The sequence below is a fragment of the Serratia sp. TSO36 genome (assembly GCF_057808395.1).
The window spans coordinates 1-187,539 of sequence record NZ_JBJZOU010000016.1 but is presented as its reverse complement, the minus strand read 5'-3'; the positions used below and the strand labels follow the sequence as shown (position 1 = coordinate 187,539).

Genomic DNA, 187,539 nt, shown 5'->3' with positions numbered 1-187,539 from the left:
TCCTGCGGGCGGAAGGATTTGGCGCGAAAATGGGGTGGGATTCTCCGGTCAAAGAGGTGGTCAACCCCGCCTTTATCAACCTGGAAAGCCGCAATGGGCTCGGCTGGCTGGAAGGTTTCAATGAGATGATGGTGCGCTGCGGCTATGAGTGGACCGGTCATCCGGTGACCGAAGAAGGGCAAATTTACACCTTGCACGGCAAAGCGGGCAATACGCCGGCCTCACTGGTTGAGGTTGAGGTAGCGGATACGGCGCCGTATGAAATTCGTATTCGCGGCCTGATCAAAGAGAGCACATTCAAAAAAGCCGATCTGCAAACCCTGACCGAACTGCGCTACGTACCCGGCAGCAACAGTTTCAGCCTGCATGATGTGTTAACCAACCGGGCGGATTATCCCCACGACTACCAGATTATCTACCACAGCAATTTCGGCGCGCCGATTCTGGAAAATGGCGCCCGCTTCCTGGCGCCGATGGCCAGCATCAGCCCGTTTAACGACTATGCCAAAGCCGGGTTGAAGACCTGGGGAACCTATGCCGGCCCCACCAAAGGGTTCGATGAAATGGTCTTTAACATTAAGCCATTATCGGATCCGAATCATCAGACACTGGCGGCGCTGGTCAATCACGCGGGCGACAAAGGGGTGGCGATTCAGTTCGATACCCGCCAATTGCCCGTCCTGACGCTGTGGAAGAATACCGATACGTTAAAACAGGGATATGTCACGGGGATTGAGCCGGGCACCAGCTATGCCTACCCGGTCACCATCGAGCGCGAACAAAAACGCGTTAAGCAATTGCAGCCTGGCGCCAGTGCGCAGTTTGATCTGACCTATACCTTGCTGCACAGCAAAGCGCAGGTGGCGGATCTGGAGAGGAAGATTGCTGATATTCAGGGTAAGGTAAAAATTGATGAAAATGCTGCGCCGATAGCCAAAGAGTAACGTTGCCTGTCGATGCATTTAGCGTGAAAGCAAAAAGCCCGCTCGGGTTTCCCTGAGCGGGCTTTTCTAAATATGGCTCCTCTGACTGGACTCGAACCAGTGACATACGGATTAACAGTCCGCCGTTCTACCGACTGAACTACAGAGGAATCGTGTGAACGGGGCGAATAATAGCGGGGCGCCTGGGGTTTGTCAAAGCGCTAAACTGCAAAAAAAGCGCGTTTGCTGAGGGAATGAGCACCTTGCGCTGTTTTTCGGCATTTTTCATCGCTATGCGCTGATTTTTGCATCCCAAATCGTTTTGACGTCGTTTGCACAAGCCGTTGCACGGCGATGGTGCAGGGTCACTCTCGCTATCCCGCACCTTCCCTCTTAGCCGTACGGCTTATCCCCGTTAACCCCGTCAAACGCCGCGCCGCAACTGATATGTAGGATGAATAAGCAAATAATATGTATTCGTCGTCACAATGGCTGGATTTTTGCTTACCCATTTTTGGGGAATGCGACTGCGCTCTCAAGAAAATTATTTTCCCCGTCTACACATAAAGTGAAAGTTCCGCGCCCCAGGGCGTTCCGCTACACCAGTGCTGAGGAAGATAACAATGTCATCGAAATTGATAAAAAGTCCGCTCGCTGCTTTGCTCATCGGTTGTTTAGGTACGGCGTTTTCCGCGCAGGCCGATATCGTCATCGGCGTCGCCGGGCCGTTCTCCGGGCCGAACGCCACCTATGGCGATCAGTATTGGCGCGGGGCTTCGCAGGCGGCGGCGGACATCAACGCCGCCGGCGGCATCAAAGGGGAAAAAATCAAGCTGGTGCAGGGGGATGACGCCTGCGAACCGAAACAGGCGGTCGCGGTCGCCAACCGGCTGGTGGATCAGGAAAAGGTCTCGGCGGTGGTCGGCCACTTCTGCTCTTCTTCTACCATGCCCGCCTCCGAGGTGTATGACGAGGCCGGCATCATCGCCATCACCCCCGGCTCTACCAACCCGCAGATCACCGAGCGCGGCATGAAGACCATGTTCCGCATGTGCGGGCGCGACGATCAGCAGGGCGTGATCGCCACCAACTACATGCTGGACACCCTGAAGGCCAAGCGCATCGCGGTGATCCACGATAAAGACACCTATGGCCAGGGGCTGGCGGACGCGGCGAAGGCGGCGATGAACAAGCGCGGGGTCAAGGAAGTGCTGTATGAGGGGCTGTCGCGCGGCGAGAAAGACTTCAACGCGCTGGTGACCAAGATCGCCTCGGTCAAGCCGGACGTGGTCTACTTCGGCGGTTGCCATCCGGAAGCCGGGCCGCTGGTGCGCCAGATGCGCGAGCAGGGCGTGACCGCCAAGTTCTTCTCCGGCGACTGCGTGGTGACCGAAGAACTGGTGACCGCCGCCGGCGGGCCGCAGTACACCAACGGCGTGCTGATGACCTTCGGCAACGATCCGCGTCAGATCCCGGAAGGCAAGGCGGTGATCGCCAAGTTCCGCGCCAGCGGCTTTGAGCCGGAAGGGTACACCCTCTACTCCTACGCCTCGATCCAGGCGATCGCCGCCGCCTTCAACGCCACCGGCGGCAAAGACAGCGCCAAGGCCGCCGAATGGCTGAAGTCGCACGATGTGGACACCGTGATGGGCAAGAAGGCCTGGGACCAGAAGGGCGACCTGAAGGTTTCGGACTACGTGGTCTACCAATGGGATGACAAGGGCAAATATCACCAGCTGTAAACGGCCGAACCTTGAAGTTGTAACCCTATGACCGACGGGCTCGCCGCTCTGGCGAGCCCGTTCCGCGATGACCTTTGGGCCGCGTCGGACTGCGTTGGCGGCCTTACCAGGCGAGACTGCTCATTATGGATGTATTCTTTCTGCAACAGCTGATCAATGGCCTGACCCTCGGTGCGGTGTATGGCCTGATCGCCATCGGCTACACCATGGTTTACGGCATCATCGGCATGATCAACTTCGCCCACGGCGAGGTGTACATGATCTCCGCCTACCTGTGCGCCATCGGTTTGGCGCTGCTGTCGTTCTTCGGGCTGCACTCGTTCCCGCTGCTGATCCTCGGCACGCTGGTGTTCACCATCGTCATCACCGGGGTGTACGGCTGGGTGATCGAGCGCATCGCCTACAAGCCGCTGCGCAACTCCACCCGCCTGGCGCCGCTGATCTCCGCCATCGGCATGTCGTTAATCCTGCAAAACTACGCGCAGATAAGCCAAGGGCCGCGCCAGCAGGGCATCCCGACGCTGCTGAGCGGCGTGTTCCGCCTGGAGTTCGACGGCGGCGTGGTGCAAATCACCTACACCAAAGTGTTTATTCTGGTGGCGTCGCTGCTCGGCATGGCGATCCTCACCTACATCATTCAGCGCACCCGGCTGGGGCGCATCTGCCGCGCCACCCAGCAGGATCGCAAAATGGCTTCGATTCTCGGCATCAATACCGATCGGGTGATCTCGCTGGTGTTTGTGATCGGCGCCGCCATGGCCGGGCTGGCCGGGGTGCTGATCACCATGAACTACGGCACCTTCGATTTTTACGTCGGCTTTATCATCGGCATCAAGGCCTTCACCGCCGCGGTGCTGGGCGGCATCGGCTCGCTGCCGGGCGCCATGCTGGGCGGGCTGCTGCTCGGGGTGGCGGAGGCGCAGTTCGCTGGCATGGTGAACTCGGATTACAAGGACGTGTTCTCCTTCGGGTTGCTGGTGGCGATCCTGATCTTCCGTCCGCAGGGCCTGCTTGGCCGGCCGCTGATCGCCAAGGTTTAAGGAGAACGCCATGTCGCAATCCGTGATCCACGGCGGGCTGGACGCTAAACGCAGCCTGCTGGACGCCGTCTTGGCCGGGCTGATCGCCCTGATCGTGTTCGGGCCGATCGTCGGCATCGTGCTGAACGGCTACAGCTTTAACTTCGAACCGCACCGGCTGGTGTGGATTATCGTCGCGGTGATGGCCGGGCGGCTGCTGCTGAGCCTGTTCCTGCAAACCGCGCCGGGGCGCAGGGTGCTGGCGCGTTTCGACGGCGGCAACGACGGCGTCTACGTACGGCCGCTGGGCTATAAATCCAACCTGCGCTGGCTCCTGCCGCTGATGGCGGCGATCGCGCTGCTGTTCCCGTTCGTCGCCACCAAATACCTGCTGACGGTGGCGATCCTCGGCCTGATCTACGTGCTGCTCGGCCTGGGGCTGAATATCGTGGTCGGGTTGGCGGGGCTGCTCGATCTGGGGTACGTGGCGTTTTACGCCATCGGCGCCTACGGGCTGGCGCTGGGCTATCAGTACCTCGGGCTGGGCTTCTGGGCGATGCTGCCGCTGGGGGCGCTGATGGCGGCGCTGGCCGGCGCGCTGCTGGGTTTCCCGGTGTTGCGCATGCACGGCGACTACCTGGCGATCGTCACGCTGGGGTTTGGGGAGATCATCCGGCTGGTGCTGAACAACTGGATGTCGCTCACCGGCGGGCCGAACGGCGTCTCGGTGCCGGCGCCGACGGTGTTCGGCCTGGAGTTCGGCCGGCGCGCCAAAGACGGCGGGGTGCCGATCCACGAGTTTCTCGGCATTGATTACAACCCCAACCTCAAGTTCATCTTCATCTACGCGGTGCTGTTTTTGGTGGTGCTGCTGGTGCTGTACATCAAGCACCGGCTGACGCGCATGCCGATCGGCCGCGCCTGGGAGGCGCTGCGCGAGGATGAGATCGCCTGCCGCTCTCTCGGGCTCAATCACGTGCTGGTGAAGCTGTCGGCCTTTATGCTGGGCGCCTCCACCGCCGGGCTGGCGGGGGTGTTTTTTGCCACCTATCAGGGCTTCGTCAACCCGACCTCGTTCACCTTCTTCGAGTCGGCGCTGATCCTGGCGATCGTGGTGCTGGGCGGCATGGGCTCCACCCTCGGCGTGGTGCTGGCGGCCTTCGTGCTGACGGTGGCGCCGGAGCTGCTGCGCAGCTTCGCCGAATACCGGGTGCTGCTGTTCGGCGTGCTGATGGTGGCGATGATGATCTGGCGGCCGCGCGGGCTGGTGCGCATCAGCCGCGCCAGCTTCGCCGAACGCAAGGGGGTGGCGCCATGAGCGACGCCATTTTGCGGGTGGAGCACCTGATGATGCGCTTTGGCGGCATCAAGGCGCTGAACGACGTCAATCTGGAGGTGGAGCGCGGCTCCATCACCGCCCTGATTGGCCCCAACGGCGCCGGCAAGACCACGGTATTCAACTGCCTGACCGGCTTTTACCGCGCCAGCGGCGGCGCGATCCAGCTCAATACCCACAAGCGGCCGACCGACGTGATCCAGGTGCTGGGGCAGAAGTTTCGCGCCGGCGACTGGATACGCCCGAAGCGGCTCGGCTCGCGCCTCTATTACAAGATGTTCGGTGGCACTCATTTGGTCAATCGCGCCGGGCTGGCGCGCACCTTCCAGAATATCCGCCTGTTCCGCGAAATGTCGGTGGTGGAGAACCTGCTGGTGGCGCAGCACATGCAGAGCAACCGCAACCTGATCGCCGGGGTGCTGAATACGCCGGGCTACCGCCGGGCGGAAAGCGCCGCGCTGGATCACGCCTTCTACTGGCTGGAGGTGGTGGATCTGGTGGACTGCGCCAACCGGCTGGCGGGGGAGATGTCCTATGGCCAGCAGCGGCGGCTGGAGATCGCGCGCGCCATGTGCACCGCGCCGGAGATGATCTGTCTCGACGAACCGGCCGCCGGGCTGAACCCGGTGGAAACGGCCACGCTGAGCCGCATCATCCGTTTCCTGCGCCAGCATCACGGCATCACGGTGCTGCTGATCGAGCATGACATGGGCATGGTGATGGAGATCTCCGATCGGGTGATCGTGCTCGATCACGGCGACGTGATCGCCCGCGGCACGCCGCAGGAGATCCAGCACAACGAGGCGGTGATCGCCGCCTACCTGGGCGCGGACGAAGAGGAGCTGGCGGGATGAGCGAAACGATGCTGGAATTTCGCGAAGTGGACGTGTTTTACGGGCCGATCCAGGCGCTGCGCAAGGTGTCGCTGCAGGTCAACGCCGGGGAGACGGTGGCGCTGATCGGCGCCAACGGCGCGGGAAAATCCACGCTGTTGATGTCGATCTTCGGCCAGCCGCGCATCGCCGGCGGGCAAATCCTGTTTGGCGGCGAGGACATCAGCCGCCGCTCCACGCACTACGTGGCGGCCGGCGGCATCGCGCAAGCGCCGGAAGGGCGGCGCATCTTTCCGGACATGAGCGTGGAGGAGAACCTGCTGATGGGCACCATCACCGTCGGCAACCGCTATCTGGCGGAGGATCTGCAGCGCATGTTCGAGCTGTTTCCGCGCCTCAAGGAGCGGCGCAACCAGCGGGCGATGACCCTGTCCGGCGGCGAGCAGCAGATGCTGGCGATCGCCCGTGCGCTGATGAGCCGGCCGAAGCTGCTGCTGTTGGACGAGCCGAGCCTGGGGCTGGCGCCGATCGTGGTGCGGCAGATCTTCGGCGTGCTGCGCGAGTTGACCCGCAGCGGCATGACGCTGTTTCTGGTGGAGCAGAACGCCAACCACGCGCTGAAGCTGTCCGATCGCGGCTATGTGATGGTCAACGGCCAGATCCGCCTCACCGGCAGCGGCCAGGAGCTGTTGAACGATCCGGAGGTGAGAAAGGCCTATCTGGGCGGCGGCTGAACGCCGCCCTTTGGGCAGGGAGGCCTGCGTTCATCCCTCGGCGGCGCTTCGTTCTTGATCATCGTAGCGTGAGCGGGCTGCCCTGAAGGCGTCGGCGGAGGCGATAATCCACGACCAGAGCGGCAGCATGTTGAGCAGCATCTCTTTCCCCGCGTCGGTGATGGTGTAAACCACGCGGGGCAGCTTTTCCTGATAATCGCAGCGCGATATCAACCCGTCCCGCTCGAGATGGCGCAGCGTCCGCGTCAGCATTCTCTGCGTCACGCCCGCTAATTGGCGGCCTATCTCGCCGTGGCGCAGCGGCCCGTGGGTGCCCAGGATATGCAATACCCCCAGCGACCAACGGTTGCCCGCATGTGCGAGGACCTCACGCTTCAACCCTTCATCGTCGTTGCTCAATTCTTCACAGAACGCCTGCGAAAATTGCAGCAGCGCTTCCCGATCGTTCGTCATATTCCTCTCCGGTATCACGCGTGTACCTAATTGAACCCGTTTTTGTCAGCTGTCAGGATGGCGTAGTGTCAAGACAGGAGGCAAGAATGAAATCCACAAATCCATCCATCAATACCGTGCTCATACTCGGCGCCGGTGAACTGGGGCTGCCGGTATTGCGCGCGATGAGCCGGCAGGCCCGGTTACACCACGCTTTAAACATCAGCGTACTGCTCCGGCCTGAGGCCGCCCGCGCCGTCACCGGCCCGCATCGCGCGCGGCGGGATGCGCTGGCGCGGCTCGGTATCGCCGCAGTGGAAGGCGACCTGCAGCAAAACAGCGTGGATGAGCTGAGCGCGTTGCTGCGCGGCTTTGACGCGGTGATCAACTGCAGCGGCTTTGTCGGCGGGGCGGGCACGCAGATAAAGATCACCCAGGCCGTTTTGCAGGCGGGCGTGGCGCGTTATTTCCCGTGGCAGTTCGGCGTGGACTACGATGTTGTCGGCACAGGCAGCGGGCAACAGGTGTGGGATGAACAGCTCGAAGTGCGCCACCTGCTGCGTGCGCAGAAGGCGACGGAGTGGGTGATTGTTTCCACGGGCATTTTCACCAGCTACCTGTTTGACCCGGGTTTTGGCGTGGTGGACGCGGCCACCAAAACGGTGCGCGCGTTGGGCGACTGGCGTTACGCGGTGACGCTGACCACCCCCGAGGACATTGGCCGGCTGACGGCCGCGATTTTTTTCCATCGGCCCGCGTTTCGCAACCAGGTGGTCTATATCGCCGGGGACACGCTGACCTACCGCGAGCTTGCCGATGTCATGCAGGCGCACTGGGGCGTTGAGGTCAACAGAGTCCTGTTGGACAAAGAGCGGCTGCAGGAGGCGGTGCTGAACCATCCGCGCGACGTCGGCGCCAAATACCGGCTGGCTTTCGCCCGGCCCGACGGCGTGGCCTGGGATAAGGCGAAAACCTTCAATGCGCGCCAGGGTATAGCCACCACTACCGCCGAGCAGTGGCTGGCGCAGCAATGCCCGACCTCTCAGGACGGTTAGTCGCCCGAGCGCCGGACTCAGAACTGGCGCTGCATCCAGCGCACGTTCAGCCGCACCAGGGCGATGATGGCGCTGGAGAGCAGCCGCAGCCCGCCGGGCATGTCGCGGCGGCGGATGTCCAGCAGCAGCACGGTGCGCACCTGCGGGCTGTCGTTCCACACTTCGTGTTCGAAGGTGTCGTCCCACAGCATGAACTCCCCCTCGTGCAGCCGGTATTCGCGGCCGTCCACTTTCAGCACCGCCGCCGGCACCCCGTCGGCGCGTTTGGGCATGTCCAGCACCAGATAGCCGCGCAGAATGCCGCGAAACGGCCCGCGGTGGGGCGGCACCTGCTTGCCGGGCGCCAGGAAGGAGAGCGAGGCGGACAGCACGTCCGGGGACGAAGCGATCAACGCCGCCAGCGTCGGGCAGCGCGCCAGGTTGCGGGCGATCGGTTGGCCGTAGGCCTTCATGATGAACATGCGCCAGTCGCGCGCGTCGTTGGCGGAAATCGACGCCTGCTGGATCATGATCTCGTGAAAGCGGGGAATATTGTGCAGATCGTGGGCGACGGTCAGCGCCTCTTCACGGATCTGCCGCCACTGGGCGGTGAAACGTTCGGCGTCGGGGAACAGCGCGGCGCTGTCGAGCACCGGCTTGCCCTGAATGCGGCGATCGTAAACATTGCGCAATGCGAGCACGGACCAATCATAAATCGCGGACATAATGACCTCGCCTCAGAAAACGCCAAATGGACACTGCGCGCGGTTCTTCGGCGCGGCGCGTCGTCTGCGGCGGCCGGAGGGGAAGAGCGGCAGGAAAAATTGGTACGCTTCAATAGATTAGCACAGCATTTGTGCAACCGTGTGTCTGCGAATGTGTCGAAATGCGGCGAAAAAAACCACACAATTAAAGTGTGACGCGTATCGCATTTAGCGGGCCGGTTGGTTAAAATATCGCGACTTGCACGCACCTGTCCGGATTTTGTTTACCATGGAACACGCTGCCGTTTCGCGCTCAACCGCCTGGTTGCGCGTGGTTATCCTCGCCGTCTCGGCCTTTATCTTCAACACCACCGAATTTATTCCGGTCGGTCTGCTGAGCGACATCGCCGCCAGCTTCTCGATGCAAACCGAACAGGTCGGCCTGATCATCACCATCTACGCCTGGATCGTCGCCGCCGCCTCATTGGCGTGCATGCTGCTGACCAGCAAAATTGAGCGCCGCAAGCTGCTGATCGGCGTGTTCATGCTGTTTATCGCCAGCCACGTGCTGACCGCCGTGGCCTGGAACTTCACCACGCTGGTCATCTCGCGCGCCGGCGTGGCGCTGGCGCACTCGGTGTTCTGGTCGATCACCGCTTCGCTGGCGATCCGCGTGGCGCCGCCGGGCAAGAAAGCCCAGGCGCTGAGCCTGCTGGCGGGCGGCACCGCGCTGGCGATGGTGCTCGGGCTGCCGCTCGGGCGGGTGGTGGGGCAGTTGCTCGGCTGGCGCATGACCTTTATCGGCATCGCGGTGTGCGCCACCCTGGCGCTGGTGCTGCTGTGGCGCCTGCTGCCGGTGCTGAAAAGCGAGCACTCCGGTTCGCTGGCCAGCGTGCCGCTGCTGTTCAAACGCCCGGCGCTGCTGGCACTGTACATGCTGACCGTCATCGTGGTGACGGCGCACTTCACCGCCTACAGCTACATCGAGCCGTTTATCCAGACCGTGGCCGGGCTGTCGGAGAACTTCACCACGCTGATGCTGCTGCTGTTCGGCGCCGCCGGCATCGTCGGCAGCCTGCTGTTCAGCCGCTACAGCGAGCGTTTTCCTTCCGGCTTCTTTATCGGCGCCATCGCGCTGCTGGCCTTGAGCCTGCTGCTGTTGTTGCCGGCCGCCGGCAGCGAAAGCCACCTGACGGTGCTGTGCATCTTCTGGGGCATGGCGATCATGGCCATCGGCCTGTCGATGCAGGCCAAAGTGCTGAGCCTGGCGCCGGACGCCACCGACGTGGCGATGGCGATCTTCTCCGGCCTGTACAACTTCGGCATCGGCAGCGGCGCGCTGCTGGGCAACCAGGTAAGCCTGCATTTGGGCATGGGCAACATCGGCTTCGTCGCCGCGCCGTTGGCGCTGATCGCCCTAGGCTGGTGCCTGCTGAGCTTCTACCGCAGCGAACGGCTGCAGCAGCACCCCAGCCGTTAAGCCACCGATTCGGGATGCCGCTGCGGCATCCCACGTTGCATTTTCCTGCTATAAAACAGGCTGCTGCAGCGTTTTATGCTTAACTTTTTTTCATAGTCTGCTAATTAAAAATTTAACTCCGACGCCGCTTCGCTAGCATAGAAAGTCATCAAAAATGTTAATGCGAGGTTAACGGTGAGTGACTCTGTAGCGGCGTCGCCGATCCATGCGCGGGATCTGGCGGCCAGAATCGACGCCTTGCCCGCGTCGGCCGGCCTGTGGCGCTTTATCATTCTGCTGTCGCTGGGCGGCTTTTTCGAACTCTACGATCTGTTCCAGACCGGCTATATCAGCACCGGCCTTATCGCCGACGGCATTTTCCACACCGGCGCGCAGGGCGTCTTCGGCGTGTCGGACCAGGCGGCCTTCGCCTCCGCCACCTTTCTTGGCCTGTTCGTCGGCGCCAGCCTGCTGAGCCCGTACGCCGATCGCTTCGGCCGCCGCGCCACCTTTATGTTCGCCCTTATCTGGTATGGCGCCTTCTCGCTGCTGCTGGCGTTTCAACAGCAGGCGGAGTGGGTGATCTTTCTGCGCTTTCTGGTGGGCGTCGGGCTCGGCATTGAGCTGGTGACCATCGACACTTATCTGACGGAGTGGGTGCCCGCGCATCTGCGCACCCGGGCTTTTGCCTTCGCGTTCTTCGTGCAGTTCCTGTCGGTGCCGGCGGTGGCGCTGATGTCCTGGTGGCTGGTGCCGCAGACGATTTGGGGCCTGAGCGGCTGGCGCTACGTGGTGATCGCCGGCGCGCTGGCTTCGCTGGTGATCTGGCTGGTGCGCAAGGGGCTGCCGGAGTCGCCGCGCTGGCTGGTGCAGCAGCGGCGCTATGCGCAGGCCCGGCAGGTGATGCGGGATATGGAACGGCGCTGCGGCGTGGCGGCCGCGGACTTCCCGTCGCGCCCGGTTGACAATGCCGAGGGGGCGCCGGCGCCGCTGCGCGGCCGCTTTCGCGACATTTGGGCGCCGCAGTATCGCGATCGCACGCTGATGCTGGTGGTGATGAACTTCTTTCAGGCCATCGGCTTCTTCGGCTTCGGCAACTGGCTGCCGGCGCTGCTGTCGGGCAAGGGCGCATCGGTCACCCACAGCCTGCTGTACGCTTTCTTCATCACGCTGGCCTACCCGCTGGGCTCGCTGCTGTGCAGCTTCTACGCCGACAAGATGGAGAATAAGTGGCAGATCGTGTTGTCTTGCCTGGTGACGGTAGTCTTCGGCTCGCTGTTCGCGCTGCAGAACAACCCGCTGTGGCTGATCCTGTGCGGCTTCTTCATCACCTGGTCCAACGCCTGGCTGACCTACAGCTACCACTCGTATCAATCCGAGATCTTCCCGACCCATATTCGCGCCCGCGCCGTCGGTTTTTGCTACTCCTTCAGCCGCCTGTCGACGGTGTTCAGCAGCATTATCATCGGCATTATCCTGCAGTACGGCGGCTCGCTGGGGGTGATCGCGTTTATCGTCGCCAGCATGCTGATCGTGATGCTGGTGATCGGGCTGTTCGGCCCGAAAACGCGCGGTATCGATCTGGAAAACATCTGACGTTTTGCGCCGGCGGTGACGCCGGCCTCTTCAGCAAAAAAACTCGCGATCATGCGAAAATTATTCCGTTATCACTGCCTTTGCGCCTGCCGTACTGTTACCCGGTACAAAATCCAATTCAATACCGAGCGGGGAACACGTCATGAGCATCCTCACCGCGCCCGATGGCGCGCGCATTTTCTATAAGGATTGGGGCCGCGGCCAGCCGATCCTGTTCTCCCACGGTTGGCCGCTGTCCGCCGATGCCTGGGATAACCAGCTGCTGTTTTTTGGCCAGAGCGGATTCCGCGTGATCGCCCACGATCGCCGCGGCCACGGCCGTTCGGATCAGACCTGGCACGGCAACGACATCAACCAATACGCCGACGATCTGGCCCTGCTGATCGAAACGCTGGATCTGCGCGATCTGATCCTGGTCGGCCACGCCATCGGCGGCGGCGAAGTGGCGCGCTACATCGGCCGCCACGGCAGCGATCGGGTGGCGAAGGTGGTGCTGGTGGGCGCCGTGCCGCCGCTGATGCTGCAAACGCCGGTCAACCCGGAAGGCGCACCGATGGCGGCCTTCGACGGCATTCGCAGCGGCGTGGCGGGCAACCGCTCGCAGTTCTTCAAAGATCTGGCGGTGCCGTTCTACGGTCTCCACTGCGACGAGGTGGAGAGCAATGCGGGGCTGATCGACCACTTCTGGCTGATGGCCATGCAGGGCGGCATGAAAGGGCAGTACGACGGCGTGAGCGCGTTCTCCGAAGTGGACTTCACCGCCGATCTGCTGGCGATCGACAGGCCGACGCTGCTGGTGCATGGCGACGCCGATCGGATCGTGCCGATCGGCGCCTCGGCGCTGAAAGCCGCTAAGCTTATGCAACAGGCGGAGCTGAACATTTACGCCGGCGGCGCTCACGGCTTGGCGCAGGTCGATCCCGATCGCTTCAACGCCGATCTGCTGGCCTTTATCCAGAATTCGCCGTTCTAAGGGGGCGCGATGAACCTGACTGCTATCGCCGCGCGCTGCGCGCAGCGGCTGCATGCGCCCGCGGTGCGCTGGCTGCTGCTGCTCGCCATTTGCGCCGCCTACATCCAGGGCGGGTTGGTTAAGGCGCTGAACGTCGAAGGCGCGGTTGCCGAGATGACCCACTTCGGCCTGCAGCCGGCGGCGCTGTTCGCCGTGCTGGTGACGCTGCTGGAACTGGCGGCATCGGCGCTGATCCTGAGCGGCTTTTACCGCTGGCTCGGCGCGTTGGCGCTGGCCGGTTTTACCCTGATGGCGACGCTGATGGCCAATCCGTTCTGGCAGTTCGACGGGGCGGAGCGCGGCCAGATGATGAACGGATTTTTTGAACACCTCGGGCTGGCCGGCGCGCTGTTGCTGGTGGCATTTAACGATTTGAAGGAGCGAACGGATGGCTGAACAGACGGACAACAAGGCGGCGGCGGGCGGCTTCGCGCCGCTGAAAATCCCCTTATTTGCGGTGCTGTGGGGCGCCACGGTGCTCGGCAACGTCGGCAGCTTTATGCGCGACGTCGCCAGCTCGTGGCTGATCACCGATCTGTCGAGCAACCCCTCGGCGGTGGCGCTGATGCAGACCGCCGCCACGCTGCCGGTGTTCCTGCTGGCGATCCCGGCCGGGGTACTGTCGGACATCCTCGATCGACGGCGCTTTCTGATCTTCGTGCAAATTCTGCTGGCCTGCGTCAGCGGCAGCCTGTTGCTGCTGTCGCAGACCGGTGCGCTGACGGTGGAATACCTGCTGGCGCTGACCTTCGTCGGCGGTATCGGCGCGGCGCTGATGGGGCCGACCTGGCAGGCGATCGTGCCGGAGCTGGTGCCGCGCGCCGAGCTGAAAAACGCCGTGGCGCTGAACTCGCTGGGCATCAACATCGCCCGCTCCATCGGCCCGGCGGCCGGCGGCCTGCTGCTGGCCAGCTTCGGCGCCGGCGCGGCCTATGGTGCGGACGTGATGAGCTATGTGCTGGTGATCGCGGCGCTGCTGTGGTGGAAGCGGCCGAAGGCCGAGGACAGCGGCCTGTCGGAACACTTCTTCGGCGCCTTCCGCGCCGGCCTGCGCTATGCCCGTTCCAGCCGCGAGCTGCACGTGGTGCTGCTGCGGGCGGCGGTGTTCTTCGCCTTCTCCAGCTCGGTCTGGGCGCTGCTGCCGCTGGTGGCGCGCCGCATGCTGGGCGGCAGCGCCGGTTTTTACGGCGTTCTGCTGGGGGCGGTAGGCGCCGGGGCGATCCTCGGGGCGATCGCGCTGCCGCGCCTGCGCCAGCGGCTGAATGCCGACGGGCTGGTGTTGCTGGCGGCGGTGCTGACCGCCGTGGTGATGGCGGCCCTGTCGCTGGCGCCGCCGCAGTGGCTGGCGGTGGTGCTGCTGTTGGTGCTGGGCGCCGGCTGGATTATTGCGCTGACCACGCTCAACGGCGCGGCGCAGGGCGTTCTGCCCAACTGGGTGCGCGGCCGCGGCCTGGCCATCTACCTGATGGTGTTCAACGGCGCGATGGCGGCAGGCAGCCTGCTGTGGGGGCTGGTGGCGCAGGAGCTGGGCGTGGCCGCCACGCTGCTGGTCGGCGGCGTCGGCCTGTTGGCGGCGGGGCTGCTGTTCCACCGCCTGCGTCTGCCGACCGGCGAAGCCGATCTGCAGCCGTCGAACCATTGGCCGGAGCCGTTGGTCAACACGCCGGTTGAGAACGATCGTGGCCCGGTGATGATTCAGGTGGAGTACCGCATCCGCGAACAGGATCGGCCGCAGTTCTTGCGCACGCTGCTGATGCTGGAGCGGGCGCGTCGCCGCGACGGCGCTTACGCCTGGGGCATTACCGAGCACACCGGCGATCCGGAATGCATCATGGAGTGGTTCCTGGTGGAGTCCTGGGCGGAGCACCTGCGGCAGCACCAGCGGGTGTCGCACGCCGACGCCGATCTGCAGCAGGAGGCGCTGCGCTTCCACATCGGGCCGGAGAAACCGGTGGTGCATCACTTCCTGTCGCTCGACCGGCATCAGGTGAAGCATTAACTGCACGGCCAGGCGGTGAGAAGGTGCTATGCTTTTGGTCGGTTCGGCGGCGCGGCCGCCGTAAGACGAATGTAGTCAGCACAGGGAGACACATTGATGACGGCACCTTCTGCTTTTGCCCGCGAGCTTGGGCTGCGCTATCCGATCGTTCAGGGGCCGATGAACGGCGCGTCGCCGCCGGCGTTGGCGGTGGCGGTGAGCAACGCCGGTGCGCTGGGCTCGTGCGCGGCGGCGCTGTTTTCCCCGGCGGTGATCCTCGAACGGGTGCAGCAGATCCGCGCGCAGACCGCCGCGCCGTTCAACATCAATCTGTTTCTGCTCGATGAGCAGCACCCGGATCTCGCCGAGCTCAAGCGTGCCCAGCACCTGCTGCGGCCGTTCCGCGAAGCGCTGGGGCTGAGCGAGCCGCCGATCCCCACCCAATTCGCCGAAAACAACCGTGACCAGATCTCGGCCTTGCTGGAGGCGGCGCCGCCGGTGGCCAGCTTCACCTTCGGCGTGCTGCCGCGCGCCACGGTCACGCAGTTCAAGAAGGCCGGCTCGCGGGTGATCGGCACCGCCACCACGGTGGCGGAAGCCCGCGCCTGGGAAGAGGCGGGCGCCGACTTCGTTTGCGTCTCGGGCTCGGAGGCGGGCGGGCACCGCCCGACCTTCCTCGGCGATATCGAACAGTCCTGCGTTGGCCTGATGGCCCTGCTGCCGCAGGTGGTGGCGGCGGTGAAGATCCCGGTGATCGCCGCGGGCGGCATCATGAACGGGCGCGGCATCGCGGCTGCGCGCTTGCTGGGCGCGCAGGCGGCGCAGCTGGGCACCGCGTTCCTGTGCAGCCCGGAGTCGGGCATCGCCGAAGCCTGGCGGGCGGCGCTGCGCAACGCCGGCGATGACAGCACGCGCCTGACGCGCGCCTTCAGCGGCCGCCCGGCGCGCGGCATCGTCAATGATTTCATGCGGCAGATGCGCGCGGAAGAGGCGCAGATCCTGCCTTATCCGGTGCAGAACGCGCTCACCGGCGATATCCGCCAGGCGGCGGCCAAGGCCGGTCGTGGAGAGTTTATGTCGCTGTGGGCTGGGCAGGGCGTGGGCCTGGCGCGGCCGATGCCGGCGGCGGAGCTGGTCGCCACCCTGGCGGCGGAACTGGAGGCGGTGTGACATCGTCTGCGCGATTTATTGCTCTGACAGTGTGGAAATCGCGCAAAAAATCGCCAGGGTAATGCCTGAAAAGAGATAAACAGTCCGGCGTTCGCGCCGGACTGCGGGTTTCTTGGCTAGACGAGAATATCGGCGGAAGCGTCGACCTGCCCAACGATTTTAACCAAGAAATCAGGCTGGTTATGACCGGAGAGATTGATCGCCAGATCGGTGACATTCTGCTGCGAGTCATAATTCAGCGCCGCTTCATACAGCGAGCCGCTTAAATTATCGACGAAGTGCAACTCGCCCCCCTCGGCCTTAACCGTCTGGTTGAGCCACGACAGATCGATTTTATCCACCGCCGTTTGGAAATCACGGATCCAGTCCGGCGCGGCGGCCTGGCTGTCGTCGGCTGCGCTGAAGACGAAGGTGTCGGCGCCTGCATTGCCCCAGAGCTGATCGGCGCCGTCGGCACCGTAAATGATGTCGTTGCCTGCACCGCCTTTTAACGTATTGTTCAGTGCGTTGCCCACTAAGATATCGGCGCCGCTGCCGCCGATGATATTTTCAATCTGCGCGCCATAGGCGATGGCGATATTCGCCTTCAATCCGCCCACATCTGAGAATGCGCCTTCGTTAATGTTGATGCGCTGATCCTGGCTGTAGCCTGAAAAATCCAGCGTGTCGTTGCCGCCGGCATCCCAGATAGCCGCCACGATTTTGTTCGTGGACGCCTTAACGCTCAAAAAGTCTCGATCCGTATTCGAGTTGAAACCATAAGTGGTATCACCGGTGCGCGTGGTGGTGTTCGCGCCGTACAGCTTCTGAATGGCGGTAATATCATCCAGCTGCGGCCCCGAGGGCCATACGCCTTTATAGTCGGCGCCGGTGTTTTGTTCACTAAAATAGCTCATCAAAGAATATTGATGGTCGTCCTCATAATATTTCGCCGAGTTGGTGTAGGTGGGGTAGGTCGCGTTGGAGGCATCATAGTTTCCGGGATGGGAGAGCCCGAGCGCGTGCCCTATTTCATGGGTCAGCGTATCCCTGGCATAGTTATTGGTCTGCGGATTCGAAGCGTCGTAGCCTTTGTTGCCGCTGATCCAGATGGTGCTTTTCAGGTCGTTTTGCGTACTTTCATAGGAGGTGTAATTGCCTCCGCTGGCCGCCTTATAAAAACCAAACTTTATATCAGCACTTTTGGCATCGGTGCCTTTGACCTCGGTGAAGGTGATATTGGCCACGTCTGACCAGGACTGCAATGAAAGCTTGGTTTGGGCCTGTTGGGCGGCGGTAAGCTGTGCGGATCCTGGCTTATCGCTGTCGGTATACACGGGGAAAGAGTAGGTTATTGTTGCCGCATGGTCAGTCACGCCTTTGCCATTGGCGGAATAATGGCTCCTCAGCAACAGATCTGAAACCTCTTCCGTGGCGTATGAAGGCTTGCTGCTTCCCTCGCGATCGCCTCTTTCATAATCGGTTAAATAATCTGAGATTTTATCGGTAGCTAATGACATATCAAACTCCTTTGGACGTTGACAATATTGCACCTAACGCTCTATATGCTCGTACACAGGTTTGAAAATAGGGTGGGGTTATTGGGTTATCATTGGCTTGCCTCCTTGGTCTGGCTTGAATATCGCACTCAAGCGGGATATGTCCTTATCATTAATCACGGTGAGGAATTAATGGCGCGCAATGGTTGGCTGAAAGCAGTATAGGCATAATTATTTTATTAATGAGTTATTCTTATATGAATCTTTTACATAAGATATGTGTAAAAGGCGTACTTAAATAACCAGGTGGAATTAAATCTTTATTTAATATTACTCTGTAATAGGCTCGTGGAGTTTACGTAACTGATTTATCTTTTTGCTTTTCATTAATTTTCATCTGTAAATGGCGGCGAGTAGCCACCATTGCCGCAATGCATATAGGCGGCTACACGCCGGCGAACGTCATTAATTGAGTAAGGGATTATTAAGGGCGTTCGCGTACACCGATTAACGTGCCTGATAATTAAAAGCTGTAGGTGCCCTGCGCCAGGATGAAGTTCATGTTTTTCAGCCCGGCATGCTGCTGCAGGCTGTGGCCGACGTCGAAGTAGACATAGGCCACCTTGAACTGAAGATCGCTGCGTGGCGTCCAGATGGTTTCGACCTGATACTGATTGCCGATAAAGCGCGAGCCTTGCGCGCTGCCCTTCACCGGGCGCATCGGCCCGAGGTAGAAGGCATCCTCGCGGCGTTGCCGCCACAACGCGTCCCAGCTGAAATCGATGGACAGGGTTTGCCACGGCGTAATCGTGACCGAAGGATGAATGGCGATCAGGTTAGCCGGCGCCACCAGCCCGTTTTCGGTCAGGTAGGGCAGCTTGGGGTACATGGCGTTAAAGGTATTGAGCTGCCCATCGTGACCGTTTTTATCGCCGCTGGCGATGCCAATCTTGCCGCCAAAGCGCGGCTGCCAGCGCCAGTCGCTCATCCTATACCCGGCGTGCGCCGACGCCGACCAGGCGCGGATGTTGCGCTGTTCTGCGCTGCCGAACTGCCAGGCGGCTTCATTATCCCAGTCGAACCCCTGCGCTGCGCCGAAAATGCGCGCGCCGACGGTATAGCGCCGCTCTTGCCCGCTGAGCTGCGCGTAGTGGGCGTCGTTATCCTCAAAGCCAAAGGTGTAGAGATCGAGCGAGGACGCCAGCGCTGCCAGCGGCGTGGTGCCGTACAGCCCCCACACCTTTTGGCTGTTGTCGGTATCGTCGTCGAAACTGCCGGTTTTGAGGGTGACGGGGTGGCCGATAAAGGCGTCGAGGCGGTTCTTATCCTTGGCCCAGCTGGCGCGGATGGCGTCGAAAGAACGACGCACGTTGGGGCCGTCGCGGGTGCCCATCAGGTGCAGCGAACCCAGCGCAATCTCCTGGCGGCCGGCCCGCAGGGTGCCGAGGCCGTAGGCGGTGGGCAGTTTTAAGTCCACATAGCCCTGGCCGAGATAGGCATGATCCTCGTCGGTCGGCTTGCGCCCGCGATCGCGCGGCGTGGCCAGCGACGATCCCACCTGCACATAGGCGCCGACATAGTCGCCGTAGTCGAGGCGCGCGCCAACCAGCAAGCGCTGCATGAAGGTGTCGTCGCGTCCGCCGTTCAGATCGCGTTGATCCGTCCATTCATAGCGCTCGCGCAGCGAACCGTCGAAAGACAACGTGGCCGCATCGCCCAACGGGATGTTTTTCCAGGGGGAAGCGGCGGGCTCCGCCGCCAGCGCGGGGAGCGTGGAAAACAACAACAGTGCGGGTAGCGTGCGTTTCATCATGGATATCCGAAGAAAAAAGCGCGCCACAGCGCGCCTTGGGTTTATTTAGCCGTCTGGTGAATTTCGGCGATATAGCCGCCGGGGAAGCTCACCAGCGCCGAGGTGCGGCGCTCCGCAGCCGTCGAGCGCCACAGCACCTGCGCGCCGCTGGCCGTCGCTTTGGCCAGCGTGGCCGGCAGATCGTCGACGCCATAGCCGGTGCGCTCATGGCCGAACGGATAAGGCAGATGCCCGTCGGTGACGAAAATGCGCGTTTTGCCGAAGCGCGAGTCCAGTTCGATCTGGCGGATCTTGCCGTTGCCGTTACGGCCGATCGCCGCATCGCTGACCTGTTCGTCGCTCACCACCATGGCGTGCGAGAACGCCTGGTAGCTTTTCATGAAATCGTCGACGCGGTAGGCGGAGAGATACAGGCGGTTTTCCGGCACGCTCAGCAGCGGCTTGTAGTTGGGCGCCTTGGTGTGCCAATAGAGCTGCATGTTGACGCCGCCGGGCCACTGGATCACCGCGTCGCGGCCAATCGGATCGTCGAAAGGCGCAACCTGCACATCGGCACCGGCGGCCCTGGCCTGGCGGATGGCGGCGTCCATATCCCTGACCAGAAAACCGTTGCGCTCGGCGCCGAACGGGTGCGGGATCGGCGTTTTGAAATCGAACACCGAGAAGCTGCCGGCCGGCGTCAGTATCAGCTGGGAGTAGGTTTCGCTGGGCGTGGGCGTGACGTTGACCAGCACGCGTTCGGTGCGGGTGCCGCCGAAGGTTTTCAGGATGCTGTCGACAAAGGCATCCATTTTGCCGCGTTCGACGTAGACATGGGTGGTGTCATATTGCGGCCCCACGGCAAGAGACGCCGTATCGGCCGCCCATGATACGGCAGGGAGCAGCAGCGCAAGGGCTGATATCCTCAGCCGACGAGAAGAAATACCGATAATATGTTGCATGATGACCTCCAGGTAGCGGTTATTTTCCTGAGTGAAGCGTGATTTCCTATGAGCTTTCCCGTCGGCTGAAAAATAAAAACTAAAAACGCAATGCGCGTCGTGAAACATTAAATAAGGGCGACGTTCTAGCGCCTAAGCGAATATCACGCAGGTGCAGAACCTCTCTTTTTATTAGCATAAAAACGGTGGGGTGCCTTTGCCGGCTAAGCCCGCTGTCGCTAAGGAACGGCGAGGGTCATAAGGCCCGCCTCGCCGCGCGCTGAGGCGAATCGAGGATAATCCATAACGGTGTTCTCCTGGATGGGATATATCGCATTAGCCAGCTGAGTTTACGGTCTTCATTGCCGTCTAAATATAAATACAGCATTAAAATAATTGCCGCCCATCAAATTTTTATATGACTTGTTGAGTAAATACGAATAAGCGGGTAAAGAGAATATCGCGGCGCCAGCCATGGCTCGCCGAAGCAGGCCGTTGAGGGGGCTTACGCCAGGTTTGGGCGATCCTCGTAAGGGTTATTGATGTTCTTAGCGGGAAGGAACAGCGCGAAGAACAGCATTACATAGGGTGTGAAGCAGAACCATGTCAGGCACCAACCACCGGAGTAACCCGCATCATGCAAACGGCGCACATTGGCTGCTAGCATGGGGAGTAAAAACGCCGCAAGCGCGAAAATGGAAATTTCATTCACCTTGCTGGCGATAACGGCGAGATAAAACAGAAACCAAACGTGCTGGCACAAAAGCAGCATTGAGTAAGGCCCACGGCTTTCGCGGCCTGAGTAGGTGAAGGTCTTTTTGTAACTGCTGAAGAGCGGGTGAGCGTTGTCCGATGTCTGTATCATGCCATCTCCTTGGCTGCGGTTAGCCAACGTTAGCACGAGATTGCGATAAAGATATGCATCAATGATTAAAAAGCCCGCCGACATACCGTGGCGGGCTTTGTGCTGTCGCTTAGTTACGCCAAATCGAAACGATCGAGGTTCATCACTTTGTTCCAGGCGGCGACGAAGTCGTGGGCGAACTTCTCCTGCGCGTCGGCGCTGCCGTAGACTTCGGCCAGCGCGCGCAGCTGCGCGTGTGAACCGAACACCAGATCGACGCGGGTGCCGGTCCATTTGACCGCGCCGCTGCGGCGATCGCGCCCTTCGAACAGGCCGTCCTCACCCACCGGGTGCCAGGTGGTGCCCATGTCGAGCAGGTTGACGAAAAAGTCGTTGGTCAGCGCCTGCGGCCGCTGGGTGAATACGCCGTGCGGCGTGCCGCCGACGTTGGCACCGAGCACCCGCAGCCCGCCGACCAGCACCGTCATTTCCGGTGCGGTCAGGGTCAGCAGCTGCGCCTTGTCGACCAGCAGCGTTTCGGCCGGCACGCGGTATTTGCCCTTCAGGAAGTTGCGGAATCCGTCGGCGAGCGGCTCCATCGCTTCGAAAGAGTCCACGTCGGTCTGCTCCTGCGAAGCGTCCATGCGGCCCGGCGCGAACGGCACCGTCAGGGTGAAACCGGCGTTCTTCGCCGCCTGTTCCACGCCTGCGGCGCCGGCCAGTACGATCAGATCCGCCAGCGAGACGCGCTTGCCGCCGGCCTGCGCATCATTGAAGGCGCGTTGGATGCTCTCCAGCTTGGCCAGCGTTGCGGCGAGCTGCGCAGGTTGGTTGACCGCCCAGTCTTTTTGCGGTGCCAGGCGAATGCGCGCACCGTTGGCGCCGCCGCGTTTGTCGGAACCGCGGAAGCTCGAAGCGGAAGCCCAGGCGGTGGAGACCAGTGCCGATACCGGCAGGCCGGAAGCCAGCACGGCGTTTTTCAGCGCGGCGATGTCCTGCTCGTCGATCAGCGGATGATCGACCGCCGGGATCGGATCCTGCCAAATCAGCTCTTCCTGCGGCACTTCCGGGCCGAGGTAGCGAGGGCGCGGCCCCATATCGCGGTGGGTCAGCTTGAACCAGGCGCGGGCGAAGGCGTCGGCCAACTCTTCCGGATGCTCATAGAAGCGGCGCGAAATCTTCTCGTAGGCCGGATCGAAGCGCAGCGACAGGTCGGTGGTCAGCATGGTCGGGCGGCGTTTCTTGTTCGGATCGAAGGCGTCGGGAATGGTTTCACCGATGTCTTTCGCCACCCACTGGTGCGCGCCGGCCGGGCTTTGGCTCAGTTCCCATTCGTATTCGAACAGGTGGCGGAAGAAATCGTGGTTCCACTGGGTTGGGGTGGTGGTCCAGGTGACTTCCAGGCCGCTGGTGATGGCGTCTTTGCCGACGCCGGTACCGAAGGTGCTGTGCCAGCCGAGGCCCTGCGACTCCAGCCCGGCCGCTTCCGGATCGGCGCCGACGTTAGACGCCGGACCGGCGCCGTGGGTCTTGCCGAAGGTGTGGCCGCCGGCGATCAGCGCCACGGTTTCTTCGTCGTTCATCGCCATGCGGGCGAAGGTTTCACGGATGTCGCGCGCGGCGGCCACCGGATCGGGGTTGCCGTCCGGGCCTTCCGGGTTGACGTAGATCAGGCCCATCTGCACCGCCGCCAGCGGGTTCTCCAGGTCGCGGTCGCCCGAGTAGCGGCTGTTTGGCCCGCCGCTCAGCTCCAGCCAGATCTTCTCCGAGCCCCAGTAGACGTCGTCCGGCTCCCAGGTGTCGGCGCGGCCGCCGGCATAGCCGAAGGTTTTGAAGCCCATCGATTCCAGCGCCACGTTGCCGGTCAGGATAATCAGGTCGGCCCAGGAGATGTTGCGGCCGTATTTCTGTTTGATCGGCCACAGCAGGCGGCGCGCCTTGTCGAGGCTGACGTTGTCCGGCCAGCTGTTGAGCGGGGCGAAGCGCTGCTGGCCTTCGCCCGCGCCGCCGCGGCCGTCGCCGATGCGGTAGGTGCCGGCGCTGTGCCAGGCCATGCGGATGAACAGGCCGCCGTAGTGGCCGAAGTCCGCCGGCCACCATTCCTGCGAGTCGGTCATCAGGGCGTGCAGATCCTGTTTGACCGCCGCCAGATCGAGACTGTTGAAGGCATCGGCGTAGTTGAAGTCTTTATCCATCGGATCGGACAGGGGGGAGTGCTGATGCAGCGGTTTCAGGCTGAGCTGATTAGGCCACCAATCCTGATTGGTGGGGCCGTTCTGCGGTGCGGGCTGCTTGCCGCCCGAAAACGGGCATTTGCTTTCAGTTGTCATAATGCGCTCTCTGCTTCCGTAAGGGTGCTCCAGCCGCCGGGCGTGGAGCGGTTAACAAGGCATGCGGGTAAGGCTTGCGTCGGGTGTTGCGCTAAATAACTGAACTCAATGGAATCACATCGCCCCGGCCGCTAACGGGCAAAGGGCGACTCATGGCTAAGCTTAGTCAGCGGCGGCGGAGAGATAAAATAGGAATGATTGAATACTGTGATAGCTTGCGGCGATTCATGGCTGTGTTATTGATAGCCAGCGCGGCGCTCTATCGGCGCCGCAGCATCACCTTGAGTACCGCGTCCGCCAGCCTGCCGAACGGCGCGCGCAGCAGATCGGTGAAGCGCCAGCGGCTTTGGATGAAGACGCCCTTGGCATGGCTCAGCGCCCGGAATCCTTCGATGCCGTGACAGGCCCCCATGCCGCTGGGGCCGATGCCACCGAACGGCAGATCGTCCTGGGCAAAGTGCAGCAGGGTGGCGTTGACGCTAACGTTGCCGGAGGTGGTGCGCGCCAGCAGCCTGTCCTGCAGCATGCCGCCTGGGCCAAAGTAGTACAGCGCCAGCGGGCGCGGCCCGGCGTTGATAACGTCGATCGCTTCATCAAAGTCGGCGTAGGTGCGCACCGGCAGCAGCGGCCCGAAGATCTCCTCTTGCATGATCCGGCTGTCGTCGGGGGCGCCGACGATCAGCGTGGGGGCGAGGGTTTTCGGCCGTTCCACCGCCGAGTCCGGGCGGTGGCCCACCGGAACGATCCGCGCGCCCCGCGCCTGGGCGTCGGTGAGCAGATCCTGCAAACGGTGGTAGTGCCTGTCGTTGATGATGGCGCCGTAGTCATGGCTCGTCGGCCCGTCGGGGTAAAACGCTTTGACCGCCGCGTCGTAGAGCGCGATGAAGTTTTCCACATCGTCCTGATGGATCAACAGGTAATCGGGTGCGATGCAGGTTTGGCCCGCGTTCGACAGCTTGCCGAACGCCACGCTCTTGACGGTTCTGGCGTTAACCGCGCCGGGCGCCACCACGGCGGGGCTTTTGCCGCCCAGCTCGAGCGTCAAGGGCACCAGATTTTTACCGGCCGCCTGCATGACCTGACGGCCGATCGCCGTGCTGCCGGTGAACACCAGGTGATCGAATGCCAGCTCGCTGAACCCGGCCCCGACGTCCGGCCCGCCGGTCACCACGGCGACCTCATCGGCGGGAAACAGCGCCGCCAGCATCGTTTCGATAAGCTGGCTGGTGTGCGGCGTGAGCTCCGAAGGTTTCAGCATCACGCGGTTGCCGGCGGCCAGGGCGGTGGCCAGCGGGATGAAGGTCAACGAAAACGGGTAGTTCCACGGCGCCATGACGCCAATCACGCCCTTGGGTTGATACTGCACGTAGGCGCGCCCGGGCTGATACGGCAGGGCGACGTGGCGGCGTTCCGGCTGCATGAAGCGCTTCAGATTGCGCAGCAGGTAATCGATCGCCTGCACGGTGACCAGGATCTCCAGGATGTCGGTTTCGTAAGGCGAGCGGTGGCCGAAGTCTGCGCTGACGGCCGCCGTCAGCGCGTCGCGCTGGGCCAAAATGGCGCTCCGCAGGCGGCGCAGGGCGGCCTTGCGCTGAGCGATCGTCGGTGCGCCGTCGCGCAGGAAGGCATGACGTTGGGCGGCAAGCCGTTGCTCCATCGTCATGAGGATGTCATCTCCCTGCACTTGAATTCTCCTGATGCCGAGTGAAAGCGGGAATGCGGTTTGCCGAATCGTGTTTGACCTTAAAGTGAACGTTAAACCTATACTCGTTAAACGATCAACGCAAGATCGTCGGCCAACCGGGATGAGGGAGCCAGAGATCCCGGCGCCGCGCGCAGTATAAACCTTCTTTTTTAACCAAAGTGTAAATGGGAGAAACGACATGGGTTACGTAACGACCAGCGATGGCGTCGAGATTTTCTACAAGGATTGGGGCCCCAAAAACGGCAAGGTTATCTATTTTCACCACGGCTGGCCGCTGTCCAGCGATGACTGGGATGCCCAGATGCTGTTCTTCGTGAACAAAGGGTTCCGAGTGGTTGCGCACGATCGCCGCGGCCACGGCCGCTCCAGCCAGGTGTGGGAAGGGCACGACATGGACCACTACGCCGATGACGTCGCCGCGGTGGTAAAACACCTGGGCGTGCAGGGCGCGATGCACGTGGGCCACTCGACGGGCGGCGGCGAGGTGGTGCGCTATATCGTGCGCCACGGCGAGGACAAGGTATCCAAAGCGGTGCTGATCAGCGCGGTGCCGCCGCTGATGGTGAAAACCGACGCCAATCCGCAGGGCACCCCCAAAGCGGTGTTCGATGATTTCCAGGCGCAGCTGGCCGCCAACCGGGCGCAGTTCTATTACGACGTGCCCGCCGGTCCGTTCTACGGCTATAACCGCCCGGGCGCCAAACCGTCTGAGGCGATTATCTGGAACTGGTGGCGCCAGGGCATGATGGGTGGCGCCAAGGCGCACTACGACGGCATCGTCGCCTTCTCGCAGACCGATTTCACCGAAGATCTCAAGAAGATTGCCATTCCGGTGCTGGTGATCCACGGCGACGACGATCAGGTGGTGCCTTATCAGGATTCCGGCGTGCTGTCGGCCAAGCTGGTGCAGAACGGCACGCTCAATACCTATAAGGGCGCGCCGCACGGCATCCCGACCACCCATGCCGATCAGGTCAACGCCGATCTGCTGGCGTTCGTGAACAGCTAAAGACTCAACGCGTCGCGAGCCTCGCCCTTCACCGGGCGGGGCTTTTTATTGGCTGCGGGAGAGCGGATCACCAATGATAGCTGATGCCCATATCGAGCTTGTCCGAGGCATCGACGCCGGGCGTGTGCTGCGAAAGGTTATTGAATTCATAGTTAATAAACACCTGCATATTGCTGTTGAGTAACCAGGTGACCCCCAGCTCCTCATAGTTCAATAAGTCCATGTTCCGGCCTGCCCGGGTCTGTATCAAACGGGTATAGCCGATGTTGGGTTGGATGTGGTCCGTCAGCCGATATTTGGCGAGCGCTTCATAACTTGACGCCGAACCGCGGTTAGCGGTTTGTTGCGGGCTGATGGCGTTGTCGCTTTGGGTGAACACGGCCGCAAGATAGATTTTTTTCGACGCATAGAGAACCCCTTCGGCCAGCGTATCGATGCGCCGGCGATAGCCGGCGGCGCGTTGTTGCCGCTGCGTGGTTTGAGACGCCGAGGCGGCGGCGATGAGGCTGAGCGTCGGCGTCAGCGCATAACGGAAGGAGAGGCCGAATCCGTTGCCGTTTTGTTTGCCCGGCGTTTGCCGGTCGTCGCCGTCTTTGAACTGATATTGCAACGCGAGTGCGGCGCGCCGCTGAAACAGGCTGAAGGGGCGGCGGTAAGTGAGCAGGTTACGCGCCCGGCCGCGCATAAAATTGTCGATGTAGTTGTAGGCCATCTCTCTAAACAGCGGAGAGCGATCGGTCAGGGCGGTCACATCATAGAGCACGCCCCAATTGCGGCCGATATCGAGGCTGCCGAAGGTTGCGTTTTGCACCCCAATATAGGCGAGTCGGGTGCTGTTGCGAGTCGCGTCGGCGAAGCTGACGGTATATTCCCAGTGGGCGTAGGCCCGCCAGCGCGGCGCGATCTTTTTTTTGCCTATCAGGCCGAAATAGAGGTAGCTGCGGTCGCCGTCGTCGCGCGCGTTTTGGCCGCTGTAGCGTCTGGCGATAATCGTGCCGTAGAAATTCAGGCTGTTTTGCTGCGACCCCGTCAACGACACGGCGAAGGCGCCGCGTGGTAATAGGGCCAGCAGGGGGAAAAGCATGCTCGCCGAAAAATAACGCGGATTGCATTTTATCATGATGACACCGTCCCTGTGCGCGGCAAGCCCGTGAGCTTGCCGCCTCGGCGAAGCTTAAGCGTGCGTTTCGCGTTTAAAGTAGCTGACGATCCCCTGAGCGATCGCCGTGGCAATTTTATTTCGGAATGCGGGGGTGCCGAGCAGCCTTTCTTCCTCAGGGTTGGTGATGAAAGAGGTTTCCACCAACACGGAAGGAATATACGGGGATTTTAAGACCACGAAGGCCGCCTGTTCGGTATTTTTGGCATGCAGATGATGAATGGGCGCAATATGTTGAATCAGGTGCGAGCCCAGCGTCAGGCTTTCTTTGATCGTTTCCGTCTGCTCCAAATCAAACAGTATCTTCTGCAAATAGCGGTCTTTCTTGATGACGTTAGGGCCGGCGAGATCGTCCGCCGCGTTTTCACTGTTCGATAAGTATTTCGCCATCGCGCTGCTGGCGCCTTTATTGGAAAGCGCAAAGACCGAAGCGCCGCAGGCGCTGGGGCAGGTAAAACCGTCGGCGTGGATGGACATGAAAAGATCCGCACCGTGCCGGTGCGCGATCTCCACCCGATCGTAAAGCGGAATAAAAACGTCGCTGTCGCGCGTCAGGCGGGCATCGATGCCGTGTCGATCGAGCTGTGCACGCACATTTTTGGCGATCGCCAGAACGACATGTTTTTCCAGCGAACCGGTGTGGCCAATGGCACCGGAGTCGATGCCGCCATGACCGGGATCCAACATGACCAGGAATCTTTTTCGCGCCCCCTGAGGTTTGGGGCGCGGCAGGCCGTGGGCGTGAGCCCGCGGGGAAGCGGCGCCGTTCAGCGCCAGGGCTGCCAGCCCTGCCAACATCATTCTGCGGCGAGATAACCGGGTGTTCAAAAGGTCCGTCTTAGCCATAAGGTTAACCAGCATAAAAGGAAAAGGTGTTTTTGTTATAACATAACAATTTCACGCGCCAGCGGGGTTGTCTGTTAGCGGCTGTTACTTTTAATGTCATTCCTTAAATTCACTGGTTTTTATACTGCATTTATTTTGTTTATTGAATATTCGTATTGCTATTAATTTGTTTTGTATTTGTTAATTCTTATTTTGACACACTATTTAATCTAATATTTCAAATGAGATTTATTCTCCTCTTTAATTGATATGTTATAACGTAATTACTAAAACGGATAAAAAACGGGGTCTTTGCCGCCGGCATGAAGTCACTCACGTTTTTGGAGCGTTAACATGACTTTTAAACACCAGGAAAAAGAGACATTAAATATATTCGCCGTTCTCGCCGTCTCGTTAAGCACGGTTATCGCCATGCTCGACAGTACCATCGCCAACGTGGCGCTGCCGGTGATCGCCAAAGATTTCGGCGTTTCCGAATCGGCCTCCATCATGATTATTAATGCCTACCAGTTTGCCGTCGTGGCCTCTTTGATGCCCTTCGCGGCGCTGGGGCGCGCGGTGGGCAATAAAAAAATCTTTATGGCCGGGGTGGTGCTGTTCGCTTTTTCATCCCTGGGCTGCGCGCTGTCCACGACGCTGGAGATGCTGACGGCATTCAGGGTGATACAGGGCTTCGGCGCGGCGGCGGTGCTCAGCGTCAATGCGGCGCTGATCAAGGAGATATACCCGGAAAGGCTGCTTGGGCGCGGCCTGGGCATAAACGTGATGGTGGTGTCGGTTTCCGCCGCCGCCGGGCCATCCATCGCCTCGGCGATACTTTCTCAAACGAGCTGGAACTGGCTGTTTACCATTAATGTTCCCATCGCCTGCCTGTCGCTGCTGCTGAGCGTGATATTCCTGGGTTCCCGCGAGCGGCGCAGCGTTGGGTTCGACAGCGGGGGCGCCCTGTTGGTGTTTGTGCTGTTTATCGCTTTCTCGCTCAGCACCATGAGCATGACCACTCACCATCTGCCGGCGGCGGCGCTGAGCTTTGCGGTATTCGCCGGGCTGGCCGGGTTGCTGTATATCAATCAAAAAAGAAAGGCTGACGCCGCGCTGATCCCGATCGCGATGCTGCATAACCCGACGCTGTCATTGTCTTTGCTGATGTCGATGCTGTCCTACAGCACCCAGCTTTTGGCCTATGTTTCGCTGCCTTTTTATTTTCACAACGTTCTGCAAAGAAACGTGGTGGAAATCGGTCTGTTGCTGACCGCCTGGCCGCTGGCCACCATGGCGTCTTCGCTAATTTCCGGCGATTTGGCCAAGAAGTACGATCCCAATCTTGTTGCCCTCTCGGGCCTTGCCTGTCTGCTGGCAGGCATGCTGCTGATGGCCAATCTGCCGAGCGATCCGTCGAATGGGGCGATCGTATGGCGCGTGGCGCTGTGCGGCATCGGTTTCGGCCTGTTTCAATCACCGAACAACCTGTTGATCATGACGTCGGTCTCCCATGAAAACAGCAGCATCGCCAGCGGCCTGTTGGGCAGTTCCCGGCTGATTGGGCAAATCGTCGGTTCGGCGTTGGTGGCGATTTTCTTCAACATGCGGGGTGCGCAAGCGACGAACATCAGTTTAATGGCGGGGGCGGCATTCTCGTTCCTTTCTCTGGTCGTGAGCTATATGCGCTTCAAGTCCGCCGTTACGTTAAAAACCAGTAAATAGAAGCACGAGGTTTCCCATGCGATTTATCCCATTAGTGCCGTTGGTTATCGGCATGGCGGCGTTTTCCCTTGCCGGCTGCACGACCTACCACGACGTGGCGTTGCAACAAAAAGAGACGGGGCTCAATAGCCAATATTACCTGCTGCAGCCGCCGGTCTATGTCGGCGACCGGTTGAAATATGGTCTGAAGGACGGCAGCGGCGGCGAGTTGACGGTGGCTAAGATTGAACCAAAAGACCTGGTCGCCGACAGCGGAAAAATCATTCCCCTGTCGCAGCTCTCTTTCCTGCAACGAAAAGACCTTTCCACAGGAAAAACCGCCGCGTTGGTCGGCGGCGGCGCGGTCGCCACCACGGCAATCGTCTTTGTGGCCGGGATAACCATCATGGCCGCCGGCATCGCCGCGTCGGCCTAATGCAGCCCATCGCCGCACGCCACCGAGCGTGCGCACAGGAGGCATCATGTGCGTCACAGTGAAATTTATCGCCACCGCGCTGCTGGCAATATTCGCCTTGCCGACGGCGCCTTGCGCCAGCGGCAGTCAGCCGGCGGCGGCCGAACGGCCGCAGAGCGCAGCGGTGCAAAAGTTGCCTGGCCACTATCAGCGGATCGTCATCACCGGCAACTGCCCCTTCGGCGTGATCCTGGCGAACGAGGCGGCCTACCGGCACGTCGTCGGTGTGGGGCCCTGGGCGTTCATGCATGCCGATATGCATGTGTTGAAGGACATGAAGCCTGACATCGGCAGGATCACCTCCGCCTTCATCAATAAGGACTACCGGGTCAACATGGAGTCGTTAATGAATCTACGGCCCGACATTATTTATTACTACGGCAAAAGCCAGGACGATCGGCTGGAAAGGGCGGGCGTGATGACCGTCGATCTGGATGCCGGCGGGAAGACAAAGTACCAACCGATGGTCACCCAGATGTATTGGGAAAATACCTTCGCCGACACGCTCGGCCTGCCGCGCACGCACAAATTCAAAGACGCCTGGGAAAAGACCCTGAAGCAGATCCGCCCCTATGCCGCAGCCATCCGCGCGCAGCACGTCAGGGCGTTGTATCTCGAAGAAAGCGACGGCAGGCAGCTGAAGGTGAGCGGCCCGCATACCTACGGCGACACCTACCTGAAAATGGCCGGCATGGACAACGTCGCCGGGGATTTACCGGTGAAAGGGGATGCCGGCAGGTACATCAACGTTTCGATGGAGCAGATCATGGCCTGGGACCCGGATGTGATTTTCGTGGTTTTCGGCAGCGCCAAAGCGCTGCTGCACGGGGGGATCCCCGGCCAGGCCTGGGAGACGCTCAGGGCGGTAAAAAACGGCAAGGTTTTCTCGACGCCGGTGGGCATTCATAACTGGGGGGGCCTGTCGGCGGAAACGTCACTGCTGCCGCTGTTTATGATCAACCGCTATGCCCCTGAAGACATTAGCGACAAGACGCTGCGGGAGGAGACGCGCCGCTATTATCAGACGATGTTCTCCTATGCGATCCCGGACCGTTTGTTGGATGAGGTGCTGGCACAGCGCTAGCACCACGGTTGAATTGCGTTAGTGGGTTGGAGGAGCTTGGGGATGCCGGGCAGAGGAAAATATATGGCGATCATGGTAGGGCTGTTTTTAGCCTTGTGTGTGGTTGCCGTCGCATCACTGTTTGCCGGCCGTTACGCCTTGTCGGCCCATGATGTGCTGCAGATTTTATGGCAGGGGAACATGCCGGGGGAAAACCAGGCCCACTATTCGGTGATTTTTAACCTGCGTGCGCCGCGGGTGGTGGCGGTGATGCTGGTGGGCGGCGGGTTGGCGGTCGCCGGCGCGACCTTTCAGGCGGTGCTGAAAAACGCGTTAGCCAGCCCGGACGTGCTGGGCACGTCTTCCGCCTCCGCCTTTGGCGCTGCGCTGGGCATTTTATTGAGTTTGCCTTTTGCCCTGAGTTCCCTGCTGTCGTTTCTTTTCGGCGTGGTGAGTTTGTTGCTGGTGCTTGGCATTTGCCGCCTGAAACGCCGGCAGGATGCGCTGACGACGATCCTGTCCGGCATGATTACTGCGTCGGTGTTTATCGCGTTTGTCTCGGCCATCAAATATGTCGCCGATCCGCAGGATACCTTGCCTGCCATCGTCTTCTGGCTGATGGGCAGCTTCGCTTCGGTGGCGAAAGCGCAGGTCTATTGGCTGATCCCGCTGTTTGCGGCGTGTTACCTGACTATCTACCGACTCAGGTGGAACATGAACATTCTCTCGCTGGGGGACGACGAGGCGCGCATTGCCGGCCTGAATCCGCCCCGGCTGAAGATCCTGTTGCTGATCGCCGCCTCTCTGCTGGTTTCCGCCTCGGTGAGTTTGGCCGGCGTGGTGGGGTGGGTTGGCTTGGTGATCCCCCATTTAGTGCGAAGCGTGCTGGGATATAACCACGGCCGTCTGATCCCAGCATCGGCGCTCGGCGGCGCGTTGTTTTTGCTGGTTATCGACAATATTGCCAGAGGCGCCACCTATACGGAAATTCCAATCGGCATCCTGACCGCGCTGATCGGCGCGCCGCTTTTCGCGGTGCTTTTTATTCTGGGGAATCGATATGATCACCGCTAGCCGGCTAGCCTTTGGTTTCAAGGGGCGGGAGCCCATTTTCGACAACGTCAGCTTCGAGCTTAAGCGCGGCGAGATCCTCAGCGTGCTGGGCCCGAACGGCGCCGGCAAAACGACGCTGCTGAGAAATATTGCGGGCCTGTGTCGACCCAGCGCCGGCAGGTGCGAGATCGGCCGCGTCGATAATCGAGAGGCGCGCCTGGCCTACGTGCCGCAGGCGAAGGCGCCACATTTTTCCTATGGCGTACTCGATTTTGTCACTTTCGGCTGCGCCCGCCAGGCGGGATGGTTCGCTGGGCCGCGGCGGCAAGATTTCACCAGGGCGCAGGCGGTGTTGCACGCGTTGGAGATCGCGCCGCTGGCGCAGAAAAATATCAACCAGATCAGCGGCGGTGAACTGCAGATGTGTTATTTCGCCAAGGCGCTGGTGGCAGATCCCGACGTCATGATCCTCGACGAACCGGAATCGAATCTGGATTTTTACAATCAGGCCAAAATGATCGAGATGCTGTGGCGCCTCGCCAAAGAGCGGCAGATGACGATCGTGCTGAATACGCATTTCCTCAATTACGCCGAACGCATCTCCGACAAGTGTTTACTGATGGCAAAACGGCAGTCGCTGTTTGGCGTTAAAAGCGCAGTGCTGCAGGAAGATATCCTGGAGCGCTATTTCCGGGTGCCGGTCAGAAAATGCCGCTATGAACACCAGGGCGCCAGCGAAGAAACCTTTATTATCGCTCTACGCAATCTCGCCTGAGTTTCGGCTGCAAGGATTGCTTGAGGGATATCCCTCATTGCGGCCCCGCCGGCGGTTATTTAAGCTGAAAGGGCAACGTAACGGTGAATATGGAGATAATCATGACTGATTCAGTGTCCAACGATCGTAATCCCACCCCGGATGTGGCGGAAGACAACGCGTTCTTCCCATCACCTTACTCCCTCAGCCAGTACATCTCGTCCAAAACCGACTTCGCGGGCGCCAGCTACCCGAACGCCTATCGCGGCGGCAAGTGGAAGGTGCTGATGATCGCCTCGCAGGAGCGCTACCTGCTGATGCAAAACGGCAAGTTCTTCTCCACCGGCAATCACCCGGTCGAGATGCTGTTGCCGATGCATCACCTGGATCTGGCCGGTTTCGAGATCGACATCGCCACGCCGTCCGGCGATCCGGTGAAGCTGGAGATGTGGGCGTTCCCGCAGGAAGACGACGCGGTCAAGGCCACCTACGAGAAGTACCGCAGCCAGCTCAAGCAGCCGAAAAAGCTGACGGAGGTGGTGAAGGATCTGGATGGCGGCAACTACCTCGGCGTTTTCATCCCCGGCGGCCACGGCGTGCTGAATGATATCCCGTTCAGCGAAGAGGTGAAAAAGACCCTGCACTGGGCGCACGACAACGATCGCTACGTGATTTCGCTGTGCCACGGGCCGGCCGGTTTGCTGGCGGCGGGCATCGGCGAGCGCAAAGAGGATTTCCTCTATCGTGGCTATGAAATGTGCGTGTTCCCGGACTCGCTCGATACCGGCGCCAACATCGACATCGGCTACATCCCCGGCCCGATGCCCTGGCTGGTGGGCGAACGCCTGCGCGAGCGGGGCGTTAAGATCGTTAACGCCGACATTACCGGCAAGGTGCATAAAGATCGGCGCCTGCTGACCGGCGACAGCCCGCTGGCTTCCAACAACCTCGGCAAGCTGGCGGCGGAGACGCTGCTGGCCGACGTCGCCGTGCGATGAGCGACGAGATCGCGCAGCGCGCTTTCCAGACGGCGCTGGCGATGGACCACGAGCGAACCCTGTCCGCCATTCAGGGGCGGGTTCGCGCCTTCGCCGCGCCGTTCGGCTTCGATCGCTTTGTGCTGTTTTCCGCTTCCGCTGCGGCGGAGGCGGGGATCGAGCATATCTATTGGGTCGAAGGCGACTGGTTCGGTGAGGGGGAGGCGGTCGATGCGCTGACCTACGTGCGGCACTGCCCGGTGACCCGCCACATGCTGCGGGCTACCGAGCCGTTTTTCTGGACCAAGACTCGGGCGCAGCAGGGCGAGCGCTACAGGATTGTGCCCGTGCCGCGCGGCGCGGGCCTGCACGGCGTGCAGATCCCGGTGTTCGGCCCGGCCGGTTTGGAGGGCGCCGTCAGCCTGGGAGGCGAGCGCATCGACGCTTCACCGCCGGTGCGGCTGGCGCTGTCGCTGGTGGGCTCGGCGGCCTTTCTGGCGGCGCGGCGGCTGTTCGCACCGGCGGCCGGCGAGGGAGAGGGCCGGCTGTCGGCGCGCGAGCGCGAGGTGCTGAGCTGGACCGCCATCGGCCGGCGGCAGGCGGATATCGCTGCGATGCTCGGCCTGTCTGAACGTACGGTGGAAAACCACCTGCGGCGCATTCGCCAGCGCCTTGGCGCCGCCACCACCGCGCAGGCGATCGGCGTGGCGATCCGCCTGGGGGAGATCGCCCCCGAGCGCCGTTAGCCCACCGCCATTTGCCGCAGCAGCCATTCGCGCAGCGCAATGATATCGGGGCGCTGCGCGGTTTCTTCGGTGGTCACCAGGTAATAGTTGGCGCCGGGTAACGACATCTCGAACGGCGCGGCCAGCACGCCGCGCTGCAACAAATCGCGCGCCAGCAGCCGGCTGGCGATCACCACCCCTTGGCCCGCCACCGCCGCCTGCAGCGCATGCGTCTCGTCGCTGAAGGTCAGCCCGGCTTCCACGTTCAACCCTTCCGGCCCGTAGCGCCGCCGCCAGTTTTCCCAGGTCGGCGAGTCGGCAGGCACCTGCCGATGTTCCACGTGAAACAGCGTTACCCGCTGCAAATCCTCGCTGCGCTTCAGCGCCAGCGCCGGGCTGGCCACCACGATAAAGCGATCCTCATGCAGCAGGGTGCAGTGCAGATCGGTTTCCGGCGTTTCACGGTAGCGGATGGCGACGTCCACGGTGCGCTGGTTGAGATCGACGCGCTCGACGCTGGTGTGCAGGCGCAGATCGATGGCGGGAAACTCCGCCTTGAAATCCGCCAGGCGCGGCACCAGCCAGTGGGTGAGAAAATTGGAGGTGGTGGTGACGGTCAGCGCCGGCGGCTGTTGGGCGCGGGTGATTTGGGCGACGGACTGCTCCAGCGCGGCAAAGGCGCGCTGGGTGCCGGCATACAGGATCTCGCCGGTCTCGGTCAGGCTGACGCCCTGCGCGCTGCGCTCGCACACCCGGCATGCCAGCACCGACTCCAGCAGCTTGATCTGATGGCTGACCGCCGTCGCGCTGACGCCCAGCGCCTCGGCGGCCAGTTTGAAGCTGCGGCAGCCGGCCACGGCGTGGAAGGCGCGCAGCGCGCCCAGCGGCGGCAAACGGGGTATTCTCATGGCTGAGTTATTCTCATCTAAGGCTGAAAACTATGAGTTTGTCTGACCGATTATACAAGAGATAGGCTACCGACCTGTGAACAGGGAAATGAATTTATTTCATCATTTCCACCATGTCGGGAGCTAACGATGAGCCTCTATATCAACAACGGCGCCCTGGGCGCCATGGAACACACGGGAACGGCGGCGAGCGCTCTGGCGCTCAGCGTGCCGGTCGCGGCGGGCGCCTTGCTGCTGAAGACCGAAAGCCTGCTGGGCATCGGCGCAGCGCTGATGCTGCTAACGGCATTGGCGCTGGCGTTTCTCGGCGGCGCCGCACTGGCCGGCTGGCGGCCGCTGCGGAAGCGGCCTGCGCTGGCTATGCTCCGCTACGGTTTTTTGCTGGCGGCGGCGGGGTGGCTATTGACGCTGCTGATGCTGTTCGGCGGCCATGATTGGCCGGCCCTGCTGGCGGGCATCGCCCTCGGCGGCCTGGGGCAGGGCGTGGCCTACCGCACGGCGGTGGGGGAAAAAAGAGCGCTCACCGTGGCGCACCGTTTGACGACGGTGGTGAGCATCGTGGCCGTGGTGGTTGCCGCGTTGCTGATTCAAACCTACGCCGCGCCGGGCGTGAGAGGAAGCTGTTTCGCGCTGGCGCTGCTGGTCGATCTGGCGCTGCTGGGGGCGTTGATGGCGCGGGTTGCGGAGCGGGATGGGGGCTGAGACATTGCGGAGGGACAAGGGCCTGCCTGGGGGACGGGCGGGCCTTTTGGTGTTTGCGGAGATTGTTGAGTAGGTGATCCGCCGGGGCAGTTTTGTGCCAGTAGCGGAAGTTTCTAAAATGGTCTGTACTAACCAAAGGGAAGTATGTCAGCTGTAATTTGCCATGAAAGCAGGATTACTCATAAAAAATGATGTCATCCCTATTTCAGTTGTCTCAGAAAGATGCGATAACAGGTTATAAATTAAACAGAGAAGCATGAGCATTGAGACAAGTGTCACGGATCAAAAATTTTCAATACTCTTATTGGGGCTAAGTATGAGCAGAGAAAAGGCTTTCGAAAAATTCAAGGAAGTTCAGGAACGGTATATTGCTCGAAAAGATACTCTTTTTGAAGCAAATGAAGCTGAAAGCCGCTTACTGGTGATAGATGAGATCCTAAATATACTGGGTTGGAATAAAGAAGAATTTACGCCGGAAGCGTATTGCAGAACAGCGGGGTATGCCGATTATATACTGAGTACGGATAGAACGCCTCGCCTTGTGGTTGAAGCAAAAAAAATCGGCGTGACCTTCGGACTCCCCAAAAACACCCTAACCTTAAACGAATACTCTGTCGCCTATCTTAAAAAAGCATTCAATAAAAAAATCTCTGAGGTGATCGATCAGGCACAAAGATACTGTGTCGAAAAAGCGGTTCAATATGCATTGATCACAAATGGTGCAGAGTGGTTTGTTTGCCCAATGCTGCCAAAAGCAGGTAAAACAACTGACTCAATGAAAGGCGTTTATTTTGGGAATATCTTTGGAGATGAGTTTTCATTTGATCTCATGTATAACCTCATCTCTAGGGATAGCACAGAAAAGAATAATCTGGACAGCTATCTCTCAGAACTGAACCATGTACCGTCAGAAGTGTGTTACATGCTAAAAGATCATGTCCATGATTTCATTTGGGATAGCAACAAAGACAATCAATGGATTGATGATTTTTATGAAAACTTTTTTTCCCAGATAACAGAAAACAATCAGCGAAAAATGCTAGAGCACTGCTTTGTCAGTGACTCTAAGTTGGATCAGTTTAAAGGGGAAATAAAAAGAGCGTTAAAAGATTCAAAACCCAGTTTTCTTCCTAATGATGCGTTAGACCTCTCACCTTCTGAAGGTAAAGAATTCATCCTGGAGCATCATACTGGTAAAGTTATCATCATTACTGGTGCCGTTGGATGTGGAAAGACCACTCTGGTAACTAAATGTTTAGTAGAAGCAAGACAGCAAAAGAACATATATGCAACCCCGATCATCATAGATTTGATAAATGACGTATCAAAACATAGCATTGATGTGAAAAATATCGTATTCAATTATCTACATGACAAGATAAAAAACGAGTATGAAAGCGAGTTTACATTAGATGAACTACGCATCACGTTTGCTCATGAAATTAAAGTGTTAAAAAACGGCCCCTACAAAGATATATTTGCCAAAAACTCAGAAATGCTTATGGTCAAAGAAGCTGAACTACTGGAGAGGGAAAGCGCCAACCGGCAGAATCTAGTATTAAAAATATTCCAAAAGCGTGTCAAGGAAAATAAATCCGTTATTATTGTGATTGATAATGTCGACCGGGCTTCTGAGTCTTTTCAAGAGGAAATTTATGCTTTATCTCATTTAATAACCCAAGCATCGGGTGCAACAGTCATCATCACACTCAGGGAATTCACCTTCTTTAAGAATAAAGATAAAGGCTTTCTGGACGTTAGGCCAGAAGACAAGATCATTCATCTCAAATCACCGGACTTTAACAAACTAATTTCGACTAGGATAAAGTATATTAAAGAGTGTCTGAACGAAGACTTTAGGATTAGAGACTGGAGAAAAAAATATCAGCTTCAAGATTTCTTAGATAAAATGAATTTCTACGCTGATGTGCTGAGGAAAAATCTTCAATTGTCAAATGAGAGCATGCCAATTCTAGAAATATTATCTTCCGTGTCTTGGCATAATATCAGAAACTTTTATCAATTGATTAAACACGTACACTACCAATTGGGAAACGAGTCAGCATGGCGTAAAAGGGATGTTATCTCCACACTCACCTACCATCCCGATCACACGGAAAAAGCATATATACCGAATGTTTACCTGCCCTATCAAAACGTAAACCAGTGTTATTTCCTGAAGTTAAGAATACTCTATTTTCTGAATGATGCTGTTTCCCCCGGCGAAATTGCAAAAGGAATTAGCCTTGAAAGGATAATCCGATTTGCATCACTTTACGGGTATAAAAAAGACTGGATTAGCAAAGCAATTGAGAGTTCGGTTAAAGAAAGGATTATTGAATGTATTGAACTACCCTCTGACAGTGACTTCAACATAGAGTACACTGTTAGCTCAGTCCATACATTTCGTATATCGCCTTTAGGCACTTGTTTGATACTCGACATCTGTCATACATCAATTTACCTGTCGTTAACATCTCTTTATTTGCCTTTCCATGAAAAAAAGCCCTATAACGAAGCAAAACAAGAACTCACCAGACTGATTAATGCGATTTATAATGATAAGAGTATCAACACCAATCATGAAATCATTGATCTAGTCGAAGAAAGTCAGATACCAGTTATAATATCAAAATATTTGTCATCAGAGTATTTAAGAGAAAAACTGACTTTATCATTATTGAGAACTCAAACAGACGTACTCTTAACCGAAAAAAGCATAAACCGACTGGTGGCATCGTTCAGTCGTAACATAGGTAACAACGACGAGTTTACCGCTAACCGTGAGAAAAGTGATCACGGTAATTTATCCTTCGATTTCGGTGATGGAATTGAAAAAAACAGTATATCCGGTGAAGAGATAGACATCCCACCTTCATTCAAGCCATTATCTCTTGAAAATGTCATGTCCTGCGGAAGTGAGTATATCCCTCTCATCTTTGTCGCCCTAGTGATACGTTCCTATCTTGGTTTTGAGACCAGCATTGGTACAGAGATTACAGAAACAATTAACGATTACATAGTAAATGATGACAATAAAAAGTATACAAATAATGTTTCACGCGCGCTGCGTTCTAACTCTCTAATCAAACAGAAATGGTTATTGATTAGGACGGATTTGCATCCTAAGTTCAGGAAGTTTTCACTGAGCAGTACTTGGCAGTCAGAATGGATTGAAATATTCGGTGAAGAACCACCAGAAATCGAAATTTGACGCGGGGTCTAAGGAGCAAATTGTGCAATTAAACTGTAAAAGTGAAATTTAGGATAAGTCGATAGTAGACCAATTGACCCACTTCCCGTGGATCCCAACGTGACAACGTTAGTATTACAACCATGTGCGAACTTCCACTCCTCGCTCAAAGCTGCCAGTCAGATATTTTACATTCTTCGCAAGAGAGGATTGACATTCAGAAATGCGCAGATCCCGCCGAGGTCCGGGGTGGTAGGGGACACGTAGTGAAGCCTTCCACCTGTAAGGCGCAATTGGCTTTGACCTTTGGATGTTTTGTTTTCCGAACGATTTTGCTTTAACAAAGTCTAGTAAGTTACACTTGTCTTTAAAAGTGGCCCGCCGGGGGTATTGCGAAATGCCCCGCCTAGCTAAGGGAATGAGGGTGGTGTTTGGCGAACTACGCTGCAAAAAACTGGTGGAAATGGGAAGCGTTGCCAGTGCGTTGCAACGCTGTTACAGAGAGCAGGAGATGCCTAACGCTGCTGCTGAACGTACACCAAAAAATGAATACGATGTGTGTCGAATCGACAGATCAGGCAATGGACAGATTACGGGATTTACTATCCTGCGTTACGGAGCCGTTTAAGGGATTGCATCAAGACCAGATGCAGGAGATTTTTCGTATGTCTACGATTTTCCAGCAAGAGAATCGAGGGCGCGAGCTAGAAAAACGAATTAAAAGTGAAATTCATAAAAAATCTCGTAGTTATAGTGACTTTGAACGCTAGTTATTTATATATACAGCACTTAATAGTCTGGGTAGATCACAAGTTATAAAATCGGGAATAATAAAAAACAGGATGGAGCATTGACATGAGCATTATCTCAGAAAAAATAGCATCTAGAATAAAAACATTAAAGCAAGAGTTTGCTGTAAATAAAAACGTAGAACACCAGGGGGTTAAGGGTGGTTTGAATGAAGTAGAGTTGATAAAAATAATAAAAGACGTCATTCCAAGAAAGTATGAGATTTCAAGAGGTATAATTGAGAACTCGCATGGTGAGCAATCAAATGAAAGTGATATTATTATTTATGATAATGAAATCTTACCACCATATATAAATAACGACCTTGCCTTCGTTCCTATGGAAGCAGTTAGATATAACATTGAGGTTAAATCAACTTTAACAGCGAAAGAGCTAGAGACAACAATTGAAAAATTTAGAAAATTTCGGTCAATTGGTGGGAAGTCTCCTACCGTTCTATTTGCATTTTCAAGTAATGCCAAGAAAAGCGAACTGAGCAGATATTATGATAACGATACTAATTTCTTGGCAAATCCAGCCATTAGCGTACTCTGCATTTCTGATAAGTGTTACTACTACAAACATACAGAGATTAAATATTTAAAAGACCACCTTAGCAATTCTGATATTCTTAAAAGTTTCATGGGCGATGATAATATAAAAATGTCAAACTTCCCAGATATTATTCAAGACACTTTAAAAAATAATGATTTTCTGTCTGGTTTAACGATATCTCAATTTGCTTTATTATTGCAATCTTCTATTCAAGCCAATAAAATAGTTTCCGATTTTGATACGGGGAAAATTACAATAAACGGCATTAATTTTAATGAAATAACTTTTAAAATACACCAATGGATTGGAGTTGAGTGCAACGATAATGATGTTGAGTTATCACTTTTTTCTGGAGTATCAAATACATTATCTAAAGAATCATTTGGTAATTACTTACTTAACGAAAGGAAAGCTGATCCCAAGGTTTTTTCGATATGCTGTGAGGATATGTGGGGTAATTTAAGTTGTCAAAAATTTGATAAAAACGGTCTAGGTGACGACTTTAAAAATTTCAGTTTCAGTTTTGAAAGCTCAGCTGAAGAAAGTAAAATAACATTTTACTTTAAACAAAACTCACCACAGGAAGAATAAAACCCGCACAAGACGGGTACTGTCGGCCACCAGATGGATTATACCATTTAGCCCTGTATGACGCTGGGGCCGCTTTTCAATGCTCTTTTGTTATTACTAGCAGTACCCTTCCTGATAAACTGGGGGGGCAGGCGATAAGTTTTGCTCCGCCCAATCCTCGATCCTTATGTGAGCATCCCGGTAGCAGTACCATTCACTTTTGAGAGTATATAGTAAACAAGGTCCACTCCTCGCTCATAGCGGACTTTCTCCCCAAGTGCTGGTCCGCCTGGTGCCAGAAGCGAACTATAGTTTCGCCATACCGAACAAGCCTCAGTGCGACGAAACAAATACCGAGGCAGGCTGCGCGGGCGGAATGGCGAAGTTACGCTGCATGCGTTTTATCTCCTCTGCCGGTGGCAGGCCAAACAGACGTTTGAATTCGCGATTAAATTGCGATGGGCTTTCATAGCCAACGGCGTAACTCGCGGCGGCGGCGGTGATTTGTTGGCGCACCATCAGCATCCGTGCCTGGTGCAGGCGTACCGATTTCACATACTGCATCGGCGGCATCTTCGTTATCGCTTTGAAATGGCTATGAAAGGTCGGCACGCTCATGCCGGCCTTCATCGCCAGCTGCGTCAGCGTTAGCGGCTCCGCGTAAGCGGCATGGATGTGCTGCAGCGCTTTACCGATTTTGCCAAACTGGCCCTGCAAGGCCAGCGCGGCACGCATGGCGTTGCCCTGTGCGCCTGTCAGCACGCGAAAATAAAGCTCACGCAGCCGCGTCGGGCCGAGGATCGCCGCCTCAAGCGGGTCAGCCAGGACTTCAAGTAAGCGAAGAACGGCCATTTTTACCGCGCCGTCCATGGGGCTCGACATCATGCTTTGCGGCGCGACGGGAGGATGCGGGGCGCCATGCTGTTCAATTTGCAACATCAGTTCAGCGGCAAGCTGAAAATCCAGATGCATATAAATCGCCAGCAGCGGATGTGCTGCCGACGCATCGGTTTCCATCACAAACGGCACCGGCACCGAAACCGCCAGGTAGTGCTGCTCATCATATAAATAGGTCTGCTGGCCGAAATAGCCGCGTTTGCTGCCCTGACAGACAATCACGATCCCCGGATCGTAAAGCACCGGCGTTCTGGCAAGCGGGCGATCGGATCGCAAAATTCGCACATCAGGTAGGGCAGTGAGGTTGTATCCCTCTTGCACCGCAAGTCTATTCATCAGGGCAATCATGTCGTACATCCCACCACCTCATAAAATCAGGCAAGAAAAAGAGAAGATACGGCCTAAAAATGCGGCAGTACAGAGAATACCATGCAACCTTCATGGTTCATGGGAGTTCTTTGTATGGCATCTGCAAAAACGATTTTAATCACCGGCGTCAGCAGTGGCTTTGGCCAGGCGCTGGCGCGGGAAGCCCTCGCCGTAGGGCATCGGGTTGTAGGGACGGTGCGCAACAGCGAAGCACTGCAGGCATTCGGCGCGCTCGATACGCAGCGGGCTTTTGGCTATCTGCTTGATGTCACGGACGTTGAACGTATTGATGAGGTGGTTGGAGAGATAGAGTCCGCCGTCGGCCCGATAGATGTGCTGGTGAACAATGCCGGTTACGGCCATGAAGGCATACTGGAAGAATCCCCGCTTGCAGAGCTGCGCCGCCAGTTTGACGTCAATGTGTTTGGCGCGGTGGCGATGATCAAAGCCGTGCTGCCGGGCATGCGCCAGCGCCGTCGCGGCCACATTATTAATATCACCTCAATGGGCAGCTTCATTACCTTACCTGGTATCAGCTATTACTGCGGCAGCAAATTTGCACTGGAAGGGATATCAGAAACGTTAAGCAAAGAGCTTGTCCCGTTCAACATACACGTGACCGCAGTAGCGCCCGGCTCGTTTCGGACGGACTGGGCCGGGCGCTCAATGGTACGTAGCCCTCGCCGTCTCCCGGACTATGAGGCGTTATTTGAACCTGTTCGTCAGGCGCGTCAGGAAAAAAGCGGCAAGCAACTCGGCGATCCCGTGAAGGCGGCTCACGCCATGCTGGCATTGATCGAGAGCCAGACCCCACCCACGCATCTGTTGTTAGGCAGTGACGCATTAAGTTTGGTGCGGCAAAAGCTCGAGGCGTTAGGTAAGGAAATTGAACAATGGGAGCAACTTACCCGTTCAACGGATGGCTGACCGGTTTCGGATAGAGAGTGTGTAGGGGATCATCGATTATGATCCGCCCAACAGCAAAAAGCCCGCTCAGGTTTCCCTGAGCGGGCTTCTCTAAATATGGCTCCTCTGACTGGACTCGAACCAGTGACATACGGATTAACAGTCCGCCGTTCTACCGACTGAACTACAGAGGAATCGTTGGAACGGGGCGAATAATAGCGAGGCGCCGTCGGCATGTCAAAGGCGGATTACACATTCTGTGACTGTTTGCTTACAGAATGCGCAACCCGTTGAGTTTTTTGGCAGATTTAGCTCTCGGGCGCCCGCTGCAGGCGCAGCTGATAGCGGTAAACGCCGGCGGTGAGCAGGTAATCCCGGTGTACGCTCGGGCTCCAGGAATCGTCGCCGCCCACCCCCATATGGAAGCCGTCCAGATGCAGCCAAGTGCCGGCTTCCGGCTGCAGCAGATGCTGGTGGCTACAGGCCATCAGCTGTTGCAGTCCGTAGCGGCTGAGCGAGAAATGGAAGCGGCCGTCGATGCGCCAGCCGCCGTAGCGCAGGCTGCGGGTGCCGCAGCGCAGGCCGTTCTCGCCGGGGAAAATATACGGCGTGTGCAAATCTGCCAGCGGCAGGCGCCAGCGCCCGTACTGCGCGGCCAGGCGGCGATCCGGGTAATTCTCGTGCGGGCCCAGGCCCAGCCATTCCGCGTGCGGCTGCACCGTCGCCAGTTGGCAGTGCAGGCCGATGCGCGCCGGCGGCGGCAGGGCGTCGGCTACCTCGACCTCCACGCTCACGTTCACTGCGCCCAGCGCATCGAACAGCCACTGTTTGCGGCTGAGCAGTAAAATCTGCCCGTCCACGCCGAACTGGTGTTCGCTCACCACCTGCACGCCGTTTTGCAGCGCATCGGCCTGCAGCCGCGTGCAGCGTTCCTCCAGCCGGTACAGGCCCGCCAGCTTCCAGCGTTCGACCCAGGCGTTGGGATCGATACGGTCCGCCTCGCTGACGCCGATGTCGTTATCGATCGGCGCGCGCGCAAAGCCGTCGCGCAGGGGCGTCAGCAGCTGCGGCTGCTCATTCTGCCACCACTGCGTCAGGTGGCCGCTGCTGCGCTCGAAGCGCCAGCGCTGGTCGCCGTGGGTGAGGGTCAGCCCCTGATCGTCTTCAATCAGCGTTGGCGGCACGCCCTGCGCCGGCGGCGGCGGGGCGGGATGCAGCGCGCGCGGCACCCGCCACTGATCCCAGGCGCAGCGGTGGTGCGCTTCGGACCAGTCGGTGGCCTGCGGCTGCACCACCTCCACGTTCAGCCACAGCTCGCCGGGCTGATGCAGCATCGGCAGGCGATCGAGCAGGGTGAAGCGAGCGCTGCCCTGCGGCGGCAGCGCCAGATCGAAGCTGCCGCTGGCGCGCTCCACGCCGTCCAGCTCCAGCCGCCAGTTGAGCTGCTCGTTGTCGGTGTGACGGAACAGGTAATCGCTGGTGACGGTCAGCGCCAGCGCGGCGGCGTCGAAGGCGAAGCGGAACAGCTGCTGCGCCCGCTGCGCTTCGAACAGCGCCGGGTGCGGGGTGCGATCCGCGAACACCAGCCCGTTCAGGCAGAACTGGCGATCGTTGGGGGTATCGCCGAAGTCGCCGCCGTAGGCCCAGAACTCTTCGCCCTGGGCGTCGCGCTTGATCAGCGCCTGATCGACCCAGTCCCAGACAAAGCCGCCCTGCAGGCGCGGATGTTCGTGGAACGCGCGCCAGTAGCGTTCAAAGCCGCCGAAGCTGTTGCCCATCGCATGGGCGTATTCGCACAGGATCAGCGGCCGCTGTTCCTCCGGCAGGCCGATCCACTTACCGATCGCCCATTTGGGCACCGCCGGGAACGGCTGATCCTGATCCACCCGCGCATACATCGGGCAGATGATGTCGGTGGCGGCGGTGTCGGCGCCGCCGCCTTCATATTGCACCGGGCGGGTCGGATCCTGGCTTTTCACCCAGCGGTACAGCGCATCGTGGTTCACGCCGTGGCCGGACTCGTTGCCCAGCGACCAGATAATGATGCAGGGGTGGTTGCGATCGCGCTGCACCATGCGGGTAACGCGCTCGCTCATCGCCGGCAGCCACAGCGGATCGTCAGCCAGGCGGTTCATCGGCTGCATGCCGTGGGTCTCGATATTGGCTTCGTCCACCACGTACAGCCCGTAGCGATCGCACAGCCGATACCACAGCGGGTGGTTGGGGTAATGCGAGCAACGCACCGCGTTGAAGTTGTGCTGTTTCATCAGCAGGATGTCGTGGCGCATCGTCGCCTCGTCCATCACCTGGCCGTGGCGCGGATGATGCTCGTGGCGGTTAACGCCGCGGATCAGCAGCGGTTGCCCGTTGAGCTTCAGCAACCCGCCGCTGATGTCCACCTGGCGGAAGCCGACGTCATAGGCCTCCACCTCGATAATCTCCCCCTCGGGCGAGAGCAGGGCGACGGTGGCGCGATACAGCGCGGGCGTTTCGGCGCTCCACAGCGCCGGGCGTTCTACCGGCAGCCGCAGCGTGACGCGATCGTCATAGGCGCCGCGCTCGTCCACGATCTCGCTGCCGAGCGGCTGGGTGCGTTCGGCCACCCGCGCTGTATCGCGCCACAGCTGAACCTGCACCTGCAGCGTGCCGGGCCGGCTGGCGCGCGCCGTCACCACCAGTTCGCCGCGGGTAAAGCTGTCATGCAGCGGCGTGGTGATGCGCACATCGCTCAGGTGCGTGGCGGGTTTGTGCAGCAGGCTGACGTCACGGAAGATGCCGCTCATGCGCCACATGTCCTGATCTTCCAGATAGCTGCCGTCGCACCAGCGCAGCACCATCACCGCCAGCCGGTTTTCACCCGGCTGCAACCACGGGCTGAGATCGAACTCCGCCGGCAGGCGGCTGTCCTGCGAATAGCCGACCCAGTGGCCGTTGCACCACAAATAGAACGCCGAGTTGACGCCGTCGAAGATGATGCGCGTCTGGCCGGTGGCCAGCCAGGCCGGATCGACGCTGAAGGTGCGCGAGTAGCAGCCGGTCGGGTTGTCTTCCGGCACGCGCGGCGGATCGACCGGGAACGGGTAGCGCACGTTGGTATAAATCGGCGCGTCGTAGCCGGCGAGCTGCCAGTTGCCCGGCACCGCCAGCGGGGCGGCGTCCGGCAGATCCTGCTGCAGCCAACTGTCCGGCGCCGCCTCTGGGCGCGGGAAATAGCTGAAGCGCCACTCGCCGTTCAGCGACCTGCGGCTGGCGCTGGGGGCATCGTCGCGCGCGTCTTCCACCGTGCGCCAGCTGGCGAACGGCGGGTGGGCGTCCAGCCGGCGGTAGTGGGTGCAGGCCGGGTTTTGCCAGTCACGGCGGGCAAGGATCTCGGTCAGGGAAGCAAGGGGCGCAGCGGGCATCGGCGATCGTCCAGTCGGCTAGGTGATGCTCACCAAGATGCTGACCGGCGCATAAAAAGTAAAGCGGTTACACGCAACCTTGCAAGGGCGATCAAATAACCGCTAATGCGGTTCGCCGGCGCGGTAGATCCGCTGCGGGCGGCCGACCTTGCCGTAAATGATCTCGGCGCGCAGCTGCTGCGCGGCGGTGCAAAACTCCAGATAACGGCGCGCGGTGGTGCGGCTGAGCCCCAGTTTTTGCGCAACGCTTTCAGCGGTGTGGCGCGCGGCGGGTTCGGCGAACAGCGCGCGAACCTTGCCCAGCGTCAGCTCGTCGATGCCGGCGGGCAGCGCCGCCTGCTGTTCGCCGCGGGCGTAGGTGTTGAACATCTCGTCGATACGGCGCTGGTTGAGGCGCGCTTTGTCCTTCAGCGCTTCGCGGCGCTGGCTGAAGCGCTGCAGCGTCTGGCTCAGCCGGTCATAGGCCAGCGGTTTGATCAGGTAGTCGAATACGCCGTAACGCAACGCCTCGGCCACGGTGGCCATGTCGCTGGCGGCGGTGATGAACACGATGCCGCCGCGATACCCGCTCAGCGTCAGTTCGCGCAGCAGGGTGATGCCCTGGCCGTCGGGCAGAAAGTTGTCCAGCAGGATCAGGTCCGGCTTGAAGCGCTCGGTCATGGCGCGCGCCTGCGCCAGGGTGCCGGCCAGCCAAATCTGGCGGCAGCCGCCGTTCTGGCGGATAAACTCCGCGTGCATTTCCGCCAGCGGCGTTTCGTCTTCAACGATCAGGATGTTCAGCCATTCCATAATGAAACCTACTATTGCAATCAAGATGCTAAATAAATGTAAGTAAATTGCGGCGCCAAATAAAGATTATCTCAATAATAAACACCATAAGATTAATTAAGCAAATAAAGAACATTAAATAACTTATTAACCGGAATCGGTTTGTGAAATAGGTCAATAATCGGCGTTTTTTTTCTGTTTACCATTAATTTATCGAACGCGCAGTCGCGTTTATCTGCATGGTTTTTAAGGTTTTAATTACCCTTGTCGATGTTAATTAAAATGCCTTTTTGTATTTAATTTGTTGTTTGCCAGTTAACCCAGAGAGCGTGTTATGTTAGGCGATGCCGTATTTAATCGGGTAAAGCGATCGGATCATAAAGCGATTTCGGAAATAAGCGCCTTCTTGCGCAGTAACGATCTGAATATCGACACCACGGTTGAAATATTTATTACCGTTACCCAGCACGACAAATTGGTCGCCTGCGGCGGCATCGCCGACAATATTATCAAATGCGTCGCCATCAGCCCGCTGATGCGCGGCGAAGGGTTGGCGCTGGCGCTGGCGACCGAGCTGGTGAACCTGGCCTACGAGCGCCACCACACCCAGCTGTTTATCTACACCAAGGTGCAGAACGAGCCGCTGTTCCGCCAGTGCGGTTTCTACCCGATCGCCACCGTGCCGGGCATCGTGGTGCTGATGGAAAACAGCCCGTGCCGCCTGAAGCGCTACGCCGCCCAGCTGGCGAGCCAGCGCCGGCCGGGCAACACCGTCGGCAGCATTGTGATGAACGCCAACCCCTTCACCCGTGGGCATCAGTATCTGGTGCGTCAGGCGGCCAAACGCTGCGACTGGCTGCACCTATTTTTAGTGAAGGAAAACACCTCGCGCTTCAGCTATGAAGACCGCCGCCGGCTGGTGCTGGCCGGCACCGCCGATATCTCCAACCTCACGGTACACGAAGGCTCGCAGTACGTGATCTCGCGCGCCACCTTCCCCTGTTACTTCATCAAGGATCAGGGCGTGGCCGACGACTGTTACACCGAAATCGATCTGAAGATCTTCCGCCAGTATCTGGCGCCTGCGCTGGGCATTACGCACCGCTTCGTCGGCAACGAGCCGTTCTGCGCGGTGACCGCGAAATACAACCGCGACATGCGTTACTGGCTGGAAACGCCGGCGCTGCCCAGCCCGCCGATCGCGCTGGTGGAAATCGAGCGTTTGCAATATCAGGGCACGGCGATCTCCGCCTCCTGGGTGCGCAAGCTGCTGGCGGCGGGGGACTTCCACGCCGCCGCGCCGCTGGTGCCGCCGGACACCCTGTACTACCTGCAGGATCTGCAAACGCAGCGCCGGGCCAAGGCGGCCCCGCATCCTTTTGAGTCCGCACAATCAGGTGAATGATGAAAATTATCCGAGAAGCAATGGCCGGCACGCTGGAATCCAGCGATGTCATGGTGCGCATCGCGCCCGCCGAGGGGCCGCAGCACGATCTGTTGATCGCCAGCAGCGTGGAAAAACAGTTCGGCGCGGCGATCCGCCACACCCTGCTGGAGGTGCTGCAGCGCTATGAGGTGGAGCCGGTGCAGGTGATCGTCGACGACAAGGGCGCGCTGGACTGCGTGCTGCGCGCCCGGCTGGAAACGGCGCTGATGCGCGCCTGCGAGGGCGGCCAACTGCCGTGGGAGGCGAAAGATGAAAACGCTGAATAAAACCCGGCTGCGCCGCAGCATGTTGTTCGTCCCCGGCGCCAACGCGGCGATGGTCAGCAACGCCTTTATCTACCAGGCCGATGCGCTGATGTTCGATCTGGAAGACTCGGTGATTCTGCGTGAAAAAGACGCGGCGCGCCGGCTGGTGTACCACGCGCTGCAGCACCCGCTGTACCAGGAGGTGGAAACCATCGTGCGCGTCAATGCGCTCGACTCCGCCTACGGCCTGGCGGACCTGCAGGCGGTGGTGCGCGGCGGCGCGGACATTGTGCGCCTGCCGAAGACCGACAGCGCGCAGGACGTTGTCGACATGGAGCGCGAGATTGCCGCCATCGAAGCGGCCTGCGGGCGGCCGGTCGGCAGCACCGGGCTGCTGGCGGCGATCGAATCGGCGCAGGGCATCACCAACGCGGTGGCGATCGCGCACGCTTCACCGCGTCTTATCGGCATCGCGCTGGGGGCGGAAGACTATGTGCGCAACCTGCGCACCGAGCGCTCGCCGGAGGGCATTGAGCTGCTGTTCGCCCGCTGCTCGCTGCTGCAGGCGGCGCGCGCCGCCGGCATTCAGGCGTTTGACACCGTCTATTCCGACGCCAACAACGAAGCCGGCTTCCTGCAGGAAGCGGCGCTGATCAAACAGCTCGGCTTCGACGGCAAATCGCTGATCAACCCGCGCCAGATTGAGCTGCTGCACAACCTGTACGCGCCGACCGCCAAAGAGGTGGCGCACGCGCAGCGGGTGGTGGACGCCGCCGAAGCGGCGGAGCGGGAAGGGCGCGGCGTGGTGTCGCTCAACGGAAAAATGGTCGACAGCCCGGTGATTGAGCGCGCCCGGCTGGTGCTGGAGCGCGCCGCGCTGTCCGGCTTACGGGAAGAACCGGCGCAGCACGGGGAGGAAGCATGATGAACCGCCAACAACGATTGATGACCTTCGCCAACCCGGCGGATCTGCCGGGCTATCAGGACGTCTCCAAAGCCAATCTGCAGGCGCGCAAACCGCGCGATCTCAAGCTGTGCGACTCCTTGCAGGAAGCGGTGCGCCGCAGCGGACTGCAGGACGGCATGACCATTTCCTTCCACCATGCGTTTCGCGGCGGTGATTTGACGCTCAATCAGGTGATGGAGACGCTGGCGGCGATGGGGTTCCGCAACCTGACGCTGGCGTCCAGCTCGCTGACCGACTGCCATGCGCCGCTGGTTGAGCATATCCGCCACGGTGTGGTGAGCCGCATTTACACCTCCGGGCTGCGCGGCCCGCTGGCGGACGCGGTTTCGCGCGGCCTGCTGGCGGAGCCGGTGCAAATTCACTCGCACGGCGGCCGGGTCAACCTGATCGAATCCGGCGAGCTGAGGATAGACGTGGCCTTCCTCGGCGTGCCGGCCTGCGATGAGTTTGGCAATGCCAACGGTTACAGCGGTGAAGCCTGCTGCGGCTCGCTCGGCTATGCGCGGGTGGACGCCGAGGCGGCGGGCACCGTGGTGCTGTTGACCGAGCAACTGGTGCCGTATCCGCATCATCCCGCCAGCCTGGCGCAGGATCGGGTGGATCTGATCGTGCAGCTGGAGCGGGTGGGCGACGCCGACAAGATCGGCGCCGACGCTACGCGCATGACCTCGAACCCGCGCGAGCTGCTGATCGCCCGCCGCGCCGCCGAGGTGATCGCCGGTTCCGGCTACTTCACCGAAGGCTTCTCGCTGCAAACCGGCACCGGCGGCGCCTCGCTGGCGGTGACCCGGTTCCTGGAGGACAAGATGCGCGCCCGCGGCATTCGTGCCGCGTTCGCCCTCGGCGGCATCACCTCGACCATGGTGGATCTGCACGAGAAAGGGCTGATCGGCAAACTGCTGGACGTGCAGAGTTTCGATCGGGCGGCGGCGACCTCGCTGGCGCGCAACCCGCGCCATATCGAAATCAGCGCCAACCAGTACGCCAACTTCAGCTCCAAGGGCGCCTCTGTTGATCGGCTCGACGTGGTAGTGCTGAGCGCGCTGGAAATCGATACCGGCTTCAACGTTAACGTGCTGACCGGCTCCGACGGTGTGCTGCGCGGCGCGTCCGGTGGCCACTGCGACACCGCCGCTGCCGCGCGGCTGGCGATCATCGTTGCGCCGTTGGTGCGCGGGCGCATCCCGACGCTGGTGGAGCAGGTGACTACCTGCGTCACGCCGGGCTCCAGCATCGACATTCTGGTGACCGACCACGGCATCGCCGTCAACCCGGCGCGGCCGGAGCTGGCGCAGCGCCTGCGGGAGGCCGGCCTCGAGGTGGTGAGCATCGACTGGCTGCGCGCCCGCGCGCTGCAGCTGACCGGCGAACCGCAGCCGATCGCCTTTACCGACAAGGTGGTGGCGGTGGTGCGCTACCGCGACGGCTCGGTGATCGACGTGGTGCATCAGGTGGCGGAGTAGCCGATGGCCGCCGTCGATCCCCAACTGGCCGCCGAACGCGCGGTCAGCCTGCCGGAGTTGCTCACCAGCCGCGAATGCCGCCAGGCGCACCAGCAGGCGTGGCTGGCGCAGCACCAGTGCACGCTGCTGGTGCTGACGCTGGTGGTGCCCGGCCCGGTGAAGGACAGCGCGCTGACGCGCGGCATCTTCAATCTGGGGTGGGCGGCGCTGCTGCGGCTGTGCGCCGAACAGGGTTGGCCCAGCCCGCAGGCCGAGGCGCTGGCGCTCGCCACCGGCTGCGAAGGGTTTGTCGCGCTGCGCGCCGATGCCCAGCGGGTGAAGGACTGCGCCATGCAGCTGGAGGTGAGCCGCCCGATCGGCCGGCTGTGGGATATCGACGTGCTGGATACGCAGGGGCGCATTTTGTCGCGCCGCGACATCGGCCTGCCGGAACGGCGCTGCCTGCTGTGCGGCCAACCGGCCAAGATCTGCGCCCGCCAGCGGCGGCATAGCAGCGAGCAGCTGCTGCATGAAATGGAAAGGATGTTCAACGATGCGATCTCTGCCGATTAACCTGCCCGCCCACCGTGCCGAACCGGCCTGCGACTTCGCCCGCGCCGCTTTCCGCGCGCTGCTGGTGGAGGTCAACCTTACGCCCAAACCGGGGCTGGTGGATCGCCATAACACCGGCGCCCACCGCGATATGGATCTCGGGCATTTCTACCGCAGCGCCCGCGCCATCGGCGTGTGGCTGCCGCGCTTTATCCAACGCGGGCGCGAAGACGCCGCTTTGCCGGCAGAGCAGCAGCTGGCGCGGCTGCGGCCGCTCGGCCTGGCCTGCGAAAACCAGATGTTTCGCGCCACCGGCGGCATTAACACCCATAAGGGCAGCGTGTTCTCGCTCGGGTTGCTGTGCACCGCCTTCGGCCGCCTGCAGCAGCAGGGGCGCGCCATCGGCGCAGAGGCGCTGTGCGCCGAGGTGGCGGCGATGTGCCGGGGGCTGGTGGATCGCGAGCTGCGGCGCAACAACGCCGGGCAGACCGCCGGCCAGCGGCTGTTCGCCGCGCACGGGCTGAGCGGCGCGCGCGGCGAGGCGGAGGCCGGTTTCCAGCTGGTGCTTGACGGCGCGCTGCCGCTGTATCGGCAACGGCTGGCCGCCGGCGGCGACGAACAGCGGGCGCTGCTGGACAGCCTGCTGTGGCTGATGGCTCACAACGACGACACCAACGTCGCCTCGCGCGGCGGCCTGCAAGGGCTGCGCTGGCTGCGGCGCCGGGCGGCATTGCTGCTGGCGCAGGGCGGCTCGGCGGGGGAAGCGGGCCTGGCGCGCCTGCGGCGCTTCGATGCCGACTGTATCGCCCGCAACCTCAGCCCCGGCGGCAGCGCCGACCTGTTGATAGTGACCTGGCTGCTGGCGCAGCTGGGTGCCCAAGAATAATAACCAAGCCTTCAGGAGAGTCCCTATGTCCCAAACCCAGGAAAAGATCTGGAAAGCGATAGCGCCGCTGGCGGTGCTCGCGATCCTGTTATTGATACCGGTGCCCGACGGCATGCCGCCGCAGGCGTGGCACTACTTCGCCATCTTCGTGGCGATGATCGTCGGCATGATTCTGGAGCCGATCCCGGCCACCGCCATCAGCTTTATCGCGGTGACCGTCAGCGTGCTCAGCGCCAACTGGGTGCTGTTCGGCGCGCAGGAACTGGCGGAGCCGGGCTTCAAGGCCGGTAAAGAGGCGCTAAAATGGGGGCTGGCGGGCTTCTCCAGCACCACCGTCTGGCTGGTGTTCGGCGCCTTTATCTTCGCGCTGGGTTACGAGGCCACCGGTCTGGGGCGGCGCATCGCGCTGTTCCTGGTGAAGTTCATGGGCAAGCGCACGCTGACGCTGGGCTATGCGGTGGTGATCATCGATATCCTGCTGGCGCCGTTCACGCCGTCCAACACCGCGCGCACCGGCGGCACGGTATTCCCGGTGGTGAAAAACCTGCCGCCGCTGTTCGATTCTTTCCCCAACGATCCCTCTTCACGCCGCATCGGCGGTTACCTGATGTGGATGATGGTAGTCGGCACCAGCATCAGCTCCTCGATGTTCGTCACCGGCGCCGCGCCGAACGTGCTGGGCATCGAGTTCGTCGGCAAGATCGCCGGGGTGCACATCAGCTGGATGCAGTGGTTCCTGGCGTTCCTGCCGGTCGGCCTGCTGCTGCTGATCGTTGCGCCGCTGATCTCCTACTACCTGTACAAACCGGGCGTGACCCACAGCAGCGAAGTGGCCGCCTGGGCGGATACCGCGCTGGGGGAAATGGGCAAGCTGACGCGCAAGGAATACACCCTGATCGGCCTGGTGCTGCTCAGCCTGTGCCTGTGGGTGTTCGGCGGCAAAGTGCTGGACGCCACCGCGGTGTGTCTGTTGGCGGTGTCGCTGATGCTGGCGCTGCACGTGGTGTCGTGGAAAGAGATCACCAAATACTCCAGCGCCTGGAACACGCTGGTTAACCTGGCGACGCTGGTGGTGATGGCCAACGGCCTGACGCGTTCCGGCTTTATCGACTGGTTCGCCCAGACCATGAGCACCCACCTGGACGGCTTCTCGCCGAACATGACGGTGGTGGCGCTGGTGCTGGTGTTCTACTTCGCCCACTACTTGTTCGCCAGCCTGTCGGCGCACACCGCCACCATGCTGCCGGTGATCCTGGCGGTCGGCAAAGGGCTGCCGGGCGTGCCGATGGAGCAGCTGTCGATGCTGCTGGTGCTATCGATCGGTATCATGGGCGTGCTGACGCCGTACGCCACCGGGCCGGGGGTGATCATCTACGGCTGCGGTTACGTGAAGTCGAAAGACTACTGGCGCCTGGGCGGCATTCTCGGCGTAGTGTACATTGCTGCGCTGCTGCTGATCGGCTGGCCAATCATGAGCCTGTGGTACTGAGTTGAAGCCACGCGGCCACCGCCCGGTGGCCGCGGTTACGATCCTTTCCCGTGAACCCTGTCACACACTTGTCACACTAACCCCGCCATCATACTCGGGCAAACGCTAACACCTTAAAAATAATCATTTTCCGGGAGCCTCTGCGGATGAGAAAAAAAACGTTATTGCTGTGCCTGCCTTTGTTATTCACCGGGAACGCGCTGGCGGAAGCCGGCGGTTATCAGCTGGAACAGGTGCTGGTGATGAGCCGCCATAACCTGCGCGCGCCGCTGGCCAACAACGGCAGCGTGCTGGCGCAGTCCACGCCGAAGGCCTGGCCGGCCTGGGAAACGCCGGGCGGCCAGCTGACCACCAAGGGCGGGGTGCTGGAAGTGTATATGGGGCACTATTTCAACGCCTGGCTGAAGCAGACCGGCCTGTTGCCGCAAGAGGGCTGCCCGACCGCCGGCAGCGTGTACGTCTACGCGAACAGTCTGCAGCGCACGGTGGCCACCGCGCAGTTCTTCAGCAACGGCGCGTTCCCCGGCTGCGACGTCGGCGTGCATCATCAGGACAAAATGGGCGAGATGGATCCGACCTTCAACCCGATCATCACCGACACCAGCGAAGCCTTCAACCAGCAGGCGCTGGCGGCGATGAACGCCGCGCTGGGATCGCTGAAGCTGGACGCCTCTTACCAACAGCTGGCGAAGATCATCGACTACCAGGATTCCGCCGCCTGCAAGACCGACAAACACTGCGACCTGAGCAAAGAAGCCAGCGTGATGAGCGCGGTGCCGGGCAAAGAGCCGGGCGTCTCCGGCCCGCTGCGGGTGGGCAACTCGCTGGTGGACGCCTTTATGCTGCAGTACTACGAAGGTTTCCCGATGAAAGAGGTGGCCTGGGGCAAAATCGCCACCCCGCACCAGTGGCAGCAGTTGGCGCAGCTGAAAGACGGCTATCAGGACTCGCTGTTCACCTCGCCGGTGGTGGCGCAGAACGTCGCCAAGCCGCTGCTGACCTACATCAACAACGCGCTGCTCGGCGAGCGCAAACCGGACGCGCCGAAGCTGACGGTGCTGGTTGGCCACGATTCCAATATTGCCTCGCTGCTGTCGGCCATGCAGTTCCAGCCGTATCAGCTGCCGCAGCAATACGAGAAAACGCCGATCGGCGGCAAACTGGTGTTCCAGCGCTGGCGCGACGCGCAGAACGACCGTGAATTGTTGAAGATCGAGTACGTCTATCAGTCCACCGAACAGCTGCGCAAGGCGACGCCGCTGACGCTGCAAACCCCGCCGCAGCGAGTAACGCTGGCGCTGAAAGGCTGCCCGGTCGACAAAGACGGTTTCTGCGCCTGGAGCGATTTCGAGAAGACCATGAAAGGCATCTTGTAATGCCCAGCCTCTCTCCCGAGCGCGGGGGAGAGGCCTCTCCCCATCCCGGCTAACGCGCCGCCACGCAGGCCTTAACGCCATTTATTTTGCCCAGGGTCATTGTTGCAGGCCGTTTCGGGGGCTAACATCATCAGCCTGCCTGTTTATCATGGATACCGCCGTTGCCCACTTTTATCCGCAATATCGAATTTTTCACGCCGGACGGCTATCCGGGCCAGGTGGCGCGCTGCCATTTTGCGCTGGCGGAGTATCGCGACGACAGTTTTCCCGAGGCGGGTTTTGCGCTGCCGGATCATCTGGCGCGCGCGGTGCCGAAGCGCCGCGCGGAGTATCTGGCCGGGCGTGTTCTGGCGCGGCAACTGTTGGCGCCGCTCGGTTTTGCCGACTTCACCCTGGCGCGCGGCGAAGATCGCGCGCCGCAGTGGCCGCCGGGCATCGCCGGGGCGCTGAGCCATAATTCGGATACCGCGCTGTGCGCCGTGCACCGCGAGAGCGGGCTGGGCGGCGTGGGGCTGGATGTGGAGACGCTGCTCTCCGACGTGCGGGCGGAGGAGTTGTGGAGCGCGATCGTTTCCCCGGCGGAGCGCGAGGCGTTGCTGCGCGAGACGCTGCCGTTCAACGAACTGCTGACGCTGACGTTTTCCGCCAAAGAGAGCCTGTTCAAGGCGCTTTATCCGCAGGTGCGCTGTTACTTCGATTTTCTCGATGCGCGCATGATCGCCGTGGATATACAGCGGCAGACGTTTGTATTAGCGCTGCTTAAGACGTTGACGCCAAATTGCCCCGCCGGCCGCCGGTTTAGCGGACGTTTTTGGCGTGAAGGTGACGATGTCACGACTTTTATCTTTTCTAAAACCCAATAATAACAGTGTGTTATTTCTTACTTTGCCGTAACGCAGGTTTGCCGCGGCGGGCGGAAAGATTCATTCATCGGAGATTGACCCACGCTGGGGATCCGGTGTAATTTATCCTCCTTTTACAGCTAATGATAATTATTCGCATAAACATTATCATTGGTAAGGCGCAACAAAGGAGTGGTCTAGTGGCGACACTGACGACAGAAAACCAAACCTTCCCCGGGTTTGTGTACGCCGAACAATCGACCTTTTTGTACCGGTCCGAATTCCGTTCCCTCTCCGCCGATGGCGTGTTCGAGCGTATCGAGACGCCGGCGTTCGGCGGCGAGCAGGAAGGCAGCGCGCTGGCGCAGCATATCCGCCAGGCGCTGGCGCGCGCCAAAGCTGCCGGCCAGGAGACGCCGGTGGTGGTGGGCGCCATTCCGTTCGATACGCGCCGGCCTTCCAGCCTGTACGTGCCTGAAAACTGCCAGTTTGTCGCCAACGACAGCTTTACCCGCGCCGCGCGCCCGATGCTGCAACAGCCGCATCGCCTGGCCGCCTGCACCAGCATTCCGGACGAGCCGCGCTTCAAGCACGCGGTGGCGGAAGCGGTCAGCCGCTTTAAACAAGGCAAGCTGGACAAGGCGGTGCTGTCGCGCATCCTCGACATCGAGCTGGAGCAGCCGGTGGCGGGCCACCAGATCCTCAATAACCTGATGGTGCAGAACCCGACCGGTTACCACTTTTCCCTGCCGCTGGCCGATGGCGGCGTGCTGATCGGCGCCAGCCCGGAGCTGCTGATCCGCAAGCAGGGCGGCGAGATCCACACCAATCCGCTGGCGGGCTCGGCGCGCCGTCAGGACGATCCGCAGCAGGATCGCCTCGGCAGCGAGCGCCTGATGCGCTCGACCAAAGACAAATATGAACACAAGCTGGTGATCGACGACATTCGCCGGCACCTGGCGCCGCTGTGCGCCAGCCTGAGCGTACCCAGCGGCCCGTCGCTGCTCAGCACCGGCACCATGTGGCACCTGTCCACCCGCATTCGCGGCGAGTTGCTGAACCCGAATCTCAACGTGATGCAACTGGCCTGCCTGCTGCATCCGACGCCGGCGCTGTGCGGCTTCCCGACCGAGAGCGCCCGCCAACTGATCGCCGATCTGGAACCGCACGATCGCGGCCTGTTCAGCGGCATTGTCGGCTGGTGCGACGCCAACGGCGACGGCGAGTGGGCGATCGTCATCCGCAGCGGCCTGCTGCGCGGCAACCGGGTGCGGCTGTTCGCCGGCGCGGGCATCGTCGCCGCCTCGACGCCGCAGGCCGAGTGGATGGAAACCGCCGCCAAACTGGGCACCATGCTCAACGCTTTCGGCCTGAACAGCGGCGCGCTGTAGGCCTCTTTGCGGCGCAGTGCGCGCCGCGTCATACGCTTTCGCAGGAGACAACGATGAACAACAACATGACCCGGCTGTGCGCCCGGATGGCGGTGCGCGCATGAGCATTCAGATGGATTTCACCGGCAAACGCGTGTGGGTGACCGGCGCGGCGCGCGGCATCGGCGAGCAGATTGCCCGGCATTTTTTGACGCAGGGCGCCGAGGTGGTGGGATTTGACCGCGAGTTCGCCAATTCGGATCTGCCTTACCCCTGCGTGACGCTGGACATCAGCCGGCCGGAGCAGGTGGAGGCGGTGTGCCGCCAACAGCTGGCGGAGAACCCAAAACTGGACGTGTTGGTCAACGCCGCCGGCATTCTGCGCATGGGCAATACCGAAGATTTGAGCGTGGATGACTGGCATCAGTGCATCAACGTCAACGCCTCGGGGGCGTTTTACCTGTTCCGCGCCGTGCTGCCGCACTTCAAGGCGCAGCGCAGCGGGGCGATCGTCAGCATCGGCTCCAACGCTGCGCACGTACCGCGCACGCAGATGGCGGCCTACTGCGCCTCCAAGGCGGCGCTGACCAGCCTGAACCACTGCGTGGGGCTGGAGATGGCGCCGTTCGGCGTGCGCTGCAATCTGGTGTCGCCGGGCTCGACCGACACGCCGATGCAGCGCGGCATGTGGCAGACCGATGATGCGCAGCAACGTACCATCGCCGGCTTCCCCGAGATGTTCAAGCTGGGGATCCCGCTGGGCAAAATCGCCCGCCCGGATGAGATCGCCAACGCGGTGTTGTTCCTGGCCTCCGATTTGGCCAGCCACATCACCATGCAGGACATCGTGATCGACGGCGGCGCCACGCTGGCCGCCTGAGTCAGACCCGCTGGCGGCGCAGCAGGTGCTGCGCGCCTTCCGCCGCCAGCAGCAGCACCGCCAGCCAGATCGCCAGATAGGTTGGCCATTCGCTTTGGCCGATGCTCTCGCCGAGCAGCAGCGCGACGATCACCAGCAGCACCGGTTCCACATAGCTCAGCAGGCCGAACAGGCTGAACGGCAGCAGGCGGCTGGCGAGGATATAACACACCAGCGCCACGGCGCTGATGACGCCGAGCAGCGGAATGCGCCAATACAGCTCGGCATTGATCTGCAGCGCCGCTGAGCCGCCGTCGCCGAAGGCGAACCAGGCCGCCGCCGGCAGCATCAGCGCCAGCTCGCACCACAGTCCGCCGAGATTGTCGGTGCCGAAACGCCGCCGCAAAATAAAGTAGAGCGGATAGCCCAGCGCCACCACCAGCGTCGGCCACGAGACGCCGCCCGCCTGATACAGCTCATTGCCCACCCCCACCATGGCGCACGCCACCGCCAGTTTTTGCAGCAGTGACAGCCGATCGCGGTAGATCAAACGGCCCGCCAGCACCATGGTCAGCGGCAGCAGAAAATAGCCGAGCGACACGTCGAGCGCCTTGCCGTGCAGCGGCGCCCACAGGAACAACCACAGCTGCACTCCCAGCAGCGCCGAGGTGAGCAGCAGGCCCAGCAGACGCTGCGGCCGTTGGCCGATCCAGGCCAGCGTGTCGCCCACCTTGCGCCAATCGCCGGACAGCGCCATAAACAGCGTCAGGAACGGCAGCGTCAGCAGCGTGCGCCAGCCGTAGACCTGCTCGCCGTTCAGCGGGGTGAGGGTAGAGGTGAAGTAATACATCGCGCCGAACAAGATGGAGGCGACGACCGAAAGAGTGATGCCCTTAATCACACGCATTCCTGGTGAGTGATTGATTTTATGGCGGCTACTGTAGAGAAATTTGCCGCCAACGACAATGGCGTTGCCGGGCGCTGGACAATCGGCGGCTGCGGGTTACAATGATTACTGTGTATTCATACAGGCTTTGGCGATGACAATCGATCTTTTTGAAGACGCGCTGCCGCCGCCGTGGCGCGAAGAAATCGCCCCCGGCGCGGTGGTGATGCACGGCTTTGTGCGCGATCACGGGCCGGAACTGCTGGCGGCGGTGCAGGGCGTCGTCGCCCAGGTGCCGTGGCGGCATTTGACCACGCCCGGCGGGCACGTGATGTCGGTGGCGATGAGCTGGTGCGGCAACGGCTGGACCAGCGACAGCCGCGGTTACCGCTATTCGGAACGCGACGCGCGCAGCGGCAAACGCTGGCCGGCCATTCCCCCCATCCTGATGGCGCTGGCGGACGAAGCCGCGCAGCAGGCGGGCTTCGGCCCCTTCGTGCCGGATTCCTGTCTGATGAACCGCTACGATCCGGGCAGCAAGCTGTCGCTGCATCAGGATAAAGACGAGCACGACTTCGGCGCACCCATCGTTTCGGTGTCGCTCGGGCTGCCGGCGGTATTTCAATTCGGCGGCCTGCAACGCAGCGACCGGGCGCGGCGCATCCCGCTGGCGCACGGCGACGTGGTGGTGTGGGGCGGCCCATCGCGGCTCTGTTTTCACGGCATCCTGCCGGTCAAGGAAGGCTACCACTCGCTGGTGGGGCCGCACCGCATCAACATCACGCTACGCAAGGCGCTTTAGCTGCGGCTCCTGCGCCAGGCAGGCGACGAGATAGTCGATAAACACCCGCAGTTTGGGCGGCAGATACTGGTTAGGCGCGTAAAGCAACCACAGGCCGCCGTGATAGCTGCTGAGGAAATCCCATTCCGGCAACACCTGCACGATCTCGCCGTCGTCGAGCGCCTGGCGGGCGGTAAAATACGGCAGGCTGCCGATGCCGATATGCCGTTTCACCGCGTCCAGCCGCACGCCGGTGTGGTTGGCGGCATAGCGGCCGCGCACGTTGACCGTCACCGTTTTGCCGCTGCGGCGGAACTTCCATTGCGCGTCGCTCGGCGTTTCGCCCAGATAGATGCAGCTGTGCGCCGCCAGATCGTGCGGGTGCTGCGGCGTGCCGTGCTGCGCCAGGTAGTGCGGCGTGGCGCACAGCAGATGGTCTATTCTCATCAACTGGCGGCCGATCAACCCGGGCGATGGGCGATCGGTAATGCGCAGCGCCAGATCGACCCGATCGTCGATCAGATCCATGTAGCGATCTTCCAGCCGCAGCCGCACGTCTACCTTCGGGTAACGCCGCAGGAACGCCGGCATGTGCGGATGCAGCACGAAGCGGCCTACCGCCTTGGGCACGCTGACGCTGACCAATCCTTCGGGCTCCGCGGCGCCGCGCCCGCCGATCGCCATAACCGCATCGGCGGCCGCCAACAGGGTGCGGCAGTGCGCATACGCCTCTTCGCCGCTTTCGCTCAGCCGCAGTTTGCGGGTGGTGCGGTGCAACAGCTGCAGCGCCAGCGCCTGTTCGAGCCTTGCCACGCTGCGGCTGACGGCGGAAGGCGAAGTATCCAGCTTGCGGGCGGCGGCGGAAAAGCTGCCGCTCTCTACCACCTGAACGAAAACGGCCATTTCGGGCAACAGGGCGTAAGAAAGATTTGTGCTCATGGTGCAAAGGTCCATTGTGATAGCGGCGGATTATCCCTCGATTATGACATGAATATAATGGCTCTTCGAACCGAGGAGAAAAATGATGATCGAACGACGTTATTACTACAGCGACGATGTACAGGGCCAGGCGCAGGTGTTGAGCTGTACGCCGGCCGAGGCGGGCGCCTACGCCGTAGAGCTGGACGCCACGCTGTTCCACCCGCAGGGCGGTGGCCAGCCGTCCGACGTGGGGACGTTAGGCGGCGTCGCCGTGCTGCGGGTGCAGCAGCAAGGGGATAGCGTGGTGCACTTTACCGCCGCGCCGCTGCCGCTCGGGCCGGTCACGCTGCAAATCGATGAAGCGCAGCGCCGCCTGCACGCCCGCTGGCACTCCGGCGGGCATCTGATCGGCTGGCTGGGAGAAAGCCGGGGGTGGCGGCCGGTCAAGGCGCATCATTGGCCGGGGGAAGGGCGCATCACGTTTACGCCAGGGCCGGATGCGCAGACGGTAGAAGCGGACTTTTTGCAGGCGGAGCTGGCGCGCTTGATCGCTGCCGATCTGCCACGCCGCCAACAGGCGGTGGATGGGATGCGCCAGGTCGGTTTCGGCGAACTGCCCGCCTACGGCTGCGGCGGCACCCATGTCGCCACGCTGGGCGAGGTGGGCGCGATCGCTATCACCGGCGTAAAGATGAAGAAGGGGCAGTTGATCGTGCAGTATGCGCTGAGTTGAATTGAATAAGGGGGGCGGCTCAGCGCCCGGCCTGCCGCAGCTGGGTGCAGAACGCGCATTGGCATCCCGCCACCGGCACCGCCGCGCAGCTGCCGATGTTCACCGGCTGGGCGTCCATGGCGTGAAAGCCGTAAAACAGATTTTCGATGTTTTGTTCCGCCGCGCGCGCCTGTTCCGGGCGCGGTTCGGGCACTTTCGACTGAAACGCCGCGGCCTTGCCGGCCAGCAGGCAGAGAAACAGCAGCGACAGCTGGATTTTCATCGTCGTCTTCCTTTGGCTAAAGTTATGATACGTTATAACAAAACCCCATCAATGCCAAGCGGCGGCGCTGCCGCCATTCACGGTATTTTTACGCACGGCAACAGTTCCTCATTCAAATAACACTTCGACACATTTCTTGCCGATACGCTGACTAATAATTCAAATTACAAAAATTGCCTCACTAAACGAATATTTAGATACTCGCTGTGCGGCCTGGCCAGTGCTGACACGTTTTTAAATTCTGAGCATACAGAAAGATGCCTCTGTAGGTATCGTCACGCACTCTGGACAGGACATCGCCACCATGGGCTCTTTTTTTAAGCAGATCTACCGCTATTCCCACGCGCGCCCTTATCGGCATAACGAAAACCTCTGGCCCTACGTGAAGATTGCGCGCGGCGAGGGCGGTGAAATCGCCGCCTTATGGTACAAGCACCGGCCGGTGCCGATCGTCCCGCTGAGCGAACTGCGCAACAGTTGCCGGGGGCCGGCGTTGTTGACGGCTACCGGCCCGTCGGTGAAGGCGCTGCGCTTCGAAAATATTCCCGCCATGCCCGCGATCGGGGTCAACGGCGCCTATTGCCTGCATCGGCAGGTGGATTTTCACTTCTACGTCATCGTGGACATGGGGTTTATCGATAACCGCCCGGAGATCGTGCGCGATGTCATTCAACGGCCGGCGCTGACGCTGTTCACCACCGTGCACGGCGTGGCGCGCATTCTCGATCGTTTTGGACAGGCGGCGATCGGCTGCCGATTGGCGATTGTCGAAGACGCGGCCTGCAAGATTTATCGCCCCCGGATCGACAGCGGCGCGCTGTGGGATCACTACTGCCGGGAAAACGGCGTGGAGTTTTACATCGCGAACCGCACGCTCGGCTTTAGCCAGGATATCCGCTGCGGCATTTTCGATGCCGGCACCGTGGCCTATTGGGCGTTGCAAATCATCGCCTATCTCGGCTTCAGGCAGCTGTTTATCGCCGGGCTGGACATGAACAACTTCCACCAGCCGCGCTTTTACGAAACGGAGCAGGATCGGTTACCGACGTTCCTGGCGGACAAAGTGGAGTCGCTGGTGATCCCCGCTTTTCGGCACGCCGGCGCGGTCATGCAAAAACAGCAGATCGCGATAAAAAACCTTTCCCCGCACAGCGCTATCGGCAGCGATATCTTCGAGAAGGTGGACGGCAATGTTTACTTTCAGCAAGCCTGAGCGGTGTTATCGCCTCGGCAGCGCGCTGTTTTTAGCCTTCGCATTTTTAAGCGCGATCTTTTGCGGGCAGACCCGCGTCAACAACCTGTTTCATCTTGCGGCGCTGCTGTGGCTGGTCGCCGTGTTCACCTGGCCGCCGCTGCGGCGGCAGCTGTGGGCCAATCATCAGGCGCGTTGGGGCGGCGGGCTGGCGCTGATGTTTTTGCTTTATTATTCCCTCAGCGCGCTGTGGGGCGAGACGCCGGGTGACATGCAGTCGGCCCTGACCCACAGCGCCTATATCCTGCTCTATCTCGCCTGGCTGGTGACGCTGCTAGACGGTGAGCGGCGTCATCAACTGCAGTGGGCGATGCTGGCCGGCATAACGGCGCTGTGCCTGTATCTGACGCTGGTCGACGCCCCGTCGATTTATCATCTGCGGGAAACCACCGCCCGCAATCCAGGGCCGAGCAACGTGATCGATCTGGCCGGTTACGCCGCCATCGCCATTTTGCTGAGCCTGATGATTTTCCGCGATACCGGGCAAAAAGCGGCGCTGTGCTTTATCCCGCCGCTGCTGGCGTTCATGGTGCTGACGCAAAGCCGTGGCCCGCTGATCGCGCTGGCGTTCGCGGTGGTGGTGGCGATGCCTTATCGACACCGGCCGGGACGATGGCTGTGGTTTCTGTTGCCCGGCGCGCTGGCTGTGGTTCTCGCCGTCGTTTACAGCGCGATCGGCGAAATGTTGCTTACGCGTTTTGGCGAGCTGTATCAACAGAGCTTTGTTCGCATCAGCATCTGGCGCCACAGCCTGGCGCTGCTCGAACAGGCTCCGTTCTTCGGCTACGGCTTTGATAAGCAGCTTAACTTTCTCAATTACACCGGCGAGCTGAACCACACCACGCACAGCCTGTACCTTGGCGCGTTGCTGAAGGGCGGCTGCGTGGGTTTCCTGCTTTTGCTGGCGCTGTTGGGATACGGCGCGCGGCTCGCCATCGCGCACTGGCGCGCAGGGCGGCGTTGGGAGGCGGGCCTGTTTCTGTTTATGCTGGTATTTTACAGTTCGCAGGGCATGTTTGTGATCGCCAATCCGGCGGAGTTTTGGTACCTGTTTTGGCTGCCGCTGGCGTTGTTGCTGTCGCAGCCTAAACGGATCGGGACTGTGCGGACGGCAGCGCCGCCAGCGTCTTCTCCCACACCTGTTCCGCCGCGATAATACTAAGCGGCTGGCGGCGCTCAGCGGCACTCAGCGCGGCGCTGTCAACCGGCACGTGCATCACCTGATGCCGTTCGCTGTCCTGATAGGGGCCGGTATGCCGCGGGTTAGCGGTGACGAACAGGCTGACGGTGGCGGTTTTCAACGCCACGGCGAGGTGAAGCGGCCCGGTATCGCCGGTTACCAGCACCTGCAGATTGGCGATCGTCGCCAGCAGTTGCGGCAACGTGGTCGCGCCGATATGGCTTACCACCCGCTGTTGCTGTTCTTCGCTCAAACCCGCCATAAATTCCCGCTCGAGGCTGCGCTCCGCCTTGCTGCCAATCAACGCGATCTGACAGTCGGGGGAGTGCGCCAGCAGCCGTTGCGCCAGCTCAACAAAGCGATCGACCGGCCAGCGGCGCAGCGTTTCGGAGGCGCCCATCTGAAAGCCGATCAGGATCTTGCCCGCCGGTTTCGCCAGCGCGGGAAAAGCGACCGGGATGAACATGTCAGGATTGTCGGTACGGCACCCCAATTGCCCCACCATATCCAGCTTGCGCTGAATCAAATGGCCGTCGCTGCTGTGGCTGACGCCGGTCAGCCAGCGCTCCATGCCGCTCGGTTTGTTGCCGTAAACGTCTTTGAACAGGTATTGGCAACCGGCGGCGATGGCGACCAGCACGTCGTAAGGCGCCTTCGAGTGCAGGATGACCGCCAGCTGTGGCCGGTTTTTTCGCAGGCGCCGGATAACGGCCAACATGTCTTTGGCCTTGTGGTCCCAGTAAATCACGTCATGAAAGCAGGGGCTGCCTTCGACCAGCTGCCGGTTTTTATGGCTGGAGACCAGCGTGATTTGCGCGTCGGGATAGCGTTCGCATAATGCGCGAATGGCGGGCGTGTTGAACATCAGATCGCCGAGGGCGCTGGTGGAGAAAATCACGATGCGCTCAAAGGATTGCTGCGGATCGAAGCTTGCTACGGGCCGGAAATTGCCCGCGATGCGGGTATAGAGACGCAGCCCGGCGTTGGCCGCCGCTATTTTCCACTGTTTAGACATTGCAGTTCGCTTCCGCTTGAGATTGGCGGCCACCGTCTGGCGCCGCGTCGTATCATACAAGTGCGGCAACGGCGGGCCAATGGCCCGCAACAGATTGCGACAGATGCTAACGTTATGCTTGCAATTGCCTCCGGGCGCCGCGCTTACTCCTCCCACACCTGCGTGCTGCGCGGGCTGTCCATCTGATAATCCGAATAGGGGCGAGTGAAAAACTCGCGCCCCAGTTCGCGGGCGGCCTGCAGCGGATTACGCGGATCGCGGGCGATCTCGCCGCGCTGATTGCCGGCGCCGTGCACCAGCCCAACGAAGGCGGAATGGGTGTAGCGGCTGAATTCCTGGAGTTGATGCACGATGCCCAGCGCCGCACCGGGGTAGGTCTCTTCCGACGCCACCGCCAGCCCGATGCGTTTGCCGCTCATGCGCTGGTGCACCTGTTTCGCCTGAGGGTAGGCATTGGAATAGAAGCTGAACGAGCGATCGAAAAAGGCCTTGGTTTGCGCCGACATGCCGTACCAGTAAATCGGCGTGCAGAATACCGCGCCGTCGGCCGGCAGGAAGTGCTCCAGAAACAGCTCGGCGTAGCGATCGGCCGGTGGCGGCGTGTGGCGTTCATCGCTCAGAAAACCGCTCAGGTAATCATCGAGAAAATGCAGGCTGGCGGACGTGCCGGCTTCGGCGGCGCCCGCCAGGATCGCCTGCGCCAACGTGGCGCTGTTGCCGTCGCGGCGCGGGCTGCCGACCAACACCACCAGACGTTTAGATTGATGAGTTGTATTCATGTCATGTTCCTCGGTATGAAGTGGATTCAGCCCTACTCTAGAAACAAGTGCCGGCGGGCGACAAATGACCGCTTTTCTGCCAGGATGATTTCAACTCATCTCAAGAGGCTTCGCCATGTTTGCCACGCTGCCCGTCAACGCATTACGCACCTTTGAATCCGCCGCTCGCCTGCGCAGCTTCAAGCTGGCGGCGGCCGAGCTGGCGGTGACGCCGACGGCGATTTCGCACCAGATCAAAGCGCTGGAACAGCAGTTGGGGTTTGCGCTGTTCGAGCGGGTGCCGCGCGGCGTGCGGCTGACGCCGAAAGGCGAAACGCTGTTTGCCGGGGCGCACGGCGCGCTGCTGGACATCGCCGCCACGCTCGAAGGCCTGCGGCCGCAGCCCAGCACCGGATCGCTGTGCGTCTCGGTCACGCACTCTTTCGCGGCGCTGTGGCTGGTGCCGCGCCTGGGGCGTTTCTACCAGGCCTACCCGCACTATCTGGTGCGCCTGGAGGCCTGCGCCGAGGTGATCGATCTGCAGCAGGACGCCAGCGTGGACGTGGCGGTGCGCTACAGCCGCGCGCACTATCCCGCGCTGCATCAGACGGCGCGGCTGGAGGAAAGCTTTGGCGTTTATGCCGCGCCGGGGCTGGCCGCCGCCGAACCGGAAAACCCGGTGCTGATCACCGTCAAATGGGGGGATTCGGCGCTGTACGACAGCGGCTGGCGCGACTGGTGCCGGGCCGCCGGCGTGGACTGGTGGCAGCGCCATGCGGCGATGCGCAGCTATCACGAGGAGCATTACGCCCTGCAGGCGGCGGTGGCCGGGCAGGGGATGGTGCTCGCCAGCTCGGTGATGGTGTCCGAAATGGTGGACAACGGTCTGCTGGTGGCGTACCGGCCGGAGGTGCGCGTACCGGGCGCCGCGTACAGCGTGCTGTGCGCACCGGGGCGCGAGCGGCATCCGCCGGTCAGGGCGTTTCTCGCCTGGCTGCAGCAGGAGCTGCCGCAGGGCAATGGCACGAAATAAAAGTTTTATCGCCCTAAGCTGTGGGAATATCAGCGAACTTTTGTTTTTACTTCACTGCGAGAACCTATCATGAGCCAGCCAAGAACCTCCGATTACCCGATTGATGCGCAATTTATCGAACGCTGGTCGCCGCGCGCGATGGCCAACGACGCCATCGACGATCAAACGCTGCTGAGCTTTTTTGAAGCGGCGCGCTGGTCGCCATCGGCCTACAACATTCAGCCGTGGCGCTTTGCCTACAGCAAGCACGGTTCCGACAGCTGGGAGAACTACCTGGAATTCCTGATCGACTTCAACCGCGGCTGGGCGCAGCACGCCTCGGCGCTGGTGGTGATCGTCTCCAAAACCACCAGCCTGAACGGCGAACGGCTGGTGGACAACCCGACCCACGCGTTCGATACCGGCGCCGCCTGGGCCAGCCTGGCGCATCAGGCGCACCTGAAAGGCTGGCTGACCCACTGCATGAGCGGAATTCACCACGACAAGATTAAGGCGGCGCTGCAGCTGCCGGACGACTATGCGGTGCACGCCATGGTGGCGATCGGCAAACCGGGCGACAAAGCCCGCCTGCCAGATTTCCTGCAGGAAAAAGAGGCGCCGTCGGGCCGCCTGCCGCTGGGCAAGACCGTCAGCGAAGGGCTGAATTTCACGCTGTGATTGCCCGCTTACCCTCAGGCCCGCTTGGCGGGCCTTTTTTATGCGGCGAGTAAAACTTAGGGAGTATGTTCTCGTTCGCTCACTCGCTGTATATTTTGTTATATAGCGATGGCGTAATGAGGAGGAAACCGTGGGTGACCATTTTGGCAAAGGGCTGTTGGCGGGGTTAAAGGCGGAGAGTCTGAAGCCGGAGACGGAGCTGTCGCGCTTTTGCTCCGACTACAAGCGCGGCTTTGTGCTCGGCTATGCGCACCATTTGGCGCTGCGCTGCGGCGACGAGAATCGGGCGGCGTTCGAAGCCGGGCAGCTGAGCCGCGCTTATGGCCTCGGCAGCGAGCCGATGAGCGAGTTTTTTTCCGGCGGCGACAGCCGGCTGGCGGAGAAGTTTTTCCGCGCCGGCTATAACCGGCCGACGCAGGGTTAGCGAGGGCGGGACATCAGGCGGCGCTCAGCACCGCCACCATATACACGCACGGTTGATCGCTCTGGTTTTCAAAGCGGCAGTCCGCCGGTGGGCCGAGCTCCAGGCAGTCTCCCTCGGCCATGTCATGGCGCGCGTCACCTTCCACAAAGACCAACTCGCCGGATAAGACCCAGATCAGCTGGCGCTTAAAGGCATACACCGAAGCCGGCATCGGGATCGTCGCGCCGGCCGGCAGTTCGATACGCACCAGATCGAGCGGCAGATCGGTGCGCGGCGACACGTGGCGCCGCACGTAGCCGCTCTCCGGATCGACCCAGACCGGCTGATCTTCCCGGCGCAGCAGCCGGCCTTCCTGCGTTTCCGCCCGGGCGATCATCTTGGACATGCTGAGGCCGAACGCCCCCGCCAGCCTGGCCAGCAGCATCGCCGTCGGGCTGCTCTCGCCGCGCTCGATCTTATGAACCATCGCCCGTGAGACGCCTGCCTGCTCGGCCAGATCGGACAGCGACCAGTGGCGCGCCTCGCGCTCAAGGCGAATGCGTGCGCCGATCAGCTGATTTAGATTGTCTAATTTAATATTCATATCGTAGTATTATAGTGGACAATTGGCCGGGGTAAACCATGATTATACGAAATGCGACGCTCAACGATAGCGCGGCGATTGCCGCCATCTATAACGACGCGGTGTTGAACAGCACCGCCATCTGGAATGAACAAACCGTGGATGCGGCCAACCGCGCGGCGTGGATCGGCGAACGGCAGGCGGCGGGCTACCCGGTGCTGGTGGCGGTGAACGGCGCGGACGAGGCGATCGGCTACGCGTCGTTCGGCGACTGGCGCGCCTGGGACGGCTATCGCCATACCGTAGAACACTCGGTGTATGTCCATCAGGCGCATCGCGGTGAAGGGATTGGCAAAGCGCTGTTGATCGCCCTGATCGCACGGGCGCGTGAGATCGGCAAGCACGTGATGGTGGCCGGTATCGAATCCGGCAATCAGGCCTCCATTCAACTGCATCTGGCGCTGGGGTTCCGCGAGGTGGGGCGCATGGAACAGGTGGGCGCCAAATTTGGTCAATGGCTGGATCTGACTTTCCTGCAGCTGACGCTCGACGAGCGAACGGCGCCGCCGGCGCGCTGATCCGGGGAGACAGGGCGATGAATATGCTGTTGCTGCTGATCGCGGCGGGAATGGGGCTGGTGGTGCAGAATCTGCTGATGGTGCGCATTACCGAAAGCGTCTCGACCATCCTTATCACGCTGGTGATCAACTCCAGCGTCGGTTTGCTGCTGCTGGTGGGGTTGTTGCTGGCCAAAAACGGCCTCGGCGCGGTGGCGGAAGTGACCGGCGCCGCCAGGTGGTGGATGCTGCTGCCGGGGCTGTTGGGATCGCTGTTCGTGTTCGCCGGCATCCTGGGCTACCAAAAACTGGGCGCGGCGGCCACCATCTCGATCCTGGTCGCCAGCCAGCTGTGCATGGGGCTGCTGGTGGACGTCTACCGCACCGGCCCGGCGGCGCTGCGCGACAATCTGCCGGCGCTGTTCGGCGCCCTGCTGCTGGTGGCGGGCGCCTATCTGGTGGCGAAACGCAGCTTTTGACGGCGGCAGAAAGCAAAAAGCCCGCTCGGGTTTCCCTGAGCGGGCTTCTCTAAATATGGCTCCTCTGACTGGACTCGAACCAGTGACATACGGATTAACAGTCCGCCGTTCTACCGACTGAACTACAGAGGAATCGTGTGAACGGGGCGAATAATAGCGGGGCGGTTGCGGCTTGTAAAGCGTGAAAGCGCCCGACGCGTTCGTTTGCTGCAAGATTGCCCAACCTGCTGCTTTTTCTCGCTTTTGTCGTTTATCCCGCGCGCAGCGCCGCCGGGTTGCCCGTTGTTTGACGCATTTGCCTGCCGATGGTGCAACGGCTGCCCTGCGCGGTGGCGCGCGCCGCCCGGCGAACGGCCGTTGACCGCCGTATATCCCGCTTCCGTGGCCGTTTACCGACTCTGGCCTGGATCTTGCTGTGGTTGCCTGACCGGATTTCGGCATTCTCAATTTAGCGGCTCGCTGGAGGCACTATGAATTTCAGACGTCTGAAGTACTTCGTGAAAATCGTCGATATCGGCAGCCTGACCCAGGCGGCGGAGGTGTTGCACATCGCCCAGCCGGCGCTCAGCCAGCAGTTGGCGACGCTGGAGGGGGAGCTGAAGCAACAGCTGCTGATCCGCACCAAGCGCGGGGTGCAGCCGACCGAGGCCGGCAACATTCTGTATGCCCACGCGCAAACCATTCTGCGCCAGTGCGAGCAGGCGCAGAGCGCGGTCAACAGCGCCGGGCAGGCGATGAGCGGCCAGGTGTCTCTCGGGCTGGCGTCGGGCAGCACCGCGGCGCAGTTGGCGTTGCCGCTGCTGCAGAGCCTGCGCGATCAGCAGCCGGGTATCCTGCTCAGCCTGCATGAAAACGGCGGCGCGGCGCTGGCCGGGCAGGTGGCTAACCAGACGCTGGACATGGCGATGGTCTACGGCGCCAAAATGCCCGCCGGGCTGCACGCCATCGCACTGATGCGAGAAGATCTTTATCTGGTGGCGACGCGCGCGGTGCCGCATCCCGGCAACAGCGTCGAGCTGCTGGACGTGGCGCGGCTAAACCTGTTCCTGCCGCGCGAGGGCGATGCGGTGCGCAATCAGCTGGAAGAGGCGATGGCACTGCGCAAGCTGGCTGTCAACGTGGTGGGGGAGATCGAATCCTCGGGCGCGCTGAGCGCCGCGATCGCCAGCGGGCTGGGGGCGACCGTGCTGCCGGAATCGGTGGCGCGCGCGATGATCGGCCCGGCCAAGGCCTGGATGGCGCGCATCAATGCGCCGACGATGTCGGTGCCGCTGTCGCTGTGCATGTCGGGTCAACAGGCGCTGTCCGCCCCGGCGCTGCTGGTCAAAGACCTGCTGCTGTCGATCGCCGGCGGCCGCAGCCAGGAGAAGCGCGCGCTGGCGTTGGTGCGTTAAGGAAAAAATGGCCCGCCGCAGCGGGCCTGAGAACCGTTACCGGAACGGCGGCTCGTTGAAGGTGCGCAGCTTGCGCGAGTGCAGGCGATCGCCCTCGGCGCGCAACAGATCGATAGCCCAGATGCCGATCTGCAGGTGCTCGGAGATCGCCCCCTCGTAGAAGCGGTTGGCCTGGCCCGGCAGTTTTATTTCGCCGTGCAGCGGTTTGTCGGAGACGCACAGCAGCGTGCCGTACGGCACCCGGAAGCGGTAACCCTGGGCGGCGATGGTGGCGCTCTCCATGTCGACCGCCACCGCGCGGCTGAGGTTGAAGCGCCGCGCCGAAGCGGAATAGCGCAGCTCCCAGTTGCGATCGTCGGTGGTGACCACGGTGCCGGTGCGCAAACGCTGTTTGACCTCTTCGCCGGGCATGCCGCTGACCATCTTGGTGGCGTCGTACAGGGCGCGCTGCACCTCGGCGATGCTCGGGATCGGAATATCCGGCGGCAGCACCGCATCCAGCACGTGATCGTCGCGCAGATAGGCGTGGGCCAGCACGTAATCGCCGATCTTCTGGCTTTCGCGCAGGCCGCCGCAGTGGCCGATCATCAGCCAGGCGCTCGGGCGCAGCACCGCCAGGTGATCGCAGATGGTTTTGGCGTTGGACGGACCGACGCCGATGTTGATCAGCGTAATGCCCTGGCCGGTGCGCGAGATCAGGTGATAGGCCGGCATCTGGTGGTTTTTCCACGCCAGATCGGACACTGTCTGCTCTGGGGCGCGGGTTTCCGGCGTGATGTAGGTGCCGCCGGCGCTGGAGAGGGCGATGTAGGGGTTGGCCGGATCGGCGATCTGGGCGCAGGCCCAGCGCACGAACTCATCTACATAGCGGGTGTAGTTGGTGAACAGCACGAACGGCTGGAAGTGTTCCACCGGCGTGCCGGTGTAGTGCCGCAGCCGCGCCAGCGAGAAATCCGCGCGCAGCGCATCGAAATGCGACAGCGGGAAATGGTTGTCGGTGGTGTGGTACAGGCCGTCGGCGGTTTCGTCACCGATCTGCGCCAGCTCGGTGGTGGGGAAATGCTGCGCGATACCGGCGCTCATTGAGCGATCGAGCGCCAGGCTGGAGCCGTCGATCACGTAAGGGAACGGGATCTCCTGCTGCGACGGCGCCACTTCGATATGGGCGGCATAATCGTGCTCCAGCATCGCCAGCTGTTCGGCCAGATAGTGGCGGAACAGCTGCGGCCGGGTCACGGTGGTGCTGTAGCTGCCGGGATGGGTAAAGCGGCCGAAGGCGCGGGTTTTGTTCGGGCCGGACTGCTGCCCGTCCCAGCTGACGCGCAGCTCGGGATACACGAACAGCCCGGCGGCGCGCGCCTGCGCATCCGGCAGCGTGCCGTGGCTGATAAAGTCGCTGACCGCCTGACGCAGCGCGTCTACCGCGGCGTCATACAGGGCTTCCAGTTGATCGAGTGCCTGATCGGCGCTGAGGCCGCTGCGAGGTGGGGCATAGCTCATACTTTCTCCTTGGATGTCCCGGCTCTGTAGCGGGGTTGCGGCGTTTTACCGTCACAGGTTAGCCGAAGAAAGGCGTAAAAGCTTGGTCGAAATGACGGGCGCGGCAAAGAAAATACCGCGCCCGTGAAGGCATGGGGATCAGGAGGCGGGGGCGGCCGCCTCGACCTTCAGCGACACCAGGCCGATGCCCAGCTTTTTCGGCGTGAAGCCGCCGCTGGCGCTCTCTTTCGGCTCGGTCGGCGCCGGCGGGGTAATGCTGATCTTCTGCGCGCCGCGCGGGTTGTCGAAGCGCAGGGTGACGGTGCTGTCCTGTTCGCCGAGCGACACGAAGCGCTCTTCGTCGCCGACGCGCACCGAAATCGGTTCGCCGACGTTATTGCCATAGGCGCGGGCGCGCAGCACCAGATCGAAGCTCTGCGGCAGCGGATCGACGTAATCGATGTCGACCGCCGGCGCCAGGTTGGCGTCGGACCAGCGGCCCCACTCCTCGACGGCGGAAACGCCGGTGATGGCCTTCACCTGCTCCGGCAGGCCGGGCAGCATGAACTCGATGCTGTCCGCCCGGTACTTCATCGCGGCGTCGTCCACCTGCAGGCGAGCGACGGCGTTTTGGTAATCGGCGACGCTGTCCGCGGCCGGGCCAGTAAAGCTCACCTTACCGCGGAAGCGTTCGCCGCTGGCCTGCACGATCTGCGGCGGCGAGGCCAGGGTGCCGGAGGCCACGCAGATGTCGGTGCTCAGCGCCAGCTGCGGCGCCCAGACCCGGCCGATCTCGTAGCATTTATCGGCCCAGACGAATTTCTCCCCCGCGCCCAGCCCGGCCAGCTGCTTGCGCAGCGGGGTGGAGAGGTAGACGTTGAACATCGGTTCGATGCGGTTGTCGCCCACCCGCAGGATGAACGGCACCTTGTAGGTGACGCCGGAGAAGCTGAGGCTGCGCTGGCGCGTGTCCACGCTGTAGTCGCTGATGCGGTTCGGCAGGCCCCACTGGTTGATCACCGCCGGTTTCCAGCCGTTGATTTTCTCTTCGATGTTCAGGAACACCGTAGACAGCGACGGCGCCGACAGGCTGCTGCGGCCGAGGCCGATGTAGTTGTCGCCGCCCATCACGTCCAGCACCGTGGCGCCGTTGTCCAGCGTGCTGCGCTTCTCGTTGCGCTGTTCCGCCAGCGGCCGGGTGCCGTCGATGATGAAGAACAGGTTGCGGCGCTTCTGTTTGGTCAGGATGTCGTAGGCGGTGTTGTTCATCGCCAGATGATCGGAGGACACCACGATCACGGTGTTGCTGAAATAGGGCGAGCGTTTGATCTTGTCGATCAGCGCGGCGATGTGTTGCTGGCTGCAGGCCACTGCGCTCAGCGAGCGGTTTTCCTTGTTCTGCCAGGCGTAACTTTTCTTGCTGCAGCCGGCGGAGATAAAGCCGTCCGGGTGATGGGTATCGACGGTCAGGGTAAACAGCGAGAAGGGTTGGCGCTGTTTGGACAGCTCGACGAACTTGCCGTACACCACGTCCAGCACGCTGTCGTCGTACCAGCCCCAGTCGTTTTTGTAGCTCGGATCGGCGACCTGTTCGCGCAGCTCTTTGAAGCCGTAAACGTGGTCGAAGCCGTGGGATTTCAGGAAGGTGTCTTTACCGGCAAACGCCAGCTCGGCGCCCTGATAGAAATAGTTGCTGTAGCCGGCAGCCTTCAGCACGTCGCCCAGGCAGACGTTCTCCGGGTAGAAGGTGGAGACCGCGCTGGAGGCGTTGCCGTCGAAGGGCGCGAACAGCGGAATGCCGCACTGCGAGGCGACCATGCCGGCGATGGTGTAGCCGGTGCCCGGCAGCTGCTGGGTGTTGCTGAAATCGATGCTGTCCGTGCGCAGGGCGTTCAGCTCGTCGGCCAGGCCGGGAAACAGCTCGCTATCGAAGTAGGTGCGCTCCAGGCTCTCGGCATAGATGTACACCAGGTTCGGCCGCTTGCCCTGCACGGTCTTTTTCGGCGCCTTGTAGTAGGTGCTGAAATCGGCGGTATCGCCGACGATCTGGCTCTTGACCAGCAGCGAGATGTCCTGAAACGCCGGGGTGGTGCCGACCGAAAACAGCGCCAGCAACACGGCGACGATGCTGTAGGCCACGCTGCTGCCTTTGGCCTTGCGGCGCAGCAGGCTGCGAGCCAGCACCGCGAAGATAAGCCCCAACGCCGCCAGCAGGCCGATGAACGGCAGCACGTATTTGCTGATGCCCGCGCCTTTGAGGCTGCTGGTGACGGTGTAAATCACCGCGTCGGTGATGCCGTCGCCGGTGAAGTAGTTGCTGGCGATCAGGATGACGTTCAGCACCAGATAGCTGCCGAGCAGCGTCAGCAGAATGGCGAACCACCAGCGGTTGGCGGCGGCCCGGGTGCGATAAATCAAAATCGACGCCAAAAAGAGAACAAACGAAACGACTGCTAAAACCATCCGCCAAACCCTGTCTGATTGAAATAAAACCGTTGCTGCCCTGGTCTGCGCCGCCGAGCGTGCCGCAGCGCGAAAAGTGAAGGGTATAGCCTATTGCCGGCGGCGGAACAACGCGCGATCTCCCGCTACGGCGACGAACGGCGGCTATTGTACATTTTTATGACAATAGTGTGACGTTAATCACGCCGGCGGCGGCTTCGGCGGCGAAAGCTTGCTGGTCCGAGGTTTCGCTCTACGCTTAATGAGCGCCACGACGGCGCGCCCATCAGCCATTCAGGAGGAAGTATGCAGACGATTCCCGCCGCGGTACTCGACGATCTGGCCCCGCAAGGCGTGTTGCGCGCGGCGATCAACTACGGCAATCCGGTGCTGGCGCAGGCCGGAGCCGGCGGCAAACCGCAAGGCGCTTCGGTGGAGCTGGCCGCCGCGCTGGCCCAGGAGCTGGGCGTGGCGCTCGAACTGGTGACCTATGACGCGGCGGGCAAGGTGTTCGCCGACCTGGACAGCGGCGCCTGGAACCTGGCGTTTATGGCCATCGAGCCGGTGCGCGCGGCGCAGATTGCCTTCAGCGAGCCGTACGTGATCATCGAGGGGACTTACCTGGTGGCGAACGACGCGCCTTACTTTGAGGTGGCGCAGCTCGACAGGCCGGAGGTGCGCATCGCGGTCGGCCAGGGGGCGGCGTACGATCTGTTTTTATCGCGCACGCTGCAGCAGGCGCAACTGGTGCGGGCGGCAACCTCTGCCGAGGCGATCGCGCTGTTTTTCGACCGGGGACTGGAGGCGGCGGCCGGCGTGCGCCAGCCGCTGCTGGCCGCTGCGGCCGCCCATCCCGGCTACCGGGTGCTGGAGGGGCATTTCACCGCTATCCGCCAGGCGCTGGCGGTGCCGCGGCAAAAAACGCAGGGCGCCGCCTACGTGAACGATTTTATCGAGCGCTGCAAGGCCAACGGGCTGGTGAAGGCGGCCTTGCAGCGCAGCGGCCAGGGTGAGGTGACGGTGGCGCCGCCGGCCGCCTCGGCGTGATCAGTTCAACTCCACCGCGTACTGTTCCACCGGAGTGATTTTCTTGATCAGCTTGTTGTCGAACAGGAACTGTTCGTAAGCCTGGTAGCGGGCCCGATCCAGCTTGGCCGGATCGCGCGCGAACAGCGGCAGGCTGGCTTGCCACGCCTGTTTGTTCAGCTCGGTATTCAGCTCCGGGTGCGCCTTGGCGAACGCCAGCCAGGTGTCCTGCGGGTGCGCGTGCAGGTAGTCGCTGCCTTGCTTCAGCGCGGCGAGGAACTTGCGGATTTTCGGCTCGTTCACCGCATCGCGGTGGGCGACGATGATCAGCTCGTCGTAGGCCGGCACGCCGTAATCTTCGACGTTGAACACCACCGGCGTCTTGCCCTGCAGCTTCAGCTCCAGCGCTTCGATGTTGCGGTAGCCGCCGATCACCGCATCGACCTGGCCCGCCAGCAGGGCGCTGGTCAGCTGGAAGTTGACGTTGATGAGCTTGATGTCCTGCGGCTTGAGGTGTTCGTGTTCGACCATGGTGGCCAGCGTCGCCTGTTCGATGCCGCTAACCGAGTAACCCACCGTCTTGCCCTTGAGATCCGCCGGCGACGTGATGTTTTTATCCAGCGCGATCACCGTATTCAGCGGCGTGTTGATCAGCGTGCCGACGCGCATCAGCGGCAGGCCCTGATCGGCGAAGAAATGCAGCTGAGGTTGGTAGGTGATGGCGAGGTCGGCCTGTTTGGCGGCCACCAGCCGCGGCGGCAGCGCCGGATCGGACGGCGGCACGATCTTGACGTCCAGCCCTGCGGCCTTGAAGGCGCCGATCTGCTCGGCCACCATAATCGGCGCGTGATCGGGGTTGATGTACCAGTCGAGCACCAGCGTCAGCTTTTCGGCCGCGCCGGCCTGGCCGGTGATGGCGGCGCCGAGCAGCAGCCCGCAAACGGTTTGTTTGATCATGGTCGTTCCTTTATCCCTGGTTATGGTTGCAATCATCAGTCGTTTTCCGGCGCCCAGGCGATCAGGCGCCGCAGCAGCGCATCCACCGCGGCCCACAGCAGCACGGTCATCAGCACCAAAATAAACAGCGCGGCGAAGCAGACGTCGGTCTGCATGCGCGCGTTGGCGTTCAGCATCACGTAGCCCAGCCCTTCGGCCGAGCCGACCCATTCGCCGATGATGGCGCCGATCGGCGCGACGGCGGCGGCCATGCGCAGGCCGGAGCCGAAGGCCGGCAGCGCCGCCATCAGCCGCACGTGCCGCAGCTGCGCCCAGCGCGAAGCGCGCATCGTGCGCGCCAGATCGAGATAGTCGTTGTTGACCCGGCGCAGCCCGTCGAAAAAGGCCGACACCACCGGGAAGAAGATCACCAGCACCGCCATCGCCACCTTGGCGCTCATGCCGAAGCCGAACCACAGCACCAGCAGTGGCGCCAGGGCGAACACCGGTATCGCCTGGCTGGTGAGCACCAGCGGCATCAGCCAGCGCTGCAGGCGCGGCGAGAAGATCATGCACAGCGCCAGCGCCGCGCCGAGCAGCACGCCCAGCGCCAGCCCGCTGACGATCTCCGAAGCGGTGATCAGCGTGTGCCAGGCGAGATAGCCGCGCCCGTCCCACAGCGCCTGCGCCACCGCGCCCGGCGTGGGCAGCAGGAAGGCCGGAATGCCGCTTTGCGCCGCCAGCCACCACAGCAGCAGCAGGCCGACGAACACCGTCAGCCCGCGCCGCAGGCGGGTGAGGCCGCGTTCTTTGGCGATATTCATTGCGCGGCCCTCACCAGCTGTTGCAGCAGCTCGGCCTGGCTTTTCAGCAGGCCGGCGTCATCCGGCGCACGCGGCGGTTGCCCGCTGATGCGGTGGCTATCATCGAGGCCCAGCGGCCAGGGCGACAGCACCAGCAGCCGGTGGCTCAGGCGGCAGGCTTCCATCGGGTCGTGGGTGATCAGCAGCACGGTGTTTTGCGCCAGCAGCTCGGCGGCCAGGCTCTGGATCTCGGCGCGGGTGATGGCGTCCAGCGCCGAAAAGGGTTCATCCATCAGCACGATCGGCTGGCGTTCGTAGAGCGTGCGGGCGATGGCGGCGCGCTGGCGCATGCCGCCGGACAGCGCGGCGGGCAGGCTGCGGCCGTGAGCGGCCAGGCCCACGCGCTCCAGCAGGTGCGCCGCCCACGCCCGATCCGGCGTTTCGCCGCGCAGCCGCGCGCCGAGGGCGACGTTTTCTTCGACGTTCAGCCACGGGTAGAGCAGGTCTTTTTGCCCCATGTAGGCGATGCGCCCGGCGATCGGCAGGCCGTCGCTGCCGGTCACCGTGCCTGAGGTGGCCTGCGCCAGGCCGGCGATGATCTTCAGCAGGCTGGTTTTGCCGGCGCCGCTGGCGCCGAGCAGGGCGACGAAGCTGCCGCCGGCGATGTCGAAGCTCAGCCGGTCGAAGACGATTTGCTGACCGAAACGCAGGCTGAGATCCCGCACCTGGATGCCGGGCGGGAGACGCGGGGTGGTCATGAGGCGTTCAGCCCCATTTGCCAAAATGCCGATTCCAGCTGGGTGGCGGTGGTGAAAATCTGCGCCAGCTCGGTGAAGCGGCCTGGTGCGCCGCGCTGGTGGCCGACGGTTTCCAGCAGCTCGATGGCGGCGCGCACGCCGGCCAGATAGCCCTCGTCGCCGTAGTTGCGGATCCAGGAGGCGTAAGGATTGCCCTCTATTTGGGTGGCGGGATCGTGCAGCAGCCGCAGGCCGATTTCAGCATAGCCGGCCACGCAGGGCAGCAGGCCGGCCAGCAGATCGAGGGCGTCGCCGGCATGGCCGATATCCAGCACGTAGCGGGTATAGTTCATGGTTTCCGCCGCTTCCGGCTGGGAGGCGATCTGCGCTTCGCTTAGCCCCCATTCGGCGCAGTAGGCCACGTGCAGCGGCAGTTCGGCGACGATACCGTTGAGCGAGGCGGTGGCGGCGCGCATCTCCGGCAGGGTGCGCAGCTTGCTGACCAGCAGCGCGTAGGCGCGGGCGAAGTGCAGCAGGAACAGATAGTCCTGGGTCAGGTAGCGGCGAAACGCGCGTTCGGGCAAGGTGCCGGCGGCCAGCTGCTGCAGAAACGGGTGATCGACGTAGTCCTGCCAGTGGCTGCCGGCTTGTTGGCGCAGCCGGCCGTAAAGACCGCTTTCGAACAGGGTGGTGATGGACATGGGACCTCCTTGAGTCAGTGGAGATCCGGGCACGCTGGGGTATGAACAGGCAACGGGTGAGAGCGTTGTTGCCTAACCGTCCCTTCGCTGGCATGACCCAGATCAGGTTCAAAGGGTTCGGCTTGCGCCATCTCAGCCCGTAACAGGACACCCCTCGGAGCTGCTTGTTATACGACATTTGTTTTTTGATTACAATCGCCGGGCGGCGCGGCGGCAATCGGTTCGTTTAGTGCGATCGGGGGCGATTTTGCTGGCGCAGGGCGCGCGGTTTTTGTCACTGTAGGCCGATGATTTTGCCTCTGAGGATGATGCCCGATGAAAAAGATTGGTTTTCTCTCGTTTGGCCACTGGTCGCCTTCCGCCCAGTCCGGCACCCGTTCCGCGGCGGATGCGCTGCTGCAGTCCATCGATCTGGCGGTCGCCGCCGAAGATCTGGGGGCGGACGGCGCCTATTTTCGCGTACACCACTTCGCACGCCAGCTGGGGTCGCCGTTCCCGCTGCTGGCCGCCATCGGCGCCAAAACCCAACGCATCGAGATCGGCACCGGCGTGATCGACATGCGTTATGAAAATCCGCTGTACATGGTGGAAGACGCCGGCGCGGCGGATCTGATCGCCGGCGGGCGGCTGCAGCTTGGCATCAGCCGCGGCTCGCCGGAGCAGGTGATCGACGGCTGGCGCTATTTCGGCTATGCCCCGGCCGACGGCGAGAGCGACGCGGACATGGCTCGCCGCCACACCGAAGTGTTCCTGGAAGCGCTGCGCGGTGAAGGGTTCGCCGAGCCCAATCCTCAGCCGATGTTCCCGAATCCGCCCGGGCTGCTGCGGCCGGAGCCGTTTTCCGCCGGGCTGCGCGACCGCATCTGGTGGGGCGCCGGTTCGAACGCCACCGCCGTCTGGGCGGCGAAGCTGGGCATGAACCTGCAAAGCTCGACGCTCAAGAACGACGAAACCGGTGAACCCTTCCATATCCAGCAGGCCAAGCAGATCCGCGCCTACCGCGCCGCCTGGCAAGAGGCGGGCCATGCGCGCGAGCCGCGGGTTTCCGTCAGCCGCAGCATCTTCGCGCTGGTGGATCAGCGGGATCGCAACTACTTCGGCGGCGGCGGCAAGGAGGGCGATCAACTGGGGTATATCGACGCGCAGACCCGGGCGATCTTCGGCCGCAGCTATGCCGCCGAGCCGGACGAGCTGATCAAGCAGCTGGCGCAGGACGAGGCCATCGCCGAAGCGGATACGCTGCTGCTGACCGTGCCTAACCAGCTGGGCGTGGATTACAACGCCCACGTCATCGAATCGATTTTAACCTATGTCGCGCCGGCGCTCGGCTGGCGCTAAACGGAGGAGTGGCATGTCACGCATTTTCATTACCGGTTCGGTAGACGGGCTGGGCCGCGCCGCCGCGCAAACGCTGTTGGACGAAGGGCATCAGGTGATTTTGCATGCGCGTGAACCCGGCCGTCTGGATGCGGTGCGCGATCTGCTGGATCGCGGTGCGCAGGCGGCGATTGGCGATCTGTCCGATGTGCAGCAGATCCGGCAGCTTGCCGAGCAGGTCAACCGCCTCGGCCGCCCGGACGCGGTGATCCACAACGCCGGTATGTTTACCGGGCCGCAGGTGATGCCGGTGAACGTCGTTGCGCCCTACCTGCTGACGGCCCTGATCGAACGCCCCAAGCGTATCGTCTATCTGAGCAGCAGCATGCACTTTGACGGCGTGGCGGAACTGAGCGGCGTGGACTGGCTCGGCGGCGCAGCCGGCTCCTATTCGGACAGCAAACTGTTCGTCACCGCGCTGGCCGCCGCCGTGGCGCGCCTGTGGCCTGACGTGATCAGCAGCGCGGTCGATCCCGGCTGGGTGCCGACCAAAATGGGCGGCGCGGATGCGCCAGACGATCTGGCGCTGGGGCATGTGACGCAGGCGTGGCTGGTGAGCAGCGATGAGCCGCAGGCTCTGGCGTCCGGCGGCTATTGGCACCATCAACAGCGCTTCGAACCTCACGCGGCGGTATACGACGAGGCGTTTCAAACGGCGCTGCTGGCGCAATTGGCGCGCGCCGGCGGGGTGAGCCTGCCGCAGGCTTGAGGACAGTGCTTTGTTGGCCCGTCGGCGCTTGCCGGCGGGCTTTTTTATGCCCGCAGGGTGAACCGGCGAGGCTTTTCTTATACAGTGGCTGTCTGACCTTTTTTGCTCGTTCTTCTTATTATCGCCATGCATACATTCCTGATTATCGTCCCTGAAGGGGGCATGCTGTTCGAAGCGGCGGGCATCGCCGATATCCTGATGCAGGCTAACCGCCTGAGCCCTGCCGAAGCGCCGCTGTATCAGATCGCTGTCGCCACCACGCAATTCCATCGGGTGGTACACGGCCTGTCCGGGCTGAGCCTGTTGGCCGACCATCGCTTGGCGGATCTCGATCCGGCCCTGCCGCGCGATACCGTCATTGTTGCCGGCAAGGGGGCGACGGAAGAAGAGGGGGCCCTGGTGGCGGATTGGCTGCGCCGCGCGGCCCCGCAGGCGCGCCGTATCGCTTCCGTTTGCGGCGGGGCTCTGCTGCTGGCCGAGGCCGGGTTGCTGGACGGGCGGCGGGCGACTACCCACTGGCGGCTGGCGGAAACGCTGCAGGCGCGCTTTCCGCGGGTGCAGGTCGAAAACGGCCCGATCTACGTGCCGGACGGGCCGATCTGGACCTCCGGCGGCGTCAGTTCCGGCTTCGATCTGACGCTGGCGCTGGTGGAGGACGATTACGGCTTCGTGCAGGCGCGCGAAGTGGCGCAGGATCTGGTGATGTTTCTGCGTCGCCCCGGCGGGCAGGCGCAGTTCAGCCGCTACCCGCTCAACCAGGCCAAATCGCCTGGCCCGATCCGCGACCTGCAGTCCTGGATCCTGGAAAACCTCGCCGACGATCTCAGCGTCGATCGGTTGGCCGAACGCGTGGCGATGAGCCCGCGCAACTTTACCCGCGTGTTCACCCGCGAGACGGGCATTTCTCCCGCCAAATTCGTCGAAGAGGGGCGGTTGCATACCGCCAGACAGCGCCTCGAGCAGAGTGCGGAGGGCATCGAACAGATCGCGCTGGCCACCGGCTTCGGCAACGGCCTTAACCTGCGGCGGGTGTTTGAGCGCAAACTGCAGCTGACCCCGAGCGAATACCGCGAACGCTTCCACGCGCGCAATTTGGCGTAAATTGATCGTTAAACGTCATTTACGCCGTCTCGGGGCAGGGCTAGATTTGAGGCAAAGCCCAAACGAGGAGAGCATCATGGTGAAAGTAGGCATTAACGGCTTCGGCAGGATCGGGCGCAACGTGCTGCGCGCGGCGCTGGGGCGCAGCGATTTTGAAGTGGTGGCGATCAACGATCTGACGGACAGCAAAACGCTGGCGCACCTGCTGAAATACGACACGCTTTCCGGCACGCTGGCGGCCAAAGTGGAAGCCGGCGATAATCGGCTGCTGCTGGACGGCCGGCCAATTCAGGTGTTTTCCCAGCGCGATCCCGCCGAGATCCCCTGGCGCAGCGTGGGCGTGGACGTGGTGATCGAAGCGACGGGCTTCTTTACCGATAAAGCCAAGGCGGAAGTGCACATCACGCACGGCGGCGCTAAGCGGGTGATTATCTCAGCGCCGGCCAAGAACGACGACATCACCATCGTCATGGGGGTTAACGACCAGCTCTACGATCCGGCGCTGCATAAAGTGGTCAGCAACGGCAGCTGCACCACCAACGGGCTGGCGCCCGCCGCGCAGGTGCTGCATCAGGCGTTCGGCATCGAATACGGGCTGATGAACACCACTCACGCCTATACCAACAGCCAGGCGCTGCACGATCAGCCGGAAAAAGATCTGCGCGGCGCGCGGGCGGCGGCGGAGTCGATCGTGCCTTACTCCAGCGGCGCGGCCAAGGCGCTCGGCAAGGTGATCCCGGATCTCGACGGCAGGTTGACCGGTTATTCGCTGCGGGTGCCGGTGCCGGTCGTCTCGATCGTCGATCTGACGGTGACGCTGAAACGCCCGGCGACGGTGGAGGAGATCAACGCCGCTTTCCGCGCGGCGGCGGCGTCCGGCCCGCTGAAAGGGATCCTGGGGTACAGCGATGAACCGCTGGTGTCGAGCGACTATCGGGGCGATGCGCGCTCGTCGATTATCGACGGCCTGTCCACGCTGGTGATCGGCGGCAATCTGGTGAAGGTGCTCGCCTGGTATGACAACGAGTGGGGCTTCTCCAACCGCTTGGTCGATCTGGCGCTGCTGATGGAAAAACGCGGGCTGTAAACGCCCAACAGCAAAAAGCCCGCTTAAGTTTCCTTAAGCGGGCTTCTCTAAATATGGCTCCTCTGACTGGACTCGAACCAGTGACATACGGATTAACAGTCCGCCGTTCTACCGACTGAACTACAGAGGAATCGTGTGAACGGGGCGCATCATATCCAGCGGCCCCGGGTGTGTCAACGCTAAATTGCCTTGAGTGGTGCGACTGCTCGGTATCTGAGCAATGTGCCCGTCAGTCAGCCCATTGCGCGTCGTTTTCCGCTTGGCCGCGCAGCAGGCGCGCCAGCGGATCCTGGCGGTAGAAGCGGCAAAAGTGCTGATACAGCGCCGGGAAGCGCTCTGCCAGCAGCTCGGGGGCGCTGAAAAAATACTCCGACAGCACGGCGAAGCACTCGGCCGCATCGGTGGCGGCGTAGGCGTCCATGCTGGCGGCCTCTTCGCCGACCATGTCGATCTCGTCCTGCAGACTTTCCATCGCGGCGTGCAGATCGTGCTCCCAGGCGGCCACTTCGCGCAGCGGGATCGGCGGCACGCCGGTGGCGACGCCGCCGTTGCGCATATCCAGCTTGTGCACCGCTTCGTGGATCACCAGATTGAAACCGGAAAGATCGAAAGAGTCCTGCACGTCTTGCCAGTTGAGCACGATCGGCCCTTGTTCCCAGCTCTGGCCGGACTGCACCACCGGCCCCGAGTGCACCAGGCCAATTTCGTCCTGCCATTCGTCTTCCACCACGAACGGGGTGGGGTAGAGCAGGATTTCGTTGAAGCCGTCGAGGCACTCCGCGCCGAGCTCCAGCACCGGCAGGGCGAACAGCAGGGCGATGCGCGCCTGCATTTGTGAGGTGAGCTGCAGCCCCTGCAGCGGCACGATGCGCTTTTGCTGCAAGATTTGCCCGGCGACGGCCACCAGCCGCTGCCGCTCCTGCTCATTCAGCGGCGACAGCAGCGGGATCGCCAGCGCGTCCTGCCACTGGGCCTCGATGTCTGCCTGGGATTGAGAGGGTTGAGTCGCTTTCCACGGCCATTTAATCATCAGGTTGCTCGTAAACTCATCACTTGAACGTTCAGCGGTATGCTAATGCTGTAAAAATGCCGCAAAAGCGGGCATGATAGCAAGCGTTGTCAGGAGAGATGCCGGAGCGGCTGAACGGACCAGTCTCGAAAACTGGAGTAGGGGCAACTCTACCGGGGGTTCAAATCCCCCTCTCTCCGCCACTATTCAATCACTTACGAATAAATCTTTCAACGATCCCCATCACAGTAAAACCACCGTTCTTATCGGCTGTCGTTCTTATTTCCCTGTGCCGACCCTTTGCCGGCGTTATCAAACCGTCTTTTCGTCTTACCGTTTGTCATGTTGTGAACGATAGGGCGGGTTTGACGCCGCCCGTTGCCGCTGGGATTGACTCACTCTGTAAACCCGATGCGCCTTGATATTTCTCGTGCGGGATTACTTGTCCGGCAGCGCATAGGCGATAATGTAGTCGCCGCGCATCGGTGATTGGCGTGCGCCTCCCGCATTGATGACAATGTACTGTTTGCCGGTTTTCGGCGAAAGGTAAGTCATCGGGCCGGATTGGCTCCCGACCGGCAAGCGCGATTTCCATATCTCTTTACCGTTGGCGGTGTCAAAGGCGCGTAAATAGAAGTCCTGCGTGCCGGCGAAAAACAGAAGACCCGACTGCGTCGACAGCGGCGCGCCCAGCGTTGGCATGCCGATAGGGATCGGCATATGCATGCTGATGCCGAGCGGCCCGGTATCCTCGACTGTCCCGACAGGGACCTGCCACACCAATTTGCCGGTAGTCAGGTCCACGGCGGACATCGTGCCGAACGGCGGTTTCTGGCAGGGGATCCCCAGCGGGGAGAGGAACCGTTCTCGCAGGGCCCCGAACGGGGTGCCCTCCATCGGGACTATCCCCATTTCAATACCGCTGGCGTTGGTCGGCACCTTATCCCGCGGCACCAAATAATGCGCCAATCCCAGACGCATGTCGTTAACGAACATCAGGTTATTGTGGGGATCCACGGCGACGCTGCCCCAGTTCATTCCTCCCAGGGAGCCTGGGTATTGCAGGGCGCGGTCTTCACCCGGCGGGGTGAAAATGCCTTGATAGCGCATTTCTTTAAACTGAATGCGGCATAACAGCAGGTCAATCGGCGTTGCGCCCCACATATCCGACTCTTTCAGTTGTTCATTGCCAATCATCGGCATCCCCACTGAGTACGGCTGGGTGGGGGAATAGCGTTCACCCTTGATAGCTCCCGTTGGCACCGGGCGTTCTTCAACTTGCGCGACGGGCTCGCCGGTCACGCGGTTGAGCATGAAAATCATGCCTTGCTTGCTGGTTTGCACCAGAACCGGCGTAATGCCGCCTTTGCCGTCGGGCAAATCGAACAACAGCGGCTGTGAGGGCAGATCGAAGTCCCACAAATCGTGGTGGGTCGTCTGATAGTGCCAGCGAACTTTGCCGGTAGCGGCGTCTATGGCGACGACGGCGGAGCTGTATTTGTCGTCCAGCGCGCTGCGAGTGCCGCCGAAAAAGTCTGGCGTCGCGTTGCCTGTGGGTAAATAGATGAGGTTCAACCGCTTGTCATAGGACATGGCTGACCAGACATTCGGCGTGCCGCGAGTATAGGTTTGCCCCTCCGGCGGCAGGCCGCTCAGTTCAGGGTTGCCCGGATCCCAGGCCCACACGAGGTTGCCGGAGTGAACATCATAAGCTCGAACAACGCCGGGAGGCTCATCGGTGGAAAAGTTGTCCGCTACGCGTCCCCCCACGACGACGATTTCTCCGGCCACCAGCGGCGTGGAGGTTTGTTGATAATAGCCCGGTTTGATTTCGCCCATGCCGCTGCCGAGATCGACGGTACCGCGATCGCCAAAGGCGTCGCACAATTTCCCCGTGTCGGCATCAAGGGCGATGAGTCTGGCGTCAATCGTGGGCAGGAACAAACGACGCGAACAGATCGCGGGTGGGCGACTCGAGCCTGTTGCTGCAGGAGCGGCGTGATCCTCGTAGTAACCCAGGCCCCGGCAGCGCTGCCAGTTCGGCGAGGCGGCCTGCGGATCGAAACGCCATTTTTCTTTCCCGCTATCCACATCTAAAGCCAGCACTTTACTGTACGGGGTGCAGACATAAAGCGTGTCGCCGACCTGCAACGGCGTATTCTGATCTTCCGCACCCGAACCTTTGCTCACGGGAAGATCGCCGGTATGGGCAGTCCAGGCCACCTGCAAGCGGGAAACGTTCTGCTTGTTTATTTGATCAAGTGCGGCGAAGCGATCGCCGTGCGGGGTATTTCCCCAGTGCTCCCAATTCTTTTGTTGCTCGCCGGCGGCTACTGGAAATACGGGGATGGTTTTCGTCGCGCTGACCAGCGGTTGGGATCTGAACATCCACCCGAAGCTGACCCCCAGCCCGATGGCCAGGATCGCCGCTAAGCCGAAAGCCGGGCCTTTTTTGGCCGAATGACCGGGCATCAATGGCCAGGCGATAGCGCAAAGAAACGCTAAAACGCCGAGGGTGAAAAGGCGCGAGAACAGCGGCCAGTAATGCCAGCCGGCATCGGCGACGGCCCAAAACAGGGAGGCGACGAAGGCGATCGCGTACAGGATAATGCCGCTGCGACGGCGCCGGGCAATCAGTACGGCGGCGATAATCATCGCCAGACCCATCGCCACGAAATAAAACGTTCCGCCGACGAAGGCCAATCTGGCGCCGAGAAGGCAGATTGCCAGGCCGATAATGAACATCAATCCGGCAAGAAACCACAGGAGGTACTTTTTCCCGTCCCGCGTCCTGTGTGCTTTTTGCATATGAGCTCCTTAGTGATTTTTCTCTGAGGCGGTTAAAAAGGGGAATGAGGTGGCGTTGCGCCTTCCGGCTGGGGCGCCGCGTGTTTGCAGCCGGAAGGCGTCTGTACCGAAGAAAGGAAGGGAGGGAATGTCATTCCCGCTATCCTGTCGTCGCTGTTCAAACGGGGGCTACTCCGCGCGTTCAGCGCATGTCATTTGAACGTGCGTCAAGGTAAGCCGTATACCCATGCCCTGCCGCTTGGCGAACTTGATGGCGCCCTTTGGCGACGATCATCGCCACCGTCAATAGCGCCGGCAGCGCCAGCACGGTGAAAATGGTGCTTAAGCTCCAACCGAGCGCCAGCATTTCAGCGCCGGCCAGCGCGCTCAATATGGCGCCCAAACGACCGATGCCGTGCATCCAGCTGGAGCCGGTAGCCCGGGCTTCGGTGGGATAAAAACTGGCCGACAGGGCGTTCATGCCGGTGTTGGCTCCTCCGATGCAGAATCCGATCGCCATCGCGCAGCCTCCCATCAGGACGGGGTAGCCCATCGCCGGCCCCATAAGCAGGGTGAACAGCGCCCCCATCCCATAAATGGACGCCAAAGCGCGATGCGGTTCGGACCTGTCCATCAGCCAGCCGGAAAACAGTGAGCCCAGCGTGCCGCCCGCCTGAAACAGGGCGGTGATGATCGCCGCTTGCGTGACGTTGAAGCCGCCGTCTTTAATCAGCAACGGCAGCCAGCTGCCCAACGTATAGAACAGAAACAGCGCGGAAAAATACGATCCCCACAGCATTAAACTGCCGAAGCGATACTGCGAGCTCACCACTAATTTGATGGGGTGCGCGCAGGCCTGGTTTGGCGGGGGCAATATGATGGTGCTGTGCCGAAGATCGAGGTCGGGCGCCAGTTTCGCCAAAATCCGCTGAATTCCGTCGTTCTTCGCCCGTTTCTCCACCAGGAAACACACCGATTCGGGTAACGCCGCCATCAGCACGGGCGCGAACAGCAGGGGCAAGATCCCGCCGAGCAGCAGCACGGAATGCCAGCCGAAGCGTGGCATTAGCCAAGAGGCGGCGAATCCGCCCAAGGCGGCGCCAAAGGTGAAGCCGCAGAAGACCACGGTAATCAAGAAAGCGCGGCGCCGGGCAGGCGCGAATTCCGCCACCAGGGTGCCGACATTCGGCATGGCGGCGCCCAGCCCCAAGCCGGTGAGCAGGCGAAATAACATCATCTGCTCCATATTTTGAGAAAACGCCGTCACCAGCGTCCAAACGCCAAAAAAGAATACGCTGTTGATGATGACCACTTTGCGGCCGAACCTGTCTGACAATGGCCCGGAAAGCATCGCGCCCAGCGACAGGCCAATCAGCGCCGCGCTGATCACCAGCCCCAGCTCGCGATTAGTGATTTGCCAATCGGCCTTAAGCTCTGGCGCAATAAATCCCATGATAACGATATCGAATCCATCCAGAGCAATGATGCAAAAGCCGAGCAGCACGACCATCTTTTGCCATTTCCCTAAGGGGCGGCTGTCGATCAGCGCCCGAACATTGATTGCGTTGTTTCCCGACATGGGGGGCTCCCGGTGCAGTAGTTGAGTGTCATCACTATAAGCAGCCGTTGGCGGGGCAATAAATGTCGATTATCGAAATAATGTGCGTTTATCGGACGATGAGGTGAGAGGGAAGTGAGGGTGGAATGTTAACCTTATGTTATGAAAAGGGATTGCCGTGGGAATGTCTGAGCCGGAAGCGGTTGAGAGTGTGAGCGTGATCATTAATCTTTTCAGTAAGATGAAAGAATGAGCGGGCCTTGATGGCCCGCACGGTTAACGCATGGCGGTGAGCCGAACCGGGGCGTTGACGGCCCCGAAGCCGCGGTAGCCGCCCCGACGTTCCAGTAACTCGAAGAAGAAGCGCCCTTTCTCGTAGGCGACGGTATAGACGTGCAGTAATTCTCCACCTTGCTCGTCTCGATCGTAGAGCACATTGAACGCTTGCAGCTGCGAAAGGAAAACGGGATCAAGATCGAAACGCGCTCTGAGGTCTTGATAGTAGTTATCGGGGATGCTCAGCGTTTTTAATCCACGCTGCTGAGCCGCTTTCACTACGCTGAACAAATCATTACAGCCAAAGGCGACATGCTGTAATCCCGCGCCCTGATAGGTGGTTAATGCCTGGGCGATTTGGGTTTCCCGGCTCACCGACATATTCAGCGGCAGCCGGATGGCGTCGTTGGGGCTGCGCAACACGCGGCTGCGCACCAAACCCAACGGATCGGGCAGTTCCCACTCGTTGTCCTGCACAAAACCCGGCACGCTGCGCAGGAACATGATCCAGTTGCCGCAAGATTCGTCCGTCAGCGCTATCGCGAGGTGATCGATGCTCTGCAGTGCAGGCGGCGGCGCGCTGCGATGCGTCAGATGAAAATCGGTGTGATAAATATCGTTCTTGGGATCTTCGTCCGCCTCGACCAGATAAATCAGGCTGCCGTCCGGTGCGCACAGGGCGGGAATTTGCCGCTCGTTGGGGCCGGTTTCTCCTTGCCAGAGGGCGTAACCGTAGTCTTGCGCCCGTTGCAGTAAACGCGCTACGCCGCGAACCCGCCACGCCACGGCGCAAAGAGAAATGCCGTGCAAGTGATAATAGCCGCAGGCCTGACTTTCCGGTTGGGCATTCAGAATGACATTCACTTTGCCGTTGCGATAGAGGGCGACGCTTTTGGAGCGGTGTTCGCCGGCGTGAACCAATCCCAACTGCGTCAGCCATTGGCCCATCGCCAGCCCATCGCTGTGCGAGACGGCAAATTCGATAAACTCCAGCGCCAGCAAGGGGGGATGCGCTTCTGAATGAAATAATGAATGTTCTATGAGCGAGGCCATGGCGTTGGGCAGCAGAGGCTGTTTGGCCAGCCAGTCATAGGTTTGTTCCTCCAGCCACAACAACGATCGGAAACCGTCCTGAGCCGTGGGAAGCACCGGCGAGGCGCGGAAACCATCGTTAAATATCTCCAGCGACCAGGCGCCGCGATAGCCATGCGCGGAAAGTTGAGTCATGAACTGAGCCAGGTTCAGCTCCCCTTGGCCGGGGAAACAGCGGAAATGGCGGCTCCAGGCGAGCACGTCCATCTTCAGTAGCGGGGCGTCCGCCAGTTGTACAAACACAATTTTTTCGGGGGGGACTTCATCAAGGCCGTCAAGATTATCGCCGCGCGACAGGATATGAAAACTATCGAGAATGATCCCCAGCGCCGGATGGTCTACGGCCTTAACCCGCGCCCAGGCGTCGCGCCACAGGTTCACGTGACGTCCCCATGCCAGCGCTTCATAACCGACAGTAATATCATACTCGGCGGCCAACTCCGCCAACGCGCGCAAATCGATCACTTGCGTGGCCAGGTCTTCGCTGCTGTCGGGCGAGACATTACTGCAGAGCAGCATGCGCGAGCAGCCCAATTGCTGCATGACGTCGAACTTGCGCGCTGCGCGTGAAAGGTTCTGCGCCAGGCTTTCGCGCGGGCCGCCTTCGAAGTCTCGAAACGGCTGGAACAGCAAAATTTCCAGGCCCAGTTCGGCGCACAGCTCACGGATTTGCGCCGGTGAACCGGGGTAATAGACCAGATCGTTATCGAAAATTTCGACGCCATCAAAGCCTGCGGCGGCGATAGCCCGCAGTTTTTCCGGCAGCGAGCCCGATACCGAGACCGTCGCGATAGAACGTTTCATCATTGCCTCCAGTTAAGCGGTCATGGATGACCTGAAAGCGACCATTCAGTAGCGAGGCGGACCACCGACGGGAATTGAAACCTGTTATGGACCAAATGAAATGTTTCGTCAATTCAGAACATTCCATGACTTTTGGTTATATAAAGCGATCGGTTTTCTCACTTTACTTTTACATATTGCGCTTCCTACACTCTGTCGACATGTACCCTCAAATAATAAGGATACCGGGATGAAAAGTGATTGGATGGCGCGAGAACTGGTGCATCGCGATTACAGCCATCACCCGCCTGCGCTGGCGCCGCTGTATAAAACCAGCGTGCTGCGATCGCCGCGCAATGCATTAATTTCATTGCAAAACTCGCTGTCTGAACTGACCGCACCCGTGTTCACGCCAACGGATATCGGCCCGATTGATCACGATCTGATTCTGAACTACGCCAAAGACGGCTTACCGATCGGCGAGCGGATCATCGTGCATGGATATGTGCGCGATGCCTTCGGGGCGCCGGTGCGCAACGCCCTGGTCGAGGTATGGCAGGCCAATGCGGGAGGGCGCTATCGTCACAAGAAGGATCAGTATCTGGCGCCTATCGATCCCAATTTTGGCGGCTGCGGCAGGATGCTGACCGACGACAACGGGTATTACTGTTTTCGCACCATCAAGCCGGGCCCGTACCCCTGGCGCAATCAGGTCAGCGACTGGCGTCCGGCGCATATTCACTTCTCGCTCTTCGGCGAGGCGTTCGCGCAGCGGTTGATCACGCAGATGTATTTCGAAGGCGATCCGTTGCTCGTTCGTTGCCCTATCTTGCAGTCGGTAGGCAGCGACGATGCGATGCGCACGCTGATTGCCGAGCTGGATATGCACGCCGCCGTGCCGCTGGACAGCCTGGCCTACCGTTTCGATCTGGTGCTGCGCGGCCATCGGGCCACGTGGTTTGAGAACCGTACACAGGGAGCCGCGTGATGAAAAAGTATTTGTCTGAAACGGCCTCGCAAACCGCCGGCCCTTATGTGCACATCGGTTTGGCGCCGCATGCCGCCGGTTTTGACATTTTTGAGCGTAATTTCACCCATGTGTTGACGCAACCGGAAACGCGCGGGGAACGCATCGTGGTGGAAGGGCATGTTTATGACGGTACCGGCACGCCGGTGCGAGACGCGCTGGTTGAAGTCTGGCAGGCCAACGCCGCCGGGCGATATCAGCATCCCGCCGACGGCCAACGAGATAAACCCGACGACCCCGCTTTTCGCGGCTGGGGGCGAACCTGTTCGGATTTCACCAGCGGCCTGTGGCAATTTGAGACGATCAAACCGGGCAGAGTGATGGGGCGCGACGGCCGGCTGATGGCGCCTCATCTCAATTTATGGATCGTGGCCCGCGGCATCAACATCGGGTTGAACACGCGTCTTTACTTCGCCGACGAGCAGGCGGCGAACGCTGAAGATCCGGTGTTGAACCTCATTGAATGGGAGAAACGGCGCGGCACGTTATTGGCGCAAAGGCGGCAGCGCGGTGATCAGACGGTATACCATTTCGATATCTGGCTACAGGGCGAGAACGAGACCGTTTTTTTTGATATTTGACCTCCGTTTGCCCTGTGAATGAGCTTGCCGCGTCGGCGGCAAGTTAATACTATAAATCATGAACATGACTTCTCGCTTTAGCCAACGCATCCGCCTGCGTCATCTGCACGCCTTTGTCGCTACCGCGCAGCAGGGGACGCTGGTGCGCGCCGCACAGCAATTGGGCATCACGCAGCCCGCCCTCTCCAAAACGCTCAATGAACTGGAAAGCCTGGCCGGCGAGCGCCTGTTTTCGCGCAGCCGGCAGGGGGCAGAGCTGACCGCCGCCGGGGCGCGTTTCCTGCAGGATGCGGGGCGCGTTTTGGATGCGCTGAATGTGTTGGGGCGTACGGTCGCATCGGACAGCGAGGCGCTGCCGGCGCCGCTGCATATCGGGGCGCTGCCCACCACGCTGGTGAGTTTGGTCGCGCCGGTCTTGGTGGGGTTGCAGCAGCAATCGCCAGGTTGGCGCATGCAGGTTTCGACGCTGGCCAACGATGCGCTGATGATGGCGGTGAGATCCGGGCAATTAACCTTAGGGATAGGGCGTATGTCAGACCCCTCTCGCATGGAGGGGCTCAATTTCGAGCTGCTGTATCATGAAACGCTGCGGCTGGTGGTTTCCCCCCATCATCCGCTGCTGCATGCGGATGTCACGCTGGCGGAGGCCCTGAGTTGGCCATTGGTGCTCTCACCGCGTGGGACCGTACCGCGCCAGAATGCGGAGGCGCTCATTGTCAGCCACGGGCTGGCCGTGCCGGAAGGCTGCGTCGAGACCTTGTCGGTCACGCTGGCGCGCTGCCTGACGTTGCAGTATGGCTATGTTTGGCTGGTGCCTTACGGCGCGGTGCGCGACGATCTGTTCGGCAATCACCTGCGTGCGCTGCCGTTGCCTACTCAGGGAATGGCAGAACCGTTGGGCATCATTACCCGGCAAGAGGCGTTCACGCCCCCTGAGCAGCAGCGCCTGGTCGCAGCGCTGCGTCAGAGAGTACTGGATGTGCCGGTATAAACGGCTGTTCTATTCGACCGGCGGCTGCCCGGCATCGTGTTCGGCAAAGACGGATTGCGCCAAATGAAAGGCGGCGTTCGAGGCGGGCAGGCCGCAGTAAAGCGCCGCATGCATCAGGACTTCTTTGAGCTCTTCGCGCGTGACGCCGTTGTTGAAGGCGGCTCGTATATGCATTTTCAGTTCAGCTTCGCGATTCAAGGCGATCAACATCGCGATGGTGATCAGGCTGCGGGTATGGCGCGACAGACCCGGACGCGTCCACATTTCCCCCCAGGCGTAGCGAGTGATGAAATGTTGAAATTCCTCGTTGAACGGCGACAGCGCCGCGAGGGTATTATCGACATGTTCATCGCCCAATACGGCTCTGCGCACCGTCATGCCTTGCTGATAGCGTTGCCGCTGCGTGAGCTGTTCATCCAAAAAGGTCCGGAAAGTGCGATTGAATGCCCGCCAGGCCTCGACGCTGGAAAGGTGAGAGGCGGGCAAGATGACGCATTGAGCGCCGGGAATGCCCGCCACTAACGCTTTGGCATCATCGACGGTGGTTACCGCGTCGTCATGTCCGGCGATAATCAGCGTCGGCACGAGGATCCCTTCCAGCTCGGCGCGTAAATCGGCGTTTGCCAATGCTTCGCAGCAAGCGGCATAGCTGTTGGGATCGCAGGCCGTCAGCTGATTCAATAATGCTTGCACCCTGGCGGGGGCGGATTGGCAAAATGCCGGCGTGAACCAGCGTGATGCTGCGCCATCGCTGACGGCGGACATCCCCGACTGACGCACTTGCGCGGCGCGTTGTCGCCAATTCGCCGCCGTTCCAATTTTTGCTGCGCTATTGGCGATGGTCAACGTCAGCAAGCGCTCGGGATGAAAACGCGCCAGCCATAATCCCGTTAACCCCCCCATGGAGATACCGCAAAAATGGACGCGCTCAATCGCCAGAGCGTCCAGCAATGACAGCACCTGTCTGCCCAGCAGCGCCAGCGATCCGGGTTGTTCACCGGGCGGCGATGTGCCGTGGCCGGCAACGTCGTAGCGCAGAATGCGATAGTGGGAGATGAGCGCGTCGCGCTGCGGTTGCCACATTGCCAATGACGTCCCCAGCGAGTTGCTGAACAGAATGACCGGGGCGTTTTCGGGCCCTTCCAGGACATAATTCAACATCATTGCTCCTTTTCGGCCGATGCCAGAACTTGTTGAATGAAACGCTGTGCGCTGCCTGTGGCATTGGCCGGATCGAGCAACGTCTCCAGAGCTTCCCGGCTGAGTCGGGAAGAGACTTCCGCATCGGCGCACAGCAGGGTTAACAGGGATTGCTGCGTTGCCTGAGCCTGGCGGCAACATTGCGCGATATGCTGGTGCGCCTGCTGGCGGCCGAGAAGAGGGGCTAAGGCCAGGGAAACCGATTCAGCCATGATCTGCCCCTGCGTCAGCGCCAGATTGCGCCGCATCGCCGCTTCATGCACCTTCAGGCCGTTAACGAGGTCAAGGCTTTGCGCCATTGCCGCTCCGCTCAGCACCAGGAGCTGCGGCAGGCTTTGCCACTCGGCCTGCCAGCCTCCCAGCGCGCGTTCGTGCTCCTGCACCTGGCCGGCATACAATCCCGCCATCAGCGCAGGCAAGCGGTTAGCCGCGCTGAGGATGGCGGCGCAGAGTACCGGATTACGCTTATGCGGCATGGTGGAGGAGGAGCCGCGACCCGGAGCCGAAGGTTCGCTGATTTCAGCGACCTCGGTTTGCATCAACAGCGACATGTCACGCGCCAGCTTGCCGAGCGTGCCCGTGAGTCCGGCATACCAGCCGGCCAGTTCCAGCAACCGGTCGCGTTGGGTATGCCACGGCGTGGCGCTGCGCGGCAGCGCCAGCGCTTCCGCCAGCGCCTGCTCGACGCGTTCTCCCTGCTCGCCGAATGAGGCGAGCGTGCCGGCGGCACCGCCGAATTGCAGCGCCAGCACGCGTGGCCGCATCTCAGCCAGACGAACCCGAAAGCGCAGCAAGGCGTCCAGCGTGCCGGCCAGCTTCAGCCCCAGCGTCGTGGGTAACGCGTGTTGCAGCCAGGTGCGGCCGACCATTAACGTTGCGCTATGGCGCCGACATTGCGCCGTCAGCGCCGCAATCAGATGATTGAGCAGCGTGTCGGTTTGGTTGAGCGCGCTGCGCAGTTGCAGCACCAGCCCGCTGTCAATCGCATCCTGACTGGTTGCCCCCCAGTGAACGAAGCGCGCCGCGTCCGGCGAGCGTTGAGCCACCAGCGCCGTCAACTGTTTGACGAGCGGAATCGCTAAGTTGCCCGCCAATCCGGCGGACTGCGCCAGCGCGGCGGCGTCGAGTTTTTCCGCCCGGCAGTGGCTGCGTATGATTCGAGCCGACTCGTCATCGATAATCCCTGCAGATGCCAGGGCTTGCGCCAGGCCGGCTTCGAAATCGAGCATGCCCTGTAGCAGGGCCGTATCGCTGAAGCAGGGCGTTAATGGCGACGTCATAAACATTGCGCTATAGAGTGACATTGGTTATATCCGTTCCAGAATCAAGGCGACGCCCTGCCCAACACCTACGCACATGGTGCACAGGGCAAAGCGCCCGCCGGTGCGACGCAGCTGATAAGCGGCGGTCATAGCCAGCCTGCCGCCGGATGCGCCCAGAGGATGGCCCAGCGCGATGGCGCCGCCATTAGGGTTGACCTGTGCCGCATCATCCGGTAACCCCAGGGCGCGCATCACGGCCAGCGCCTGGGCGGCAAAGGCCTCATTCAACTCGATGACGTCCATTTGCGCCAGGCTCAAACCGGTTTGCGCCAGTACCTTGCGGACCGCGGGAACCGGCCCGTAACCCATGATGCGCGGCTCTACGCCGCAGGCGGACATGGCGACCACCCGCGCCAGCGGGGCGAGTCCATACTGCACCGCCGCGCGTTCGCTGGCAATGAGCAGGGCGCTGGCCCCGTCGTTGATGCCCGAGGCGTTGCCGGCGGTGACGCTCCCCTCGGCGTGTACGACGCCCTTCAGTGCGGACAGCGCGGCCAAAGAGGTGCTGCGGGGATGTTCGTCGCGAACCAAGTTGAGCGGTTCGCCTTTGCGTTGCGGAATGTTGACGGCGATCAGTTCCTCATCAAACAGGCCCAGCTCCTGAGCGCGGGCGGTGCGTTGTTGGCTGCGCAATGCAAAGGCGTCTTGATCGGCGCGGCTGACGGCGAATTCGCGAGCCACATTTTCGGCGGTTTCAGGCATGGTTTCGACACCGAACTGAGCGCGCATTTGCGGGTTGATAAAGCGCCATCCCATCGTCGTATCTTCCATTTTCAGCGATCGGCTGAAGGCGCTGTCCGCTTTGCCGGTGACAAAGGGTGCGCGCGACATGCTTTCCACGCCGCCCGCGATGATGACCTCCGCTTCGCCGCATTTAATGGCGCGCGCCGCCATACCTACCGCGTCCAATCCCGAACCGCACAGGCGATTGAGGGTGGTGCCCGGCACGGAGTGCGGCAATCCGGCCAGCAGCAGCGCCATTCGCGCCACGTTGCGGTTGTCTTCACCGGCCTGGTTGGCGCACCCCAGAATAACGTCATCAATGGCCTGGGGATCCAGCTGCGGCAGTCTGGCAAGCAGCGCCTTCAGGGGCAGAGCGGCCAAATCGTCGGCGCGCAGCGCGGATAATGCGCCGCCGTAACGGCCAAAGGGCGTACGAACGGCATCGCAGATTAAAGCCTGTTGCATGGCGATTTCCTCAAGCGGGGATCAGGTCAGATTGCAGTAAACGTATCGGGGTTAACGCTTGCAGCGCGTCAAAGGTGAGCCCCGGACACAGCTCCAGCACCTGCGGGCCGTCCGGGGTGATATCAAGGATTGCCATATCCGAATAGATGCGGCTAACGCAGGCCAACCCGGTCAACGGGTAGCTGCACTGTTCCACCAGCTTGCATTCGCCGGTCTTGGTCAGGTAGTCCATCATCACATAGACTTTGCGCGCGCCGATGGCCAGATCCATGGCGCCGCCCACTGCCGGGATCGCGTCTTCGGCGCCGGTGCTCCAGTTGGCCAGATCGCCGGCAGCCGAGACCTGATACGCCCCCATCACGCAGATATCGAGATGGCCGCCGCGCATCATGGTAAAAGAGTCGGCGTGATGGAAATAACTGCCGCCGGGCAGCAAGGTCACCAGCTCTTTGCCGGCGTTGATGAGTTCCGGATCTTCTTCGCCCGGCGCGGGTGACGGCCCCATGCCGAGCAGGCCGTTTTCGCTGTGCAGAATCACTTCTTTGTCGGCGGGCAGGTAGTTAGCGATGCGGGTCGGCAGCCCGATTCCGAGGTTGACGTAGGCGCCTTCCGGAATATCGCGCGCCACCCGTTGGGCTAATTGGTCGCGGGTTAATTTTTGCATGTTCTACTCCTCAGGCAGAGAGGGAAAAGGTCGCGGGGCGCGCCACCGCCACCAGGCGCTGGACGAAGATGCCCGGCGTTATCACGTTTTCCGGATCCAGTGCGCCCAACGGCACCAATTCAGCCACCTGCGCTATCGTCGTGGCGGCGGCCATCGCCATCACCGGGCCAAAATTACGCGCCGCTTTGCGGTAAACCAGATTGCCCCAGCGGTCACCCCGATGGGCCTTTATCAAGGCGAAATCCGCCTTCAAGGGTGTTTCAAACACGTAATGACGCCCGTCGATTTCACGCGTTTCTTTGCCTTGCGCCAGCGGCGTGCCAAAGGCGGTTGGGGTGAAAATGCCGCCCAACCCGCTGCCGGCGGCCTGCATGCGGGCCGCCAGGTTGCCCTGCGGCACCAGTTCCAGTTCGATCGCGCCGCGGCGATAAAGATCGTCGAAGACCCACGAATCGGCCTGGCGCGGGAAGGAGCAAATCATCTTTCGCACACAGCCGGTCTTGAGCAGCGCCGCGAGGCCGCTGTCGCCGTTGCCGGCGTTATTGCTGATTACCGTCAGCTCGCGGGCACCGCGTTCAATCAGCGCATCGATCAGTTCCAGCGGCTGTCCCGCGGGGCCAAAGCCGCCAATCATGATGCTCGCGCCGTCCGGAATGATGGACACGGCATCTTCCAGGGTGGCCACACTTTTATCGATCATCTGTTGTTCCTTTTGTTCGATGCCCGCCGGGGGGAGTGTCTATCGTCAATGGGAAAAGTAGATCGTCCCTTTCAGGCAAACAATACCGATTATCGAAAAAGTGTGCGATTATCGGCTATTGTTTAACAAAGGTTCGCAGGCTGTGATCGTCGGCACACCGAAATTTCAGGCAGACAGCGGGGTAACGAGAATGGAAAAAGGACAGGAAATTACGCGCAGCAGCACCGATCCCTGGAAGGGGGATCCCGACTTTATGGCCTCTTTGGCGCGAGGATTGGAAGTTCTGCAGGCTTTTACGCCGCAGCGGCGGCTGATGTCGGTATCGCAGATTAGCCAGCGTACCGGCATTCCGCGCGCGGCGGTGCGCCGCTGCCTTTACACCCTGAGTAAACTGGGCTTTGTGTACGCGGAAGACGGCAAGAATTATGAGCTGCGTCCGCGCGTCTTGTCGCTGGGCCATAACTGGCTGGCGGCTTCGCCGTTGGCCAACGCCGCGCAGCCGGTGTTGAGGCAACTCAGCCAGACGCTCAATGAGTCCTGTTCCATGGCCATATTGGACGGTGATGACATTCTTTATATCGCCCGCGCATCGACTTCGCGGATCATGACCATCGATTTGCACGTCGGCAGTCGCTTACCTGCCAGCACGACGTCGATGGGGCGGGTTCTGCTGAGCGGGCTCGCCAATGAGCCGTTGAATGACTATTTGGCGCGGCTGACGCAACTGCGTTACACCAGCCATATCCTGGTGAGCGTTAGCGCATTGCGGGAAGAGCTGGCGCGCGTGCGTCAGCAGGGATATGCCATCAACGATCAGGAACTGGAGATTGGCCTGCGTTCACTGGCGGTGCCGCTCACCACGCCGGATGGCCGTATCGCCGCGGCGTTGAACGTCGGTGTGCATGCCAGCCAGGTTTCCGCAGAGCGTTTGTATCAGCACCACTTGCCTTTATTGCGCTCGGCCGCCGAAGAGATATCGCTGCTGTTGCACGACTAATCTTGAACTTTGGGCCCCTGCCGGAGTTAACGCCGGTTTTTTACCGCGCCAGGTGAGTCATGCGGTGTTGTACTGTTGCCTGCGGGTAAGGTAATTTGCTGTTGGCAAAGATGACTGACGCGGGGGCCAACGGACATGAACGAGAAAATCGACTATCACATCGAGAAATACCATTTCGCGCCGCTGGATGAGGCCCCGCGGCTTGCGCACCAGTGGCGTGAGGTGCTGAACGAGTGCCGCGAGACGCAGGCCGGGGCGGAAGAGCGTCTGCGCATTGCGCTGCTCAACGTGGACTATGTGACCAGTTTCGAATTGCCGTTTCGCTTATTGCTGGTGCGGGCGCCGCAGCTGATCGCCGGCCTGCGCGATGAGCTGTCGATAAGTCAAAAAAATGTGGTGTTCAACGGCAAGCGTTTCGGCTGTGTCTACAGCCTGAAAAGCGATTTGAGCGGCGTGCCGGAGGCCTTTCAGTACGGCCTGTCGACCCGTATTCATCGAACCTCGGCGTCGGGCGTGGACGCGCTGCCTTACCGGGAAATCGCCAAGGCGCTCAAAGCGCCGCGTGAGCGGCTCAAGCTGGCGCTGGAGCAGGGGCTGCCGGTAACGGCGCTGGATGGATTGTTCTGGTTCGGCATTCAGCGCATTGCCGCCGAGGTGCGCAGGCTAAGAAAAACCGGCATGGCGATCGTGACGGCGGAAACCGAGATCTTCGACACCCTGACCGGCACGACGCGCAAGGTCCCGGTGTACCGCCTGGCCGAGAGTTAATTGTCGTTTCAGCAAAAAGGAGGTTCGAATCAGGAACCTCCTTTACAGTGCCGCTTACCGATAGGCTTCATTGCGCGCGATCGCGTATTTCCCGCTGCCCAGCAGCAGGATGACGACCCCACCCATAAAGAACACCAGTTCGTTTTCAATGCCCCAGGCGCCGACGTCGGTGACGGTAAACACCTTGCCGGTGCCCACCATCAGAAACGCCACCACCAGCGTGAGGGCGTAAACCAGCGCGGCGGGGCGGGTGAACAGCCCCAAAACGATCAGTATCGGCGCCAGGATCTCCCCTACATACACGCCATAGGCGATGAAGGCGGGCAGCCCCTGTTGTTGTAACGCATCGGCGATCCAGCCGACGCCATGCTGAATTTTCGCCACGCCGTGAAACAGCATCAGCCCGCCGAAGGTCAGTCTGAGCGCCAACTTGCCGGCGTCCGGGCGATCAAAAAGGCGCGTGAATGCCGCATTCAGTGACTTAACCATGACCCTTCCTCCTGAATAGGAATGATTTTCAATCAATATATCAGCAAGGTGAATGCGAAAGATGTTCTGGATCAGTAAAACGGCGGGCTTTACGCCGAATCAGCGGGCGAGGTTCGGCGGGCATTGCGCACGGCAACGCAGGCTGTCCCCGCGACCCAAATCGCGGTAAAATGCAGCAGTTCACCCTATCGCATTCCATCAGGCCGTCGAACCCGCTATGAAAACGCGCAAACCGCGCCGTCCGCCCGGGCGGTGGATCTATTACATCCTGCATGAAGACATGCTGTGGCCCTGCCCGGTCAAATGGGAGTGGGAGAGCGGCTATAACGCCTGGCTGCCGTTTTACTATTCCCCCACGCTGGAGTTCGTCGCCGGCAACCCCGCCCGCGCCACCAAGGTCAGCAGTGGCCGGCGCTAAGCGTGCAGCCCGCCTTGCCGCCCGGCATCCGTTCACCTAAGATCATTGCATCACCCACAGGTTTCCGGGAGCGCCCATGTCTACTCTGTTTCGCACTTCTCTTTGCGGCGCGGTGGCGTTGCTGCTGCTTGCGGGTTGTCAGCAGACGGCGCATAAACCGGCGCCGCCGCTGCAGGCGCAGTTGGATCACATCGCTCTGATGCTGGCCGGCGGGCATTTCCTGCGCGTGGCGTGCGGGCGCAGCGAAGTGCCGGACGATGTGAAATTGCAGCGCACCGCGATGCGTACGGCGCAGCACCGCGGCTGGGACACGCATGCGGCAGGGTATCGGCAGCTGCCGGCGCTCACCCAGGCGCGCTATTTGGCTCTGCAACAGGATAATCAGCTGCTGACGGATAAATGTGCCACGCTCAGCCGCAGCACCGCGCGCTTTATCGCGGCGGCGCAGGCCGATCAGGAAGACTACATGGAGTAGCGTTGCGGCAAGCCTGTCGGGTGCTCGTCACGGGCGCCCAAAAATTCTTTGCAGGATAACGATTTATCGATCATCATTTGAAATGATGTTTCACTTTTATCCACCGAGCCCACCTTGAACCTGTATGCCGCCCTGCGTCAGCGCGTGGAAAATACGCCCTGGTACGCCAAACGGAAAAGCTACCGCGTGCTGTTCTGGCGCGAGATCACGCCGCTGGCGGTGCCGATCTTCCTGGAGAACGCCTGCGTGCTGCTGATGGGGGTGCTGAGCACCTTTCTGGTGAGCTGGCTCGGCAAAGAGGCGATGGCCGGGGTGGGGCTGGCGGACAGCTTCAACATGGTGATCATCGCCTTTTTTGCCGCGGTGGATCTCGGCACCACCGTGGTGGTGGCCTTCAGCCTCGGCAAGCGGGATCGCAGGCGCGCGCGGGCGGCGGCGCGTCAGTCGCTGGTCTTGATGACCGGCGTGGCGCTGCTGTTGGCGGCGGGCATTCATCTGGCGGGCGAACCGATCATCGATGTGATCGCCGGCGCGGCCTCGCCGGAAGTGAAAGCGCTGGGGCTCTCTTACCTGCAGACCACGGTGTGGAGCTACCCGGCGGCGGCGATTGCGCTGATCGGCAGCGGCGCCCTGCGCGGCGCGGGCAACACCAAGATCCCGCTGCTGATCAATGGCGGCATGAATATCCTCAATATCATCATCAGCAGCATCCTGATTTACGGCATGCTGGGTTGGCACGGGCTGGGCTTCGTCGGCGCCGGGCTGGGGCTGACGATTTCCCGCTATATCGGCGCCATCGCCATTCTCTATGTGCTGGCGATCGGTTTTAACCCGGCGCTGCACATCACGCTGAAAAGCTATTTCACGCCGCTGAAGATGAGCATCCTGTGGGAAGTGCTGGGGATCGGCATTCCCGCCAGCGTTGAATCGGTGTTGTTCAACGGCGGCAAGCTGTTGACGCAGATGTTCGTCGCCGGCATGGGCACCAACGTGATCGCCGGTAACTTCATCGCCTTCTCCATCGCTTCGTTGATCAACTTGCCGGGCAACGCGTTGGGATCGGCCTCGACCATCATCGTCGGCCGGCGGCTCGGCAAAGGCGAGATCGGCCAGGCGGAGCGGCAGCTGCGTCATATTTTCTGGCTGTCTACCCTTGGGCTAACCGCCATCGCCTGGGGCACGGCGCCGCTGGCCGGGGTATTCGCCGCGTTTTATACCTCGCAGGATGACGTGAAATCGGTGGTGAAAACCCTGATTTGGCTCAACGCCGCCTTTATGCCGATCTGGGCCGCTTCCTGGGTGTTGCCTGCAGGGCTGAAAGGCGCGCGCGATGCCCGCTTTGCCATGTGGGTGACGATGCTGGGCATGTGGGGCTGCCGCGTGGTGGCGGGCTACGCGCTGGGCATTGAACTGGGCATGGGCGTGGTGGGCGTCTGGTTGGGGATGTTCCTCGATTGGGCAGTGCGCGGCGCCTTGTTCTATTGGCGCATGGTCAGCGGGCGCTGGCTGTGGAAATATCCGCGGATGAGGCAAGAGAGGAAAGGTTGACCGTGTATTATCGGGGAACTGCCGGCGCCGATTGAACGGCCGCCGGCAAGAAAATGGCGTCGTCAGGAGTGGTGAGTCGAAGGATACCAGCGCAGTGAGTTATTGACAGGGCCTTGGGTGACCAGCACTTTTCCCTTGCCCGCCAGGCTCAGCAGCAAATTGCGCGCCTGATAAATCGTCAAGTCGTTGGACTCGGCCAATTGGCGCGTGGTGGGCCATTCGCCGGGGGGCGGCGGCGGCGTTTCCCTGGCTGAAGGGCATAGGTTGTGTAGCGTCGTGAGTAAATGTTGCTGCAGGTTCTGCAATTCTTGTTGTTTTGAGATGCGTTTTGCCATGTAAGCCTCCCTTAAACTTCAGGTGAGTTTTGATATAGCGGTAAAAGATGGGTCAGAGAATAGTGCCGGTTGCCGACAAGACGCTCCTGAGCTATTCCCGGACGGCCGTCTGAACCTGATATTTTCGCCGCTATAACCCGGCGGCGTGCAAGGGGCAGGATGGAGAATGCCGTTGCCGGGGGCCCGGCCGGCTGTGTGTATTGGTTGTATTTCATTGTTTTGCTCCATGGTGTACTTCCGAGCCTGGTTTTCACCTGTTCGGATCGTTAAGTATTCCTTCTCTTTGTCGGCGCATTATAACGCAAATAGCAAAATGGCGATCGTTAATGTCGTGGAAAATATGTTTTTCGATACAATTGACTGGTGTTATTGCTTTTACGATCTGTTGTCTCGCAAAAATATATTCGTCTCGTGGTTTTTGGGCTTATATTTTGTATTTATTGGTTTTGATTAAAATGGCTTTCCAAGGTGTGAGTGTTTTTGTAAGAATAACCAGGCCAAAATGAGCGGGTAAGACGGAACTTATTTTAAATATCTCTGAAGGGTAAGTCTTTAGACGATCTTTATTTAAGCGTGTTTTTCTTTTTGCCTGTTTAGCTATTCGTTTATAACCCTAATTGGGTGGTAATGAATTGACAGTCGCGATTTCACAATTGCGACGTCTTTCTTTTTGGCGAAGAGTAATACCGTTATTCATTCTGGAATGTATAAATGGCTGTTAAAGGAGCGGGAGCAATCCTGCGCTTTTTACACAATATTAAAGGAATAAGTGAATTATGAAACTGAACAAAATCATGCTGGCAACTGTTCTGGCGTTTGGCGTGTCTTCTCTGGCGAATGCCGCCGATCAGGGTCATGGCAAAGTGACTTTTACCGGTTCCATTATTGATGCTCCTTGCTCCATTGCGCCTGAATCGGCCGATCAAACTGTGGAAATGGGGCAGATTTCCAATGTCGCGCTGAAAAATGGCGGCAAATCAGCGCCGCGTCAGTTCGATATTAAACTGGAACAGTGCGACACCTCCACCCTGAAAACCGTCACCACCACTTTTGACGGCAAGGCTTCCGCCGCGAACCCTGATCTGCTGGGCATCATCGGTACCGCCAGCGGCGCCAGCATCGCCATTACCGACATGGCGAGCAATCCGATCAAACTGGGCACCGCAACGGCTCCTCAGACGTTGAACGACGGCAACAACACGCTGCGCTTCGCGGCTTACCTGCAGGGTGACGGCGCTTCCGCCACCGTGGTTCCAGGTGATTTCACCGCCGTAGCCGATTTCAAACTGGCTTACCAATAAGTCTCATCGCCATTGGCGTGACGTCTTTTATGCATGCGGGATATCCCGCATGCATTTTCCCAGGATGAAGGGTATTTGTCAGGGGTATTCAATGAACCGGTTTATTTACCATTTAGTGTCTCCTTGCATATTGATGACCATGCTAGTTATTCCGGCCACTCAGGCTGCTCCCAAGGTTCAGGGATGGGGGCGAGTGAATATGCAAGGAGCCATTATCGATACCGCTTGCGCCATTGCCGCCGGCAGTCGCGATCAGACTATCGATATGGATGTGTTGCCGCTGGGAAATATTGCGCGCGATGGACAGGGCAATACGCGCCCATTCACCATCGAATTAATCAACTGCACGTTTGAACGGCCAAAGCCCAATTTGCCGAACTGGAAGCAATTCCAGGTTGTTTTTGACGGCGATGCCGATGGCGAGTTATTCGGCGTGCGCGGAGACGCGAAGGGTGTGGCGCTGCAAATATCCGATGGCCAAGGGAATATCGCGGCACCCGGCGTGCCTTTGCCGCGTGGCGATATTTCACCAGGAAGCATGTCGCTCAACTATTCCATCAAGCTGGTTGCCAATAAGCAACCGCTGCATGCCGGAAGCTATTTTTCTGCGGTGCGCTTCAAGCTGGATTATTACTGAAGTTTTTATTACGGCTTACGGTGGGCCGCAACGACGGAAATATACGATAAAGGTTAGGGATATGATGTTATCACCTGCTGGGAAGCTATTTCGATTTCAGGTTTTGGGGTTATGTATCACGCTGGCACTGGGAAGTTCATCAACGCGTGTTTACGCTGAAGACGGTATTCAATTTAATACCGATATTCTGGATGTTAACGATCGGAAAAATATCGACCTAAGCCAATTTTCCCGCAGCGGCTACATTATGCCGGGGAGTTACAGCATGGTGGTTCATATCAATAAAAACGAACTGCCGGAGCAAAAAATATCGTTTTATCCGCCGGACAGCGATCCGGACGGCAGCCGGGCCTGCATCACCAAAGCGTTGGTCGAACAATTGGGGCTGAAGCAAGAGATGATGCGATCGCTCAGCTGGTGGCATCAGGGTGAGTGTCTGGACGAATCCAGCCTGAAAGGCATGGCGTCGCGCGGCGATCTTGCGACGGCTGCGCTCTATCTGAGCGTGCCGCAGGCTTATATGGAGTACAGCTCGGAAGACTGGGATCCGCCGTCGCGCTGGGATGAGGGCATTCCGGGGTTGTTGTTCGACTATAACCTCAATGCTCAAAGCCGGCATCAGCAAAAGGAGGGCACTCGCGAGTATAGCGTCAGCGGCAACGGTACCGCCGGCGCCAATCTCGGCGCCTGGCGTCTTCGCGCCGACTGGCAGGGGCAGCTTAACCATCAAACCGGTGTCGGGCAGCCTACCGATAAGAAGTTGGAGTGGAGCCGCTATTACGCCTACCGCGCCATCCCCGCGCTGCGTTCGCGCCTGACGCTGGGTGAAGACTATTTGGATTCGGGCATTTTCGAGAGCTTCCGTTTTTCAGGCGCGAGTCTGGTCTCCGACGACAATATGCTGCCGCCCAACCTGCGCGGCTATGCGCCAGAGGTGGTCGGCGTGGCCAAAACCAACGCCAAGGTGACCATCAGTCAGCAGGGGCGGGTCATTTATGAAACCCAGGTGGCGGCGGGGCCGTTCCGTATTCAGGACATCAATGACGCCATCTCCGGCGAGTTGGATGTGCGGGTGGAAGAACAGGACGGCAGCGTACAGGCGTTCAAGATGAACACCGCCAGCATTCCGTATCTGACCCGCCCGGGCTCGTGGCGTTTCAAACTGGCGGCGGGCAAGCCGTCCGACTGGCAACACCACGCTCGCGGGCCGCTGTTTGGCACCGGCGAATTCTCATGGGGCATCAGCAACGGCTGGTCGTTGTATGGCGGCGCGTTGGCGGGCGGCGATTATAACGCCCTTTCGCTGGGCGTGGGGCGCGATCTGATGATGTTCGGCGCGCTGTCGTTCGACGCCACCCAATCGCGGGCGCGCCTGCCGCAGCAGGAAAAAACGCTGAGCGGCGGTTCTTACCGGGTGAGCTATTCGAAAACCTTCGATGAGTTGGACAGCCAGGTCACCTTCGCCGGCTACCGTTTCTCGGAAGAAGACTACATGAGCATGAGCGAATACCTCGACGCGCGTTATTACGGTAATCGGGTCGGCAACAACAAGGAGATGTACACCATCACCTTTAACAAGCAGTTCCGCGACTGGGGGTTGAGCACCTACCTCAACTACAACCATCAGACTTATTGGGATCGTCCGGCCAATGACCGTTACAGCCTGACGGCGTCGCGCTATTTCGACATCGGCGACTTCAAAAACCTGAGCCTGTCGTTGTCGGCTTATCGCAACCGTTACAACGAGACCAACGACGACGGCATGTATCTGTCGCTGTCAATGCCGTGGGGCAATGGTGCCACTCTCAGCTACAACACCACGGTGAATCGCAACGACAACACTCATCGCGTGGGGTACTACAACCGCGTCGACGAACACAACAACTATCAGGTGAGCGCCGGCAGCGCGCGTAGCGGCGCCAATTTGAACGGCTACTACAACCACGAGGGCGACGTGGCGCGTCTGAGCGCCAACGCCAGCTATCAGGCCGGGCGCTACAGCGCCGTTGGCCTGTCCGCGCAGGGAGGGATGACCGTCACGCAGGAAGGCGGCGCGCTGCATCGCTCTACCGTTATGGGCGGTACGCGCCTGTTGCTGGACACCAACGGCGTAGCCGGGGTACCGGTGCGCGGCTACGGCAGCACCGTGAGTACCAACCGCTTCGGCAAGGCTGTGGTGGCGGACGTCAACAGCTATTACCGCAACAAGGCCAGCATCGATCTGAACAAGCTGGGAGACAACGCCGAGGCCACCCGATCGGTGGTGCAGGCCACCCTGACGGAAGGGGCGATTGGCTACCGCAAGTTCGATGTGATCGCCGGTGAGAAGGCAATGGCGATCGTCAAACTGGCGGACGGCAGTACGCCGCCGTTCGGCGCTACGGTGTTGAACGCCCGCAAACAGGAAACCGGCATCGTCAACGACGGCGGCAGCGTCTACCTGAGCGGCATCAACGCCGGTGAAACCATGACGGTCCACTGGAATGGCGCCGCACAGTGCCAAATACAGCTGCCGTCTTCGCTGCCGGCCGACATGCTGATGCGCACATTGTTGCTGCCTTGCCGGCCGCTCGCCCCGGCTGAATAAATTCATCATTCTGAATCTGGAGTAATCGACAACATGCAGAACATTTCCCTGAAGACCGCGGCGGCGATCGCCCTGTTGAGCACAGCGATGTCGCAGCAGGCATCGGCGGCGATCGCGCTCGATCGTACCCGGGTGATCTTTGACGGCGGCCAGAGCTCTGTCAGCCTGAACCTCAGCAACCAGAACAAACAGCTGCCGTATCTGGCGCAGGGTTGGCTGGAGGACGAGCAGGGCAACAAGATTCAGAGCCCGCTGGTGGTGCTGCCGCCGGTGCAGCGCATCGAGCCGGGCAAACCGAGCCAGATAAAGATTCAGGCGCTGCCGGCGGCCAAACAGCTGCCGCAGGATCGCGAGAGCCTGTACTACTTCAATTTGCGCGAGATCCCGCCGAAGAGCGACAAACCGAACACGCTGCAGATCGCGCTGCAAACGCGCATCAAGCTGTTTTACCGGCCGACGGCGATCGTGCCGAGCCGCGCCGACATGGCGACGCCGTGGCAAGAGCAACTGACACTGACGCGGCAGGGAGACGGCTATCAGGTCAATAACCCGACCCCTTATTACATCACCATTGTCGATGCCGGGAGTAAAAAGCACGGCGAAGGCGCGCAGGGTTTCGAGCCCTTCATGATCGCGCCCAAGAGCAATGCGCGGCTGACCGTGAGCGCGGCGGCCCTGGGCGGCAGCCCGGTGCTGACCTATATCAACGACTACGGCGGCCGGCCGCAGCTCAGTTTCAGCTGCAGCGGCGGCAGTTGCAAAGTGGTGCCGGAAAAGAAACCGGCTTCATAACCCTCTGTTCAGGCCGTTATCGACGGGAGAGTGACTCAGGTGCAAAGGATGAAACGAAAACTGAAAAAGGACAGCCTGCCGCAGCGCTGCGAATGGCGCTATTACGCCGCGATGGGCGGCCTGGCGCTGATGTTGCCGCTGCTATTGCCGAAAGCCGTCGCGGCCGACAACTGGCAGGTGGAAGGCGCCAACGGCGTGTTGCAGGTACGCGGCGCGCTGACGGAGAGTGCCTGTCGGTTGGAGATGACCAGCGCGCGGCAGGATATTTGGCTGGGGGAAACCGGCACCGCACGCTTGCGGCAGGCCGGCGATCGCGGGCTGCCGGTGGCGTTCGAGCTGCGTCTGCAAGATTGTCTGCGCGCCTCGACCAGCCAGCGCGATGCGCGCACCGGCGCGCTGACCTGGGCGCCGAACCAACCGGCGGTGACGGTCAGCTTCGGCGCGCCGGCGGATATGGACAACCCACAGTTGGTGAAAGCGCAGGGCGTGTCTGGTCTGGGGCTGCGCCTGCTGGACGGCCGCGGCCGCGACGTTCGCCTGGGCAGCCGCGGTGAGCCGCTGATGCTGACTCCGGGGCAGAATACCTTGAGCTACACCGTCGCGCCGGAGCGAACCGCGGCGCCGTTGATGGCCGGCGCTTATCGGGCGGCGGTGGATTTTAGGCTGAGTTATGACTGAGGCGGCGAGATGGCGCAGATGATGAAACGAAGCCGAACGGCGCTCTGGCTGGCGGGGCTGTTGGCGCTGGTTCAACTGTCGGCTGAGGCGAACACCCTGGTGAACGTGCGGGTCACCGTGCTTTCCCCTCCCTGCGTTATCAACGGTGGGCAGCCTATCGAGGTGAATTTCGGCGATGAAGTGATGACCACCCGGATCGACGGCAGCAACTATCGGCGGCCGGTGAACTATACGCTGACGTGCAACGGGCAGAGCAGCAACGCTCTCAAACTGCAGGTTCAGGGGGCGGCGGCCGGTTTCGACGGTCAATTGTTGCGCACCAGCCAGGACGGACTGGGCATCGCGCTGCTTCACGGGGGCGGCCGCTGGCCGATCAATCAGTGGTTGAGTTTTACCTATCCCGTCACGCCGACGCTTGAGGCGGTGCCGGTGAAATCGGCCACTGCCAAACTGACAGCGGGCGAATTCACCGCCGGCGCGACGATGAAAGTGGACTATCAGTAACGCAGGAGCTAGAGCATGAAACAGCGTTTAACGGCGAGCGTGCTGCTGTGCGCCGGCGTGGTGTGCCACTTCGCCTGGGCGGAAAAAACGGTCGATATGCAGTTCCGCGGCACGCTGATCGAGCCGCCGCCCTGCACCATCAACGATGATGGCGTGATCGATGTGGATTTCGGCGATCGCGTCGGTATCAATAAGGTCGACGGCGTGAATTACCGGCAAACCATCGGCTATCGCATTACCTGCGAGCCGGGGATCGGCAAGTGGGACATGATGTTGAGCCTGAACGGCACGGCGACCTCTTTCGATGAGGCGGCGGTGCAAACCAACCACCGTTATCTGGGCATTCGCATTTACCAAAATGCCGCGCCATTCAAAGTGGGCAGTTCGCTGCCCATCGATCCGCTCAAGCCGCCGGTGCTGGAAGCAGTGCCTGTCAGCAAGGCGGGGGAAACCTTGACGGAAGGGGCGTTCGACGCCACGGCGACTCTGCAGGCTGACTACCAGTGAAGGAGGGAACACGTATGAAAATGACGCCAAGACGCCGCTGGGCGACGGCGGGGCTGTTGCTGTTTTCACTGGGCGCGAGCGGAATGGTGCGAGCGGCGGACAATCTCTATATGCACGGCGCGCTGGTGGCGGAGCCCTGTGTCATTCAGCCGGGCGACGAAGATATCCAACTGGATTTCGGCACCGTGGTCGACAAATACCTGTACCTGAATCAGCGCACGTTGAGCCAACCGTTCGAGCTGCGGCTGTCCGAATGCGATCTGAGCCTGGGAAAAACGGTGTCGATCACCTTCAAGGGCGAGGAAAACCCGCAGTTGCCGGGGTTGTTGGCGCTGGCGGCGAGCAGCGAGGCCAGCGGGATCGCCATCGGCATGGAAACCGCGCAAGGGCGGCCATTGCCGCTCAACAGCGCCGGCGGCAAATACCCGTTGCAGAACGGCAGTACGGTGATCGCCGTGCAGGCTTATGTGCGGGGCGAACCGGAGGCGCTGGCGAAGAAGACCATCGGTCGCGGCGCGTTCAACGCCATTGCGACTTTCAACCTGGACTATCAATAAACGCCGGGCCGGCCCGGTATTCGGCAAAACAGAATAAGGACCTGACGCGATGCAGCGTGCTCACTTCAGATGGATGTCTCTACTGCTTGGCCTGGCGCCGGGGCTGTGCTCGGCACAAATCTATTCGTACGTCACCCAAAGCACCGGCTCTCCCTCCAACGCTAGCTATAAGTTCGTGCTTGAAAGCTGGGATATGGACGACCTGTCGCCCAATCCCTGCTATCAGCAGGCAAATTGCGCCATCGGCATTAACCACCGGCATACCAGCACCAACACCGGGGGCACATCTTCGGTGTCACCGTCTGCCTACGTTGTCGGCTCGACGCGTTATCCGCAAATTACTCAATTGGCGACGATGGGCGAGCTCAGCCGTTTTTATCAAAGCATCTATCCGTTGCCGATACAGGGGAGCACTTCGCACGTGGGGGAGTCGATCACTCAGGAGTGCGTCGGGTTGTTTTACAACACGCGCTCCGGTTCCGCGGTAACGGGGAGCAATGCGCGCCTGATGCCCAGCAGCGTCTGCGGCATCGCGCCGCCGCCGGTCGGGGTGTGCGGCATTGATGAGCAGCAGCTCGATTTGAACCATGGCGTGCTGCAGGACACTGAACTGGCGGGTAATACCGCGCGCGGCAGTCTGCGGGTGGTGTGTTCGCAGAAGATGAATATCGTCATGTATATCCGCACCGGCAGCAGCGGCCGTTTGGATCTGGGCAACAACTCGGGCGTCTACAGCACGCTGCGCATCAATGGCGTGTTGGGCAATCAGGGCTATCCGTTCACTGCCGACACGAGCGGCATCACGTTGCCGGTCACTTCAACGCTCGGCGTGACCGGAACGGTCAAAGCCGGTGATTACTCTGGACAGTCGGTCGCCATTCTGGCGCTGCCGTAGCCGCTTGGTCGCGCTTAAGGCCGCGTATCACCGCAAGGCCGTCATCGGTCTTTTTATCGCTGATAAGCGGAAAGGATGACGTGCATCTGGGTGCGAAAAGGGAGATTTCATGGAGAAGGTACCGATGGGAAATAGTCTGTCCCTGGCGTTCATCGATAACGACCGCTTTTTTATTGAAGGGCTGCAGCGGGTGCTGTTGCCTTATTTTGCCCGCAGGGCGATTCCGGTTCGATTGCTGGATCCCGCCGCGGCGGCGCAGGCGGATATGGTGTTCCAGTCCGTGGAAAGGGATTGGCAGGCGCGATTCTGCCTGCGTGCCGCGGAGGGCGGTAAACAGATTAATTTTTCTCTGCGTGCGCCGGATGACACCCGTTGGCGCGACAAGCCGCGCTGCATCAGCGAATCGGGTGTGATCTTTCGCAACGATACGATCGGCCTCGTGCTGAGCCGGGTGGAACAGGCGCTGGCGTTGCAGACGTCTGATAGCGAAGCGCGCCGCTGTTATTGGTGCGAGCGGCAGCGCATTACCCGCCGCGAACAGGATGTGATGCGCTATCTGGCCTGGGAAATGCCGCCGACGGCGATAGCGCGTTATTTGGCGTTGAGCGTGAAGACCGTCAGTAACCACAAACAGGCAGCGATGAGAAAACTGGGGTTCAAACGCAACGTCGATTTATACCACTGGCTGCGGCAAGGGGGCCTGAAAACCGTAGAGCGGTCGCGAGGAGAGGGGTGCGGTTCAGGTGCGCGGCTTGGCGCCGGAACCGCTGCGGCGTCAATACAGCAGCGTCATCGCGCTGAAGAACAGTAGCGTCAACACGATGATGATGACGTTTTGTGTGGCTTTGCGCACCAGTTTGCTGGCGCTCAGCCGGCTGTCGATGATGTAGAGCAGCGGCACCATCAACAGCACGTAGGCGAACATCAGCATGGCGGTAAAGGGCTGCAGGTTCATTCATGCTCCTCTTGTGCGTCATCATGGCCGACCAGGTGCACCAGCACGGCCTCCGTCTGATGGGGCAAACCAATAAAATGCGCAGTGGCGGGGGAGTTCGCCGCGAGCGGCAGAGCGGCGCGCCGCGTCTTCACCGCCGCTTGCAGAATTTTCTTCCGATGCTTCCGAGTATGGTCGACCATGCGCCTCCGAATAAAGCCGCCCGCAGGCGGCCGATCGTTGTATTGCCCATTAAGCTGGAGAAGGATTTCGGGCCGCTGCCGGGGCCACGCACTCATAATATTGCGAATGATAACCATTATCAATATTGAGAGTAAAAAATTAAGGGTATTACGAGGGGCAGTCGGCGGGGCGGGAAAAGAAAAAGCACGCCTTGCGGCGTGCTTTGCGTGGTATTAACTGCAGCGGTTACTTCTGGTCGGGCAGGGCGTAAGCGACCAGATAGTCACCCAGCTTGGTGCCGAAGGAACCGTGGCCGCCGGCGAAGATCAGCACGTACTGCTTGCCGTTGACCTCATAGGTCATCGGCGTCGCCTGGCCGCCGGCCGGCAAGCGTGCTTCCCACAGTTTTTCACCGTTGGTCACGCTGAAGGCGCGCAGGTAGTTGTCTGCGGTGGCGCCGATGAAGAACACGTTACCGGCGGTGGTCACCGGGCCGCCCAGCATCGGCATGCCCATTTTGAACGGCAGCGGCAGCGGGGAGCTGTCGCGCACGGTGCCGATGCGTTTTTTCCACACGATGTCGTTGGTTTTCAGATCCACGGCGGAAATGTAACCCCAGGCCGGCTGTTTGCACGGCAGACCGAACGGTGACAGGAACGGGTTCAGGGTCACGCCGAACGGTACGCCATACTGCGGCTGCACGCCGGACTCGGTGCCGCTGCCGCCCTTGTCGCCTTCCGGTGGCTCAATCGGGTTGCCTGGGCCGCGAGGGATCAGCTTGGACACGAACGGCAGCGCGATCGGGTTGGCGATGGCGATTTCGCGATCGGTATCGACGGCCAGGCCGCCCCACTCGAACATGCCGAGGTTACCCGGGAACACCAGCGTGCCCTGCTCGGACGGCGGGGTGAAGGTGCCTTCGTAACGCAGGCTGTGGAACATCACGCGGCAGACCAGCTGGTCATAGATGGTCGCGCCCCACATGTCCGCACCGGTCAGTTTCTTCTCAGGACGGAAGGTCAGCTCGGAGAACGGCTGGGTCGGCGACAGGCGGTCGCCTTTGGCCGGGCCCTGCGGTACCGGTTTCTCCGGCGCCGGCACCACCAACTCGCCGTTGGTGCGGTTCAGCACGAAGATGTTGCCGGTTTTGGTCGGCACGTAGATGACCGGCACTTTTTTACCGCTCTTGTCGGTAATGTCCGCCAGGGTCGGCTGCGCCGGCACGTCCATATCCCACAGGTCGTGGTGTACCGTCTGATAGAACCAGGCCAGCTTGCCGGTGGAGGCGTTCAGCGCCAGCAGGCCGCTGGCGTAGCGCTCCATTTCCGGGGTGCGATCGCCGCCCCAGATGTCCGGCGTGGAAACGCCCATCGGCAGATAGACGATATCCAGCTTGGCGTCATAGGCGGCCGGCGCCCAGGAGTTCGGCGAGTTCGGCACGAAGTGATGCTCGTCCGCCGGGATGGCGTTCGGATCTTTCGCGCCCGGATCGAAGGCCCACAGCAGCTTGCCGCTGTTGACGTCGAAGCCGCGAATGACGCCGGAAGGCTCGCGGTTGGAGTAGTTGTCGGTCACGGCGCCGGCGATGACGATCACTTTATCGGTGATCACCGGCGGCGAAGTCGGCTCGTAGTGGCCCGGCGTCGCATACGGCATGTTGCTCTGCAGGTTCAACTCGCCGTTGTTGGCGAAGTCCGGGCACGGTTTGCCGGTGTCGGCGTCCAGCGCGAACAGGCGACCGTCGTTGACCGGCAGAATGATGCGGCGCGCGCACATCGCCGGTGCGGCATCGCCGGCGGCGCCCACGGCTGCAGCGGTTTCGTGGTAAGACACGCCGCGGCAGGTGATGTGCTGGAAGGTCGGGTTGTACTTCAGCTGCGGATCAAATTTCCACTTTTCTTTACCGGTGGCGGCATCCAGCGCGAACAGCTTCTGGTGCGGCGTACACATGTAAAGGGTATCGCGGATCTTGATCGGCGTGACTTCGTTGGTGATCTCACCCGGATCGTTGGCGGTCTTCAGATCGCCGGTCTGGAAACGCCAAACCTCTTGCAGCTGGCCAACGTTTTTGTCGTTGATCTGGCTCAGCGGCGAGTAACGGGTGCCTTCCTGGGTGCGGCCATAGGCCGGCCAGTCGGCGCCGTTGGCGTCTTTCGGCTGCACCTGCGCGGCGTCGAGAGTGCCGTTGATCTCTTGCGGATCGTTGAATACGGCATAGGCCAGCGCGATGACGGTGATTGCCAGCGCCGCGCTCAGCGCACCGTAGGCGAACTTGCCGTTGGCGACCAGCTTACGGTAGATAAACGGCAGCACCAGCCACAGGCCGAAGAAGAAGGTGACGTCCAGGCGCGGCGTCAGCGCCCAGAAGTCCGGGCCGACTTCCCACAGGGCCCAAATAGTGGTGCCCAGCAGGAACACCGCGTACAGCAGCAGCGCGGTGGCGCGGCGGCGGAACAGCAGCCAGGAGGTCGCCAGCAGCACCAGCCCGGCGATGATGTAATACAGCGAACCGCCCAACTTGGCCAGCCAAATGCCGCCGCCGAGCAGATAAAGCCCGCTCAGCGCGGCAAATAGCGCCGTTATGACGATAAGCGGCGATAGTGACGCTTTATTTTGCATAGCAATACCCTTACCAAAAATGAAAGTCCCCGATTTAGAGATTAAGCCAAATCGGAAAAAACACGCGGTTTATCCCTAATATTTCAGCGGGAAGCCGCTAGGGTGACGTAAAACCCATCCCGTTTTTTAACCTTAAGGTGCTTTGCCTTATTCAAAGCGGTAAGACAAGGTGGCGCCGCCACCCCAGTTGCGACCCGGCGCCGGCTCGAAATAGCGGCCGTTGCCTTCGTTGACGATCACCGAACCGACGTAACGGCGATCGAACACATTGTCTACCCGGCTGAAGACGTCCAGCGCCCAGCGGTTCCAGGTAAAGCGATAACCGGCGTTTACGCCGGCCACGGTGTAAGAGGGCGCCTGCGCGCTGTTGGCGTCGTTGGCCTGAATGTCGCTCATGTAGCGCAGCTCCGCGCCGGCGTGCCAGCCTTCCGGCGGCGCCCAGGCCAGCGAGGCGTAGCCCATATTGCGCGCGATGCCCGGCAGGCGATTGCCGGCGGGGGTACAGCCGGATTTACCGCACATATCGCTGCGGTAGGTGGCGTCCAGCAGCGTCCAGGCCATATTCAGGCGCCAGTCCAACGCAAACTCCTGATCCAGCGCCAGCTCGAGGCCGCGCCGCCGGGTTTTACCGGCGTTGGCATAGCTGGTGCGCCCGCCGCTGCTTTCCGCCACCACCAGTTCGTTGTCGGTCTCGGTCTGGAACAGGGCGGCGCTCACCAGGCCGTTGCCGAGGCGCAGCTTGCTGCCCAGCTCGACGGTGTCGCTGGTAGACGGCTGCAGGCCGATGTTGAGGCCCGCCTGGCCGTCGGGGCGGTATGAGAGCTCGTTGATGGTGGGGGTTTCAAAGCCGCGGCCGGCGGAGAGATAAAGGTTCCACGCCGGATTGATCTTGTAGTTGAGCGAGCCCATCGGCAGCCACTGGTGGTAGCGCTTGCTGCCGCTGTCGTCGCCGTTGCGCGGCGTGATGTAATAGTCGGTCGAGTCGAAGCTGACCGTGCTGTAGCGCAGGCCGGCATCCAGAGTCCAGTGCGGCGTCAGTTGCCAGGAGGTTTGCAGGTAAGGATCCAGGTTCCAGATGCGGTTCTTCTCGTTGCGCCGCTGGTCGCCTTTCTCGCCGTAGTCCACTGTGCCGTCTCGCAGAATAAAGTTTTCGAACCCCTGCCGGCGTTCGGTCATGGTTTCATAATCCAGACCGCCGATCAGTGTTACCGGTAACGATGCGAGAGTATCCTCATGCTTCCAGCGAGTGTCAATGCCCTGATATTTTCTTTCCAGCACGATCACCCCGCCGGCGTGGGTGGGGTTGAGCTGCGGCCCCATCGGGATCGATTGGTACTGCGTGGTGTGGCGCTCGCCGTGGTAGGCGGTCAGGGTCAGTTCGTCGCGTTCGCTCATCTGGCGTTGATAGCGCAGGCCGGCCTGGGTCTGGTCGAGCGATTTGCGGGTGTTGTATTGATCCGCGCGCGGCGCCTGGCGCGGGTTTTCCTTCCATTCCGCTTCGGTCAGGCCGCCCGGATCGCCGGCGTCAATCGAGACGCTGTTGAACATCAGCGTCAGGGTGCTGACGTCGTCCAGCCGCACGCCGAGCTTGCCGTTGCCGAGGTTTTTCCGCGCGGCGCTGTGATCGCGGTATCCCTGGGTGGTAAAGCGGGTGCCGGAGATGGCGTAGTTGACGTCGCCGGCCTGGGTGCCGTCGCCGGTGGCGCCGGTCGCTTTCACCCCGTAGCGCCAGGTGTTGTCGCTGCCGAAATAGCCGCCGGCTTCCAGCGTCGGCGGCTGGGTGCCGGTAATGGTGTCAACATTGATGACCCCGCCCGAGGCGTTGCCGTACAGCGCGGAATAGGGGCCGCGCAGCACCTCGATGCGTTCGACGGAATTGATGTCGATATTGGAGGTTTGCCCCTGGCCGTCGGGCATGGTGGCGGGAATGCCGTCGACGTACATGCGCACCCCGCGCACGCCGAACATCGAGCGGCTACCGAACCCGCGTATCGACAGCTGCAGATCCTGCGCATAGTTTTGCCGGTTTTGGATCTGCAGGCCCGGCACGCTGCCGAGGTTTTCCGACAGGTTAATCTGCGGCGCGGCGTTGCGCAGGTCTTCGCCGTCGATCACGCTGACGGAGACCGGCGACCCCAGCTCCGTCAATCCGGTGGGTTGCGCCATCACCACCAGGGTGTCGCTGTCTTTTTGCTCCGCCGCCAGGGCCGAGCCGATACAGATCGGCTGCAGCAATAACAGGGTTGCCGGGGTCAAGGCGGGACGTTTTTTATTCATCAGATAATTCTGCCAATAATGCTGAAAGAGTTGCCCGCAAGGGGGCGAAAATAGCCATTTTTGACTCCCTGTACCGGCATTCAAGGGGAAGGAAACTGCATCCTGCAAAGAGTATAGGATATTCCGATATCGTATGCTTTGGAATAGCGCAGCCGAAAGAGGCGTGTTTTCAATTAAGAAAATTCTCTATTCAATAGCGATGTGCCGGGCGTTTTTAAATTACCCAGGCTTATATTAAACATAATCCTATTCGTTTTTTTAATTTGTTTATCTCATTTATTTTATTAATGAATGCAATGTGGTTAATTCATTAGTGGAAAATAAAAACATATTATATATGATTGATTTTTATCATATTTATTTATTTGTATTTTTGTGGCTTTATTTTTTATAAAAATAAAATAATATTCCCTCTTATGTTTTTTAGGTTTTCAGTTAACAGCTCAATCGTATAACGCTTACGGTATTTATGTCATGCATAAGTATCTATTTATATATTTACGGAATATATTAAAAGGGAATTGATTTATGGACGCGCTCATCGCTTCACCCTATACCCACACATTTTGGAATGAGTACATGCTCAATCCACACTCCTGCGAGTACAACCTGGTGCTGGATCAGACGATTGAGGGAGAATTGGACGTCGGCCGACTGCGCGCGGCGATCGACGGGGTTTGCCGTGACTATATTCTGTTTCACCACGTTCTGGATGACAGCGCCTCGCAATTACGCTGGGTAAGGTCGGCGAAAAAAATTGCGCTGGAAACGCTCGATGCCGATTGCGATGTCGGTAAGTTAATCAATGCGCCGTTCGATCTCCGGGAAGGCCCGCTGTGCCGCTTCTACCTGATTGAGCTGGCTCCGCAGCGCTATAACCTGATCATTGTCGTTCATCACATCCTGATCGACGGCCTGTCCGGACAGGAGTTCTACAGCGCCGTTTCTGCCTATTACAATCGCGGCACGGCGGTGACGCCGCCGCAGGCGGATGAAACGGACATCAGCACATTGTACCGGCGCTATGAGGCGGATATCGCGGCGTTGAAACACGAGTTCGGTTCCGCGTCATTCTGGGGCGACATGCTGGCCGAATGCGCCCCGCGCGTGGCGTTGCCTTATCTCCCCGGCGCAGCGGCCGAAGCGCCCGGCGCCGGCGAAGTGCGCTTTGCGTTGCCGTTCGCTGAGTGGCAAGCGCTGAAATCCGGCGTCAGGTATGCCAATCCTTTCCTGATCTTCAAAACGCTGTGGGCGCTGCTGATCGCCCGACAATCTGCGCAGGAAACGGTGCATATCGGTTATCCCATCGCGCCGGAGGGCGGCGAGGCGCTGTTCTTCGGCGCACAGGTCAACACTGCGGTGTTTCCCTTGACCCTCGCCCCGGGAGCCACGTTCAATCAGCTGTACCGCGCGACGCTGGCCTACAGCAAAGCGCTCAAGGTGGCTGGCAAGCTGCGGCACAGCCAATTACCGGTTTATGACATGCTGAGCCTCAGTCCGGTGCGTCAGCTGAACGTCAACTTTACCCAGGCTTACCTGAAAGATGCGCCGCTGGCGCTCCAGGGGTGTCGCATTGGCGTCAATCACCGGTTCAATGTCGATCTGGCCGGTTCGGAACTGCTGCTGGAGTATCAGCCCAGCGAGCAGGCCTTTGAGTTTCGCCTGCGCTACCGCCCCGATCTGTTCGACGCGACCCAGATGGCGGAGATGGCGGAGCAGTATCTCTGGCTATTGCAGCGCGCATTAACCGAACCGGATGCGCCGATTGCCGCTTGGCCGCAGCTGACGGCGCAACAGGTTTTGCGCTGCCGCGACGCCTGGGAGAGCGGGCCTGCAACGGCCGACGCGGAAGCGACGCTGCTCGACGGCTTGGCCCGCCAGGCGCGCCGTCACCCGGAACGCATCGCCGTGACCGACGCCAAAGGATCGCTCAGCTACCGCCAGCTGGCGCAGCGCAGCGATCGTTTGGCGCTGCGGCTGCGGGCGGAGTATCAACGGCTCCGCGGCGTGGCCATGCCGCCGGAGACGCTGATCCCGCTGTATCTGCAGCGCAGCGCGGAGGCGGTGGTGGCGATGCTGGCCATCATGAAGGCGGGCGGCGCCTATGTGCCGCTGGATCCCGCCGCGCCGGCGCAGCGGCTGGATTATATCCTGCAAGAGGTGAACAGCCCGATCGTCCTGACTGAAAGCGCGTTGCAGGCCGCGGCGCAGCGATTGGCGCCGGGCGATCTTTGCCTGTCGGCGGATGAACCGCTCGCCGACGCGGACGCCGCGAGCTTGCCGCGTGTGGACGCCCGGCAGTTGGCCTACGTGATTTACACCTCCGGCACCAGCGGGCGGCCGAAGGGCACGCTGTGTGAACACCGGGGCGCGGCCAACATGGTGCTTGGCCATACGCAGCGTTTGTTGCGCAATGAGCCGGATGCGCTCAACTGCCTGCAGTTCGCCTCGCTGGCGTTTGACGCGCACGTCTTTGAGGTGTTCATGGCCCTGGGCAACGGCCACCGGCTGTTCATCGCGAGCGAAGCGCAGCGACGAGATCCGGCGTTGTTGTGCGAACAGATGGCGGCCTGGTGCATCGAGGCCTGCTTCCTGCCGCCGGCGCTGCTTGGCACCTTCCCTGAATTGCCGGCTTCGGTGCGCTATCTCGCGACCGGCGGCGAGGCGAGCGCGCAGGAAGCGCTCGACCATTACCTGGCCCGCGGCATGCAGGTCGCCAACATGTATGGCCCGACCGAAGCTTCGGTCAGCGCCAGCCTGAATATTTATCGCCGCAACGGCGCGCGCAATATCGGCCACGCCATCGCCAACATGCGTTGCTATGTGGTTGACGAGCACGATAACTTGCTGCCGCTGGGGGCGGAAGGCGAGCTGTGCCTGGCCGGTGTCGGCCTGGCGCGCGGATACCTGAACCTGCCGACGTTGACGGAGGCCGCGTTCACCGCCAATCCTTTTGAACTGCGTGAACCGTACCGGCGCCTGTACCGCACCGGCGACAGAGTGCGGCGCTTGGCCGACGGCAGTCTGGAGTACCTCGGACGGCACGATCAGCAAATCAAGATCAACGGCTATCGCATCGAATTGGGCGAGATAGAAATGCAGCTGCGCGCGCTGCCTGGGGTGGCCGAGGCGGTGGTGAGCCTGCGTCCCGGCACTACGGACCAGCTGGCGGCCTGGTATGTGCCGCAACCTGGCGCGGAGCCGGAGGCCGGCGACATCTTGCAACGGCTGGCGGCGCAGCTGCCGCACTACATGTTGCCCTCGGCGATGCGGGCGCTGGCGGCGCTGCCGCTGACGGTGAGCCGCAAGGTCGATTACCGGGCATTGCCGGAACCGTTGCCGATCGAGCCGCAAACGGCGTTTCGCCGGCCGTGTTCGCCGCTGGAGATTCGCCTGTCGGCACTGTTCAATCGGCTGCTGGGGGGCGATGTCGGCGTGGATGACAACTTCTTCCGCCTCGGCGGCAACTCCATGATGGCGATCAGGCTGTGCCACGAAGTGAATAAACTGCCGGGGGCGAAGATCTCGGTGCTAACGTTGAATCAGCACCCGACGGTGGCCGCGCTGAGCGAGCACATCGCTGCCCAGCGTCAGGCGCCGCCGGACGAGCTGCCGATCCTCCCCGGCGGGCTGCGGGAGGCGCCGCTGTCGCTTCAGCAGTCGCGGCTGTGGTTTGTTCAGCAACTGTCGGTGAACGCCACGCATTATCTGTCGCCGGTGCTGCTGCGGCTGTCGCCGGATATCGATGACGAACGTTTTGCGCAGTGCCTGCAGGCGATCGTCGAGCGCCACCAGATCTTGCGCAGCCTGATTCGCCAGAATGATCGGGGCGAAGCCAGCCAGTGGGTTAGCGACACCGCGCTGCCGGTGCCTGTGCTGGCGCTGAGCGCCGATGAATTTGACGCCGCGCTGACGCAAGCCTGCAGCCAGCCGATGGATTTGACGCGCGAGCTGCCGCTGCGCGCCACGCGCTACCGTTACCGCGATGCGGCGGAGCGGGAAACGACCGTTTGCCTGTTGGTGTTCCATCACATCGTCTTTGACGGCTGGTCGCTTGAGGTGCTGCTGCAGGAGCTGGACGCGCGCTATCGCGGCACGTGGCGTGAGGCGACAGAGCCGGCGTTGCAATACCTCGACTATGCGCGCTGGCAACAAGCGCCGGAAAATGTGCAGCGCCGGGCGGAAGAATTGGCCTTTTGGCGGCAAGCGCTGGCAGGTTGCCAGCAACTCTCGCTGCCGTTGGACTTTTTGCGGCCGGCGGTCTTCGACGAGCGCGGCGACAACAGCGAAGTGCCGTTGCCGGCGGCGCTGGTGAAGGCGCTGGATGCGCTGGCGCGCAGAGAGGGGGTGACGCTGCATGCGGTGATGCTGGCGGGGTTCATGTTGCTGCTGTCCCGCTACAGCGGCCAGAACGATGTCATGGTCGGCACGCCGTTGGCCAACCGCAGCCGCCCTGAACTGGAGAATCTGATCGGGTTCTTCGTCAATACGCTGCCTTTGCGCCGGCAGATTGACCCGCGCCATCGCGTCGTGGAGTTTGTGCGGCAGGTCGCGGCCACGACGCTGCAGGCGCAGCAGCATCAGACGCTGTCGCTGGAAGCGCTGGTGGACGACCTGGCGCTGCCGCGCGATTTTTCGCGCCATCCGCTGTTCCAGGTCATGTTCGCGCTGGAGAACGAAGGCGGCGCACTGGCGCGCCCGGACTGGCTGTCGGTGGTCGATCTGAGCGCTTATGAACGCACCGCCAAGTTTGATCTTACGCTCACGCTGACGCCGCAGGGGGAGCAGATGCGCGCGCGCTTCAACTTCGCTTCGGCGCTGTTCAGCAAAGCGTCGATGGATCGGTTGGCCGGCTACTATCTCGCCGTGTTGCAGCAGATGGCGCACCACGACGACTGGCCGCTGGAAAATATCCGTCTGCAACCGCAGAGTCAGGCGCTGCCGGCGTCGCCCGCCTTCGGCTATGCGTTTGAACGCAGCCTGCAACAGGACTTCGTGCAGCATGCGCGGCGCAATCCGCAGGCCGTGGCGGTTGTCGACGAGCAGGGCGAGATGACTTACGGCGAGCTGCACGCGGCGGCGCTGACGCTTGCCACTCAGCTGCGCGTGCAAGGGCGGATGACCGGTGACGCCATCGCCGTCATCGCCGACAAGGGGCGCCGGCAACCGGTAGCCCTGCTGGCGGCGCTGATGTGCGGCAAGGCGTTTTTGCCGATGGAGGCGGCATGGCCGCCGCAGCGCCGGCTGAACGTGATGGCGCAGGCCGGCATCAATACGCTGCTCAGCGATGCGCCCTGGGCCTGCGACGAGATCAATCTGATCGAACTGAATGCCGCAGGGCTGGCGGCGCAGCTGCCGCTGCCGGAACAGCGCCTGCCGGCGCTGGACGCCGGGCCCGACAGCCTGGCCTATATCATTTTCACCTCGGGATCGACCGGTACACCGAAAGGCGTGGCGATCGAACATCGCAGCGCGGTGAATATGCTGGAGGGCGTGCGGCGGTATTTCGGCCTCAACGAGCGGGATCGCAGCCTGGCCCTCAGCGCGTTGAGCTTCGATCTGGCGATCTTCGACATTTTCAGCCCGTTGAGCGCCGGCGGCGCGGTCGTAATGCCGGCCGAGCGGGATCGGACCAATCCGCAGGCCTGGTATCAGCTGATGATGACCCATCGGGTGACGCAATGGCTGAGCGCACCGGCGCTGATGGAGCTGTTGCTGGATTATGTAAACGGCGCGGGGTTGACGGCCGGGCCGGCACCAGCGCTGCGGGCGGTGATGGTGGGGGGCGACTGGATCGCCACCTCGCTGCCGGAACGCTGCCTGGCCTGGGCGCCGCACGGCCGTTTTTGCAGCGCCGGCGGCGCTACGGAGGCGGCGATCTTCACCATGCTGTACGAGGTGCCGCGCGGTCAGAAAATTCGGTCGGTCAGCATTCCTTACGGCAAACCGTTGCCGCACCAGCGTTGCTATATCTTGGATGCCGGGCGGCGGCCCGCCGCGCCGGGTGTCCGAGGCGAAATCTATCTGGCGGGGGAAGGCCTGGCGCGCGGGTATTACGGCGATCCGCAACGCACCGCCGAGAGTTTCTTCTGGCATGACGAGCTGCAGGAGCGGGTGTATCGCACCGGCGATGCGGGCCGATGGCTGGAGGATGGCAACGTGGAGTTTATGGGGCGCCTCGATCAGCAGATCAAACTGAACGGCTATCGCATCGAACTGGGGGAGATAGAACATGCCGCGCTCGCCTATCCGGGCGTGACCGCCTGTTGCTGCGTGCTCGTCACGCAACCGCAGCCCTGCCTGGCCGCGTATTACGTTGCCGATGAGGCGATCGCCCCTCAGGCGCTGGCTCAGCATTTGAGCCGCCAACTGCCTCCTTACATGGTGCCGCAGGCGCTGATGCAGCTGGCGCAGCTGCCGCTGACCGAAAACGGCAAGATAGCGCGACAGGCGTTGCCGCAGCCGGAAAGGGCGGCGCGTGAGTTCGTCGCGGCGCAGAGCGAATGGGAGAACGCTTGTCTGGCGGTGTGGCGCGATCTGCTGCAGCGGCAGGATATCGGCGTGGAGGACAATTTCTTCTCGCTGGGGGGCAACTCTCTTCTGGCTATCCAGGCCTGCTATCAGATCGGCCGGCGGCTGGCGCGCGAGGTCACACTGAGCGAGCTGGGGCGCTTCCCGACGATCCGCTCGCTGTGTCGCGCGTTGCCGCAACAGGAGCAGGGCGCCGCGCCGGTGTCGATCCCACCGCTGCGGCAGCGCGAGTATCCGCTCTCTTCTTCACAGCTGCAGCTGTGGTTTATCGAGAATTTGAACGGCGGCGGCAATCTCTACCACGTGCCAATGCTGTTCCGTCTCGGCGACGGGGTGTGCCTGGCGGCTTACGAGCGCAGTTTGCAGGCGGTGGTCGCCCGGCATCAGGTCTTGCACAGCCTGATTGTCCAGATGCCATCCCAAAGCGCCGTCGCCCGTGCCTGTGAACTGACGCTTTCGCTGGAGCGCGTGACGCTGGCGGCGGCGCACTGGCCGGACAGGCTGCGGCAGGATATCGACCGGCCGTTCGCGCTGGGGGCGGAATTGCCGATCCGGGCAGCCGTTTACCGGGTGGCGCAGCCGGATGGCGGGTGGGTGACTTACAGCCTGATTCTGGTGCATCACCTGGTGTTTGACGGCTGGTCGCAGCCGGTGCTGTTGCAGGAGCTGGACGTGCTGTATCAGGCGCAGCGGCAAGGGCAAGAGGCCGGGCTGGCGGCGTTGCCGTTGCACTATGGCGACTATGCCGTCTGGCAGCGGCGCTGGCTGGAATCCGCTCAGGCGGATGAGGCGAAGGCGTATTGGCGACAAGCGCTGGATGGATGGCAGGCGCTGGAAATGCCGCTCGATTTCGTGCGGCCGGCCCGCTTCGATCATCGCGGCGCCAACCACGTCATCGCGCTGCCGGAGACCCTGACGATGCAGGCGACGCAGTTCGCCCGGCGCCAGGGCGTCACGCCGTTTGCGCTGTATCTCGCGGCCTTTAACCTGCTGCTCGGTTACTTCAGCGGCCAGCAAGATATTCTGGTCGGCACGCCGGTCGCCAACCGGCCGGTGGCGGAGACCCGCTCGGCGATCGGGTTCTTCGTCAACACGCTGCCGCTGCGTTCGCAGATCGACGATGCGGCGTCGCTGAACGACTATGTAAACCGGGTCTTTGACGGCGTGCTGCAGGCGCAACGGCATCAGAATTTGCCGTTGGATCAACTGATCGAGCTGCTGCAGGTGCCGCGCGATCTGTCGCGCCATCCGCTGTTCCAGGCGCTGTTCGCGCTGGAGGAAGAGGGGGATGCGCCGGCCTGGCTGGCGCCGCAGGATCTGCTGGCGCACTACCAGGCGGCCAAATTCGATTTGACGCTGAGCATACAGCCGGCGCCGCAGGGCGGCAGGGCGATCTTCAACTATGCCACCGCATTGTTCGCACCGGCCACGCTGGCGCTGTTGGGCGAGTATTATCTGACCATCCTCACGCAGATCGTCAATCACGGGGAGCAGCGCGTCAGCCAGTTGGCGCTGGTCTCGGAGAGTGAAATGGCGCGGCAACGCGCCTTCCATCAATCCTGTCCGCCGGCCTACGATTTTGAGCGCGCCATCCATCATGATTTCATCCGTCAGGCCGAGCGCCATCCGCAACGGCTGGCGCTCGTCGATGAATGGGGCGAACTGAGCTACGGTGAGCTGTATCGGCGCGCGCTGACGCTGTCGCTGCAGCTGCGTCAGCACGCGGACATGCGCGCCGATACCATCGCGGTGATGGTGGACAAAGGGCGGGCGCAAATCATTGCGGTGCTGGCGATTCTGATGGCCGGCAAGGCTTATTTGCCGCTGGACGGCGCCTGGCCGGAACGCCGCCGCCTGGATATCGTCGCGCAGTCGCAGACCCGAATTATCCTCAGCAGCCGGGAGTGGGCGACCAGCGGCGAGGCCAGGCTGTTGACCATCGATCCGCAGGGGGCCGTCACGGCGTTACCGCCGGCGGCGCCGGGAGAGCCTGTCTTGCCGGCGCCTTCCGCGCTGGCCTATGTCATTTTCACCTCCGGCTCTACCGGCGCGCCGAAAGGGGTGGCGATAGAACATCGCGGCGCGGTGAACAGCATCATCGATACCTTGCGCCAGCTGGAACTCGGCGCGGACGATCGCGGGTTGGCGCTCAGCGCGCTGAGTTTCGACATTTCGGTGTTCGATATTTTCGGCCTGCTGTCGGTGGGCGGCGCTATCGTGATGCCGTCCGAAACCGAACGCTATCAGCCTGAGGCCTGGCATCGGCTGTTGATGACTCAGGGCGTGACCTTCTGGAACTCCGCGCCTTCGGTGATGACGCTGTTGGTAGAGCAGTTGGAATCCGCCGCGTCGCAGGCGCAGTGGCCGCAGCTGCGCAACGTGGTGCTGGTGGGCGAGGTGATCTCCCGCCAACTGCCGGCGCGCATTCGTCAATGGCGGCCGGGGTGCCGAGTCGTCAGCGCCGGGGGCGCGACCGAGAGCTCCATTTGGTCGATCCTGTACGACATCCCGGAGACGCCGATCCTGGCGCCCAGCGTGCCTTACGGTCAGGCGATGGCCCATCAGCGTTTTTACGTGCTGGATCGTCATCTGCGCGTGCTGCCGCCCTGCTTGCCGGGGGAGCAATACATCGGTGGGATCGGCGTGGCGCGCGGTTATTACCGCAATCCGTCGCTGACCGAAGAGAAATTCATCTACCATCCGGAGCTGGGGGAGCGGCTTTATCGCACTGGCGACGCCGGCCGCTATTTGCCGGACGGCAACCTGGAGTTCCTCGGCCGTATGGATTTTCAGGTGAAAATCAACGGCTACCGCGTTGAACTGGGCGAGGTCGAGCAATGTGCGCTGGCGTTCGGCGCGATCAAATCCTGTTGCGCCGTCGTGCTGTCGGAGGCGCATCGGCAGCGCCTGGCGCTGTATTACGTCAGCGAGGCGCCGCTGGATGAATCGGCGCTGTTGGCCTTTATGAGCGGGCAATTGCCGTTGTACATGCTGCCTGCGGCGCTGATGCGGCTGGAAGCGTTACCGCACAACTCCAGCGGCAAGCTGGATCGCAAGGCGTTGCCTGCGCCTGCTGCGAGCGAACCGCAGGTTTATGTCGCTCCCGCGAACGAGCTGGAACAGCAGCTGTGTGCGCTGTGGCAGGCGGCGCTGCAGTGCGGGCAGGTCGGCATGACGGACGATTTCTTCCTGCTGGGCGGCACCTCGATCAAGGCCATTTCCCTGTGTGTCGGCATGGGCGAATTGATGGCCGCGCCGGTGCCGGTGGTGCAGCTGTTGCAAAGTCGCACGCTGAAAAACCTGTTGGCCGCCAACGAACGCCGCCTGGTCTTGCCGCTTAACCGCTGGGCAGAGGGCGCGCCCGTCGTATGGATGATCCATCCGGCGCTGGTAGGGGCGGAGGCATTCCACGCTTTCGCCCAGCCGCTGCAGTGGCGATTCAACTGCTATGGCGTCGATAACCATAACCTTTACCATCAACCCGCCATCGACTCGCTCGGCGATCTGGCCGAACGGTATCTGAACGAGATGATCGCCGCCGGTCTGCTGCAAGGCGCCGGGCCGGTGCGCATTCTCGGTTGGTCGCTGGGGGGCATTATCGCGTTGGAGATTGCCGCCCGCCTGGAGGCGCGTGGCTGCCGTAACGTGCAACTGTATCTGCTGGACAGCTTCTACCGGCAGGCTACGGCGGAGTTGCCCTTGGATCAGCTGCTGCCGGTGCTGGGCATCGAAGGCGAGGCGGCGACACGCGCCATGGCCGCGGGGCAGGCGGAGCGGCGGCTGTCAGAAGGGCGGCTGAGCCGCAGGCTGCAGACCACCAAGGTGACGCTGTTTAAGGCGACGGAGAGGAACCCGCAGTTGCCGGAGGCGGTTACGGCGCCGCTGCTGGCGGTGGCGGATAATGGGCTAGGCGCGGTCTGTGAGCGGCTGAGGGTCATCCCGCTGGCTTGTCATCACCATAACATCCTGCTGTGTGAAGAGGCGATCGGCCAAGCGCTCAACGATGACGTTTGATTCATGAGCCTGGCTCATAAGCCCAAGCGTATTTCGCCCCATAGTCATGGTGCCAACCGTGTTTTACAGTCATCACACCGGAGCGGCGCCGCGTCAGGTGGCGCCGGTATCAATCAGCGGGAGAGTGAAGATGCAAACACGCAAATTGGGGCGCGAAGGGCTGGAAGTCTCGGCGTTGGGGTTGGGCTGCATGGGGCTGAGTTTTGGCTACGGCCCGGCCACCGACAAACGACAGGCGATCGAGCTGATCCGTGCCGCGGTCGACGAAGGCGTGACGTTCTTCGATACCGCCGAGATTTATGGTCCGTTCACCAACGAGGAATTGTTGGGCGAAGCGCTGGCGCCGGTGCGCGATCGGGTCGTTATCGCCACCAAGTTTGGTTTCGATCTGTCGCAGCCGGCGGGGCAACAGGTGTTGAACAGCCGTCCGGAGCATATTCGCCGGGCGGTGGAGGGTTCGCTGAAGCGCCTGCGGGTAGAGGCCATCGATCTGCTGTATCAACATCGCGTCGATCCCGAGGTGCCTATCGAGGAGGTGGCCGGTACGGTGCAGCAACTGATTCGCGAAGGGAAAGTGAAGTACTTTGGCCTGTCGGAAGCCGGAGCGCAAACCATTCGGCGTGCTCACGCAGTGCAGCCGGTCACGGCGCTGCAAAGCGAATATTCGCTGTGGTGGCGTGAGCCGGAGCGTGAAATCTTGCCGACGCTGGCTGAACTGGGCATCGGTCTGGTGCCGTTCAGCCCGCTCGGCAAGGGCTTTCTCACCGGCGCCATCACCGAGGACACCACCTTCGACAGCGGCGATTTTCGCAACCAGGTGCCACGCTTCAGCGCCGAGGCGCGACGAGCCAACCAGGCGCTGGTGGATGTGCTGGGGCAGATAGCGCAGCGCAAGGGCGCGACGCTGGCGCAGATCGCTCTGGCCTGGCTGCTGGCGCAGCAGCCGTGGATCGTGCCGATTCCGGGAACCACCAAGCGCCATCGTCTGCAAGAAAACCTCACGGCGGCGAAGGTCACATTGGCAGCGGACGAACTGGGCGAGATTGAGCGCGCGCTTTCCGCTATCGACGTGATCGGCGATCGCTACCCGGCGCATCTGCAGAAAAACGTCGGGCGTTAAGCCCCGCGCCGCAGCGCCTCAATCAGCAGCGCAAAGGCGGTGGTGTGCTGCCTGCGGCTCGGATAATAGAGGTAATAGCCGGGAAACGGCGGGCACCAGTCGTCCAGCGCCATCTGCAGCCGGCCGTCGGCCAGCGGCTCGGCGACGGTATCTTCCGGCACAAAGGCGATGCCCAGGCCGAGCTGCGCGGCGTCGATCCGCTGGCGCAGGCTGTTGAAGGTCAGTTGCCCCTCCACCCGCACTTTGATCTCCCGGCCATCGCGGGCAAATTCCCAGGCGTACAGCCCGCCGAGGGTGGGCAGGCGCATGTTGATGCAGCGATGGTTTTGCAGCGCTTGCGGCGTGGCAGGGAGGCCGTAACGGGCGAAATAGTCAGGGGAGGCGACGGGCACCATGCGCATGTCCGGCCCGATGCGCACCGCCACCATGTCCTTCGCCACCTGTTCTCCCAGCCGGATGCCGGCGTCGAAACGCCCGGCGACGATGTCGGTCAGGCTGTTATCGACGGTGATTTCCACGTTGATATCCGGGTAATCGACGAGAAAAGTGCGCAACACCGGCCACAGCACCGCATCCACCGCGTGTTCGCCGGCGGTGATGCGGATGTTGCCGGCGGGCCGATCGCGCATTTCACCCAGCGCGTTCAGCTCGCTTTCAATCTCCGCAAAGCGCGGGCCGATGCTGTTGAGCAGCCGTTCACCGGCCTCGGTGGGGGCGACGCTGCGGGTGGTGCGGGTGAGCAAGCGCAGCGCCAGGCGTTCTTCCAGCCCGCGAATAGCGTGGCTGAGCGCCGATTGGGAAACCCCAAGCTGCGCCGCCGCTTTGGTGAAGCTGCGCTCCCTGGCCACCATCAGGAAAGCGATCAGATCGTTAAAGTTTTCTTTCAACATATCGGCACCGAAGAGGAAGGTGAGCGCACTGTCGCGCAGATTTATGAATTTAGCTCATAGCTCCTTGCGCATTTTACCCGCTAGTCGCCGGAAAAGCATGGCGCTATCTTGGCATCACTCATTCATGACGATCAGCGCCGGCGGTGAGAGCCGGCGCGGAGGACACGAAAGATGAAAATACAACGCAGCGGTTCGATCCCATCACAGCGCGGTTCAGCAGATTATTTTACCGGGCAGGTACGCATCGACGCGCCGTTCGCCGGTGACGCGCCGGCCAGGGTGGGCGGCGCGACCGTCACCTTCGAACCCGGCGCCCGCACGGCCTGGCATACGCATCCGCTCGGCCAGACGCTGATCGTCACTCAGGGGCGCGGTTGGATCCAGATGTGGGGCGAGACCACGCAGGAAATGCACCCCGGCGATATCGTCTGGATCCCGGCAGGCGTCAAACACTGGCACGGCGCGACGCCGGACACCGCCATGACCCATATCGCCATCGCCGAAGCGGTGGACGGCAGCCCGGTGACCTGGCTGGAGCCGGTCAGCGAGGCGGAGTACCGCCAATAAGGCCGCTCAGGCTTCGTGGCTCTGCTCGCAAAACCTCAGGCGGTTGCCGAACGGATCGGTGAGATTCAGCTCCTTGCCCCAGTCGACAACCTCCACCCCCGGCCGGGCATAGCGGTAGTTTTTGGCCGTGAGCTCCCGGTGCAGCGCGTCGATATCGTGCACCGGGATGAAAAGGGCGGCGCCGGGCGTGCCGTCCCCGTAGTGTTCGCTCAGGTGCAGCGTCAATCCGGCGCGGCTCACCTGCATGTACAGCGGCAGATCCTCGCTGAAACGATGCTCCCACGCCAGCGTGAAACCGAGAAAATCCAGATAAAACTCTTTGGCCTTGTCGACCGAAAAGATGCGCAGGATCGGAATGGCGGGGGAGAAGGTGGTCATCGTCGATCTCACTGTTACGTTAGCGGCAGCCGATATGGATATCGACCGCGTCGGGGCCGGTATAGGCTTCGAAGTCAGTCAGGAAGCGGCGTTCGATTTCCGGGTGTTGCTCGAAGTAGGCCCAGATGGCTTGCCAGCCTTCGATGACCGCCGCCGGCATCGCGCCCCGGGCCTGGAACACCAGATAGCGGCCGGGTTCGATGTACAAACCGCTCTCTGCCGCACTGCCGGCGGTGACGTCAAACGGCCCGCCGGCGTCGGAGGCGTAGTTGGAGTAGACCCCGTAGACCGGCATGGTGGGCGAGGTGACGAAAAAGTCTGACCACAGCGCAGAAATTTTAGCCGTTTCGGGCCGGGTTTCGTCCTGATTGGTGGTTCTGATTGTCTGGCCGGCGACGTAAAAGCCGGGCAACTGCATCGAGAGGGGGTGCATAGCGGAAATTCCTTTTAACCGTTTGAACGAGAGGCCTAAAGGTAGCAAAGACTCTCCAAAACCGCCAGGCAGGGCCCCCGCAGGCGCGGGAGCCCATCGCATCAGGCGCCCAAACCGCCAAGGCACAGGTATTTGATTTCGAGATAGTCTTCGATGCCGTATTTTGAGCCTTCGCGGCCCAAACCTGAGTGCTTCATGCCGCCGAACGGCGCCACCTCGGTGGAGATCAGCCCTTCGTTGATGCCGACGATGCCGTACTCCAGCGCTTCGGCCACGCGCATCACCCGGCCGATGTCGCGGCTGTAGAAGTAAGCGGCCAGGCCGAACGGCGTGTCGTTGGCCAGTTCGACGGCGTCGGCCTCGTGGTTGAAGCGGATCAGGGGCGCCACCGGGCCGAACGTCTCCTCGCGGAAGATTTTCGCCGTGCGCGGCACGTCGGTCAGGATGGTCGGGGTGAAGAAATTGCCGCCCAGCGCGTCAGGCTTGCCGCCCAGCAGCACCGATGCGCCGTGCTCGACGGCGTCGGCGATATGCTCGCGCACTTTCTCCACCGCATCCGGGTTAATCAGCGGGCCGATGGTGACGCCCTCATCCAGCCCGTTACCGACTTTCAGCTTGGCGACGGCGGCTTTCAGTTTGGCAGCGAAGGCGTCGTATACGCCGTCCTGCACCAGAAAACGATTGGTGCAGACGCAGGTCTGGCCGGCGTTGCGGTATTTCGAGGCGACCGCGCCGGCCACGGCGGCGTCCAGATCGGCGTCGTCGAACACGATAAACGGCGCGTTGCCGCCCAGCTCCATGCTGGTTTTCTTGATGGTGGGCGCGCACTGGGCCAGCAGCTGCGCGCCGACTTCGGTGCTGCCGGTGAAGGAGAGTTTACGCACATCCGGGTTGGCGGTGAGTTCGCCGCCGATGCCCTTGCTGGGGCCGGTGATCACGTTGCACACCCCGGCGGGCAGCCCGGCGCGCTCCGCCAGCACGGCGATCGCCAGCGCCGAGAACGGCGTCTGGCTGGCGGGGCGGATCACTCCGGTACAGCCCGCCGCCCAGCCGGGGCCGGCTTTGCGGGTGATCATCGCCGCCGGGAAGTTCCACGGGGTGATGGCGGCGAACACGCCGATCGGCTCTTTCTGCACGATAATGCGGCGACCGGCCTGCGGCTGCGGAATGGTGTCGCCGTAGACCCGCTTGCCTTCCTCGGCGAACCATTCGATAAAGGAGGCGGCATAGGCGATCTCACCGCGGCTTTCGGCCAGCGGTTTACCCTGTTCCGCCGTCATGATGCGTGCCAGATCGTCCTGATTTTCCATCATCAGTTCAAACAGCCGCCGCAGTTTGCCGGCGCGTTCTTTGGCGGTCAGCGCACGCCAGGCGGGCAGCGCCTTCTTGGCGGCGGCGATGGCGCGCGCGGTTTCTTCGGCGCCGAAGGCCGGCACGTGGCCGACCAGCTCGCCGTTGGCGGGATTATGAATGGCGATCGAACGGCCTGCTTGGGCCGGCAACCATTGCCCGTCGATGTAATTGGCCTCGCGGAACAGCGTGGGATCCTTGAGGGTAGCGCTAATGCTGGTGCTCATTGGTCTCTTCCTTTGCTGAGTTCAACAGAATGGTCTATCCCATACGGCTACCCTTTACCCTAGCAAACTTTGCCGCCGCCGTTTGCCGCAGCGGCGACAAGATGAGCGTTTTCTTCATGCGCACCTTCTGTACAAAAAATATCCGCCGCCGGGCCGATACTGAAAGAGCAGGCATATGACCCTTTTCGATGTGATTAAAAGGAGTGTGCGAATGATGAAATCAGTGGACAGACATCTCGCGGCCTACGGCAGCGAAATGGATTTTTTGGCGTCGAGCATCGCCCTGATGGAATGGCAAGGGCGGCAGATTGACGCCGGGCAGGTGGCCGGCAATATGTCGGAACAGCAAAGCCGCCTGTTCTTTGCGCGGTTGAGTTATTTTCGTCAGCTTTATCAGGCCGCATCGGCGGCCGAACACAGCCTGTAATCTTCCGATTCAGCCCCGCCGCAGCGGGGCTTTTCATTTCAGCGGTGCCACACCCCGGTCGCCAGCGTTGCCGGCGAATATTCCAGATCGCGTCCCCGCCACGGCAGCGCCGCCGCAAAACGCCAGGCGCGGTGAACGTCAAACCGCCAATAGCGTTCCGCCCCTTCAACGCCGGGATGTCCTTCCGCCTGCCAGAGGATCTGCGTTTTTCCCTGCAGATGCAGCACGTCGCCGCGCTCAAAATCGATGAACAGCAGCGCCGCCCGCGGTTCGGCCAGCAGGTTGCCCAGCGTATTCATATAGCGGTTGCCGCGAAAGTCCGGCATCCACAGCGTGTCGCCTGCCAGATGGATAAAGCCGGGGCGGCCGCCGCGATGGGAAATATCGACGCCGCCCTGCGCCAGTTCCAGGTGCGCGCCGCTGGCGACGAAGCTGGTGTCCGCGGTGCGGATCAGCGCCTGCGCCGCCGCATCGAGCGAAGCTAAATGCTCAACCGGCTGTGGCCGGCTCTTCACCGGGTAGAGTTCGCGGCGCTGAATGTACTGCGGGCAGTTGCCGAAGCTTTGGTGAACGACGATCTCCACCCGGTTTTTGTCGGTGCGGCCGACGGTGCCGTTGGCGCGGTTGCGCCGCCGGTTGCTGAAATCGAGCCCGAGCGCGCCGACCGGTTTGCCGGGCAGCAACAGCGCCTGGGCGGGATCGTCGCTACGGCGCGGCGCGCTGATGCGCAGGTGCGTGTCGTCCGGCGTGCGTAAAAACCCGGGCGGGCCGCTGAACAGGGTGGCGATGGGCCAGCCCTGTTCGTCCAGCGTGGCGACGAACAGGTAGGGCAGTGCGGCGAAAAACGCGCGGTGCTGATCCGGCATCGCGGGGTAGATGCCGCCGCCCACGCGATCGAAACCGGCCAGCGTTTGCGCGCGCAGCTCATCGGGGTGGAACCGTTGCGGGATCATGGCGTCAGCTCGCCGCCGGTTCCGGCAGAGCCGGCATGGCGAAGAAGCCGGGAAGCGCCGCGATGCTCGCCACCCAGCGGCGTATGGCGGGGTAAGGCGCCAGCGAAATGCCGCCTTCGGCCGCGACCGCCACATAGCTGTAGCAGGCCAGATCGGCGATGGTCGCCTGTTCGCCGGCCAGATAGCCGCGCTCGCTCAGGTGCTGCTCCATCTGCGGCAGAAAACGATCGCTGATTGCCCGCGCCGCCTGATAATCCTCCGGCACCGCGAACTGGGCGATCAGCCGGCAGGAGGCCGGGCCGTAGCGCACTTCACCGGCGGCTTTGGAAAGCCAGGCCTGCACTCGCGCCGCCGCCGCCGGCTGTTCCGGCAGCCAGTGGCTGTTCGGCGCATAGCGCTTCACCAGATAGACCAGAATGGCGTTGCTGTCGGCCAGCGTCAGATCGCCGTCCTGCAAGACCGGGATCTGGCCGAACGGGTTGAGCCGGCGAAAGGCCGCGCTCTGGCGTACTTCCGCCGAGGCTTCTACCCATTCATAGGGCAGCGCCAGCATGCGCAGCAGCAACGCCACGCGGTGAACGTGGCCGGAAAGCGGGGTGCCGTAGAGGGTGATGGTGGACATGGCGTTTCTCCTCACTGTTTTTTTTCAGCATACTCTTGCGGCGAATGAACGGAATCCGGCAATGTGGAAATTGATAATTTCATTTTTCGGAAGAGTCTATGGATCGGTTAGACGAGTTGGCCATCTTCGTGGCGGTGGTGCAGCAGGGCAGTCTGGCGGCGGCCGGGCGCAAACTGCGGCGCTCGGCGCCAGCGATCACCCGGGCGATCGCCGCGCTGGAACAGCGGTTCGGCACCCGACTGGTGGAACGCACCACCCGGCGGCTGGCGCCTACCGAGGCGGGCGTGCGGCTGCTGGAGCGCGCGCAACAGCTGCTGCAGGATTATCAGGCGGTGGTGCAGGATACCGCCGAAGCGCAGCTGAGCGGCTTGCTGCGCGTCACCTCGCCGGTGCAGTTCGGCCGCCGCTACGTGGCGCCAGTGGTGATGGCGTTTCTCGATGACTATCCGCAGATGCAGATCGAAATGGTGTTGAACGATCGCAATCTCGATCTGATCGACGAAGGATTGGATATCGCGGTGCGCATCGGTCATCTGCAGGACTCTTCCCGCGTGGCGCGGCGGCTGGGGCAGGTCAGCCGGGTGACGGTCGCCAGCCCGGCTTACCTGGCGCGCTGCGGCGAGCCGCGCTCGCCGGCGCAGCTGGCGGAGCACGCCACCATCGTTGGCACCCAGCGGCCGTCGCTGCGCGAATGGCGCTTCGGCCCGCAGGAAAACGGCGAGCGCGTGCGCTTGGCTCCCCGGCTGTTGCTCAACGACGTGGAGGCGCAGCTGCTGGCGGTGCGCGCCGGCAAGGGCATCGCCCGGCTGCTCTCGTATCAGGTAGCGGACGATCTGGCCGCCGGCACGCTGGTACGGCTGCTGGCGGACCATGAACCGTTGCCGATGCCGGTACAGCTGGTGGCGCAGCAGGCGCAGCGCATGCCGCTGAAGGTGCGCGCCTTTTGGGATTATGCGTTTGAACGGCTCAGCGCATTGCCGCAAATTCAGCCGGACGGGCGGGGAAAATAAGCGCGAAAAGTTTCATGGGTTAAACTTTTTCGCCGCCTGTCTCATTTTATTTTACCGGGCGCGCATTGCTGATGCGCCCATCTTGACAATAATGTTGCCGGTGCTAATAGTTAATTCATATCTTAAATAATAAACGAAGTTTAATATATGAAACAACTTGCGGGGAGCTATGACAACGGCGCCACGGTGGATAATGAAGACGCTATTTTGACTTCATTTCAAACTCGCAGCGCGGCTATTTATCATCAGGCTAAGCATGAAAAGAATATTGCGTATGGCGAAAGCGAACGCGAGACGTTTGATTGGCTTTATTCTGCAAAGCAGCACCAGGGCACGTTAATTTTTATTCACGGCGGCTATTGGCAATGCTGCGATAAGGCAGATTTCGCCTTTATCGCCGCCGGGCCGTTGGCGTTGGGTTTTGACGTGGTGCTGGTGGAATATGCGCTGGCGCCGGCGGTTAATCTTGACGCTATTTGTCGCCAGGTGGGGGCGGCGCTTGATGCTATTCAGCGCCGTCTGCCGCCGCACTATGCCCATCCGGTGCATCTGTGCGGCCATTCCGCCGGCGGGCATCTGGCGGCGTTTTGGCAGCGGCATGCGTTGGTGGATGCGGTCTTTCCCGTCAGCGGCCTGTTCGAACTGGCGCCGCTGCAAGAGAGCTATGTCAACCGGGCGCTGCAGCTGACCGCGCGGCAGATTGAAACGCTCAGCCCGGCGCGTCACCCGCCGGCGCGCAGTAAGCCGCTCACGTTGTATTACGGCGCTGATGAGCTGCCGGAACTGATCGGCCAGTCGCAGCACTATCATGCGGCGCTGCGCCAAGGCGGGCTGCCGGCCGATCTGGTCGCGGTGCCCGGCGCCAATCATTTCACCATTCTGGATGCGTTGTTCGCCGCCGACGGCGCGCTGCTTCGCCAACTTGACCACCACGGGAACCACTGACATGCGCGAGATCGTAGAAACCGGGCTGCCGGAGATCGGCCAGCCTTTTTCCTGGGCTACCCGGGGCGGCGGCATGCTGTTTACCGCCCACGGCCCGGTGCGGGTGGACGGCAGCATCGAGACCGGCGCGCCTGAGCAACAGATTGCGTTAACCTTCGACAACCTGGCCCAGACGCTGAAGGCGGCGGGCAGCCACAGCGATAAGGTGCTGCAGGTAATGGTTTATCTCACCGACGTTAATGACGTTAAATTGCTCGATGATATTTACCGGAAATACTTTAATTATCCTTATCCCAATCGCTCCACGGTTATTGTCGAAAAATTGGTGGTGCCGGGAATGAAAATAGAAATTACCGTCAGCGCCATCGCCTGATTTAATTTCTCATTAAGTCCGTCTTCATATTAATTCAATAACGAGTTAAGGATGCGTCATGTTTAAACAGATTGCACCTTCCGCGGCCGATTCTGTTCCATCGCTGATGGGAGTCTATTTGCAGGATCCCAATCCGCAAAAAGTGAATTTAGGCATTGGCCTCTATTACGACCGGCAGAATGATTTTCGCCCGGCCGCATGTGCCTGCCGGGGCTCAACCCCGGCAATATTGACTACGTGACCGCCGCCATTCTCGACGTCACCCGTACCGTCTAACTTCGCCCGGGAACCCAGCCATGCCACAGATGAATGATTTTGAGCATATCGCCCGCCGTCAGGGCGGGTTGAACAAGCATCTTACCGCCGGGCAGATGTCGATGCTGGCGATCGGCGGCGCTATCGGCACCGGGCTGTTTCTCGGTAGTGCCTACGCCATTCAGATGGCGGGGCCGGCGGTATTGCTGAGCTACCTGATCGGCGGCGTTATTGCGCTGCTGTTGATGGGGTGCCTGGCGGAAATGACCTCCGAACATCCGACGCCCGGCTCGTTCGGCGACTACGCCGAATTCTATCTCGGCCCGCTGTTCGGTTTTCTGGTGCGTTATTCCTACTGGTCTTGCGTGGTGCTGGCGGTGGGCACCGAAGTTACCGCCATCGGCATGTACATGCAGTTCTGGTTCCCGGCGACGCCGACCTGGCCGTGGGTGCTGCTGTTCTCGGCGGCGGTGATCGTCGTCAATGTGATCGGCGTGAAGTCGTTCGGCCAGGTGGAATACGCGCTGTCCACCGTCAAAGTGACGGCGATCGTGGCGTTCATTCTGATCGGTCTCGGCATGCTGGCGTTCTCGGGCAACCCGGCCTACGGCCTGCGCAACCTGACCGCCGGCGGCTTCATGCCGTTTGGCGTCAAGGGCATGTGGTTCGCAACGATCGTGTCCATCTTCAGCTACCTGAGCATTGAAATGATCGCGGTGGCCGCCGGCGAGGCGAAAAATCCGGTGATTGCGGTGAAGGTGGCGTTCAAGGGCACCCTCGTGCGGCTGTTCATCTTCTACATGCTGTCGATCGCCCTGATGCTGGCCATCGTGCCCTGGCGCCAGTCCGGCACCGGCGAAAGCCCGTTCCTGATGGCGATGAACGTCATCCATCTGCCCGCCGCCGCCGGTATTTTCAACTTTATCGTGCTGGTGGCGGCGCTGTCGGCGATGAACAGCCAGCTGTATATCACCACCCGCATGATGTTCTCGCTGTCGCGCGCCGGGCAGGCGCCGGCGGCATTGGGGCGCGTCAGCCGGCGCGGCATTCCGGTCAATGCGTTGGCGATGTCGTGCATCGGCATCGTGGTGTCTATCGTGCTGAGCCTGGTGGCGCCGGAAACCTCGTTCGCCGCCATGATGTCCATTTCGGTGTATGGCGCCTGCTTTACCTGGCTGATGATTTTCGTCACCCATCTGTTCTTCCGCCGCCGGCATCGGCAGAACCACCTGAAATTCCGCATGTGGGGGTTCCCCTATACCACCTTGCTGGGCGCCGGGCTGATGGCGGCGCTGATGATCTCGACCGCGTTTACCGAATTCTTCCGCATGACGCTGTGGTTCGGTATTCCGTTCACCTTGCTGCTGGTGGCGGCCTACCGCTTCCAAAGCCGCCGCGCGGCGGCGCCGTCGCCGTTCAAGGCGCCGGAGGTGGAGTAATGCGGGAGAGGGGCTGAGGCGCGCCTCAGCCCCGGGGATTACAGCTGGCTTTTCGGGATCAGGTGGTCGCCGAAGCTCAGGCGCTGGCGGCCCGGTTCGATTTCGGTCAGCGGCGCCACTTCGCGCAGCGAGGATTTGCAGCGCTGAACCAGATCCTGATATTCGCGGGTGCCGGCGATCTTCCAGGCCAGTTCTTGCTCGGTCAGATCGCGCAACACGCGCGCCGGGCTGCCGACCACCAGCTTGTTGGCTTCGAGAGTCGCCGCGGCTTTGACGAACGCCATCGCGCCGACGATGGTGTTCTCGCCGATCTCCGCGCCGTCCATCACCACCGCATTCATGCCCACCATCGCATTGCGGCGAATGCGACAGCCGTGCAGGATGGCGCCGTGGCCGATATGGCCGTCTTCTTCCACCACCGTGTCCTGCTGCGGGAAGCCGTGCATCACGCAGTTGTCCTGAATGTTGGCGCCGTCGCAGATCACCAGGCGGCCAAAATCGCCGCGCAGGCTGGCATTCGGGCCGATGTACACGTGTTTGCCGACGATCACGTCGCCGATCAGCACCGCCGTCGGGTGCACGTAACTGCTGGGGTCAACGACCGGCGTCAGGCCGTCAATCTGATACACAGGCATAGCGTGAGTTCCTTAATATGTAGGGTCGCGCGGCAGGCCGCCGAAGCGCCGATAGTAGCCGGCGGCCGGCGCGGGCAGGGCGCCGATGGTGGTTTCCGCCAGCGCGCTGACGTACTCCGTCGCGGCGCGATCGACCTGCTGATAGAGATTGATGCACAGATTGCGGGCGATCTGGCCCTCCCACTGCGTGGGCAGCAGCGCGTCCGGCAGCAGCGGATCTTTCAACACCACGCGACGGAAGAAGTGAATCAATAATAGCTTAATCTGGAAACAGCGCAGCGGCGTCAGCGCCGCCGGGTCGACTTCGCGCAGCAGCGCCATCAGCGGCCGGAAGGAGACGATAAACTCATGATAGCCGGCCGCCACCTCGCTCAGCGACCAGCAGTCGGCCACCAATTTCTGCAGGGTTTGCTCGGAGCGGTTGTAGGGATAATCGGCGCGGAAATAAATCACCTGCTCGCTGGCGTTCAGCTCGCCGAGCAGCGCCGTCACGTCGGTTTGCGCATGGGTGGGAGCGGCCATCAGGTTGTTGGCGATTTGCCCGAACCCGAGCCAGCCCAGCTCTTTTTTCAGCCGCGCGCGCGCGTTTTTTTCGGCGCTTTCCAGCAGCAACAGCTCCCACTTGCCGTCCCAGGCGGGCTGCTCGCGCAAATAGATTTTCGATTCGGCGTGGCGGAACTGGCGCATCCCTTGCTCGGTCACGCGGTAGAAGCTGCGGCGGCCTATTTTCTCCACCGCCAACCACCCTTCTTTTTGCAGGCGGAACACCGAGGTGCGCACGAAGCGATCGCCGAAGCCGAAGGCCTCCAGCAGCGCGCTCAGGCTGCCGAGCCACACTTCGCCGCCGCGGTGGCTGAGCGCGTCGCCGTACAGCGAAATGATCAGCGAGGTGCCGCTGATCGGCTGCGCGTCGACGGCATGGCGAATGAACTCATTCAGTTTATGTTCCATATTTTTCCATGGGTTAGCATTCGATGAGCCATAACATTACGCCTAATTTGGGGCGGCGTCATCCGTGACGCCGTGCGCCTCAGCGCGGCCGCAGATCGACCACGCGCTGCGCTTTGCCTTCCGAGCGCGGAATATCGCCGCAGTTGGCGATGCTGACGTCGGTGCTGACGCCCACGATCGATTTGATGTGGTGGCGCAGCTGGTGGCAGATGTCGCAACGCTGCTGGTGGCTGAGGCTGAGCGCCGATTCTTTCAGCTCGACGCGCACCGCCAGCGTGTCCAGGTGCCCGCTGCGGCTGACCTGCAGCTGATAGTGCGGCGACAGTTGCTCGAACTGCATGATCTGCTCTTCCACCTGCGACGGGAAGACGTTGACGCCGCGGATGATCAGCATGTCGTCGGAGCGGCCGGTGATTTTGCCCATGCGGCGCATCTGGCGTGCGTCGCCCGGCAGCAGCCGGGTGAGATCGCGGGTGCGGTAGCGGATCACCGGCAGCGCCTCTTTGGTGAGGGTGGTGAACACCAGTTCGCCGTGCTCGCCGTCCGGCAGGACGACGCCGGTTTCCGGGCAGATGATCTCCGGCAGGAAGTGGTCTTCCCAAATGGTGGGGCCGCCGCCGCTTTCCAGGCACTCCATCGCCACGCCCGGCCCCATCACTTCCGACAGGCCGTAAATGTCCAGCGCCTTGATGCCCATGCGGGTTTCGATTTCGTGGCGCAGGGCTTCGGTCCAGGGTTCGGCGCCGAACACGCCGAGCCGCAGCGAGCAGCCGCGCGCGTCGCCGCCCATCTTGCGTTCCAGCTCGTCGATCAGCGTCAGGCAATAGGACGGCGTCACCATGATGATGTCGGGTTTGAAATCGAGGATCAGCTGCGCCTGGCGTTCCGTCTGGCCGCCGGACATCGGGATCACCGTCGCGCCGAGCCGCTCCGCACCGTAGTGCGCGCCAAGGCCGCCGGTGAACAGGCCGTAACCGTAGGCGACGTGCACCTTGTCTTTGGCGGTGGCGCCGCCGGCGCGCAGACAGCGAGCGACGATATCGGCCCAGTTATCGATGTCGCGCTGGGTGTAACCCACCACCGTCGGCCGGCCGGTGGTGCCCGAGGAGGCGTGGATGCGCACCACCTGTTCCATCGGCACCGCGAAGGTGTCGAACGGGTAGTTGTCGCGCAGATCCTGCTTGGTGGTGTAGGGGAAGCGCGCCAGATCGCTCAGCTGTTTGAGATCGTCGGGGTGCACGCCGGCCTGGTCGAATTTGCGTTTGTACATCGGCACATTGTCGTAGGCGTGGTGCAGCGTCCACTTCAGACGCGCCAACTGCAACGCTTCAATCTCATCGCGCGAGGCGAATTCGATCGTTTCGAGGGGCTGTGGATTTATTGTCATGGTTAGCCTCAGGGGTCAGACACGCTCAATGATCATGGCGATGCCCTGGCCAACGCCGATGCACATGGTGCAAAGCGCGTAGCGGCCGGCTCGCCGTTCCAGTTCAAACAGGGCGGCCAGCGCCAGGCGCGCGCCGCTCATGCCCAGCGGATGCCCCAGAGCGATCGCGCCGCCGTTGGGGTTGACCTGCGGGGCATCGTCCGGCAGGCCAAGCTGGCGCATCACCGCCAACGCCTGGGCGGCGAACGCTTCGTTCAGTTCGATAACGTCCATCTGCGCCAGGCTCAGCCCGGCGATCTCCAGCACCTTGCGGGTGGCCGGCAGCGGGCCGATGCCCATCAGCCGGGGCTCCACGCCGCAGGTGGCGGTGGCAACGATGCGCGCGCGCGGCGTCAGCCCCTGGCGCGCCGCCATCGCTTCGGAGGCGACGATCAGCGCCGCCGCACCGTCGTTCAGGCCTGAGGCGTTGCCGGCGGTGACGCTGCCGGGCTGACGGAACGGGGTTTTCAGCGCCTGCAGCTGCTCGAAGGTGGTGTCGGGGCGCGGGTGTTCATCCTGGCTGAACAGCGTCACCGCGCCTTTTTTGCCGGTGAGGCTGACCGGGGCTATCTCCTGCGCCAGGTGGCCCAGCGCCTGCGCCCGGGCGGCGCGCTGCTGGCTGCGCAGCGCAAAGGCGTCCTGATCGGCACGGCTGATGTTGAACTGCGCCGCGACGTTTTCGGCGGTCTCCGGCATCGAATCGGTGCCGAACTCGGCCTGCATCCGCGGATTGACGAAGCGCCAGCCGAGGGTGGTGTCGTACAGCTGCGCCTGGCGGCTGAAGGCGCTGTCGGCCTTGCCCATCACCAGCGGCGCACGGGTCATCGATTCCGCGCCGCCCGCCAGCAGCAGCCCGGCGTCGCCGGCCTTGATGCTGCGTGCCGCCATCGCCAGCGCATCCAGGCCCGATCCGCACAGGCGGTTCACCGTGGTGCCGGAAACGCCGACCGGCACGCCGGCCAGCAGCAGCGCCATGCGCGCCAGGTTGCGGTTGTCTTCCCCGGCCTGGTTGGCGCAGCCGAGGATCACGTCGTCCAGCTGCGCCCAATCTACCTGCGGATGGCGTTCCAACAGCACGCGCAGCGGCAGGGCGGCCAGGTCGTCGGCGCGCACCTGGGCCAGCGCGCCGCCATAGCGGCCGATCGGGGTGCGCACGCCGTCGCAGATAAATGCCTGATTCATGCCTGATCTCCTAAAATGCTGTGGCCGAGGCGGTGCGCGCGGCCGCGGAACCAGGCGACGGTTTTGCCCAGTTGGTTAACGATCTCGACGTCATACAGCCCGGTGGCTTTGCCCTGGTGGCGCACCGCAGCGCTGGCGGTAAGGCGGTCGCCGGCCAGCGCCGGGCGGACGAAGTCGATGCTGCAGCCGGAGGCCACCGCTGCCAACCCCTGGCTGTTGCAGGCGTAGGCGAAGGCGGTGTCCGCCAGGCTGAACAGCTGGCCGCCGTGGCAGGTCTGGTGGCCGTTGAGCATCTGCGGGCCGACGGTCATGCTGACCTGAGCGTATCCGGCGTCGACGGCGTCGATGTGCATTCCCATCGCCTGAGCGCAGGTATCTTGCTGGAACATCTGTTCGGCGCAGCGCTGAGCCAGCGCGCGCGGCGTATTGGCGTTCATCGTTCGGCTCCTGGGAAAGAGGCGGGGGAAGCGTAGCGGCGCAGCAACGGCATCGGGCGATAGCGCGCTTCGCCGTAATAGCGTTGCAGGTTTTCCAGCGTCGCCAGAATGTGGCACCAGCCGAGCGCGGCGCCCCAGGCCAGCGGGCCGCGCGGATAGTTGACGCCGCGCAGCATCGCCAGATCGGTATCTTCGGCGCTGGCGACGCCTTTGTTCACCACGTCGAGCGCTTCGTTGGCCAGCATGGCCAGGGTGCGCATCGTCAGCAGGCCGGGGTAATCCGGCAGTTGAATGACCTGCTTGCCAAGGGACTGCAGCAGGCGAATCGCTTTGGCATTGTGTTGCGCATCGTTTTGCGCCGCGCAGCTGATGGCGATGGCGGAGGCGTGCGCATAGTCGGCACAGAGATCGAACAGCACCACGGGCGTTCCACGTTCGTCGGCCAGCTGGCCGGCGGTTTTACCATTGGTTAACATCAGTGTAACGTCGTCGATCGTGACGTGCGGGCTGGTCTGGCCGGGTTGTTTGATCGCCCCCGCATTTTCGATCAACAGTTCCGCCAAATCGGCCAGCGAAGACCAGTCGCCGTGCAGCGTAACGCGTTGCGGCAATGCGGCCTGCGCCAGAGGCGCAAAGGCGATCGCGGCGGCGGATCGCGGTGCGTCGTAGCGGTAGAAACCGCGGCCGGACTTGCGGCCGAGGCGCCTGGCCGCCACCAGTTCCTGCTGCACCAGTGAGGGCGTGAAACGCGGATCCTGATAGAAGGCCTGATACACCGATTCGGTCACGGCGTAATTGACGTCCTGGCCGATCAGATCGGTCAACTGCAGCGGGCCCATGGCGAAACCGCCGGCGTCGCGCAATACCGCGTCCAGCGTGGCGGCGTCGGCCACCCGTTCCTCCAGCGCGCGCAGGGTTTCGGCATAGAACGGCCGCGCCACGCGGTTGACGATAAATCCCGGCGTCGAGCGGCATACGACGCTTTGTTTACCCCAGCGCTGCGCCAGGGCCTGCAGCGCGGCGAGGGTCTCGGCGCCGGTCTCCAGGCCGCTGACGATCTCCACCAGCTTCATCAGCGGCGCCGGGTTGAAGAAGTGCAGCCCGGCCATGCGCTGCGGATGTTGCAGCGCGCCGGCGATGGCGGTGATCGACAGCGAAGAGGTATTGCTTACGAACAGCGTCGTGGGCGAGCAGATCGCCTCCAGATCGCGGAACAGGCTCTGCTTAATCGCCAAATTTTCCGCCACCGCTTCAATCACCAGCGTGCAGTCGGCCAGCTGCTCGAGCGAGTCGGCGCGTTCGAGGCGCGCCAGCAGCGCTTCGGTGGGCGCGGCGTCGGCCTTGCCGCCGTCTACCCGCTGGCGCAGGCGGCGAGCGAGATCGTCGATCGCGCGCTGGGCGGCGGCGGGCGCGATATCGAACAGCCGCACCGGATGGCCGGCGGCGGCGGCCACCTGGGCGATGCCGATGCCCATGGTGCCGGCGCCGATCACCGCCACCTGGCCGTTAAGAAGGGGCGCATTCATGGCTATTTCCCGCTGAAGTTGGGCGTGCGTTTGGCAAAGAACGCGCTGACGCCTTCGCGATAGTCGTCGCTGCGGCCGCCCAGGCGTTGCAGATCGCGCTCCAGATCGAGCTGCTGATCGAGGCTGTTGGTGGCCGAGCTGTAGAGGGCTTTTTTGATCAGCCCCAGGCCATAGGTCGGCTGGGTAGCCAGATGGCGCGCCAGCGTTTGCGTGTGGTCGGCCAATTCATCCGCCGGCACCACCTGCCAGATCATGCCCCACGCCAGCGCCTGTTGGGCGCTGATTTTGTCACCCAGCATGGCCATGCCCATCGCGCGGGCGTGGCCGGCTAGCCGCGGCAGGAACCAGCTGCCGCCGGAGTCAGGTACCAGCCCCAGACGGCAGAACGACTGAATGAAGCTGGCATTGTCGGCGGCGATGACGATATCGCACGCCAGGGCCAGCGCGGCGCCGGCGCCGGCCGCCACGCCGTTGACCGCGCACACCACCGGCTTCGGCAGGGCGGTCAGGCGACGGATCAGGGGGTTGTAGAAACGTTCGACCGACAGACCGAGATCCGGCGCCTGTTGATCGGCGCTGACGTTGCGATCGTTGAGATCCTGCCCGGCGCAGAAACCGCGCCCGGCGCCGGCGATCAGCAGGCAGCGCACGCTGTCGTCGCGCTCGGCTTGCGTCAGCGCTTCGCTCAGCTGGCGATGCATCTCGTCGTTAAAGCTGTTGAGCCGATCCGGCCGGTTGAGGGTCAGCGTCAACACGCCGGCGTCGAGATGGCTGAGAATCAATGCGTTATCCATAAATCAGCGCCCCTGATAGTTTGGCGTACGTTTTTCGAAAAAGGCGGCGATGCCTTCGCGGCGATCGTCGGTGGCGGCCAGGGTGACGAACTGCTGACGCTCCATCGCCAGCCCCTGGCTGAGGCCGGTTTCCTCGGCCTGTTTCAGCGCCTGTTTGGCGGCGCGCAGCGCCAGCGGCGCCTGACGGCTGATGCGATCGGCAATCTGCTGCGTGCGTTCCAGTGTCAGGGCATCGACGCACACTTCGCTGATAAGACCGGCCTGCAGCGCGGTGCGGGCATCGATGGGCTCACCGGTCAGCACCATCTGGCTGGCGCGCGACTTGCCGACGCAGCGGATCAGGCGCTGGGTGCCTCCGGCGCCCGGCATCAGGCCGAGGGTGATCTCCGGCAGGCCGAAGCGGGCGCTTTCGCCGCCGATGACGATGTCGCAGGCCAGCGCCAGCTCGCAGCCGGCGCCCAGGGCATAACCATTCACCGCCGCCAGCAGCGGCTTGCTGAACTGCGCCAGACGCTGCCACAGCTGCGGACGGCGATCCGCCAGCGCGGCCGGCAGATCCTGCTGTTGCAATTCGCGCAGATCGGCGCCGGCGGCGAAGAAGCGCGCCGCACCGGCGATCACCACGGCGCCCACGCCGCTGTCGGCGTCGGCCTGCTCCAGCCGTGCAACCAGCTGTTCCAGGCACGGCGTGCTCAGGGCGTTGCGCGCCTCCGGGCGATGCAGCGTCAGCGTGACCACGCGGTGCTGCTGCTGATGCAAAATAAAGGGGGTGTCCATCGCGGCTCCTAGACGTCGAAGTCCAATACCACGCCGTCACCTTTCGGCCACGACTGGCAGCTCAATACGTAGCCCGCAGCCAGCTGATCCGGCTCCAGGCTATAGTTGACGCCCATCTCCACCTGGCCGGCCTTCAGACGGCATTTGCAGGTGGCGCAGACGCCGCCTTTGCAGGCGTAGGGCAGGTCGGCGCCCTGGCGCAGCGCGGCGTCGAGAATGCTGTCGTCCTGTTCGCCGATCTCGATATCCAACCGGCGGCCGTCGAGCAGGATCGCCACCCGGGTGGCGTTGCGATCGCCGCTGTGGCGCGGGCGGGCGGCCAAACCGCTGGTGTTGAAGCGTTCGCTGTGGATGTGGTTGGCCGGGACGCCGGCCTGTTCCAGCACGGTTTGCGCGTCGTCCATCATCGATTCCGGCCCGCAGATAAAGGCGTGGTCATAGTCGCGGAAATCCAGCAGCGCGCCGCCGATCGCCGCGAGGCGGTCGCGGTCGATACGGCCGCTGAGCAGCGGGCTGTCGAGACTTTCCTGGCTGAACAGATACAGCTGCTGAAAACGCTGCGGGTAGCGGTTTTTCAGATCCGACAGCGCTTCTTTGAACATCATCGAACGGCTGTTGCGGTTGCCGTAGATCAGGGTGAAGCTGCTGCCCGGTTCGAGCTGCAGCGTCGCCTTGATGATCGACAGCATCGGCGTGATGCCGGAGCCGGCGGCGATCGCCAGGTAGTTGCCGTGGCGCTCTGCCTGCGGCTGGTAGCCGAAGCGCCCCTGCGGCACCATCACCTCCAGCGCGTCGCCGACTTTCAGCATGCGGTTGACGAAGCCGGAGAAACGGCCCTGATCAATCGCCTTCACGCCGATCTGCAGCAGGCCTTCCTGCGGTGAACTGCAGATGGAATAGCAACGCCGCAACTCTTCGCCGTTGACCAACGCCTTGAGCGTCAGGTGCTGGCCGGGGGTATAGCGGTATTGGTTTTGCAGCTCTTCGGGCACCCGCAGGGTGATGGCTACGGCGTCCGGCGTTTCGCGCTCGATGGCGGCGACGTTCAGGCGATGAAAGACCGTCATGGTGTCAGCGCTCCTATATGCATTTGAAATAATCGAACGGTTCCCGGCAGTCGCAGCAGCGGTACAGCGCTTTGCAGGCGGTGGAGCCGAACTCGCTGATCTTCTCGCTGTGGGTGCTGCCGCAGCGCGGGCAGGCTACCGGGCCGTGGGCGTGTGGCCGATCGCAGGTGTGGCCCTGCGGGGGCGCTACGCCGTATTGCCGCAGCCGCTCGCGGGCGTCGGCGTTCATCCAGTCGGTGGTCCAGGCCGGGCTGAGGCGAATGTCCACCTGCACCGGGCTGAAGCCGGCGGCCGCCAGCCGCTGCTCGATGGCGTTGAGCAGAAATTCGGTGGCCGGGCAGCCGGAGTACGTCGGGGTGAAGGTCACGCGCCAGCCAGCGCCGTCGCGCGCCACGTCGCGCACCATGCCCAAATCGGTGATCGACAGCACCGGCAGCTCGGGATCGCTGATCTGCTGCAGGCAGTGCCAAATCTGCGGAATTTCGGCGGGTTGCAAACGGGTGACGTTCATCGTGGCCTCCTACCATTGCCCGTTTGGATAGGCGCGCTGCAGGAACTGCATCTCCGCCAGCAGCGGGCCGAGGTGTTCGCTGTGCCGGCCTTGCTTGCCGCCGTGTCGGAACGCCTGCTCGGCAGGCAGCGCCAGCGTCGCCTGGCGCAGCGTCTCTTCCACCTGCGCTTGCCAGGGGGCCTGCAGTTCGCGGGGATCGACGGCGATGCCTTGTTCCGCCAGTTCCAGCTCCAGCGCGTCGGCGTGGAACTGCTCGGCGGTGAAGCGCCACAGGTTATCCAGCGATTGCTGGATCTTGCGGTGGCTGACGTCGTTGCCGTCGCCGAGGCGGATCATCCAGCCGTGGCTGAAGCGCAGGTGATAATCGGCCTCCTTCAACGACTTGGCGGCGATGGCGGCGATCTGCGCGTCGCGGCTGCGGCTCAGCGCCTCGTGCAGCTGTACGTGGTAGGCATCGAGCAGGAACTGACGCACCAGCGTGTCGTTGAAACCGCCGTTCGGCTGCTCCGCCAACAGCAGGTTATGAAACTGGCGCTCGTCGCGGCCGAAGGCCAGGCTGTCTTCGCTGCAGGGCGGGCCGGCCAGTTCGGCGGCGTAGCCCAGGAAGTTGCGCGCCTGGCCGAGCAGATCGAGCCCGATGTTGGCCAGCGCCAGATCGATTTCCAACTCGGGCGCGTGGCCGCACCAGGCGCACAGGCGCTGGGCGAGGATCAGAGGCGTGTCGCCCTGGCGGAGTAAATAGCTGATGCGCGGATCGTTAACCGTCATGGTCGCCTCTACATGTTCTTGATGCCGTCGGGAATGGTGTAAAACGTCGGATGACGGTAGATCTTGTCTTCGGACGGATCGAAGAACGCGCCGCGATCTTCCGGCTGCGAGGCGATCAGATGGCGCGATTGCACCACCCAGATCGAGCAGCCTTCGTTGCGGCGCGTGTAGGCGTCGCGGGCGTTTTCCAGCGCCATTTGGTCGTCGGCGGCGTGCAGGCTGCCGACGTGGCGATGCGCCAGCCCTTGTTTGCTGCGGATAAACACTTCATACAGCGGCCATTCAACGTGGCTCATGATCTCGGTTCCTTATGTTGGCTATGCGGCGGAGGCGGCGTTTTTCGCGGCGTGGGCCATGGCGCCGTCGCGCACCCAGGCGCCGTCTTCCCAGGCGCGGCGTTTGGCCTGCAGGCGTTCGTGGTTGCATTGGCCGCGCCCTTTGATCACCTCATGCAGCTCGCTCCAGTCGATTTCGCCGAAACGATAGTGACCGGCGGCGGCGTCCCAGCGCAGCTCCGGATCCGGCGCCGTCATGCCCAGCGTTTCAAGCTGCGGCACGGTGTTGTCGACGAACTTCTGCCGCAGCTCATCGTTGCTGTGGCGTTTGATCTTCCACGCCATGCTCTGGGCGCTGTGGGGGGAGTCGGCGTCGCTCGGGCCGAACATCATCAGCACCGGCCACCAGAAGCGATCGATGGCGTCCTGCAGCATGGCGCGCTGCGTGTCGCTGCCGTTGGCCATTGCCATTACCGCCTCGTAGCCCTGGCGCTGATGGAAGCTTTCCTCTTTGCAGATCTTTACCATCGCCCGCGCATAGGGGCCGTAGGACGCGCGGCACAGCGCCACCTGGTTGACGATGGCGGCGCCGTCGACCAGCCAGCCGATCACGCCGATATCCGCCCAGTTGAGCGTGGGGTAATTGAAGATAGAGGAGTACTTCATCTTGCCGTCGAGCATCTTTTGGTAGATGTCCTGGCGCGAACAGCCGAGGGTTTCGGCGGCGCTGTAGAGGTACAGACCGTGGCCGGCCTCATCTTGCACTTTGGCCAGCAGCACCGCTTTGCGGCGCAGCGTGGGGGCGCGCGTCAGCCAGTTGGCTTCCGGCAGCATGCCGATGACTTCCGAGTGGGCGTGTTGGCCAATCTGCCGAATCAGGTTCTGACGGTAGGCGTCCGGCATCCAGTCTTTGGCCTCAATGGCGATATCCGCCGCGATCTTGTCGTCGAAATGCTGCTGATACTGTGTGTCAGTTGTCATGCTTGCCTCTTGGTGATTCGTATTTTTCACATTAAACATAAAAATGTGAATCACTTTAACTAACCATAAGGCTACAAACTGATAACAAAAAGATCAAACGTAATTAATGTGGTTTTGCGAGGTTACTCACAATTGTTTTTGTTATTTATTTGATTTTATTTGATAAATAAAGTGATTAATTACTTGTTTATGGCAGGTTAAGCGATCTGAAAACGCCTTTTGTTCTCTTTTTGTTAAAATTTGATTTGGCCTCGACTGGCATTTATATGATACGTAATTAAGCTGTATGGTGAAAATTTATGAATTTCGGAGGGCACATGCAGCAGTTACACAGTTATCTTTCTGGCGCCTGGGTGTACGGGCAGGGAGAGGTGCGCGAAATCCGCCACGCGGTGACCGGCGAAGCGCTGTACCAGGTCTGCACCGACGGCCTGCCGTTGGCGGCGAGCCTGGACTATGCCCGCAGCCGCGGCGGCCCGGCGCTGGCGCACATGACGTTCCAGCAGCGCGCCCAGATGCTGAAAGCGGTAGCCAAACACCTGCTGGCGCATAAAGAGGCGCTGTATCAGATTTCCTATCAAACCGGGGCGACGCGCAGCGACGGCTGGGTCGATATCGAGGGCGGCATCGCCACGCTGTTCGCCTATGCCGGCATGGCCGGCCGCGATCTGCCGGACGATACCCTGTGGCCGGAAGACGAGCTGATCCCATTGTCGAAACAGGCGCAGTTCGCCGCCCGCCACGTGCTCACTTCGCGCCCCGGCGTGGCACTGCACATCAACGCCTTCAACTTCCCGTGCTGGGGCATGCTGGAGAAACTGGCGCCGACCTGGCTGGCGGGCATGCCGGCCATCATCAAGCCGGCCACCGCCACCGCGCAGCTGACGCAGGCGATGGTCAGGCTGATCGTCGACAGCGGCCTGGTGCCGGAAGGGGCGCTGCAGCTGGTTTGCGGCGGCGTCGGCGACATGTTCTCGCACCTGGATTACCAGGATGCGGTGACTTTCACCGGTTCGGCGCAGACCGGGCAGCGGCTGCGGGCACACCCGCGCCTGCTGGAGAAATCGATCGCGTTCACCATGGAGGCGGATTCGCTCAACTGCTGCGTGCTGGCGGAAGACGTGACGCCGGAAATGCCCGAGTTTGCGCTGTTCATCAAAGAAGTGTGCCGTGAAATGACCGCCAAGGCGGGGCAGAAATGCACCGCGATCCGCCGCATCATCGTGCCGGCGGCGCAGGTGGCGGCGGTTCGTCAGGCCTTGCTGCAGCGCCTGGCGGGGGTGACGGTGGGCGACCCGCAGCTGGAGCAGGTGCGCATGGGGGCGTTGGTCAGCCACGAGCAGCGTGATGATGTGCAAAGCAAGGTGGAGTTCCTGCTGCGCAACGGCTGCGAACCGCTCTGTGGCGCGGCGCTGGATAAGCTGGAGGTGCTGGGCGACGGCGCGCGCGGCGGGGCGTTTTATCCGCCGACCCTGTTATATTGCGCCGATCCGTTCACCCATCAGGCGGTGCACGGCACCGAGGCCTTCGGCCCGGTGGCGACGCTGATGCCGTATGCGGATACCGAACAGGCGATCGCGTTGGCGTTGCTGGGGCAGGGCAGCCTGGCGGGCTCGCTGGTGACCGCCGATCCGGCATTGGCCACGCGCTTCATTCGCGCGGCGGCCTGCGCCCACGGCCGCATGTTGATTTTGGATGAGCGGGCGGCGGCGGAGTCCACCGGCCACGGTTCGCCGCTGCCGATGCTGGTACACGGCGGCCCGGGGCGCGCCGGCGGCGGTGAAGAGCTGGGCGGGCTGCGCGCGGTGAAACACTATATGCAGCGCACGGCGATCCAGGGCAGCCCGGCGATGCTGGCGGCCATCGGCGGCGAATGGGTGCGCGGCGCGCCGGTCGCCGAGCATCCGGTGCATCCGTTCCGGAAATACTTCGAGCAGCTGCAGCTGGGCGACAGCCTGTTGACCGCGCGCCGCACCGTGACCGAAGCGGATATCGTCAACTTCGCCTGCCTGAGCGGCGACCATTTCTACGCGCACATGGACAAGATCGGCGCCGCCGACTCGCTGTTCGGCGAGCGGGTGGCGCACGGTTACTTTGTGGTGTCCGCCGCGGCCGGGCTGTTTGTCGACGCCGCCGTCGGGCCGGTGATCGCCAACTACGGCATGGAAAATTTGCGCTTTATCGAGCCGGTGAAGATCGGCGATACCATTCAGGTGCGGTTGACCTGCAAAAAGAAAATCCGCAAGCCGCAGAAAACCGCCGAAGATCGCCCGCACGGCGTGGTGGTGTGGGATGTGCAGGTGTTGAATCAGCAACAGCAGCCGGTGGCGCTGTACAGCATTCTGACGCTGGTGGCGCGCCAACAGGGGGACTTCGAAGCGTGATGCGCGTTTGCCGCCGCCGGCCCCCGGCGGCGGCAAATCATTCAGATCAGCGGCTGACCGCGCAGCTGTTCAAGCACTTTCAGCGGTGAACGCTGCGGATCCTGCATCTTATTCACCGGCAGCAGGAAGGTCTGTTCCAGCATAAACTGGCCGCCCATCGCGGCATGCGGCGTTTGATCAGAGAAGCAAATCCAGCTGCTGCCCGGCGGGAACGTCAGCGCCAGCTGCGGCCCCCGTTGCTGATAATCGCCGTCGGCCTTCATGGCGTCATGCAACTGCAGCATCAGGTGGTCATAATGGCTGCGGCGGGTTTTGGTGATGCGCACCTGGTGCTGCAGCCAACTGCCGAAGGCGGAGTAGCGAGCGAGACGCGGCATAAAGCGTGCCGCCAGCTCAGGGAACGGCTCGCCGACCCGCCATTGGCGATGCTCGCCGTGCGGGTTGATGTTGGTGAAAATGCGCAGAATGCGTTCGCCGTAGTTCGGGCGTGACGGGAAGGCGTCAACGTGCAGCCGGCTGTCGTCTTTGCGCCAGGAACTGGCCGCCCGCCAGGCGGAAACCGGATGTAAACGCAGGCTGCCGGTCGGGTGGTGCAGCGCCTCCTGATATTCGGGCAACAGCCCGGCGATCAGCTGGCGGCTGGATTGGTAATAGCGTTCCAGCAATTGCTGAACCTGCTGCCGGCGTTCCGCGGCGGCGACGCCGCTCAGCTTGCCGAACAGCGGCTGGTAGCTGATGTTTTTGCGCTTCGGGTCGACCAATGTCGGATCCAGCAGCGGCATTTCCTGTTCAGACAGGGTGAAGGCCAGTTCGGGCAGAAACAGCACCTTGCCCTGTTCCAGTTCGCTGACCGCGCTGGATGCTTCCGCTGCCGCCCATTGTCGTAACGGCAGCGTCAGGACGGCCTGTTCGTGCATAATATCGCCAGTAGGCATGAGATCTCCTTGCAAATCTATATCGCTTTATTCCTGCCTCTCAGGTTGCCGCGTGATTGGCTGCACTGGCTTGCGCAGTGGCTGGCTGGAGCGGCGTCAGCAGGCCGCCCAATGGCAACGTGAAATTTGTGGGTTCTATTATGGCTGTATCAGCAGGGCGCAATGCGCCGAAGCGTGCGATGGCTTCCTGATAGATAGAATAATCCTGATAAGGGTATCACCGGCAATGCCAATGAAAAGTAAACGGGGTATAAACGAGGCGAGGTATAGGCACGAATAATCAAAAAAGGCACAAATTGCCTGCTGAATGGCGTGTTTTATCTTATTGAATTGTAATGAAAATAAATATACTGCTTATTATTTCCGTTATTTTATTCAGAGTGCAGGGTAAACCGGTGAAATAATGTTTCGTGAGGGAACTACTTCATTTTTCTGGCGAATAAATCGGGCCGCCAAATCTTGGTGACCCGATTATTGGTTAAGCGCCGTAAATGCAGTTTTTGCCTTTTTTCTTGGCCTGATACAACGCACTGTCCGCCTCATTGATAAAGCTGATCGGCGTATCGTTATACATATGCGGCACTTTGGCGCAGATGCCGATGCTGATGGTAACGATGCCGTGCGGGTTGCCCTGATGCGGAATTTTCAGATCGCGTACCGCGTTGATAACGCGCTCGGCGAAAATCAGTGCGCCTTGCACGTCGGTATCCGGCAGGATAATCCCCATCTCTTCGCCGCCGTAGCGCGCCAGGACGTCGTTGCTGCGGCAGGCCAACCCTTTGAGCGTTTGGCCGATCTGCTGCAGGCACTGGTCACCGGCGACGTGGCCGTAGCTGTCGTTGTACTGTTTGAAATAGTCGATATCCAGCATCAGCAGCGCCACGCTGCGGTAGTTGCGCGAAGCCCGCGCCAGCTCGTTCTTCAGCGCGATATCAAACTGGCGGCGGTTGGCCAGCCCGGTCAGGCCGTCCAGCAGCGCCAGCTCTTCGAGCATCTGGTTGATGCTGGTCAACTGATCGCGTGTGCGCATCAGCTCGGCTTCGGTTTGCATGCTGTGCTTGATTTGCCGCAGTAGCACCATGCCCATCGCCAACAGGATCATCAGCAGCGAGAGGCCGCCCGCGGCGAACAGACCGGCGTCGGTGCGCCAGTCCGCCAGCGCGTCGCGTTTCGACAACCCGGCGGCGATCACCAGCGGAAAGCGGTTGACCCGCGAATAGCCGTAGATGCGCTCCACTTTGTCGTACAGCGAGGTGATGGTGGCGTTGCCGAACTCCGAATGCGGTAAAATTTCGCTGAACAACACGCCCTTGGCGATATTTTTACCGATCGACGCCGCCGAGTAAGGGCGGCGGTAAAGGATGGTGCCGTCCGCCAGCAGCAGGTTCAGTGAGGCGTCGGTGTTGAGGGCGAAGCTGTCGTAAAACTGGCGGAAATAATCGACGTACAGCGTCGCCAGCACCACGCCGCCAAAGCTGCCGTCTGGGTTGTTGAAACGCCGCGAAACGGGAATGATCAGATCGCCGGTGGTGCGGCTGCGGATCACCTTGCCGATGTACAGGCCGCCGCCGTCGCGGTTTTGATGGTATTTGAAGTAATCGCGATCGGCGTTGTTGGCGTTCTTGATGAATTTGCCCGAGGAGGTCGCCAGCCAGCGGCCGCGCGCATCGTAGAGAAACAGCCCGTGCAGCTGCGGCAGGTTGCCGACCTGCGTCTGCATGACGCGCTGCAGCCGCGTCAGCTGCGATGGGCCCAACCCGTCGGTTTGGAGACGTTCGGTCAGATCGAGCAGGTTGCCGTCCACCTGCATGAAAGTATCGTCGGCATGCTGTGCCAGCGAGCGGGCGAGGTTGGCGGACTCATGCTCGGCGCTGCGCAGATCGCGCTGATGCGCGTTCCAGATTTGCCAGCTGTTAAAGAGGATCAGCGTGGCGGCAACGATGATGACAAACACGCCGGCCTGAAATAATAATGGGGAGCTTTTAGCGCTGCGCGCCGGCACGGCATCCTGTATGGGTTGCTGCTGAGTCATGTCACCCTTGTTGTTTGATTACTATTCAATTTGAGTTAAGAGCAATCTTATATTTTATGCATAAATGCGCCAGACCTCTAGCCCCTAACGTGGCGATAGCGAGAAAGGGCGTTTGCACCCCGTATCAGCGGCGGGGTGAACACTGCGGAGTGAAAGAGCCATGTCGGATTATATCATTATCACTTTACTGACGCTGGCGGTGTATTACCCCCTTACGCTGGGGACGCTGGCGGTGATGATGTACTTCGCCTGGCGGCGGCGCCGGTCGCCCTATTGGCGGTTGGGATTGGCGCTGTTGGCGCTGCTGTTCGTGCTGTTCGCCAAGGCGGCGTATGACTGGCACCGCTATGGCTAGCGGCGCCATGACGGGTTATTCGACGTTGATCATCCAGTTGACGCCGAATTTGTCGGTCAGCATGCCAAAGCCTTTGGCCCAAAAGGTGGCTTGGTAAGGCATCGTCACCTGGCCGCCCTGCGCCAGATTGTCGAACAGTTTGCGTCCTTGTTCCGCATCGCTGGGGTTCAGCGACAGCGAGAAGCCTTTATGAGAAGCGCCGCCGCCGTCATCTTGCGGGCAGCCGTCGGAGGCCATTAGTACGCCGTCGCCGATCAGCAGGCGCGCATGCATGATCGCCTCCGGATTGACGTCCTGCGGCCCGTCTTGCCGGGCTTCTTCGGGCATGTCTTTATAGCGCAGGACCATTTCAATTTTGGCATTCAACTGCTGTTCGTAGAAGTTAATCGCTTGCTCACAGTTACCGCTGAAAAACAGATAGGGTTGTACCAGCATGACATTGACCTCGGTTGTGGCTCGACAGGCAACGACCGGCCCTCGGGCAGGAAGAAATGGTTGCTGGCGGCAATAATTGCCGTCGGTGACTTATTAGTGTAGTTCCCCTGGCGCAGAATGCTTGTGCGAGGTGAGTGCGCCTTCGCCGCCGGCATGACGGGCGAAGGCGCAAGGGCGGTCAATACAGCGACGGCTCGCCGGCTGGGCGGGTTTTAAAGCGGCGGTGCAGCCACATGTACTGATCGGGGGCCAGCAGCACCTGTTCTTCCACCACGCGGTTCATCTTGGCCGCCGCGCGCGTTTCATCATCCAGCGGGAAGTCCGTCAACGGCGGCTGCACGATCAGCTCATAGCCCTGAGCATCTGGCAGGCGGCGCGGCACGAAAGGCACGATCGACGGCCGCCCCATGCGCGCCAGGATAAAGGTTCCGGTGGTCGTGGCGGCGTTTTCCACGGCGAAGAGCGGCGCGAACACGCTGCTTTGCGGGCCGTAATCGTGATCCGGCGCGTACCACAGGATTTCGCCCTGTTTCAGGTTGCGGATCATGCCTTTGATATCTTTACGATCGAGCATGAATTTATTCGAGCGCAGCCGGCCGCGTGTTTGTACCCACTCCATCAGCCTGTTGTTGTGCGGGCGATGCACGCCGATGCCGGGGTTTTGCATGCCGAAAATGCGCGCGCCCAGTTCCAGCGTCAGAAAATGCAGACCGATCAGCAGAACGCCTTTGCCGCCCTGACGCGCCAGCCGCATGTTTTCCATGCCGCTCACCTTGAACCAGCGGGCGATGCGCCAGTCGGGCCAGAACCAGGCCATGCCGACTTCGAACAGGCCCATACCGACGGACTCAAAATTTTTGACGATCAGCGCCTCGCGCTCGGCGGCGGGCATCGCGGGGAAGCAGAGCTCTAAATTGCGGCGCGCTATTTTTACCCGGCGTTTCATCAGGCGCATGGCTATTCTGCCAAGGCCGTGTCCGAGTCGATAAATGAGCGGGTAGGGCAGTAATACCAAGAGATAGAGTATTCCCAGCCCTATCCACAGCAACCAATAACGAGGGCGCAAGAATTCGCGCTCAAAGCGTTGGTTAGAAAGCATTTTTCCTGTGATTCCTTGTTTTTTCCAATGGGACCTTAACCCAAATTTTCATAGGGCGAATGGTAGAACATTCTGAGCTAAATAGGATTTTCCATTAATGCTTTTTTTACGCTTTAGCTAAGCGCAGGCGAAAAACGGGGAGAGATAGGATTTTTACCGAGGGAATGGCGGATATTTTCCGCTATTTCAAACGACTGGCGAAATTGAAAAATAAAGACACAATTAAGCGCATCGCAAAAGTGACAACTGCTATGTAACCTTAATGAAACAATAACGCGGCGGAACCGTCCCAAACGGCGGCCAGTGCGTACAGTAGCGCGAGAATCAGGACAAAAGGGGCATTGAACATCGGCGTTTCCTCCAGGAGGATTTGTTTAAAGTTTAGCCTCGCGAGATGACAGCAGGATGAAATTAGATCGTTTTTTGTACGGTGAAATTCAGACGGACGGAAATGGGTAAACCGCTGATTTTTTACTATAGTCATAGTGTGAAGTTATGCGTTTGTCGCCGTACGCCTCTGCATTGAGCGGCAGCGGGCAGGTTGCCCAGAGCAAGATCGTGGAGCGGACGGCGCCTGGCGCGAAACATGTGACGAGATTCTCAGAGGGTTGGTCTGTAAGGATTTGACATGTCATATGAAAATGACGATCTAAACGGTGTTGAGCAACCGAGCGACTACGTGAAAACCACCGCCTGCGAAGTGCGCAGCGGCGTAAAGGCAGCGCTCGAGCAATCATGTGCCTGCATCAAGGATAACCCTTGGGCGGGGATAGGCGCCGGCGCCGTCGTGGGCCTGGTAATAGGATTTCTGTTAGGCAAAAGGTAATAGGGAGAGTAAAGATGGGCATCATTTCCTGGATCATTTTTGGTTTAATCGCCGGTATCCTGGCCAAGTGGATTATGCCGGGCAAAGACGGCGGCGGCTTTATTGTGACCGTTATATTGGGGGTCGTGGGCGCCGTAGTCGGCGGCTATATCAGCACCTTCTTCGGTATGGGCCGCGTTGACGGTTTTAACCTGGGCAGCTTTGTGGTGGCAGTAATCGGCGCCCTGGTGGTGCTTTTTGTCTACAGGAAGATCAAAGGCTAAGCAGCCATTGCTCAACAGGGTCGCCGCGGCGGCCCTTTTTCGTGAAATCAATCCGGCGTCGCGGCGCAGTCCGCACTCGCTGAAAGGGGAATATCATGGGTCTGTTCGATAGCGTATTGGGTAACATTCTGGGCGGCGGCGCCAACGGCAAAGGCATCGACTACATCGCCATTATGCAGTGGGTCGAGCAACAAGGCGGCCTGCAGGCTATTTTGGACAAATTCCGTCAGGGGCAGTTCGGCGATATCGTCGGTTCCTGGCTCGGCAATGGCGAAAATCAGCCGATTACCGGCGATCACGTACAGCAGGCGTTGGGTAGCGACGCCATCAACCAACTGGCTGAAAAGCTGGGTATCGATCCGGCTCAGGCGTCCAGCACCATTGCACAGTTCTTGCCAACGGTCACCGATGCCGCCTCGCCAAACGGTGAAGTGCAGCAAGACAGCAACGAGCTGGGCGACATGGTCGGTAAACTGTTCAAATAATGATTAGGCTCCCGGCGTCTGGCCGGGGGCATTCACTCCGCTGATCCCCTCGATCGTCGTCAACGCCTGCTGCAGATGTGCCACCCAGGCGCGCACTTTCTCCGGAATAAAACGCAAGGCGGGATAGACCGCGTGCAGCGCCATAGGCGGGTAGCGGTATTCCGGCAAAACGGGCACCAATGCCCCCGTCGCCAGCTGTTCGGCGATTAAAGGCCGTTGAGCGCCGCCGATGCCGGCCCCAGCCTCAATGGCGGCCAGCAGCGATAGCGTATTGTTGGCGCGGAACGTGGGCCGCAGAGCAACCGTCTCGGGGCCGTGCGGGCCGAACAGGGTGAGCGTATCGCCGTCGTTCAGGCCGCTGTAACGAATGTGCGCATGTTTCGCCAACTCCGCCGGGAAACGCGGCGTGCCATGCCTGGCCAGATAGGCCGGTGACGCCACCAGCAGGCGTTGCAGCTCGCCCAAACGTTTCGCCACCATGCCGGGCGCATGCAGTTCACCGAAACGCAGCGCCACGTCGATGCCTTCGCCGATCACGTCGGCGAGGCGATCGTCCAGCAGCAGCTCGATGGCGAGGTTCGGATGACGCTGCTGGAAAGCGATGGCCAGCGGTGTGACGTGCAACTGCCCGAACCCGGTCGGGGCGTGAATGCGCAGATTGCCCTGCAACTGGTGGCGCTGGCCGTGCAGCGCTTCTTCCGCTTCGTCGACCGCCGCCAGAATCGGTTTGAGGCGCTGATAATAACCGCTGCCGGCATCGGTCAGGGTGACCGCCCGGGTGCTGCGAAACAGCAACTGGGCTCCCAGTCGCTGCTCCAGGGCAGCGATTTGCTGACTGACCGCCGGCTGCGTCAAACGCAGATCGCGAGCGGCGGCCGACAGGCTGCCCAGCTCCGCCACCCGCATAAAGGTTTTCATTGCGTTCAGTTTATCCATGTCGATCTTGCCTATAGATTTTTCTTATAAGTGTTAGTGCTAATTCGGCGCTACCGCAAGCATCACTAATCAATAACACTCAGGGTATCGACAACCTGAGGAGTGGCAAGATGAATACAAAGCGACAGGCATTAGTGATCGGTGCCAATGGCGTGATTGGGCGCCGATTGATTGAGGAGCTGACCGGCCAGGGCTGGCAAGTGGTGGGCGTCTCGCGCCGGGGTGGGCAACCGGCGCCGGGGGTGCGCCACCTGCAGGTTGATCTGCTGGATGCGGTGGCGACGCGCGACGCGCTGCGGCCGCTGAGCGCGATTAGCCACGTTTTCTATGCCGCCTATCAGGATGCGCCGGACTGGGCGGGGCTGGTGGCGCCGAATCTACAGATGTTGCAACACGTTGTCGAGGGGCTGGAGCCGGCCGCACCGGCGTTGGAGCACATCAGTCTGATGCAGGGCTATAAGGTGTATGGCGCGCATTTGGGGCCGTTTAAAACGCCGGCGCGCGAAAGCGACGCCGGGCATATGCCGCCGGAGTTTAACGTGGCGCAGCAACAGTATCTGGCGCAGCGGCAGGTCGGCAAGCGCTGGCGCTGGAGCGCCATTCGCCCGAGCGTGGTGGGGGGCTTCTCCCTCGGCAATCCGATGAATCTGGCGTTAAGCATCGCGGTTTACGCGTCGATCAGCAAAGCGCTCGGGTTGCCGCTGCGCTTCCCCGGTAAACCGGGCGCTTACCACAGCCTGCTGGAAATGACCGACGCCGGGCTGTTGGCGCGCGCCACGCTGTGGGCGGCGACCGAGCCGGCGGCGGCCAATCAGGCGTTTAATATCAACAACGGCGATCTGTTTCGCTGGAGCGAGATGTGGCCGAAAATCGCCGCTTACTTTGGGCTGGAATGTGCGCCGCCGCTGCCGATGCCGCTGGAGAGCATGATGGCGGACAAAGCGCCGCTGTGGCGCGAGCTGGTGCAGCGGCACCAATTGGCTGAACCGGACTATCGCGCGGTGGCCGGCTGGCGCTTCGCCGATTTCGTCTTTTCCTGGGACTATGACATGTTCGCGGACGGCAGCAAGGCGCGGCGCTTCGGTTTCCATCAGTTTGTCGAAACAGAAGCCATGTTTTTCTCGCTGTTCGATGAGTTCCGCCGTCGCGGCATCATCCCCTGAGCGTGGCATCGGTTTCCCCGCAGCACCGGCCGCGGGGAATGAGGTCAGAACGTCAGCATGATCTTGCCGATGTGCTCGCTGGACTCCATCAGCGCATGCGCGGCGGCGGCCTGCTCAAGCGGGAAGGTTTTAAAAATTTGCGGCTTCAGCACGCCGCGCTCCAGCAGCGGCCACACCTTCTCGCGCAGCTCGGCGGCGATCTGCGCTTTGTCCGCCACGCTGCGCGAACGCAGCGTCGAACCGGTATGGGTCAGGCGTTTCAACAGCAGCGGCATCAGATTGAGCTCTTTCACCACGCCGTTTTGCGTGCCGATTTGCACGATGCGGCCTTCCATCGCCGCGGCCTGATAGTTTTTGGCTACATAATCGCCGGCGATCAGGTCGACGATAACGTCGGCGCCTTTACCGTTGGTGGCGTCTTTGGTGCGTGCGACAAAGTCTTCGCTGCGGTAATTAATCGCCACGTCGGCGCCCAGCGCCAGGCTGGCCTGACGTTTCTCTTCGGAGCCGACGGTGGTGATCACCTGAGCGCAGAAGGCCTTCGCCAGCATGGTGGCGACAGTGCCGATGCCGGAGGTGCCGCCATGGATCAACACGGTCTCGCCGGCCTTGAGGTGGCCGCGCTGGAACACGTTGACCCAGACGGTAAAGAAGGTTTCCGGCAGCGCGGCGGCCTCGGTCAGGCTCAGGCCCGCCGGAACGGGCAGCGCATTGCTTTCATGCACGGTGCAGTATTCGGCATAGCCGCCGCCGGCGATGAGGGCGCAAACCCGATCGCCGGGTGCGAAGCGGGTCACGCCTTCCCCAGTGGCCACCACTTCGCCGGCAATTTCCAGGCCGGGGATATCCGAGGCGCCGGGCGGCGGCGCATAGTTCCCCTGGCGCTGCAGCACGTCGGGGCGGTTAACGCCGGCGGCGGCGATTTTCACCAGAAGTTGGCCCGCTTGCGGAACCGGCACCGGGCGTTCAGCGACGACCAGAACCTCGGGGGCGCCCGGCTGGCTGATTTCAATCGCTTTCATCGTGCCGGGCAGCGCTGCATTTGTTGACATGGTCACTCTCCTCATCGTGGTGGACGTGGCTATCGGGCGAAACGTCCGCAATAAAGTCTGCTGCTAGCTTAGCGAAATCGAATGAGGCGCGCGTGGTCGAATAGAGCGGTTTTGCGAGGAAGGGGCGAAGCCGCCGCGATGGGCGGCAGGGCATCAATCGTTAGGGGGGATGCGGAACCCTTTCAACGAGACGATGAAGTGGTCTTTTCCTTTGGAGATCTTGGCGCCTTTATCGCACCACAGGCTGGCAAGCTGGAAGAAGTCGTCGCTGCCGATATCGTAGGCCAGTTCGATTTTCTTGGCGGTGCCGGCGCGGATGAGTTTTTCTGCTTCCTGATGGTTTGCAGCTTTAATTATGGTCATGGGCGAAATCCTTGGTGTTAAGCCAGAGCGGATAAACGCGAATTATCATATGGCCATAGTGTGACAATTTTGTGATGAAAGCATGACAGCCCGCGAAGGCGCGGCGTGCGTTGTGCCGGGCCTTCGCGGTGAAAGCGCGTTGCCGGTTACCGATCGTACGGGCGGATGAGTGTGCTTTTTTTCTGAGATTTTAAATGTTTATAGAGGGCGAAGCCCGCAATGCCGGCCAAGACGGCCAGGAGGGCAAGGGATCCTGTGGCCATGAACGTTACCTCCGAATAAGAATGGCAAGGAGGCGTATTTGTGACATTGATCACTCTGCGGGGCAATGAGAGCAATCTGTAATCGGGAAGACGCTGTGAGGGCGAGGCAAAAAAAAAGCGCCTATAGGGAGGCGCATAAAGATTTGCAACACAGCTTGTTGTGTTCAACACCAGGAGGAGTGGTGAACTGACGCTATTCTATGCAGCGGCAAAGGCGGCTGATATAGGTATTACTCCGAAAGCGCCGCTACCACTCATAGCCCAACTGAATGTTGTAATCGGGATCCTGATTGGTGGAATAAGGATCGGACTGGCGGCGGCGATCGGTTTTCTTCACCGGGCCTTCATACGCGGGATAAGGTTTGGCGCGTGGTTTGCTGCAGCCTGGATGATCGCACTCGATATCGACGCGAAAACCGCTTTTATCTCTCGCCTCTGCCCAGGCAATCGGCGGTTTTTCCGCTTTGGGGGCCGGCCCCGGCTCCGGCGCAGTTTTGGGGGCGGGGGTGATGCTGGGTTCAGGCGGATGATAATTCAGCTCCAGCGCGCCCAACGGGGCGCTGCAAGCGGCAAAGGCCAGCAGAATGGCACTGGCGGCCGGCAATGTAAGCCATCTCGGCATGGTGACTCTCCCTGAATGATTTCGTCAGGCAACTATAAAACAGCAGAACGAGAATTACTATCATTTGCCTTGGGCGTTACGGGCGAGCCAGGCGGCGATTCCATCGGCAGACGGGGTCAAATCCTGTGCGTTTAGCCGAGATTAGCGTCTCGTCACGGCGAAAAAGGTTGCTATTGCCGCTCGCTCATGAGTTAATGATGTCGGCCTGTGGTACAGACCTATTTATGCACGACATTTTGAGTAAAGTAGTTCAAATTTAAAGCGTTATCCCGGATAGCCCTTCTCTGACGAATTTCCTTTCCAGTGCCTCCATAAGTAACTGATGACCGGCTACCTCGCCCATGGCGGCTTACATTTATTATTGAAGGAATTAGACATGTCTAACATGATCAAAGGTCAAGTGAAGTGGTTCAACGAAGCTAAAGGTTTTGGTTTCATCACCCCAGCAGACGGCAGCAAAGACGTATTCGTACACTTCTCTGCTATCCAGGATCAAGGCTTCAAGACCCTGGCTGAAGGCCAGAACGTACAGTTCTCTATCGAGAACGGTGCGAAAGGTCCATCTGCGGCTAACGTTACCGCTATCTAATTGGCGCCTGGCGCTGATTGAAAAAAACCCGCTGCGGCGGGTTTTTTTGTGTCTGAAATTCGGCGGTGCGAAAAAAAGCCCGCAAGTCTGCGGGCAAAAGTTCCTTGTTACTTCTTCATTTGCGAGCGCTTCTCTGGGGGGGAAACGCCTGAAGACAGGCTACGCGAGGCCGGCTTAAGATTCTGCGGCCAAACCGTTAAGAAAGTGAAAATCCAGGCGGCTGCTACGCTGATAGCAGAGGCTGGCAGGGCTAGGGCGGTGTCCATCGCCCTCGGTTTTGTAATACACTGACGGCAATCGCAAATAATGGGGAATGGTATGCAGGTTAACGATCGAGTGACGGTAAAAACAGACGGCGGCCCGCGGCGTGAAGGCATCATTTTGGCCATAGAGGTGTTCAACGAAGGCACCATGTATCTGGTTTCTCTTGACGACTACCCGGCGGGCGTATGGTTTTTTAATGAAATCGACAGCCGTGACGGCACGTTTGTGGAGCCCTATCGCGAGCATGGGCAGTAACTTCGGCTAATCTCATTAATTTGCTAATGAAATTGTCCGTTTTGAGATTATTTCATAGCGGTAAGATTCTTTTTATCGATGACAAAAAAATACCCGTTGCGCTAGCGGGGGATAACGCAGCAGGTATTCTTTTTAGGGCGCCAGCGTCTGATATCCAGATGATATTATCACCGGGTATTTAACGGCTGGCAAAACAGAGTGGGGGCCTTCTCTGTGGTTTAACGGCTATTGACAAATATTCCACTGGTCAAGGTATCGGTCAGACGAACAACGTGGTAAATGATCTGCTTGTTATGCGTCTTTATTTTCCGCTTGATGTTTCCTTTGTGGGAAGAGACCGTTTTGGCCTTTATTTGCATCTGGTCTGATATCTGGATGGTGCCTTGACCGGACATCCACATGCGTAACATGTTCGATTCGGTCTGGCTCAGCGTTACCGGCGTTTGATCCAGAGAGGATTTCTCCGCCCGTAGGGACGTTCTCTCGAGATAGTGACTAAGTAGCTGATTCATAGTCTCTGGTTTGATGGATTTTGACGATATGATGACGTTCTTGCGAACATATAAATAATCGTCGAAATGTACGTTGGTAATGGCCATGAAGATGAAGAATAACGTATCCGGGTGCAGTGAAATCACCCGTTTTATTCGCTCGGTGGCGTTCGCTTCGTGGATGAAGCAGTCCTCGTTAATAAACACCAGGCTGGGATTCAACTTGCTGCATTTTTCGTGCAGGCTGTCAATGTCCTCGATGGCATTAATATGGCGTTTCTTCACGCCATGCGAAGTCAGATAGTCGGTTAATCCCAATCTGGTATAGCTACATGAATCCATGATGATCGTTGGCATATCGCACCCCCACTTAAATCCGTTTTACTGCGGTAATATGAGAAAAAGCCTAAAAAGCCGAAAGGCAAAATGGAGCAATAATTCAGTGTAGCGAGTGTTCTATCAATAAACACGACGTCACTCAATGATATTTTCATACTAAACTTATTAATTGCATGAATCTATAAGTTTGGCTTAAGTCAGAGCGATCTGCTGTTCGTCCAGCTTCGGCATGTTGAGCCTGATTTGCGCTTGGCGCCCGAGCCTGTCTGCATTGCTTGCCGTGAATCTGTTCATCATGTCACGAAACAAAATTTTAGTTTGCTAGGAAAAGTCTTAAAAAAAATTCATGTGTCGTTTTTTTGAGGTCTTTCAGTGCGTTTTTTGAGCGGTGAAAAAACACTCGCCCTGAGTGCTTTGGATTTTTACATATAAAAATCATTATTTTGCGGTGTTTTTTGCTTTTCGCGCAAATGATAAGCACGCCTTTTTTTATCATAACAACAAACAGAAGTTAACATTCTGGCTGGAATGTGTAGCTTAATTGTTGCTATAAATCACCGTTTTACAATGAGTTATCTGGATATTTATTTCACATGAAATAGTTTTCGTGAATGTTTAACGGTGATTGAGTGATTTTTCTAAACTATCATCCTGCTGCCCGATCCCCGGGGAGGAATGGCAGGTCGGAGTTGTCTCTGGCCCGCGTTGGTTTTAACTTGCCTCTCCACCTTTCAAAAAACAGGATGCCGCGGTGAGACGGAATCAGTATGGGCAGCCGATAGGTGAAGCCCTCCCTCATTGGCAGCCGGCAGGCATGCCCGGCCACACGCCACTGCAAGGGCGGTTTTGCCGCCTGGAACCGCTTAACCTCGAGCGATGGGGGGATGCGCTTTATCAGGCTTATCAAACCGCCGAGGACGATCGCGACTGGACCTATCTGTTTTGGGAACGCCCGCAGTCGCGCGCAGATTTCCAGCGTTATCTCCAGGCGCAGGCGTCCAGCGCAGACAGAAACACGATGGTGGTGATCGATCGGGCGAACGGGCGCGCGGTAGGAACCTGCGCTTTTTTGCGCATCGATCCCGCCAACGGCGTGGCCGAACTGGGCACCATTAACTGGTCGCCGCTGATGAAGCGCAGTGCGCTGGGCAGCGAGGCGATCTTCCTGATGCTGCGGCACCTGTTCGACGATCTTGGTTACCGGCGTTGCGAATGGAAATGCGATAGCCTCAATCTGCCTTCACGCCAGGCCGCCGAGCGCCTGGGGTTCCGCTATGAAGGCACGTTCCGCCAGGCCGTCGTCGTCAAAGGACGCACGCGCGACACCGACTGGCTGTCGATCGTCGACGGAGAATGGCCGGCGCGGCGCGCGGCGTTTGCCGTCTGGCTATCGCCGGATAACATCGGCGATGACGGGCGGCAAGCACGGCAATTGCAGGCCTTCCGACGCGAGTAATGCGCCGCGTGCATTAGGCCGCTTCCGCCAGGCAATGGCGCAGCGAGTCCAGCGCCAGTCTGATGTCCTGTTCCTCCGTCATCCAGTTGACCAGCGCGGCGCGGATCCCCGGCTGATGGTGATAGCTCGTCGGGGTGCAACGAACCACGCCGTGCCGGTTAAGGCGATCGAGAAAGCGATCGCGCGCCGCTTCGCTGTCGCCCTGCGGGTGACTGAGCGCGAAACACACCACGTTCAAATTCACCGGCGCCAGCAGATGGAAGCCGTCGTCGGCCGCTAACGCCGCGCCCAGCGCCTGCGCCAATCGGACATTGCGCTCGACGATATCGCGTATGCCGCTGCGGCCATAGGCTTTCAGCGTCAGCCAAAGCGGCAGGGCGCGGAAGCGGCGCGAATTTTCCGGCGTCAGATGCAGATAGTTGTCCGGCCGCGGCGTCGGCGCTTCCAGGTAAGCCGAATGGTTCTGAAATACCTGCATCTGCAGATCCAGGTGGCGGGTAAATTGGATCGCGCTGTCATAAGGCACGTTCAGCCATTTGTGCGCATCGACGGTGATGGAATCGGCATGCTGCCAGCCCTCGAGCCTTGGGGCGTATAGCGGCGAGCAGGCCGCCACGCCGCCGAATGCCGCATCGACATGCAGCCAGAACGGATAGCGCTCCCGCAGCGCCAGCAGACGCGGCAGATCGTCGAAAGCGACGGTGTTGACCGTGCCGGCGCTGGCCAGCACCAGCGTGGGACGGCCTGCGCCGGCGGCGAGCTGTCGCTCCAGCGCCGCCATATCCATGGCTTCTGAGTCCGGCAGGCTGGCGACGGTCGTCAGCGCGTCGCGGCCGATGCCGAGCATGCTGAGCGCCTTCACGCTGCTGGAATGCGGGTTGGCCGCCAGCACCCGGACGGGGCCGAGCGCCGCCAGGCTCTGTTGGGCGATATCCACGCCGTGCTGTTGCCCCAGCCACTGCCGGCCAATGGCCAGCCCGGCGAAATTGGCCATGGTGGCGCCGCTGACCAGACTGCCGCTGAACGCTTCAGGCAGGCCCAGCAGGGATTTCAACTGCGTCACCGCGGCCAGCTCGATCGCCGCGGCGATCGTATCATGGCTGAGTTGGCTATTTTGGTCTGTCACGCTAACCAGCCAGTCTGCCGCGACCGCCGCCGGCGTGCCCCCGCCGGTGACGAAGCCAAAATAACGCGGGCCGGCGCTGGCGGAAATGCCCGCCTGATAACGTTGCCAAAAGTCATCCAGCGCCGCCAGGGCGCCTTCGCCGTTTTCCGCCAGCCGATCGTCACCGGGTTGCAGCTGCTGTTGCGCGAGCGGTGGGCAGACCGAGCGTTGCTGCAGCCCGGCCAGAAAATCTTCCGCCAACTGGCGGGTGTGATCGAGGATCTGCGGAAACTGTGCAAGATCCTGTTGTAAACGTGGGTGCATGGCGGCTCCGAAAGCGTCAGGGATGATGGGGTAAACATAGAACATTTGCCTGCGGGCCAAAATCGATGAAAAATAGCCTTTTTGGCTAGCCTGGTTAACCAATGATGAATGAACGTCTCCCGCTGCATGTCTTGCCGACCTTTGCTATCGCCGCCAGATTGGAGAATTTGCGCGCCACGGCGCAGCAGGTGCATTTGACGCATGGCGCGGTCAGTCAGCAAATTCAGCTGCTGGAGCAGGCGGTGGGCTACCCGCTGTTTGAACGGCGTGGGCGCGGTGTGCGCCTGAATGCCGCCGGGAAAGAGTTGCTGGCCGCGGCAAGCCAGACGCTGCGTATCAGCGTGCTGCCGTCTTTTGCCCATTACTGGCTGTTGCCGCGTTTGCCGGCATTTCATGCAGCCTGCGCCGATATTGCGCTGGATATCGATGCCTCGCTGGCGTTGCAGGATCTGTCGCAGCGCGGGTTCGATGCGGCGATCCGCATCGGCAGCGGCCAGTGGGCGGGGCTGCAGGCGCAGCGCATCGCGTCGGGCGACGTGCTACCGGTCGCCTCGCCGGATATGGCGCGGCAGTGGGGAACGGCATTCGAGAACGGCGGCGACGTTCCCTTGCTGGAGCACGACGTCAGCCCGTGGCGCGACTGGTTCAATGCGCAAGGGCGCTCGCTGTGCGGGCGGCAACAGGCGGTGTTCAACGATGCCGGATTATTGATTCGCGCGGCGGAGCAGGGGTTCGGCATCGCGCTGGCGAAAAAGCTGCTGGTGCAGGATGCGATCGACGCGGGGCGGCTGGTGGCGCTGGCTGCGCCCTGTCGCCTGAGCGAGGACGACGTTTATCTGGTGTGGCCGCAGACCGCCGGGCTGACGCCGGCGGTCACACGCTTGCTGCAGTGGCTGCAGCAACAGTTGGCGGCGGTTTAACGGCGCAGCCACTCCGGCTGTGAGGTGCCGAGCGTGGTCGCCGGCAACGCCCATTGCAGCGCCGTACCCTGCAGGCTTAACGGGGCGCGCAGGCGTTGCGCGGCGCCCCAGTAAGTCAGTTCCGTTTCCGGGTTCTCGTCGGCGGTTCCGGCCGGCGCCAGCGGCTCCGGCCGATAATCTGCCGAACAGGGGTGCGCCAGCAGCAGTTGCGCCGTGCGCGCCAGCGACAGCCGCGCGTGGTAGCCGGTGCCGCGGCTCAGGCGTTGCGCCATACCGGTCAGCACCGCCGCCGCCATCAAATAGCCGGTGGCGTGGTCCAGCGCCTGTACCGGCAGCGGTACCGGCAAACTGGCGCTGCGCCAAACCATGCCCGCCTCCGCCAGCCCGCAGCTCATCTGCACCAGGCTGTCGAAACCGCGCCGGGTGCGCCACGGTCCGCTCCAGCCGTAGGCATTCAGGCAGACGTCTATCAGACCCGGCGCCAGCGCGCGCCTTTCCTCCGCGCCATAGCCCAACTTCTCCAGCGCACCGGCACGGTAGCCGTGCACGATCACGTCTGCGTTCCTCAGCAGATGTTCAAACGTGTGGCGATCGTGCGCATTGGTCAGGTTGAGGCGCGCGCTGCGTTTGCCCAGCATTACCTCGTGCTCGACGCCGGGCTCATCCCAACCGTAAGGATCGATGCGCAGCACGTCGGCGCCCAAACCGGCGAGAAAACGGGTGGCGATCGGCCCGGCGAGAATGCGTGTCAGGTCCAGCACCCGCACGCCGTGCAGCGGCCGGGCGACGGGCAACGTCCAGCCCGGCGGCGGCGCTTCCGGCTGCAGCGAGGCGTGGATCAGCGGTTCGAGCGCCACGCTCTTGCCCTGAATATGTTGTCGCCACGCGGCCGCCGAGCGCATTTGAGCCGCGCAGCCGCCGGCCTCGATCACCGCTTCCTCCAGCTCGCTTTTTTTCCAGCCCAGCACGCGTTCCGCCAGCGCGCCTTTGTCCGATGCCGGGCCCAGCACCTGTTCCACCGCCCGCCGATGGTGGGGTGCATTGGTGTGCAGGCGTATCCAGCCGTCCGCCGTCGCGTAGTCGCCGGCCAGGGCGTCCCAGGCGGCAGGCAGCGTCCAACCCAGCGGACGCAGCGTCCAGCCGAACCAGAGCGAGGCCAGGCGTTGATCGATCCAGACCTGCGGCGCATCGGCTGCCTCGCGGCGAAGCAACTCGGCGCAGGCCAAACCGGCGGCGCTCCAGGCGGCGGTAGCCAATTCGGTCACGGGAAAAGCCGAAGGCAATGCGCCGGTACCGCTTACGGTTAACCGGTCGCAGGGCGCGGGGCGTTGCCCCAGGCTTTGCCAAATCTCGTCGAGCAGAGTGTGGATCAGAGGCGTCATCAGCCACTCCTTGCGGGGCGTCGGAAATATAGCCTAGCGTAGCCCATCGCCGGCGACCTTGCTAAGGCGCAACGTCGAACGTGCGGCCGTCGGCCAGTTTGGCGCGCAGGCTGTGGGCCGCTACGCCGGCGAACGGCTGCGCGCTGAAGTTGGCGGTCAGCGTCGAACCGTCGCTGAAGGTCGTCTGCTGCACCCAGCCGTCCCGATCGAGCCAGCGGAAGTCGGTCAGCGCTTTGTCCCACAGGGCCTGATGCAACGGCCGGAAGGCGGCGTCGGCGCGTTTGATCGCCGGCAGGCGGGCCGCCAGGGTGGCGCGGCTCAGATGGAACATCGGCGCGGTGTTGTACAGCTGGCTGAGCAGACTGCGGGTGGTCTGAACGTCGCTGAACTTCAGATTGTCGTAATTCCAGTGGTGGCTGCTGACGATCGCATCGTGGTAAACGGCCTGGTACAGCGGCAGGCGATAACGCGGATCGAATTCGACGGTGCGGTAGGGCTGCTTCACCTTGGCGGGGCGGAAGAAAAACGCCGGTTGAGCGTTGGGCCACCAGGCGCCGAGATAATAGGGCGAGGATTTATCCTGATTCATCTGCTTGTCGCCCCAGCCGAATCCCCAGGTTTCCATGCCGTGGGCGAACATCAGGCTGCGGGCGGTTACCGCATTGCCGTCCTCCGAGCCGAGCGGCAGCTTAAGGGTGGCGCTGAACCAGGCCAGCCGGGCGTTGCGCGCCTCGGCCATCTGCGCCGCGCCGGTCGGGTGGCCGGGCTGATAGTCGTCGGAGACCATGCCGGTGCCGTCCACGTCGAGGAACAGGCTGTTCAACCCGGCCAGTTGCACCAGCTCGCGCATGCGCCGTTGAGAATAGGGCAGGACGCAGCCCGGGTTGAGGTAGTAACCCTGTTTGCCGAAGCCGGGTTTCTTGCTGCCGTCGGCGCGCACGATGGCGCAACTTTCCCGCAGCGCCGTCGGCAGTTGCGCGGTGAGCCAGCTGTCGTTCACGCCGCGCGCAATGGCGGTATCGTAGGAGTCGTAGCTGGCGATCAGGTAGCCGGCCGCTTTGGCTGCGCCCACCGCCTGCGGGTGCAGGAAGGCAGCGGTCCAGTTATCGGTGCCTAACCACAGGCGCGGCAAGCCGGCCTGGCGCAGCGCGTCGATCACCGGTTCGGCCAGCCCTTGCCCCCAACGGTCCGCCGGGGTTAGCCAGCGCCCCAGTTCCTGTTGCGCCCGCTCCTGAACCGCAGCGGCCTGGCGCTGCTGCGCCTGCAGAAAATCGGCGTCATCCGGGGTGGCGCCCAGCGGGATTTGCGCCGTCAACGCCTGGTTGATGCCGTCGATCAGGGGCTGTTGCTGCCAGCCCTCCGGTGTTTTGCCCGCCAGCTGCAGCAGGAGCTTTCTGCTCTCGGCATCCATCTTCTGCCGCAGCCTTTCGGCGGCGGGAGAGGCGAGGTAGTGCAGCAACCCCGGCCAATCTTTGACATCTTCCGCCGCCAGCAGTTTGTCCCCCCACAGGTAGACATGGGTGGCGCCGATCAGCTTTTCGCCTTCGGGCGCCTGCTTTATCTTCTCGCGCAGGCTGCTGAACTGGCCGTTCTGTTGCAAATAGTCGCGATAGCACCGGGCGCCGGACAGCGGCGTGTCGCCGACGTGCAGCAGCACCTCGAATGCCTGTTGCTGATTAAAGCGGTTGAACTGATGCCCGGCGCGCATCTCCAGCTTTTCCTGCGCCGAGGCGAAGGTGATCCGGTTGCTGAACGGTGTCAACATCAGCCAGCTGTAGACCTTGCCCTGGTGCTGCTGGCTCCACAGCGGCAGCTTCAGATCCCAGTTGGTATCCAGCGGCGTCATTTCCGCCGTCAGGTAATGGCGCCAGACGGCGTTGTCGAGCGGAATGCGGCTGCCTTCGCCGATCGGCAACAGCAGCGTTTCTGTTTGTGGCGGCAGGCGATACCAGTTCAGAAGCTGTGGCCGGTCGCTGCTGAAGCTCAGGCGCAGATCGCCGCCTTCCAGACGGGCGCTAACCTTGACCGCGCTCTGCGGCCAGCGCCAGCTGGCGCGTTGTGGCGACGTGGTGAGATCCGTCACCTGTTGCGCGGGCTGCGCCAGATTGACCGGCACAGCGCCGGCGGCAATGCGCAGCGTGGCGGGATCGAGTTCAAACTGCGCGTCGCCTTGCTGCAGCAGCAGGGCATCGGCGGGATAGCTGACGAGCAGCGCGAGCGCGAACGGGGAAAGCCGGTGTTTCATCGGGGGCGTCCTTGAAAGATGAAGGGGAGCAGTTTACCGATAAGCGCACTGCCGCCCAACGCTGTCGCTGCCGATTTGTGACATCGAAATATCATCGCGGTATTTCAGTTTATTTTTCGTTTAATAAATTAGCCTTTACTTCATTACCCGACGTCACTATACTCAGCCAAAATTTCGGTGGAGAAACCCAATTGGACAGTTGTAGTTGTAATAAAACAAATAAGGCAAGCTGACCAATTCTCTTCTGATTTGTTGCTTGCCGTTATCGGCGGGCAGCACCCCTCTCCAGTTATTCCTGAGCTGTGCATACCCGAATATAAAAGTTTCCTGAGGCCTGATGGTTTCAGGTGAATTGAGTTGGACGTTATTATGGTATTCTGCAGCCACAGCCTTTTCCCTCCAGGCACAGTACGCTGATTCGCTGATTTATTTTCGGCGCGATTTTGCGTGTGCTAAACAGCACATGATTTTATCTCCTGAGGTTAATTAAGGGGACAGTCATGGCTATGACTCCTTTCGTTTTAAATTTATTGCTGGCGATGTGCCTGGGCGCGGTAATTGGCGCCGAGCGCCAGTGGCGCCAACGCATGGCCGGCCTGCGCACCAATGCGCTGGTGGCGACCGGCGCGGCGGTCTTTATTCTCAGCTCCATGTCCACCGATCCGGCCAGCGCCGGCCGCGTGGCTGCGCAGATCGTATCCGGTATCGGCTTCCTCGGCGCCGGGGTTATCATGCGTGAAGGGCTGAACATTCGCGGCCTCAACACCGCCGCCACGCTGTGGTGTTCGGCGGGGATCGGCGTCCTGTGCGGCCTGGGCCAGCATTGGGATGCGGTGGTCGCCACGCTGGTGATCCTGTGCGCCAATATCCTGCTGCGCGAGGCCGCCCAGCGCATCAATCTGCAGCCGCACCAGCAGGCGACCGATCTGGAACTGTGCTATCGCATTCAGGTGACCTGTGGCGAGCAGGATGAAATTCTGGTGCGTACCCTCATTCTGCAGGCGCTGAACGGCGTCGCCTTGCGGCTGCAATCTTTGCGCAGCGCCGATATTTCCAGCCCGGGGCAATTGGAAGTGTGCGCGGAAATTACCGCCACGCCGGCCGCGCAAAAAGAAATAGAAGGTATTGTCTGCCGCGTCAGCCTGGAAAAAAGTGTGAGCGCCGTTCGTTGGCGCGTTGCGTCCGAATTACCGGTCTGAGTAATGATATAAATATTTATTAACTTGATTATATGTTCGTGTTTATTCAGGTAGGCCTGAATAACGCGGGCATTAAGGAGGCGTTATGGACGATGACCCCGGAAGGGAAATGATTCTTGCGTGGCTGACAGGGTAATCACGCTATTCAGTCACGCTAATTAAAAAATTCCACTCTGCGCAGAGTCACCTGTTTATCGGGCGGGATATCCCTGTGCGCAGAACGAAAATAAGAGAATAGCGTTATGACTCAGATTAATGAAAGAACGCGTCGCCGTGATAAAGACGCGGTGACCTACGCCATTGCGGAAGAAGCGACCAACAGCATCGCCCAAACGCTGGCGAACCTGAAGTGCAACCGCAACGGTTTGACTCAGGACGACGCCGATGAGCGGCTGGAGCAGTTCGGCGCCAATCAGGTCGCCCACGACAAGGCGCCGCATGCCTTGATCCAGCTGATCAAGGCTTTCAACAACCCGTTTATCTTCGTGCTGATGGTGCTGGCTGCGATCAGTTTCTTTACCGATTATTGGCTGCCGCGCCAGAGCGGTGAAGAAACTGAACTCACCGGCGTCATTATCATTCTCATCATGGTCACGCTGAGCGGGCTGCTGCGTTTCTGGCAGGAATACCGCACCAACAAAGCGGCGGAAGCGCTGAAGTCGATGGTGCGCACCACCGCCACGGTGCTGCGCCGCAGCAGCTACAGCGCGCATCCGTTGACGCTGGAAGTGCCGATCCGCGAACTGGTGCCGGGGGACATCATTCAGCTCTCCGCCGGCGACATGGTGCCGGCCGACGTGCGCCTTATCGCCTCGCGCGATCTGTTCATCAGTCAGGCGATTTTGACCGGCGAAGCGATCCCCATCGAGAAATACGATGCCATGGGCAACGTGGCGCAGAAGTCGAGCGAAGGGGAAGTGTCCAGCGAGAACGCGCTGCTTGAGCTGTCCAATATCTGCCTGATGGGCACCAACGTCGCCAGCGGCACCGCCACGGCGGTGGTGGTGGCGACCGGCGGGCGCACCTACTTCGGCTCGCTGGCCAAGTCGATCGTCGGTTCGCGGGCGCAAACCGCGTTCGATCGCGGGGTGAACAGCGTCAGCTGGCTGCTGATTCGCTTCATGCTGGTGATGGTGCCGGTGGTGTTGCTGATCAACGGTTTCACCAAAGGTGACTGGAGCGAGGCGGCGCTGTTCGCACTGGCGGTGGCGGTCGGCCTGACGCCGGAAATGCTGCCGATGATCGTCAGCTCCAACCTGGCGAAAGGGGCGATCGCCATGTCGCGCCGCAAGGTGGTGGTGAAGCGCCTGAACGCCATTCAGAACTTCGGCGCCATGGACGTGCTCTGCACCGACAAGACCGGCACGCTGACCCAGGACCGCATCATTCTCGAGCACCATATCGACGTCAACGGCGCCAGGGATAACGAGGTGCTGCACCTGGCCTGGCTGAACAGCTTCCATCAGAGCGGCATGAAGAACCTGATGGATCAGGCGGTGATCCGCTTTGGCCGCGGCAAACCGGGGATCGAAGCCCTGGGGCGTTTCAGCAAGGTGGATGAGCTGCCGTTCGATTTCGTGCGCCGCCGCTTGTCGATCGTGGTGGCGGACGAAAATGGCAAACAGCAGCTGATCTGTAAGGGCGCGGTAGAGGAGATGCTGGAGATCGCCACTCACGTGCGTGAAGGCGACAAGACGCTGGAACTGGACGACGCGCGCCGTGCGGCGCTGCAGGCGCTGGCCCGCGAGTATAACGAAGACGGTTTCCGCGTGCTGGTGCTGGCGACGCGCGAGCTGGATGCGCAACGCCCGGCCGAGCCGCTGAGCGTGGCCGACGAGCGCGACATGGTGGTGCAAGGGTTGCTGACCTTCCTCGATCCGCCGAAGGAGAGCGCGCAGCAGGCGATCGCCGCACTGCAGGAAAACGGCGTGACGGTGAAGGTGTTGACCGGCGACAACCCGGTGATCACCTGCAAGATTTGCCGCGACGTCGGGCTGGAGCCGGGTGAACCGCTCTCCGGGTTGCAGATTGAACAGATGGATGACGAAACGCTGGCGCGCGAAGTGGAGCAGCGCACGGTCTTCACCAAGCTGACGCCGCTGCAAAAATCGCGGGTGCTGAAAATGCTGCAGGCCAACGGCCATACCGTCGGCTTCCTCGGCGACGGCATCAACGATGCGCCGGCGCTGCGCGATGCCGACGTCGGCATTTCGGTCGACACCGGCACCGACATCGCCAAGGAGTCGGCGGACATCATCCTGTTGGAAAAGAACCTGATGGTGCTGGAAGAGGGGGTGATCAAAGGGCGCGAGACCTTCGGCAATATCATCAAGTACCTGAACATGACCGCCAGCTCCAACTTCGGCAACGTGTTCTCGGTGCTGGTGGCCAGCGCCTTCATTCCGTTCCTGCCGATGCTGGCGATCCACCTGTTGATTCAAAACCTGATGTACGATATTTCCCAGCTGTCGCTGCCGTGGGACAAGATGGACAAAGAGTTCCTGCGCAAGCCGCGCAAGTGGGACTCCAAAAACATCGGGCGCTTTATGCTGTGGATTGGGCCGACTTCGTCAATCTTCGATATCACGACGTATGCGCTGATGTGGTACGTGTTCGCCGCCAACAGCGTGGAACACCAGGCGCTGTTCCAGTCCGGCTGGTTCATTGAGGGGCTGCTGTCGCAAACGCTGGTGGTACATATGCTGCGCACCCAGAAGATCCCGTTCATTCAGAGCACCGCGGCGCTGCCGGTGTTGCTGACCACCGGGTTGGTGATGGCGCTCGGCATCTACATTCCGTTCTCGCCGCTCGGCGCCCTGGTTGGCCTGCAGCCGCTGCCGTGGGAATACTTCCCGTGGTTGGCCGCTACGCTGGTCAGCTACTGCGTGGTCGCGCAGTTGATGAAGCGTTTCTACATCCGCCGCTTCGGCGAGTGGCTGTAAGCCGCTTCGGCACTCACTTCGGGGGCGAAATTCTTCGCCCCCGCTCCGCTACAGCAGTTTGTTGACCAGCAGGCCGAGCATGATGGTCAGCGTGAAGGAAAACAGCGTGCCGAGCAGCACATACTCGGTGCGCATCTTATCGTCGCTCTGGCGCAGATCGCCGAAACGGAAGATAGATTTGGCCGCCAGCAAAAAGCCAATCGCCGGGATTTGCCCCAGCAGCACAAAGGTCAGGATCAGCGTTCTCTCCAGATAGCCAATCTGTTTGCCCGCGCGCAGCAGCGAGTCGGTGTCGGCCTTGGCCGAAGGCGGCATTTGCGGCGTCCAGTGCGCCAGCAGTTGCCCGATCAGCAGGCTCATCGGCAGATAAATCAGGCTGTAGGCCACCAGCACCAGGCCGGTTTGCCAACGCCCCAGTTGCCGCCCCAGCGCGGCGAGCAGTTCACCGGCATTCGGCGTCAGCCCCAGCCACAGCAAGGCGATTACCGCCAGATGCAATCCCTGATCGAGCAGGAAACTGCGGGCCGGGCTCAGGCGGTTCATCGCGGTGACCTTCAGTAAATCGATCAGGTAGTGGCTGACGGCGATGATCAGCAGGCTGGCCAGCACCTGAAGTGAAGAAAGCCCGCCGTGCAGCAGGCCGAAACCGGCCACCACCCAGGCGGCCAGCACCCCGTGCAGCAACGCGTGCAACACCAGAAAACGTGAACGCGCGCGATGCTGGATTTTATCTTCCACCCAACTCAGCGGCTGCAGCGGAAAATCCGCCAGCAGATGGACGAGCAACAGCCAGGCCAGCAAAGGCGCATAGGTCAGATCCATAGTCAGACGATCCTGTTAATGGCGTGAATAAACCGCATGATTTCCTCGTAGGCCGCGCGTTTCAACGCGGCGGAGACCGTGGAGGCGGCTTTTTGCAGCTGATCCGCCACGGCGGCGCCGCTGTCGGCGAACATTCTCGCCTGGACGATGCGCGCTTCGGTCTGCGACAGGCGGCCAATCACATGATCTAACATCGGCAGCAGATCGCTGACAATGGCGTTTGTCCGATCGTTGTCGGTTTTCAGAGCCAGCCGGCAATTTTTCGCCATGGCGTCCAACGCGCTGCCGGAATTGATAAAGGCGCTGCCATAGCCGGCGGCGTCGGGCCGTTGGCTGCCCAGCCCGACGGCGACGCGCGCATCCCAGTGCGCGGCGCCCGTTGCCCGCAGCGCGAGGCGAATATACACCGCCAGCAGCAGCCCGTCCTCCGGGGCGGCCTGCGCCTGAAAGGCGTCGCCGCGAAAGATTTCCACCTGATGCAGCCGCCCGTCGCGCCGCAGCCGATCGAGCAGGCTGTGCAGCTCATTGAGGTAGTTGACGGTGTCTGATCGGCGGGAATCGACCAGATCGCCGCTGATTACGCTGATTGGCGTCGGCATGACATGTTCCGATGTTTATAGAAGGATGACTATAAATTCGCACCTGGATACGAATATGTCAATAATTCGCCTTTGGGGGCGAATTTATCGGATTTTCGCCTGTGAGGACGAATTGAGGCAGGGTGAGGAGGGGAATGAATGGCCGGGAATGCGCGGGCCTGCAGGCTCGCCACCGGCGGCGTAAACGGAAAGTGGCCGGCAACCGGCCGTTCAGAAGCTTTTAACCAGCACGTCACGCGGCATTTCGCTGCCGTGTTTCAGCAGGTGCTCAAACGATCGCTCGCTGCTTTTCAGCTGCTGCAAAAATTCCTGCGGCGACAGATCGTGTTTTTTGCCGCTCATGTAAGCCAGCGCCAGTTCTTTTGCCTGATAGCGGGAGAAGTTGTACATGGTGTCCTCGATACGGTGAATGTCAGTGCTCACGATTGTAGCGAAAGAGCACATAATGAACAGCGGCTTTGGCGTATGGAATCGATAGCCGAAACTTAACTTGCCGGTTGCAACAGCTCATCGCACAGGCGCTTGATCACCTGAGCCTGCGGCAGGCCGTTGTGCAACATCTGGCGGATATGCTCCGAATCGCTGATGCCCTGGCGGACATGGCGCTCGACCGCCTGTAGCACGGCCCGATCCTCCCGTCGCTCGGCGAAACCGCTCAGCGCGTCGAGAGTGTGCAGGATATGGGCGGTCAGGCTGCTGCGGCGCAGCGTCGCGGGATCGACGTATTCGGCGGCGAAACCGCTGCGATAGGCGTTGATCTTGTTGTAATTGGTGAAGGCATCGTATTCCGGCGCGATCGGCGTGCGGTGTTGCAACAGAAAATCAGCCAGCAGACGGCAGTAACCGACCAGCAGCACGGCATGCGCGAGGCGCAGCGGCGTATCGCAGATGCGGATCTCCACCGTGCCCAGCTCCGGTTTGGGCCGCGCATCCCAGTAAATATCCTTGATGCTTTCAATCACGCCGGCGGCGTTCAGCCGTTCGTAGTAGGCGTTGAATTCGCGCCAGCTGTAGATGTGTTCCAGGCATCCGTAGTTGGGGAAGGAATTCTGCGCGCTGAAACGGGAGCTGGCAAAGCGCGTATCGACGCCCTGGTACAGCGGTGACGATGCGCTGAGCGCGATCAGCTGCGGAAAGTAGGGCGTCAGCGCATGGCACAGATACATCGCTTCGTCCCCGTCGTTGACGCCGAGGTGGATGTGTTGGCCGAACACGCAGGCCAGCTTGGAAAGATAGCCAAAGCGGCTGGCCAGCTGCCTGTAGCGCGCGTTGTCGCTGATGACCTGCTTGCGCCAGTCGTTGCTCAGATGGCGGCCGCCGCCGCAGACGTCACAGCCCAGGCGCTGCGCGCTGCGCCGGACGGTATGGGTCAGGGCGCGCAGCTCGGCGTGCAGCTCATCGAGATCGCGGTGCACCGAGCTGTTCAGCTCCACCATCGATTTGGTGAGCTCATGTTTGACGCGCCGGCGGTCGCCGACCGCGCTGACCACCCGGTCGGCCCGATCCGTAAGATCGTAGTGCTTGTCATCGACCAGCTGCAGCTCTATTTCGGTGCCGATGGAGAGCCTTTCCGAACGTTTGAATGTGAGCGGCATGGTGCCTCCTTCCTGCAAGAACAGCATAAAGATAAGTATATGCCTCGGCGAGGGGGACAACGTTTTGTGTTTTATATTTGTTTTTCCGAATATGAAAATGGTATCTTCATGAGCGATTTGCGGAGACGATAAGGTTAACGGGAGTGCGACATGACGTCATTGACGCCGCTGAAGCTGTTTAAAAACCTGTCGGACGAGACGCGTCTGACGCTGGTGCTGTTGCTGCGCCACGCCGGCGAGCTGTGCGTGTGCGAGTTGTCGGGCGCATTGGCGCTGCCGCAACCCAAAATCTCAAGGCATTTGGCGATGCTGCGTGAAAGCGGGCTGTTGCTCGATCGGCGCGATGGCAAGTGGATATATTATCGCCTGTCGCCGCATATGCCGGCTTGGGCGGCGGGGATTATTGAGCAGGCTTATCAGTGTCGGCCAGAACAGATGATGGAGTTGGCGCAACGCGTAGCGAAAGGCTGCCCGTAACGGTAAAAAAAATTTGCGCAAACACATCTGAAAAATCGAATATGTAAATGTGAAGAGACGGTGAGACGGCGATGATAGTGGCAGGAGCGATCTTTATTCTGACGTTGGCCTTGGTTATCTGGCAACCGAGAGGGCTGGGCATTGGCTGGAGCGCGGCGTTCGGCGCGGGATTGGCATTACTGAGCGGCGTGGTGCACGTCGGCGATATTCCCGTGGTGTGGCAGATAGTCTGGAATGCGACCGCGACCTTTATCGCCGTCATCATCATCAGCCTGCTGCTGGATGAGAGCGGCTTCTTTGCCTGGACTGCTCTGCACGTCGCGCGCTGGGGCAACGGCAAAGGCCGATGGCTGTTTACCTACATGCTGCTGCTGGGGGCCGTGGTGGCGGCGCTGTTTGCGAACGACGGCGCCGCGTTAATCCTTACGCCGATCGTGATCGCCATGCTGTCGGCGCTCGGCTTTCGCCCTGCGGCGGTACTGGCTTTCGTGATGGCGGCGGGCTTTATCGCCGATGCCGCCAGCCTGCCGCTGGTGGTGTCCAATCTGGTGAATATCGTTTCGGCGGATTTCTTCCGGCTGGGCTTTACGGAGTATGCGGCGGTGATGGTGCCGGTCAACCTTGCCGCCGTGGCGGCGACCCTGGTGATGTTGCATCTGTTCTTTCGCAAGGATATTCCGCGGCGCTACGCGTTGACGCGTTTACCGATACCCCAAGAAGCGATTCGCGATCGTGCGACTTTCCGAGCCGGCTGGGCGGTATTGGCGCTGTTGCTGATTGGCTTCTTCGCTCTGGAGCCGCTCGGCGTGCCGGTAAGTTTGGTCGCTGCCTGCGGCGCGCTGGTTCTGCTGGCGGTGGCGAAACGTGGGCGCGCGATCGACACCGGCAAAGTGCTGCGCGGGGCACCCTGGCAGATCGTGATTTTCTCGCTGGGCATGTATCTGGTGGTCTACGGGCTGCGCAACGCCGGCTTGACCGAGCTGCTTTCCGGCGTGTTGGACGCGCTGGCGCGGCAGGGGCTGTGGGCGGCGACGCTCGGCACCGGCTTCCTGAGCGCGTTTCTCTCTTCCGTCATGAATAATATGCCGACGGTGCTGGTGGGGGCGTTGTCAATCGACGGCAGCGGCGCGGAAGGCGTCATCAAGCAGGCGATGATTTACGCCAACGTCATCGGCAGCGATCTCGGCCCCAAAATCACCCCGATCGGCAGCCTGGCCACGTTGCTGTGGCTGCATGTGTTGGCAAGGAAGAACATCGTCATTACCTGGGGCTATTATTTTCGCGTGGGGTTGGTGATGACGCTGCCGATCCTGTTCGTCACCTTGGCTGCGCTGGCGCTGCGGCTGTCCGTTTGATCCTGATAGGAGAAACCGTCATGAGCAGTATCAAGATTTATCACAACCCGGCTTGCGGCACGTCGCGCAATACGTTGGCGCTGATCCGCAACAGCGGCGTTGAGCCGGAGGTGATTTTGTATCTGGAAACACCGCCCAGCCGTGAACGGTTGATTGCGCTGCTGGCCGAAATGGGGATGACGCCACGCGCGCTGCTGCGTAAAAACGTCGAGCCTTACGCCGAGCTGAAACTGGATGAGACCGGCTGGAACGATGAGCAACTGATTGACTTCATGCTGCAACAGCCGATTTTGATCAATCGGCCCATTGTGGTGACACCGCTCGGCACGCGCCTGTGCCGGCCGTCGGAGGCGGTGTTGGATATTCTGCCGGATCCGCAGCGCGGGGCTTTCAGCAAAGAGGATGGGGAGCCGGTGATCGATGCGCAGGGCTGCAGGATAACCAAAGGTTGATCGCTGCGGCCCTGCGCCCAGGCAAAATCAGTGCAGTTCGGCGCCGCTGCGATCGGCCAGCGCTTCCAGCAGCGGGGCGGACGGCACGAAGAACAGGGTGCCGGTCACCGCGTGGCTAAAATCGAGCAGCCGATCGTAGTTGCCGGCCGGGCGGCCGATAAACATGTTTTCCAGCATCTGCTCGATCGGCTGCGGGGAGCGCGCATAGCCGATAAAGTAGGTGCCGAATTCGCGCAGGCCGGGGCGGCCGAACGGCATGTTGTCGCGCAGAATTTTCACCTCGTTGCCTTGCTCGTCGGTGATGGTGGTCAGCGAACTGTGCGATGACGACGGTTTGACCGCTTCATCCAGTTCGATGTTGGACTGCTTATGGCGGCCGATGATCTTCTCCTGCGTTTCCACGCTGAGCGAATTCCAGCCCTGCATATCGTGCAGGTATTTTTGCACCAGCACATAGCTGCCGCCGCTGAACGCCGCGTCTTCGTCGCCGATCACCGTGTAGTCGAAGGCTTCGTGCCCCTCCGGGTTCTCCGTGCCGTCGACGAAGCCGATCATGGCGCGCTGATCGAAGTAACGGAAGCCGTGCACCTCTTCGACCACCGTCACGGCATCGCCGAGCTTGCCGACCAGCTGCGAGGCCAGTTCGAAACACAGATCCATTTCATCGGCGCGGATATGCAGCAGGATGTCGCCGGGCGTGGCGACGGCGACGCGTTCCCCGCTGCCGATCGGGCTGAACGGATGCAGCTGGCGAGGGCGCGGGGCGCCAAACAGCGTATCCCAGGCTTCGGAGCCGAAGCCGCAAACGCAGGTGAGGTTGCCCGCCGGCGCGCGTTTGCCGACCGAACGCACCACGGCGGCGATGTCGCCGCACCAGGCGCGCACCGCCGCCAGATGGGCGGGAACGGGCGACAGGGTGGCGACGATGAAGATGGCATGGCGCGTTACCGGCGTGAATACGGCTTGCGGCGGATTGTTATTTGCATTCATTGCATTCGGCTCCAGTGTGTTCGGGTGAAATCGATCAGATCAAATTAAAGTGCTCGTCGGGTTTCATCGGCGGCGGCAGCGGGCTTTGGTCGTTCATTTCCAGCAGGTTGCGCTCGATGGTGTTGCAGATGGCGTTTAACGGCAGATGGTTGGCCGACACGCCGAACGGATCTTCCAGCTCTTCGGCCAGTGAGTCCCAGGATAAGAAGGTATAGGAAATGAACACCGAAACAAACGGTGTCATGTAATGCAGATCGGTCACCAGGGCAAAAGGCAACAGGCTGCAGAACAGGTAAACGGTGCGCTGCAGGATCAGGGTATAGGCGAACGGCACCGGCGTGCTGGCGAGCCGTTCACAGCCGCCGAGGGCGTGGGACAGCTCGCTCAGCTTGTTGTCGAGCAGCTCGAAGGTGATGTCGCTCAGCAGCCCCCGTCGGCGCAGCTTGCCGATCTCCTGGCCCAGCATCAGCAGGATGCGGTTGGTCGGCATCGGGCTGGCGATCACTTCGGCCAGCTCTTTGCTGCTGAGGTTGTGGTACAGATCGGCGGTCGGATCGGTGGCGCGCAGCTGATGCTTCAGGCTCCAGCTGAAGGCGATCAGCAGCTTGGCGACCTTCTGGTGCACCGCCGGTTCGTCCGGCAGCAGGCTTTTGATCTGGCGCAGCAGGGAGCGCTCGGTAATCAGCAGCGAGCCCCACAGGTTGCGCGCTTCGACAAAGCGGCTGTAGCCGGCGTTATTGCGAAAGCCGAGAAAAATCGCGATGGCGATGCCCAGCAGGCTGAACGGCGCGATGGTCAAATGCACGCCGAGCTGTTCGTACCATTGATAGCTGATCACCGCCACTATCGACATCAGCACGTTCAGCGACAGGCGAAAGGTGATCTTTGACAGCACGGAACCGTGCCAGGCGAACAGGCGAAAAAACCAGTTCTGGTTCGGGCGAATTATCATGACGTGGGTGCTTCCTGGTGTCCTGCTATTGAGAATAGTCGATTCTTATCCGGCGGCGTTAGGCCACCGTCGTCGATTGCCAGAGCCGCTGCGGGTGCGTATAGACGGTGGCGCGCCCTGGCTTGCTGAAGCCCACCAGCGTCAGGTTGCTGCGCTCGGCCACCTCGACCGCCAGGCGGGTGGCGGCGGAAACGGCGAACAGGATCTCGACGCCGCACATGGCGGATTTTTGCACCATTTCATAGCTGGCGCGGCTCGACACCAGCGCCGCCCCTTGCAGCCACGCCTGTTGGCTGCGGTAGCCCAGCAGCTTGTCGAGCGCCACGTGGCGGCCGACGTCTTCACACCCGCCGCTGAGCGCGCCATCCGGCTGGATCCAGGCCGCCGCGTGGGTGCAGCCGGTCAGTTTTCCCACCGTTTGCACCTCCTGCAGCTGCGCCAACGCCCGGTCGAGCAGGGCCAAATCGAAGCGCTGCGTGAAGGGCAGCGGCGCGATGGGCTGGGCGACCTCCTGCAGTTGTTCCACCCCGCAGACACCGCAGCCGGTGCGGCCGGCCAGGCTGCGGCGCTTCTCTTTCAGCTGCATAAAACGGCGGCTCGAGAGTTCCACATGCACTTCAATGCCGTTGCAGGCCGGTTGCTGGCGGATGTCGTAGATATCGTCGGGGGAGGCGATGATGCCTTCGGACAGCGAAAAACCGATGGCGAAGGCCGCCAGATCTTTCGGCGTCGCCATCATCACCACGTGGGAAATGCCGTTGTACACCAGGGCGACCGGCACTTCTTCCGCCAGCCAATCCTGTTGCGCCTGGGCCAGATCGTTGCGCTGCCAGACCGCGTGGCGCGACAGGCATTCCTGTTTGATATCGTCGGTTTCTGCGAGGAGCAGGTGCTTGTTCATAACGTTCTCGTGACCGTCGGTGACGAGGCGCCGACGGGGATGAATTCTTATTAGCAGGTGTGGGGATTATACAGGATTCTGATCCCGCTCGCGCAGGGAATGACGTCTGCCGGCGCCCCCTGCAGGTTATCCACAGTTTTAGTGGATAACGTGTGTGCAAGGGGCGGTGAAACGCTTAGCAGGCGTAAAAAAAAATCGCTCAGAAAATTATTATATTACGCGGCAAAGCGCGATCTGCAGGGGGATTGGAGGTTGCACGCGTTCGCGTTTTGTTTATGCCTTACTGTATAAATATACAGTTTGGTTATGATTATGCTGAGCAATTCAAGGTTGTATGCTTTTTCACCAGCTGAACCCCTGACGTTACCGCTGTTTGCCGATCGCGTGGCCTGCGGCTTTCCTTCCCCGGCGCAGGACTATGTCGAGAGCAGGCTGGATATCGGCAAGCTGCTGGTGCGGCACCCCAACGCCACCTACTTCGTGCGCGCCAGCGGCGAG

At 61.2% G+C, this 187,539-nt stretch carries 174 protein-coding genes, 5 tRNA genes and 1 riboswitch; of the genes, 95 read left to right on the top strand and 84 right to left on the bottom strand.

The window, feature by feature from the left end:
• On the top strand, positions 1 to 944 hold a 944-nt coding region (locus ACK3CV_RS16725; protein ID WP_489009880.1), incomplete at its 5' end, for an aldose 1-epimerase family protein.
• A 73-nt stretch (positions 945 to 1,017) separates the two neighbouring features.
• Here the strand turns inward: ACK3CV_RS16725 and ACK3CV_RS16720 are convergent.
• Positions 1,018 to 1,093, bottom strand: a tRNA-Asn gene (locus ACK3CV_RS16720).
• A gap of 453 nt (positions 1,094 to 1,546) precedes the next feature.
• Here ACK3CV_RS16720 and ACK3CV_RS16715 point away from each other — a divergent pair.
• The 5 genes from ACK3CV_RS16715 to ACK3CV_RS16695 all read left to right on the top strand — a co-directional run bounded on the left by ACK3CV_RS16715 (position 1,547) and on the right by ACK3CV_RS16695 (position 6,587).
• A complete protein-coding gene (locus ACK3CV_RS16715; protein WP_033647954.1) occupies positions 1,547 to 2,665 on the top strand; it encodes a branched-chain amino acid ABC transporter substrate-binding protein in 1,119 nt (372 codons plus the stop codon).
• A gap of 125 nt (positions 2,666 to 2,790) precedes the next feature.
• Positions 2,791 to 3,705 (top strand): ABC transporter permease subunit, encoded by a 915-nt coding sequence (locus tag ACK3CV_RS16710; protein ID WP_004928592.1) that lies wholly within the window; start codon positions 2,791 to 2,793, stop codon positions 3,703 to 3,705.
• A 10-nt stretch (positions 3,706 to 3,715) separates the two neighbouring features.
• Positions 3,716 to 5,002, top strand: a complete 1,287-nt coding sequence (gene livM / locus ACK3CV_RS16705; RefSeq protein WP_164040461.1) for a high-affinity branched-chain amino acid ABC transporter permease LivM — start codon at positions 3,716 to 3,718, stop codon at positions 5,000 to 5,002.
• Positions 4,999 to 5,874 (top strand): ABC transporter ATP-binding protein, encoded by an 876-nt coding sequence (locus ACK3CV_RS16700; RefSeq protein ID WP_164040459.1) that lies wholly within the window; start codon positions 4,999 to 5,001, stop codon positions 5,872 to 5,874. Before livM ends, ACK3CV_RS16700 begins: the two co-directional genes overlap by 4 nt.
• Positions 5,871 to 6,587: an ABC transporter ATP-binding protein gene (locus ACK3CV_RS16695; protein ID WP_164040456.1), complete on the top strand. Its 717-nt coding sequence runs from the start codon at positions 5,871 to 5,873 to the stop codon at positions 6,585 to 6,587. The genes ACK3CV_RS16700 and ACK3CV_RS16695 overlap by 4 nt, the downstream gene beginning before the upstream one ends.
• A 30-nt stretch (positions 6,588 to 6,617) precedes the next feature.
• On the opposite strand, the gene ACK3CV_RS16690 is transcribed toward ACK3CV_RS16695, so the two are convergent.
• On the bottom strand, positions 6,618 to 7,040 hold the full coding sequence (locus tag ACK3CV_RS16690; protein WP_164040454.1) for a winged helix-turn-helix transcriptional regulator: 423 nt from the start codon (positions 7,038 to 7,040) through the stop codon (positions 6,618 to 6,620).
• A gap of 86 nt (positions 7,041 to 7,126) precedes the next feature.
• Between ACK3CV_RS16690 and ACK3CV_RS16685 the strand changes: the two genes are divergently transcribed.
• Positions 7,127 to 8,074: an aromatic alcohol reductase gene (locus ACK3CV_RS16685; protein WP_164040452.1), complete on the top strand. Its 948-nt coding sequence runs from the start codon at positions 7,127 to 7,129 to the stop codon at positions 8,072 to 8,074.
• A 17-nt stretch (positions 8,075 to 8,091) separates the two neighbouring features.
• Here ACK3CV_RS16685 and ACK3CV_RS16680 read toward each other — a convergent pair whose 3' ends face one another.
• A complete protein-coding gene (locus ACK3CV_RS16680; protein ID WP_164040450.1) occupies positions 8,092 to 8,778 on the bottom strand; it encodes an aspartyl/asparaginyl beta-hydroxylase domain-containing protein in 687 nt (228 codons plus the stop codon).
• Between the two features lie 268 nt (positions 8,779 to 9,046).
• Between ACK3CV_RS16680 and ACK3CV_RS16675 the strand changes: the two genes are divergently transcribed.
• From ACK3CV_RS16675 to ACK3CV_RS16650, 6 genes are all read left to right on the top strand, one after another.
• Positions 9,047 to 10,237, top strand: coding sequence for a sugar transporter (locus ACK3CV_RS16675; protein WP_033654945.1), 1,191 nt, complete (start codon positions 9,047 to 9,049; stop codon positions 10,235 to 10,237).
• 174 nt (positions 10,238 to 10,411) lie between these two features.
• Entirely contained in the window at positions 10,412 to 11,812 is a 1,401-nt protein-coding gene (locus tag ACK3CV_RS16670; protein WP_204280363.1) for an MFS transporter, read from the top strand.
• Between the two features lie 142 nt (positions 11,813 to 11,954).
• Positions 11,955 to 12,785, top strand: coding sequence for an alpha/beta fold hydrolase (locus ACK3CV_RS16665; RefSeq protein ID WP_164140939.1), 831 nt, complete (start codon positions 11,955 to 11,957; stop codon positions 12,783 to 12,785).
• A 9-nt stretch (positions 12,786 to 12,794) separates the two neighbouring features.
• Complete coding sequence (locus ACK3CV_RS16660) at positions 12,795 to 13,220, top strand: DoxX family protein (protein WP_033635204.1); 426 nt, start codon at positions 12,795 to 12,797, stop codon at positions 13,218 to 13,220.
• The gene (locus tag ACK3CV_RS16655; protein WP_164140937.1) at positions 13,213 to 14,823 is read left to right on the top strand and encodes an MFS transporter; all 1,611 of its coding nucleotides are present in this window, start codon (positions 13,213 to 13,215) and stop codon (positions 14,821 to 14,823) included. Before ACK3CV_RS16660 ends, ACK3CV_RS16655 begins: the two co-directional genes overlap by 8 nt.
• Positions 14,824 to 14,919: 96 nt before the next feature.
• A complete protein-coding gene (locus tag ACK3CV_RS16650) occupies positions 14,920 to 15,972 on the top strand; it encodes an NAD(P)H-dependent flavin oxidoreductase (RefSeq protein ID WP_164140935.1) in 1,053 nt (350 codons plus the stop codon).
• A 116-nt stretch (positions 15,973 to 16,088) separates the two neighbouring features.
• On the opposite strand, the gene ACK3CV_RS16645 is transcribed toward ACK3CV_RS16650, so the two are convergent.
• From ACK3CV_RS16645 to ACK3CV_RS16620, 6 genes are all read right to left on the bottom strand, one after another.
• Entirely contained in the window at positions 16,089 to 17,471 is a 1,383-nt protein-coding gene (locus ACK3CV_RS16645; RefSeq protein WP_164140933.1) for a serralysin family metalloprotease, read from the bottom strand.
• A gap of 502 nt (positions 17,472 to 17,973) precedes the next feature.
• Positions 17,974 to 19,260 carry an alginate export family protein gene (locus ACK3CV_RS16640; RefSeq protein ID WP_489009879.1) on the bottom strand — a complete coding sequence of 429 codons (1,287 nt, stop codon included), beginning with the start codon at positions 19,258 to 19,260 and terminating at the stop codon, positions 17,974 to 17,976.
• A 44-nt stretch (positions 19,261 to 19,304) separates the two neighbouring features.
• Positions 19,305 to 20,102 carry a VOC family protein gene (locus ACK3CV_RS16635; protein ID WP_154892312.1) on the bottom strand — a complete coding sequence of 266 codons (798 nt, stop codon included), beginning with the start codon at positions 20,100 to 20,102 and terminating at the stop codon, positions 19,305 to 19,307.
• Between the two features lie 586 nt (positions 20,103 to 20,688).
• Positions 20,689 to 21,048 carry a DUF805 domain-containing protein gene (locus tag ACK3CV_RS16630; RefSeq protein ID WP_164140931.1) on the bottom strand — a complete coding sequence of 120 codons (360 nt, stop codon included), beginning with the start codon at positions 21,046 to 21,048 and terminating at the stop codon, positions 20,689 to 20,691.
• A gap of 113 nt (positions 21,049 to 21,161) precedes the next feature.
• Entirely contained in the window at positions 21,162 to 23,357 is a 2,196-nt protein-coding gene (gene katG, locus ACK3CV_RS16625) for a catalase/peroxidase HPI (protein WP_164140930.1), read from the bottom strand.
• A gap of 259 nt (positions 23,358 to 23,616) precedes the next feature.
• Positions 23,617 to 25,041: a coniferyl aldehyde dehydrogenase gene (locus ACK3CV_RS16620; protein ID WP_239504628.1), complete on the bottom strand. Its 1,425-nt coding sequence runs from the start codon at positions 25,039 to 25,041 to the stop codon at positions 23,617 to 23,619.
• Between the two features lie 199 nt (positions 25,042 to 25,240).
• Between ACK3CV_RS16620 and ACK3CV_RS16615 the strand changes: the two genes are divergently transcribed.
• On the top strand, positions 25,241 to 26,071 hold the full coding sequence (locus ACK3CV_RS16615) for an alpha/beta fold hydrolase (RefSeq protein WP_043147674.1): 831 nt from the start codon (positions 25,241 to 25,243) through the stop codon (positions 26,069 to 26,071).
• A 67-nt stretch (positions 26,072 to 26,138) separates the two neighbouring features.
• On the opposite strand, the gene ACK3CV_RS16610 is transcribed toward ACK3CV_RS16615, so the two are convergent.
• Together ACK3CV_RS16610 and amiA are read right to left on the bottom strand one after the other, a co-directional pair.
• Positions 26,139 to 27,110, bottom strand: a complete 972-nt coding sequence (locus tag ACK3CV_RS16610) for a porin (RefSeq protein WP_223479895.1) — start codon at positions 27,108 to 27,110, stop codon at positions 26,139 to 26,141.
• A gap of 135 nt (positions 27,111 to 27,245) precedes the next feature.
• Positions 27,246 to 28,076: an N-acetylmuramoyl-L-alanine amidase AmiA gene (gene amiA / locus ACK3CV_RS16605; RefSeq protein WP_164140928.1), complete on the bottom strand. Its 831-nt coding sequence runs from the start codon at positions 28,074 to 28,076 to the stop codon at positions 27,246 to 27,248.
• A 333-nt stretch (positions 28,077 to 28,409) separates the two neighbouring features.
• Between amiA and ACK3CV_RS16600 the strand changes: the two genes are divergently transcribed.
• From ACK3CV_RS16600 to ACK3CV_RS16570, 7 genes are all read left to right on the top strand, one after another.
• Positions 28,410 to 29,780, top strand: coding sequence for an MFS transporter (locus tag ACK3CV_RS16600; protein WP_033654931.1), 1,371 nt, complete (start codon positions 28,410 to 28,412; stop codon positions 29,778 to 29,780).
• A 16-nt stretch (positions 29,781 to 29,796) separates the two neighbouring features.
• Positions 29,797 to 30,195, top strand: a complete 399-nt coding sequence (locus ACK3CV_RS16595; protein WP_230203780.1) for a hypothetical protein — start codon at positions 29,797 to 29,799, stop codon at positions 30,193 to 30,195.
• A gap of 46 nt (positions 30,196 to 30,241) precedes the next feature.
• Positions 30,242 to 31,318 carry an ABC transporter substrate-binding protein gene (locus ACK3CV_RS16590; RefSeq protein ID WP_202637324.1) on the top strand — a complete coding sequence of 359 codons (1,077 nt, stop codon included), beginning with the start codon at positions 30,242 to 30,244 and terminating at the stop codon, positions 31,316 to 31,318.
• A 63-nt stretch (positions 31,319 to 31,381) separates the two neighbouring features.
• Positions 31,382 to 32,371, top strand: a complete 990-nt coding sequence (locus tag ACK3CV_RS16585; RefSeq protein WP_230199927.1) for a FecCD family ABC transporter permease — start codon at positions 31,382 to 31,384, stop codon at positions 32,369 to 32,371.
• Positions 32,358 to 33,125 carry an ABC transporter ATP-binding protein gene (locus tag ACK3CV_RS16580; protein ID WP_043147669.1) on the top strand — a complete coding sequence of 256 codons (768 nt, stop codon included), beginning with the start codon at positions 32,358 to 32,360 and terminating at the stop codon, positions 33,123 to 33,125. Before ACK3CV_RS16585 ends, ACK3CV_RS16580 begins: the two co-directional genes overlap by 14 nt.
• A 101-nt stretch (positions 33,126 to 33,226) precedes the next feature.
• Positions 33,227 to 34,102 (top strand): glyoxalase III HchA, encoded by an 876-nt coding sequence (gene hchA, locus ACK3CV_RS16575; RefSeq protein ID WP_164140926.1) that lies wholly within the window; start codon positions 33,227 to 33,229, stop codon positions 34,100 to 34,102.
• Positions 34,099 to 34,827: a PA1136 family autoinducer-binding transcriptional regulator gene (locus ACK3CV_RS16570; RefSeq protein WP_164140924.1), complete on the top strand. Its 729-nt coding sequence runs from the start codon at positions 34,099 to 34,101 to the stop codon at positions 34,825 to 34,827. Before hchA ends, ACK3CV_RS16570 begins: the two co-directional genes overlap by 4 nt.
• Here the strand turns inward: ACK3CV_RS16570 and ACK3CV_RS16565 are convergent.
• Positions 34,824 to 35,714 (bottom strand): LysR substrate-binding domain-containing protein, encoded by an 891-nt coding sequence (locus ACK3CV_RS16565; RefSeq protein ID WP_164140922.1) that lies wholly within the window; start codon positions 35,712 to 35,714, stop codon positions 34,824 to 34,826. The two genes, ACK3CV_RS16570 and ACK3CV_RS16565, sit on opposite strands and share 4 nt — an antisense overlap.
• A gap of 129 nt (positions 35,715 to 35,843) precedes the next feature.
• On the opposite strand from ACK3CV_RS16565, the gene ACK3CV_RS16560 reads away from it, so the two are divergent.
• The 3 genes from ACK3CV_RS16560 (at position 35,844) to ACK3CV_RS16550 (ending at position 41,544) form a co-directional block, all read left to right on the top strand.
• The gene (locus ACK3CV_RS16560) at positions 35,844 to 36,416 is read left to right on the top strand and encodes a hypothetical protein (protein ID WP_164140921.1); all 573 of its coding nucleotides are present in this window, start codon (positions 35,844 to 35,846) and stop codon (positions 36,414 to 36,416) included.
• A gap of 256 nt (positions 36,417 to 36,672) precedes the next feature.
• Positions 36,673 to 39,630: an AAA family ATPase gene (locus tag ACK3CV_RS16555; RefSeq protein ID WP_141997118.1), complete on the top strand. Its 2,958-nt coding sequence runs from the start codon at positions 36,673 to 36,675 to the stop codon at positions 39,628 to 39,630.
• Between the two features lie 834 nt (positions 39,631 to 40,464).
• A complete protein-coding gene (locus ACK3CV_RS16550) occupies positions 40,465 to 41,544 on the top strand; it encodes a DUF6602 domain-containing protein (RefSeq protein WP_164037794.1) in 1,080 nt (359 codons plus the stop codon).
• Between the two features lie 312 nt (positions 41,545 to 41,856).
• On the opposite strand, the gene ACK3CV_RS16545 is transcribed toward ACK3CV_RS16550, so the two are convergent.
• Positions 41,857 to 42,777, bottom strand: coding sequence for an AraC family transcriptional regulator (locus ACK3CV_RS16545; protein WP_033635191.1), 921 nt, complete (start codon positions 42,775 to 42,777; stop codon positions 41,857 to 41,859).
• 105 nt (positions 42,778 to 42,882) lie between these two features.
• Between ACK3CV_RS16545 and ACK3CV_RS16540 the strand changes: the two genes are divergently transcribed.
• Positions 42,883 to 43,716: an oxidoreductase gene (locus ACK3CV_RS16540; RefSeq protein WP_164037848.1), complete on the top strand. Its 834-nt coding sequence runs from the start codon at positions 42,883 to 42,885 to the stop codon at positions 43,714 to 43,716.
• Between the two features lie 97 nt (positions 43,717 to 43,813).
• On the opposite strand, the gene ACK3CV_RS16535 is transcribed toward ACK3CV_RS16540, so the two are convergent.
• The 3 genes from ACK3CV_RS16535 to dpiA all read right to left on the bottom strand — a co-directional run bounded on the left by ACK3CV_RS16535 (position 43,814) and on the right by dpiA (position 47,885).
• A tRNA-Asn gene (locus ACK3CV_RS16535) sits at positions 43,814 to 43,889 on the bottom strand.
• 114 nt (positions 43,890 to 44,003) lie between these two features.
• The gene (locus ACK3CV_RS16530; protein ID WP_164140919.1) at positions 44,004 to 47,096 is read right to left on the bottom strand and encodes a beta-galactosidase; all 3,093 of its coding nucleotides are present in this window, start codon (positions 47,094 to 47,096) and stop codon (positions 44,004 to 44,006) included.
• A gap of 102 nt (positions 47,097 to 47,198) precedes the next feature.
• The gene (gene dpiA / locus ACK3CV_RS16525; protein WP_164037786.1) at positions 47,199 to 47,885 is read right to left on the bottom strand and encodes a two-component response regulator DpiA; all 687 of its coding nucleotides are present in this window, start codon (positions 47,883 to 47,885) and stop codon (positions 47,199 to 47,201) included.
• A gap of 313 nt (positions 47,886 to 48,198) precedes the next feature.
• On the opposite strand from dpiA, the gene citC reads away from it, so the two are divergent.
• The 11 genes from citC to dhbA all read left to right on the top strand — a co-directional run bounded on the left by citC (position 48,199) and on the right by dhbA (position 59,360).
• Positions 48,199 to 49,269, top strand: a complete 1,071-nt coding sequence (citC, locus tag ACK3CV_RS16520; protein ID WP_164037782.1) for a [citrate (pro-3S)-lyase] ligase — start codon at positions 48,199 to 48,201, stop codon at positions 49,267 to 49,269.
• On the top strand, positions 49,269 to 49,577 hold the full coding sequence (citD, locus tag ACK3CV_RS16515) for a citrate lyase acyl carrier protein (RefSeq protein WP_019452464.1): 309 nt from the start codon (positions 49,269 to 49,271) through the stop codon (positions 49,575 to 49,577). The genes citC and citD overlap by 1 nt, the downstream gene beginning before the upstream one ends.
• On the top strand, positions 49,561 to 50,481 hold the full coding sequence (gene citE, locus ACK3CV_RS16510; RefSeq protein WP_016927085.1) for a citrate (pro-3S)-lyase subunit beta: 921 nt from the start codon (positions 49,561 to 49,563) through the stop codon (positions 50,479 to 50,481). Before citD ends, citE begins: the two co-directional genes overlap by 17 nt.
• The gene (gene citF / locus ACK3CV_RS16505; RefSeq protein WP_043147660.1) at positions 50,481 to 51,986 is read left to right on the top strand and encodes a citrate lyase subunit alpha; all 1,506 of its coding nucleotides are present in this window, start codon (positions 50,481 to 50,483) and stop codon (positions 51,984 to 51,986) included. Before citE ends, citF begins: the two co-directional genes overlap by 1 nt.
• Positions 51,987 to 51,989: 3 nt before the next feature.
• The gene (citX, locus tag ACK3CV_RS16500; protein WP_164037778.1) at positions 51,990 to 52,538 is read left to right on the top strand and encodes a citrate lyase holo-[acyl-carrier protein] synthase; all 549 of its coding nucleotides are present in this window, start codon (positions 51,990 to 51,992) and stop codon (positions 52,536 to 52,538) included.
• Complete coding sequence (citG, locus tag ACK3CV_RS16495) at positions 52,519 to 53,403, top strand: triphosphoribosyl-dephospho-CoA synthase CitG (protein ID WP_164037775.1); 885 nt, start codon at positions 52,519 to 52,521, stop codon at positions 53,401 to 53,403. Before citX ends, citG begins: the two co-directional genes overlap by 20 nt.
• A gap of 25 nt (positions 53,404 to 53,428) precedes the next feature.
• On the top strand, positions 53,429 to 54,892 hold the full coding sequence (locus ACK3CV_RS16490) for an anion permease (protein ID WP_033635183.1): 1,464 nt from the start codon (positions 53,429 to 53,431) through the stop codon (positions 54,890 to 54,892).
• A gap of 146 nt (positions 54,893 to 55,038) precedes the next feature.
• Positions 55,039 to 56,268, top strand: coding sequence for a bifunctional glucose-1-phosphatase/inositol phosphatase (gene agp / locus ACK3CV_RS16485; RefSeq protein WP_033635181.1), 1,230 nt, complete (start codon positions 55,039 to 55,041; stop codon positions 56,266 to 56,268).
• A 161-nt stretch (positions 56,269 to 56,429) separates the two neighbouring features.
• Positions 56,430 to 57,131 carry a 4'-phosphopantetheinyl transferase family protein gene (locus ACK3CV_RS16480; protein ID WP_164037770.1) on the top strand — a complete coding sequence of 234 codons (702 nt, stop codon included), beginning with the start codon at positions 56,430 to 56,432 and terminating at the stop codon, positions 57,129 to 57,131.
• A gap of 179 nt (positions 57,132 to 57,310) precedes the next feature.
• On the top strand, positions 57,311 to 58,501 hold the full coding sequence (locus ACK3CV_RS16475) for an isochorismate synthase (RefSeq protein ID WP_033635179.1): 1,191 nt from the start codon (positions 57,311 to 57,313) through the stop codon (positions 58,499 to 58,501).
• 100 nt (positions 58,502 to 58,601) lie between these two features.
• Positions 58,602 to 59,360 carry a 2,3-dihydro-2,3-dihydroxybenzoate dehydrogenase gene (dhbA, locus tag ACK3CV_RS16470; RefSeq protein ID WP_164037767.1) on the top strand — a complete coding sequence of 253 codons (759 nt, stop codon included), beginning with the start codon at positions 58,602 to 58,604 and terminating at the stop codon, positions 59,358 to 59,360.
• A gap of 1 nt (position 59,361) precedes the next feature.
• On the opposite strand, the gene rarD is transcribed toward dhbA, so the two are convergent.
• Entirely contained in the window at positions 59,362 to 60,240 is an 879-nt protein-coding gene (gene rarD, locus ACK3CV_RS16465; RefSeq protein WP_033635178.1) for an EamA family transporter RarD, read from the bottom strand.
• Between the two features lie 139 nt (positions 60,241 to 60,379).
• On the opposite strand from rarD, the gene alkB reads away from it, so the two are divergent.
• Positions 60,380 to 61,027: a DNA oxidative demethylase AlkB gene (alkB, locus tag ACK3CV_RS16460; RefSeq protein ID WP_033635177.1), complete on the top strand. Its 648-nt coding sequence runs from the start codon at positions 60,380 to 60,382 to the stop codon at positions 61,025 to 61,027.
• On the opposite strand, the gene ACK3CV_RS16455 is transcribed toward alkB, so the two are convergent.
• On the bottom strand, positions 61,010 to 61,945 hold the full coding sequence (locus tag ACK3CV_RS16455; protein ID WP_164037764.1) for a LysR family transcriptional regulator: 936 nt from the start codon (positions 61,943 to 61,945) through the stop codon (positions 61,010 to 61,012). The genes alkB and ACK3CV_RS16455 overlap by 18 nt on opposite strands.
• An 85-nt stretch (positions 61,946 to 62,030) precedes the next feature.
• Between ACK3CV_RS16455 and ACK3CV_RS16450 the strand changes: the two genes are divergently transcribed.
• The gene (locus ACK3CV_RS16450) at positions 62,031 to 62,660 is read left to right on the top strand and encodes an alanyl-tRNA editing protein (RefSeq protein ID WP_164037761.1); all 630 of its coding nucleotides are present in this window, start codon (positions 62,031 to 62,033) and stop codon (positions 62,658 to 62,660) included.
• 19 nt (positions 62,661 to 62,679) lie between these two features.
• Here the strand turns inward: ACK3CV_RS16450 and ACK3CV_RS16445 are convergent, their stop codons facing one another.
• Positions 62,680 to 62,922 (bottom strand): hypothetical protein, encoded by a 243-nt coding sequence (locus tag ACK3CV_RS16445; protein ID WP_033635174.1) that lies wholly within the window; start codon positions 62,920 to 62,922, stop codon positions 62,680 to 62,682.
• 304 nt (positions 62,923 to 63,226) lie between these two features.
• Here ACK3CV_RS16445 and ACK3CV_RS16440 point away from each other — a divergent pair, with 304 nt between their 5' ends.
• Together ACK3CV_RS16440 and ACK3CV_RS16435 are read left to right on the top strand one after the other, a co-directional pair.
• Positions 63,227 to 64,135: a sugar glycosyltransferase gene (locus tag ACK3CV_RS16440; protein WP_033635173.1), complete on the top strand. Its 909-nt coding sequence runs from the start codon at positions 63,227 to 63,229 to the stop codon at positions 64,133 to 64,135.
• Positions 64,113 to 65,330 carry an O-antigen ligase family protein gene (locus tag ACK3CV_RS16435; RefSeq protein WP_164037758.1) on the top strand — a complete coding sequence of 406 codons (1,218 nt, stop codon included), beginning with the start codon at positions 64,113 to 64,115 and terminating at the stop codon, positions 65,328 to 65,330. Before ACK3CV_RS16440 ends, ACK3CV_RS16435 begins: the two co-directional genes overlap by 23 nt.
• Here ACK3CV_RS16435 and ACK3CV_RS16430 read toward each other — a convergent pair.
• Positions 65,260 to 66,369, bottom strand: a complete 1,110-nt coding sequence (locus ACK3CV_RS16430) for a glycosyltransferase family 9 protein (protein ID WP_164037756.1) — start codon at positions 66,367 to 66,369, stop codon at positions 65,260 to 65,262. The genes ACK3CV_RS16435 and ACK3CV_RS16430 overlap by 71 nt on opposite strands.
• A 143-nt stretch (positions 66,370 to 66,512) precedes the next feature.
• A complete protein-coding gene (locus tag ACK3CV_RS16425; RefSeq protein ID WP_164037752.1) occupies positions 66,513 to 67,148 on the bottom strand; it encodes a flavodoxin family protein in 636 nt (211 codons plus the stop codon).
• A 115-nt stretch (positions 67,149 to 67,263) separates the two neighbouring features.
• On the opposite strand from ACK3CV_RS16425, the gene ACK3CV_RS16420 reads away from it, so the two are divergent.
• From ACK3CV_RS16420 to ACK3CV_RS16410, 3 genes are all read left to right on the top strand, one after another.
• Entirely contained in the window at positions 67,264 to 68,160 is an 897-nt protein-coding gene (locus ACK3CV_RS16420) for a LysR substrate-binding domain-containing protein (protein WP_164037749.1), read from the top strand.
• A 69-nt stretch (positions 68,161 to 68,229) separates the two neighbouring features.
• On the top strand, positions 68,230 to 68,817 hold the full coding sequence (locus ACK3CV_RS16415; protein WP_033635168.1) for a nitroreductase family protein: 588 nt from the start codon (positions 68,230 to 68,232) through the stop codon (positions 68,815 to 68,817).
• Positions 68,818 to 68,947: 130 nt separating this feature from the next.
• Positions 68,948 to 69,241, top strand: a complete 294-nt coding sequence (locus ACK3CV_RS16410; RefSeq protein ID WP_164037744.1) for a DUF2623 family protein — start codon at positions 68,948 to 68,950, stop codon at positions 69,239 to 69,241.
• Between the two features lie 13 nt (positions 69,242 to 69,254).
• Here the strand turns inward: ACK3CV_RS16410 and ACK3CV_RS16405 are convergent, their stop codons facing one another.
• Positions 69,255 to 69,824: a helix-turn-helix domain-containing protein gene (locus ACK3CV_RS16405; protein WP_164037740.1), complete on the bottom strand. Its 570-nt coding sequence runs from the start codon at positions 69,822 to 69,824 to the stop codon at positions 69,255 to 69,257.
• Between the two features lie 38 nt (positions 69,825 to 69,862).
• Here ACK3CV_RS16405 and ACK3CV_RS16400 point away from each other — a divergent pair, with 38 nt between their 5' ends.
• Positions 69,863 to 70,381, top strand: coding sequence for a GNAT family N-acetyltransferase (locus ACK3CV_RS16400; protein ID WP_049197356.1), 519 nt, complete (start codon positions 69,863 to 69,865; stop codon positions 70,379 to 70,381).
• Between the two features lie 17 nt (positions 70,382 to 70,398).
• On the top strand, positions 70,399 to 70,839 hold the full coding sequence (locus ACK3CV_RS16395) for a DMT family transporter (RefSeq protein WP_164037738.1): 441 nt from the start codon (positions 70,399 to 70,401) through the stop codon (positions 70,837 to 70,839).
• A 56-nt stretch (positions 70,840 to 70,895) separates the two neighbouring features.
• Here ACK3CV_RS16395 and ACK3CV_RS16390 read toward each other — a convergent pair.
• A tRNA-Asn gene (locus ACK3CV_RS16390) sits at positions 70,896 to 70,971 on the bottom strand.
• A gap of 338 nt (positions 70,972 to 71,309) precedes the next feature.
• Here ACK3CV_RS16390 and nac point away from each other — a divergent pair.
• A complete protein-coding gene (nac, locus tag ACK3CV_RS16385) occupies positions 71,310 to 72,233 on the top strand; it encodes a nitrogen assimilation transcriptional regulator NAC (RefSeq protein WP_041035809.1) in 924 nt (307 codons plus the stop codon).
• A 36-nt stretch (positions 72,234 to 72,269) separates the two neighbouring features.
• Here nac and ACK3CV_RS16380 read toward each other — a convergent pair whose 3' ends face one another.
• Both ACK3CV_RS16380 and opgB read right to left on the bottom strand, forming a co-directional pair.
• The gene (locus ACK3CV_RS16380) at positions 72,270 to 73,733 is read right to left on the bottom strand and encodes an AMP nucleosidase (RefSeq protein ID WP_164037736.1); all 1,464 of its coding nucleotides are present in this window, start codon (positions 73,731 to 73,733) and stop codon (positions 72,270 to 72,272) included.
• Between the two features lie 138 nt (positions 73,734 to 73,871).
• Entirely contained in the window at positions 73,872 to 76,175 is a 2,304-nt protein-coding gene (gene opgB / locus ACK3CV_RS16375) for a phosphatidylglycerol--membrane-oligosaccharide glycerophosphotransferase (protein ID WP_164037732.1), read from the bottom strand.
• 285 nt (positions 76,176 to 76,460) lie between these two features.
• On the opposite strand from opgB, the gene ACK3CV_RS16370 reads away from it, so the two are divergent.
• Entirely contained in the window at positions 76,461 to 77,201 is a 741-nt protein-coding gene (locus ACK3CV_RS16370) for a transporter substrate-binding domain-containing protein (RefSeq protein ID WP_103773487.1), read from the top strand.
• Here the strand turns inward: ACK3CV_RS16370 and ACK3CV_RS16365 are convergent, their stop codons facing one another.
• Genes ACK3CV_RS16365 through ACK3CV_RS16350 form a run of 4 tightly spaced genes read right to left on the bottom strand, consistent with a single transcriptional unit; the run spans position 77,202 to position 80,357 of the window.
• A complete protein-coding gene (locus tag ACK3CV_RS16365; RefSeq protein ID WP_041035803.1) occupies positions 77,202 to 78,137 on the bottom strand; it encodes an ABC transporter substrate-binding protein in 936 nt (311 codons plus the stop codon).
• 35 nt (positions 78,138 to 78,172) lie between these two features.
• Positions 78,173 to 78,940 (bottom strand): ABC transporter permease, encoded by a 768-nt coding sequence (locus ACK3CV_RS16360; RefSeq protein ID WP_041035801.1) that lies wholly within the window; start codon positions 78,938 to 78,940, stop codon positions 78,173 to 78,175.
• On the bottom strand, positions 78,937 to 79,677 hold the full coding sequence (locus ACK3CV_RS16355) for an ABC transporter ATP-binding protein (RefSeq protein ID WP_164037729.1): 741 nt from the start codon (positions 79,675 to 79,677) through the stop codon (positions 78,937 to 78,939). Before ACK3CV_RS16355 ends, ACK3CV_RS16360 begins: the two co-directional genes overlap by 4 nt.
• The gene (locus ACK3CV_RS16350; protein WP_489009878.1) at positions 79,674 to 80,357 is read right to left on the bottom strand and encodes a TenA family protein; all 684 of its coding nucleotides are present in this window, start codon (positions 80,355 to 80,357) and stop codon (positions 79,674 to 79,676) included. The genes ACK3CV_RS16355 and ACK3CV_RS16350 overlap by 4 nt, the downstream gene beginning before the upstream one ends.
• Positions 80,358 to 80,419: 62 nt before the next feature.
• A riboswitch (TPP riboswitch) is annotated at positions 80,420 to 80,522 on the bottom strand.
• 150 nt (positions 80,523 to 80,672) lie between these two features.
• Between ACK3CV_RS16350 and ACK3CV_RS16345 the strand changes: the two genes are divergently transcribed.
• The 4 genes from ACK3CV_RS16345 (at position 80,673) to gap (ending at position 84,631) form a co-directional block, all read left to right on the top strand.
• Entirely contained in the window at positions 80,673 to 81,695 is a 1,023-nt protein-coding gene (locus ACK3CV_RS16345) for an LLM class flavin-dependent oxidoreductase (RefSeq protein WP_164140916.1), read from the top strand.
• Positions 81,696 to 81,708: 13 nt separating this feature from the next.
• Positions 81,709 to 82,443 (top strand): SDR family NAD(P)-dependent oxidoreductase, encoded by a 735-nt coding sequence (locus ACK3CV_RS16340; RefSeq protein WP_103798387.1) that lies wholly within the window; start codon positions 81,709 to 81,711, stop codon positions 82,441 to 82,443.
• Positions 82,444 to 82,569: 126 nt separating this feature from the next.
• Positions 82,570 to 83,544: a GlxA family transcriptional regulator gene (locus tag ACK3CV_RS16335; protein ID WP_489009877.1), complete on the top strand. Its 975-nt coding sequence runs from the start codon at positions 82,570 to 82,572 to the stop codon at positions 83,542 to 83,544.
• 76 nt (positions 83,545 to 83,620) lie between these two features.
• A complete protein-coding gene (gene gap, locus ACK3CV_RS16330) occupies positions 83,621 to 84,631 on the top strand; it encodes a type I glyceraldehyde-3-phosphate dehydrogenase (protein WP_049196736.1) in 1,011 nt (336 codons plus the stop codon).
• Between the two features lie 54 nt (positions 84,632 to 84,685).
• Here gap and ACK3CV_RS16325 read toward each other — a convergent pair.
• Together ACK3CV_RS16325 and mtfA are read right to left on the bottom strand one after the other, a co-directional pair.
• A tRNA-Asn gene (locus ACK3CV_RS16325) sits at positions 84,686 to 84,761 on the bottom strand.
• A 99-nt stretch (positions 84,762 to 84,860) separates the two neighbouring features.
• The gene (mtfA, locus tag ACK3CV_RS16320) at positions 84,861 to 85,661 is read right to left on the bottom strand and encodes a DgsA anti-repressor MtfA (protein WP_033635147.1); all 801 of its coding nucleotides are present in this window, start codon (positions 85,659 to 85,661) and stop codon (positions 84,861 to 84,863) included.
• A gap of 92 nt (positions 85,662 to 85,753) precedes the next feature.
• On the opposite strand from mtfA, the gene ACK3CV_RS16315 reads away from it, so the two are divergent.
• Positions 85,754 to 85,843 (top strand) — tRNA-Ser (locus tag ACK3CV_RS16315).
• Between the two features lie 235 nt (positions 85,844 to 86,078).
• Here ACK3CV_RS16315 and ACK3CV_RS16310 read toward each other — a convergent pair.
• The 3 genes from ACK3CV_RS16310 to ACK3CV_RS16300 form a co-directional block, all read right to left on the bottom strand.
• Positions 86,079 to 88,448 (bottom strand): glucose/quinate/shikimate family membrane-bound PQQ-dependent dehydrogenase, encoded by a 2,370-nt coding sequence (locus ACK3CV_RS16310; RefSeq protein WP_049211382.1) that lies wholly within the window; start codon positions 88,446 to 88,448, stop codon positions 86,079 to 86,081.
• Positions 88,449 to 88,629: 181 nt separating this feature from the next.
• Positions 88,630 to 90,006 (bottom strand): MFS transporter, encoded by a 1,377-nt coding sequence (locus ACK3CV_RS16305; protein ID WP_049197318.1) that lies wholly within the window; start codon positions 90,004 to 90,006, stop codon positions 88,630 to 88,632.
• A 255-nt stretch (positions 90,007 to 90,261) separates the two neighbouring features.
• Positions 90,262 to 92,157, bottom strand: coding sequence for a bifunctional sugar phosphate isomerase/epimerase/4-hydroxyphenylpyruvate dioxygenase family protein (locus ACK3CV_RS16300; protein WP_489009876.1), 1,896 nt, complete (start codon positions 92,155 to 92,157; stop codon positions 90,262 to 90,264).
• Positions 92,158 to 92,386: 229 nt separating this feature from the next.
• Here ACK3CV_RS16300 and pcaH point away from each other — a divergent pair, with 229 nt between their 5' ends.
• Genes pcaH through ACK3CV_RS16285 form a run of 3 tightly spaced genes read left to right on the top strand, consistent with a single transcriptional unit; the run spans position 92,387 to position 94,735 of the window.
• The gene (gene pcaH, locus ACK3CV_RS16295) at positions 92,387 to 93,124 is read left to right on the top strand and encodes a protocatechuate 3,4-dioxygenase subunit beta (protein WP_164140908.1); all 738 of its coding nucleotides are present in this window, start codon (positions 92,387 to 92,389) and stop codon (positions 93,122 to 93,124) included.
• Entirely contained in the window at positions 93,124 to 93,744 is a 621-nt protein-coding gene (pcaG, locus tag ACK3CV_RS16290) for a protocatechuate 3,4-dioxygenase subunit alpha (protein WP_033635143.1), read from the top strand. Before pcaH ends, pcaG begins: the two co-directional genes overlap by 1 nt.
• 58 nt (positions 93,745 to 93,802) lie before the next feature.
• Positions 93,803 to 94,735 (top strand): LysR substrate-binding domain-containing protein, encoded by a 933-nt coding sequence (locus ACK3CV_RS16285; RefSeq protein ID WP_060430556.1) that lies wholly within the window; start codon positions 93,803 to 93,805, stop codon positions 94,733 to 94,735.
• A 9-nt stretch (positions 94,736 to 94,744) separates the two neighbouring features.
• On the opposite strand, the gene pcaDC is transcribed toward ACK3CV_RS16285, so the two are convergent.
• The 5 genes from pcaDC to ACK3CV_RS16260 are packed head-to-tail and all read right to left on the bottom strand — an operon-like array spanning position 94,745 to position 99,809.
• Positions 94,745 to 95,899, bottom strand: coding sequence for a bifunctional 3-oxoadipate enol-lactonase/4-carboxymuconolactone decarboxylase PcaDC (pcaDC, locus tag ACK3CV_RS16280; protein ID WP_164140906.1), 1,155 nt, complete (start codon positions 95,897 to 95,899; stop codon positions 94,745 to 94,747).
• Complete coding sequence (pcaB, locus tag ACK3CV_RS16275; protein ID WP_164140904.1) at positions 95,896 to 97,239, bottom strand: 3-carboxy-cis,cis-muconate cycloisomerase; 1,344 nt, start codon at positions 97,237 to 97,239, stop codon at positions 95,896 to 95,898. The genes pcaDC and pcaB overlap by 4 nt, the downstream gene beginning before the upstream one ends.
• A gap of 3 nt (positions 97,240 to 97,242) precedes the next feature.
• Positions 97,243 to 98,445: a 3-oxoadipyl-CoA thiolase gene (pcaF, locus tag ACK3CV_RS16270; protein ID WP_164140902.1), complete on the bottom strand. Its 1,203-nt coding sequence runs from the start codon at positions 98,443 to 98,445 to the stop codon at positions 97,243 to 97,245.
• Between the two features lie 10 nt (positions 98,446 to 98,455).
• Entirely contained in the window at positions 98,456 to 99,109 is a 654-nt protein-coding gene (locus ACK3CV_RS16265; protein ID WP_039565321.1) for a 3-oxoacid CoA-transferase subunit B, read from the bottom strand.
• A gap of 10 nt (positions 99,110 to 99,119) precedes the next feature.
• Positions 99,120 to 99,809 (bottom strand): 3-oxoacid CoA-transferase subunit A, encoded by a 690-nt coding sequence (locus tag ACK3CV_RS16260; RefSeq protein ID WP_033647888.1) that lies wholly within the window; start codon positions 99,807 to 99,809, stop codon positions 99,120 to 99,122.
• Positions 99,810 to 99,999: 190 nt separating this feature from the next.
• Between ACK3CV_RS16260 and ACK3CV_RS16255 the strand changes: the two genes are divergently transcribed.
• Both ACK3CV_RS16255 and ACK3CV_RS16250 read left to right on the top strand, forming a co-directional pair.
• Positions 100,000 to 100,806 (top strand): IclR family transcriptional regulator domain-containing protein, encoded by an 807-nt coding sequence (locus tag ACK3CV_RS16255; RefSeq protein WP_489009875.1) that lies wholly within the window; start codon positions 100,000 to 100,002, stop codon positions 100,804 to 100,806.
• A 135-nt stretch (positions 100,807 to 100,941) separates the two neighbouring features.
• Positions 100,942 to 101,574, top strand: coding sequence for an ECs1377 family protein (locus ACK3CV_RS16250; RefSeq protein ID WP_049234659.1), 633 nt, complete (start codon positions 100,942 to 100,944; stop codon positions 101,572 to 101,574).
• 54 nt (positions 101,575 to 101,628) lie between these two features.
• On the opposite strand, the gene ACK3CV_RS16245 is transcribed toward ACK3CV_RS16250, so the two are convergent.
• Complete coding sequence (locus tag ACK3CV_RS16245; protein ID WP_033635133.1) at positions 101,629 to 102,063, bottom strand: DoxX family protein; 435 nt, start codon at positions 102,061 to 102,063, stop codon at positions 101,629 to 101,631.
• 217 nt (positions 102,064 to 102,280) lie between these two features.
• Here ACK3CV_RS16245 and ACK3CV_RS16240 point away from each other — a divergent pair, with 217 nt between their 5' ends.
• From ACK3CV_RS16240 to ACK3CV_RS16230, 3 genes are all read left to right on the top strand, one after another.
• Complete coding sequence (locus tag ACK3CV_RS16240) at positions 102,281 to 102,481, top strand: hypothetical protein (RefSeq protein ID WP_015378375.1); 201 nt, start codon at positions 102,281 to 102,283, stop codon at positions 102,479 to 102,481.
• Positions 102,482 to 102,557: 76 nt separating this feature from the next.
• Entirely contained in the window at positions 102,558 to 102,956 is a 399-nt protein-coding gene (gspS, locus tag ACK3CV_RS16235) for a type II secretion system pilot lipoprotein GspS (protein ID WP_033635132.1), read from the top strand.
• Between the two features lie 114 nt (positions 102,957 to 103,070).
• Positions 103,071 to 104,504, top strand: coding sequence for an EmmdR/YeeO family multidrug/toxin efflux MATE transporter (locus ACK3CV_RS16230; RefSeq protein ID WP_164140900.1), 1,434 nt, complete (start codon positions 103,071 to 103,073; stop codon positions 104,502 to 104,504).
• A 62-nt stretch (positions 104,505 to 104,566) separates the two neighbouring features.
• On the opposite strand, the gene ACK3CV_RS16225 is transcribed toward ACK3CV_RS16230, so the two are convergent.
• Entirely contained in the window at positions 104,567 to 104,839 is a 273-nt protein-coding gene (locus ACK3CV_RS16225; protein ID WP_033647885.1) for a hypothetical protein, read from the bottom strand.
• A gap of 776 nt (positions 104,840 to 105,615) precedes the next feature.
• Between ACK3CV_RS16225 and ACK3CV_RS16220 the strand changes: the two genes are divergently transcribed.
• The 10 genes from ACK3CV_RS16220 to ACK3CV_RS16175 all read left to right on the top strand — a co-directional run bounded on the left by ACK3CV_RS16220 (position 105,616) and on the right by ACK3CV_RS16175 (position 114,108).
• Complete coding sequence (locus ACK3CV_RS16220; protein WP_033653555.1) at positions 105,616 to 106,140, top strand: fimbrial protein; 525 nt, start codon at positions 105,616 to 105,618, stop codon at positions 106,138 to 106,140.
• Positions 106,141 to 106,231: 91 nt separating this feature from the next.
• Complete coding sequence (locus ACK3CV_RS16215) at positions 106,232 to 106,777, top strand: fimbrial protein (protein WP_033647884.1); 546 nt, start codon at positions 106,232 to 106,234, stop codon at positions 106,775 to 106,777.
• Positions 106,778 to 106,838: 61 nt separating this feature from the next.
• Positions 106,839 to 109,364: an outer membrane usher protein gene (locus ACK3CV_RS16210; RefSeq protein WP_049197304.1), complete on the top strand. Its 2,526-nt coding sequence runs from the start codon at positions 106,839 to 106,841 to the stop codon at positions 109,362 to 109,364.
• A gap of 33 nt (positions 109,365 to 109,397) precedes the next feature.
• Positions 109,398 to 110,156, top strand: a complete 759-nt coding sequence (locus tag ACK3CV_RS16205; RefSeq protein ID WP_033635126.1) for a fimbria/pilus periplasmic chaperone — start codon at positions 109,398 to 109,400, stop codon at positions 110,154 to 110,156.
• A 48-nt stretch (positions 110,157 to 110,204) separates the two neighbouring features.
• Positions 110,205 to 110,834, top strand: a complete 630-nt coding sequence (locus tag ACK3CV_RS16200) for a fimbrial protein (protein WP_194243208.1) — start codon at positions 110,205 to 110,207, stop codon at positions 110,832 to 110,834.
• A gap of 21 nt (positions 110,835 to 110,855) precedes the next feature.
• A complete protein-coding gene (locus tag ACK3CV_RS16195; RefSeq protein ID WP_033638535.1) occupies positions 110,856 to 111,338 on the top strand; it encodes a fimbrial protein in 483 nt (160 codons plus the stop codon).
• A gap of 15 nt (positions 111,339 to 111,353) precedes the next feature.
• Positions 111,354 to 111,845 carry a fimbrial protein gene (locus ACK3CV_RS16190; protein WP_051917615.1) on the top strand — a complete coding sequence of 164 codons (492 nt, stop codon included), beginning with the start codon at positions 111,354 to 111,356 and terminating at the stop codon, positions 111,843 to 111,845.
• Positions 111,846 to 111,859: 14 nt separating this feature from the next.
• Positions 111,860 to 112,402: a fimbrial protein gene (locus tag ACK3CV_RS16185; RefSeq protein ID WP_371317395.1), complete on the top strand. Its 543-nt coding sequence runs from the start codon at positions 111,860 to 111,862 to the stop codon at positions 112,400 to 112,402.
• Positions 112,403 to 112,475: 73 nt separating this feature from the next.
• The gene (locus tag ACK3CV_RS16180) at positions 112,476 to 113,297 is read left to right on the top strand and encodes an MrpH family fimbial adhesin (RefSeq protein WP_223181969.1); all 822 of its coding nucleotides are present in this window, start codon (positions 112,476 to 112,478) and stop codon (positions 113,295 to 113,297) included.
• A gap of 109 nt (positions 113,298 to 113,406) precedes the next feature.
• Positions 113,407 to 114,108, top strand: coding sequence for a helix-turn-helix transcriptional regulator (locus tag ACK3CV_RS16175; RefSeq protein WP_080434115.1), 702 nt, complete (start codon positions 113,407 to 113,409; stop codon positions 114,106 to 114,108).
• Here the strand turns inward: ACK3CV_RS16175 and ACK3CV_RS16170 are convergent.
• From ACK3CV_RS16170 to pqqU, 4 genes are all read right to left on the bottom strand, one after another.
• Complete coding sequence (locus ACK3CV_RS16170) at positions 114,073 to 114,252, bottom strand: hypothetical protein (protein WP_033635123.1); 180 nt, start codon at positions 114,250 to 114,252, stop codon at positions 114,073 to 114,075. The two genes, ACK3CV_RS16175 and ACK3CV_RS16170, sit on opposite strands and share 36 nt — an antisense overlap.
• Positions 114,249 to 114,434, bottom strand: a complete 186-nt coding sequence (locus ACK3CV_RS16165) for a hypothetical protein (RefSeq protein WP_033638531.1) — start codon at positions 114,432 to 114,434, stop codon at positions 114,249 to 114,251. Before ACK3CV_RS16165 ends, ACK3CV_RS16170 begins: the two co-directional genes overlap by 4 nt.
• A gap of 226 nt (positions 114,435 to 114,660) precedes the next feature.
• Entirely contained in the window at positions 114,661 to 117,033 is a 2,373-nt protein-coding gene (locus ACK3CV_RS16160; RefSeq protein WP_060430537.1) for a glucose/quinate/shikimate family membrane-bound PQQ-dependent dehydrogenase, read from the bottom strand.
• A 147-nt stretch (positions 117,034 to 117,180) separates the two neighbouring features.
• Positions 117,181 to 119,310: a TonB-dependent receptor PqqU gene (gene pqqU, locus ACK3CV_RS16155; RefSeq protein WP_060430535.1), complete on the bottom strand. Its 2,130-nt coding sequence runs from the start codon at positions 119,308 to 119,310 to the stop codon at positions 117,181 to 117,183.
• Between the two features lie 528 nt (positions 119,311 to 119,838).
• Here pqqU and ACK3CV_RS16150 point away from each other — a divergent pair.
• Both ACK3CV_RS16150 and ACK3CV_RS16145 read left to right on the top strand, forming a co-directional pair.
• Complete coding sequence (locus tag ACK3CV_RS16150) at positions 119,839 to 129,855, top strand: non-ribosomal peptide synthetase (RefSeq protein WP_164140898.1); 10,017 nt, start codon at positions 119,839 to 119,841, stop codon at positions 129,853 to 129,855.
• Positions 129,856 to 129,985: 130 nt separating this feature from the next.
• On the top strand, positions 129,986 to 130,975 hold the full coding sequence (locus tag ACK3CV_RS16145; protein WP_164140896.1) for an aldo/keto reductase: 990 nt from the start codon (positions 129,986 to 129,988) through the stop codon (positions 130,973 to 130,975).
• Here the strand turns inward: ACK3CV_RS16145 and ACK3CV_RS16140 are convergent.
• Positions 130,972 to 131,865 (bottom strand): LysR family transcriptional regulator, encoded by an 894-nt coding sequence (locus ACK3CV_RS16140; protein WP_033653563.1) that lies wholly within the window; start codon positions 131,863 to 131,865, stop codon positions 130,972 to 130,974. The two genes, ACK3CV_RS16145 and ACK3CV_RS16140, sit on opposite strands and share 4 nt — an antisense overlap.
• 171 nt (positions 131,866 to 132,036) lie before the next feature.
• Here ACK3CV_RS16140 and ACK3CV_RS16135 point away from each other — a divergent pair, with 171 nt between their 5' ends.
• Positions 132,037 to 132,432 carry a (R)-mandelonitrile lyase gene (locus ACK3CV_RS16135; protein ID WP_049234670.1) on the top strand — a complete coding sequence of 132 codons (396 nt, stop codon included), beginning with the start codon at positions 132,037 to 132,039 and terminating at the stop codon, positions 132,430 to 132,432.
• A 6-nt stretch (positions 132,433 to 132,438) separates the two neighbouring features.
• Here the strand turns inward: ACK3CV_RS16135 and ACK3CV_RS16130 are convergent, their stop codons facing one another.
• From ACK3CV_RS16130 to gabD, 3 genes are all read right to left on the bottom strand, one after another.
• Positions 132,439 to 132,810, bottom strand: a complete 372-nt coding sequence (locus ACK3CV_RS16130; RefSeq protein ID WP_033647874.1) for a glyoxalase superfamily protein — start codon at positions 132,808 to 132,810, stop codon at positions 132,439 to 132,441.
• Between the two features lie 19 nt (positions 132,811 to 132,829).
• Positions 132,830 to 133,243 carry a GyrI-like domain-containing protein gene (locus ACK3CV_RS16125; protein WP_164037673.1) on the bottom strand — a complete coding sequence of 138 codons (414 nt, stop codon included), beginning with the start codon at positions 133,241 to 133,243 and terminating at the stop codon, positions 132,830 to 132,832.
• A gap of 101 nt (positions 133,244 to 133,344) precedes the next feature.
• The gene (gene gabD, locus ACK3CV_RS16120; RefSeq protein ID WP_039565356.1) at positions 133,345 to 134,820 is read right to left on the bottom strand and encodes an NADP-dependent succinate-semialdehyde dehydrogenase; all 1,476 of its coding nucleotides are present in this window, start codon (positions 134,818 to 134,820) and stop codon (positions 133,345 to 133,347) included.
• Positions 134,821 to 135,031: 211 nt separating this feature from the next.
• Here gabD and ACK3CV_RS16115 point away from each other — a divergent pair, with 211 nt between their 5' ends.
• The gene (locus ACK3CV_RS16115) at positions 135,032 to 135,247 is read left to right on the top strand and encodes a glycogen synthase (RefSeq protein ID WP_033635117.1); all 216 of its coding nucleotides are present in this window, start codon (positions 135,032 to 135,034) and stop codon (positions 135,245 to 135,247) included.
• Positions 135,248 to 135,285: 38 nt separating this feature from the next.
• Here the strand turns inward: ACK3CV_RS16115 and ACK3CV_RS16110 are convergent, their stop codons facing one another.
• Complete coding sequence (locus ACK3CV_RS16110; RefSeq protein WP_164140895.1) at positions 135,286 to 136,200, bottom strand: pyridoxamine 5'-phosphate oxidase family protein; 915 nt, start codon at positions 136,198 to 136,200, stop codon at positions 135,286 to 135,288.
• Positions 136,201 to 136,204: 4 nt separating this feature from the next.
• Positions 136,205 to 136,822 (bottom strand): glutathione S-transferase family protein, encoded by a 618-nt coding sequence (locus ACK3CV_RS16105; RefSeq protein ID WP_033647870.1) that lies wholly within the window; start codon positions 136,820 to 136,822, stop codon positions 136,205 to 136,207.
• Positions 136,823 to 136,920: 98 nt separating this feature from the next.
• Here ACK3CV_RS16105 and ACK3CV_RS16100 point away from each other — a divergent pair, with 98 nt between their 5' ends.
• From ACK3CV_RS16100 to ACK3CV_RS16080, 5 genes are all read left to right on the top strand, one after another.
• Complete coding sequence (locus tag ACK3CV_RS16100; protein WP_033647869.1) at positions 136,921 to 137,832, top strand: LysR family transcriptional regulator; 912 nt, start codon at positions 136,921 to 136,923, stop codon at positions 137,830 to 137,832.
• A gap of 147 nt (positions 137,833 to 137,979) precedes the next feature.
• Entirely contained in the window at positions 137,980 to 138,777 is a 798-nt protein-coding gene (locus tag ACK3CV_RS16095; RefSeq protein ID WP_041035751.1) for an alpha/beta hydrolase, read from the top strand.
• Position 138,778: 1 nt separating this feature from the next.
• Complete coding sequence (locus ACK3CV_RS16090) at positions 138,779 to 139,150, top strand: RidA family protein (RefSeq protein WP_041035749.1); 372 nt, start codon at positions 138,779 to 138,781, stop codon at positions 139,148 to 139,150.
• A gap of 58 nt (positions 139,151 to 139,208) precedes the next feature.
• Entirely contained in the window at positions 139,209 to 139,391 is a 183-nt protein-coding gene (locus ACK3CV_RS16085; protein WP_071883824.1) for a hypothetical protein, read from the top strand.
• A 55-nt stretch (positions 139,392 to 139,446) separates the two neighbouring features.
• Positions 139,447 to 140,844, top strand: coding sequence for an amino acid permease (locus ACK3CV_RS16080; RefSeq protein ID WP_164037668.1), 1,398 nt, complete (start codon positions 139,447 to 139,449; stop codon positions 140,842 to 140,844).
• Between the two features lie 38 nt (positions 140,845 to 140,882).
• Here ACK3CV_RS16080 and paaY read toward each other — a convergent pair whose 3' ends face one another.
• The 13 genes from paaY to paaA all read right to left on the bottom strand — a co-directional run bounded on the left by paaY (position 140,883) and on the right by paaA (position 152,174).
• Positions 140,883 to 141,479 (bottom strand): phenylacetic acid degradation protein PaaY, encoded by a 597-nt coding sequence (gene paaY, locus ACK3CV_RS16075; RefSeq protein WP_033635110.1) that lies wholly within the window; start codon positions 141,477 to 141,479, stop codon positions 140,883 to 140,885.
• 12 nt (positions 141,480 to 141,491) lie between these two features.
• Positions 141,492 to 142,430 carry a phenylacetic acid degradation operon negative regulatory protein PaaX gene (paaX, locus tag ACK3CV_RS16070; protein ID WP_041035745.1) on the bottom strand — a complete coding sequence of 313 codons (939 nt, stop codon included), beginning with the start codon at positions 142,428 to 142,430 and terminating at the stop codon, positions 141,492 to 141,494.
• Between the two features lie 79 nt (positions 142,431 to 142,509).
• Positions 142,510 to 143,817: a phenylacetate--CoA ligase PaaK gene (gene paaK, locus ACK3CV_RS16065; protein ID WP_041035743.1), complete on the bottom strand. Its 1,308-nt coding sequence runs from the start codon at positions 143,815 to 143,817 to the stop codon at positions 142,510 to 142,512.
• A 15-nt stretch (positions 143,818 to 143,832) separates the two neighbouring features.
• Positions 143,833 to 145,038: a 3-oxoadipyl-CoA thiolase gene (pcaF, locus tag ACK3CV_RS16060; protein WP_164037665.1), complete on the bottom strand. Its 1,206-nt coding sequence runs from the start codon at positions 145,036 to 145,038 to the stop codon at positions 143,833 to 143,835.
• Entirely contained in the window at positions 145,035 to 145,475 is a 441-nt protein-coding gene (gene paaI / locus ACK3CV_RS16055) for a hydroxyphenylacetyl-CoA thioesterase PaaI (RefSeq protein WP_016927190.1), read from the bottom strand. The genes pcaF (ACK3CV_RS16060) and paaI overlap by 4 nt, the downstream gene beginning before the upstream one ends.
• Positions 145,472 to 147,001 carry a 3-hydroxyacyl-CoA dehydrogenase gene (locus tag ACK3CV_RS16050; protein WP_060421638.1) on the bottom strand — a complete coding sequence of 510 codons (1,530 nt, stop codon included), beginning with the start codon at positions 146,999 to 147,001 and terminating at the stop codon, positions 145,472 to 145,474. Before ACK3CV_RS16050 ends, paaI begins: the two co-directional genes overlap by 4 nt.
• Before the next feature lie 2 nt (positions 147,002 to 147,003).
• Positions 147,004 to 147,795 carry a 2-(1,2-epoxy-1,2-dihydrophenyl)acetyl-CoA isomerase PaaG gene (gene paaG, locus ACK3CV_RS16045; protein ID WP_049197270.1) on the bottom strand — a complete coding sequence of 264 codons (792 nt, stop codon included), beginning with the start codon at positions 147,793 to 147,795 and terminating at the stop codon, positions 147,004 to 147,006.
• 3 nt (positions 147,796 to 147,798) lie between these two features.
• A complete protein-coding gene (gene paaF / locus ACK3CV_RS16040; protein ID WP_033635100.1) occupies positions 147,799 to 148,572 on the bottom strand; it encodes a 2,3-dehydroadipyl-CoA hydratase PaaF in 774 nt (257 codons plus the stop codon).
• An 8-nt stretch (positions 148,573 to 148,580) separates the two neighbouring features.
• Positions 148,581 to 149,639, bottom strand: coding sequence for a 1,2-phenylacetyl-CoA epoxidase subunit PaaE (gene paaE, locus ACK3CV_RS16035; protein WP_164037662.1), 1,059 nt, complete (start codon positions 149,637 to 149,639; stop codon positions 148,581 to 148,583).
• Positions 149,640 to 149,652: 13 nt separating this feature from the next.
• Positions 149,653 to 150,150 carry a 1,2-phenylacetyl-CoA epoxidase subunit PaaD gene (gene paaD, locus ACK3CV_RS16030; RefSeq protein WP_033653577.1) on the bottom strand — a complete coding sequence of 166 codons (498 nt, stop codon included), beginning with the start codon at positions 150,148 to 150,150 and terminating at the stop codon, positions 149,653 to 149,655.
• A 9-nt stretch (positions 150,151 to 150,159) separates the two neighbouring features.
• Positions 150,160 to 150,918, bottom strand: a complete 759-nt coding sequence (gene paaC, locus ACK3CV_RS16025) for a 1,2-phenylacetyl-CoA epoxidase subunit PaaC (RefSeq protein ID WP_164037659.1) — start codon at positions 150,916 to 150,918, stop codon at positions 150,160 to 150,162.
• Between the two features lie 8 nt (positions 150,919 to 150,926).
• Entirely contained in the window at positions 150,927 to 151,214 is a 288-nt protein-coding gene (gene paaB, locus ACK3CV_RS16020) for a 1,2-phenylacetyl-CoA epoxidase subunit PaaB (RefSeq protein ID WP_004935173.1), read from the bottom strand.
• A 21-nt stretch (positions 151,215 to 151,235) separates the two neighbouring features.
• The gene (gene paaA, locus ACK3CV_RS16015) at positions 151,236 to 152,174 is read right to left on the bottom strand and encodes a 1,2-phenylacetyl-CoA epoxidase subunit PaaA (RefSeq protein ID WP_239504627.1); all 939 of its coding nucleotides are present in this window, start codon (positions 152,172 to 152,174) and stop codon (positions 151,236 to 151,238) included.
• Positions 152,175 to 152,491: 317 nt separating this feature from the next.
• Here paaA and paaZ point away from each other — a divergent pair, with 317 nt between their 5' ends.
• Positions 152,492 to 154,558 carry a phenylacetic acid degradation bifunctional protein PaaZ gene (gene paaZ, locus ACK3CV_RS16010; protein ID WP_164037652.1) on the top strand — a complete coding sequence of 689 codons (2,067 nt, stop codon included), beginning with the start codon at positions 152,492 to 152,494 and terminating at the stop codon, positions 154,556 to 154,558.
• 41 nt (positions 154,559 to 154,599) lie between these two features.
• On the opposite strand, the gene kdoO is transcribed toward paaZ, so the two are convergent.
• Together kdoO and ACK3CV_RS16000 are read right to left on the bottom strand one after the other, a co-directional pair.
• Positions 154,600 to 155,493, bottom strand: coding sequence for a Kdo hydroxylase KdoO (gene kdoO / locus ACK3CV_RS16005; protein WP_041035722.1), 894 nt, complete (start codon positions 155,491 to 155,493; stop codon positions 154,600 to 154,602).
• Between the two features lie 478 nt (positions 155,494 to 155,971).
• On the bottom strand, positions 155,972 to 157,525 hold the full coding sequence (locus ACK3CV_RS16000; RefSeq protein WP_049197260.1) for a sensor domain-containing diguanylate cyclase: 1,554 nt from the start codon (positions 157,523 to 157,525) through the stop codon (positions 155,972 to 155,974).
• Positions 157,526 to 157,685: 160 nt separating this feature from the next.
• Between ACK3CV_RS16000 and ACK3CV_RS15995 the strand changes: the two genes are divergently transcribed.
• Entirely contained in the window at positions 157,686 to 157,880 is a 195-nt protein-coding gene (locus ACK3CV_RS15995; protein WP_033635090.1) for a hypothetical protein, read from the top strand.
• 15 nt (positions 157,881 to 157,895) lie between these two features.
• On the opposite strand, the gene ACK3CV_RS15990 is transcribed toward ACK3CV_RS15995, so the two are convergent.
• Both ACK3CV_RS15990 and ACK3CV_RS15985 read right to left on the bottom strand, forming a co-directional pair.
• Positions 157,896 to 158,315 carry a VOC family protein gene (locus ACK3CV_RS15990; RefSeq protein ID WP_164037649.1) on the bottom strand — a complete coding sequence of 140 codons (420 nt, stop codon included), beginning with the start codon at positions 158,313 to 158,315 and terminating at the stop codon, positions 157,896 to 157,898.
• Between the two features lie 178 nt (positions 158,316 to 158,493).
• Entirely contained in the window at positions 158,494 to 159,414 is a 921-nt protein-coding gene (locus ACK3CV_RS15985) for a Kdo(2)-lipid IV(A) acyltransferase (RefSeq protein ID WP_033635088.1), read from the bottom strand.
• Between the two features lie 628 nt (positions 159,415 to 160,042).
• On the opposite strand from ACK3CV_RS15985, the gene ACK3CV_RS15980 reads away from it, so the two are divergent.
• The 3 genes from ACK3CV_RS15980 to ACK3CV_RS15970 all read left to right on the top strand — a co-directional run bounded on the left by ACK3CV_RS15980 (position 160,043) and on the right by ACK3CV_RS15970 (position 160,988).
• Positions 160,043 to 160,240: an ElaB/YgaM/YqjD family protein gene (locus tag ACK3CV_RS15980; RefSeq protein WP_033635087.1), complete on the top strand. Its 198-nt coding sequence runs from the start codon at positions 160,043 to 160,045 to the stop codon at positions 160,238 to 160,240.
• A gap of 14 nt (positions 160,241 to 160,254) precedes the next feature.
• Positions 160,255 to 160,503, top strand: a complete 249-nt coding sequence (locus tag ACK3CV_RS15975) for a GlsB/YeaQ/YmgE family stress response membrane protein (protein ID WP_033635086.1) — start codon at positions 160,255 to 160,257, stop codon at positions 160,501 to 160,503.
• Positions 160,504 to 160,598: 95 nt separating this feature from the next.
• Positions 160,599 to 160,988, top strand: a complete 390-nt coding sequence (locus ACK3CV_RS15970) for a YidB family protein (protein WP_033635085.1) — start codon at positions 160,599 to 160,601, stop codon at positions 160,986 to 160,988.
• Positions 160,989 to 160,991: 3 nt separating this feature from the next.
• Here the strand turns inward: ACK3CV_RS15970 and ACK3CV_RS15965 are convergent, their stop codons facing one another.
• A complete protein-coding gene (locus tag ACK3CV_RS15965) occupies positions 160,992 to 161,924 on the bottom strand; it encodes a LysR family transcriptional regulator (RefSeq protein ID WP_089187371.1) in 933 nt (310 codons plus the stop codon).
• A gap of 110 nt (positions 161,925 to 162,034) precedes the next feature.
• Here ACK3CV_RS15965 and ACK3CV_RS15960 point away from each other — a divergent pair, with 110 nt between their 5' ends.
• On the top strand, positions 162,035 to 163,087 hold the full coding sequence (locus ACK3CV_RS15960; protein ID WP_164037646.1) for an SDR family oxidoreductase: 1,053 nt from the start codon (positions 162,035 to 162,037) through the stop codon (positions 163,085 to 163,087).
• Positions 163,088 to 163,131: 44 nt separating this feature from the next.
• On the opposite strand, the gene ACK3CV_RS15955 is transcribed toward ACK3CV_RS15960, so the two are convergent.
• From ACK3CV_RS15955 to ACK3CV_RS15945, 3 genes are all read right to left on the bottom strand, one after another.
• Positions 163,132 to 164,139 (bottom strand): NAD(P)H-quinone oxidoreductase, encoded by a 1,008-nt coding sequence (locus ACK3CV_RS15955; protein WP_033647848.1) that lies wholly within the window; start codon positions 164,137 to 164,139, stop codon positions 163,132 to 163,134.
• 153 nt (positions 164,140 to 164,292) lie between these two features.
• Positions 164,293 to 164,502 (bottom strand): hypothetical protein, encoded by a 210-nt coding sequence (locus tag ACK3CV_RS15950; RefSeq protein ID WP_033647847.1) that lies wholly within the window; start codon positions 164,500 to 164,502, stop codon positions 164,293 to 164,295.
• A 510-nt stretch (positions 164,503 to 165,012) separates the two neighbouring features.
• Positions 165,013 to 165,387: a hypothetical protein gene (locus tag ACK3CV_RS15945; RefSeq protein WP_039565400.1), complete on the bottom strand. Its 375-nt coding sequence runs from the start codon at positions 165,385 to 165,387 to the stop codon at positions 165,013 to 165,015.
• Between the two features lie 376 nt (positions 165,388 to 165,763).
• Between ACK3CV_RS15945 and cspE the strand changes: the two genes are divergently transcribed.
• Together cspE and dsrB are read left to right on the top strand one after the other, a co-directional pair.
• The gene (cspE, locus tag ACK3CV_RS15940) at positions 165,764 to 165,976 is read left to right on the top strand and encodes a transcription antiterminator/RNA stability regulator CspE (RefSeq protein ID WP_004935122.1); all 213 of its coding nucleotides are present in this window, start codon (positions 165,764 to 165,766) and stop codon (positions 165,974 to 165,976) included.
• Between the two features lie 318 nt (positions 165,977 to 166,294).
• On the top strand, positions 166,295 to 166,495 hold the full coding sequence (dsrB, locus tag ACK3CV_RS15935) for a protein DsrB (protein WP_164037643.1): 201 nt from the start codon (positions 166,295 to 166,297) through the stop codon (positions 166,493 to 166,495).
• Positions 166,496 to 166,713: 218 nt separating this feature from the next.
• On the opposite strand, the gene rcsA is transcribed toward dsrB, so the two are convergent.
• Positions 166,714 to 167,343, bottom strand: coding sequence for a transcriptional regulator RcsA (gene rcsA / locus ACK3CV_RS15930; protein ID WP_033635078.1), 630 nt, complete (start codon positions 167,341 to 167,343; stop codon positions 166,714 to 166,716).
• A 796-nt stretch (positions 167,344 to 168,139) separates the two neighbouring features.
• On the opposite strand from rcsA, the gene ACK3CV_RS15925 reads away from it, so the two are divergent.
• Complete coding sequence (locus ACK3CV_RS15925) at positions 168,140 to 168,781, top strand: GNAT family N-acetyltransferase (protein ID WP_164037845.1); 642 nt, start codon at positions 168,140 to 168,142, stop codon at positions 168,779 to 168,781.
• A gap of 13 nt (positions 168,782 to 168,794) precedes the next feature.
• Here the strand turns inward: ACK3CV_RS15925 and ACK3CV_RS15920 are convergent, their stop codons facing one another.
• A complete protein-coding gene (locus tag ACK3CV_RS15920) occupies positions 168,795 to 170,210 on the bottom strand; it encodes a pyridoxal phosphate-dependent decarboxylase family protein (protein ID WP_164037640.1) in 1,416 nt (471 codons plus the stop codon).
• Positions 170,211 to 170,311: 101 nt separating this feature from the next.
• Between ACK3CV_RS15920 and ACK3CV_RS15915 the strand changes: the two genes are divergently transcribed.
• Positions 170,312 to 171,130: a LysR substrate-binding domain-containing protein gene (locus tag ACK3CV_RS15915; RefSeq protein WP_489009874.1), complete on the top strand. Its 819-nt coding sequence runs from the start codon at positions 170,312 to 170,314 to the stop codon at positions 171,128 to 171,130.
• Here ACK3CV_RS15915 and ACK3CV_RS15910 read toward each other — a convergent pair.
• The 3 genes from ACK3CV_RS15910 to ACK3CV_RS15900 all read right to left on the bottom strand — a co-directional run bounded on the left by ACK3CV_RS15910 (position 171,127) and on the right by ACK3CV_RS15900 (position 175,144).
• Complete coding sequence (locus ACK3CV_RS15910) at positions 171,127 to 172,512, bottom strand: CoA transferase (RefSeq protein ID WP_060421619.1); 1,386 nt, start codon at positions 172,510 to 172,512, stop codon at positions 171,127 to 171,129. The genes ACK3CV_RS15915 and ACK3CV_RS15910 overlap by 4 nt on opposite strands.
• A gap of 61 nt (positions 172,513 to 172,573) precedes the next feature.
• On the bottom strand, positions 172,574 to 174,757 hold the full coding sequence (locus tag ACK3CV_RS15905) for a glycoside hydrolase (protein ID WP_164140893.1): 2,184 nt from the start codon (positions 174,755 to 174,757) through the stop codon (positions 172,574 to 172,576).
• A 162-nt stretch (positions 174,758 to 174,919) separates the two neighbouring features.
• Positions 174,920 to 175,144: a hypothetical protein gene (locus ACK3CV_RS15900; protein WP_164037637.1), complete on the bottom strand. Its 225-nt coding sequence runs from the start codon at positions 175,142 to 175,144 to the stop codon at positions 174,920 to 174,922.
• Positions 175,145 to 175,257: 113 nt separating this feature from the next.
• Between ACK3CV_RS15900 and ACK3CV_RS15895 the strand changes: the two genes are divergently transcribed.
• The gene (locus ACK3CV_RS15895) at positions 175,258 to 175,956 is read left to right on the top strand and encodes an MgtC family protein (protein WP_025303346.1); all 699 of its coding nucleotides are present in this window, start codon (positions 175,258 to 175,260) and stop codon (positions 175,954 to 175,956) included.
• A 242-nt stretch (positions 175,957 to 176,198) separates the two neighbouring features.
• Positions 176,199 to 178,898: a magnesium-translocating P-type ATPase gene (mgtA, locus tag ACK3CV_RS15890; RefSeq protein WP_086580068.1), complete on the top strand. Its 2,700-nt coding sequence runs from the start codon at positions 176,199 to 176,201 to the stop codon at positions 178,896 to 178,898.
• A gap of 48 nt (positions 178,899 to 178,946) precedes the next feature.
• Here mgtA and ACK3CV_RS15885 read toward each other — a convergent pair whose 3' ends face one another.
• From ACK3CV_RS15885 to ACK3CV_RS15870, 4 genes are all read right to left on the bottom strand, one after another.
• A complete protein-coding gene (locus ACK3CV_RS15885; RefSeq protein ID WP_164037633.1) occupies positions 178,947 to 179,720 on the bottom strand; it encodes a DUF3307 domain-containing protein in 774 nt (257 codons plus the stop codon).
• 2 nt (positions 179,721 to 179,722) lie between these two features.
• Positions 179,723 to 180,319 carry a hypothetical protein gene (locus tag ACK3CV_RS15880; RefSeq protein WP_033635069.1) on the bottom strand — a complete coding sequence of 199 codons (597 nt, stop codon included), beginning with the start codon at positions 180,317 to 180,319 and terminating at the stop codon, positions 179,723 to 179,725.
• A 210-nt stretch (positions 180,320 to 180,529) separates the two neighbouring features.
• The gene (locus ACK3CV_RS15875) at positions 180,530 to 180,709 is read right to left on the bottom strand and encodes a hypothetical protein (RefSeq protein ID WP_004935085.1); all 180 of its coding nucleotides are present in this window, start codon (positions 180,707 to 180,709) and stop codon (positions 180,530 to 180,532) included.
• Positions 180,710 to 180,804: 95 nt separating this feature from the next.
• Entirely contained in the window at positions 180,805 to 181,914 is a 1,110-nt protein-coding gene (locus ACK3CV_RS15870) for a YbdK family carboxylate-amine ligase (RefSeq protein WP_033635068.1), read from the bottom strand.
• A gap of 150 nt (positions 181,915 to 182,064) precedes the next feature.
• Between ACK3CV_RS15870 and ACK3CV_RS15865 the strand changes: the two genes are divergently transcribed.
• From ACK3CV_RS15865 to arsC, 3 genes are all read left to right on the top strand, one after another.
• Positions 182,065 to 182,391, top strand: a complete 327-nt coding sequence (locus tag ACK3CV_RS15865) for a metalloregulator ArsR/SmtB family transcription factor (RefSeq protein WP_033635067.1) — start codon at positions 182,065 to 182,067, stop codon at positions 182,389 to 182,391.
• Between the two features lie 71 nt (positions 182,392 to 182,462).
• Complete coding sequence (locus tag ACK3CV_RS15860; protein WP_048321743.1) at positions 182,463 to 183,746, top strand: arsenic transporter; 1,284 nt, start codon at positions 182,463 to 182,465, stop codon at positions 183,744 to 183,746.
• Between the two features lie 20 nt (positions 183,747 to 183,766).
• On the top strand, positions 183,767 to 184,198 hold the full coding sequence (arsC, locus tag ACK3CV_RS15855; protein ID WP_048321742.1) for a glutaredoxin-dependent arsenate reductase: 432 nt from the start codon (positions 183,767 to 183,769) through the stop codon (positions 184,196 to 184,198).
• Positions 184,199 to 184,225: 27 nt separating this feature from the next.
• Here the strand turns inward: arsC and ACK3CV_RS15850 are convergent, their stop codons facing one another.
• From ACK3CV_RS15850 to fdhD, 3 genes are read right to left on the bottom strand one after another with little or no spacing between them, the layout of a single operon-like run.
• Positions 184,226 to 185,188, bottom strand: coding sequence for a Dyp-type peroxidase (locus ACK3CV_RS15850; protein WP_033635063.1), 963 nt, complete (start codon positions 185,186 to 185,188; stop codon positions 184,226 to 184,228).
• A gap of 34 nt (positions 185,189 to 185,222) precedes the next feature.
• Entirely contained in the window at positions 185,223 to 186,140 is a 918-nt protein-coding gene (locus ACK3CV_RS15845; protein WP_033635062.1) for a bestrophin family protein, read from the bottom strand.
• Between the two features lie 58 nt (positions 186,141 to 186,198).
• Positions 186,199 to 187,041, bottom strand: a complete 843-nt coding sequence (gene fdhD, locus ACK3CV_RS15840) for a formate dehydrogenase accessory sulfurtransferase FdhD (RefSeq protein WP_033635061.1) — start codon at positions 187,039 to 187,041, stop codon at positions 186,199 to 186,201.
• 306 nt (positions 187,042 to 187,347) lie between these two features.
• On the opposite strand from fdhD, the gene ACK3CV_RS15835 reads away from it, so the two are divergent.
• Positions 187,348 to 187,539 (top strand): S24/S26 family peptidase (locus ACK3CV_RS15835; protein ID WP_489009873.1); only part of this gene is annotated, 192 nt, incomplete at its 3' end.

Coding starts and splice junctions, on each gene's coding strand:
- ACK3CV_RS16000 (WP_049197260.1), bottom strand. CDS start 157,525: ATGACTCAGCAGCAACCCATACAGGATGCCGTGCCGGCGCGCAGCGCT.
- livM (WP_164040461.1), top strand. CDS start 3,716: ATGTCGCAATCCGTGATCCACGGCGGGCTGGACGCTAAACGCAGCCTG.
- ACK3CV_RS15910 (WP_060421619.1), bottom strand. CDS start 172,512: ATGACGCCTCTGATCCACACTCTGCTCGACGAGATTTGGCAAAGCCTG.
- ACK3CV_RS16335 (WP_489009877.1), top strand. CDS start 82,570: ATGCATACATTCCTGATTATCGTCCCTGAAGGGGGCATGCTGTTCGAA.
- ACK3CV_RS16145 (WP_164140896.1), top strand. CDS start 129,986: ATGCAAACACGCAAATTGGGGCGCGAAGGGCTGGAAGTCTCGGCGTTG.
- ACK3CV_RS16355 (WP_164037729.1), bottom strand. CDS start 79,677: ATGACCACCCCGCGTCTCCCGCCCGGCATCCAGGTGCGGGATCTCAGC.
- citG (WP_164037775.1), top strand. CDS start 52,519: ATGCGATCTCTGCCGATTAACCTGCCCGCCCACCGTGCCGAACCGGCC.
- ACK3CV_RS16640 (WP_489009879.1), bottom strand. CDS start 19,260: ATGAAACGCACGCTACCCGCACTGTTGTTGTTTTCCACGCTCCCCGCG.
- ACK3CV_RS15995 (WP_033635090.1), top strand. CDS start 157,686: ATGTCGGATTATATCATTATCACTTTACTGACGCTGGCGGTGTATTAC.
- ACK3CV_RS16655 (WP_164140937.1), top strand. CDS start 13,213: ATGGCTGAACAGACGGACAACAAGGCGGCGGCGGGCGGCTTCGCGCCG.
- ACK3CV_RS16645 (WP_164140933.1), bottom strand. CDS start 17,471: ATGTCATTAGCTACCGATAAAATCTCAGATTATTTAACCGATTATGAA.
- ACK3CV_RS16695 (WP_164040456.1), top strand. CDS start 5,871: ATGAGCGAAACGATGCTGGAATTTCGCGAAGTGGACGTGTTTTACGGG.
- ACK3CV_RS16430 (WP_164037756.1), bottom strand. CDS start 66,369: ATGTCTAAACAGTGGAAAATAGCGGCGGCCAACGCCGGGCTGCGTCTC.
- ACK3CV_RS16405 (WP_164037740.1), bottom strand. CDS start 69,824: ATGAATATTAAATTAGACAATCTAAATCAGCTGATCGGCGCACGCATT.
- ACK3CV_RS16135 (WP_049234670.1), top strand. CDS start 132,037: ATGAAAATACAACGCAGCGGTTCGATCCCATCACAGCGCGGTTCAGCA.
- citF (WP_043147660.1), top strand. CDS start 50,481: ATGAACCGCCAACAACGATTGATGACCTTCGCCAACCCGGCGGATCTG.
- ACK3CV_RS16140 (WP_033653563.1), bottom strand. CDS start 131,865: ATGTTGAAAGAAAACTTTAACGATCTGATCGCTTTCCTGATGGTGGCC.
- ACK3CV_RS16305 (WP_049197318.1), bottom strand. CDS start 90,006: ATGTCGGGAAACAACGCAATCAATGTTCGGGCGCTGATCGACAGCCGC.
- mgtA (WP_086580068.1), top strand. CDS start 176,199: ATGACTCAGATTAATGAAAGAACGCGTCGCCGTGATAAAGACGCGGTG.
- ACK3CV_RS16400 (WP_049197356.1), top strand. CDS start 69,863: ATGATTATACGAAATGCGACGCTCAACGATAGCGCGGCGATTGCCGCC.
- ACK3CV_RS16095 (WP_041035751.1), top strand. CDS start 137,980: ATGAAACAACTTGCGGGGAGCTATGACAACGGCGCCACGGTGGATAAT.
- ACK3CV_RS16560 (WP_164140921.1), top strand. CDS start 35,844: ATGAGCCTCTATATCAACAACGGCGCCCTGGGCGCCATGGAACACACG.
- ACK3CV_RS16685 (WP_164040452.1), top strand. CDS start 7,127: ATGAAATCCACAAATCCATCCATCAATACCGTGCTCATACTCGGCGCC.
- ACK3CV_RS16445 (WP_033635174.1), bottom strand. CDS start 62,922: ATGAAAATCCAGCTGTCGCTGCTGTTTCTCTGCCTGCTGGCCGGCAAG.
- paaX (WP_041035745.1), bottom strand. CDS start 142,430: ATGGAACATAAACTGAATGAGTTCATTCGCCATGCCGTCGACGCGCAG.
- ACK3CV_RS16255 (WP_489009875.1), top strand. CDS start 100,000: ATGGAAAAAGGACAGGAAATTACGCGCAGCAGCACCGATCCCTGGAAG.
- ACK3CV_RS15945 (WP_039565400.1), bottom strand. CDS start 165,387: ATGCCGAGATGGCTTACATTGCCGGCCGCCAGTGCCATTCTGCTGGCC.
- cspE (WP_004935122.1), top strand. CDS start 165,764: ATGTCTAACATGATCAAAGGTCAAGTGAAGTGGTTCAACGAAGCTAAA.
- ACK3CV_RS16080 (WP_164037668.1), top strand. CDS start 139,447: ATGCCACAGATGAATGATTTTGAGCATATCGCCCGCCGTCAGGGCGGG.
- ACK3CV_RS16615 (WP_043147674.1), top strand. CDS start 25,241: ATGGGTTACGTAACGACCAGCGATGGCGTCGAGATTTTCTACAAGGAT.
- paaA (WP_239504627.1), bottom strand. CDS start 152,174: ATGACAACTGACACACAGTATCAGCAGCATTTCGACGACAAGATCGCG.
- paaK (WP_041035743.1), bottom strand. CDS start 143,817: ATGACAATAAATCCACAGCCCCTCGAAACGATCGAATTCGCCTCGCGC.
- ACK3CV_RS16115 (WP_033635117.1), top strand. CDS start 135,032: ATGATGAAATCAGTGGACAGACATCTCGCGGCCTACGGCAGCGAAATG.
- ACK3CV_RS16690 (WP_164040454.1), bottom strand. CDS start 7,040: ATGACGAACGATCGGGAAGCGCTGCTGCAATTTTCGCAGGCGTTCTGT.
- dpiA (WP_164037786.1), bottom strand. CDS start 47,885: ATGGAATGGCTGAACATCCTGATCGTTGAAGACGAAACGCCGCTGGCG.
- ACK3CV_RS16200 (WP_194243208.1), top strand. CDS start 110,205: ATGAAACGAAAACTGAAAAAGGACAGCCTGCCGCAGCGCTGCGAATGG.
- citX (WP_164037778.1), top strand. CDS start 51,990: ATGGCCGCCGTCGATCCCCAACTGGCCGCCGAACGCGCGGTCAGCCTG.
- ACK3CV_RS16420 (WP_164037749.1), top strand. CDS start 67,264: ATGTTTGCCACGCTGCCCGTCAACGCATTACGCACCTTTGAATCCGCC.
- ACK3CV_RS15850 (WP_033635063.1), bottom strand. CDS start 185,188: ATGAATGCAAATAACAATCCGCCGCAAGCCGTATTCACGCCGGTAACG.
- ACK3CV_RS16590 (WP_202637324.1), top strand. CDS start 30,242: ATGTGCGTCACAGTGAAATTTATCGCCACCGCGCTGCTGGCAATATTC.
- ACK3CV_RS16300 (WP_489009876.1), bottom strand. CDS start 92,157: ATGAAACGTTCTATCGCGACGGTCTCGGTATCGGGCTCGCTGCCGGAA.
- ACK3CV_RS16175 (WP_080434115.1), top strand. CDS start 113,407: ATGGAGAAGGTACCGATGGGAAATAGTCTGTCCCTGGCGTTCATCGAT.
- ACK3CV_RS16185 (WP_371317395.1), top strand. CDS start 111,860: ATGAAAATGACGCCAAGACGCCGCTGGGCGACGGCGGGGCTGTTGCTG.
- ACK3CV_RS16240 (WP_015378375.1), top strand. CDS start 102,281: ATGAAAACGCGCAAACCGCGCCGTCCGCCCGGGCGGTGGATCTATTAC.
- ACK3CV_RS16220 (WP_033653555.1), top strand. CDS start 105,616: ATGAAACTGAACAAAATCATGCTGGCAACTGTTCTGGCGTTTGGCGTG.
- ACK3CV_RS16440 (WP_033635173.1), top strand. CDS start 63,227: ATGGGCTCTTTTTTTAAGCAGATCTACCGCTATTCCCACGCGCGCCCT.
- agp (WP_033635181.1), top strand. CDS start 55,039: ATGAGAAAAAAAACGTTATTGCTGTGCCTGCCTTTGTTATTCACCGGG.
- ACK3CV_RS16215 (WP_033647884.1), top strand. CDS start 106,232: ATGAACCGGTTTATTTACCATTTAGTGTCTCCTTGCATATTGATGACC.
- dhbA (WP_164037767.1), top strand. CDS start 58,602: ATGAGCATTCAGATGGATTTCACCGGCAAACGCGTGTGGGTGACCGGC.
- paaI (WP_016927190.1), bottom strand. CDS start 145,475: ATGAACGCCAATACGCCGCGCGCGCTGGCTCAGCGCTGCGCCGAACAG.
- ACK3CV_RS15860 (WP_048321743.1), top strand. CDS start 182,463: ATGATAGTGGCAGGAGCGATCTTTATTCTGACGTTGGCCTTGGTTATC.
- ACK3CV_RS16555 (WP_141997118.1), top strand. CDS start 36,673: ATGAGCATTGAGACAAGTGTCACGGATCAAAAATTTTCAATACTCTTA.
- ACK3CV_RS16150 (WP_164140898.1), top strand. CDS start 119,839: ATGGACGCGCTCATCGCTTCACCCTATACCCACACATTTTGGAATGAG.
- ACK3CV_RS15925 (WP_164037845.1), top strand. CDS start 168,140: ATGCCCGGCCACACGCCACTGCAAGGGCGGTTTTGCCGCCTGGAACCG.
- hchA (WP_164140926.1), top strand. CDS start 33,227: ATGACTGATTCAGTGTCCAACGATCGTAATCCCACCCCGGATGTGGCG.
- ACK3CV_RS15985 (WP_033635088.1), bottom strand. CDS start 159,414: ATGCTTTCTAACCAACGCTTTGAGCGCGAATTCTTGCGCCCTCGTTAT.
- pcaG (WP_033635143.1), top strand. CDS start 93,124: ATGAAAAAGTATTTGTCTGAAACGGCCTCGCAAACCGCCGGCCCTTAT.
- ACK3CV_RS16425 (WP_164037752.1), bottom strand. CDS start 67,148: ATGAATACAACTCATCAATCTAAACGTCTGGTGGTGTTGGTCGGCAGC.
- ACK3CV_RS16105 (WP_033647870.1), bottom strand. CDS start 136,822: ATGTCCACCATCACCCTCTACGGCACCCCGCTTTCCGGCCACGTTCAC.
- ACK3CV_RS16490 (WP_033635183.1), top strand. CDS start 53,429: ATGTCCCAAACCCAGGAAAAGATCTGGAAAGCGATAGCGCCGCTGGCG.
- ACK3CV_RS16540 (WP_164037848.1), top strand. CDS start 42,883: ATGGCATCTGCAAAAACGATTTTAATCACCGGCGTCAGCAGTGGCTTT.
- ACK3CV_RS16130 (WP_033647874.1), bottom strand. CDS start 132,810: ATGACCACCTTCTCCCCCGCCATTCCGATCCTGCGCATCTTTTCGGTC.
- ACK3CV_RS16245 (WP_033635133.1), bottom strand. CDS start 102,063: ATGGTTAAGTCACTGAATGCGGCATTCACGCGCCTTTTTGATCGCCCG.
- citE (WP_016927085.1), top strand. CDS start 49,561: ATGAAAACGCTGAATAAAACCCGGCTGCGCCGCAGCATGTTGTTCGTC.
- ACK3CV_RS16365 (WP_041035803.1), bottom strand. CDS start 78,137: ATGATCAAACAAACCGTTTGCGGGCTGCTGCTCGGCGCCGCCATCACC.
- mtfA (WP_033635147.1), bottom strand. CDS start 85,661: ATGATTAAATGGCCGTGGAAAGCGACTCAACCCTCTCAATCCCAGGCA.
- ACK3CV_RS16450 (WP_164037761.1), top strand. CDS start 62,031: ATGATCGAACGACGTTATTACTACAGCGACGATGTACAGGGCCAGGCG.
- ACK3CV_RS16585 (WP_230199927.1), top strand. CDS start 31,382: ATGGCGATCATGGTAGGGCTGTTTTTAGCCTTGTGTGTGGTTGCCGTC.
- ACK3CV_RS16110 (WP_164140895.1), bottom strand. CDS start 136,200: ATGATCCCGCAACGGTTCCACCCCGATGAGCTGCGCGCGCAAACGCTG.
- ACK3CV_RS16350 (WP_489009878.1), bottom strand. CDS start 80,357: ATGTCCATCACCACCCTGTTCGAAAGCGGTCTTTACGGCCGGCTGCGC.
- ACK3CV_RS16580 (WP_043147669.1), top strand. CDS start 32,358: ATGATCACCGCTAGCCGGCTAGCCTTTGGTTTCAAGGGGCGGGAGCCC.
- pcaF (WP_164140902.1), bottom strand. CDS start 98,445: ATGCAACAGGCTTTAATCTGCGATGCCGTTCGTACGCCCTTTGGCCGT.
- ACK3CV_RS16085 (WP_071883824.1), top strand. CDS start 139,209: ATGTTTAAACAGATTGCACCTTCCGCGGCCGATTCTGTTCCATCGCTG.
- ACK3CV_RS16100 (WP_033647869.1), top strand. CDS start 136,921: ATGGATCGGTTAGACGAGTTGGCCATCTTCGTGGCGGTGGTGCAGCAG.
- ACK3CV_RS16160 (WP_060430537.1), bottom strand. CDS start 117,033: ATGCAAAATAAAGCGTCACTATCGCCGCTTATCGTCATAACGGCGCTA.
- ACK3CV_RS15965 (WP_089187371.1), bottom strand. CDS start 161,924: ATGGATAAACTGAACGCAATGAAAACCTTTATGCGGGTGGCGGAGCTG.
- ACK3CV_RS16170 (WP_033635123.1), bottom strand. CDS start 114,252: ATGAACCTGCAGCCCTTTACCGCCATGCTGATGTTCGCCTACGTGCTG.
- ACK3CV_RS16710 (WP_004928592.1), top strand. CDS start 2,791: ATGGATGTATTCTTTCTGCAACAGCTGATCAATGGCCTGACCCTCGGT.
- ACK3CV_RS16565 (WP_164140922.1), bottom strand. CDS start 35,714: ATGAGAATACCCCGTTTGCCGCCGCTGGGCGCGCTGCGCGCCTTCCAC.
- paaZ (WP_164037652.1), top strand. CDS start 152,492: ATGCAGCAGTTACACAGTTATCTTTCTGGCGCCTGGGTGTACGGGCAG.
- ACK3CV_RS16550 (WP_164037794.1), top strand. CDS start 40,465: ATGAGCATTATCTCAGAAAAAATAGCATCTAGAATAAAAACATTAAAG.
- ACK3CV_RS15845 (WP_033635062.1), bottom strand. CDS start 186,140: ATGATAATTCGCCCGAACCAGAACTGGTTTTTTCGCCTGTTCGCCTGG.
- ACK3CV_RS16340 (WP_103798387.1), top strand. CDS start 81,709: ATGTCACGCATTTTCATTACCGGTTCGGTAGACGGGCTGGGCCGCGCC.
- paaD (WP_033653577.1), bottom strand. CDS start 150,150: ATGAACGTCACCCGTTTGCAACCCGCCGAAATTCCGCAGATTTGGCAC.
- ACK3CV_RS16260 (WP_033647888.1), bottom strand. CDS start 99,809: ATGATCGATAAAAGTGTGGCCACCCTGGAAGATGCCGTGTCCATCATT.
- ACK3CV_RS15885 (WP_164037633.1), bottom strand. CDS start 179,720: ATGGATCTGACCTATGCGCCTTTGCTGGCCTGGCTGTTGCTCGTCCAT.
- rcsA (WP_033635078.1), bottom strand. CDS start 167,343: ATGCCAACGATCATCATGGATTCATGTAGCTATACCAGATTGGGATTA.
- paaC (WP_164037659.1), bottom strand. CDS start 150,918: ATGACGGTTAACGATCCGCGCATCAGCTATTTACTCCGCCAGGGCGAC.
- ACK3CV_RS16050 (WP_060421638.1), bottom strand. CDS start 147,001: ATGAATGCGCCCCTTCTTAACGGCCAGGTGGCGGTGATCGGCGCCGGC.
- ACK3CV_RS16165 (WP_033638531.1), bottom strand. CDS start 114,434: ATGGTCGACCATACTCGGAAGCATCGGAAGAAAATTCTGCAAGCGGCG.
- citD (WP_019452464.1), top strand. CDS start 49,269: ATGAAAATTATCCGAGAAGCAATGGCCGGCACGCTGGAATCCAGCGAT.
- ACK3CV_RS15975 (WP_033635086.1), top strand. CDS start 160,255: ATGGGCATCATTTCCTGGATCATTTTTGGTTTAATCGCCGGTATCCTG.
- gspS (WP_033635132.1), top strand. CDS start 102,558: ATGTCTACTCTGTTTCGCACTTCTCTTTGCGGCGCGGTGGCGTTGCTG.
- ACK3CV_RS16570 (WP_164140924.1), top strand. CDS start 34,099: ATGAGCGACGAGATCGCGCAGCGCGCTTTCCAGACGGCGCTGGCGATG.
- ACK3CV_RS16125 (WP_164037673.1), bottom strand. CDS start 133,243: ATGCACCCCCTCTCGATGCAGTTGCCCGGCTTTTACGTCGCCGGCCAG.
- ACK3CV_RS16595 (WP_230203780.1), top strand. CDS start 29,797: ATGCGATTTATCCCATTAGTGCCGTTGGTTATCGGCATGGCGGCGTTT.
- ACK3CV_RS15990 (WP_164037649.1), bottom strand. CDS start 158,315: ATGCTGGTACAACCCTATCTGTTTTTCAGCGGTAACTGTGAGCAAGCG.
- ACK3CV_RS15950 (WP_033647847.1), bottom strand. CDS start 164,502: ATGACCATAATTAAAGCTGCAAACCATCAGGAAGCAGAAAAACTCATC.
- gap (WP_049196736.1), top strand. CDS start 83,621: ATGGTGAAAGTAGGCATTAACGGCTTCGGCAGGATCGGGCGCAACGTG.
- ACK3CV_RS16435 (WP_164037758.1), top strand. CDS start 64,113: ATGTTTACTTTCAGCAAGCCTGAGCGGTGTTATCGCCTCGGCAGCGCG.
- ACK3CV_RS15870 (WP_033635068.1), bottom strand. CDS start 181,914: ATGCCGCTCACATTCAAACGTTCGGAAAGGCTCTCCATCGGCACCGAA.
- ACK3CV_RS16195 (WP_033638535.1), top strand. CDS start 110,856: ATGAAACGAAGCCGAACGGCGCTCTGGCTGGCGGGGCTGTTGGCGCTG.
- ACK3CV_RS15920 (WP_164037640.1), bottom strand. CDS start 170,210: ATGCACCCACGTTTACAACAGGATCTTGCACAGTTTCCGCAGATCCTC.
- ACK3CV_RS16665 (WP_164140939.1), top strand. CDS start 11,955: ATGAGCATCCTCACCGCGCCCGATGGCGCGCGCATTTTCTATAAGGAT.
- gabD (WP_039565356.1), bottom strand. CDS start 134,820: ATGAGCACCAGCATTAGCGCTACCCTCAAGGATCCCACGCTGTTCCGC.
- ACK3CV_RS16700 (WP_164040459.1), top strand. CDS start 4,999: ATGAGCGACGCCATTTTGCGGGTGGAGCACCTGATGATGCGCTTTGGC.
- arsC (WP_048321742.1), top strand. CDS start 183,767: ATGAGCAGTATCAAGATTTATCACAACCCGGCTTGCGGCACGTCGCGC.
- ACK3CV_RS15905 (WP_164140893.1), bottom strand. CDS start 174,757: ATGAAACACCGGCTTTCCCCGTTCGCGCTCGCGCTGCTCGTCAGCTAT.
- ACK3CV_RS16660 (WP_033635204.1), top strand. CDS start 12,795: ATGAACCTGACTGCTATCGCCGCGCGCTGCGCGCAGCGGCTGCATGCG.
- kdoO (WP_041035722.1), bottom strand. CDS start 155,493: ATGCCTACTGGCGATATTATGCACGAACAGGCCGTCCTGACGCTGCCG.
- ACK3CV_RS16530 (WP_164140919.1), bottom strand. CDS start 47,096: ATGCCCGCTGCGCCCCTTGCTTCCCTGACCGAGATCCTTGCCCGCCGT.
- alkB (WP_033635177.1), top strand. CDS start 60,380: ATGACAATCGATCTTTTTGAAGACGCGCTGCCGCCGCCGTGGCGCGAA.
- ACK3CV_RS15960 (WP_164037646.1), top strand. CDS start 162,035: ATGAATACAAAGCGACAGGCATTAGTGATCGGTGCCAATGGCGTGATT.
- ACK3CV_RS15915 (WP_489009874.1), top strand. CDS start 170,312: ATGATGAATGAACGTCTCCCGCTGCATGTCTTGCCGACCTTTGCTATC.
- pcaF (WP_164037665.1), bottom strand. CDS start 145,038: ATGAATCAGGCATTTATCTGCGACGGCGTGCGCACCCCGATCGGCCGC.
- ACK3CV_RS15955 (WP_033647848.1), bottom strand. CDS start 164,139: ATGTCAACAAATGCAGCGCTGCCCGGCACGATGAAAGCGATTGAAATC.
- ACK3CV_RS16395 (WP_164037738.1), top strand. CDS start 70,399: ATGAATATGCTGTTGCTGCTGATCGCGGCGGGAATGGGGCTGGTGGTG.
- fdhD (WP_033635061.1), bottom strand. CDS start 187,041: ATGAACAAGCACCTGCTCCTCGCAGAAACCGACGATATCAAACAGGAA.
- ACK3CV_RS16345 (WP_164140916.1), top strand. CDS start 80,673: ATGAAAAAGATTGGTTTTCTCTCGTTTGGCCACTGGTCGCCTTCCGCC.
- ACK3CV_RS16310 (WP_049211382.1), bottom strand. CDS start 88,448: ATGCAAAAAGCACACAGGACGCGGGACGGGAAAAAGTACCTCCTGTGG.
- paaY (WP_033635110.1), bottom strand. CDS start 141,479: ATGCCTGTGTATCAGATTGACGGCCTGACGCCGGTCGTTGACCCCAGC.
- citC (WP_164037782.1), top strand. CDS start 48,199: ATGTTAGGCGATGCCGTATTTAATCGGGTAAAGCGATCGGATCATAAA.
- ACK3CV_RS16225 (WP_033647885.1), bottom strand. CDS start 104,839: ATGGCAAAACGCATCTCAAAACAACAAGAATTGCAGAACCTGCAGCAA.
- ACK3CV_RS16380 (WP_164037736.1), bottom strand. CDS start 73,733: ATGAGCTATGCCCCACCTCGCAGCGGCCTCAGCGCCGATCAGGCACTC.
- ACK3CV_RS16630 (WP_164140931.1), bottom strand. CDS start 21,048: ATGATACAGACATCGGACAACGCTCACCCGCTCTTCAGCAGTTACAAA.
- paaF (WP_033635100.1), bottom strand. CDS start 148,572: ATGGACACCCCCTTTATTTTGCATCAGCAGCAGCACCGCGTGGTCACG.
- ACK3CV_RS15970 (WP_033635085.1), top strand. CDS start 160,599: ATGGGTCTGTTCGATAGCGTATTGGGTAACATTCTGGGCGGCGGCGCC.
- ACK3CV_RS16715 (WP_033647954.1), top strand. CDS start 1,547: ATGTCATCGAAATTGATAAAAAGTCCGCTCGCTGCTTTGCTCATCGGT.
- pcaB (WP_164140904.1), bottom strand. CDS start 97,239: ATGTCACTCTATAGCGCAATGTTTATGACGTCGCCATTAACGCCCTGC.
- ACK3CV_RS16455 (WP_164037764.1), bottom strand. CDS start 61,945: ATGAGCACAAATCTTTCTTACGCCCTGTTGCCCGAAATGGCCGTTTTC.
- amiA (WP_164140928.1), bottom strand. CDS start 28,076: ATGGCTAAGACGGACCTTTTGAACACCCGGTTATCTCGCCGCAGAATG.
- ACK3CV_RS16360 (WP_041035801.1), bottom strand. CDS start 78,940: ATGAATATCGCCAAAGAACGCGGCCTCACCCGCCTGCGGCGCGGGCTG.
- ACK3CV_RS16190 (WP_051917615.1), top strand. CDS start 111,354: ATGAAACAGCGTTTAACGGCGAGCGTGCTGCTGTGCGCCGGCGTGGTG.
- pqqU (WP_060430535.1), bottom strand. CDS start 119,310: ATGAATAAAAAACGTCCCGCCTTGACCCCGGCAACCCTGTTATTGCTG.
- ACK3CV_RS16250 (WP_049234659.1), top strand. CDS start 100,942: ATGAACGAGAAAATCGACTATCACATCGAGAAATACCATTTCGCGCCG.
- ACK3CV_RS16600 (WP_033654931.1), top strand. CDS start 28,410: ATGACTTTTAAACACCAGGAAAAAGAGACATTAAATATATTCGCCGTT.
- ACK3CV_RS16680 (WP_164040450.1), bottom strand. CDS start 8,778: ATGTCCGCGATTTATGATTGGTCCGTGCTCGCATTGCGCAATGTTTAC.
- ACK3CV_RS16180 (WP_223181969.1), top strand. CDS start 112,476: ATGTCTCTACTGCTTGGCCTGGCGCCGGGGCTGTGCTCGGCACAAATC.
- nac (WP_041035809.1), top strand. CDS start 71,310: ATGAATTTCAGACGTCTGAAGTACTTCGTGAAAATCGTCGATATCGGC.
- opgB (WP_164037732.1), bottom strand. CDS start 76,175: ATGGTTTTAGCAGTCGTTTCGTTTGTTCTCTTTTTGGCGTCGATTTTG.
- paaG (WP_049197270.1), bottom strand. CDS start 147,795: ATGGATAACGCATTGATTCTCAGCCATCTCGACGCCGGCGTGTTGACG.
- paaB (WP_004935173.1), bottom strand. CDS start 151,214: ATGAGCCACGTTGAATGGCCGCTGTATGAAGTGTTTATCCGCAGCAAA.
- ACK3CV_RS16675 (WP_033654945.1), top strand. CDS start 9,047: ATGGAACACGCTGCCGTTTCGCGCTCAACCGCCTGGTTGCGCGTGGTT.
- katG (WP_164140930.1), bottom strand. CDS start 23,357: ATGACAACTGAAAGCAAATGCCCGTTTTCGGGCGGCAAGCAGCCCGCA.
- pcaH (WP_164140908.1), top strand. CDS start 92,387: ATGAAAAGTGATTGGATGGCGCGAGAACTGGTGCATCGCGATTACAGC.
- paaE (WP_164037662.1), bottom strand. CDS start 149,639: ATGACGGTCTTTCATCGCCTGAACGTCGCCGCCATCGAGCGCGAAACG.
- pcaDC (WP_164140906.1), bottom strand. CDS start 95,899: ATGATGTTGAATTATGTCCTGGAAGGGCCCGAAAACGCCCCGGTCATT.
- ACK3CV_RS15865 (WP_033635067.1), top strand. CDS start 182,065: ATGACGTCATTGACGCCGCTGAAGCTGTTTAAAAACCTGTCGGACGAG.
- ACK3CV_RS16650 (WP_164140935.1), top strand. CDS start 14,920: ATGACGGCACCTTCTGCTTTTGCCCGCGAGCTTGGGCTGCGCTATCCG.
- ACK3CV_RS16205 (WP_033635126.1), top strand. CDS start 109,398: ATGCAGAACATTTCCCTGAAGACCGCGGCGGCGATCGCCCTGTTGAGC.
- ACK3CV_RS16210 (WP_049197304.1), top strand. CDS start 106,839: ATGATGTTATCACCTGCTGGGAAGCTATTTCGATTTCAGGTTTTGGGG.
- ACK3CV_RS16285 (WP_060430556.1), top strand. CDS start 93,803: ATGAACATGACTTCTCGCTTTAGCCAACGCATCCGCCTGCGTCATCTG.
- ACK3CV_RS15880 (WP_033635069.1), bottom strand. CDS start 180,319: ATGCCGACGCCAATCAGCGTAATCAGCGGCGATCTGGTCGATTCCCGC.
- ACK3CV_RS15980 (WP_033635087.1), top strand. CDS start 160,043: ATGTCATATGAAAATGACGATCTAAACGGTGTTGAGCAACCGAGCGAC.
- ACK3CV_RS15895 (WP_025303346.1), top strand. CDS start 175,258: ATGGCTATGACTCCTTTCGTTTTAAATTTATTGCTGGCGATGTGCCTG.
- ACK3CV_RS15875 (WP_004935085.1), bottom strand. CDS start 180,709: ATGTACAACTTCTCCCGCTATCAGGCAAAAGAACTGGCGCTGGCTTAC.
- dsrB (WP_164037643.1), top strand. CDS start 166,295: ATGCAGGTTAACGATCGAGTGACGGTAAAAACAGACGGCGGCCCGCGG.
- ACK3CV_RS16265 (WP_039565321.1), bottom strand. CDS start 99,109: ATGCAAAAATTAACCCGCGACCAATTAGCCCAACGGGTGGCGCGCGAT.
- ACK3CV_RS16545 (WP_033635191.1), bottom strand. CDS start 42,777: ATGTACGACATGATTGCCCTGATGAATAGACTTGCGGTGCAAGAGGGA.
- ACK3CV_RS16415 (WP_033635168.1), top strand. CDS start 68,230: ATGAGCCAGCCAAGAACCTCCGATTACCCGATTGATGCGCAATTTATC.
- ACK3CV_RS16370 (WP_103773487.1), top strand. CDS start 76,461: ATGCAGACGATTCCCGCCGCGGTACTCGACGATCTGGCCCCGCAAGGC.
- ACK3CV_RS16090 (WP_041035749.1), top strand. CDS start 138,779: ATGCGCGAGATCGTAGAAACCGGGCTGCCGGAGATCGGCCAGCCTTTT.